The organism is Exiguobacterium sp. RM11 (assembly GCF_059821525.1).
Window position 1 is genome coordinate 317,448 of the sequence record NZ_CM187558.1, and the last position, 230,686, is coordinate 548,133.

Annotated in this window: 236 protein-coding genes (1 of these 236 running past the window's edge); 170 read left to right on the forward strand and 66 right to left on the reverse strand. The window is 47.5% G+C overall.

Annotation, left to right across the window (positions count from 1 at the left end; genetic code table 11):
* Positions 1–134 precede the first annotated feature (134 nt).
* From AC5LIL_RS01820 to AC5LIL_RS01840, 5 genes are all read left to right on the forward strand, one after another.
* Positions 135–1,328, forward strand: a complete 1,194-nt coding sequence (locus tag AC5LIL_RS01820) for an NAD(P)/FAD-dependent oxidoreductase (RefSeq protein WP_499824673.1) — start codon at positions 135–137, stop codon at positions 1,326–1,328.
* 16 nt (positions 1,329–1,344) lie between these two features.
* Positions 1,345–1,905 carry a hypothetical protein gene (locus AC5LIL_RS01825; RefSeq protein WP_214744723.1) on the forward strand — a complete coding sequence of 187 codons (561 nt, stop codon included), beginning with the start codon at positions 1,345–1,347 and terminating at the stop codon, positions 1,903–1,905.
* A 154-nt stretch (positions 1,906–2,059) separates the two neighbouring features.
* On the forward strand, positions 2,060–3,085 hold the full coding sequence (locus AC5LIL_RS01830; RefSeq protein WP_499824675.1) for a PAS domain-containing sensor histidine kinase: 1,026 nt from the start codon (positions 2,060–2,062) through the stop codon (positions 3,083–3,085).
* Positions 3,069–3,716, forward strand: a complete 648-nt coding sequence (locus tag AC5LIL_RS01835; protein WP_427372158.1) for a response regulator — start codon at positions 3,069–3,071, stop codon at positions 3,714–3,716. The genes AC5LIL_RS01830 and AC5LIL_RS01835 overlap by 17 nt, the downstream gene beginning before the upstream one ends.
* A gap of 8 nt (positions 3,717–3,724) precedes the next feature.
* Complete coding sequence (locus AC5LIL_RS01840) at positions 3,725–4,096, forward strand: YidH family protein (protein ID WP_214744721.1); 372 nt, start codon at positions 3,725–3,727, stop codon at positions 4,094–4,096.
* 45 nt (positions 4,097–4,141) lie between these two features.
* On the opposite strand, the gene AC5LIL_RS01845 is transcribed toward AC5LIL_RS01840, so the two are convergent.
* The 5 genes from AC5LIL_RS01845 to AC5LIL_RS01865 all read right to left on the reverse strand — a co-directional run bounded on the left by AC5LIL_RS01845 (position 4,142) and on the right by AC5LIL_RS01865 (position 9,186).
* Positions 4,142–4,642 (reverse strand): SRPBCC family protein, encoded by a 501-nt coding sequence (locus AC5LIL_RS01845; RefSeq protein WP_499824677.1) that lies wholly within the window; start codon positions 4,640–4,642, stop codon positions 4,142–4,144.
* Positions 4,643–4,779: 137 nt separating this feature from the next.
* On the reverse strand, positions 4,780–7,071 hold the full coding sequence (gene gshAB, locus AC5LIL_RS01850) for a bifunctional glutamate--cysteine ligase GshA/glutathione synthetase GshB (protein ID WP_499824678.1): 2,292 nt from the start codon (positions 7,069–7,071) through the stop codon (positions 4,780–4,782).
* The gene (locus tag AC5LIL_RS01855; protein WP_499824679.1) at positions 7,055–8,383 is read right to left on the reverse strand and encodes an MATE family efflux transporter; all 1,329 of its coding nucleotides are present in this window, start codon (positions 8,381–8,383) and stop codon (positions 7,055–7,057) included. The genes gshAB and AC5LIL_RS01855 overlap by 17 nt, the downstream gene beginning before the upstream one ends.
* 129 nt (positions 8,384–8,512) lie before the next feature.
* Complete coding sequence (locus AC5LIL_RS01860) at positions 8,513–8,980, reverse strand: hypothetical protein (RefSeq protein ID WP_074035695.1); 468 nt, start codon at positions 8,978–8,980, stop codon at positions 8,513–8,515.
* Positions 8,977–9,186: a helix-turn-helix transcriptional regulator gene (locus AC5LIL_RS01865; protein ID WP_074035697.1), complete on the reverse strand. Its 210-nt coding sequence runs from the start codon at positions 9,184–9,186 to the stop codon at positions 8,977–8,979. Before AC5LIL_RS01865 ends, AC5LIL_RS01860 begins: the two co-directional genes overlap by 4 nt.
* A 119-nt stretch (positions 9,187–9,305) precedes the next feature.
* On the opposite strand from AC5LIL_RS01865, the gene AC5LIL_RS01870 reads away from it, so the two are divergent.
* Positions 9,306–10,238, forward strand: a complete 933-nt coding sequence (locus AC5LIL_RS01870; RefSeq protein ID WP_499824680.1) for a ring-cleaving dioxygenase — start codon at positions 9,306–9,308, stop codon at positions 10,236–10,238.
* A 37-nt stretch (positions 10,239–10,275) separates the two neighbouring features.
* On the forward strand, positions 10,276–10,764 hold the full coding sequence (locus AC5LIL_RS01875; protein WP_339962912.1) for a hypothetical protein: 489 nt from the start codon (positions 10,276–10,278) through the stop codon (positions 10,762–10,764).
* A gap of 39 nt (positions 10,765–10,803) precedes the next feature.
* Here AC5LIL_RS01875 and AC5LIL_RS01880 read toward each other — a convergent pair whose 3' ends face one another.
* On the reverse strand, positions 10,804–11,244 hold the full coding sequence (locus tag AC5LIL_RS01880; RefSeq protein ID WP_499824681.1) for an Rrf2 family transcriptional regulator: 441 nt from the start codon (positions 11,242–11,244) through the stop codon (positions 10,804–10,806).
* A 186-nt stretch (positions 11,245–11,430) separates the two neighbouring features.
* Between AC5LIL_RS01880 and AC5LIL_RS01885 the strand changes: the two genes are divergently transcribed.
* The gene (locus AC5LIL_RS01885) at positions 11,431–12,531 is read left to right on the forward strand and encodes a globin domain-containing protein (RefSeq protein WP_499824682.1); all 1,101 of its coding nucleotides are present in this window, start codon (positions 11,431–11,433) and stop codon (positions 12,529–12,531) included.
* A gap of 41 nt (positions 12,532–12,572) precedes the next feature.
* Here the strand turns inward: AC5LIL_RS01885 and AC5LIL_RS01890 are convergent, their stop codons facing one another.
* The 5 genes from AC5LIL_RS01890 to AC5LIL_RS01910 form a co-directional block, all read right to left on the reverse strand.
* Positions 12,573–13,130: a hypothetical protein gene (locus AC5LIL_RS01890; protein WP_499824683.1), complete on the reverse strand. Its 558-nt coding sequence runs from the start codon at positions 13,128–13,130 to the stop codon at positions 12,573–12,575.
* 70 nt (positions 13,131–13,200) lie between these two features.
* Complete coding sequence (locus AC5LIL_RS01895; RefSeq protein ID WP_074035708.1) at positions 13,201–13,614, reverse strand: DUF350 domain-containing protein; 414 nt, start codon at positions 13,612–13,614, stop codon at positions 13,201–13,203.
* On the reverse strand, positions 13,611–14,840 hold the full coding sequence (locus AC5LIL_RS01900; protein ID WP_499824684.1) for a glutathionylspermidine synthase family protein: 1,230 nt from the start codon (positions 14,838–14,840) through the stop codon (positions 13,611–13,613). The genes AC5LIL_RS01895 and AC5LIL_RS01900 overlap by 4 nt, the downstream gene beginning before the upstream one ends.
* Positions 14,837–15,205, reverse strand: coding sequence for a hypothetical protein (locus AC5LIL_RS01905; protein WP_499824685.1), 369 nt, complete (start codon positions 15,203–15,205; stop codon positions 14,837–14,839). Before AC5LIL_RS01905 ends, AC5LIL_RS01900 begins: the two co-directional genes overlap by 4 nt.
* Complete coding sequence (locus tag AC5LIL_RS01910) at positions 15,202–15,660, reverse strand: hypothetical protein (RefSeq protein WP_214694705.1); 459 nt, start codon at positions 15,658–15,660, stop codon at positions 15,202–15,204. Before AC5LIL_RS01910 ends, AC5LIL_RS01905 begins: the two co-directional genes overlap by 4 nt.
* 106 nt (positions 15,661–15,766) lie before the next feature.
* Here AC5LIL_RS01910 and AC5LIL_RS01915 point away from each other — a divergent pair, with 106 nt between their 5' ends.
* The 6 genes from AC5LIL_RS01915 (at position 15,767) to desA (ending at position 21,847) form a co-directional block, all read left to right on the forward strand.
* Positions 15,767–16,786, forward strand: a complete 1,020-nt coding sequence (locus AC5LIL_RS01915; RefSeq protein ID WP_499824686.1) for an ion channel — start codon at positions 15,767–15,769, stop codon at positions 16,784–16,786.
* An 11-nt stretch (positions 16,787–16,797) separates the two neighbouring features.
* A complete protein-coding gene (locus AC5LIL_RS01920; protein WP_214784896.1) occupies positions 16,798–17,925 on the forward strand; it encodes a YfbR-like 5'-deoxynucleotidase in 1,128 nt (375 codons plus the stop codon).
* Between the two features lie 129 nt (positions 17,926–18,054).
* Positions 18,055–18,387: a PadR family transcriptional regulator gene (locus AC5LIL_RS01925; RefSeq protein ID WP_214744699.1), complete on the forward strand. Its 333-nt coding sequence runs from the start codon at positions 18,055–18,057 to the stop codon at positions 18,385–18,387.
* A complete protein-coding gene (locus AC5LIL_RS01930) occupies positions 18,384–18,911 on the forward strand; it encodes a DUF2812 domain-containing protein (protein WP_339962906.1) in 528 nt (175 codons plus the stop codon). Before AC5LIL_RS01925 ends, AC5LIL_RS01930 begins: the two co-directional genes overlap by 4 nt.
* 175 nt (positions 18,912–19,086) lie before the next feature.
* The gene (amyS, locus tag AC5LIL_RS01935; protein ID WP_371743030.1) at positions 19,087–20,628 is read left to right on the forward strand and encodes an alpha-amylase; all 1,542 of its coding nucleotides are present in this window, start codon (positions 19,087–19,089) and stop codon (positions 20,626–20,628) included.
* Positions 20,629–20,833: 205 nt separating this feature from the next.
* On the forward strand, positions 20,834–21,847 hold the full coding sequence (desA, locus tag AC5LIL_RS01940) for a Delta(5) desaturase DesA (RefSeq protein WP_499824688.1): 1,014 nt from the start codon (positions 20,834–20,836) through the stop codon (positions 21,845–21,847).
* A 34-nt stretch (positions 21,848–21,881) separates the two neighbouring features.
* Here desA and AC5LIL_RS01945 read toward each other — a convergent pair whose 3' ends face one another.
* A complete protein-coding gene (locus AC5LIL_RS01945) occupies positions 21,882–22,712 on the reverse strand; it encodes a lipoate--protein ligase family protein (RefSeq protein ID WP_499824689.1) in 831 nt (276 codons plus the stop codon).
* 17 nt (positions 22,713–22,729) lie between these two features.
* Entirely contained in the window at positions 22,730–23,632 is a 903-nt protein-coding gene (gene lipA, locus AC5LIL_RS01950; RefSeq protein ID WP_339962969.1) for a lipoyl synthase, read from the reverse strand.
* A gap of 321 nt (positions 23,633–23,953) precedes the next feature.
* Between lipA and AC5LIL_RS01955 the strand changes: the two genes are divergently transcribed.
* The gene (locus AC5LIL_RS01955; protein WP_499824690.1) at positions 23,954–25,903 is read left to right on the forward strand and encodes a glycoside hydrolase family 3 protein; all 1,950 of its coding nucleotides are present in this window, start codon (positions 23,954–23,956) and stop codon (positions 25,901–25,903) included.
* Positions 25,904–25,941: 38 nt separating this feature from the next.
* On the opposite strand, the gene AC5LIL_RS01960 is transcribed toward AC5LIL_RS01955, so the two are convergent.
* Both AC5LIL_RS01960 and AC5LIL_RS01965 read right to left on the reverse strand, forming a co-directional pair.
* Positions 25,942–26,787, reverse strand: a complete 846-nt coding sequence (locus tag AC5LIL_RS01960; RefSeq protein ID WP_214784888.1) for a DegV family protein — start codon at positions 26,785–26,787, stop codon at positions 25,942–25,944.
* Positions 26,788–26,795: 8 nt separating this feature from the next.
* A complete protein-coding gene (locus AC5LIL_RS01965) occupies positions 26,796–27,638 on the reverse strand; it encodes a lipoate--protein ligase family protein (RefSeq protein WP_214784887.1) in 843 nt (280 codons plus the stop codon).
* Between the two features lie 106 nt (positions 27,639–27,744).
* Here AC5LIL_RS01965 and AC5LIL_RS01970 point away from each other — a divergent pair, with 106 nt between their 5' ends.
* The 3 genes from AC5LIL_RS01970 to AC5LIL_RS01980 are packed head-to-tail and all read left to right on the forward strand — an operon-like array spanning position 27,745 to position 31,322.
* Positions 27,745–29,040, forward strand: coding sequence for an HD domain-containing protein (locus AC5LIL_RS01970; protein WP_499824691.1), 1,296 nt, complete (start codon positions 27,745–27,747; stop codon positions 29,038–29,040).
* A 21-nt stretch (positions 29,041–29,061) separates the two neighbouring features.
* Positions 29,062–30,648 (forward strand): Na/Pi cotransporter family protein, encoded by a 1,587-nt coding sequence (locus tag AC5LIL_RS01975; RefSeq protein ID WP_214784883.1) that lies wholly within the window; start codon positions 29,062–29,064, stop codon positions 30,646–30,648.
* A gap of 20 nt (positions 30,649–30,668) precedes the next feature.
* Complete coding sequence (locus AC5LIL_RS01980) at positions 30,669–31,322, forward strand: hypothetical protein (protein WP_339962901.1); 654 nt, start codon at positions 30,669–30,671, stop codon at positions 31,320–31,322.
* Between the two features lie 52 nt (positions 31,323–31,374).
* Here the strand turns inward: AC5LIL_RS01980 and thmT are convergent, their stop codons facing one another.
* Positions 31,375–31,563, reverse strand: a complete 189-nt coding sequence (thmT, locus tag AC5LIL_RS01985) for a 2-hydroxymuconate tautomerase (protein WP_012727443.1) — start codon at positions 31,561–31,563, stop codon at positions 31,375–31,377.
* A 148-nt stretch (positions 31,564–31,711) separates the two neighbouring features.
* On the opposite strand from thmT, the gene ypfJ reads away from it, so the two are divergent.
* From ypfJ to AC5LIL_RS02030, 9 genes are all read left to right on the forward strand, one after another.
* On the forward strand, positions 31,712–32,566 hold the full coding sequence (ypfJ, locus tag AC5LIL_RS01990; protein ID WP_214694680.1) for a KPN_02809 family neutral zinc metallopeptidase: 855 nt from the start codon (positions 31,712–31,714) through the stop codon (positions 32,564–32,566).
* Between the two features lie 94 nt (positions 32,567–32,660).
* Complete coding sequence (locus tag AC5LIL_RS01995; RefSeq protein ID WP_074035742.1) at positions 32,661–33,509, forward strand: MurR/RpiR family transcriptional regulator; 849 nt, start codon at positions 32,661–32,663, stop codon at positions 33,507–33,509.
* On the forward strand, positions 33,506–33,973 hold the full coding sequence (locus tag AC5LIL_RS02000) for a GNAT family N-acetyltransferase (protein WP_214784879.1): 468 nt from the start codon (positions 33,506–33,508) through the stop codon (positions 33,971–33,973). Before AC5LIL_RS01995 ends, AC5LIL_RS02000 begins: the two co-directional genes overlap by 4 nt.
* Before the next feature lie 100 nt (positions 33,974–34,073).
* Positions 34,074–34,967, forward strand: a complete 894-nt coding sequence (gene murQ, locus AC5LIL_RS02005) for an N-acetylmuramic acid 6-phosphate etherase (RefSeq protein WP_499824693.1) — start codon at positions 34,074–34,076, stop codon at positions 34,965–34,967.
* Between the two features lie 14 nt (positions 34,968–34,981).
* Positions 34,982–36,355 (forward strand): PTS transporter subunit EIIC, encoded by a 1,374-nt coding sequence (locus AC5LIL_RS02010; protein WP_499824694.1) that lies wholly within the window; start codon positions 34,982–34,984, stop codon positions 36,353–36,355.
* 60 nt (positions 36,356–36,415) lie between these two features.
* Positions 36,416–37,465, forward strand: a complete 1,050-nt coding sequence (locus AC5LIL_RS02015) for a DUF871 domain-containing protein (RefSeq protein WP_499824695.1) — start codon at positions 36,416–36,418, stop codon at positions 37,463–37,465.
* Between the two features lie 55 nt (positions 37,466–37,520).
* Positions 37,521–38,024 (forward strand): YwhD family protein, encoded by a 504-nt coding sequence (locus AC5LIL_RS02020; RefSeq protein ID WP_337874904.1) that lies wholly within the window; start codon positions 37,521–37,523, stop codon positions 38,022–38,024.
* A gap of 157 nt (positions 38,025–38,181) precedes the next feature.
* The gene (locus AC5LIL_RS02025; protein ID WP_339962897.1) at positions 38,182–39,459 is read left to right on the forward strand and encodes a dicarboxylate/amino acid:cation symporter; all 1,278 of its coding nucleotides are present in this window, start codon (positions 38,182–38,184) and stop codon (positions 39,457–39,459) included.
* 63 nt (positions 39,460–39,522) lie between these two features.
* Positions 39,523–40,056, forward strand: a complete 534-nt coding sequence (locus tag AC5LIL_RS02030; RefSeq protein WP_499824698.1) for a TVP38/TMEM64 family protein — start codon at positions 39,523–39,525, stop codon at positions 40,054–40,056.
* On the opposite strand, the gene cls is transcribed toward AC5LIL_RS02030, so the two are convergent.
* The 4 genes from cls to AC5LIL_RS02050 all read right to left on the reverse strand — a co-directional run bounded on the left by cls (position 40,032) and on the right by AC5LIL_RS02050 (position 44,336).
* Positions 40,032–41,561: a cardiolipin synthase gene (cls, locus tag AC5LIL_RS02035; protein WP_499824701.1), complete on the reverse strand. Its 1,530-nt coding sequence runs from the start codon at positions 41,559–41,561 to the stop codon at positions 40,032–40,034. The two genes, AC5LIL_RS02030 and cls, sit on opposite strands and share 25 nt — an antisense overlap.
* 46 nt (positions 41,562–41,607) lie before the next feature.
* Positions 41,608–41,958: a hypothetical protein gene (locus AC5LIL_RS02040; RefSeq protein ID WP_074035622.1), complete on the reverse strand. Its 351-nt coding sequence runs from the start codon at positions 41,956–41,958 to the stop codon at positions 41,608–41,610.
* A gap of 65 nt (positions 41,959–42,023) precedes the next feature.
* Positions 42,024–43,208 (reverse strand): chloride channel protein, encoded by a 1,185-nt coding sequence (locus AC5LIL_RS02045; RefSeq protein ID WP_339962894.1) that lies wholly within the window; start codon positions 43,206–43,208, stop codon positions 42,024–42,026.
* Positions 43,209–43,397: 189 nt separating this feature from the next.
* Positions 43,398–44,336, reverse strand: coding sequence for an EAL domain-containing protein (locus AC5LIL_RS02050; RefSeq protein ID WP_499824707.1), 939 nt, complete (start codon positions 44,334–44,336; stop codon positions 43,398–43,400).
* Between the two features lie 201 nt (positions 44,337–44,537).
* Between AC5LIL_RS02050 and speE the strand changes: the two genes are divergently transcribed.
* From speE to AC5LIL_RS02070, 4 genes are all read left to right on the forward strand, one after another.
* Entirely contained in the window at positions 44,538–45,377 is an 840-nt protein-coding gene (gene speE, locus AC5LIL_RS02055; protein ID WP_012727429.1) for a polyamine aminopropyltransferase, read from the forward strand.
* Positions 45,374–46,255 carry an agmatinase gene (speB, locus tag AC5LIL_RS02060; RefSeq protein ID WP_214784858.1) on the forward strand — a complete coding sequence of 294 codons (882 nt, stop codon included), beginning with the start codon at positions 45,374–45,376 and terminating at the stop codon, positions 46,253–46,255. The genes speE and speB overlap by 4 nt, the downstream gene beginning before the upstream one ends.
* Positions 46,256–46,615: a Na-translocating system protein MpsC family protein gene (locus tag AC5LIL_RS02065; RefSeq protein WP_031422162.1), complete on the forward strand. Its 360-nt coding sequence runs from the start codon at positions 46,256–46,258 to the stop codon at positions 46,613–46,615.
* Between the two features lie 217 nt (positions 46,616–46,832).
* Positions 46,833–47,789: a sodium-dependent bicarbonate transport family permease gene (locus AC5LIL_RS02070; protein WP_339962892.1), complete on the forward strand. Its 957-nt coding sequence runs from the start codon at positions 46,833–46,835 to the stop codon at positions 47,787–47,789.
* Between the two features lie 49 nt (positions 47,790–47,838).
* Here AC5LIL_RS02070 and AC5LIL_RS02075 read toward each other — a convergent pair whose 3' ends face one another.
* On the reverse strand, positions 47,839–48,591 hold the full coding sequence (locus AC5LIL_RS02075; RefSeq protein ID WP_499824715.1) for a homing endonuclease associated repeat-containing protein: 753 nt from the start codon (positions 48,589–48,591) through the stop codon (positions 47,839–47,841).
* 397 nt (positions 48,592–48,988) lie between these two features.
* On the opposite strand from AC5LIL_RS02075, the gene AC5LIL_RS02080 reads away from it, so the two are divergent.
* From AC5LIL_RS02080 to AC5LIL_RS02105, 6 genes are read left to right on the forward strand one after another with little or no spacing between them, the layout of a single operon-like run.
* Positions 48,989–50,905, forward strand: coding sequence for a polysaccharide biosynthesis protein (locus AC5LIL_RS02080; protein WP_214784854.1), 1,917 nt, complete (start codon positions 48,989–48,991; stop codon positions 50,903–50,905).
* A 13-nt stretch (positions 50,906–50,918) separates the two neighbouring features.
* On the forward strand, positions 50,919–51,758 hold the full coding sequence (locus AC5LIL_RS02085; protein WP_499824718.1) for an NAD-dependent epimerase/dehydratase family protein: 840 nt from the start codon (positions 50,919–50,921) through the stop codon (positions 51,756–51,758).
* Complete coding sequence (locus AC5LIL_RS02090) at positions 51,755–52,897, forward strand: aminotransferase class I/II-fold pyridoxal phosphate-dependent enzyme (protein WP_499824720.1); 1,143 nt, start codon at positions 51,755–51,757, stop codon at positions 52,895–52,897. Before AC5LIL_RS02085 ends, AC5LIL_RS02090 begins: the two co-directional genes overlap by 4 nt.
* A gap of 12 nt (positions 52,898–52,909) precedes the next feature.
* Positions 52,910–53,494 carry a hypothetical protein gene (locus AC5LIL_RS02095; protein WP_499824722.1) on the forward strand — a complete coding sequence of 195 codons (585 nt, stop codon included), beginning with the start codon at positions 52,910–52,912 and terminating at the stop codon, positions 53,492–53,494.
* A gap of 5 nt (positions 53,495–53,499) precedes the next feature.
* Entirely contained in the window at positions 53,500–54,501 is a 1,002-nt protein-coding gene (locus tag AC5LIL_RS02100; protein WP_499825342.1) for a polysaccharide deacetylase family protein, read from the forward strand.
* Between the two features lie 24 nt (positions 54,502–54,525).
* Positions 54,526–55,185: a hypothetical protein gene (locus AC5LIL_RS02105; protein ID WP_499824723.1), complete on the forward strand. Its 660-nt coding sequence runs from the start codon at positions 54,526–54,528 to the stop codon at positions 55,183–55,185.
* A gap of 9 nt (positions 55,186–55,194) precedes the next feature.
* Here the strand turns inward: AC5LIL_RS02105 and AC5LIL_RS02110 are convergent, their stop codons facing one another.
* On the reverse strand, positions 55,195–55,959 hold the full coding sequence (locus AC5LIL_RS02110; RefSeq protein WP_499824724.1) for a MerR family transcriptional regulator: 765 nt from the start codon (positions 55,957–55,959) through the stop codon (positions 55,195–55,197).
* Positions 55,960–56,006: 47 nt separating this feature from the next.
* The gene (locus tag AC5LIL_RS02115; protein ID WP_499824725.1) at positions 56,007–56,471 is read right to left on the reverse strand and encodes a GNAT family N-acetyltransferase; all 465 of its coding nucleotides are present in this window, start codon (positions 56,469–56,471) and stop codon (positions 56,007–56,009) included.
* A gap of 213 nt (positions 56,472–56,684) precedes the next feature.
* Between AC5LIL_RS02115 and AC5LIL_RS02120 the strand changes: the two genes are divergently transcribed.
* From AC5LIL_RS02120 to AC5LIL_RS02155, 8 genes are all read left to right on the forward strand, one after another.
* The gene (locus tag AC5LIL_RS02120) at positions 56,685–58,391 is read left to right on the forward strand and encodes a glycoside hydrolase family 13 protein (RefSeq protein ID WP_499824726.1); all 1,707 of its coding nucleotides are present in this window, start codon (positions 56,685–56,687) and stop codon (positions 58,389–58,391) included.
* A 120-nt stretch (positions 58,392–58,511) separates the two neighbouring features.
* Positions 58,512–59,174, forward strand: a complete 663-nt coding sequence (locus AC5LIL_RS02125; RefSeq protein WP_499824727.1) for a Type 1 glutamine amidotransferase-like domain-containing protein — start codon at positions 58,512–58,514, stop codon at positions 59,172–59,174.
* Positions 59,175–59,208: 34 nt separating this feature from the next.
* The gene (locus tag AC5LIL_RS02130; protein WP_339962884.1) at positions 59,209–59,769 is read left to right on the forward strand and encodes a GNAT family N-acetyltransferase; all 561 of its coding nucleotides are present in this window, start codon (positions 59,209–59,211) and stop codon (positions 59,767–59,769) included.
* Between the two features lie 51 nt (positions 59,770–59,820).
* A complete protein-coding gene (locus AC5LIL_RS02135; protein WP_499824728.1) occupies positions 59,821–60,237 on the forward strand; it encodes a YwiB family protein in 417 nt (138 codons plus the stop codon).
* Complete coding sequence (locus tag AC5LIL_RS02140; RefSeq protein WP_074035800.1) at positions 60,237–60,665, forward strand: hypothetical protein; 429 nt, start codon at positions 60,237–60,239, stop codon at positions 60,663–60,665. The genes AC5LIL_RS02135 and AC5LIL_RS02140 overlap by 1 nt, the downstream gene beginning before the upstream one ends.
* A 167-nt stretch (positions 60,666–60,832) precedes the next feature.
* Positions 60,833–61,351 carry a GNAT family N-acetyltransferase gene (locus AC5LIL_RS02145; RefSeq protein WP_499824729.1) on the forward strand — a complete coding sequence of 173 codons (519 nt, stop codon included), beginning with the start codon at positions 60,833–60,835 and terminating at the stop codon, positions 61,349–61,351.
* A gap of 7 nt (positions 61,352–61,358) precedes the next feature.
* Complete coding sequence (locus AC5LIL_RS02150; RefSeq protein ID WP_214694601.1) at positions 61,359–62,075, forward strand: hypothetical protein; 717 nt, start codon at positions 61,359–61,361, stop codon at positions 62,073–62,075.
* Positions 62,076–62,167: 92 nt separating this feature from the next.
* Positions 62,168–64,294, forward strand: a complete 2,127-nt coding sequence (locus AC5LIL_RS02155; protein WP_499824730.1) for a (Fe-S)-binding protein — start codon at positions 62,168–62,170, stop codon at positions 64,292–64,294.
* Between the two features lie 38 nt (positions 64,295–64,332).
* Here the strand turns inward: AC5LIL_RS02155 and AC5LIL_RS02160 are convergent, their stop codons facing one another.
* Positions 64,333–65,631 carry a methyl-accepting chemotaxis protein gene (locus AC5LIL_RS02160; RefSeq protein ID WP_499824731.1) on the reverse strand — a complete coding sequence of 433 codons (1,299 nt, stop codon included), beginning with the start codon at positions 65,629–65,631 and terminating at the stop codon, positions 64,333–64,335.
* A 178-nt stretch (positions 65,632–65,809) separates the two neighbouring features.
* Between AC5LIL_RS02160 and AC5LIL_RS02165 the strand changes: the two genes are divergently transcribed.
* The 5 genes from AC5LIL_RS02165 to AC5LIL_RS02185 all read left to right on the forward strand — a co-directional run bounded on the left by AC5LIL_RS02165 (position 65,810) and on the right by AC5LIL_RS02185 (position 71,087).
* On the forward strand, positions 65,810–67,126 hold the full coding sequence (locus AC5LIL_RS02165; protein WP_499825343.1) for a hypothetical protein: 1,317 nt from the start codon (positions 65,810–65,812) through the stop codon (positions 67,124–67,126).
* A gap of 80 nt (positions 67,127–67,206) precedes the next feature.
* Complete coding sequence (gene rpoE / locus AC5LIL_RS02170; protein WP_499824732.1) at positions 67,207–67,686, forward strand: DNA-directed RNA polymerase subunit delta; 480 nt, start codon at positions 67,207–67,209, stop codon at positions 67,684–67,686.
* A 248-nt stretch (positions 67,687–67,934) separates the two neighbouring features.
* Positions 67,935–69,530, forward strand: coding sequence for a CTP synthase (gene pyrG, locus AC5LIL_RS02175; protein ID WP_031422194.1), 1,596 nt, complete (start codon positions 67,935–67,937; stop codon positions 69,528–69,530).
* A 138-nt stretch (positions 69,531–69,668) separates the two neighbouring features.
* The gene (locus AC5LIL_RS02180) at positions 69,669–70,511 is read left to right on the forward strand and encodes a TVP38/TMEM64 family protein (protein ID WP_499824733.1); all 843 of its coding nucleotides are present in this window, start codon (positions 69,669–69,671) and stop codon (positions 70,509–70,511) included.
* A gap of 30 nt (positions 70,512–70,541) precedes the next feature.
* Entirely contained in the window at positions 70,542–71,087 is a 546-nt protein-coding gene (locus tag AC5LIL_RS02185; protein WP_499824734.1) for a GNAT family N-acetyltransferase, read from the forward strand.
* A gap of 20 nt (positions 71,088–71,107) precedes the next feature.
* Here the strand turns inward: AC5LIL_RS02185 and AC5LIL_RS02190 are convergent, their stop codons facing one another.
* Positions 71,108–72,223 (reverse strand): NADH-dependent flavin oxidoreductase, encoded by a 1,116-nt coding sequence (locus tag AC5LIL_RS02190; RefSeq protein ID WP_499824735.1) that lies wholly within the window; start codon positions 72,221–72,223, stop codon positions 71,108–71,110.
* Between the two features lie 261 nt (positions 72,224–72,484).
* Between AC5LIL_RS02190 and AC5LIL_RS02195 the strand changes: the two genes are divergently transcribed.
* The 10 genes from AC5LIL_RS02195 to AC5LIL_RS02240 all read left to right on the forward strand — a co-directional run bounded on the left by AC5LIL_RS02195 (position 72,485) and on the right by AC5LIL_RS02240 (position 81,781).
* Positions 72,485–74,143, forward strand: a complete 1,659-nt coding sequence (locus AC5LIL_RS02195) for a glycerol-3-phosphate dehydrogenase/oxidase (RefSeq protein WP_499824736.1) — start codon at positions 72,485–72,487, stop codon at positions 74,141–74,143.
* A 127-nt stretch (positions 74,144–74,270) separates the two neighbouring features.
* Complete coding sequence (locus AC5LIL_RS02200; RefSeq protein WP_499824737.1) at positions 74,271–74,630, forward strand: DUF1093 domain-containing protein; 360 nt, start codon at positions 74,271–74,273, stop codon at positions 74,628–74,630.
* Between the two features lie 91 nt (positions 74,631–74,721).
* On the forward strand, positions 74,722–75,081 hold the full coding sequence (locus AC5LIL_RS02205) for a response regulator (RefSeq protein WP_499824738.1): 360 nt from the start codon (positions 74,722–74,724) through the stop codon (positions 75,079–75,081).
* 161 nt (positions 75,082–75,242) lie between these two features.
* On the forward strand, positions 75,243–76,097 hold the full coding sequence (gene fba / locus AC5LIL_RS02210; RefSeq protein WP_214694578.1) for a class II fructose-1,6-bisphosphate aldolase: 855 nt from the start codon (positions 75,243–75,245) through the stop codon (positions 76,095–76,097).
* 94 nt (positions 76,098–76,191) lie between these two features.
* Positions 76,192–77,022 carry a hypothetical protein gene (locus AC5LIL_RS02215; RefSeq protein WP_499824739.1) on the forward strand — a complete coding sequence of 277 codons (831 nt, stop codon included), beginning with the start codon at positions 76,192–76,194 and terminating at the stop codon, positions 77,020–77,022.
* Between the two features lie 74 nt (positions 77,023–77,096).
* Positions 77,097–77,747 (forward strand): fructose-6-phosphate aldolase, encoded by a 651-nt coding sequence (gene fsa, locus AC5LIL_RS02220; RefSeq protein WP_214784819.1) that lies wholly within the window; start codon positions 77,097–77,099, stop codon positions 77,745–77,747.
* Between the two features lie 27 nt (positions 77,748–77,774).
* Positions 77,775–79,031, forward strand: coding sequence for a UDP-N-acetylglucosamine 1-carboxyvinyltransferase (murA, locus tag AC5LIL_RS02225; protein ID WP_499824740.1), 1,257 nt, complete (start codon positions 77,775–77,777; stop codon positions 79,029–79,031).
* 14 nt (positions 79,032–79,045) lie between these two features.
* Complete coding sequence (gene glpX, locus AC5LIL_RS02230; RefSeq protein ID WP_074035838.1) at positions 79,046–80,017, forward strand: class II fructose-bisphosphatase; 972 nt, start codon at positions 79,046–79,048, stop codon at positions 80,015–80,017.
* A gap of 77 nt (positions 80,018–80,094) precedes the next feature.
* Complete coding sequence (locus AC5LIL_RS02235) at positions 80,095–81,021, forward strand: ATP-binding cassette domain-containing protein (protein ID WP_499824741.1); 927 nt, start codon at positions 80,095–80,097, stop codon at positions 81,019–81,021.
* Positions 81,011–81,781, forward strand: a complete 771-nt coding sequence (locus tag AC5LIL_RS02240) for an ABC transporter permease (protein WP_047794813.1) — start codon at positions 81,011–81,013, stop codon at positions 81,779–81,781. Before AC5LIL_RS02235 ends, AC5LIL_RS02240 begins: the two co-directional genes overlap by 11 nt.
* A gap of 40 nt (positions 81,782–81,821) precedes the next feature.
* Here the strand turns inward: AC5LIL_RS02240 and AC5LIL_RS02245 are convergent, their stop codons facing one another.
* Positions 81,822–82,757 (reverse strand): C40 family peptidase, encoded by a 936-nt coding sequence (locus AC5LIL_RS02245; RefSeq protein WP_499824742.1) that lies wholly within the window; start codon positions 82,755–82,757, stop codon positions 81,822–81,824.
* A 385-nt stretch (positions 82,758–83,142) separates the two neighbouring features.
* On the opposite strand from AC5LIL_RS02245, the gene rho reads away from it, so the two are divergent.
* The 10 genes from rho (at position 83,143) to AC5LIL_RS02295 (ending at position 91,353) form a co-directional block, all read left to right on the forward strand.
* Positions 83,143–84,480 (forward strand): transcription termination factor Rho, encoded by a 1,338-nt coding sequence (gene rho / locus AC5LIL_RS02250; protein WP_214784813.1) that lies wholly within the window; start codon positions 83,143–83,145, stop codon positions 84,478–84,480.
* 82 nt (positions 84,481–84,562) lie between these two features.
* Positions 84,563–84,805 carry a type B 50S ribosomal protein L31 gene (locus AC5LIL_RS02255; RefSeq protein WP_012727387.1) on the forward strand — a complete coding sequence of 81 codons (243 nt, stop codon included), beginning with the start codon at positions 84,563–84,565 and terminating at the stop codon, positions 84,803–84,805.
* Between the two features lie 99 nt (positions 84,806–84,904).
* On the forward strand, positions 84,905–86,128 hold the full coding sequence (locus AC5LIL_RS02260) for a cation:proton antiporter (RefSeq protein ID WP_214784811.1): 1,224 nt from the start codon (positions 84,905–84,907) through the stop codon (positions 86,126–86,128).
* A 106-nt stretch (positions 86,129–86,234) separates the two neighbouring features.
* Positions 86,235–86,846: a thymidine kinase gene (locus AC5LIL_RS02265; protein WP_214694566.1), complete on the forward strand. Its 612-nt coding sequence runs from the start codon at positions 86,235–86,237 to the stop codon at positions 86,844–86,846.
* 82 nt (positions 86,847–86,928) lie between these two features.
* On the forward strand, positions 86,929–87,999 hold the full coding sequence (prfA, locus tag AC5LIL_RS02270) for a peptide chain release factor 1 (RefSeq protein ID WP_074036532.1): 1,071 nt from the start codon (positions 86,929–86,931) through the stop codon (positions 87,997–87,999).
* Complete coding sequence (gene prmC / locus AC5LIL_RS02275) at positions 87,999–88,856, forward strand: peptide chain release factor N(5)-glutamine methyltransferase (protein ID WP_499825344.1); 858 nt, start codon at positions 87,999–88,001, stop codon at positions 88,854–88,856. The genes prfA and prmC overlap by 1 nt, the downstream gene beginning before the upstream one ends.
* Positions 88,837–89,847 carry an L-threonylcarbamoyladenylate synthase gene (locus tag AC5LIL_RS02280; protein WP_499824743.1) on the forward strand — a complete coding sequence of 337 codons (1,011 nt, stop codon included), beginning with the start codon at positions 88,837–88,839 and terminating at the stop codon, positions 89,845–89,847. Before prmC ends, AC5LIL_RS02280 begins: the two co-directional genes overlap by 20 nt.
* A 21-nt stretch (positions 89,848–89,868) precedes the next feature.
* On the forward strand, positions 89,869–90,369 hold the full coding sequence (locus AC5LIL_RS02285; protein WP_214694549.1) for a low molecular weight protein arginine phosphatase: 501 nt from the start codon (positions 89,869–89,871) through the stop codon (positions 90,367–90,369).
* A 4-nt stretch (positions 90,370–90,373) separates the two neighbouring features.
* The gene (gene rpiB / locus AC5LIL_RS02290) at positions 90,374–90,814 is read left to right on the forward strand and encodes a ribose 5-phosphate isomerase B (RefSeq protein WP_214694546.1); all 441 of its coding nucleotides are present in this window, start codon (positions 90,374–90,376) and stop codon (positions 90,812–90,814) included.
* The gene (locus AC5LIL_RS02295) at positions 90,811–91,353 is read left to right on the forward strand and encodes a TIGR01440 family protein (RefSeq protein WP_483297443.1); all 543 of its coding nucleotides are present in this window, start codon (positions 90,811–90,813) and stop codon (positions 91,351–91,353) included. The genes rpiB and AC5LIL_RS02295 overlap by 4 nt, the downstream gene beginning before the upstream one ends.
* 50 nt (positions 91,354–91,403) lie before the next feature.
* Here the strand turns inward: AC5LIL_RS02295 and AC5LIL_RS02300 are convergent, their stop codons facing one another.
* A complete protein-coding gene (locus AC5LIL_RS02300; protein WP_499824744.1) occupies positions 91,404–92,189 on the reverse strand; it encodes an alpha/beta hydrolase in 786 nt (261 codons plus the stop codon).
* A gap of 128 nt (positions 92,190–92,317) precedes the next feature.
* Here AC5LIL_RS02300 and glyA point away from each other — a divergent pair, with 128 nt between their 5' ends.
* The 22 genes from glyA (at position 92,318) to AC5LIL_RS02410 (ending at position 111,919) form a co-directional block, all read left to right on the forward strand.
* Positions 92,318–93,571 carry a serine hydroxymethyltransferase gene (gene glyA, locus AC5LIL_RS02305; protein WP_074035858.1) on the forward strand — a complete coding sequence of 418 codons (1,254 nt, stop codon included), beginning with the start codon at positions 92,318–92,320 and terminating at the stop codon, positions 93,569–93,571.
* Between the two features lie 4 nt (positions 93,572–93,575).
* Positions 93,576–94,520, forward strand: a complete 945-nt coding sequence (locus AC5LIL_RS02310; RefSeq protein ID WP_499824745.1) for a hypothetical protein — start codon at positions 93,576–93,578, stop codon at positions 94,518–94,520.
* 99 nt (positions 94,521–94,619) lie between these two features.
* Positions 94,620–94,868 (forward strand): hypothetical protein, encoded by a 249-nt coding sequence (locus tag AC5LIL_RS02315; RefSeq protein ID WP_499824746.1) that lies wholly within the window; start codon positions 94,620–94,622, stop codon positions 94,866–94,868.
* A 65-nt stretch (positions 94,869–94,933) separates the two neighbouring features.
* The gene (locus AC5LIL_RS02320; RefSeq protein WP_214744568.1) at positions 94,934–95,611 is read left to right on the forward strand and encodes a response regulator transcription factor; all 678 of its coding nucleotides are present in this window, start codon (positions 94,934–94,936) and stop codon (positions 95,609–95,611) included.
* Positions 95,612–95,613: 2 nt separating this feature from the next.
* Complete coding sequence (locus AC5LIL_RS02325; protein WP_499824747.1) at positions 95,614–96,849, forward strand: sensor histidine kinase; 1,236 nt, start codon at positions 95,614–95,616, stop codon at positions 96,847–96,849.
* A gap of 108 nt (positions 96,850–96,957) precedes the next feature.
* The gene (locus AC5LIL_RS02330; protein ID WP_499824748.1) at positions 96,958–97,653 is read left to right on the forward strand and encodes a hypothetical protein; all 696 of its coding nucleotides are present in this window, start codon (positions 96,958–96,960) and stop codon (positions 97,651–97,653) included.
* A 188-nt stretch (positions 97,654–97,841) separates the two neighbouring features.
* Positions 97,842–99,050 carry a hypothetical protein gene (locus AC5LIL_RS02335; RefSeq protein ID WP_214784795.1) on the forward strand — a complete coding sequence of 403 codons (1,209 nt, stop codon included), beginning with the start codon at positions 97,842–97,844 and terminating at the stop codon, positions 99,048–99,050.
* A 103-nt stretch (positions 99,051–99,153) separates the two neighbouring features.
* Positions 99,154–99,783 (forward strand): uracil phosphoribosyltransferase, encoded by a 630-nt coding sequence (upp, locus tag AC5LIL_RS02340; RefSeq protein WP_074035874.1) that lies wholly within the window; start codon positions 99,154–99,156, stop codon positions 99,781–99,783.
* 661 nt (positions 99,784–100,444) lie between these two features.
* On the forward strand, positions 100,445–100,672 hold the full coding sequence (locus AC5LIL_RS02345; RefSeq protein ID WP_026825087.1) for a hypothetical protein: 228 nt from the start codon (positions 100,445–100,447) through the stop codon (positions 100,670–100,672).
* A complete protein-coding gene (locus AC5LIL_RS02350) occupies positions 100,669–101,076 on the forward strand; it encodes an ATP synthase subunit I (RefSeq protein WP_214784793.1) in 408 nt (135 codons plus the stop codon). The genes AC5LIL_RS02345 and AC5LIL_RS02350 overlap by 4 nt, the downstream gene beginning before the upstream one ends.
* Entirely contained in the window at positions 101,076–101,813 is a 738-nt protein-coding gene (gene atpB / locus AC5LIL_RS02355; RefSeq protein ID WP_074035878.1) for a F0F1 ATP synthase subunit A, read from the forward strand. The genes AC5LIL_RS02350 and atpB overlap by 1 nt, the downstream gene beginning before the upstream one ends.
* A gap of 65 nt (positions 101,814–101,878) precedes the next feature.
* Positions 101,879–102,100 carry a F0F1 ATP synthase subunit C gene (atpE, locus tag AC5LIL_RS02360; RefSeq protein ID WP_012727360.1) on the forward strand — a complete coding sequence of 74 codons (222 nt, stop codon included), beginning with the start codon at positions 101,879–101,881 and terminating at the stop codon, positions 102,098–102,100.
* A gap of 71 nt (positions 102,101–102,171) precedes the next feature.
* On the forward strand, positions 102,172–102,699 hold the full coding sequence (gene atpF / locus AC5LIL_RS02365) for a F0F1 ATP synthase subunit B (protein WP_499824749.1): 528 nt from the start codon (positions 102,172–102,174) through the stop codon (positions 102,697–102,699).
* Complete coding sequence (locus AC5LIL_RS02370; protein ID WP_074035886.1) at positions 102,699–103,232, forward strand: F0F1 ATP synthase subunit delta; 534 nt, start codon at positions 102,699–102,701, stop codon at positions 103,230–103,232. Before atpF ends, AC5LIL_RS02370 begins: the two co-directional genes overlap by 1 nt.
* An 18-nt stretch (positions 103,233–103,250) precedes the next feature.
* Entirely contained in the window at positions 103,251–104,759 is a 1,509-nt protein-coding gene (gene atpA, locus AC5LIL_RS02375; RefSeq protein WP_078147660.1) for a F0F1 ATP synthase subunit alpha, read from the forward strand.
* Positions 104,760–104,795: 36 nt separating this feature from the next.
* Positions 104,796–105,653 (forward strand): ATP synthase F1 subunit gamma, encoded by an 858-nt coding sequence (gene atpG / locus AC5LIL_RS02380; protein WP_074035890.1) that lies wholly within the window; start codon positions 104,796–104,798, stop codon positions 105,651–105,653.
* Positions 105,654–105,687: 34 nt separating this feature from the next.
* Positions 105,688–107,106: a F0F1 ATP synthase subunit beta gene (atpD, locus tag AC5LIL_RS02385; protein WP_074035892.1), complete on the forward strand. Its 1,419-nt coding sequence runs from the start codon at positions 105,688–105,690 to the stop codon at positions 107,104–107,106.
* Positions 107,107–107,134: 28 nt separating this feature from the next.
* Positions 107,135–107,545 (forward strand): F0F1 ATP synthase subunit epsilon, encoded by a 411-nt coding sequence (locus AC5LIL_RS02390; RefSeq protein ID WP_012727354.1) that lies wholly within the window; start codon positions 107,135–107,137, stop codon positions 107,543–107,545.
* A 150-nt stretch (positions 107,546–107,695) separates the two neighbouring features.
* A complete protein-coding gene (locus AC5LIL_RS02395; RefSeq protein WP_499824750.1) occupies positions 107,696–108,886 on the forward strand; it encodes an EAL and HDOD domain-containing protein in 1,191 nt (396 codons plus the stop codon).
* Between the two features lie 201 nt (positions 108,887–109,087).
* Positions 109,088–109,306, forward strand: a complete 219-nt coding sequence (locus AC5LIL_RS02400; protein WP_074035896.1) for a DUF1146 family protein — start codon at positions 109,088–109,090, stop codon at positions 109,304–109,306.
* Between the two features lie 243 nt (positions 109,307–109,549).
* Entirely contained in the window at positions 109,550–110,851 is a 1,302-nt protein-coding gene (murA, locus tag AC5LIL_RS02405) for a UDP-N-acetylglucosamine 1-carboxyvinyltransferase (protein ID WP_499824751.1), read from the forward strand.
* Between the two features lie 81 nt (positions 110,852–110,932).
* The gene (locus AC5LIL_RS02410; RefSeq protein ID WP_074035900.1) at positions 110,933–111,919 is read left to right on the forward strand and encodes a rod shape-determining protein; all 987 of its coding nucleotides are present in this window, start codon (positions 110,933–110,935) and stop codon (positions 111,917–111,919) included.
* Between the two features lie 41 nt (positions 111,920–111,960).
* On the opposite strand, the gene AC5LIL_RS02415 is transcribed toward AC5LIL_RS02410, so the two are convergent.
* Together AC5LIL_RS02415 and AC5LIL_RS02420 are read right to left on the reverse strand one after the other, a co-directional pair.
* Positions 111,961–112,332 carry a VOC family protein gene (locus AC5LIL_RS02415; RefSeq protein ID WP_427372217.1) on the reverse strand — a complete coding sequence of 124 codons (372 nt, stop codon included), beginning with the start codon at positions 112,330–112,332 and terminating at the stop codon, positions 111,961–111,963.
* 13 nt (positions 112,333–112,345) lie between these two features.
* The gene (locus AC5LIL_RS02420) at positions 112,346–112,852 is read right to left on the reverse strand and encodes a hypothetical protein (protein WP_427372218.1); all 507 of its coding nucleotides are present in this window, start codon (positions 112,850–112,852) and stop codon (positions 112,346–112,348) included.
* Positions 112,853–113,039: 187 nt separating this feature from the next.
* Between AC5LIL_RS02420 and AC5LIL_RS02425 the strand changes: the two genes are divergently transcribed.
* A complete protein-coding gene (locus AC5LIL_RS02425) occupies positions 113,040–113,801 on the forward strand; it encodes an SDR family oxidoreductase (RefSeq protein WP_499824752.1) in 762 nt (253 codons plus the stop codon).
* Between the two features lie 40 nt (positions 113,802–113,841).
* Here AC5LIL_RS02425 and AC5LIL_RS02430 read toward each other — a convergent pair whose 3' ends face one another.
* Both AC5LIL_RS02430 and AC5LIL_RS02435 read right to left on the reverse strand, forming a co-directional pair.
* Entirely contained in the window at positions 113,842–114,621 is a 780-nt protein-coding gene (locus AC5LIL_RS02430) for a response regulator (protein ID WP_499824753.1), read from the reverse strand.
* On the reverse strand, positions 114,602–116,383 hold the full coding sequence (locus AC5LIL_RS02435) for a sensor histidine kinase (RefSeq protein WP_499824754.1): 1,782 nt from the start codon (positions 116,381–116,383) through the stop codon (positions 114,602–114,604). The genes AC5LIL_RS02430 and AC5LIL_RS02435 overlap by 20 nt, the downstream gene beginning before the upstream one ends.
* Positions 116,384–116,570: 187 nt before the next feature.
* On the opposite strand from AC5LIL_RS02435, the gene AC5LIL_RS02440 reads away from it, so the two are divergent.
* The 4 genes from AC5LIL_RS02440 (at position 116,571) to AC5LIL_RS02455 (ending at position 121,354) form a co-directional block, all read left to right on the forward strand.
* A complete protein-coding gene (locus AC5LIL_RS02440) occupies positions 116,571–118,526 on the forward strand; it encodes a HAMP domain-containing sensor histidine kinase (RefSeq protein ID WP_499824755.1) in 1,956 nt (651 codons plus the stop codon).
* A 98-nt stretch (positions 118,527–118,624) separates the two neighbouring features.
* Complete coding sequence (locus AC5LIL_RS02445; protein WP_499824756.1) at positions 118,625–119,398, forward strand: flagellar hook-basal body protein; 774 nt, start codon at positions 118,625–118,627, stop codon at positions 119,396–119,398.
* 11 nt (positions 119,399–119,409) lie between these two features.
* Positions 119,410–120,192 (forward strand): flagellar hook-basal body protein, encoded by a 783-nt coding sequence (locus AC5LIL_RS02450; RefSeq protein ID WP_214784776.1) that lies wholly within the window; start codon positions 119,410–119,412, stop codon positions 120,190–120,192.
* A gap of 64 nt (positions 120,193–120,256) precedes the next feature.
* On the forward strand, positions 120,257–121,354 hold the full coding sequence (locus AC5LIL_RS02455) for a glycerate kinase family protein (RefSeq protein ID WP_499824757.1): 1,098 nt from the start codon (positions 120,257–120,259) through the stop codon (positions 121,352–121,354).
* Between the two features lie 26 nt (positions 121,355–121,380).
* Here AC5LIL_RS02455 and mscL read toward each other — a convergent pair whose 3' ends face one another.
* Positions 121,381–121,758: a large conductance mechanosensitive channel protein MscL gene (gene mscL, locus AC5LIL_RS02460; RefSeq protein ID WP_214792967.1), complete on the reverse strand. Its 378-nt coding sequence runs from the start codon at positions 121,756–121,758 to the stop codon at positions 121,381–121,383.
* 194 nt (positions 121,759–121,952) lie between these two features.
* Here mscL and AC5LIL_RS02465 point away from each other — a divergent pair, with 194 nt between their 5' ends.
* From AC5LIL_RS02465 to AC5LIL_RS02510, 10 genes are all read left to right on the forward strand, one after another.
* Positions 121,953–122,213, forward strand: a complete 261-nt coding sequence (locus AC5LIL_RS02465) for a DNA-directed RNA polymerase subunit beta (protein ID WP_214694488.1) — start codon at positions 121,953–121,955, stop codon at positions 122,211–122,213.
* Between the two features lie 13 nt (positions 122,214–122,226).
* A complete protein-coding gene (gene fabZ / locus AC5LIL_RS02470) occupies positions 122,227–122,649 on the forward strand; it encodes a 3-hydroxyacyl-ACP dehydratase FabZ (protein WP_427372226.1) in 423 nt (140 codons plus the stop codon).
* 11 nt (positions 122,650–122,660) lie between these two features.
* Entirely contained in the window at positions 122,661–123,116 is a 456-nt protein-coding gene (locus tag AC5LIL_RS02475; protein WP_427372227.1) for a hypothetical protein, read from the forward strand.
* A gap of 94 nt (positions 123,117–123,210) precedes the next feature.
* Complete coding sequence (locus AC5LIL_RS02480) at positions 123,211–124,947, forward strand: methyl-accepting chemotaxis protein (RefSeq protein ID WP_499824758.1); 1,737 nt, start codon at positions 123,211–123,213, stop codon at positions 124,945–124,947.
* Positions 124,948–125,010: 63 nt separating this feature from the next.
* A complete protein-coding gene (locus AC5LIL_RS02485; RefSeq protein ID WP_214694477.1) occupies positions 125,011–126,060 on the forward strand; it encodes a C45 family autoproteolytic acyltransferase/hydrolase in 1,050 nt (349 codons plus the stop codon).
* Between the two features lie 57 nt (positions 126,061–126,117).
* Complete coding sequence (locus AC5LIL_RS02490; protein WP_012727334.1) at positions 126,118–126,396, forward strand: hypothetical protein; 279 nt, start codon at positions 126,118–126,120, stop codon at positions 126,394–126,396.
* Between the two features lie 117 nt (positions 126,397–126,513).
* Complete coding sequence (locus tag AC5LIL_RS02495; RefSeq protein ID WP_499824759.1) at positions 126,514–128,052, forward strand: maltose/glucose-specific PTS transporter subunit IIC; 1,539 nt, start codon at positions 126,514–126,516, stop codon at positions 128,050–128,052.
* A 23-nt stretch (positions 128,053–128,075) separates the two neighbouring features.
* Entirely contained in the window at positions 128,076–128,879 is an 804-nt protein-coding gene (locus tag AC5LIL_RS02500; RefSeq protein WP_499824760.1) for a MurR/RpiR family transcriptional regulator, read from the forward strand.
* Positions 128,880–128,884: 5 nt separating this feature from the next.
* Positions 128,885–129,580, forward strand: coding sequence for an N-acetylmannosamine-6-phosphate 2-epimerase (locus AC5LIL_RS02505; RefSeq protein ID WP_499824761.1), 696 nt, complete (start codon positions 128,885–128,887; stop codon positions 129,578–129,580).
* A 152-nt stretch (positions 129,581–129,732) separates the two neighbouring features.
* Positions 129,733–130,671 carry a sensor domain-containing diguanylate cyclase gene (locus AC5LIL_RS02510; protein WP_499824762.1) on the forward strand — a complete coding sequence of 313 codons (939 nt, stop codon included), beginning with the start codon at positions 129,733–129,735 and terminating at the stop codon, positions 130,669–130,671.
* 108 nt (positions 130,672–130,779) lie between these two features.
* Here the strand turns inward: AC5LIL_RS02510 and AC5LIL_RS02515 are convergent, their stop codons facing one another.
* Positions 130,780–131,409, reverse strand: coding sequence for a class I SAM-dependent methyltransferase (locus AC5LIL_RS02515; protein ID WP_499824763.1), 630 nt, complete (start codon positions 131,407–131,409; stop codon positions 130,780–130,782).
* Positions 131,410–131,473: 64 nt separating this feature from the next.
* On the opposite strand from AC5LIL_RS02515, the gene AC5LIL_RS02520 reads away from it, so the two are divergent.
* The 7 genes from AC5LIL_RS02520 to AC5LIL_RS02550 all read left to right on the forward strand — a co-directional run bounded on the left by AC5LIL_RS02520 (position 131,474) and on the right by AC5LIL_RS02550 (position 138,541).
* On the forward strand, positions 131,474–132,955 hold the full coding sequence (locus tag AC5LIL_RS02520) for a cryptochrome/photolyase family protein (protein WP_499824764.1): 1,482 nt from the start codon (positions 131,474–131,476) through the stop codon (positions 132,953–132,955).
* Between the two features lie 202 nt (positions 132,956–133,157).
* The gene (locus AC5LIL_RS02525) at positions 133,158–133,745 is read left to right on the forward strand and encodes a glycerol-3-phosphate responsive antiterminator (protein WP_499824765.1); all 588 of its coding nucleotides are present in this window, start codon (positions 133,158–133,160) and stop codon (positions 133,743–133,745) included.
* Entirely contained in the window at positions 133,742–134,833 is a 1,092-nt protein-coding gene (locus tag AC5LIL_RS02530; protein WP_499824766.1) for an ABC transporter ATP-binding protein, read from the forward strand. The genes AC5LIL_RS02525 and AC5LIL_RS02530 overlap by 4 nt, the downstream gene beginning before the upstream one ends.
* Positions 134,830–135,735, forward strand: a complete 906-nt coding sequence (locus tag AC5LIL_RS02535) for a carbohydrate ABC transporter permease (RefSeq protein WP_499824767.1) — start codon at positions 134,830–134,832, stop codon at positions 135,733–135,735. The genes AC5LIL_RS02530 and AC5LIL_RS02535 overlap by 4 nt, the downstream gene beginning before the upstream one ends.
* Positions 135,732–136,541: a carbohydrate ABC transporter permease gene (locus AC5LIL_RS02540; RefSeq protein ID WP_499824768.1), complete on the forward strand. Its 810-nt coding sequence runs from the start codon at positions 135,732–135,734 to the stop codon at positions 136,539–136,541. Before AC5LIL_RS02535 ends, AC5LIL_RS02540 begins: the two co-directional genes overlap by 4 nt.
* Before the next feature lie 16 nt (positions 136,542–136,557).
* Positions 136,558–137,865, forward strand: a complete 1,308-nt coding sequence (locus tag AC5LIL_RS02545) for an ABC transporter substrate-binding protein (protein ID WP_499824769.1) — start codon at positions 136,558–136,560, stop codon at positions 137,863–137,865.
* A 1-nt stretch (position 137,866) separates the two neighbouring features.
* A complete protein-coding gene (locus AC5LIL_RS02550; protein ID WP_499824770.1) occupies positions 137,867–138,541 on the forward strand; it encodes a glycerophosphodiester phosphodiesterase in 675 nt (224 codons plus the stop codon).
* A 40-nt stretch (positions 138,542–138,581) separates the two neighbouring features.
* Here AC5LIL_RS02550 and AC5LIL_RS02555 read toward each other — a convergent pair whose 3' ends face one another.
* From AC5LIL_RS02555 to AC5LIL_RS02570, 4 genes are all read right to left on the reverse strand, one after another.
* Positions 138,582–139,667, reverse strand: coding sequence for a GGDEF domain-containing protein (locus tag AC5LIL_RS02555; protein WP_224862232.1), 1,086 nt, complete (start codon positions 139,665–139,667; stop codon positions 138,582–138,584).
* 90 nt (positions 139,668–139,757) lie between these two features.
* Positions 139,758–139,901 carry a hypothetical protein gene (locus AC5LIL_RS02560; RefSeq protein ID WP_026825140.1) on the reverse strand — a complete coding sequence of 48 codons (144 nt, stop codon included), beginning with the start codon at positions 139,899–139,901 and terminating at the stop codon, positions 139,758–139,760.
* A 104-nt stretch (positions 139,902–140,005) separates the two neighbouring features.
* Positions 140,006–141,148: a sensor histidine kinase gene (locus AC5LIL_RS02565; RefSeq protein ID WP_499824771.1), complete on the reverse strand. Its 1,143-nt coding sequence runs from the start codon at positions 141,146–141,148 to the stop codon at positions 140,006–140,008.
* Positions 141,149–141,316: 168 nt separating this feature from the next.
* Positions 141,317–142,846 (reverse strand): multicopper oxidase family protein, encoded by a 1,530-nt coding sequence (locus tag AC5LIL_RS02570; protein WP_499824772.1) that lies wholly within the window; start codon positions 142,844–142,846, stop codon positions 141,317–141,319.
* Positions 142,847–142,976: 130 nt separating this feature from the next.
* Between AC5LIL_RS02570 and AC5LIL_RS02575 the strand changes: the two genes are divergently transcribed.
* Positions 142,977–144,989, forward strand: coding sequence for a heavy metal translocating P-type ATPase (locus tag AC5LIL_RS02575; RefSeq protein ID WP_499824773.1), 2,013 nt, complete (start codon positions 142,977–142,979; stop codon positions 144,987–144,989).
* Between the two features lie 58 nt (positions 144,990–145,047).
* Positions 145,048–145,992, forward strand: coding sequence for a F510_1955 family glycosylhydrolase (locus AC5LIL_RS02580; protein ID WP_499824774.1), 945 nt, complete (start codon positions 145,048–145,050; stop codon positions 145,990–145,992).
* Positions 145,993–146,010: 18 nt separating this feature from the next.
* On the opposite strand, the gene AC5LIL_RS02585 is transcribed toward AC5LIL_RS02580, so the two are convergent.
* The 3 genes from AC5LIL_RS02585 to AC5LIL_RS02595 are packed head-to-tail and all read right to left on the reverse strand — an operon-like array spanning position 146,011 to position 148,460.
* Positions 146,011–147,420, reverse strand: a complete 1,410-nt coding sequence (locus AC5LIL_RS02585; protein WP_499824775.1) for an ATP-binding protein — start codon at positions 147,418–147,420, stop codon at positions 146,011–146,013.
* Positions 147,417–148,091, reverse strand: a complete 675-nt coding sequence (locus tag AC5LIL_RS02590) for a response regulator transcription factor (protein ID WP_026825147.1) — start codon at positions 148,089–148,091, stop codon at positions 147,417–147,419. Before AC5LIL_RS02590 ends, AC5LIL_RS02585 begins: the two co-directional genes overlap by 4 nt.
* 30 nt (positions 148,092–148,121) lie before the next feature.
* A complete protein-coding gene (locus AC5LIL_RS02595) occupies positions 148,122–148,460 on the reverse strand; it encodes a hypothetical protein (protein ID WP_499824776.1) in 339 nt (112 codons plus the stop codon).
* A 168-nt stretch (positions 148,461–148,628) separates the two neighbouring features.
* On the opposite strand from AC5LIL_RS02595, the gene AC5LIL_RS02600 reads away from it, so the two are divergent.
* Both AC5LIL_RS02600 and AC5LIL_RS02605 read left to right on the forward strand, forming a co-directional pair.
* A complete protein-coding gene (locus AC5LIL_RS02600) occupies positions 148,629–149,105 on the forward strand; it encodes a DUF305 domain-containing protein (RefSeq protein WP_214694422.1) in 477 nt (158 codons plus the stop codon).
* Positions 149,106–149,299: 194 nt separating this feature from the next.
* On the forward strand, positions 149,300–150,016 hold the full coding sequence (locus AC5LIL_RS02605) for a peptidoglycan DD-metalloendopeptidase family protein (RefSeq protein ID WP_214784704.1): 717 nt from the start codon (positions 149,300–149,302) through the stop codon (positions 150,014–150,016).
* Between the two features lie 43 nt (positions 150,017–150,059).
* Here the strand turns inward: AC5LIL_RS02605 and AC5LIL_RS02610 are convergent, their stop codons facing one another.
* A complete protein-coding gene (locus tag AC5LIL_RS02610) occupies positions 150,060–150,221 on the reverse strand; it encodes a hypothetical protein (protein ID WP_214784701.1) in 162 nt (53 codons plus the stop codon).
* An 87-nt stretch (positions 150,222–150,308) separates the two neighbouring features.
* On the reverse strand, positions 150,309–151,226 hold the full coding sequence (locus tag AC5LIL_RS02615) for a TerC family protein (RefSeq protein ID WP_499824777.1): 918 nt from the start codon (positions 151,224–151,226) through the stop codon (positions 150,309–150,311).
* 160 nt (positions 151,227–151,386) lie between these two features.
* Here AC5LIL_RS02615 and AC5LIL_RS02620 point away from each other — a divergent pair, with 160 nt between their 5' ends.
* Positions 151,387–152,244 carry an SDR family oxidoreductase gene (locus AC5LIL_RS02620; RefSeq protein ID WP_498390708.1) on the forward strand — a complete coding sequence of 286 codons (858 nt, stop codon included), beginning with the start codon at positions 151,387–151,389 and terminating at the stop codon, positions 152,242–152,244.
* A gap of 38 nt (positions 152,245–152,282) precedes the next feature.
* Here AC5LIL_RS02620 and AC5LIL_RS02625 read toward each other — a convergent pair whose 3' ends face one another.
* From AC5LIL_RS02625 to AC5LIL_RS02640, 4 genes are all read right to left on the reverse strand, one after another.
* Positions 152,283–153,815: a methyl-accepting chemotaxis protein gene (locus AC5LIL_RS02625; RefSeq protein WP_499824778.1), complete on the reverse strand. Its 1,533-nt coding sequence runs from the start codon at positions 153,813–153,815 to the stop codon at positions 152,283–152,285.
* A 130-nt stretch (positions 153,816–153,945) separates the two neighbouring features.
* Complete coding sequence (locus tag AC5LIL_RS02630) at positions 153,946–154,587, reverse strand: TVP38/TMEM64 family protein (protein ID WP_499824779.1); 642 nt, start codon at positions 154,585–154,587, stop codon at positions 153,946–153,948.
* A gap of 78 nt (positions 154,588–154,665) precedes the next feature.
* Complete coding sequence (locus tag AC5LIL_RS02635; RefSeq protein WP_499824780.1) at positions 154,666–155,097, reverse strand: DUF1801 domain-containing protein; 432 nt, start codon at positions 155,095–155,097, stop codon at positions 154,666–154,668.
* Complete coding sequence (locus AC5LIL_RS02640; RefSeq protein ID WP_499824781.1) at positions 155,094–155,450, reverse strand: DUF2200 domain-containing protein; 357 nt, start codon at positions 155,448–155,450, stop codon at positions 155,094–155,096. The genes AC5LIL_RS02635 and AC5LIL_RS02640 overlap by 4 nt, the downstream gene beginning before the upstream one ends.
* Before the next feature lie 115 nt (positions 155,451–155,565).
* Between AC5LIL_RS02640 and AC5LIL_RS02645 the strand changes: the two genes are divergently transcribed.
* Positions 155,566–156,018, forward strand: a complete 453-nt coding sequence (locus AC5LIL_RS02645) for a MarR family transcriptional regulator (protein ID WP_499824782.1) — start codon at positions 155,566–155,568, stop codon at positions 156,016–156,018.
* Between the two features lie 15 nt (positions 156,019–156,033).
* On the forward strand, positions 156,034–156,546 hold the full coding sequence (locus AC5LIL_RS02650; RefSeq protein WP_499824783.1) for a GNAT family N-acetyltransferase: 513 nt from the start codon (positions 156,034–156,036) through the stop codon (positions 156,544–156,546).
* Here AC5LIL_RS02650 and AC5LIL_RS02655 read toward each other — a convergent pair.
* Positions 156,543–157,208 carry a haloacid dehalogenase type II gene (locus AC5LIL_RS02655; RefSeq protein ID WP_499824784.1) on the reverse strand — a complete coding sequence of 222 codons (666 nt, stop codon included), beginning with the start codon at positions 157,206–157,208 and terminating at the stop codon, positions 156,543–156,545. The two genes, AC5LIL_RS02650 and AC5LIL_RS02655, sit on opposite strands and share 4 nt — an antisense overlap.
* 70 nt (positions 157,209–157,278) lie before the next feature.
* On the opposite strand from AC5LIL_RS02655, the gene AC5LIL_RS02660 reads away from it, so the two are divergent.
* From AC5LIL_RS02660 to AC5LIL_RS02685, 6 genes are all read left to right on the forward strand, one after another.
* Positions 157,279–157,872, forward strand: a complete 594-nt coding sequence (locus AC5LIL_RS02660) for an FMN-binding negative transcriptional regulator (protein ID WP_499824785.1) — start codon at positions 157,279–157,281, stop codon at positions 157,870–157,872.
* Positions 157,873–158,015: 143 nt separating this feature from the next.
* The gene (locus tag AC5LIL_RS02665; RefSeq protein ID WP_083600197.1) at positions 158,016–159,059 is read left to right on the forward strand and encodes an iron-siderophore ABC transporter substrate-binding protein; all 1,044 of its coding nucleotides are present in this window, start codon (positions 158,016–158,018) and stop codon (positions 159,057–159,059) included.
* Positions 159,056–160,081: a FecCD family ABC transporter permease gene (locus AC5LIL_RS02670; protein ID WP_499824786.1), complete on the forward strand. Its 1,026-nt coding sequence runs from the start codon at positions 159,056–159,058 to the stop codon at positions 160,079–160,081. The genes AC5LIL_RS02665 and AC5LIL_RS02670 overlap by 4 nt, the downstream gene beginning before the upstream one ends.
* The gene (locus AC5LIL_RS02675) at positions 160,078–161,109 is read left to right on the forward strand and encodes a FecCD family ABC transporter permease (RefSeq protein WP_499824787.1); all 1,032 of its coding nucleotides are present in this window, start codon (positions 160,078–160,080) and stop codon (positions 161,107–161,109) included. The genes AC5LIL_RS02670 and AC5LIL_RS02675 overlap by 4 nt, the downstream gene beginning before the upstream one ends.
* The gene (locus AC5LIL_RS02680; protein WP_214784664.1) at positions 161,110–161,946 is read left to right on the forward strand and encodes an ABC transporter ATP-binding protein; all 837 of its coding nucleotides are present in this window, start codon (positions 161,110–161,112) and stop codon (positions 161,944–161,946) included.
* Between the two features lie 181 nt (positions 161,947–162,127).
* Positions 162,128–162,526 carry a cytidine deaminase gene (locus AC5LIL_RS02685; RefSeq protein WP_499824788.1) on the forward strand — a complete coding sequence of 133 codons (399 nt, stop codon included), beginning with the start codon at positions 162,128–162,130 and terminating at the stop codon, positions 162,524–162,526.
* Positions 162,527–162,558: 32 nt separating this feature from the next.
* On the opposite strand, the gene AC5LIL_RS02690 is transcribed toward AC5LIL_RS02685, so the two are convergent.
* Together AC5LIL_RS02690 and AC5LIL_RS02695 are read right to left on the reverse strand one after the other, a co-directional pair.
* Complete coding sequence (locus tag AC5LIL_RS02690) at positions 162,559–163,503, reverse strand: M23 family metallopeptidase (protein WP_499824789.1); 945 nt, start codon at positions 163,501–163,503, stop codon at positions 162,559–162,561.
* A 178-nt stretch (positions 163,504–163,681) separates the two neighbouring features.
* The gene (locus AC5LIL_RS02695; RefSeq protein WP_499824790.1) at positions 163,682–164,419 is read right to left on the reverse strand and encodes a GntR family transcriptional regulator; all 738 of its coding nucleotides are present in this window, start codon (positions 164,417–164,419) and stop codon (positions 163,682–163,684) included.
* Between the two features lie 143 nt (positions 164,420–164,562).
* Here AC5LIL_RS02695 and AC5LIL_RS02700 point away from each other — a divergent pair, with 143 nt between their 5' ends.
* Both AC5LIL_RS02700 and AC5LIL_RS02705 read left to right on the forward strand, forming a co-directional pair.
* Positions 164,563–165,915 (forward strand): 6-phospho-alpha-glucosidase, encoded by a 1,353-nt coding sequence (locus AC5LIL_RS02700; protein ID WP_499824791.1) that lies wholly within the window; start codon positions 164,563–164,565, stop codon positions 165,913–165,915.
* A gap of 71 nt (positions 165,916–165,986) precedes the next feature.
* Entirely contained in the window at positions 165,987–167,540 is a 1,554-nt protein-coding gene (locus AC5LIL_RS02705; protein WP_499824792.1) for a PTS transporter subunit EIIC, read from the forward strand.
* 38 nt (positions 167,541–167,578) lie between these two features.
* Here AC5LIL_RS02705 and AC5LIL_RS02710 read toward each other — a convergent pair whose 3' ends face one another.
* Positions 167,579–168,469 carry a helix-turn-helix transcriptional regulator gene (locus AC5LIL_RS02710; protein ID WP_499824793.1) on the reverse strand — a complete coding sequence of 297 codons (891 nt, stop codon included), beginning with the start codon at positions 168,467–168,469 and terminating at the stop codon, positions 167,579–167,581.
* A 75-nt stretch (positions 168,470–168,544) separates the two neighbouring features.
* On the opposite strand from AC5LIL_RS02710, the gene AC5LIL_RS02715 reads away from it, so the two are divergent.
* Both AC5LIL_RS02715 and AC5LIL_RS02720 read left to right on the forward strand, forming a co-directional pair.
* Positions 168,545–169,063 (forward strand): dihydrofolate reductase family protein, encoded by a 519-nt coding sequence (locus AC5LIL_RS02715; RefSeq protein WP_499824794.1) that lies wholly within the window; start codon positions 168,545–168,547, stop codon positions 169,061–169,063.
* Positions 169,064–169,219: 156 nt separating this feature from the next.
* On the forward strand, positions 169,220–170,296 hold the full coding sequence (locus AC5LIL_RS02720; RefSeq protein ID WP_499824795.1) for a GGDEF domain-containing protein: 1,077 nt from the start codon (positions 169,220–169,222) through the stop codon (positions 170,294–170,296).
* Positions 170,297–170,365: 69 nt separating this feature from the next.
* Here the strand turns inward: AC5LIL_RS02720 and AC5LIL_RS02725 are convergent, their stop codons facing one another.
* The 9 genes from AC5LIL_RS02725 to AC5LIL_RS02765 form a co-directional block, all read right to left on the reverse strand.
* Positions 170,366–171,100 (reverse strand): polysaccharide deacetylase family protein, encoded by a 735-nt coding sequence (locus AC5LIL_RS02725; protein WP_499824796.1) that lies wholly within the window; start codon positions 171,098–171,100, stop codon positions 170,366–170,368.
* Between the two features lie 54 nt (positions 171,101–171,154).
* The gene (locus tag AC5LIL_RS02730; protein ID WP_499824797.1) at positions 171,155–171,631 is read right to left on the reverse strand and encodes a GNAT family N-acetyltransferase; all 477 of its coding nucleotides are present in this window, start codon (positions 171,629–171,631) and stop codon (positions 171,155–171,157) included.
* Positions 171,632–171,838: 207 nt separating this feature from the next.
* The gene (locus AC5LIL_RS02735) at positions 171,839–176,110 is read right to left on the reverse strand and encodes an Ig-like domain-containing protein (RefSeq protein WP_499824798.1); all 4,272 of its coding nucleotides are present in this window, start codon (positions 176,108–176,110) and stop codon (positions 171,839–171,841) included.
* A 261-nt stretch (positions 176,111–176,371) separates the two neighbouring features.
* A complete protein-coding gene (gene gntK, locus AC5LIL_RS02740; protein ID WP_499824799.1) occupies positions 176,372–177,871 on the reverse strand; it encodes a gluconokinase in 1,500 nt (499 codons plus the stop codon).
* Between the two features lie 16 nt (positions 177,872–177,887).
* Positions 177,888–179,231: a GntT/GntP/DsdX family permease gene (locus AC5LIL_RS02745; RefSeq protein ID WP_214744448.1), complete on the reverse strand. Its 1,344-nt coding sequence runs from the start codon at positions 179,229–179,231 to the stop codon at positions 177,888–177,890.
* An 88-nt stretch (positions 179,232–179,319) separates the two neighbouring features.
* On the reverse strand, positions 179,320–180,201 hold the full coding sequence (gene gnd / locus AC5LIL_RS02750; protein ID WP_499824800.1) for a phosphogluconate dehydrogenase (NAD(+)-dependent, decarboxylating): 882 nt from the start codon (positions 180,199–180,201) through the stop codon (positions 179,320–179,322).
* A 309-nt stretch (positions 180,202–180,510) separates the two neighbouring features.
* Positions 180,511–181,602: an IS200/IS605 family element RNA-guided endonuclease TnpB gene (gene tnpB / locus AC5LIL_RS02755; protein ID WP_499824801.1), complete on the reverse strand. Its 1,092-nt coding sequence runs from the start codon at positions 181,600–181,602 to the stop codon at positions 180,511–180,513.
* A gap of 271 nt (positions 181,603–181,873) precedes the next feature.
* Positions 181,874–183,079, reverse strand: a complete 1,206-nt coding sequence (locus tag AC5LIL_RS02760) for an MFS transporter (RefSeq protein ID WP_499824802.1) — start codon at positions 183,077–183,079, stop codon at positions 181,874–181,876.
* Between the two features lie 371 nt (positions 183,080–183,450).
* Positions 183,451–185,922, reverse strand: a complete 2,472-nt coding sequence (locus AC5LIL_RS02765) for an EAL domain-containing protein (RefSeq protein WP_499824803.1) — start codon at positions 185,920–185,922, stop codon at positions 183,451–183,453.
* Positions 185,923–186,071: 149 nt separating this feature from the next.
* On the opposite strand from AC5LIL_RS02765, the gene AC5LIL_RS02770 reads away from it, so the two are divergent.
* The 5 genes from AC5LIL_RS02770 to AC5LIL_RS02790 all read left to right on the forward strand — a co-directional run bounded on the left by AC5LIL_RS02770 (position 186,072) and on the right by AC5LIL_RS02790 (position 191,231).
* Entirely contained in the window at positions 186,072–186,920 is an 849-nt protein-coding gene (locus AC5LIL_RS02770) for a MurR/RpiR family transcriptional regulator (RefSeq protein ID WP_499824804.1), read from the forward strand.
* Positions 186,921–187,001: 81 nt separating this feature from the next.
* A complete protein-coding gene (locus tag AC5LIL_RS02775; protein WP_499824805.1) occupies positions 187,002–187,388 on the forward strand; it encodes a hypothetical protein in 387 nt (128 codons plus the stop codon).
* Positions 187,389–187,466: 78 nt separating this feature from the next.
* Positions 187,467–189,011 (forward strand): FMN-binding glutamate synthase family protein, encoded by a 1,545-nt coding sequence (locus AC5LIL_RS02780; RefSeq protein ID WP_499825345.1) that lies wholly within the window; start codon positions 187,467–187,469, stop codon positions 189,009–189,011.
* Between the two features lie 218 nt (positions 189,012–189,229).
* A complete protein-coding gene (locus AC5LIL_RS02785) occupies positions 189,230–189,844 on the forward strand; it encodes a flavodoxin family protein (RefSeq protein ID WP_499824806.1) in 615 nt (204 codons plus the stop codon).
* Positions 189,845–190,085: 241 nt separating this feature from the next.
* Positions 190,086–191,231: an acyltransferase gene (locus AC5LIL_RS02790; protein WP_499824807.1), complete on the forward strand. Its 1,146-nt coding sequence runs from the start codon at positions 190,086–190,088 to the stop codon at positions 191,229–191,231.
* A gap of 178 nt (positions 191,232–191,409) precedes the next feature.
* On the opposite strand, the gene gnd (AC5LIL_RS02795) is transcribed toward AC5LIL_RS02790, so the two are convergent.
* The gene (gene gnd / locus AC5LIL_RS02795) at positions 191,410–192,309 is read right to left on the reverse strand and encodes a phosphogluconate dehydrogenase (NAD(+)-dependent, decarboxylating) (protein ID WP_499825346.1); all 900 of its coding nucleotides are present in this window, start codon (positions 192,307–192,309) and stop codon (positions 191,410–191,412) included.
* A 42-nt stretch (positions 192,310–192,351) separates the two neighbouring features.
* Positions 192,352–192,564, reverse strand: a complete 213-nt coding sequence (locus AC5LIL_RS02800) for a hypothetical protein (RefSeq protein ID WP_499824808.1) — start codon at positions 192,562–192,564, stop codon at positions 192,352–192,354.
* A gap of 431 nt (positions 192,565–192,995) precedes the next feature.
* On the opposite strand from AC5LIL_RS02800, the gene AC5LIL_RS02805 reads away from it, so the two are divergent.
* The 5 genes from AC5LIL_RS02805 to AC5LIL_RS02825 all read left to right on the forward strand — a co-directional run bounded on the left by AC5LIL_RS02805 (position 192,996) and on the right by AC5LIL_RS02825 (position 197,634).
* The gene (locus AC5LIL_RS02805; RefSeq protein ID WP_499824809.1) at positions 192,996–193,952 is read left to right on the forward strand and encodes an LCP family glycopolymer transferase; all 957 of its coding nucleotides are present in this window, start codon (positions 192,996–192,998) and stop codon (positions 193,950–193,952) included.
* Positions 193,953–194,024: 72 nt separating this feature from the next.
* A complete protein-coding gene (locus tag AC5LIL_RS02810) occupies positions 194,025–194,870 on the forward strand; it encodes a YihY/virulence factor BrkB family protein (RefSeq protein WP_499824810.1) in 846 nt (281 codons plus the stop codon).
* 104 nt (positions 194,871–194,974) lie between these two features.
* Entirely contained in the window at positions 194,975–195,898 is a 924-nt protein-coding gene (locus AC5LIL_RS02815; protein WP_499824811.1) for an LCP family glycopolymer transferase, read from the forward strand.
* A gap of 84 nt (positions 195,899–195,982) precedes the next feature.
* Positions 195,983–197,170, forward strand: coding sequence for an alpha-amylase family glycosyl hydrolase (locus AC5LIL_RS02820; protein WP_499824812.1), 1,188 nt, complete (start codon positions 195,983–195,985; stop codon positions 197,168–197,170).
* Between the two features lie 125 nt (positions 197,171–197,295).
* Positions 197,296–197,634, forward strand: a complete 339-nt coding sequence (locus tag AC5LIL_RS02825) for a hypothetical protein (protein ID WP_499824813.1) — start codon at positions 197,296–197,298, stop codon at positions 197,632–197,634.
* A gap of 14 nt (positions 197,635–197,648) precedes the next feature.
* Here the strand turns inward: AC5LIL_RS02825 and galE are convergent, their stop codons facing one another.
* Positions 197,649–198,665: a UDP-glucose 4-epimerase GalE gene (gene galE / locus AC5LIL_RS02830; RefSeq protein ID WP_499824814.1), complete on the reverse strand. Its 1,017-nt coding sequence runs from the start codon at positions 198,663–198,665 to the stop codon at positions 197,649–197,651.
* Between the two features lie 13 nt (positions 198,666–198,678).
* Positions 198,679–199,926, reverse strand: coding sequence for a hypothetical protein (locus AC5LIL_RS02835; RefSeq protein ID WP_499824815.1), 1,248 nt, complete (start codon positions 199,924–199,926; stop codon positions 198,679–198,681).
* Between the two features lie 195 nt (positions 199,927–200,121).
* Between AC5LIL_RS02835 and AC5LIL_RS02840 the strand changes: the two genes are divergently transcribed.
* Positions 200,122–200,844 (forward strand): YveK family protein, encoded by a 723-nt coding sequence (locus tag AC5LIL_RS02840; protein WP_499824816.1) that lies wholly within the window; start codon positions 200,122–200,124, stop codon positions 200,842–200,844.
* Positions 200,837–201,553, forward strand: coding sequence for a CpsD/CapB family tyrosine-protein kinase (locus AC5LIL_RS02845; RefSeq protein ID WP_499824817.1), 717 nt, complete (start codon positions 200,837–200,839; stop codon positions 201,551–201,553). The genes AC5LIL_RS02840 and AC5LIL_RS02845 overlap by 8 nt, the downstream gene beginning before the upstream one ends.
* Before the next feature lie 71 nt (positions 201,554–201,624).
* Here AC5LIL_RS02845 and tnpB (AC5LIL_RS02850) read toward each other — a convergent pair whose 3' ends face one another.
* Positions 201,625–202,797 carry an IS200/IS605 family element RNA-guided endonuclease TnpB gene (gene tnpB, locus AC5LIL_RS02850; protein WP_499824818.1) on the reverse strand — a complete coding sequence of 391 codons (1,173 nt, stop codon included), beginning with the start codon at positions 202,795–202,797 and terminating at the stop codon, positions 201,625–201,627.
* 121 nt (positions 202,798–202,918) lie between these two features.
* On the opposite strand from tnpB (AC5LIL_RS02850), the gene AC5LIL_RS02855 reads away from it, so the two are divergent.
* From AC5LIL_RS02855 to AC5LIL_RS02955, 21 genes are all read left to right on the forward strand, one after another.
* Positions 202,919–203,686 carry a tyrosine-protein phosphatase gene (locus AC5LIL_RS02855; protein WP_499824819.1) on the forward strand — a complete coding sequence of 256 codons (768 nt, stop codon included), beginning with the start codon at positions 202,919–202,921 and terminating at the stop codon, positions 203,684–203,686.
* Positions 203,687–203,899: 213 nt separating this feature from the next.
* Positions 203,900–204,799, forward strand: a complete 900-nt coding sequence (gene galU / locus AC5LIL_RS02860; RefSeq protein ID WP_499824820.1) for a UTP--glucose-1-phosphate uridylyltransferase GalU — start codon at positions 203,900–203,902, stop codon at positions 204,797–204,799.
* A 15-nt stretch (positions 204,800–204,814) separates the two neighbouring features.
* Entirely contained in the window at positions 204,815–206,707 is a 1,893-nt protein-coding gene (locus tag AC5LIL_RS02865; RefSeq protein WP_499824821.1) for a polysaccharide biosynthesis protein, read from the forward strand.
* Between the two features lie 17 nt (positions 206,708–206,724).
* Positions 206,725–207,366, forward strand: a complete 642-nt coding sequence (locus tag AC5LIL_RS02870) for a sugar transferase (protein WP_499824822.1) — start codon at positions 206,725–206,727, stop codon at positions 207,364–207,366.
* A 72-nt stretch (positions 207,367–207,438) separates the two neighbouring features.
* The gene (locus tag AC5LIL_RS02875) at positions 207,439–208,206 is read left to right on the forward strand and encodes a glycosyltransferase family 2 protein (protein ID WP_499824823.1); all 768 of its coding nucleotides are present in this window, start codon (positions 207,439–207,441) and stop codon (positions 208,204–208,206) included.
* Positions 208,207–208,259: 53 nt separating this feature from the next.
* Positions 208,260–208,868, forward strand: coding sequence for an acyltransferase (locus AC5LIL_RS02880; protein WP_499824824.1), 609 nt, complete (start codon positions 208,260–208,262; stop codon positions 208,866–208,868).
* Complete coding sequence (gene rfbF, locus AC5LIL_RS02885; RefSeq protein ID WP_483545883.1) at positions 208,865–209,641, forward strand: glucose-1-phosphate cytidylyltransferase; 777 nt, start codon at positions 208,865–208,867, stop codon at positions 209,639–209,641. Before AC5LIL_RS02880 ends, rfbF begins: the two co-directional genes overlap by 4 nt.
* Position 209,642: 1 nt before the next feature.
* On the forward strand, positions 209,643–210,701 hold the full coding sequence (gene rfbG, locus AC5LIL_RS02890) for a CDP-glucose 4,6-dehydratase (RefSeq protein ID WP_483545882.1): 1,059 nt from the start codon (positions 209,643–209,645) through the stop codon (positions 210,699–210,701).
* A gap of 4 nt (positions 210,702–210,705) precedes the next feature.
* Entirely contained in the window at positions 210,706–211,650 is a 945-nt protein-coding gene (locus AC5LIL_RS02895) for an NAD-dependent epimerase/dehydratase family protein (protein WP_499824825.1), read from the forward strand.
* Positions 211,640–212,230 (forward strand): dTDP-4-dehydrorhamnose 3,5-epimerase, encoded by a 591-nt coding sequence (gene rfbC, locus AC5LIL_RS02900; RefSeq protein WP_499824826.1) that lies wholly within the window; start codon positions 211,640–211,642, stop codon positions 212,228–212,230. Before AC5LIL_RS02895 ends, rfbC begins: the two co-directional genes overlap by 11 nt.
* Entirely contained in the window at positions 212,220–213,041 is an 822-nt protein-coding gene (locus AC5LIL_RS02905; RefSeq protein ID WP_499824827.1) for a hypothetical protein, read from the forward strand. Before rfbC ends, AC5LIL_RS02905 begins: the two co-directional genes overlap by 11 nt.
* 14 nt (positions 213,042–213,055) lie before the next feature.
* The gene (locus AC5LIL_RS02910) at positions 213,056–214,093 is read left to right on the forward strand and encodes a glycosyltransferase family 4 protein (protein ID WP_499824828.1); all 1,038 of its coding nucleotides are present in this window, start codon (positions 213,056–213,058) and stop codon (positions 214,091–214,093) included.
* Between the two features lie 15 nt (positions 214,094–214,108).
* A complete protein-coding gene (locus tag AC5LIL_RS02915) occupies positions 214,109–215,029 on the forward strand; it encodes a D-glucuronyl C5-epimerase family protein (protein WP_499824829.1) in 921 nt (306 codons plus the stop codon).
* A gap of 33 nt (positions 215,030–215,062) precedes the next feature.
* A complete protein-coding gene (locus tag AC5LIL_RS02920) occupies positions 215,063–216,172 on the forward strand; it encodes a glycosyltransferase family 1 protein (protein ID WP_499824830.1) in 1,110 nt (369 codons plus the stop codon).
* Between the two features lie 29 nt (positions 216,173–216,201).
* Positions 216,202–217,455, forward strand: coding sequence for an O-antigen ligase family protein (locus tag AC5LIL_RS02925; RefSeq protein ID WP_499824831.1), 1,254 nt, complete (start codon positions 216,202–216,204; stop codon positions 217,453–217,455).
* A 7-nt stretch (positions 217,456–217,462) separates the two neighbouring features.
* Positions 217,463–218,023, forward strand: coding sequence for an acyltransferase (locus AC5LIL_RS02930; RefSeq protein ID WP_499824832.1), 561 nt, complete (start codon positions 217,463–217,465; stop codon positions 218,021–218,023).
* Positions 218,013–219,029: a glycosyltransferase family 2 protein gene (locus AC5LIL_RS02935; RefSeq protein ID WP_499824833.1), complete on the forward strand. Its 1,017-nt coding sequence runs from the start codon at positions 218,013–218,015 to the stop codon at positions 219,027–219,029. Before AC5LIL_RS02930 ends, AC5LIL_RS02935 begins: the two co-directional genes overlap by 11 nt.
* Before the next feature lie 55 nt (positions 219,030–219,084).
* Positions 219,085–220,584: a lipopolysaccharide biosynthesis protein gene (locus AC5LIL_RS02940; RefSeq protein WP_499824834.1), complete on the forward strand. Its 1,500-nt coding sequence runs from the start codon at positions 219,085–219,087 to the stop codon at positions 220,582–220,584.
* Positions 220,585–220,614: 30 nt separating this feature from the next.
* A complete protein-coding gene (locus AC5LIL_RS02945; protein WP_499824835.1) occupies positions 220,615–221,985 on the forward strand; it encodes a UDP-glucose dehydrogenase family protein in 1,371 nt (456 codons plus the stop codon).
* Complete coding sequence (locus tag AC5LIL_RS02950) at positions 221,966–222,991, forward strand: NAD-dependent epimerase/dehydratase family protein (protein WP_499824836.1); 1,026 nt, start codon at positions 221,966–221,968, stop codon at positions 222,989–222,991. The genes AC5LIL_RS02945 and AC5LIL_RS02950 overlap by 20 nt, the downstream gene beginning before the upstream one ends.
* A 44-nt stretch (positions 222,992–223,035) precedes the next feature.
* Positions 223,036–223,899: an NAD-dependent epimerase/dehydratase family protein gene (locus AC5LIL_RS02955; RefSeq protein ID WP_499824837.1), complete on the forward strand. Its 864-nt coding sequence runs from the start codon at positions 223,036–223,038 to the stop codon at positions 223,897–223,899.
* Positions 223,900–223,955: 56 nt separating this feature from the next.
* Here AC5LIL_RS02955 and AC5LIL_RS02960 read toward each other — a convergent pair whose 3' ends face one another.
* Both AC5LIL_RS02960 and AC5LIL_RS02965 read right to left on the reverse strand, forming a co-directional pair.
* Positions 223,956–224,879, reverse strand: a complete 924-nt coding sequence (locus tag AC5LIL_RS02960; protein ID WP_499824838.1) for a tyrosine-type recombinase/integrase — start codon at positions 224,877–224,879, stop codon at positions 223,956–223,958.
* Between the two features lie 5 nt (positions 224,880–224,884).
* The gene (locus tag AC5LIL_RS02965) at positions 224,885–225,337 is read right to left on the reverse strand and encodes a sigma factor (protein ID WP_427372299.1); all 453 of its coding nucleotides are present in this window, start codon (positions 225,335–225,337) and stop codon (positions 224,885–224,887) included.
* Positions 225,338–225,685: 348 nt separating this feature from the next.
* Here AC5LIL_RS02965 and AC5LIL_RS02970 point away from each other — a divergent pair, with 348 nt between their 5' ends.
* From AC5LIL_RS02970 to AC5LIL_RS02995, 6 genes are all read left to right on the forward strand, one after another.
* Positions 225,686–226,837, forward strand: coding sequence for an ROK family transcriptional regulator (locus AC5LIL_RS02970; RefSeq protein WP_214784470.1), 1,152 nt, complete (start codon positions 225,686–225,688; stop codon positions 226,835–226,837).
* A gap of 166 nt (positions 226,838–227,003) precedes the next feature.
* A complete protein-coding gene (locus AC5LIL_RS02975) occupies positions 227,004–227,450 on the forward strand; it encodes a hypothetical protein (protein WP_214744383.1) in 447 nt (148 codons plus the stop codon).
* A gap of 24 nt (positions 227,451–227,474) precedes the next feature.
* Complete coding sequence (locus AC5LIL_RS02980; protein ID WP_224862085.1) at positions 227,475–228,776, forward strand: ABC transporter substrate-binding protein; 1,302 nt, start codon at positions 227,475–227,477, stop codon at positions 228,774–228,776.
* A gap of 67 nt (positions 228,777–228,843) precedes the next feature.
* Positions 228,844–229,797, forward strand: coding sequence for a carbohydrate ABC transporter permease (locus tag AC5LIL_RS02985; RefSeq protein ID WP_214694278.1), 954 nt, complete (start codon positions 228,844–228,846; stop codon positions 229,795–229,797).
* 12 nt (positions 229,798–229,809) lie between these two features.
* Entirely contained in the window at positions 229,810–230,595 is a 786-nt protein-coding gene (locus AC5LIL_RS02990; protein WP_214694276.1) for a carbohydrate ABC transporter permease, read from the forward strand.
* 18 nt (positions 230,596–230,613) lie between these two features.
* Positions 230,614–230,686 carry the 5' portion of a beta-galactosidase gene (locus AC5LIL_RS02995; protein WP_499824839.1) on the forward strand. The gene runs 1,916 nt beyond the window's last position, so 73 of the gene's 1,989 nt are visible here — the first part of the coding sequence; it begins with the start codon at positions 230,614–230,616; its stop codon lies beyond the right edge, outside the window.

Here is a 230,686-nt window from a genome sequence, read left to right on the forward strand (position 1 = left end):
TATCAACGATTTAGATGGAAATTGAGGGACTTCCCCTATATAAAGTGTATACGCTTTCAAATATGCTTAGTTTATAGATTGGTTCACTTGTTTGTCAAAAATAGCGTGTGATGAAACAGAAGGGGTTGCATAAGATGCGTACACATTATCGTGTTGTGATTGTAGGAGCAGGAACCGGGGGAATCAGTGTCGCGGCAAGATTGCTTCGAGAGAAACATCATTTGAAAGATGAGATTCTACTGATTGATCCTGCCACTACTCATTATTATCAACCGTTATGGACACTAGTCGGAGCAGGTATTGTGAAGAAAGAAGAGTCGGCCCGCCCGATGGATTCTCTCATTCCTGATGGGGCGAAGTGGTTACAAGATCATGTGACGACATTTGATCCTGAAAACAATCAAGTCGAAACGTCAAGTCACGGAAAGATTTACTATGATTTTCTCATTGTGTCACCAGGGATTGAAATTGACTGGGGACGCATAAAAGGATTAAAAGAAGCGCTTGGGACAAAAGAGGTCTGCAGTAATTATTCATACGAACACGTTGGCTACACATGGGATACTCTCGAAAAGTTTACGGGTGGAACGGCATTGTTCACACACCCGGCTTCTTCGGTAAAATGCGGGGGTGCTCCTCAAAAAATCATGTACTTGGCGGAAGAGTATTTCATGAAGACGGGCATTCGTGGTTCGAGTCGGGTGGTCTTCGGTTCAGCCAATCCTGCCATTTTCGATGTTGCGAAGTATCGGGACGCACTGGAGAAAGTACTCGAACGAAAACAGATTGAAACGCATTTTCGGGTGAATCTGACAGAAATAAAGGCAGATGAAAAAGTAGCGATTTTTGAAAACTTAGATACGGGAGAATCGTTCGAGATCAGCTATGACATGATTCATGTCACGCCACCGATGCAAGCTCCGGCATTCATTCGGAACAGTTCATTGGCAGACTCTGGTGGATGGGTCGATGTCGACAAACATACACTTCAACATAAGCGATTCAAAAATGTGTTCGGGTTAGGTGACTGTACGAATCTACCGACATCGAAGACAGGCGCAGCCATTCGGAAACAGGCACCTGTCGTTGTCCAAAATGTACTAGATGCAATGTATGGTCATTTACCGACAGCTTCATATGACGGCTACTCTTCTTGTCCGATTGTCACAGGTTACGGTTCGTTGATTCTAGCAGAGTTTGATTATGATAAAATCCCTCAAGAATCGATGCCGTTCAATCAAGCGAAGGAGAGACGAAGCATGTACATTTTGAAAAAAGACTTTTTACCGATTATGTACTGGAACGGCATGTTGAAAGGAACGATGTGAGAAAGGAGGGATCGTGATGGAACGTTCTGCACTTGAAGAACAAACGGTCGAGACCGTACTGACAAGACCTGACGTTGAACAAGCACTGATTGCACTGATCGATCGTTTGCCCAAAATTGAACAGTCTCTCCGCCGTTTAGAGGATGCTGTTGATTTTGGTATGGCGACGATGAAAGATGAAACGGTAAAAGAGAAAGTTGACGCAGCCATCGACAATTCCAATATCCAAATCGAAACGCTTGAAGCAGCAATAAAACTGACTGAAAAGTTACCGATGTTGTTACAGGTGACGAATCAACTTGAGTTCATGTTCACGTTTGTCCAAGATGTATATCATGATGAACAAACGAAAGAATTGATTGGGCAACGAATCGATGAGTATGCCGTGCCAGCGAAAGAAAAGGTTGAATGGACGCGAGAGATGTGGACGGAAGTGCAACAACGTGTCGAACAGGATGACCGCCACATCACCCTATTTTCACTCATGCGTTGGATTAAAGAACCATCAGTTCAATACGGCCTTAAATACGTTCAAGCAACTGTTGATGTACTAAACGAACGGACAATCAAGCGTTAAACATGAATAAATCATGATGAATAGAGTTTTCAATAAATTAGACGTGCCTCGAGGCGCGTCTTTTTTTATAGGGGAATGAAGTGCATCATTTGGGTTTGTTTACCCATAGGGGTATTATGAATATAAGAACTGAAAGAGTGCGGAGGGGATAACGTTGACACTACGTGACTTTGAACATCAAATATTAAACGTACTCAAAGACGGTGTGATTGTGATGGACCATGACCGAACGATCATCTCGATGAATCAATCGGCCGAACAATTGACGGGATGGCAAATCGGAGAACCGGTTCCTTATTGTTCTTTTTGTCAGAAGCGAAACGTGAACATTAGCGAAGAACGTTGCTATTTGATTGAACATGAACGTTCCCCATATTTCACTTCGGAGATGCCGACATACTCTGGGAAAATGGTTGACGTTGAGATGAACACGGCTCGCATCTTAAATGATCCGACGACCGGTGCGACATACTATCTGCTTGTCTTACGAGATTTTACAGAACGAAAGCGCAGGGAAGCGCATATATTAAGAGAACAAATGGTTCGGGAATTGATTCGGGCGAGAGAAGAGGAACATGAACGATTGGCTCAAGAGTTACATGATGGGGTCGGACAATCGCTGTTTAGTATCACGCTTGCCTTGAATTCATTGCAATCAGACGTAGTTGACCCCGATAAAAAAGAATATTTGAGTTCTGTCATTTCTGAAGTGAGTCTCCTGATGGATCACGTCAGAAATTATTCAAAACAGTTGAGACCAGTCGAACTTGATCAATTTGGACTGGAATCGGCACTACAGGTGCTACTTGATAGTTTTGCCACTCGTTATCCGAACGTGGCATTTCATACGGATTTTCGACTAAAGACACGATGTGATTCCCTTGTTGAAATTAATTTATATCGAATTGTCCAAGAGGCACTTGTGAACGCAATGAAGTATGCGAATCCAACAAATGTTGATTGTCGAGTATTTGAACAGGAGGAACAAATTGAATTGTTGTTTCGAGATGATGGAGTTGGCTTTGATTCTCTCGTGGTCTCTAAAGGCTTAGGGCTACGTCACATGGAAGAAAGGGCAAAAACAATAGAAGGTTTGTTTCAGATCGTTTCGGTGATAGGGCACGGGACTGAAATTTCAGTGTCAGTTCCGAGAGAGCGAGGTCATGATGAAACCGATTAATGTATTGATTGTTGATGATCATGAGTTAGTGCGACGTGGATTAAAACTGATGTTTCGTACAAATGAGCGCATTCGTGTAGTTGGGGAAGCGGCAGAGGGAGCAGCGGCAATACAAGAAGCGATTCGGATGCGTCCCGATGTCATTTTACTTGATATCACGATGCCGAATGGATTGGATGGGTTTGTGACGGTTCAAGCACTCGCTGAGGAAGTACCTTCCGCAAAAATCATCTTACTGACGATGCATGATGAAGAGATTTATATCAAACGTGCTCTTGAACTGGATGTACCTGGTTTTATGTCTAAAAATAGCGATCCATCTCAACTAGCAGAAGGGATTGAGTATGTATTTGACGGGAAACGATATTATTCGACGTCATTGACCGAGGATTATATTGACAAGCTCGTGCTTCAAAAGAATGGTCACCCGTTATTGACACGTCGTGAACTAGAGATTGTGCGGTTGTCGACTTTAGGGTATAGCCATAATGAGATCGGGGAAAAATTAGGAATCAGTCCCAAGACAGTAGAGAATCATAAAGCACGGATTATGAACAAACTACAGATGAAGCACCGACACGAATTGGTGCAATACGCCTTGAAAAATCATTTGATTGAAATGGAAGGATGATTGAAAGAATGAAAGTAGAAGTAGAAAAAACGATCGATTCGCAATACATCCAGCAACATCTGGCAAATGAACGTACATTTTTGGCATGGATCCGTACTGCGATTACCGTGATTGGGATTGGTTTCTTAGTGACGAATTTTCATTATTATCGAAGCGAGAATCTAAATGGTGCAGAGCATCAATTGATTTCAGCGATTGGAATGTTATCCATCTTGTTCGGCATCAGTACAATTCTTGTAGGAACCCGTTCCTATTTGAAAAAAGTGCATACGATTAATACGCAACAATTCAAATCTGCGAAGATGAGTCTCATTGCTTTGGCAATTGGGATGGTCTTCATCTTTTCACTCATCCTCTTCGTGAGCTATTTTTTATTGTGAACACAATCAGGCACCGTCTCTCTTACGAGGACGGTGCCTTTTACGTTACTGCGTCACAATCGCTTCAAGACGATCGAGCTGGGAAGTGAATCCTTCGACAGCCCCCATCTCAACGACTTGTTGGAGAGCTTCTTCATTCGGGAATTCGGAGCGGCTAATGAACAACGTGCCTTCCGTTGTATCGAGAAACTCATTCGTGATGGTCATAACAGGTAAGTCCGGATTGACGTGTCCGTCCGCATCTGAGAACGCATCCGTATAGACGATTCGGGAAGAAGGATCAATCTCGATAAAGGTCGATTTGCCCCATGATTCCATGCCATAAAAGTCACCCTGTTCTTTGTCGACACACGTCATGCAGTAGTGCCAAATCCCACCTGGTTTGAAGTCGAAGCTGTATACTTTCGTCTCCCATCCAGCCGGTCCCCACCATTTCTCGAGATGTGCGGGTGTCGAGAATGCCTCAAATACAAGTTGCCGTGGTGCCTTGAACAGACGTTCCATGATCAATGTCGTGCCCTCTACATGTGATTTGACCGTACTCATGATCCATTCTCCTCTCAGGATGAATCCGTTATCCATCTAGCCGTCTAGATTGGCTAATGCTTGGAAAAAGAAGCGAGTTTCATTACTGTCCTCATAGTTGGATATGCCCCGACCACAATCGTCCAAAACACAACTGTTCAGTCCTGAAACAATAAATCAAGTAGCATTTCACCAATCGATCGTTCTTTTCCTTCATAAGGAAAAGCGTGGATATGGATGGCGGGATTAAAATTCAATTCGATGATACCGTATTCGATTTGCGCATCATCGAGAGAGGGAATCATCATATCGACACCACAGATGGTGGCCCCGACTGACTTAGCGGCATCAACAGCAATACGCTTGTAGATGTCAGGAACTTGATCAGTGTAATCGATACTATCTCCGCCGGTACTGATATTAGAGTTTTCGCGTAAGAAGACACGCTCATCGAGAGCGGGAATACTATCGGGGGTCTTGCCTTGAGCACGTAAAAATGAGATGACGACCTCGTCGATTTCGATTTTCTCGAGCGGTGTCTTGTATCCTTTTCCGCGTAACGGGTCTTCATTTTTTGTCGCAACGAGTTGACGGATCGAAGAGGTGCCATCTCCAGTGACGTTCGCCGGGACACGATGGAGGATGCCCGCGACATCATCCCCGATGACGAGGAAGCGATATTCTTTTCCGGGTAAGAATGTCTCAAGTAAAACGACATCATCAAACGTTTTCGCATACTGAAATGCAGACAGCGCTTCCTCATACGTCGCTCCGTCTTTAAAAATGTGAATACCGACTCCGAAGTTTGTGGACTTTGGTTTTAAGACGATGGGTTGTTTTGAAAATGAATCCCATGCCTGACATAAATCTGATTCCTCTTGAAGTTCTACCCCTTCAGGGACACGAATGCCGTGCTCTGCGAGGACAAACTTTGTCACCGTTTTATTCTCCATCATTAAGACGGAAGCATAATTGTCTTTTGATGTTTTCGTTGCCTGTTTGACGTATTCTTCGTGTTTGCCGTTTCGAATCCGAATGAACTGGTCGGAACGATCGATGACATCGACACGATAACCACGTTTAATTGCGGATTTCATTAAGATTTGAGTAGACAGTTCCAGGTCGGCATAACCGTGGATGCGAAAACGATTTGCATAGGCGTCCTCATAAAAGTGTTCTGCTTGGGCGAGGGACCATGCGTGATAACCCGTCTCGGTCATAATCGTCTTTAATCGGGAAGCGTACGTCCGGTCCACGTGATCAATTTTTTCGCGTACAGCGGGAAAGACATCTTCGAAGCCGAGGTCATAGTGTGTGTTGAACGAATCGATGGCGTCGAGAAGTTCTGTCGCGTACGTGTGTAAAGGTATGGCGTAACCATCTCGAGTCAATATGCTTGCGGGAGACATGCCTTCTTTGGCGACACGTTGTTGATTATTGTACGCTTCAGCTTGCCAATCGACATGAGATGTCTCCTCAGTAAAGGTCAAGTACAACAAAAACAGATGAAGGAACCGTAAATCTGAACGAGCAATTCCGGTCTTTTCAAACGGATTCAAATCTATATTGCGAATTTCAATGTAATCGATACCGTGTGCCTCGAGTTGATTTAAGTCGTTACCACCTTTCGATGTTTTCAATCGGATGGGGGAGTAGAGTTCGTTCGGATTGGCGATCTCGCCTTTGGCAATGAACCGTTTTACATCGTCTATATAACTTGAGAGTGTCGCATAATTTGGATAAAGTGGTTCAACATTCGTATACCCACAGTCGCTATTCCGATAGGACAATGCTTGTTTATTTGAAAAAGTGTCTACATGGAGCGCTTGCATCTGACTGACACATCGTTCTTCATAACTCGCATGTACGGCTGGTGTAGCACCGAGCAAATAGACGATGAGCCAACGCATTCGTAAATATTGACGAACTAACTTCAAATATAAATAATCTTTGAAGTGTCGATATTGTTCAGGGGATCCTTCGTATAATGCGAATAACATCTCATCGGAAAATGAAAAGTTGAAATGGATTCCAGAAATAAGTTGTTTTTTCGCACCATATTTTTGGAGCAAATGCTCACGATAACGGCTAGCCTCTAGTCCATACACACCAAAATCAGCGAGTGGAATCGTACCGCCTTCCGGCAATGCGCATGGCATCGATTGTGGCCATAGGCGTTCGTCACCTATGTTTAGCGCCGTGATGTCGTATAGCGTTTCTAAAAAGTGATGTGCTGCCTCAATTGTCGAAAATGTCGGGGTGACGAGTTCAACCTGACTTTCAGAGAAGTCGGTCGTGATATATGGATGCGTCGCTTTATGACCAAGCGCTTTTGGATGCTTCGTAACAGCTAGCGTGCCGTCTGACGTGACCCGTAACATTTCTCGCTCGATGGCAAATTTTCCACTCGTGATGAGATGATGGGGTAGTTGATTAAACTGCTTCTGCAAGCGAAATCACTTCCTTTTTCGTTAGTCGGACAAAGAGGGCGGAGACAAGCCCCTTGACAATACTTGAGATAGCAATACTCCACCAGATCGCGTCGATTCCGAGATAAGGTTCAAGAAACAATGCGAGCGGGATACGTCCCACTGTGAAAATAATCGAGATGGTCGCAGGGATTTTCGGGAGTCCAAGTCCTGAGAAGTAGCCGTTTCCAATCATTTCAATCGAAGAGAAAACGAGAGAGACCCCGATGATTCGCAAATAGCTCGCCCCAATTTCGATGGTTTGAACATCATCGACGAATAGACCGATAAGGAGATCCGGGACGGTTAAAAATAACAACATGATGAACCCCGTATAGATCATCCCGAGTCGGGTCGTTACGCGGTAACCTTCATAAACTCGATTTACTTTTCGTGCCCCGAGATTTTGACCGGTATAGCTAGCCATTGCTCCGTTCAAACCACCAATCATCATATAGGCAATCGATTCGATTTGAAGTCCGATGCGCTGTGCCGCAATCGCTTCCGTTCCGTATGAACCGATCATGCGAGCAAGGAGAATGCTAATGACGGTGAATAAAATCCGTTGGGCTGCCATCGGAAATCCAAGACGTAAGATTTCTTTATAGTCAGCTCGATTCGGTTGAATGGTTTCTTCCCAATCGAACAAGACGCGGGCGCGATGCCAAAAGAGTCCGAACATGACGACGTTCGCGACAAGTGTCGCTAGAGCAGCCCCGATCACACCGAGTTGGAATGGATAAATGAAAATCGGGGAGAGAATCATATTGAGGATGACGCCTGTCGCATTGATTCGCATCGCTGTTGTCGTATTGCCATATGCACTGAATAGACGAGCAAACAGCAAATTAAAGAAAGAAAAGATGAGCATCGGCGCGCTCACGAATAAATATTCATACGCAAGCTGCTCCACAGCGGGGGCACCCATATTCAAAAAGCCGATGAGGGTATGACCGAACACAATTAGTAGTGAGGCGTACGAAAGACCGAGTGTTAGATTCAGACGCCTGCTGGCCCGGACATGACGCTGAACCGAATTGAGGTCACGTCTCCCGACAGCTTGTGATACTTTGATGCCGGCGCCAACGACAATCAACGATTGAATCGCCTGTCCGAGCATGATATAAAAACTAGCCGCACCGATACTTGCCACAGCATCACTCCCGAGCGCACCGACCCAAAACATGTCGACGAGACTATACGTAAACTGTAATAACGAGCTACCGACGAGCGGAAGGGCAAGAGCCAGAATGACGCGTTGCACGTTTCCAATCGTCAAATCGACGGTTTTCACAAAGCAGGACTCCTTACATTCTTTATATAACCATTTAGTTATATATAAGCACGGTGTAATAGAATTGGCAATCATGATAGCCGAATCGATGAAAAATGGACACAAAAAAAGGAATTCGTGATGAATTCCTTAATGTCGATAACCGCGAATCCAAGTCGTCATATAGACGAGTGTCGCGATGATGAGCGTTGAAGCGAGTGCATAGATCGGATAGGCGGGAAGTGTATCTTCAAACAACGGATAGAACATAAACGACCCCATAAAAATAGGAACGGAGATGCCGAACGAGATGTATGCCGCTTTTGTCGCTTTCACTGTGATGATTTGTTCACGCTCATCGACTTCACTAAATTCAGTCATGCGGACAGACCATTGAGTGAAGCTCAACTGCTTGTTCGGCCGGGAGTTAAACGAATAGACTGTCCAAACAATGCCAAAAACAACAAGTAAAAGTAGGGGAAGCAGATTGAATTCAACTAAGAATCGGTCAGACTCGCTGACGGTCTTCGACACATCGGATAAAAATGAGCTGAATAGAAATGCCATCAGGACATACAGGATGATGCTGGAAATAGACTGAACGACAACGTGTTTCATTTTCTTTCCTCCTCGATTGTGAATATAGATTCGACCGGTTCCTCGAACACCCGTGCGATGTGCATCGCCAGCATGAGTGACGGTGTGTAGCTGCCTTTCTCGAGCGAGATGATCGTCTGTCTCGTCACACCGACCTTTTCGGCCAGGTCGCCTTGGGTTAACTGGTGCCGGGCACGCAGTTCTTTCACGCGGTTGACTAATGGCATCGTGCCACCTCATTTCTAGTTTCTACCACTAGTGTAAAATAAACTTTACATAATGTAAAGAGGACTTTACTCATTTAGGGATGATACAATAACGATATAGTCGAAAGGGGAGATGAGGGATGAAGGTGATTAGTGGACAACATCACGTGTCAGCGATGACCGGGGATGCTAAGAAGAACTTGCGATTCTACACGGAAATACTAGGCATGCGGCTCGTCAAAAAGACGGTTAACCAGGATGACCCATCGATGTATCACTTGTTCTATGCAGACGAGACGGGTACGCCTGGAACCGATCTGACGTTCTTTGAGTTACCGTTTCTCGGACAGACGTATCGAGGGTCAAGCAGTATTTCCCGGACAGCACTCAGGGTGCCGGATGGAGCGCTCGCGTACTGGCAGGAGCGTTTTGACACGTTCGATGTATCTTACGGAGAAATCGAGTCGGTTTTAGGAAGGGCAACCCTTTCGTTCGAAGATCATGAGGGTCAACGTCTCTGTCTTGTAGAAGGAGGGAGCGGGACACCTTGGAGCAAAGGTCCAGTGCCAACGGACCTCGGCATTTTCGGTCTCGGATTCAGTGAGTGGACGGTACGACGGATTGACAAGACGGCACGGGTGCTGACAGAAGTGCTTGGCTATCGATATGTAACGACATTTGAACGGGATGGACATGACGTGCGTGTCTTTGAGACGGGCGAGGGTGGTGTGGCAACAGAGATTCATCTCGTCGATCGACCGGATTTGCCGTCGGAACGACCAGGGCGAGGGAGTGTGCATCATGTGGCGATTCGAGTGGAAGAAACAGACGATATGACGAAGTGGATCGAGAAGCTTGACGCACATGGAATCAGCCACTCTGGTCTTATTGACCGTTACTATTTTCAGTCGATTTACTTCCGCGAACCGAGCGGAATCTTAGTGGAACTGGCAACAGATGAACCGGGATTTGCGATGGATGAATCGCTTGAGAGACTCGGAGAGCGATTAGCCTTGCCTCCGTTTCTTGAGTCGAGACGAGTGGAAATCGAATCGAGACTAAAAAAACTATAGTCGAGTGAACATTCATAACTGTCATGAGGTGAATGAATTGGAGACGCAAGCAATCAATCTTGTAATTGCCAGATTACTAGGTAAAATTATCGAGCAATACCCCCCTCATCAATGGATAAAAACAGAAGAGGCATTTCCGCATCCTTATCAGTTCAATAAAGTGAGTTATGACTATTCTGGTGAGGTTGAACCGATGACGCTGGAAACATTTCAAGACTTGGTTAACAAGCTCGGAAATAACCATTGGTACTCATCCAAATTCGAAGAGTTGCTACACAATATTTATATCAATCAATGGGTGCCAACATTCACATCAAATTTCGGTAAGCATTGGCAATGCTACCATGACTTATTGTTTGATGCGTATAACGATTGGAAATATACACATTTTGAATTGTATGATGAAGATGGAAACGAACTCGATGAAGAGTTAGAAAATAACCTGAATGAATGTTTTGAAGATTTCATTCATCAGACGTCCCCAGAACTATATGTGAAAAAAATGATAAAACTTTGGTGGCGATGATTCCTAAAAGCAGAGACATACAAAAACCCGACGATTTTTTCAGTCCGTCGGGTTTTGTGCGCCTAGGAGTAGGGCAAGTTCGTTCGTTCGGTTGACGACGAGATCCGCAATCGTGTAACAATCGAGTACATGAAGAAACGCCAACATGGCTTCATTCAAAACACCTCGTAAATCACAGGCAGGTGCGATGACGCATCGGCCTTCCCCGAAGCATTCCACGAGTTCGAACGGTTCCATCGTCCGAACGACTTCCCCTACATTGATGTCATCCATCGGTCGTGCGAGTCGAAAGCCACCGCCTCGACCACGCACCGATTCCAAATAACCATATTTCCCAAGCTCATATACGACCTTCATGACATGGTTTTTGGAGATGTTATATTGGTCTGCCACTTCTTGAATCGTGACGAGCCGATGTGAAAACGTAGCGCTATACATCAATGTTCGCAGTGCGTAGTCACATGTTTGCGTGAGTCTCATCCATCATCACCTCTCGTTTCATTGTACAAGACAATCCCAAAAAGTGCGATTCGAACAAATGTGAAAGGGTGATGGCGAAAATAAGTCAGAAACGTGAAATCTACTTTAAACAAGTATTTAATATATTGCTTTAAAGTGACTTGACTCACATAATGAACGTGTACAAAACAAAAGGGGGAAATTCACATGTTAGATCAACAAACGATTGAGATTATAAAGGCGACGGCACCAGTTTTGAAAGAACATGGTGTGACAATCACGAAGCATTTTTATCAACGAATGTTTGAACAAAATCCAGAAGTTCGTCACTTCTTCAACCATACGAATCAAAAGCGAGGACGTCAGCCAGAAGCACTCGCGAACGCGGTTTATGCGGCTGCCCTTCATATCGACCGACTCGAAGCGATTCTTCCTGCCATCCAACCAGCACTTCATAAACATAAAAGTTTGAACATCCGACCGGAGCATTATCCGATTGTCGGTGAGAACTTGCTTGCGGCGATTCAAGACGTACTCGGTGAAGCTGCAACACCTGACATCATCGATGCATGGGCAAAAGCTTACGGTGTGATTGCCGATGTCTTCATCTCACTCGAGAAAAAAATGTATGATGACGCGCCATGGGTCGGATTCAAACCGTTCGTCATCGAAGAAATCATAGTAGATACACCTGAAGTGAAACGATTCCGTCTCGTCGCGAAAGATGGAGTTATTGGCACAGCCATCCCAGGACAATACGTCTCGGTTCAAGCGCGCATTGCGGGAGAGGACATCCTACATCACCGTCAATATAGTGTCATCGAGACGACAGAAGACGGCTACTGGATTGCGCCGAAAGCGGAGGGACTCGTCTCAAACTGGCTCCATGAACAGACGGTTGGTACCGAAATTCCTGTGAGCGCACCGGCAGGAGAATTCATCCTTGAAACATCAAGTCGTCCGCTCACGCTGATTGCGGGAGGAATCGGGATTACGCCTCTCTTCAACATGGCGAAGACGGCACTCGAACAAGGACGTTCTGTCACGTTATTGCACGCAGTTCGGAGTATGGACCTTCGTCCGCTCGGAGACGAACTCGATGAATTCGTGGATCAAGGGCTTAAACTCATCACACACGTGGATGACGTATCGGGTTGCATGAATAAGTCACACCTCGAAGCACTTGATGTGGAAGGGCATGATGTTTATACGTGCGGACCGAGTGCGATGATGGAGACGGTTGTACGTGTGATTCCACAGGCACGATATGAATTTTTCGGGCCGTCTGCTGTACTCGCGACCAACTAAAAAAGACGACTAGAGAAAATCGTCTTGACGCATAACATAGGTTATTCCGTGAGTTCACTTGAATGCATGACTTGTTTGTTGGCATCCAACGTCTCAAGCGACCACACACCATCTGGACGTTTTGTTGTTTCGATGACATAGGTCATGGTGTAGCTTTCGATTTCGGGATCGTTGACGAGAAAATCTTTTGAGCCATCGTCGCCGTTCAACCGTAAATAAACGACATCTTCTGGGCGCTCTTTTAGATGGACGCCGATGTACTCCTTGTTTTCGACTTGAAGGGTGACGAAATCAAAAGGTTGATTCGGCTCTGTTTGTTTCGTGACAGACCCTAAGTTCCCTGTTTCGACATCAATCTCGGCTAGACCGATGACGGATCGATCTTCATTTGTGTAAAAAGAGAGAACGGACTGTTCCATGTTATGAATTTGAAACGTATACCAATCGTTCATCGTCATATAACGATTCATTTCCTTTTCGGCATTCTCGTATGAGTTACCGTTCTGAATGTTCGTGTACGTATACAGTCCGACACCGACAGCGATGGCGACGATGATAAGACCGGAGACGATCGTGAGTAGGATGATTCGTTTGGACATGATTCTTCCTCCAATCTGTTATAAATAGAGACACCCCATGCCTCGCGAATGCGTGCATGGGGTGTTTGTATTAATACGTCAAGCTCGCGGCGACGATGATACCGACGACGAGTGATGCGGCGAATAAACTGAAACCGATGGCCATGTTGCCGTTCTCGACTTCTTTTTCTAAGTTCACGCCAGGCGTGAGGACATATTCAAACGTCCAGAACGCTAATACTTGAGCGACAATCCCGACGAGTCCCCAGATGAATGCGTCGAGTAAGTTGACGCTGTTCGCCCAAACCGTATAGATGACGATGGCGAGTCCGAGCGCTTTCCCCCAAAGTTTCAAGGCGACGGCCATGTTGCCTTCCTTGATTAACTTACGTTCCGAATATTTGGTCGTCAGGGCGAAGATGATGAGTCCCGCGAGAATGAGACCGAATCCTGTCCCGAGGTGGGCGAGGAAGCTTAAGATTGAATCGAGTGTGATGAAAGTCATGAGTTCGTCTCCTTTTGTATAGGTGTGCCAACGGCTAAGTAGTAAGATTGGTTGTTTGTGATCATGCTGCCGGCGCGAACGCCGAGTGCGGACGGGTGTCCATTCAAACAGAAACATCCGATCATGTAATGTGTCTCGACGCGACCTTTGACGGTCGTCGTCATCCGTGTCGGAAGTTCGATGAACTGTTGGTACACGGCTGTTTCTTCCGCATACGTTTGTAGTGCTTCGCGGTGAAACGGTTGGCCGTCTTTCGTGTACAAGATGACGGAGTCCCCTTCACGTCCGAACGCTGGCTTTTTGACGTAATCCGATTCGCCGAGAAACGGTATGTCTTCTAAGTAAGTCGGTAAAAAATAGGTTCCGATGATGTCGCGCTCGGCTTCATCGAACAATGTCTCGGTCTCATACAATTCCCAAATCAAGGCTTGTACGCCTTTCGACTGCATGAGAAAAGCAGAGAGTGGGTTGAGCAGCGACACATGCTTTTGCAGGTTCAGTTCGAGTAACCGAATGCCGATCAAGTCTCCGTCTGCTGCTCGGTCGTCCACGAGATGCTCGATTGGATACGTTTGACGATACAAGATATCGATTCGTTCCCCCGATGGTGTGTAGATACCGTCTTCGTCGACGAGTAAGGCGTGCAACGGTACGAATACAGATGGTAAGTCGAGCGTTTCTTGCAGAAAGCGCGCCGTCCATTTGTCTTCGATGTTGTCGTCATGTGCCGTAAACACGATTTTCGGTGTGCCTTCGCGTCCGAGTCGTTTCCAAGCGGCGACGATGGCCTTGCGCAGTTCGTTTTTTAGTTGAGCGGTGGCTCCCCTGTTCGGGTCGAGGAGACCAAATTCGGAAGCGACCACGCCGTTCACGTCAAACAGTTCCTTAATAAACGTTGGTGTGTCTGCATTGAACTCCATCAATTTGAGTTGACCGTCTTTCATGATCCAGTCGTAACGACCGATGATTGTCTCTTGCGGGATTGTCTTTTCCCGTAAGAATGGCAGGCTCGCCTCGGGATAACCGAGTAGTCGGAGTGTCTCGTCCGGTAGCGTCCGCAACAATTGATTCGTTTTACGGAAAATCGAGTCAACCGCCTCGGTCGCCTCTCGGACAGCGTCAACCTGTGAGGCGGTCATCTCAAAACAATCGTATAAGGCATATTCTTCATTGTTTAAATCGGGCCAAAAATAAGGGATTTGACTGTAAAGTTCGTCACGCGTCATCCGCCGAATCCACCTTTAGAGCCGCTGCCGAGTCCAGATTTTGACGATCCTGAATTGGAACCGTTCGATACAGAGCCGGTCGTACCACCGTTTGCTTTATACGTCTTATATGACGAAGAGCTCTTCAATGCATTTTTTGAGTTGAACAGGCTACCGAGTAAGAAATAGCTGCCATAGTGAGGAGAACGGTCGTCATCGCAATAATACGATTCTGTCTCGTCATCCCAGTCCCAATCGTCACATTCGTAGCCGGTCGGTTCTTCCGGGAGTGCTGCTTCCTCATATTCGTCCCCACCACAAGCGGCAAGGGAAGTGGTCAAGACTGCAACCGATAGTCCGCTTAAAATTTTCTTGCTTGTCTTCATGTTGATTCCTCCAATTCATAACCAGTCGGTGTGACATAGATGACATACACACCACGATCTTCATCTGTTTCTGCTGAATCGCGTTCATATTCTTTGCCTGCGACGTACAAGTATTGGCTCCCGAGCATGGCGAGCGCATCGAGGTGACGGTCGACGTAATAGGCTTCGAGCAACGGGTTGTCAAAGCGGTCATCAAGCGTACGAATCTCGACTTTGATCTCGCTCGTTTCGTGTTTGTCCATCGGTCCTTCTGTATAGCGATCGACGTAAATTAAAAAGTATTGATCGCCTTCTAGGGCGGACGAGCGTTGTTTATAGGTCATGCCGTCTTTGACGAAAAACTCACACTCGCGGCGAGCCAGCACTTCGTCTAAACCGAGAGACGTATAATGATAAAGCGGTTCGAACGATAATTCATTTTTATAGAGACGATACTCTAAGACGATTGAGTTCATATGTCAGTCCTTCCTTTTTTCTTCTTATACGGAATCACGATCAAAATGGTTTCGTGAATCTTTTTGTAGATACGTTTAGTATATAAGAGAGAAGGAGGGGGAAACAGTGCATATCTTATTTCGTGTGTGGAAAGGGTTAGCGAAATTATCATTTTTAAATGTCGTGTTAGCTTCGATTGGCATCGTCGTCCTGGGGACCGTGCTCGGTTATTGGTTAGAGCCTGAGACGTTCGGGTCATTATTTGATTCGTTCTGGTGGACGATGACGACATTGACGACCGTCGGATATGGGGATTTTTATCCGTCCTCCGTGGCAGGGCGATGGCTCGGGATTTTCTTGTTCCTATTCGGGATTGGGATTATCGGGGCGTTGATTGGAAAATTAGTTGAAATCGGCGCGACGTTTCAACGGTTAAAACGGGAGGGAAGACTAGTGTATCGTGGAGAAGGACATTATGTGTATATCGGGTGGTCCCCGAAGACGAAAAAGGCAATTGATGAAGTGCTTAACTATGAACCGAAAGCGGAAATCGTCTTGATCGATCAATTGATCGAGGAGCCGTACGTGCACGATCAAGTGCACTTCGTTTCAGGGGATGCCTCAGATGAAGCGGTCTTATTGCAGGCGAACGTCCTGAAAGCACGACGCGTGGCCATTTTTGCGGATGCGCGAATCACGGAGACATTACTCGCCGATGGGAAATCGCTTTTGATTGCCTCAGCGGTCGAGGCGCTGTCTTCTGAATATCAAGTGGATTTGCACACGGTCGTTGAAGTGTGTGAAGAGCGGAATATCTCGAAATTCAAACACGTCCGCGTCGACGACTTTATTTTAGCGAATGACTCAGTCTCGCTCTTGATGGCGAAAGCGACATTACAACCGGGGACGACGGCGATTTTCCGTCAATTGTTAAGCAAACAGTCGGGTGGGAACATCCAAGCGTTGAAACCAAAAGTCGAGTGGCAAAATGTTCGACAAGCAAATACAGCATTACTTGAATCAGGGGTGACACTCATCGCGGTCAATGACCGCTTGGATGTGGCGACGATGCTCGATTTGCCACTACAAGACACAGACATGCTCTATGTCGTCTGTCATGACGATGTATTTGAACGATTATCGTAAGGAGTGAAACCATGCATAACGGAACGTTTATCCGAAAGATGACACGCATGCAAAACGTGCAACGATGGGACGAATATGCCCCACATTATCATGATAATGCAGCGAGTCATAGCTTTCGTGTCGCGGTCTTCAGCTTGATCGCGGCTTATGTGGAAAAAGAGAACGGGCGTGACGTCGACTTGCTCGATTTGCTCGGGAAAGCTATTTTCCACGACATGAATGAAGTACAGACCGGTCCGATCATGCACCGGACGAAAAAAGAGCCGACCTTGATTGGTCACATCGAGCGCATGGAACGGACAGCGAGCCTCGGTCTTGTCGAATTGTTGTCACAGTCGTTACGTCCTCACTTCCACCGTTTTGTTGTTGAGGCGGAAGATGACTCGTTCGAAGGACGGATTGTCGACGGAATCGATTCTTTTGATGCGATGCTATTCGTACGACGGGAAGTCGCCCATGGCTCTCCTCATTTCGATGACAAGTTAGAAGAGATGAAAGCTGCCCTCCGTCATCATCCGATTGATTCGGTCCGTTGGCTGTTCGATCAGGTCGAGGCGGAGACTGATGTGTTACGCTTCATCGAGAACGTCATGCGGATGGACAGTGTCCGTCGTTGGAAAGGGCGCTTCAATACGATTGACGACAACGATGCGATTCATGGTTTCCGGGCTGCCGCGCTCGGTATGTTCAGTGGACTCCTAGAACGTGAAAAGTATGATGTTGACGTCGATGTCGCCGAGCTCGTCGCTCGACTACTATGTCACGACTTAGTCGAAGGGGTGACCGGAGATGTGCTTGGACCGGTCAAGCATTCGACGAAAGAGACGGGAGCGGCATTTGAGGCGTACGAACGGGCAGAGAGTGAACGTCTTCTCGGGCTGTTGCCGGCATATATGCAGCCGGCGTTCCGTCGATACATGGCTGATTCGAAAGATGACACGTATGAAGGGATGCTCGTCGACATGATGGATAAACTCGATGCCCTCATCAAGATGAACATGGAGCGGAAGATGAACGGGGCCGAGTATGAGGTCACGTATCGTGAGCAGCTCCGTAAAGTCCAAATGCGTTATGAGAACCCGAGTATGATTTTCTTCCTCGCCTATATTTTGCACGATCTGGATTACGTCACAAGCTAAATCGATTCATACAGAAGTCGCGGACTTAATTGTTCGCGACTTTTTTATATCATTTATTGACATATATCATTTAACGATATATATTGAATATAAGAAATGTATCATTCAATGATATAGGAGGTGCAGAAGATGCCGCGAACGGACTCGTTGGAGTTAGGGGAACTGACGGATAGTATGTTTTACATCTTATTGGCGCTCACGACGCCACGTCATGGTTATTTGGTCATGCAATTTGTCGAAGAAATCACACGAGGACGAATGCAAATCGGTCCTGCGTCGATGTATACGATTATTAAAAAATTATTGAACGCCGAACTGATTGAACCGATGGACGGGGACGGAAAGAAAAAGAACTACCAGATTACGCGTAAAGGGCGTTCGATTCTGACGGATGATGTGAAGAGACGACAGGCGATGGTCGAAGATGCCTGTGCCATTTTAGATATGGAGGGATCACGATGAGACAGAAGTATATGTCGAGCTGGGGACTAGCGTTTGCCGAAGAGCGTGAGATGCGAAAACTAGAGCGAATGGCAGCCAAGGGTTGGCATTTGAAGCAATTCGCACCGCTAGGATATACGCTCGTTGAAGGGGAACCGGAAGACGTTCAATATAGTTTAGACTACCGCACCCGTCCGGATGAAGATTACTTTGACCTGTTTGCATCGAGCGGGTGGCAACATGTCACATCGACCGGAGATGAGATTCATATTTTCAAAGGGAATCGAGATGCCAAGCCGATTTACTCGGATGTCGAAACGGCAGAGGAGAAATATCATGACATGGAACGTCAGATGGGACGGGCTGCGCTCATCCTAGGTATTTTATGGATTGCCCTGTTTTCCTTGTTCCAGTTTGATTGGCCAATCATCGTCGAGACGATATTGATCGGTGTTCAACTACTCGTGACAATCGGTCTCGTATTTACAGGACTACCGTACATTGGCTACCGTTTCAAGCGAAAACGAATAAGCCGTCAAGGATGATTAGGCGGATGGCACAAGCCATCCGTCTTTGTTTCGTTCAACTGAACTATTCAAATGAAAAATAGTTAGGGAGAGAGAACTGTTTTTGGACATTAGTCTATTCAACAAAATCAAAATCCTTCACAATAATTTATGCAAGCGCTTTCATTATTTAGTTGAGGAGGAATGAATGATGTTGAAGAAACGACAAGGGATTGCCGTGCTGGCTGGAGTGACATCGATTGCACTGCTTTCGGGGCAACCGGTCGCACAAGCGGCAACTCCACAGAACGGTACGATGATGCAATACTTTGAATGGTATGTCCCGAACGATGGGCTCCATTGGAACCGTCTCTCGAACGATTCGCAGCACTTGAAAGACATTGGCATCTCCACGGTTTGGATTCCGCCGGCGTATAAAGGGACATCTCAAAATGATGTCGGATACGGGGCCTATGATTTGTATGATTTAGGAGAGTTCAATCAAAAAGGGACGACACGGACGAAGTATGGAACAAAAGCGCAGCTACAGTCGGCCATCTCCAACTTACGCGGAAAAGGGATTGGCGTATACGGGGATGTGGTCATGAACCATAAGGGCGGAGCGGATTATACCGAGTCCGTTCAGGCTGTCGAGGTCAATCCTTCTAACCGGAATCAGGAGACGTCTGGGGAATATTCGATTTCTGCCTGGACAGGATTCAATTTTGCGGGCCGCAACAATACATACTCGCCGTTCAAGTGGCGTTGGTATCACTTTGACGGGACTGATTGGGATCAGTCACGGAACTTAAGCCGGATTTATAAATTCCGAAGTACGGGTAAAGCGTGGGACAGTGAAGTGTCCGGGGAGAATGGGAACTATGACTACTTGATGTACGCCGATGTTGATTTTGAGCATCCGGAAGTGCGACAAGAGATGAAAAACTGGGGGAAATGGTACGCGGATTCGCTCGGTCTCGATGGATTCCGTCTCGATGCGGTCAAACATATTAATCATTCGTACTTGAAAGAGTGGGTGACAAGCGTCCGTCAGACGACGGGGAAAGAGATGTTCACCGTCGCGGAGTATTGGAAAAACGACCTTGGGGCTATCAATGACTACTTGGCGAAGACGGGCTATACTCACTCGGTATTCGATGTACCGCTCCACTACAACTTCCAAGCGGCAGGGAACGGTGGCGGTTACTATGACATGCGCAACATTCTAAAAGGAACGGTCGTCGAGCAGCATCCTACACTCGCCGTCACCATTGTCGACAACCATGACTCACAACCTGGGCAATCACTCGAGTCGACGGTTGCCAATTGGTTCAAACCGCTCGCCTATGCGACGATCATGACACGCGGTCAAGGATACCCGACACTCTTCTACGGGGATTATTACGGGACGAAAGGGACAACGAACCGTGAGATCCCGAACATGTCAGGGTCTCTTCAACCGATTTTGAAAGCGCGTAAAGACTTTGCCTATGGCACACAACATGACTACATCAACCACCAAGACGTCATCGGTTGGACACGTGAAGGTGTGACAGACCGTGCGAAGTCAGGTCTTGCGACAATTTTGTCGGACGGACCTGGTGGTTCGAAGTGGATGTATGTCGGGAAGCAGAACGCGGGAGAAGTATGGAAAGACATGACCGGCAACAATGGTCGTCTCGTGACGATCAATGCAGATGGTTGGGGCGAGTTCTTCGTCAACGGCGGCTCGGTTTCCATCTATACACAACAATAAATCCATCAGACTTGTCTCATCTAAAAATGAGATAAGTCTTTTTTTCTGAATTTTCACCACATAATTTTTATACGTGATATAATGACCTAGTGTTAATTCTTGATAGGGACGACTTTCCGATCCATGAATTCACATTGAACAACGTTGGTTGTTGGTTTCATTTATATTTTTGCGTTGTGACGCTGTTGAATTCAAGGAGGTTGTTATGAATAAAGAAAAAATTGCCCAATTAAGAAAGCACGTCTCGCCGTTTGAAAAGTCCGATATCCGGATCAGTGTGCGGCAGATGATCAATACGATTTTACCGTTTCTCGTATCATGGTTCTTAGCGTATCAACTACTGAGTGTCTCGATTTTCCTGACATTACCGTTCACGTTGATCGCGGCAGGATTTGTCGTGCGGATGTTCATCATCTTCCATGACTGCACGCACGGTTCATTCTTCAAAAATAAGAAGGCGAACGCGATTGTCGGAACCATTACAGGAATCTTGACGTTATTCCCGTACGAGAAGTGGAAGCGAGAGCATGCGATTCATCATGCGTCGAGCGGAAACTTGGATAAACGGGGCGTCGGGGACATCTGGGTGATGACGATTGAGGAGTACATCGAAGCTTCGAAATGGACGCGACTGAAATATCGCCTATATCGTCATCCCCTCGTTATGTTTGGTCTTGGACCGCTTTGGCTCATTCTCGTGACGAGCCGCTTCAATCGAAAAGATGCCCGTAAGAAAGAACGCCAAAACACGTATATCATTAATCTCTCACTCGTCGTGTTATACAGCGCGTTGATTTATGTCATTGGATGGCAAGCTTTCCTCATTGTTCAAGGTACGACGATGTTCATCGCCGGCGTGCTTGGGATTTGGTTGTTCTATGTCCAGCACACGTTCGAAGATTCATACTTCGAGGATGAGCAGGAGTGGGACTACGTGAAGGCTGCAATCGAAGGAAGCTCGTATTATGAATTGCCGAAAGTGCTTCAATGGGTGACAGGAAATATCGGTTTCCATCACGTCCACCATTTGAGCCCGCGTGTCCCGAACTATCATTTGGAGAAGGCACATACGTCGACACCACCGTTACAACGGGCGACGACGATCGGACTGTTTTCAAGTTTGAAGTCGTTACGCTACAAATTGTATGATGCGAACAACAAAACATTCGTCACGTTCCGAGAAGTGCGCCATCTGTTGCGCCGAACGAACGCGGCATAAAAAAAGATTGTCCCCGTCAAAAGGGACAATCTTTTTAGCGTTTCCAGACCCATTCATCACTTTCATACTTTTTGACGAGCAAGTCGATTTCGGATTGCTGTTCTTCTGTGAAGACGAGCGGTTCGAACGTCAACGAGAAGGCGTCTTTGAAGCCGGTCTCGAACGCGGCCGCCACTTCGTCAAAGGAGACGAAGCGCTGTAACGTATCGTTCAAAGCGACGGCTTTTTCGCTGAACCGACTTTTGGCTTCACGTTTTTCGTGCTCCTCCATCGCGAAACAGTCGAACAATACCTCATCGTCGACAGAAAGAGGGATGGATCCATGTTGAAGCACGGCCCCTTGGTGGCGCACTTGTGCGCTACCCGCAATCTTTTTCCCGTCGACGGCCAGCTCATAATAGGAGGCGGCATCGAAGCAGACGGCTGATTTCGGTTTGCGCAGTGCCTCACGGTCCTCTTCTGTCAACGGAACCGAAAACTCGGCCGGTACACCAAGCTCGTGGTAACCACGACGGACTCCTTCCGTGAGCAAGCGATAGCTCTCGATGACATTCGTCGGAAGGGTCGGTGTCGATTCGGGCAAGATGACGCTATACGTCAGCTCATCGGCGTGCAACACGGCGCGTCCTCCGGTCAGGCGACGGACGACCGGAATGTTGTTCTTCGTGAGGGCGTCACGGTCCAAGTCACGTGTCGCCCGTTGGAAACGCCCAACGCTGATCGCATGAGGTGCCCATGAATAAAAACGAAGCGTCGGTTTGAGTTCTCCCTTCGCGACCCAGTTGGCGAGGGCTTCATCAATCGCCATATTCTCAGCCGGTGAAGTGGATTCAGTTCTAAGTAAGTGCCACGTCGTACCAGTCATAATCTCTCTTCTTTCTATTAGTCGATTGGCAACATCGTGTGGCGACGCGCCTTGTGTACTTGTTCATCCGCATGGTAAGACGAGCGGACGAGCGGACCTGCCTCACAATGTGAGAATCCTTTTGATAGTGCGATCTCTTTCAACTCGGCGAACTCATCCGGGTGGTAGTAACGTTCCACCTCGAGGTGTTTCTTCGTCGGTTGCAAGTATTGACCGAGTGTCAAGATGTCGACGTTGTGTGCGCGGAGGTCATCCATCGCTTCAATCAATTCCTCTTTCGTTTCTCCGAGTCCGACCATGATTGACGATTTTGTCGGGATATCCGGGTTCAATTCTTTTGAGCGTTTCAAGAATTCGAGTGTGCGGTCGTATGTCGCTTTGGCACGGACTCTCGGTGTGAGGCGACGAACCGTCTCTAAGTTATGGTTCATGATGTCAGGACCCGCATCAATCAACGTCTGCAAGGCAGAGAAGTCACCCATCATGTCAGACGGGAGCACTTCGATCGATGTCTCTGGATTCATAGCACGGACGGCACGAACCGTTTCTGCGAAGACAGTAGCCCCGTAATCGTTCAAGTCATCACGGGCGACAGCAGTGATGACGACGTGCTTCAAGTTCATGAGGCGTACGGATTCGGCGACGCGCTTTGGCTCTTCCCAATCGAGCTCGTTCGGTTTACCGGTCGTGACGGCACAAAAGCGGCAGGCACGTGTACAAATACTTCCTAAAATCATGAACGTCGCGGTCCGACGTACCGCCCAACATTCATGGATGTTCGGACACTTGGCTTCCTCACATACCGTATGTAGATTTTTTTCGCGCATCATCTTCTTCAAACCGGTATACGTGTCGTTCGTATTTAATTTAATCTTCAACCATTCCGGCTTTCGTTTCAGTTCCCCTCTTGCCACAATAATTTCCCCCTTTTTGAAAGTTAACCTGTATCGAATTGAGTTTACCAAAAAAAGAATCAAAAACGAACCACGGAAATTATTGGTTTTGCCAATACAGTTTTCTGTGTATCAAAACAGAAACATTGTTTCAAAATGGTTACGCTTTCACGTGAGTCATTGTTTCTGAAAAATGGAGTTGCTATACTGTTGTTGACCACCTGAATAAGAACCAAATGTAACTGATACGATCAGGCATGGGGTGAACGAGCGTTGATGAGGCAACGCTTCTTCCTCCATGCCTTTTCGTTTGGGGGTCAGTCAAATTGGACCAAGGGGAGTGGGAACATGAACAAGGCATTGAACTGGACAGCAACACTCGGATTGACGACGGCACTACTCGTTTCATCGATTCCGGCAGCGGATGCGGTCTTGGCAGAAGGGACGCCGATGATGTCGATTGACCAGCGCGTCAACACGCAGCTAGAATCGATGACGCTCGAACAAAAAATCGGGCAGATGATCATGCCGGACTTCCGACTCTGGAACGGGGCAAATCATACATCTCTTGCACCGGAAGTGGCGCGTGTGATTGATCGTTTTGATCTCGGTGGCGTGATTCTGTTTGCGGAGAACGTGAAGGAGACGGAACAGACGACGAAACTCGTTCACGATTTACAGGAAGTCGTGAAGCAAGACGACAGTAACGACATTCCGCTTTTTGTCACGATTGACCAAGAAGGGGGTATCGTGACGCGTCTTGGGACAGGGACGAACTTACCAGGAAATATGGCAATCGGGGCGACTCGGAACAGTCAATATGCGTATGACGCTGGAAACATCATCGGTTCTGAATTGAACGCACTCGGGGTAAACGTGAACTTCGGACCGGTACTCGACGTCAACAACAATCCAGGAAACCCTGTCATTGGGGTCCGTTCATTCTCGAGCGACCCTGAACTAGTCGGCGAACTCGGGTCAGCGATGACACAAGGCATTCAAGACCAAGGTGTCGCGGCGACGGCGAAACATTTCCCGGGTCATGGGGATACGGCAGTCGACTCACACTATGGACTACCGATTGTCGATAAGTCGCTCGACGAATTGCGTGGACTCGAGTTGTTGCCGTTTAAACGTGCGATTACAGAAGGGATCGACATGATCATGACGGCACATATCGGCATGCCGCAAATCGAAGATGAGGTCGTCGAGTCGGATCGTGGGACGTTCCCACTCCCAGCGACGCTCTCGGACGATGTCATCACGGGAGTGCTACGTGAGGAACTCGGATATGACGGGATTGTTGTGACCGACGCGCTCAACATGCAGGCCATCTCCGACAACTTTACGGAAGCAGAAGCAGTCATCAAGACGTTTGAAGCGGGCGTCGATATCGCCCTCATGCCGACGATTTTGCGTTCGGAAGCAGACGTAATCAAACTTGAAGCCATCTTTGATGAAGTCATCCAAGCGGTGAAGGATGGACGTTTATCAGAGGCGACTATCGATGAGTCGGTCGAGCGTATTTTAAAACTGAAGGCAGAGCGCGGCATTTGGGGAGAGACGATTGACTCGACGACGCTCGAGGCGAAGCTTACAGAAGCGAACGCAGTCGTAGGTAGTGCGGAGCATAAAGCGAAAGAGCGTGAAATCGCGGAAGCAGCCGTCACACTTGTGAAGAATGAGGACAAGACACTCCCGTTCAAACCGAAAAAAGGGGACACGGTGCTCGTCTTGTCACCAGCGAAAGATCAAACGGACAGTATGGTGAAGACAATCAAGTCGCTTGAGAAGAACGCCGGGAATATGAAAGGCGTGAACGTCATCACGGCCAACTATTCGGCATCAACGCCACACTTAACGCAAAATCCGGCACTTCAGCAAAAAGTCGAGGCAGCCGATTACATTATTGTCGGTTCGAACGTGAACAATAGCGCGAAATTGAAGCCGACATCGGCTGACCATTACGTGCCGGCGGAAGTGTTCCGTTACGCCAACGAGACAGGGAAGAAATCAGTCTTACTCAGCTTGCGTAACCCATACGATATTGCCGTTCAGACGGATGCTCCGGCGCAGCTCTTGATCTATGGGTTCAAAGGCGATCCGAACGGACCGGACTCGGAAGCGGGTAACTTGAAATCGGCCGGACCGAACTTGCCGGCGGGCATTCGTGCCATTTTTGGCGAAGTGAAGCCGCAAGGAACGTTGCCGGTAGACGTGCCGGAATTTGTGGACGGTGTATTCCAAGACGAGAACTATGCACAGTTTGGAGATGGATTTAAAAACTGGAACCGCTAAACGAAAATGAGCTCACCCGATGGCGGGGAGCTCATTTTTTATGCCTCGAAATAGGCGATGACGAGTAGACCCGGACCGGTATGGGCACCGATGGCAGAGCCGACAAGTGTTTTCGTGATGTGTTTCGGTTGGACATGTCCAAGGACCATCTTCTCAAACTGTTCCGCTTTTTTAGAGTCGTCGCCATGACCGATGAAAAGGTCCCCGTTCTCGACGAGTGACTTCGATTCCATCGTCCATTCGACCATACGGCGCATGACCTTTTTATGACCGCGTACCTTTTCAATCGGGACGAGCTTCCCGTCCTCGACCGTCAGTAACGGCAGAATCGTCAACAAGTCACCGATGAAAGCGCTCGCTTTCGAGACGCGTCCGCCCCGCATCAAATATTCGAGTGACTCGACCGTGAACAAGTGGCGAATCTTTCCGACGAGTGAAGCCGCATATTCACTTGTTTCTTCATACGTATGGTCTTGTCCGTACTCTGCGACCGTCTTGACGAACAATGCCTGTCCGACAGAAGCCGTTCGCGTATCGATAATCTTGAACGTGCTGTCTGGATACTCCTCTTTGAGCATCTCACCGACCATGACAGCCGTTTGATATGTACCGGAGAGTTCTCCGGAGAAAGTGAGGTATAAAAACGGGATTTCGGCTTCGAGATGTTGACGGAAGCAATGCTCGATTCGCGACGCCTCGATTTGGAACGTCTTCGGTGTCTTACCTTGACGCATCGCATCGTATACGTCTTTCGGTTGAATCGTCTCCCCGTCTAAAAACTCTTCGTTGTCGATGATGACACCGAGCGGTAAAATCTCAAGACCGTACTCAATGATTTGATCGTGCGTCAAATCGGCCCCGGTGTCTGTGATCAGTTTAAACATTGGATGAATCACTCCTCTGTTAATTGTTGTTCGATCTCGCGTAATGGTTCATTCCGTTTCCACATCCGTTCGAGCTGGCTCACGAGTGTCGTTTGTTCTTCAGCCGTCAGCGACGCGTTTTGGAGCGTACTGACAGTGGAAAGGACGCGGTAGGCCCGTGTCAGAACATCTTGAACCGTGAGAGGAATGCCGAGCAAGTCTTCTAACGACGCCATCGTTTCCGGTACAATGGTCGGGTATGTGAACTTGGTCGCCTCCCCTTGGATGGCCAATTCATAAAAGTCTCGGATGATTTCGGCACGTTCGCTCCCGCTCTGTCTTACGCTCAAGTAAATTTGAACGGCGACGCCGCCACGGACGCGTCGTTGTGAAATACCGGCGAACTTTTTGCCGTCAATCGACAAGTCGAAACTTCCCGGACAGTACGAGCCGACGATTTCACCTGGGACGATGTCGTTCGTGACGTCTTGAAACATGTGTTGGATGAGGGAAGTCATGGCCTCATAGCCGCTGTCGATTTGAATGCCGTCATTCTCGGGTAAGATTAAAGATAAGTTCAGGACATCCTCGTCTAACACGACGGCGAGCCCACCTGAGTTACGGACGACCGGCCGGAAGCCGCGCTCGTGCAAATACCGGACCCCATCTTTTAAATGAGGTAACCTTGCATCTTGAATTCCGAGTACAATTGTATTCGTGTGCACCCATGCGCGCAAGACAGCGCCTGATTGTTGGGTCGAAGCACATAACGTGTCATCAGTCGCGAAGGATTGTTCCGCTTGAAACATCGTGCCAAGGCTCGATTGGTCGATCACACGATAACTCGGTTGTTTTAATAATGGATGGATCATATACTTATTTCCTTTTCACAAATAATTTTCCTTCTCATTATAGCATGGAGGGAACGATTCGTTTGAAGTCGAATCTAGAACATAACGAAACGTAGGAGGGCATGTCATGTACTCGTCACGAGGACAATTATCTGGGTCAAAAGTGTTTAAAGACCCGGTACACCGTTATATTTACGTCTACGATCATCTTATTTGGGAACTGATCAATACGAAAGAGTTCCAACGCTTACGTCGCATCAAGCAACTCGGGACATCCTTTTTGACGTTCCACGGCGCAGAGCACACGCGATTCCACCATTCTCTCGGCGTCTATGAGATTGCGCGCCAATTGATTGACCAGTTCCAACAATATCCGGAATGGGATGACCGCGACCGTGAACTGTTGTTGGCGGCGGCGCTCTTGCACGATGTCGGTCACGGCCCATTCTCACACGCGTTCGAACATGTCTTCTCTGTTCGCCATGAAGTGTGGACCGAGCGCATCATTTTAGGCGATACCGAGGTCAACCAAGTGTTGTCGGAGATGGGTGTCGGGTTCGCAGAAGAGGTGGCCTCCATCATCAACAAGACGCATCCGAACCGCTTGATCGTCAATATGCTCAGTTCGCAGCTCGATGTCGATCGGATGGATTATTTATTACGTGATGCGCACTTTGCGGGTGTCAGTTATGGAAAGTTTGATTTAGAGCGCATGTTGCGTGTTCTTAGACCAGATGAGGACCAAGTCGTCGTCAAACAGTCGGGGATGCATACGATTGAAGACTATATCATGCGCCGCTATCAAATGTATTGGCAAGTGTATCTTCACCCAGCGACACGTTCAAGTGACCTCCTCTTGAAAGCGATTCTCGAGCGAGCGCAGGAACTATATGAGAGCGGCTATGCATTCAAGATGATGCCGAAACATTTCTTACCAATTTTTGAGCAGAACAACATGTCGCTTGAACAATATTTAAAGTTGGACGAGACGGTCGTCTACTTCTATTTCCAGGAATGGATGGAGGAAGACGACGCGATTCTAGCCGATTTATCGAGCCGTTTCGTGAATCGTCGTTTATTGAAATATAAAAACTTCCCGGAAGCGAACCGCGTACGCTATATGGAACGGTTGCGGCAGACGATGGAAGGCATCGGACTTCCGCCGAAATATTACTTGCTCGAAGATCAATTGAGTCAGTTGCCGTATGACTTGTACAAAGGGCAGGGGAAGTATGAAGGCATTTATCTTCAGATGAACGATGGGGAACGGAAAGAGATTTCGGAAGTGTCGATGCTCGTCCAGTCGATTTTGAACTCGAGACAATCGGATGAAAAAATTTATTATCCAGAAGATGTGTTGCTAAACTTAAGGGATCATGCGAATGAAAAATCGTGGCTCTTGTCGACATTGAAATCCGAATAACCCGAAAAGGGGCGTGACACGATGGAGATTGCGACACTGATTGGTGGCATCGGGATTTTTTTACTCGGGATGACGTTACTCACAGACACGCTGAAAAAATGGGCCGGTACTCGACTTCGTCATCGGTTGAACCAATTCACCGATGGCTCGTTGTCGGGGGCGACACTTGGCGCGATGTTGACGGCTTTATTTCAATCCTCTACCGTCACGACGTTGATGACGATTGGTTTTGTGAGCGCAGGATTGATCACGTTCACGCAAGCATTGCCGCTCATCATCGGGGCGAACGTAGGTAGCGCGACGACAGGATGGATCATCGCCGTCCTTGGCTATAACGTAGACGTACGTCAAGTGTTCTTGCCACTCATCGGTCTCGGGATGGCACTTCGTCTCTCAGGACCACGTCTACGACGAATCGGGCTATTATTCGTCAGTATCGGTTTGATTTTTGTCGGGGTTGGGACGCTACAAGAGGCGATGCGGGATGTCGTCACGTTCTCGTTCGGACCAATCGAGTCGATGCGTTTTTCTCAACAGGCGTTCCTGATTGGCATCGGGTTTGCGATGACGGTTGTCCTTCAGTCGTCGACGATTGGGCTCGTCTTAACGATGACGGCTCTTGCGACCGCCGCGATTTCACTTCCGCAAGCCACTTTTTTGGTACTCGGTCAAAGTGCTGGGACGAGTCTTGTCGTGGCACTCGGTTCAATCGGAGGCTGGAAGTCGGCCCGACGCATCGTATTGGGGCATGCCATCTATCACGTGTCCATCGTCCTCATCGGATGGCTGACGTTTCCCGTTCTCTTCTATGTCGTCAATCGAGTAGCCGATTGGTTCAACTGGAACGACTTGTTACGTCTCGCCCTATTCCATACGACGTTCCATGTGTTAGGCGTCCTCTTGTTCTTGCCATTTTATCAGCCGTTCGCAAGAAGGTTACTAAAATGGATTCCGAGCCGATCAGAAAAATTGACACGTCTGCTCGACAAGAACATGTCGCAACTCCCAACGGTCGCCCTTGAGGCGGCTCGCCGGTCTTTACTCGAGATTGAACGCTATTTAGGGAACGAGACCGAGTTGCTCGTCCGGGAGGGACGTCTCCGGGAAGATGAATTGACGCTCGTCGACAAGACGCTGAGCGATGTCCGCGTCTTTTTGAGTACGATTCAACTAGACGATGTCGGAAAGCAAAATGACTACGGGCAACACTTGTCCCTCCTGCATTCAATCGACCATCTCGAACGGTGGTTGTACGTATTGCGTGAAATCGAACCGGTCCAGTCACTGCGGGACACGGACTTTTTAGCGGCGCGCGAACTCGTCTTGCACGAACTCGATCTCGTTCATCAATTGAACCATCATACGCCACCGGAAGATTCGAAGATGTGGAAACAGGCGTCAAAACAATTGGCGGAATATCGGAAGGCACATCGCTCTGAGCTGCTTGAAGAAACGGCGGCGAATCAGTTGGAGATGGACCAGACGATCCAAAAAGTACAAGTATTGCTGTGGCTTGACCGGATCGGTTACCACATTTGGCGGGCAACACGGCACTTGATTAAGCCGACCATGCCGAGTGAACGGTTCGAAGTGAACCGAGAAGATTGAAGTAAAATGGAGGAATGAAAATGGCGACATGGGTGACTCACTTTCGTATCGCGGAGCGGATTCTCGAGACAGATTCCGCGTTTGAACGCATACCTTTTTTAGTAGGAAATATCGGTCCAGACTGTGGGTTGGTCGGAGCGGATGGACGTCCTGAACCACCGAAAACCATCACCCATTTCAAAACAGAGAACGGGATCTCCTCTGATTTGTTCAAACAGACGTATTTAGATGGAGGGACCACAAAATCGAATACAGAATGGTCTTATTTAGTCGGTTATTATTTTCATCTGGTCACAGACGAATATTGGGTGCGGTTGACCCGTGCGAAAAAAGAAGAACCGATTGTACGGGCAATCGTCGGAACACCAGACTATACCCGTTTAGTCAAAACGGACTGGTATGGGATTGACTTTGAGTACTTGGCAAAACATCCGAATCATATCTTTTGGACGGACTTCTGTCACATTGACTCGTTCGAAGACGTCTTACCGTTTTTCCCACAAGGACAAACGGGACAACAAATTCAAAACATCACGTCCTTCTATAAAACACATCCGTTTGACCCACAGCATGAATATGTATATATGTCACCTGAAGAGGTCGATGATTTCATTGAAGAGGTTCTTTGTGGGCTACAAGCGAAAATTCAAGAAGTTCAACGAATACATATTTGACGTGGTGCTTAGACGAAAAAACGGACCCCGATTCAAGGAGTCCGTTCGTTACTTATTTCTTGTCCGCGTGCATGACGCCGGCTTGACCGTAGTGCGTCGCATCCATCTCTTCGATGAAGACAGTGATGTTCTCTTTCGGAGCATTCGTTGTCTCTGAGACTGCATCCGTCACTTTTTCAATTAACGCGCGTTTTTGTTCCACGGTACGGCCCGGGAGCATTTTTACCGTTACGTAAGGCATGGGTCATTCCTCCTTTGCTGAAGTCTCTTTCATTGTAGTGAATCCACTTCCTCGAGAAAAGAAAATTTTCGTCCACCTCAAAGCTTGCGCTCACTTTTTCAACATTTCGGGTAAGGAACAAGACAGAGCGAATGTAGGAGGAATGAAGATGAAGTGGAAAGGTAGACAACAGAGCCGTAACGTCGAGGACCGAAGAGGGCGTAGCATCGGAGGAAAAGGGATTGCCGGGGTCGGGGGTGGTCTCGGATTGATTCTCGTCATCGTCTTTACATTATTGAATGGGGGAAGCCCGACCGACCTCGTCAACAATATCGGACTAGGTGAGCCGCAAACTGAAGGAACATACACCGGTACGGAGCGAGAAGAGGAGATGGCGGACTTTGTGGCGGTCGTCTTGAAAGATACGGAAGAAGTATGGACAGATATTTTTGCGGAGAACGGCATGACGTACCAAGAACCGACGCTCGTCCTGTTCTCGGGACAAGTTGAATCCGCTTGCGGCATCGCCGGGTCGGCGGTCGGCCCCTTCTACTGTCCGGGTGATCAAAAGCTGTACATTGATTTAAGTTTCTATGATGAGCTGAGTCAGCGTTTCAATGCGCCGGGTGATTTTGCGATGGCGTACGTCGTCGCCCATGAGGTCGGGCACCATGTCCAGACGCTTCTCGGAACGACAGAAGAGATTATGCCGCTTCGGAATGAGATGAGCGAGACTGAATTCAATCGCTATCTCGTCCGTTTCGAGTTACAGGCGGACTACTACGCAGGCGTATGGGCGCATCACGCGCAAGGACTCGGTTACCTCGAAGCAGGGGACGTCGAAGAAGCGATGAATGCAGCTCACCAGATCGGTGACGACACGTTACAACGTCAGGCGCGTGGATACGTGACGCCGGACTCGTTCACGCATGGAACGTCGGAACAGCGGATGCGCTGGTTCGAGAGAGGCTTTGAGAACGGGTCGATTCAAGGTGGAGATACGTTCAATACGAACAACTTATAGGTCGGGCGCACGCTCGACCTTTTTAGCCGGTTGGAATATGAGGAAAGAATCCGCTATCATAAAAGAACAACAGTTGCAGGAAGGGGATGACCCGATGGAATCCTTACTTACGAAAATTGATTTAGCAAAAGACGATATGACGGCGGTTGAAAAGAAAATCGCGGACTATATCTTGTCCCATTCAACGCTCATTCCAAATATGACGACGAAAGAACTTGCCCAAAAGACGGATGTATCCGAGGCGAGTATCGTCCGTTTCGCCCGCGTAGTCGGGATTGATAGCTTTAAAGCATTTAAGCTTGCGCTCGTGAAAGACTTGGCCGTCACAGAAACGACATTGACGGACTTCAACGTTCTCCAGCAAAAAGATACGCCGTACGATTCGTTTCAAAAAGTCATCCATGTGAATAAAGCGGCGATCGAGGCGTGTGCCGAAGCGATGGACAAACGCGAGCTCGAACATGCGGTGGACTTATTCGCGCGCGCGAATCGTGTCATCTTTTATGGGGTCGGTGGATCGTCGACTGCAGCGATGGATGCGCAATATAAATTCACGAAGCTCGGGTATGCGGCTACGACATCGTCGGACTTTCATTATATGTTGTCGTTGATTCCGCATTTAGGAAAATCAGACGTATTCGTCGCCATCAGCACGTCGGGACGGACGAAAGATGTGCTCGAACTCGTTCGTTTCGCCAAGAAGAAACGTGTGCCCGTCATCGCCATTACGAACTTGGACAAGTCGCCACTTTACCGAGAAGCGGACGTACGCCTTTGCACGCCGAACGTCGAGAGCGATTTCCGGATTGCGAGCATCGCCTCGCGGATGACGCAATTAACAATTGTCGATACGTTATATATGGGTCTCTTGCATCGAAAAGGAGAAGGCTTGATTGATCGCTATGCCGAAGCGCGAGATGAGATGGTGAAGTTGCGCCGATGATCAGACCGTATTCGAAAGAAGATCGCGCGGAATTGGAAGACTTCTTGGTGAGACAACGTACCTTTGCCCGTTTGAATGGACAGTCCATTCAAGCGTTCCGTGATGAGAACGTGGCGGATTTTGCAGAGGACGGCACCGTCAGTCTGATTATTCGTGCAGATGGACGGATTGTCGCCATCGCGGACCTGTTGAAACGACATCCCGTGGACGGTTCGCTTTGGCTCGGATTGTTCGTCGTCGATGAGACCCTTCACGGGACGGGCTTGGCGCAAACGTTATATGAACAAGTGGAAGAAGAGTATATGCGCCCCTATCAGACGGTGTTTCGATTAGGTGTCCTTCCGAACAATCTGCGCGCTCGTCGGTTTTGGGAGCGAAACGGCTATGTATACGAAAAGGATTCTACCACGAATAAAGGCGTGCGCGTTCACGTCCTGAAGAAACAACTCATTCGACCGGAGTGAGTTTTTCTTTCGTAAATACTGAAATTAAATTTCAAAAATAATTAATAATAAATTGACTTTAAGTTTCAGTATAGTACGATGAAATCATAGAGAAGAAAGGATGGTGGCGATGCTAGAAAAATTGGCTACAGAAAGACGGAATGAACGAACGATGCAACTAGATGAGATGTCGATCGAGGAGCGATTGACGTTCATGAACAGTGAGGACCGACAAGTCCCGCAAGTGATTCAACATCAGATTCCCGTCATCGCGCAAGTCGTGGAGCGGGTCATCGCATCCTTTCGTAAAGGCGGTCGCTTGATTTATATCGGGGCGGGTACAAGTGGACGTTTAGGCATTTTAGACGCCGCAGAGTGCGTACCGACGTTCGGGGTGTCCCCAGATCAGGTCATCGGGTTGATTGCCGGTGGCGAGCGTGCGCTCATTCAAGCGGTCGAGGGAGCAGAAGACAGCAAGGAATTGGCAGTCGATGATTTGAAAGCGCTTCAACTGACGGCGGACGACACGGTCATTGGGATTGCGGCGAGCGGACGGACGCCATATGTGATTGGAGGTCTCGATTATGCGCGGGAAGTTGGGGCAACCACTGCGGCCATCTCCTGTAATCAGGACGCAATCATCAGTCGACATGCAGACTATGCCATTGAAGTGGAGACAGGACCGGAAGTGTTGACCGGTTCGACACGATTGAAGGCAGGGACGGCACAGAAATTGGTCCTCAACATGATTTCGACAACGTCGATGATTGGAGTAGGCAAAGTGTATCAAAACTTGATGGTCGACGTGAAACCGACGAACGAAAAATTAGAAGTACGTGCCAAGCGGATGATCGCAGAAGCGACAGGGGTCGACATGGAAACGGCCGCGCGTTATTTTGCGTCATCTAAAGGCCATGTCAAAACAGCGATCGTCATGATTTTGGCGGACGTCTCTTACGAAGAAGCCATCAAACGATTAGAGCGTGCGAACGGGTTTGTCCGCGAGGCGCTATAAGGGGGAAAATCGAGATGAAGAAAGAAGAGGTTTTAGCACGGGACATCCTCGCACATGTCGGGGGGAAAGAGAACATTCGTCAACTCGCTCACTGTATGACGCGTGTCCGGTTGTCGTTGAAGGATCCGACCAAAGCCGATCTTGACGCCTTGAAGAAGATTGATGGCGTCATGGGTGTTATCGATGATGAGACGTTACAAATCGTCGTCGGTCCGGGAACGGTGAATCGGGTCGCGGATTATATGAGTCATGAGACAGGCCTTGCGATTGGAGAAGAGTCAGTGGATGCGAACTTGACGCCAGAGGAACGCGCAGCGGTGGAGCGTCAAAAAGTAAAAGAGAAGCAAAAGTCACCGTTCAAACGATTCCTTCGTCGACTCGGGAATATCTTCATTCCGCTCATTCCGGGTCTCGTTGCTTCAGGAATCATCAACGGGGCGGCGAACTTTGCCGTCAACGCCGGTGTCGACCGGACGGAGACGTGGATGCAGATTTTACTCGTCCTCGGTAGCACAGTCTTCGCATACTTAGCCATCCTCGTCGGGTGGAACACGGCGAAAGAGTTCGGGGGGACACCGGTGCTCGGGGCGATTGCCGGGGGGATTCTATTCAACCCACTCCTCGCAGACATCGTCATTTATGGGGAACCGCTCGTCGTCGGACGCGGTGGCTTGTTCGGTGTCATTTTTGCCGGTTGGCTCATGACGTATATCGAGAAGCATATTCGTCGCTTCATGCCGGTATCGATCGATATTATCTTCACACCACTCTTCACGGTCCTCATCGTCGGATTTACAGCACTCTATGCGATCATGCCGGTCGCGGGTGTATTGTCAGATGGGATCATGCGAGGCATTAATGCGACGCTTGAGTTCGGGGGACCTGTCGCGGGGGCACTTTTGGCCGGTTTCTTCTTGCCGCTCGTCATGGTCGGGTTACACCATGGTTTGACGCCGATCCATTTAGAACTGTTGAATACGGTCGGGACGACGCCGCTTCTTCCAATCTTGGCGATGGCGGGTGCCGGTCAAGTCGGTGCGGCGCTTGCAATCTTTGTGAAGACAAGCAACCCGCGACTCCGTAATATTATCAAAGGGGCCATCCCGGTCGGTTTCCTTGGAATCGGCGAACCGCTCCTTTACGGGGTCACACTTCCGCTCGGACGTCCGTTCTTAACGGCATGTCTCGGGGCAGCGGTCGGTGGTGCCTTCCAAGCAACGATGAAGACGGCTGCACTTGGAATTGGTGTATCGGGTCTATCCCTTACACCGCTGATTGACGACGGGATGTATTTGACGTATGTCGCCGGACTATTGATTTCGTATACGGCAGGCTTCCTGTTCACTTATTTCTTCGGCTTCAAAGAAGAGATGGCGGATGGGATTTGACAAACAAAGATGGCTCGGTCGAGTCATCTTTTTCTATACGTTTTGTGAGGAGGGAAATAGATGAGAGGGATTTCTGTTTACTTAAGTGAGGAATTGACGTCTGCGTCCATTGATTGGATCGAACGCATGCGAGAGAGCGGGTTCACGAGCATCTTCACGTCGCTTCATATTCCGGAAGACGATTCGACGTTATATACAGGACGGCTCCAGCAGTTAGGGGAATTGGCAAGACGCCTAAACATGGAACTCGTGGCAGACATCGCCCCGTCATCTCTACAGGCGCTCGGTAAGGACTGGAATGATGCCCATACACTGTTGGACTGGGGCGTCACGGGGTTACGTGTCGACTATGGCGTCACACCGAAACAAGTGGCCGACTTGTCACGACATATGATGGTCGCACTTAATGCCAGTACACTCACGGAAACAGAGCTTGAAGAGATGTTGCGACAAGGGCTACGACGGGACCACGTCGAAGCGTGGCATAATTTTTATCCCCGTCCCGAGACGGGGCTTGACCGCTCCTGGTTTGACGAGAGAAACGCCTGGTTACATGCACAAGGAATCAAAGTACAGGCGTTCATTCCTGGAGATGAACAGTTACGTGGACCTCTTCATGAGACGTTACCGACACTCGAGGAGCATCGCCATCAGTCTCCGCTTTCGTGTTATATCGATTTACAAGCGACGGTCGACCGAATTTTGATTGGTGACCCGCGCGTGTCCAATCAGGCGATGCGACAATTTCAGGTGTACGATGAAGGAATCATCGTCCTTCGTGCAACTTCAGAGTACAGTGTCGATTCATTACCGACACTGCATACGAACCGGATGGACCCAGCCCGAGATGTCATTCGCTCGGTCGAATCGAGAGCTTACGGACGACCCGGGGACCATTTGATTCAACCGCAACATACAGAAGAACGACTGCTCGGCAGCATCACGATGGACAACGAACGATATGGGCGTTATGCGGGAGAACTGCAAGTAACGAAGCGAGATTTGCCGGCAGATGAACGGGTCAACGTCATCGGTCGGGTCATTGAAATGGACCGCACGCTCATCCGTCACATTGGACCGGGAAGACGTTTTCAAATTGACTGGAAGTGACTCAGGATTGCCACCATCCTATATCATTGTGTACAGTAGAGAGGGAGGGTGGAACATGAAAGACATTAATTTTAATATCATTTCAGACGACGCGACGGACGGGCACGGCGGTTTTGGTGTCGGTTCGCTTAGTTTAAATAACATGTCCCCGGTTATCATCGATGTCGAGGCGGGTACGGCGACAATCGATATGGGTGCGATGCACGCCAAGTCTGCCATCGAGAAGCGAATCAAGTTTTTGACGGACCAAGAAGCGGTACCGAACGGGAAACCGTATTGGATCGTTTGGGTGACGGTCGGTCGAAAACGAGAAGGCTTTTACTATGGCGGCGTCGCGGCATGTGACATGTCGGTAGATGTCGAAGCGAGACGAGGCTATAAATTATTGCCTTATCACGTCAATCAGATGGACAAATCGTTGAAGGGTCGGATTTTAATCGACATGATGGACGCTCCGTCCCGCGACGTATTGGCGAATTTCCTACAAGAACATCGCCCAGAAATTTGGACGAACTCGACTGAACTTCATGCAGAGCTCGAGCGCTTAGGTGCCGAGTAAAAAGATTGGACGATTTTTTCGTCTCCAATCTTTTTTGTTTCGCATTTTTGGGAGTAAAAGGAAATTATGTAACTGAAGAGATATTCATTTGTAATTGTATGAAAATTCAGTATTATGATATACTGACTACATTGTGAAAAAAAGAAAGGGTGATACGATGAGCGAAACGAAAAAAATCTTAATCGGTCTCGCGCTAGGTGTTGTAGTTGGTCTCGGATTGGCGGGATTGCCGGATTCAATTTATGAGATTGTGAATCCGTATATTTTATCTCCGGTCGGAACGGTCTTTTTGAATCTGATTAAAATGTTAGTCGTGCCGATCGTCTTCTTCTCGATTATTTTAGGCGTCATGGGTCTCGGGGACCCGAAAGAGCTAGGTCGGGTCGGGACGAAGTCGATTTTGTTCTTCTTAGCGACGACAGCACTCGCGATTATGTTGGCGATGGGCGTCGCATCTGTTTTACAACCAGGGGAGCGTGGGGACTTCCAAACAACAGGTCTTGAATTTGAATCTACAGCGACCGAGGAATCGTCAAATATCGTACAGACATTCGTCAATATGATTCCAACGAATCCGATTACGGCACTCGCTGAAGGGAACATGCTTCAAATCATCGTCTTTGCAGCATTGATTGGATTCGCGCTGATTGCCCTTGGTGACAAGGCGAAGACATGGCGTCAATTCGTCAAACAAGGTGATCGCATCATGATGTACTTGATTCATCTCGTCATGAAGCTCGCGCCATACGGTGCATTCGCATTGATTGCTTCGGCAATCGGAGGCATCGGTCTCGATGCGGTCGTCGCCATGGCATGGTATATGATTGCCGTTGTCTTGACGCTCTTCTTACACGCAACGATTGTATACGGGGCAGCCGTTTACTTCATCGGAAAGATGAGCCCAGTGTTCTTCTTCAAAAACTTCTATGAGGCGATGACATTCGCATTCTCGACATCTTCGTCGAATGCGACGCTTCCGGTATCGATGGAAGTCGCCCAGAAGAAACTCGGTGTACCACGTTCGATTTCGTCGTTCGTGCAACCACTCGGGGCAACGGTCAACATGGACGGAACGGCCATCATGCAAGGTGTTGCTACCATCTTCATCGCGCAAGTATTCGCGTCTGACTTAACAATGACTCAATTGTTGACGGTCGTCATTACGGCGGTCCTTGCTTCAATCGGGACAGCAGGTGTACCAGGGGTCGGGCTTGTCATGCTTGCCCTCGTCCTTCAGTCGGTCAACTTGCCGGTAGAGGGAATCGCCCTCATTATCGGGGTCGACCGTATTCTCGATATGCTTCGCACATCTGTCAACATCACGGGGGATGCGGCATGTGCGGTCGTCGTTTCGAAATTGGAAGAAAAACATCTACCACCAGTCGACGAAGACTCGTGGGATGAAGCAGGTGCGACCTCTTCATCAACGCTATGATATAGTAGAGGACCATGACAACGCGTCATGGTCCTTATTTTGTGAATAGAAAGAGTGATGATTATGGAATGGGAACTGCTCCCGCTCCCTTTATTTTTAGCCATAAGCATCATACTAAATAGTGTGATTGCGGTGGCTGGGGTGTTACCGAGTGCTTTTTTGACGGCGATCAACGTGAGTGTCCTCGGTCTCGTACCCGGTATTCTCGTCTCGATTGTCGGTGAGGCGGTAGGAGCCATCGTCAGTTTCATTCTTTACCGAAAAGCGCTGCATCGTTATACGTCCCCGGACGGTGGCCGGTTTCAGCGACTCCGTGAGGCCACAGGGGCGGAGGCATGGTTTCTCGTCCTTGGCATGCGTCTCATGCCGTTCGTACCGTCGGGACTCGTCACGTTATCGGCAGCGTTCAGTCGTATGACACTCGCCTCATTCGCGGTCGCAAGTACGATTGGGAAAGTGCCTGCCCTCATCATGGAAGGGCTGGCGGTGACGGCAGCGATGCAATTGACGGTCGGATGGCAACTGTTCTTGGTCGGTCTCGTCGGGGTTTCTTACCTCGTCTGGCGAATGCGTCAGAGAAGAGGCGAGAAGATATGACAAAACGCCTCGACGAAACGCTTACCGATCGTTTTCTTCCGTAACACGGCCCAGTCGATTAAAATCGATTCCTCAAAATCTTTTAAGAAGGTTTCGTGAAGTTGTTGGATTGACGTCGTATCGAACTGGGCGATCATCATCTCGTGATTCAGAAACATACTTCGGAAATCGAAGTTGGCTGACCCGACGAGGGCAACTTTGCCATCGATCAGGAGCGTTTTCGCATGGATGAAATGGCGATTGTATTTATAAATTTTAATGTTCCGCTTCAACAGCTGTTCGAAATAATATTCGGTCGCATGGAAGCTGAACCATTCGTCTCCCTTGCCCGGTACGACGATGCGCACATCAATGCCGCTACGACCTGCGACTTCGAGAATCGCCAACAGTTCAGGTGGAGGAACGAGGTATGGGGTGGTGAGCCAGATCGACTCTTTTGCCTCCATCAACAGACGCATCAACCCATCGCGAATCGTCACGTCTTTACCAGGTGACGTGACGAGCAGTTGTGTCGCCCCGTTTTGTCCTTTCGGTTCATTCACAAAGTACTGAGAGAGGTGCTCTTCATCTGCGAATAGGTCCCACGTCTCATCAATTGTCCCTTGTCCCGCATACAGCCAGTTCTCGACAAAAAGCTGTTGGAGTTCTCGGACGAGCGGACCTTCGAGACGTAGATGCGTGTCACGCCAGAAACCGAGCTTCTCATTTTTTCCGAGATATTCATCACCGACGTTCAACCCGCCTGTTAGCGCGATTCGCCCATCCACGACAATCAGTTTTTGATGGTTGCGGAAGTTGGCATTGAAAACGAGGTATGGATGCAAGACCGGGTCAAACGCTTGGACGTGGACACGGGATTCCCGTAACGGCTGGATAAAGTCTTCCCCGATTTCTTGGCTACCGAGTCCGTCATATAAAAAGCGAACGATGACGTTCTCATTCGATTTTTGGATAAGTGCATCTCGGACCTTTAATGAAATCTCATCGGTTCTAAATAGATAGTATTGAATGTGGATATGGTCGGTCGCACTGTTGATGGCATCTAATAACGCCTCGAACTTTTCTTCGCCGTTGACGAGGAGAGTTGTCGACGTGTGAGCGTCCGCACCGCTTGCTCCTAGTTTTTCAAGTGTCCGCGTCAATGGATAGGCAGACACGATATCGGGAGAAGTCTCGATTGTTTCACTCTCAATGGCTTGTCTTAGCAGCCGGATTTCTGATGACGTTCGTTTAAAGCGTCGATGGCGACGCGGCGTACGGCCGAACATGACCCATGCCAAGACGCCGATGAACGGGATGAAGAAGACGGTCAATAACCAGGCGAGCTTCCCTTGGGGCTGTACTTGGTCAAATAAAATCTGCCAACCAACGACGAGCGGTGCGACGATTGCGATTCCGATTAATACGGGAATGAGGACATCGAGCCAAAATAAGAGACCGACGAGCAAAATGACGCTGATGATCATGATGATCAGTTGAATGACGCGACGTTTCAAAGGAAACACCACCTTTCCATGAACGATGAAAACGAGGGGAGATTCCCCTCGTTTTTTAGTAAACGCTGTTCAGGACAGCGTTAATTTCGTCCGCATAACGAACGAAGAAGTACACATTTACTGCGAGAGAGAATAGGACGAGGAAGAGACCGAACTGTGCTTTGACCCGATTTCGATTCCAGTAATAGAAGACGGACAAGAGCACTGCCAGTCCTACGAATAGAGCGATGACTTCAACGATTCCCCAGACGATGTCCTTGGATAAAAACATGTCGACGATTGTCATGACGACGTAGATGAAAACGACAATCCCCATAATCACGACTAAAATAGCTAAAATGATGCTAATCCAATCCGAGCTAACTGCGTCAATTAGGTTTTCAATGGCCATTTCATATTCGCTCATAACCGTTCCTCCTTTCGACCGATTGCATAACTATACATCCATTACCCTTTTTTCAACATCTAAAATCAAGCTTTCACTGGCGGATGAATGAATGAGGGAAGTGGAATTTTAGAAACGATTGCCACGACCGCGAATACATAGAGCCAACTATTCGGTGGGAAAAAGAGCACGAGTAACACGATGATGGCCAACGGTTGTCGCATCGCCGTGGCGAGTAAAGCGCTCGTCGTCAGAACGACTGAAAATGTCATATCGAGTTCGAACAAGAGACTGAAAAAATAACCGAGTGTGAACGAAGAGAAGAGGAGCGGATAAATATGACCACCGCGCCAGCCGGTCGCTAGACAGAATGCCGTAAAGAGCAGTTTTAACACGCTGTAGAGAAGAAGAGTGTATAGCGGGATGAGTTGCCAGTCTTCTGCATATTCGAGAATCGTTTCTTCTCCAGAGAAGAGGAGGTTCGGATAAAGAAGAGCCATGATTCCAATCCCGACGCCGCCGAGCGTTGTGAGGATTAGAATAGGCACGTTTGAGAAGAGATGCATCAATGCATGTTCACTGACCAAGTAAAGCCATCCGAGAACCATGCCGCCAAGAATAATGAATAACATCGTCCAATCAATCTGGACACTTTCAATCGCAGGGAACTTAATGATGAACGGTGGACGCTCGTCAAGTTGATTGAGTAAATAAAATGTCCCGATTCCGGCGAGTGTCGCAAGCAGGTTCAGCATCGGTTGCTTTTTCTGCTCGCTTTCTTCCGCCGCAATGGCACCAAAGAGTGGCGCGTTGAAGACAATTCCGAGTACGACGGCATGACCGACTTCTTGCAATTCCGCTAATTCTTGACGGACGTGACGGATGCGCTCCGAGAACCATGTCGTGAGTCCGCCGACGATGCCGACGAGCGCGGCCTCGGGACCGAGACTTGCTCCTCCAATGAGAACGAGGAGGGCGGTCAACGTCGTATATCCGATCAAACGATAGTCAATGCGCCCCGTTCCTTTTCGTTCTTCTAACACTTCAGGCATGAGACGGGGCATTCGCCCATACCGACGTTGCAACAGACCGATGCATACCCCGGCGATGACCGGTACGAGAAACAAATAAAACGGAAAATTAAATTGCTCAGGTACCGTATGCCACACAACGTGAATCCCTTTATAAACAACGGATAGAAAGAGCCAACTCACTAAGCCGATGATGATTCCGAGTACGATGGCATAACCACTGACAATCCATGATTTCATCTACATCTCCACCTCTTTCGCTCGCGTCGACCTTCTATAATATGCTATCTCCTGAACATCTCAGACCGAAACCTAAAAAACGATGAAACCGTATCGAAGTGATGAAAACGACAACCGCTTCATACGAAAAACAAAAAAGTGCGGACACTCGATCAAGTCGATGCCCACACTTGGAATAACGAAACCTGCTTATGCTGTTTTGATGACGTGCTCTTTCGCAGGAGCCGGTTTTCCGAAGAAATACCCTTGGGCCAAGTCGAATCCGAGTTCACGACACACATCCGCCTCTTCGATGCGCTCGACACCTTCAGCGAGAAGTGTGATGCCCATCGAGTGGGTCAACGCACGCACTTTTTTGAGGAAATCCCGCTTTTCGGCATCCTCGTCACAAAATGAAACATACGAACGGTCGATTTTGACATAGTCCGGTTCGAGTCGCTTCAACATGTCGATGGTCGAGAAACCTGCACCGACGTCGTCTAGCGCAACTTGCATCCCCCGCTTTTTATATGTCGAAAAGACGTGCTGCAAATGATCGACGTCATGTACCTTCTCTGTCTCCACGACTTCGAAGATAAAACGGTCCGGACTGAGATCATATCGATCGATGATATCGAACGTATGCTGCAAACAATAGTCTGGATTGTAAATCGTTGAGGGTAAGAAGTTGATGAATGTCTTTTGGTGAGGGGCGACGGCTTCGTATGTCGCTTTAATCGCCTCAGCACGAGCCCGCTGATCGAGCTTCGAATGAAGACCGAAACGGTTTGCCGTCCGGAATAAATCATAAGGCGAGATGTTGGCACCGCTACGGAGAAGTGCCTCGTACCCGAACGTTTCCGTAGAATCGAGGAAGATGATTGGCTGGAGATGACTCTCGAACGTGCCGTGCTGAATCTGTTCAATGATGTGCCGGTTAGCAAGCTGATCTTTTAATACTTCGACCTCAAGCGGCGGGGTCTGACGGTTCGATGCAGGATCGACACAGTATACCGTTCCGTTTGCTTGTGTGAGGAGTACATCTAGTTCTTCAAACGATGTATACGGGTATTCCTTGAATGTTGTGACGAGTGTCCCTTGAGCAATCAAAGGAATTGTTGTATTACAAGAAGCGCAGGGTGACCACATACTATTCCACCTTTCCATTCAAAATTGGTTCATTCAGTATATCGGTCACGTCTCACAAAAAACTCACATTCAGGAACCATTCTTCAAAAAAATCGTGCAAAATGGGTACAGGTTTTGTATACTTCCTATCGTATGATTAAGAAGCGCCTCAAAACGCCACTCGCATACGAACAACTTTTTGAACAGAAAGGGGTTCTATCGATGGACCAAAAATTAAAATTATGGTTTACGGAGCACCAAACAGAAGATTACGGGATCACGTTCCGTGTAAACCACGTTTATGAGAGCGAACAAACGGAGTTTCAACGACTAGAAATGGTCGAAACGGACGAGTTCGGAACGATGTTGTTACTTGACGGGATGGTCATGACGACGGATAAGGACGAATTCGTCTATCACGAGATGGTCGCACACGTCCCACTCTTTACACACCCGAATCCAAAGCATGTGCTTGTAGTCGGTGGGGGAGACGGCGGTGTCATCCGTGAAATCATGAAACACCCATCAGTTGAAAAGGCAGTTCTCGTTGATATTGACGGGAAAGTCATTGAATATTCGAAGAAATACTTGCCGAACATTGCCGGTGAACTTGATAACCCACGTGTTGAAGTCATCGTCGGTGACGGTTTCATGCATATTGCGAAATCAGAGAACGAGTACGACGTCATTATGGTCGACTCGACAGAACCAGTTGGGCCAGCAGCGAACCTCTTCACAAAAGGATTCTATGCAGGCATCTCGAAAGCGCTCAAAGAGGATGGCATCTTTGTCGCACAAACGGATAACCCGTGGTTCACACCAGAACTCATTCAAACGGTTCAACGTGACGTGAAGGAAATCTTCCCGATCACGAAATTGTACACGGCGAACGTTCCGACGTACCCGAGCGGGATGTGGACGTTCACAATCGGTTCGAAGAAATACGATCCGGAACAAGTATCGGCTGAGCGTTTCCATGACATCGAAACAAAATATTACACGCCGAAGCTTCACAACGCGGCGTTCGTCCTTCCAAAATTCGTGGAGGATTTGACAAAATGATCAAACGTTTTGATGAAGCATACTCAGGTAAAGTGTTTATCGCCAGTCTCCCAGAGGTGACAGAGGCGAAGACGGTTCTTTACGGGATGCCGATGGACTGGACGGTCAGTTTCCGTCCGGGTTCACGTTTCGGTCCGAACCGGATTCGTGAAGTGTCGATCGGCCTTGAAGAATACAGCCCGTATTTAGACGGTGATTTGGCAGATGCAGCGGTATACGATGCAGGAGATATCCCACTTCCATTCGGAAACGCACCGAAGTCGCTCGATATGATCGAGGCGTTCGTCAAAGATGTCGTCAAAGCAGGCAAGTTCCCACTCGGAATGGGTGGCGAACATCTCGTCACATGGCCGATCATCAAAGCGATGCACGACGTGTACGGCGACGACTTTGTCATCATCCACTTGGATGCGCATACGGACCTTCGGGATGAGTATGAAGGCGAGCCACTCTCACACTCGACTCCGCTTAAAAAAGCGGCAAACTTGATTGGACCATCGAACTGTTACTCGTTCGGAATCCGTTCAGGGATGAAAGAAGAGTTTGAGTGGGCACGTGAAGTCGGCTACAACATGCATCAATTTGAAGTCATCGAGCCTCTCAAGCGCGTCTTACCGACACTCGCTGGGAAAAAAGTATATGTCACGATCGACATCGACGTTCTTGACCCGTCAGCAGCACCAGGGACAGGTACACAAGAAATCGGCGGCATCTCGACGAAAGAATTGCTAGAAGCGGTACACGCTATCGCGAACGCAGACCTCGACATCATCGGCGCAGACCTTGTCGAAGTGTCACCGGCATACGATCAGTCGGATATGACGGCCATCGCGGCAGCAAAAATTCTTCGTGAGATGATGATTGGATTCGTGAAATAAATGCGGAAAAAAGGTCAGCTGGAAATGGAACTGAGCGCCCGGATCACCCAATGGGAGAAAGAATATTTGGGTCGCGGGTCATTGACGTGTAAGGCAGACCTGCTTCGGGACCTCGCCATCGTCACACTCCAAGGTGTGTTGACGCCGGCCGAGTATGACTTGGCCACCAAGTCGTCAGGTCGCGAGCAATTGAAGAAATACCGCAACAATCTCGTCGAATCGGGACGGAGCCAACTTGAAACGATTGTCGGGCAAGTGCTCGGCCGTTCGATTGTTTCGCTCCACACGGACATCAGTACGAAAACAGGGGAGCGTCTCATCGTCTTTCGTTTGGACGCGCCTTGGGATCAAACCGATTGACAACGGAACGTCGACTTTTTAAAATGAAATTCAGAGACGTGAGAGGAGCGAATGGACGAGTCGTCACGAAGCGTGCTTTCGAGATCTTCTTACGGAGCTACTGAACAATTTAATCAACCGACAGTTGTCGGCCTGACGGAGCGAATAGTCGAGCCGTCGGCATACAGCGCACGCCTTCTTTAGGTGTGCGCTTTTTTGTCGCCAAGGAGGAACATGTATGGATTTGTTTTTATTTTTACTAACGAGCGCTCCCGTGCTTCTATTTGTGACGGGCGTGATTGCCGCAGTCGGGAAATCGAACTTGAAGATTCCTGATTCACTGAGCACGACGCTAAACATTTACTTACTACTGGCCATTGGATTGAAAGGTGGGATGGGACTCGCCTCGGTATCATTTGAAGAAATTGCACTGCCATTGACGGTGACGCTGTTGATTGGGATTTTATTACCGCTCCTCGCTTTTCTCGCAGGAGGTCTCCTGAAGTTTACCTTCCACGAACGGATTGCTATGGCTGCGACGTTTGGTTCCGTCTCGCTCGTGACCTATGTGGCTGCATCGACGCAGCTGGAGCGCCTAGGGATTGGATATGAACCGTTCATGACGACATTGGTCGTCGTTCTTGAAATCCCTGGACTGATTGTGGCGTTACTGTTGTATAACCAAACGCAGGTGATGGGGATCACCGCGACGTCGGGCAAAACGAATTCGCTGTCTGTCCTCCGGGATAGCTTATTTTCGAAGAGCATCTTGCTTATGCTGGCAGGTCTTGTGGTCGGACTCGTGACGCCAGATGCGACTCCGCTCAAACCGTTCTTTGTGGACTTGTTCCCAGGGGTGTTGCTCCTCTTCTTATTAGGATTGGGGGTAAAAGTCGGACAACAGTTGAAGACGGTGCCGACGTATGGGCTGAAGTTCGTTGCCATGGGAATGTTATTCCCGTTGATTGGGGCACTTGTTGGCTTTTTGGCGGCGGGTGTCGCTGGTCTTTCAGAAGGAGGAACGATACTTCTTATGACATTAGCGGCGAGCGGTTCATACATCGCCGCGCCTGCGATGTTACAAGCCTCGGTCCCAGAAGCGAAACCGTCCTTTTATTTGACCCTCTCCCTTGCGGTCACGTTCCCGTTCAACTTGTTGATTGGCATTCCGTTGTATATTGCAATCGTCACATGAAAAAGCGTCGACTCCTCTGAGTCGGCGCTTTTTGTGTGTTCGTTGAGCATCATTGTGTCACTTTTTGCGCTTCCATACATTTGAGAGCGGCCGTCCAGCTTCCAAAGAGGACGTTAATCGTCGATGTACTCGGCACGTTCCGTCCTTCCGCCCATTTTCGATAGTGGAGGATGCTGAAATGAGGCAATTCTTTCTTCGCGAGCCGGATCGCTTCAATCACATCTTCTTCATCCCATTTCCGTTTCGGTGGAGCGATGTCCAATACGAAAAGAGCGTAGCTCCAAGAACCATACTTTCTAGCGATGGTCGCAACGGTCGGATAGCCTCGTTCTTGCGCCCACACCGCGTAATGTTGAGACGTGAGGCGTTCGAGTTCTTCCGATGCTTCGATCAAGGCTTGGATGATGCGTTCTTCACTATTTTTAGCGGCCGTTGTTTGAAGTTTCGCTTCTCGGAGTGCATTCGACCATGAACCAAAGCGACTACTGATGAGGGTGAGAGAAGGCGATCGTGTCACTTTTGACCATTCTCGGTACGTTTGACTCGTGAATAGCGTGAGCTCTTCTGCAGCTTTGTTTAACGCGCGTAGAATATCTTCGTCTGAATAATAATGAAACGAAAGCTTAATCTGTGCTGCAACGAGGGCTTCGCGCCACGAACCAAATTGATGAATGACGGTAGAAAGGGAAGGGACATTTTTGTCATGAGACCAAACGCTGTATTGTTTGGAATCAAGTTCTGCGTATTCTTGGGCAGCCAACTGCAAAGCTTGTACGATTTGAGGTCTTGTCCATTTTTTCATCTTGGTGTCTCTCCTTTTGTGTGAACGCTCACGGGCGTCTCAGAAGGTCTCTTGGTGTGAATGAACATGTATGTTGTTAGGTTGGTCGTACAGAAGTCAAACAGCGATGCGGTACAGGTTCCTCCTTTTCATTCAAAACACAGTTGTCAACAACATCCAATTTTATTTGGTATGTTCTTTCCATTCCCGTTCGGAAGAAAATTATTCATTATGTGAAAGAAAAGATGAGAATAACTTTGTGAACTTATTTGTTACAGCGATTTCATTAATAACAAAAAGCTCGCATTATCCTTAAATTTGTTACAACGACTCGGGTAGTTTACTAGCATCAACGCATTCTTCGCACACCATACCCAACACGATTACACAACTTAGACATTTGGAGGTGCAATACACGATGGCTACACTCGTTAACGTCTATCGAAGAAATCGCAGAAACTTACTGTTTTTCTGCGTCGATATCGCAATCGTCTCAATCGTCTTATATATGACGTTTGACATTTTATTTTCGAAAGTGATGCCGTTCACAGCGACAACATACGATTTGTTGCTGATGGTGTCGATTAAAATGTTTAGCTTCATGCTTGTCGGGGCGCTATTGAAAATTCATCGAATCGATTGGCGATACGCCTCAATCCATGAAATGAAACAAGTAACCATTGCGTTGATTAGCAGCGACTTGATTCTATTCGCCTACAATCAATTTCAATTCGGACGCGGGCTCGGCGTCATGATTGCGGTTCAAGGACTGCTAGCATTCAACATGATTTTATTCACACGTTTCTTGGCCCGTCATCACGTCTTGCATACGTTCAAACCGCATCCTGCCCCACAAGGTCGGAAAACACTGATCATCGGGGCCGGGAACTCTGGACAGCTCATCGTACGTGAGTTGAAAGAGTATCGGACGAACGTCCTCCATGTGGTTGGAATTATCGATGACGATCCGATGCTCGCCTCCTTATATGTACACGGTGTCCCGATTCTCGGTACGACAGACGATTTAGAACGCATCATCGAGGAACAAGGAATTGAAGTCGTCATTTTCTCTATCCCGAGTCTAGCACACGCAAGACGCATCGAATTGTTGAAACGTATTGAAAAGACTGGCGTTGAATCACATGCACTCCCAATGTTGTCCGAACTTGCTACCGGAAATGTGTCGATTAACGAAATTCGCGAAGTGAAAATCGAGGATTTGTTAGGACGAGAGCCGGTACAACTCGATATTTCAGGTATCTCGAAGCACGTGGAAGGAGCAACGGTCCTCGTGACAGGGGCAGGAGGGTCGATTGGTTCGGAACTCTGTCGTCAATTGATTAAGTTCAAACCGGCCGAGATGATCCTTTTCGGACATGGAGAAAACAGCATTTATTTAATCGAGAAAGAGTTAAACGGACTTGGACTTGAGACGAAACTTCATCCAGTGATCGGGGATGTGCAAGATGTAGAGAGACTCGAACACGTCTTTCAAACGTATCGTCCAGAAATCGTCTATCATGCAGCGGCACACAAACACGTTCCGCTCATGCAAGATAACCCGCTTGAAGCAGTCAAAAATAATATCTATGGCACAAAGAATATGGTCGATGTGGCTTCGAAATATCGGGTCGATCGATTCGTCATGGTATCGACCGATAAAGCAGTCAACCCAACGAACGTCATGGGGTCGACAAAACGAATCGCAGAGATGATCGTTCAGGAAAAAGCGCGTTCAAGCGATACGATTTTCGCTGTTGTTCGATTCGGTAACGTTCTCGGTAGCCGTGGTTCGGTCGTCCCTCTCTTCAAAGAACAAATTGCTCAAGGAGGACCGGTCACGGTAACGGATTCGGAGATGACACGTTACTTCATGACCATTCCAGAGGCGAGTCGACTCGTCATTCAAGCGAGTGTGTTATCTCGAGGCGGAGAAATCTTCGTGCTCGATATGGGGGAACCGGTCAAAATTATCGATTTAGCGAAAAAGATGATTGAGCTCAGCGGGTTTACCATCGATCAAATTCCGATTGAAGTGACGGGGATTCGCCCGGGTGAAAAGTTATATGAAGAATTACTGGCTACAAATGAGTTAGACCCAGAGGCGAACATCTTCCCGAAAATCTTTGTCGGTTGCACCCGCCCCTTCACATCGGTCGCTCCCATCTTACGGTTGATCGAACACTTCCGACAAAACGGTCCGGCATTGACAGACGCGTTATTGTTTGTGGCGAACAGTAATGATATTGACCGAGATTTACAACGGATTTTTGCAAGTGGATTCGAGTTTATCCCAGCCCAGCAAGTGCGCATCCGGGTCGTCGATGGAAATTAAAGGGGGGAGTGCAATGGATCGTGTCATGGTGATCGGTGTATCCACGTTCAAAGGGTTTCATCTTGCCAGGCGACTACTAAAAGACGGATACGAAGTGATTGGGATTGATGACGAAGGAGAATCAAAAACGCAACTTGCGAGACAACGGCTATACGTCTTGTCTCATCCCTTGTTCCATCTCATTCGAACAGATGTCTCCCATAAGCCACACATGCGCCAGATTATGACGATGTATGAACCGAATCACGTCATCTTATGCAGTGGGGTCTATCAAAATCGTGAAATAGAGCGATACGAACAAGTGAAGCAGCTCGTCATGAATCAAAAAAGTCGGGTGTCGATTCAGTCGTTCATCACGTTCGACCTTCCAATTGAACAGACTCGTCATTCTTCATCAGCGCTTCATCTAATAACAGAGGATGTATACGGACCTTGGGATGATTCGACAACCCTGTTTTCGAAAGCGGTACTCGCGATCGACCAAGGCCATCGTATGGTCGGATTCTATGCAACGGACATTGTAAAAGCCTCTTATATCGATGATGTGGTCGAAACCGTCGTTCGCGTCATCAAATTGATTCAGTCAGGCTTACCAATCGTTGGGCAGTTCCGAATCGATGCCTCGGATTATGTACACGTCCAAACGCTGCTCACGGAAATCGGACACCAGATGCATCGACCGGTCCATGTATCTCTACCGATGCGTGACCAAGTCTTTCAAGAAACAGATTTGCCTACGCTAGAAGCGATGATTGGATTTCAACCACGTACCCCGCTTCACGAGGGGTTACGGAAGACGATCGAATGGTACAACGCCTATCAAACGATGATGAAGGAGGACATGAGCACATGACTATTTTATTATCAAAACCGCACATGTCCGGACGAGAGATGGCTTACGTAGAAGAAGCATTCGCTAGTAACTGGATTGCGCCACTCGGTCCGAACGTTAACGCCTTTGAAGAAGAGCTTGGGAAGTACGTTGATCACACACATACACTCGCGACGAGTTCTGGCACAGCGGCGCTCCATCTCGCGTTGTTGACGTTAGGAATTGAAAGAGGAGATGTGATCTTTTGTCAGTCCCTCACATTCGTCGCTTCAGTCAATCCCATTCTGTATGTCGGGGCGACACCGGTATTCATCGATTCAGAGAAGGAAACGTGGAACATGTCACCGGAAGCATTACGAAAAGCATTGGTTCAAGCCGCTACAAAAGGAAAGTTACCAAAAGCGGTCATTGTCGTTCATTTATACGGGGTAGTCGCGAAGATTGGCGAGATTCGTCACATTTGCCAAGAGTTTGGGGTGACACTGATTGAGGATGCGGCGGAATCGCTCGGAGCGACTTGGAAAGGGCAGATGACCGGTACGATTGGTGACATCGGATTTTATTCGTTCAATGGGAACAAAATCATCACCACATCCGGTGGAGGGATGCTATTGCTAGGCTCTGACAGTCAGCGCCAATATGCGTTGAAACTCGCAACGCAAGCAAGAGAGAACGTTTTACATTACGAACATGAAGAAGTCGGGTACAACTATCGCTTGAGTAATGTGTCGGCAGGAATCGGTCGAGGACAGCTAGAGGTCATCGAACAACGAGTCCGGGCGAGACGTAACGTCTTTCGTCGGTATGAACAAATGTTTTCGACGATTGATGTCACGTATCAACAAGAAATTCCTTTCTCTCGTGCGAATCGTTGGTTGACCGCCATGCAAGTCGGACGCGATATCGCCAGCCGTGATCAGTTGATTCAACAGTTGAGCGACGCCGAAATTGAATCACGCCCAGTCTGGAAACCGATGCACCTACAACCGCTCTATCGAGATGCCGAATACGTCACGGTTGACGGGGAAGACGTGAGTCGTCACTTATTTGAAAACGGTATTTGCTTACCATCGAGCTCGAGTTTGACGATTGGTGAACAACAGAAAGTCATTCAGACCGTGCTAGATACACGCCATTTCGTAAAAGAAAAAAGCGTGTAAGGAGGAAATGAAATGAAAACGGAAGCAGAGATCATTCAAGCGCTTCAAACCGCAGCATCTCTGACTCCATCTCTCACGGTGACACAATATCAACGATGGAGCCAAAATCGAGACGTTCCCACCTTTCTCGAGATTTTATCTGTTTATGGAACGTGGATGAATGCCCTGAAAGCATCCGGACTGTTAGAAGTTAGACGATACGAGTCCCAGGATATGATTCAGGCACTTCGGCTCGCATCGGCAGAAGAAGGAAGGCTGACGAGTGCTCAATATCGGCACTGGGCATCGGGACGAAGTGTTCCTTCATTAGGTGATATTATTACCCACTTCGGGTCGTGGAGTCTCGCCGTCAAAGCGGTCGAGCGTTTAGAAGAACAACACTTTACTGTTCAGCCAGAGCGCGAAAAAGTAGAGATGGTTCAAGCGTTGTTTGAGGCATATCGTATTTTGAAGCCATTTAATGCAATCACATATCAAAAATGGGCAAAGCGATTTCAGAAACCGAGCGTTGCAAAAGTGTCAAGACGTTTTGGTTCATGGAAAAGCGCACTTGATGAACTTGGAATTTATGAATCAGAAGGGAGCGGGAGGGAGTGAATCGAATGAATGGGGCGTTTGTCATCTCACTAGACTTCGAACTGAACTGGGGTACGTTTGATGCGGTCACGCTAGAGGAGTACGGTGAGAATATCTTGGGTGTTCGTCAAGTCGTGCCTCGTTTACTGGAACTCTTTACGACATACGGCATGCACGTGACATGGTCTACGGTAGGATTTCTATTTTTTGAATCGAAAGCTGAACTACTTCTTCATTTACCAACACGTTTACCGAATTATGTTAAACCTAAGTACTCCTCTTATGAATGGTTGAAACAGATTGGAGAAAATGAGCGAACGGATCCGTACCATTTTGGAAAGTCGTTAGTTGATCAAATTATGAAAACGCCTCATCAAACCATTGGAACTCATACTTTCTCACACCTATCATGTTTAGAGCAAGGTGTTACCGTTGAAGCGTTTAAAGCTGATATTGAAGCGGCAAAACGAGTGGGAGCTCTTCATAACTTACCGATTCGAAGCATAGTATACCCAAGGAATCAATCGGATGGAGCATTTCATGAAGCTGCGGGCATGCTAGGGATAGAAGTATATCGTGGTAACGAACAACATCGTATCTATCATCCTGATGCCCGCGGGGATGAAGGTCTATTACGACGTGCGATTCGGTTGCTTGATGCGTACGTCAATTTGACAGGGCATCATACGTCTACATGGAATTCAATCCAACAGACTCACCCGTACAACGTTCCATCAAGTCGTTTTCTGCGTCCATACGTTCCATCTTTACGTATAGTGGAAATTTTAAAGCTTCGTCGAATTAAGCAAAGCATGACACAAGCCGCCAAACGAGGTGAACTTTATCATCTGTGGTGGCATCCCCACAACTTTGGAAAAAACATTGAACAGAACGTTAACATGCTTGAGGCTATTCTCAAACATTATAAAGTGCTTGAGAAAGAGTACGGATGGATGAGTTTGTCGATGGAAGAGGTTGCGGATTATTGTAATCAACAAGTCCATGTTTCGCGACAAGGACACGGATAATCCTAGGATGGAGGTGTCGTCTATATGGTTCGACCGATTGTTCTGCTGATTAGTGAGCATGAAACGTCTAAGCATATTTATCACGCGATCCGCGATTTAGGCGTGACACATGTCATTCAAGAAGACGGTCCCACTGAACATCGACCGCAGTCGCTCAAACAATGGATGACTCATCTATATATTCGATGGGCGACGCCATTTATGAAATGGACGAGTCAAGCGCGTATTCGAGAAGTGAGAGAGCGCTATCCGTTACAGGATTCTCCGATTCCTCCTCATCACCTCATCCATGTCTCATCCTTGAACGATGACAAAACGCTCATGTGGCTCGAACGACTAGCACCGAAACTGCTCGTGATTCATGAAACCGGTCCAATCGAGTCGAGTCGTTTGAACCAGTTGTCATGCCCCATCATCACCGTTCGTCCATCGATGGCGGAAGGGCAGCTACAAGCCTATTGGGCGATTCAATCTGAGCCTTCGTTTTGTGAGGCGACGCTCGAACAATGGACGACACAAGGATGGCGCGTTCTCGATCGGGCGGTCATCTATAAAGGCGGAAGCGACAATTTTGCCACATATCCTTATTTACAATTGACCACGGTCTTGCCGATGTTGCGCCGACACATCGAAACACTGGATCTCGTACAACTAGATCGACGACAAATTAAAGTCCAAGCCTGAGGCTTGGACTTAACTGTTGGCGATACAATAATATTGGATGGCTTCGTTATAGTACGACGCAAGCCCCGGTTCGAAGCGGTCATAATAGGCGGTGAATCGCTCATCCGCTACATACATCTGTCCGAGTCCGCTGAACATGTCGAGCGAGCAATCGTAAAAGTGAGTGTGGATGAACAGATGATTGTCTCTGACGACCGATTGAACGCGGTCATCCTCGATTGCGGTCTGTGAGCGGAACAGCTCGACGAGTGGTGCAATCAAATCGAGTTGCATCTGGTTGATTTGCTCCCAGTCCGCTTTCGAGCGCTTCGATGCCCGTTCTTGTGCGGTTTTATAAGCGGAACTGTCTCCCCAACGCTCAATTACCTCATCTTGATGTTTTGCCTCATGTGCTTGAATCTCTTCATAAGACAATCCTTTGAACAATGACTTGTCTTCCATCGGAATCCCTCCTTTGAGTGAGGTGAGGGTCGCTTCCGCCGTCTCAGCGAGTTGCGCGAAATAGGCGGCTTTTTGTCGTAACGCCTCGACATGTTCGTTCAATACTTCGACTCGATCAAACGTCGATGCATCGAGTAGTTGTCTGATTTGGTCGAGCGGAACGTCGAGTGTTCGATACAGTAAGATGAGCTGTAGACGTTCGGCGTCGCTTGACGTATAACGTCGGTAGCCGTTGTCGTCTCGTGTAGGGACGAGGAGACCGATCGCGTCATAATGTCGAAGCGTCCGCGCCGTCGTGCCGGCGAGTGACGCAAGTTGTTGAATCGTATACATCCCTTCACCTCCTTAGCACAAGCGTAAGGGTTGACGTCACGTCAAGGTCAAGCCTGTTTTTCAAATAACGAAAATCCATTCCGCTCCCCGATGTAACGGAAGCCGAACTGTGGATAGTATCCGTTCAAGAACGTGTTGTCTGCCACGCAATCCAATCGGACGGTCGAAGCAGTGTGAGAGAGGGCATACTGCATCAGACGCTCGCCGATGCGTTCTCCTTTTACGTTCGAGTCCGTGACGAGTCGGTGCAAGTAGACGGCACCGTCCGGGTTGTCCCAGAGAGCAAGATCCCAATCGGTCGGTGGGATGAGACTGACCGCACCGACGACTTGGTGGTCACGTTCATATACAAACACAGTCCCTTTCGTTAAATCGTGTCGCACATAATCCGAGCGACTCGGCTCTAAATATTTGACCCATTGCGATTTCCCGGCTGTCTGAAACTCTTTCGCTTTCTTTACAATCAATTGGTCAATGGCCGAAAAATCATCAAGTGTCGCAAATCGAAACATGATGGAGCACCTCGCTTTCATTTCTTTTCAAAATCGTGTAGGGTACACGTTGAGTATGCTGATGAAACATCTTTGTATCATCGAATGTTTTTTGGTAAGATAAATTTATTGCATCGTGCAAACGATTGCGCTAATGATATAAAGTTCACAGCACGAATAAGATAATTATAAATGATGAGCAGTGAGTTTTGGGATAAGGAGTATCTAGATCACATGCAACTTTTACAACGAGGACAACAACAAACACAAACGCTTAAACGCAACTGGTGGAAAGAAGCCGTCGCCTATCAGATTTATCCGCGCAGTTTTTATGACGCGAACGGAGACGGAATCGGAGACATTCAAGGAATCATCGATAAGCTCGACTATTTGAAAGACCTCGGTATTGACGTCATCTGGATTTGCCCAATGTATAAATCGCCAAACGATGACAACGGGTATGACATTAGTGACTACCAAGACATCATGGACGAATTCGGTACGATGGAAGATTTCGACCGCTTATTGGACGAAGTGCATCAGCGCGGTATGAAACTGTTGCTCGACCTCGTCGTCAACCATACGTCGGATGAGCACCCTTGGTTCATTGAATCGAAGAGCTCAAAAGACAATCCGAAGCGTGACTGGTACATCTGGCGCGACGGGAAACCAGACGGATCGAAGCCGAACAACTGGGAATCAATCTTTGGTGGCTCGGCTTGGGAATTCGATGAAGCGACGGAGCAATACTACTTGCACGTCTTCTCGAAAAAACAGCCGGACCTCAACTGGGAAAACGCTGAGATGCGTACAGCCGTATACGACATGATCAACTGGTGGCTCGAAAAAGGAATCGACGGGTTCCGTGTCGATGCAATCAGCCACATCCGCAAGAATCCGACGTTCGCCGACTTGCCGAACCCGAACGACCTCGACTTTGTACCGTCATTCGAGATGCACATGAACGTGGACGGGATTCACGATTATTTAGAAGAGCTTCGTGACGAGACGTTCAATAAACATGACATCATGACAGTCGGTGAGGCGAACGGGGTATCACCTGACGATGCACACCTTTGGGTCGGTGAAAAAGAAGGGAAGATGAACATGGTCTTCCAATTCGAACACATGGACCTATGGAGTGAGGACGCCGATTCGAAACTCGATGTCGTCCACTTGAAGAACGTGTTGACGAAATGGCAAAAAGGACTTGAAGCTGACGGATGGAACGCCCTTTACGTCGAAAACCATGACCAGACACGTACGGTCTCGAAATGGGGAGACGATGAGCGTTACTGGAAAGAAAGCGCGAAGTCGATTGCGATGATGTACTTCCTTATGCAAGGAACGCCATTCATCTATCAAGGTCAAGAAATCGGGATGACGAACGTCAAATTCGATTCAATCGACCAATATGACGATATCGCGACACGCAATCGCTACTATATCGGCGTCGAGCAAGGGAAGAGTCATGACGAGATGATGCGCATCACGTGGAACTCGTCACGCGACAACACACGCACTCCGATGCAGTGGAGTGACGCTCCGAACGCCGGCTTCACGTTCGCAGAGAAGCCGTGGGTCGGCATCAACCCGAACTATACAGACATCAACGTCGAAGCACAGCTTGAAGATGAGGACTCCATCTTTAACTTCTATAAAGAGATGATTCAACTTCGTAAAGACGATGAGACGTTTGTATACGGGGCGTATGATGTTGTCTTACCAGATCACCCAGAAGTCTATGCGTATACGCGTACACTCGGTGACACGCAGTACCTTGTCGTCACGAACTTGACGGCGAAAGAGACGATGTTTGATATGGACCAGACACTTCGTGCGAAAGATGTCGTCTTGAGCAACATGCCGGTCGAGGGCGATGTAGAATCGACGCTTCTTCACTTGAAGCCGTTCGAAGGTCGCGTGTATAAAATCAGCTAATTTTTCAGGACCCCAAGGTCGTGGACGAGAATTCGTCTACGGCCTTTTTTGTCAGAACAAAGGGGATAACGGCGACTCATGCGAACTCCTTATACGGAGATGAAGAAGGAGGAGACGTAGATGAAACTGTTATTGACGTCAGCAGGCATAAAGAACGAAAGCATCAAACAAGCACTTCTCGAGTTATTGGACAAGCCGATTGAAGAGTGTGAGGCACTCTGTATCCCGACAGCCATCTATGCGTTGAACGGTGGAACGCAGCATGCATGGAACTTTTTCAATGGGGATTTCTCAACACCGATGTGTGAACTGGGCTGGAAGTCGATCGGGGTGCTCGAACTGAGCACGCTCCCGAGTATCGATGAATCGGTATGGAGACCGGCATTTGAACGGGCGGACGTGTTATTGGTGAACGGTGGCGATCCGCTGTTTTTACATCATTGGATGAAACAGTCTGGGGTGGCGGCGTTACTCCCATCTTGGGAAGGCGTGTATGTCGGATTGAGCGCCGGCAGCATGGTGATGACCCCACGAATCGGGGAAGCATTTGTCGGATGGCGTTCATCTGATGAGCAGAGCGATGAGACGTTAGGGTTTGTCGACTTCTCAATCTTTCCACACCTCGATCACGAGATGCTACCGGAGAATACGTCACGAGATGCGGCAGAGTGGGCGGAAGCGTTACAGGCACCTGCTTATGCGATTGACGACGAGACCGCAATTCGTGTGAATGAAGGAAAGGTCGATGTGATTTCGGAAGGAAAGTGGAAGAAGTTTTTCTGACTGTATAAAACCAATAGGAAGGGGACCTGAGAGATTGAACCGATTTACACATCAACGAAAAACGAACCGAATCGTCGTACGACCGTTAGAGAAGCAAGATTATGACGCGTGGTTAAGTGGCTTCACCAATCGTCTTGTTTCGCAGCATGAGTATGACCCTGGGAAATTAGACATGAGCGACTGTACGTCCGTTTGGTTTGACCAGCTAGTCGACAATCATCAGTCACTTGCGCTTGAAGACGAGGCACATGTCTTCGCCATTTTCCGACTCGACGATGGGACACACCTTGGTATGGTGGATTTTTCTACGCTTGCGCGAGATGCGTTTCAATGGGGGAGGGTCGGGTATACGATTCATAATCAGCATTGGGGCCAGGGGTATGGGACGGAAGCAGTCGACCTGGCAATGCGCATCGCTTTTGACGAGTTGAACTTTCAACGAATCGAGGCACATATCAATCTCGGCAATGAGGCGTCCATTCGTCTCGCGGAGCGTGTCGGCATGTTGTATGAGTGTACGAGAGAAGGGTTTATCTTTGAGAACGAAGATTGGGTAGACCATCTCGTCTACGTGAAAACGAAGCGCCGTCGATAGAACGACTCCTACCACATATGGTACGATGAATTGACGGAAAGGGGGATGAGCATGGCGATTGAACCACTTCGCGTGCGTGTCCAGCAAACAACACGGATGAGTGACATGCCAGAGGCGATTGAGCTCTCGGCTGACGGTTTATACTATCCATTGAAGACTGGCTTTATTTTAATGTTTGACCAACAACAAGAGGACGGACCGGTCCCGACGACAATTAAGTACACGCCGGAACGATTGGCGCTGATCTGTAAAGGACCGATTGAGATGAATCACTCCTTCATCGAAGGTCGCTTCACGCAAAGCTTATACAAGAATCCATATATGTCGATGACGATGGCGACGACGACATCGCGCCTCGATGTGTCAGAAGAATCATGTACGTTCGTATATGAGTTGTCCATGAATGAAGAAGATGTTGGCATATATGAAGTACATGTCACGTGGACATTTGAAGGAGGAGAAGAGTGATGAACTTTACAGAACGCGTAAACAAGATTGAAGAGATGTTGAACGAAGACTGGTTCGAGATGCTCGAAACAAACGAAGAAGAGTATGAAGAGTGGCGCGGTCGTCTCGAGGATCATGCCGAACAAGTCATCACGCACTATGACCAAGAGAACGGTGTCGATGTCAATTCAATCGATAAACTGCTTCAATTGAACGATGAGTTCCCGCTCCTTTACGGAGAGGACACCGTTCGCCTGTATATCGCACTCATCGAGGCACGCCCAGAAGACAAAGCGGTCTACGATCGGTACGTCGATTATTTGGCAGCCATCAGCGATGCATCGCACGAACAGTTCTTACATTTCCATACGCTCGTCGAAGCAGGACGGTTAGAAGAAGCGAGACAACTCGCTCCACATATGCCGCAACGTCTCGGACTCGAAGAATAAGCATACCGACAGTGTCATCCGAACAGGATGGCACTTTTTTTATGGTTGAAAGGGGACACACTTCGACGAGAACGTCCATTTTATTTCGATTGTGCGCTCTTTAAGATGAAGGAACAAGGAAATCAATTTAGAGAACACGAATGGAAATGAATAAAGGGGGAAATGTGATGTTAAGACTAATCAAAACATCTGTCGAACAAAAAGAACAGATTCTGGCATTTTTAGAGGAATGGTACGAACGGGATGAGCGGATTGTCCCGACCTCGGTGGACCGTGAAACGACAGACTTCGAGGCGTACGTCAACACGTTACGTCAGAAAGAGTTACGTGAGAACATAGAGGAAGGCTGGGTCCCGAGCACGACGTATTGGCTCACGGACGGAGAGGAGCTTCTCGGGGCGGCGAACATTCGTCATGAGTTGAACGAATCGCTCTTGAAGATTGGCGGGCATGTCGGATATGGAGTAAAGCCGAGTGCGCGCGGACGGGGACTCGCTACGATTCAATTACAACTTGCGCTTAAGAAAGTGAAAGAGCTAGGTATTGAGCGTGCACTCATTACGTGTAACCGGACAAACGTCGCTTCCCGTCAGGTCATTTTAAACAACGGTGGCGTCGCGGACACACCGTATACAGAAGAAGACGGGACGATCGTTGAGCGGTTTTGGATTGACTTGAGAGGATGAAGACGAGATGGCGAACTGGATCATCATTTATTTGGCGCTGATTAACTTCTTCGGCATCTATTTGTTCCGAGAAGAGACCGTTCCTTCAAAGAAGTGGTTCTCTTTCTCGAGCGGGGTCGCCATCACGTACTTCTTCATGTATCTCTTGCCGTCGCTGAATAAACGCCAGGACACACTTCGTATCGATTGGTTGAATCTGGCCCTACCTTCAGAGATTTACATCGTCAGTCTCATCGGGTTTACATTGTTCTATGGCACGATGCGGTTCGTTCGGACGCCTCACTTCCAAGATGAAGCGGTCGATCGGGCCGTTTCGTATTGGCTACAAGTGACCCTGCTCACGGCATACATGACATTTTCAGCGTATGTGGTGACGGCCGATTCCGTGACGTTCGTTGCGAGAAGCTTCTATGCGACGGCGCTCGGTGTCCACTTTTTGGCACTCGGTCATGACTTGAACCGGCACTATGGTGAACGTTACATGCGACAAGGACGCTACTTGTTGAGCGGTGGGATTTTGCTCGGTGGGTTCTTTTCACGCTGGATTGACTTGGCCGCACACGTCGAAGCGCTCTGTTTTGCGTTCGTGGCCGGGGCGATGATTCTCAATATCGTGAAGTTTGAACTCCCATCCGACCGAAATCTACACTTCCGCACATTCGTTTTGGCCGTATGTAGTTATGGGGGATTATTGCTCATCTTGAAACATCTTCTAAACTTCTGACGAGAACTTCACAAAAATGAATGACTGTTCATTCATCATTTGATATACTGAATTCAAGATTGAATCCGTTTTCAAAAGGGGGAGTTTTGGGGATGTCTACATTTTTAATCGTCAACTGGATTCTATTCTTGCTCGTCCTCGGCTATGGGGTGTATTTATTTGCTTCGCTGGTTCACCAGCGTTATACATTCATCAAGCTCGGGAAGAAGGCAGAATGGAGCCAAACGAACAAAGAACGACTCGAACAGGTCATGATCAACGTGTTCGGTCAAAAGAAATTGTTAAAGGATAAAAAGAGTGGCGCCATTCACGTCATGATGTTTTATGGCTTTATCCTCGTCCAATTCGGGGCGATTGATTTTATTTGGAAAGGACTAGCGGTCGGAACACGTTTCCCACACATCCCGCTCGGTCCACTCTATCCGATCTTCACGTTCATGCAAGAAATCGTCATGCTCATGATTCTCGTCGCGGTCGTTTGGGGATTCTACCGTCGTTACGTCGAGAAGCTTGTGCGCTTGAAACGAAACTTCTTAGCCGGTCTCGCCCTCATCTTCATCGGCGGGTTGATGGTTTCTGTTTTGTTCGGGAACGGGTTTTACCTCGTCTATAAAGAAGAGCTTCCGATGTGGGGTGAACCGGTTGCGACACTCATCGGTTCAGCGTTTGCTTGGGTACCGGGTTCGGTCGCTTTCGCCTTGTTCGTCGTCTTTTGGTGGATGCACCTCTTATTCTTACTCAGCTTCATGGTTTACATCCCGCAAGGCAAACACGCGCACTTGATCGCCGGGACGCTCAACGTCTGGCTCGGGCGCACACACAAAGTCGGTCGCTTGGCACCTGTTGATTTTTCAGCAATGGAAGAAGCAGAAGAATCAGATGAAGAAATCGTCTTCGGGGTCAACAAGATTGAAGACTTTAACCAGAAGCAACTCGTCGACTTGTACGCTTGTGTCGAGTGCGGACGTTGTACGAATGTGTGCCCGGCAACGGGAACAGGGAAGATGTTGTCGCCGATGGACTTGATTGTCAAACTTCGTGACCACATGAATATGAAAGGTGCAGCGGTCACAAGAAAATCACCGTGGGCACCGGCACTCATGTTCCAAAACACGCAAGGTGCTGAAATCGCAGCAGCGGCGCAAGATGGCCATATGCTCGTCGCAGACGAGTTGATCGGCAACGTCATCACGGAAGAAGAAATCTGGGCGTGTACGACGTGCCGGAACTGTGAAGATCAATGTCCGGTCATGAACGAACACGTCGATAAAATCATCGACCTTCGTCGCTACCTCGTCATGATGGAAGGGAAGATGGATCCAGAAGCGCAGCGCACGGTCGCAAACATCGAGCGTCAAGGAAACCCATGGGGAATGAACCGGAAAGAACGCGAGAACTGGCGCAAGGATACAGAACTCGTCATTCCGACGGCAAAAGAGAAGAAAAAAGCAGGCGAAGAATTCGAATACCTCTTCTGGGTCGGCGCGATGGGCTCTTACGATAGCCGTAGCCAAAAAGTCGCGCAGAGCTTTGCGAGCGTCTTGAACAAGGCGGGCGTCTCATTCGCCATTCTCGGAAACGAAGAGAAGAACTCAGGGGACACACCTCGTCGAATCGGAAACGAGTTACTCTTCCAAGAACTCGCCGAAGCGAACATTAAATTGTTTGAGAAGTATGGGGTGACGAAGATCGTCACGGTCGACCCACACGCCTACAACACATTCAAAAATGAGTATCCAGACTTCGGACTTGATGGTGTGAAAGTGTATCACCATACGGAGTTACTCGCCGAATTGCTCGATACGGGTCGGATTCAGCCGGATCTTCAAGTGAACGAACGTGTCGTCTATCACGACTCATGTTACCTCGGTCGTTACAACGGCATTTATGATGCACCACGATTCGTCCTCGAACGGATCCCGGGTGTCGAACTCGTCGAAGCGACACGTAACCGTGAAAACGGCATGTGTTGTGGAGCCGGTGGTGGTCTCATGTGGCAAGAAGAGAAAGTCGGGACACGTGTAAACGTGGCCCGGACGGAACAATTGCTTGAGACGAAACCGACGGTCATCGGTTCGGCATGTCCGTACTGCTTGACGATGTTGTCTGATGGAACGAAAGCGAAGGAAGTCGATGAGACGGTCGGCACGTTCGACGTCGTCGAATTACTCGATCGTTCGCTGAAAGCCGTCGAGATACCAGAACCGGTTGTACAATAATGCAGGAAGGCACGGTCCGCGGACCGTGCCTTATTTGTTTATTGCATTTCAGCTGTGGAAAGAAGCGAAGAGGTCAAATGAGACAAACCTTGTGTCGTCTCGTTGATGGATGAAATGGTTTCAACCATCTGTCCGAGATCTTGTTTGTTCCGTTCAAACGAAAGGACGTATTGCCCCATTTCTTCTTGAACGGTCGAGAAACTAGCCTTGACGTCATTCAATTGACGCATGGCTTCATCGTTCGTCCGATGCATATGTCCCATTTGATCAAAGAGTGCTGCGATATTGGCTTCATTTTCATGAATGAGCGCATTGATTTGACTGCTCAGTTGTTTCGCGTTCTCCGCGAGTGTGCGCACTTCGGTGGCGACGACAGCGAATCCTTTCCCGTGTTCACCCGCTCGAGCCGCTTCGATTGAGGCGTTTAGGGCGAGCAAGTTCGTTTGATTGGCGATTTGTTCGATGCTTCGCGTCATGTTGACGATTTCTTGAGAACCATTTTTTAGAGCTGTGATGCGATCGAGCGAAGTGTCTACATAAGTGGCAGATTGTTTGAATTCGACTTCCATCTGTTCGATTTGTTCGCCGTTCGTATGTGTCAACGTCATCAAGTGACGACTCATCTTTTCCGTTTGCTCCGTTTCCGCAAGAACTTGGTGCGCGCGATTGCTTGTTTCAGACATCGCTTGCCCTGTTCGGTCCATCGTCGTAGCGACTTCTGCACTGACGCGTGAAACGTCGCTTAACAATGTGGCACGGGCTTCGTTCGCGGACTCGAGTTCATCGAGACGGGCATTGACGTATTGTTCGGTAACGATTTGTGCGTCTAAATTCATCGCGTGTGATAACGCCAAAAGCGATTCTGTCAAAGTCGCCGGGTCATGTTGATACGTCTCGACGACTTTTGGGATGAGCAATGTATTGAACGCCGAATACGTCGCGAGGAACCAGACGACAGGGACCGCAAAGTGGTGATGTGTCTGTCCCATTCGTTTTCGCAAGGCTAAGAATTTGTCATCGATGTTCCCCGTCAACAAACTGCGAAAGTAATCGGCGAATACGTTTTTTAAACGTTCTCTCGTCGATGAGGCGTTCGCGATTCTGACCATTTCGGGTTGAAGCATTAAGTGATCGAGTACGTTTTCAAGTACTTCATCTAGCACGGACTCCACGAGTGGAGCCATGTCTTGTAGGCGCTTCACTTGAGAGGCCGTATACCCCATATAGTGAGCACGTCCGCTCAAACTCGAGTCAGATGGCTTGGCGATTGTCTGAATGTCGGGAAAACCTTCGGAAGCGACGAAATCTGTTGAGGTTGTCTTAAGAAAAAGTGCCATATGTTTATTCTCCTTCTATTTACATCAAAATTGGCGTTCTCTTCTATATCGGCAGAAGTGTGAAGAAACTGAGAAGTTGATGTGTTTTGAAAAAGGTTCACCGATAAATGAATATGGGAAAAGGTGATGGAAGAGCAGAATATTCAATCTTGAGTTAGGGGTGCGAACCGTGAAAAATATGGTTGTTTTGTTGACGATTGTCAGCGCGCTTAGTAGCCAAATCCTTCCCCAAATTTTGTTTTTATCCATCATGGCAGTCGAAGAAGGGGTCGGACGATTGATTCCGTTCCTTATTTTTTACGTATCGAGCATGTCAGGACTCTTGTTGTGGGTTTATGTTATCGGACGACGTGGCTCAAAGGATACGTTTTTAATGGCTTTGTCTGTCCTTGTCGTCGGTCTCGTGTGTTTTGTGCTTCCATTTGGTCGTGCCATTGAATGGAGCGCATTTTTTGTAGGCGTCGGCTCGATTGGAGTCGGTACCATCATGACGACGATTTTATCGCAATTGAATGAACTGAAGTCTGCTGCGAAAGCTGACTCGAATGAAGAAAGTGGCAGTTCATTACCATTAGTCCTCGCATTAGTCGGCTGGATCGCTGTGTTCTCTTACGCATTGTCACAGTCGTACAATCTTGCCATCGCCTTATTCTTAGTGAGTCTGATTTTGCCTTGGCTATTCGTACGCAAGTTGCCCCTTCAAAAATCTACGACATGGCAGTTTGAAACCCGTTCTTTTCTCCGCGCCTTTATCGCGGTCACCGTCTTTACGTTGATTAGTCGTCTCCTTAGTCTCTTGGAAGGAGCGCGAGGCTACATTGAAGTGTTTAGTCTGATGATTATTTTGTTAGCATATGTGGGTTGGTTGTTATTCCAAAAACGAGTTCGGGCCTTCATTGGGGCGAGTCGGACGCGCCAAGTTCAATTATTGTCATTTGTCATCGGGTTGTTCGGCGGTTGGACGTTGATTGGTGCTGTATTTGTCAGCATTGCTCTCTATTCGTTCCAAGTGCTAATGATATATGTGTTCGTTCCGTTTTTAGCCGGCGTGATTGGTTGGATCTTGTTTGGTCATATATTTGATTTTGCGCGCCATCCTTATCTTGTGTTACTCATTTCCTCTTTGGTTTTTTTTCTAGGGTTTATCGAACCTCTCGCATTCATACCAGTATTATTTGTCAGTGGTTATACACAAACCATGTATTCAAGTGTCAGTCATGCTTACTTATTCGAAGAGTACGGGGAAAACAAAGAGTTTGCCTCGCTGCTCATTCAATTGTGGAAGCGATTCGGAATGGTCGTATCGTATTCGTTCTTGATGGTCGGATTGTTAGGATACGGTTTGTACGTCGGACAGACCGTCAATGCGGAATTGTCATTCCAAATCCCACGAGGTTGGATGTTCGGCGTTCTCGGACTGACGTGGTTGTTCAATATCGGATTGATTACCGTCTATTGGTTCCGTATTCGAACCGAGGCATCCAATGAATCATAATTTTCTCTAGCTTTTTCATATCGCTTTTGTTTATAATGAGGAGTGATGTTTAACTAGTGACGGAAAAGGAGTGTCCTTTAATGAATAAATCGTTGATTGATTTCGTTTATGAACTTCTCCAAGAAACTGGCGAGCAGCCTGTTTCTTTTGATGAGATTCGCGAAAAGATCAAGCAAAACTATACGTTTGCGAGTGAAGAAGAAGAGCTCGAGAAAATCGCACAACTTTACACCGATTTGAACATCGACGGGTTGTTCGTCAACTTGGGAGCAAACCGTTGGGCGCTTCGCGTTTGGTACCCATTCGACAAGTCGGATGAGGATCTCGTCATCGAAGCACGTCAACGTGGTGAACTTGACGAATTCGAAGAAGAGTTCGAAGAAGCAGACGAAGGCATCGTCGACATCGAAGATGACTTGGATGTATTCGCAAAAGTAGAAGATTATGATTCATCTGAATTTGACGATGATGACGAAGAAGAAAAAGTAGAAGGCCTTGATGACTTCAAGGACGACGACTTGGACGACGACCTCGATCTCGAAGACGAGGATGATTTATAAGAGACCGCAAAAAAGCCGGGCATCGCGCCCGGCTAGGCGTGTCTCTTTTTCTTTTTTAGTCGTTTTCACCGACTTGAAAAAAAGAAAAAATAATATCTTGACGACTGTATCGTCTCTGGCGTAAATTAGTCATGGGCTAGTTTAGCACGTAACGATGCAGCAAAAGTGTCCTCCATTTTCGGGGGCACTTTTGCTTTTTTTGTTTTTTCGTTTCCCGATGGTTGGTATTCAAGAGAGGAGAAAGAAACATGACAAAGTACATTTTCGTAACAGGCGGGGTAGTATCTTCGCTCGGTAAAGGGATCACGGCAGCTTCACTCGCGCGTCTACTCAAAAATCGAGGACTCAACGTGACGATTCAAAAGTTTGACCCATACATCAACATCGACCCAGGTACGATGAGCCCGTATCAACACGGAGAAGTATTCGTCACAGATGATGGCGCTGAAACTGACCTTGACCTCGGACACTATGAGCGTTTCATCGACATCAACTTATCGCAAAACGCGAACGTCACATCAGGACGCATTTATTCGACTGTCTTGAAAAAAGAGCGTCGTGGAGACTATAACGGTGGAACGGTTCAGGTCATTCCGCATATCACGAACGAAATCAAAGACCGTGTTTTCCGTGCAGGTCGTGAGACGAACGCTGATGTCGTCATTACAGAGATTGGTGGAACAGTCGGAGATATCGAATCTCTTCCGTTCATCGAAGCCATTCGCCAAGTAAAAAATGACATCGGGAAAGAGAACGTCATGTACGTTCACTGTACGCTCGTTCCTTACCTTCGTGCGGCAGGTGAGATGAAGACGAAACCGACGCAACACAGCGTTAAAGAGCTTCGCAGTTACGGAATTCAGCCGGACATCATCGTTCTCCGTACAGAGCACGATATCCCGGAAGACATGCGTGAGAAAATCGCACTCTTCTGTGATACGCGCAAAGAGGCGGTCATCGAAGCGCAAGATGCGTCGACACTTTACGAAGTACCACTCAACCTTCAAAAACAAGGAATGGACCAACTCGTCAACGACTACTTCGGTTTCAACACACCGGCTGCCGACATGACGGCGTGGAAAGAGCTCGTTCACACGGTCACACACCTTGAGAAGAAAGTGAAAATCGCACTCGTCGGGAAATACGTCGAGTTGCGTGATGCTTATATCTCAGTCGCAGAGGCGCTCAAGCATGCAGGTTATGCCTTCAATGCGGACATCGACATCGACTGGATCAACGCAGAAGACGTGACAGCTGAAAATGTTTCAGACATCCTCGGCGATGCTGATGGTATCCTCGTTCCTGGTGGGTTCGGTGAGCGTGGGATCGAAGGGAAAATCGAAGCGACACGTTTCGCTCGTGAAAACAACGTACCATTCTTCGGAATCTGTCTCGGGATGCAACTCGCGACGGTCGAGTTTGCCCGTAACGTCTTGAAATTGGACGGTGCCCATACGGCTGAAATCGATCCATCGACACCGTATCCAATCATCGACCTTCTTCCAGAGCAAAAGGACATCGAAGACCTCGGCGGCACACTCCGTCTCGGACTTTATCCATGTAAACTCGAAAAAGGGACGAACGCGCACGCCGCATACGATCAAGAGCTCGTATACGAGCGTCACCGTCACCGTTACGAGTTCAACAACGAGTACCGTGAAGCGTTTGAAGCAGAAGGCTTTAAGTTCTCAGGTACGAGCCCGGACGGTCGTCTCGTAGAAATCATTGAGATCCCAGAACACAAGTGGTTCGTAGCATCACAGTTCCACCCAGAATTGATTTCGCGTCCAGAACGTCCACAACGTCTATTCCATGACTTCATCCAAGCATCACTTGGAGAATAAGTGATTGAAAGCCACGGTCCATTGCGGATCGTGGCTTTTTCTACATCAAAAGCATGAGAGGGAAGGTGCCCTTGGCAGGATACATCCCCTTCACTTTCTGGGTACACTAGAAGTAGAACGGGGAGAGGGTGATGGCTCATGAAAGAACGACATTCGATTTATCTTGGATACGGATTGGGGCTTGTGGCGCTCAGTCTGTTGCCGTTCATCGTCTTGCCTTCCCTCCTATTACCCTACCAGCTCGGGTGGACGGGCATTGTCTTACTAGCCCTCTCGGTCGGGCTATTGCGGGCGATTCGGGACGGCTCGAACGTCATCCTGAAGCAGATGTGGAAAATTACGTTTTCTCTCTTCTTGATTTTCGTTCTCGTCTATTACGTCTCGTTCGGACTTGTTCTCTATGACACATATGGATTAGATCGTCTATTAGAACAATATGAACGACAGGCGGTCTGGGTATTCGCGGCATTCAGTTTTTTACAGCCGATTGCCTTACCGGTCCCGGAAGCGGTCAGTGTGCCGATTGGAAGTGTAGCGCTCGGACCGTTTCGAGCCGCTTTGGTCGGAAGTATTTCGACCACGCTTGGTATCTTTGTCATGTATGGGTTGGCCCGGTTCGGTCGTGAGCGAATCATCCGCTGGGTCGATGAGGAGAAGTTGAAGACGTACGACCGATATGTCGAGAAGTATGGTCTTGGCATTTTGCTCGTCTTATTCATCATTCCGATTTTGCCGGACGAGGTGATCTGTCTTGCGGCCGGATTCAGTCGCGTGCCGTTCCCACGTTTCGCGGGCATCGCGTTCGGTGCAAAACTCGTCACGTCGTTCGGGCTTGCCTATTCTGTCTCCATCGGACAATTGTTTATGACCGATTCGAGTCCAATTGCGATCGCTTCCGTCATGGCGAGTTTGGTTGTCTTAATCCTTGCGTTCATTTGGCGCAAGCGAAAAAAAGGAGATTCGAATGGGACGCAAGAATAAGGTAAGGACGATCATAGAGAGGAAGACAAGATGCGACAAGACAATGAAGTGGTCATTCGACCGATTGAAGAACAAGATTTAGCCCGACTATGGGAATTGATTTATCGGGATGCGACACCGGAGTGGAAACAATGGGACGCCCCTTACTTTGAACACAAGGCGATGTCCTACGAAGAGTTTCAGCAAATCGAGCAGTCGCTCATCCAAAAAGATGACATGTGGGTCATTGAAGTGGATGGAACCGTATATGGGACTGTTTCTTATTATTTTGAGGATGCCGGACGAGAGTGGCTCGAGATGGGCATCATCTTGCATCAGTCCGACCGCTGGAATCGTGGTGTCGGGACGCGTGCCCTTCGTCTATGGACAGAACATTTATTTGAGACGTTACCAGTCGTCCGTGTCGGCTTGACGACATGGTCAGGAAATGAACGGATGATGCGGGTCGCTGAAAAAGTAGGCATGCAACTGGAAGGTCGAATTCGTCAAGTGCGTGTCGTGAACGAGAAGCGCTACGATTCGATTCGGATGGGTATGTTACGGGAAGAATGGATTACGCAAAAGCACCGCGGATAAAAAGTCCGCGGTGCTTTGTGTTATTTCACTTCTTGATCTTTAATCGGGAACCAACCGGCACGAGTCGTGATGGCGTTCCAGAGTGGAGCGGGAACAGCGAGTTCGGCTTGTTTGTTCAAGTCGAGTTCTGTCTCAATCTCGTCTTCGCGGTCCGATTTCACTTTTTCAAGCCATTCCGGGTCGATGATGAGTTCGCGACCGAGTGCGGCAAGGTCGACGACCTCGAGTGCGTCTTCGACTTGCGCCGGACGCTGAAGTTGCCCGACTCCGATGAGCGGGATGACACCGTTGATGCGTTTGGCGATGCGGTCAATCGAACGTTCCGTGACGTTCTCGTCACGCATGGAAGCCGTATTGAAGTTCCAGAGAGACGCGTGAATATAATCGACGCCTTCTTCTAAAATCATATCGAGCAACACATCCGTGTCGTCGAGCGTGATGCCTGGCTCTTCGATTTCTTCTGGTGAGAAGCGATAGCCGACGAGGAAGTCTTCTGCATCTGCGGCTGCTTCTTTGACACGGCGAATGACTTTGCGTGGGAACGTCAAACGTCCATGGACATCACCGCCGAAGCGATCTTCACGGCGATTCGAGTGCGGTGAGAAGAATTGTTGAATCAAGTAGGTATTCGCCCCGTGAATCTCGACTCCGTCAAATCCGGCTTCGATAGCGCGACGCGTCGCTTCGCCGAACGCCTCGATGATGGCTTCGACTTCTGACGTCTCGAGGGCACGTGGTGTAGCGGCTCCTTCGCGGACAGGTGCGACGGCACTTGCGCTGACAGGTTGTTCGTTCGGGACGAGTTCAGGTGGTGACATCCGTCCTGCGTGGAAAATTTGAAGGATGGCTTTTGCGCCTTCCGCTTTTAAACTTTCCGCCAATTGACGGAGACCCGGGATGAATTTGTCGTCATTGACCCCGAATGCGTTCGGGAACCCTTTCCCGTCTTCTGTCACGTAGGCGCAAGCCGTGATGGCGAGCCCGACGTTTTGCGCCCGCTTCCGATAGTAGGCGAGCTCATGCTCGGATACTTCGCCCGTTGGCTCTGATGAGTAATGTGTCATCGGTGCCAATACGAGGCGGTTCGGTACTTCGACGCCATTTTTGAACTGAAAAGGTTGTAACATACGTTTCATCTGAAATCCTCCTTCGACATGATACCTTGAAGTCTAAGCTTCTCGACTCAAAAATGCGAGTCGGATGCTTGTGAATGAACACATTACAGGTTACTCAAGCGTAAGAGATGATTGAACTCAAAAGAATAGGGTATAATACAGGAGAAAAGTTGATATTCGGTTCGAGACAATAGAGAGACCACAACAGAAGGGGGAAGCCTTGTTTTTGTTGTGGTCTCTTTTTCTATTCATTGAACCGTACTTACTATAGGAGGGAATAAGATGGAAATCAGAAATTTCTCAGCGAAAGAACGAGCGAAACGATATGAGCAACTGACAAGTGAACGTCATGACGTTCTTGTTGTCGGTGGAGGGATTACCGGAGCGGGGATTGCGCTCGATGCGTCGTCGCGTGGGATGAAGACAGCTGTCCTCGAGATGCAAGACTTTGCGGCGGGGACATCAAGTCGTTCGACGAAACTTGTTCACGGGGGACTCCGCTATTTGAAACAATTCGAAGTGGCGCTCGTCGCAGAAGTCGGGAAAGAGCGTGCGATCGTATATGAGAATGGTCCACACGTCACGACACCGGAACAAATGCTCTTACCGATGCACAAGGGAGGTACGTTCGGTCCCTTCTCAACATCGATCGGACTGATGGTATACGACTTCCTCGCAGGTGTAAAACGTGCAGAACGTCGCATGATGCTCAAACCAAATGAGGTCATCAAAAAGGCACCGCTCGTGAAAAAAGATGATCTGGTCGGAGGCGGTTACTACGTCGAGTACCGCACAGATGATGCACGATTGACGATTGAAGTGGCGAAAGAAGCAGCGAATCATGGTGCACTTCTCATGAACTACGCCAAAGTGACAGGATTGATTTATGAAAACGGCAAAGTGGCCGGTGTACACGTCGAAGACCAGATTGACGGGTCGACGTATGACGTCTATGCGAAGAAAATCATCAACGCGACCGGTCCATGGGTCGATGAGTTACGAGAAGAAGATAACTCGAAAAAAGGGAAGCAGCTTCGCCTGACAAAAGGAATTCACTTGGTTATCGACCAGTCGAAATTCCCGCTCAAACAAGCGATTTATTTCGATACACCGGACGGTCGCATGGTCTTTGCGATTCCACGCGGAAACAAAGCATACGTCGGAACGACGGATACGTTCTTCGATAAAAACAAAGCGCATCCACGCATGACGACGGAAGACCGCGATTATATTTTAGAAGCCATTCACTATATGTTCCCAGACGTCCATGTCACAGCGGATGATGTGGAGTCGAGCTGGGCAGGTATTCGTCCGTTGATTTATGAAGAAGGAAAAGACCCTTCTGAAATTTCACGTAAGGACGAAATTTGGCAGTCAGACAGCGGCTTGATCACGATTGCCGGCGGTAAATTGACAGGGTATCGCAAGATGTCGGAAACGGTCGTCGACCTCGTCGCAAAACTGTTGAAAGAAGAAGACGGTGTCGTCTATTTGGCTAGCCGGACGAAGCATATGCCGATGTCAGGTGGTCACGTCGGCGGTTCGAAAGGCTTCAAAGACTTCCTTGAGAAGAAAACAAAAGAACTTCAAAATCATGGCTTAGACGCAAACCATGCGGAAGAACTCGTTCGTCTATACGGATCGAATATCGATCGTGTCATCGAACGGATGGATGCGAACGCATATGACCTTCCTGAAATCGTCTATGCGCAATTGGTTTACGGAATCGAAGAAGAATCAGTCGTTCGTGCCATCGACTTCTTAATTCGCCGCACGGGCGCAATGTTCTTTGATATCGACTTCGTCCGTCAATACAAAGACGGTGTCCTTCGCTGTATGGCCGATGTCTTCAAGTGGTCAGATGAGCGTTTGAAAGAGGAACGTGAAGAGGTCGAGAAAGAGATTGAAATCGCAGTCGTTCCAGTGACTGTCGAATCATAACACCCAACGCGTCACACGAGAGGTTCATTCTGAACAGGATGAACCTCTTTTTGTGGAATGGTTTCATGACTTCAGAATAACGGTATATCTCATAAGTAGTCACTCTCACGTTGAAGGAGAACTGTTTATGATACGAAAGCTCATCGCCGTCTTATTAATCGGCGTTCTATTCATAGTAGGCTGGCGTTATGTCAATCTGGATCGTCTGTTAGCCGATGTGTATTACGTCAAAGTCCCAAGCCCAGAAGTGGCGACACAGACATCGCACGGATATCGGTACGATCTCATCGGCTACGATGAAGATGGGAAGAAGCGACCGCTCGCCATTGCGACTCCCTCATTATTAGCAGAAGGAGACTTTTTGAAAGTGTATGTCAAAGAGGAAGCTCCTGAAGTGACCGATTATGAACGCGTGAACGCGCTAGAAGTACCTGCACAGTTGAAAGAAGAACAGCAAGAAGATGAATCCGAGCCAATGTTCCCTTGATTTCAAAAGATAAGCATCGCGAAAAAGAGACGAGTTTGGTATGGTTGAATTGCTTGATTATGGAAAATGATGAATGAAAGAAGGGACATACATGTCACGGATGTTGATTGCAGATGACCAGGACGGAATTCGTACGATGCTCGCACAAGTGTTCACGAACATGGGGGTTGACGTGGACACTGCGCAAGACGGCATCAAAGCCTGGGAGTTTTTAGAGCGAGAGCAATACGATTTAGTACTTCTCGATATGAACATGCCCCGTATGTTCGGTCACGAAGTGTTGCGTCGAATGAGAGAACAAGAACTAGAGACACCTGTCATGATCATGACGGCATTCGGAGAAGAAACGGTGATTGACGAGGTGCGTCGTCTCGGAATCACTGCACAATTTGAAAAGCCGTTTGATATATACGGAATGATTGAAAAAGTGAAAGAAGTCTTGGAAATTTGACGTTTCGTCACCAAGATGACATATGTAAACGCTTGCGCTAAGCCATTTCTATGCCCGAATAGCATAGGCACATGTTTTACGGTGTGTTATAATGGGAACGAATTGCACGGGGGAACTTTTCCCAAACGTGTATAATAGCGAACAGACAGGAGGATGTCATTATGCCATTAGTATCAATGACAGAAATGCTTAACAAAGCATTCGAAGGCAAGTATGCAGTAGGCCAATTCAACATCAACAACCTCGAGTGGACGCAAGCGATTCTTCGCGCTGCGGAAGACGAGAAATCACCAGTAATCCTCGGTGTATCAGAAGGTGCAGCGAAGTACATGGGTGGCTTCACAACAGTTGTCAAAATGGTTGAAGGTCTCATGCACGACTACAACATCACTGTTCCAGTTGCAATCCACCTTGACCACGGTTCTTCATTCGACAAGTGTAAAGCAGCGATCGACGCTGGATTCACATCAGTCATGATCGACGGTTCACACCACCCGATCGACGAAAACGTCGAAATGACGAAACAAGTTGTCGAGTACGCGCACGCTAAAGGTGCTTCTGTTGAGGCAGAAGTCGGTACAGTTGGCGGCGAAGAAGACGGCGTCATCGGTGGCGTACAATACGCTGACCTCGAAGAGTGTGTACGTGTAGTTAAAGAAGCGAAAGTAGATGCACTTGCTGCAGCACTCGGTTCTGTACACGGACCATACCAAGGTGAGCCGAAGCTTGGCTTCAAAGAGATGGAAGAAATCGCGAAAGCGACACAAACTCCACTCGTTCTTCACGGCGGATCAGGTATTCCTGAGCACCAAGTTAAAAAAGCAATCGAGCTCGGACACAGCAAAATCAACGTCAACACTGAGTGCCAACAAGAGTGGACTCGTGCGGTACGTGAGAAGCTTGACGCTGACTCGAAAGTATATGACCCACGTAAAGTTATCGGACCTGGGATCGAAGCGATCTACAACGTCGTAACTGGCAAAATGCGTGAGTTTGGTTCTAGCAACCAAGCATAATCCTGTCTTACCAAGCCGACTCTTTTCGAAGAGTCGGCTTTTTTGAAACTTTCTTTCGGTGAAGCCCGTAATCATGAGTCATAGGAGGGATTCAATGAGTTATACAGAGCGAAAGACAGAACTGTTTTGGTGGATTTTTTATATCGTGGCGATTCTCATGTTGATCAGCCTATCGTTTGCAATCATGGTCGCACCGCTCGCGTTGATTTGGTACAATCCACAACCTTACCTCATCCCGCTCTTAGTGATTGTGGCATTAGGAGGGTTTGGGGTGTATTGGTTCATTCTGACGTTTCGTCAGTTATTGTGGAAAGAGCGACACCGTTCTCATTATGAGGTCACATCGACCAACTTATTTGGAAGAACATGGCGAGTTGAAGCAGAGGAGTCGATTGAGCAATCGATCCCACTAGAGAAGATTGAACGGGTCGTGTTCTTCCCGGCAATCGTTCGCAAAACCCAACCGTCCCCGACCATTCCAATCGGGAGACCGACGATTGAGCTCTGTCCGATGCTTGCCATTTTGACAGCGAATGAATCGATGGAAATCTTGTTTGATATGCGTGATGTGAATCAGTTCGAGCGATGGATTTCTTATTTTCACGAGCGAGGAACACCGCTATTTTATACACCTAAATGGTTACATTGGATTGGAGCGAACATTGCGACACGTCAAGAGCGATTTGAACTGTTCAATCGACCGAACGAATTAATTCCGTTCCGCTATACGGGAAACATTGCTGAGGATGAAACGGCTGCTGCCGAAGCATGGATTGAGACATACGGTGCGGACCGCCAACTGGAAGGTCCTCATGAAGCGTACTACATGAAGCAGGCGAAAATTCGGAAATGGACCGCGATTGGAACAGTGATAGGGATTGTGCTCATCGCAGCATCGATGCTCTTGATCGCGGCGTTGACGTAAAGGGTATAGCAATTCGACATGACTTTCCTCATAATAGAGGTTGTAAGCGATCACAAATTGAGGAGGAGACACATATGCGTTTTTTCATTGACACAGCAAATGTGCAAGACATCAAACAAGCTCACCAAATGGGCGTCATCGGGGGCGTGACGACGAATCCATCGCTCGTCGCTAAAGAAGGTGTCGACTTCCATACAAGACTTCGTGAAATCTGTGAGATCGTCGGGGATCTCTCGGTCAGCGCGGAAGTTATTGCACTGGATGCAGAGGGTATGGTGGAAGAAGGAAAGGAACTTGCTGCCATCGCGCCGAATATTACAGTAAAGGTACCGATGACACCAGCGGGGATGGAAGCGGTGAAACAGTTTAAGGAGCTCGGGATCAAAACGAACGTGACACTCATCTTTAACGCGAACCAAGCGTTGCTCGCGGCACGTGCCGGCGCTTCATATGTTTCTCCATTCATCGGCCGTTTGGATGACATTGGTCAAGATGGACTCGATCTCATCGAGACGATTGCCAACATCTTTGCGATTCATGGCATCGAGACAGAAATCATCGCGGCATCTGTACGTCATCCGGTTCACGCGACGAAAGCCGCACTTCTCGGGGCTGACATTGCGACAGTCCCTTACAAAGTCATCGAACAGATGATGAAACATCCGCTCACAGACAAAGGCATTGAGCAGTTTTTAGCGGATTGGAACAACGCTCAATCCAAATAAGTCCGTCGTAGAAAGGTTTTGATCAACGTGGAAATTCTCCATATCGTTGGGCAGCAAAAATTAGAAGGAACCGTCGAAATTAGCGGAGCGAAACAAAGCGCCCTCCCTTGTCTAGTGGCTGCACTTCTTACCGAAGAATCGGTGACGATTGAAAACGTCCCGATGATTGAGGATGTAGAAGTGATGGTCAACTTGTTGAGAGAACTAGGGGTTCGGGTCGAGCGTGAAGGTGAACGGATGACCATTCATTCGAATGAAGCGGTCGCCATGCCTCTTCTCGGTTCGGAGACGCGGAAAGTTCGTGCCGCTGTCTATTTACTCGGTGTCTTCGCCGCTCGATTCGGAAAAGGAGCGGTCGGGCTACCTGGGGGATATGCGATTGGTCCACGGCCGATTGATTTACACTTGAAAGCGTTGGAACGTCTCGGCATTCATGTCGAGAATGAATCTGGTCTCTATCACGTCCGGGTCGAAGAACTCGTCGGGAATCGGATTTACTTAGACTTACGGTCGTTCGGGGCAACCGTGAGTGCGATGCTTGCGGCAGTTTTAGCGAAAGGGACGACGGTCATCGAGAATGCGGCCTGTGACCCTGAGGTCGTCGATGTGGCAACGATGCTCACGTCGATGGGCGCACACGTGAGTGGAGCGGGTACCGATGAAATTCGTATCAAAGGAGTCGAACGTTTGCATGGGTGTACCCATACGTTAATCCCGGATCGCCTCGAGGCAGGTACATTTATGATGTTCGGCGCGGTGTCGGGTAGTGTGACCGTGCAACCGGTCATTTCGACTCACCTTGAAGGGGTTATCCAAAAACTAATGGATTATGGTGCCCAGGTGGAAGTTGGCGAGGAATCGATTACAGTAACCGCCAATCAATCCTTGCCGACAGACATTCGCGTGTTCCATTATTCAGGATATCCGAGTGACTTACAGCCAATCATGTCGGCGGCTTTATTGAAGGCAGACGGGACGAGCGTTGTCACGGACAAATTGTATTCCCAACGATTCCGACATATTGCCGAGATGCGCCGAATGAATGCGCAAATCACGCTAGAAGATGCGTCAGCTGTGATTCGCGGAGGAAATCAGCTTGCGAATGCAGAAATGGAATGTACAGATGCTCGAAGTGCCGCGGCGCTTGTCTTATCAGCACTTCAAGCGTCCGGAGAATCGACGTTACTTCATGCAGAACGGTTGAATGATTCATATGTCGACTTTGTCGGCAAATTAAAACAACTCGGTGCGCTCGTTTGGGTGGAAGATCACACTGAGGCATAAAGGGGAGATTTCGGGTGGAACGAAGTTTATCGATGGAACTGGTTCGGGTAACAGAAGCAGCGGCGCTTGCTTCAGCCCGTTGGATGGGTCGCGGTTTAAAAGTCGAGGCAGATGATGCAGCGACGACGGCGATGCGAGATGTCTTTGATACGATTCCGATGAAGGGGATTGTCGTGATTGGAGAAGGCGAAATGGACGAGGCACCGATGCTCTACATCGGGGAAAAGGTCGGGAACGGCTATGGATCACGTCTCGATGTTGCGGTCGACCCGTTAGAAGGGACGAACATCGTGGCGACCGGTACATGGGGAGCGCTTGCCGTTCTCGCGGTCGCCGATGCAGGAGACCTTCTTCACGCACCGGACATGTATATGGAAAAAATCGCAGTCGGACCGGAAGCGGCTGGTCTCGTCAGTCTCGATAACTCAATTGAAGAGAACATCGAGATTGTGGCGAAGGCGAAGAAGAAAAACGTGGAAGATGTCGTTGTGACGATCTTACATCGGGACCGACATGAAGAAATCATTCAGCGGGTCCGGGCGACTGGAGCGCGAATCAAGTTGATTCCAGACGGGGATGTGGCCGCAGCAATCAACACGGCCTTCCCGAAAACAGGTGTCGACTTGCTACTTGGTTCAGGTGGGGCACCGGAAGGCGTCATCGCCGCTGTCGCGATGAAGTGTCTAGGTGGAGACTTCCAAGGACGTCTGCTCCCGGAAGACGAGGCACAAAAACAACGTTGCCATGACATGGGCATCGAAGACACGGATCGGATCCTTCTACTCAATGACTTAGTAAAGGGTGAGGATTGTATCTTTGCGGCGACAGGTGTTACGGACGGCGAATTGTTACGTGGTGTCCAATTTACGTCGCAAGGTGGGCAGACGCATTCCGTTGTCATGCGTGCCAAGTCTGGTACCGTACGCTTCGTAGAAGGGAACCACTCCCTCACGAAAAAACCGAAAATGGTCATGAAACCTGAATAATATGGAGTCGCGGATGTGTAAACGTCCGCGACTTTTTTGTGCTGAAAACGGGAATGGGTAGTCAGGAGGTGGGTGTGATGATCGAAGTGGAAGGACTCGTGAAGACATTTAGAGATGTTCCGGCGGTGAACGATGTTTCCTTCTCCGTGAAAGAAGGGGAAATCTTTGCGTTTTTAGGACCGAACGGTGCCGGTAAATCAACGACGGTGCAAATGTTGACGACGCTCGTGCGTCCAACGTCCGGAGTGGCACGAGTCAACGGATTCGATGTCGTTAAACAAGAAAAAGACGTCCGCCTATCGATCGGGGTCGCTTTACAGGAAACTGGGATCGACAAAGTGCTGACGGGGCGTGAGTTGCTCGTTTTACAAGGGCGATTGTTTAAGATGTCAAACGAAGAGGCGCGCCGTCGTGCAGATGAGTTATTAGAAGTCGTTTCTTTGACAGATGCCGCAGATCGACGGAGTGGCACGTATTCAGGTGGGATGCGGCGACGTCTCGACTTGGCCCTTACGCTCGTCCATCGCCCGACCGTGTTGTTTTTAGATGAGCCGACGACGGGTCTCGACCCGGCGAGTCGGATTGAGATATGGAATGAAGTGCGAAGACTGAACCAAGAGTTTGGGACTACGATTTTTTTGACGACTCAATACTTAGAAGAAGCGGATGAATTGGCTGACCGAATTGCCATCATCAATCACGGGAAGATTGTCAGTGAAGGAACGGCGGAAGAGCTGAAACAACTTGTCGGCGGGGAGACGATTGCGATGGACTTTTCAAACGAATCAGACGCGACGACTGCCGCCACACACTTTCAGACGACGGCGAACGAGAACCATGTATCGTTCGAACTGCGTGATGTGACGCTGACCGAAATCGTTCGGGCGTTAGACGAACAAGGACTACAACCTGAGCGTTTGACGGTGAAACAACCGTCGCTTGATGACGTGTTCTTACAAGTGACGGGCGAATCTTATGAAGGGGGCGAGATTCGTGTGGACTGAGACGTGGTTATTCACGAAACGGAGTTTAGTCACGACGATCCGAAATCCGTTTTCCTTTATTCCGAACTTGATCATCTCTGTTTTCTTTTTACTCGTGTATACGAGCGGACTATCGAGCGTGGCGTCCCTTCCTCAATTCGAAGGAAGCGACTACTTGAACTTCATCTTACCGGTATCAATCGTTTCGGGAGCGGTCGGCGGGGCAGGGGGGACTGGACAGGCGCTTGTTCGTGATATCGAGAGTGGGTATTTTGCGAGGTTATTATTAACTCCTGCGACCCGGACCGCAATCGTGCTCGGACCAATGATTGCCGGGATGTTACAGTTGCTTGTCCAAACACTGCTCATTTTTGCGGTCGCTTTTCTACTCGGTCTCACGATTCCTGTCGGGGCAATTGGTTTCTTCTTCACGGTATTACTCGCGATTGGATTCGGTCTTGGCTTTGCGGGTTATTCGGTAGGTGTGGCGTTAAAAACGCGGAATGCGCAAGCGGCACAGGCGGGTACGCTTTTGTTCTTCCCGCTGATTTTCTTATCGACGACGTTCGTCCCGAAAGAATTGATTGAGGCAGAGTGGTTGAAAGTAGCAGCGACGTTCAATCCGACGACGTATATTTTTGAAGGGATGCGGGCCGTTCTGACGCAACCTGAGATAGACTGGGGTGCTCTATCGGCAGGACTCGCGGTTGCTGGTACGATGAGTGTACTTATGATTGTCTTCGCGGCGACGAATGCGAGAGGGGCATTGAAGCAAAAATAAAAAACGACTCGGTTCCCATGAACCGAGTCGTGATGTTGTATTAGAGGTATGATCCAGCGCCAACGTAACGTGGTGCCCAGTATCCAGAAGTGAAGCTCGCGTATTTCACGCCACCTGTTTCTGAGTTGATCATTTGTGTTTTGCTAAGTGCCATCCCAACGTGGTGGATCGTCCCACCTGAGTGTGAGAAGAAGACGAGGTCGCCAGCTTGAATCGATGACTTCGAAATTTTCTTCGCGCTTGCATATTGCTGGCGTGAAGAACGTGGGAGTGTTTTGCCGATTGCTTTTTTGTAAACATGTCCAGTGTAGCCTGAGCAGTCAAATCCGGCAGTCGTTGTTCCACCGTAACGGTAAGGTGTACCGAGGTACTTTTTCGATTCAGCAACGAGTTTTGAGCGAGCATCTGTTGGTGCCTGAGAAGTAGTGGCTTTCGTAGTTGAAGTCGAACTGCTTAGTGTCGTGTATTTAGAAGAAGCTGAAACATATCGTGTTTTACCTTTATAATCGATTTTATAGAAAGATCCAGTCTTTCCAAGATACTTGTAAGATTGACCGCTGTTCATCTTTCCAACCACAGACGATTTTAATGACGCACTCGAACGAATATTTAATGAATTTACTTTTGATTTTACTGTGTTGTATTTTGTAGAAGTAGTAGAAGTTTTGCTTACCGTTGTACTTGTGCTCTTCGTGTATGTATATTTTGAAGAAGCTGAAACGTAACGTGTGCTACCTTTATAGTTGATCTTATAGAATGAACCAGATTTGCCAAGATATTGATAAGATTGTCCTCTGTTCATTTTTCCAACAACTTTAGAAGATGTTAATGATGCAGTAGTACGGATATTTAGAGAATTTACCTTTGAATAAACCGATGTATTCGAAGCGGCTTCTGCTTGTTCACCAGTTGAAAACATGAGACCCGAGAAAGCAACAGTAGCAGCGACGACGATAGATGCGATACGCTTTAACATTGTGTAATTCCCTCCGTTTTTAAAATCAAATCGTTATTATATGACAAAGTCGAGTAATATTTTAATAGTCGAGCACAAGTTGCGAGTATTACCCGGTTTCCTGTGCAAATAAACTATATCATGCGCAAGACCGATGGCATTTTTCAATCACAAGTCAAAAAAGCGTTTTCTTGTAACAGAAATGAAACAATATGTGAATATAGTACTTATTTTGTTACAAAACCATCTATTATTGTGTAAGGATTTGTACAAGAGGGAAACCGTTAGACAAAAGGTGTTTTTTGCACGGTGACGACACGAAGAAAATGTGATTAGATGATGACAGAACAAAAAGAATCAAGTTGAATACTTCTTGTAATGAAATGTAGAAAGATAGGTGACTTGAATGAGTCAACAGACAGAACCGACAAAAAATTACACGCTTCGTGAACTCGAGACGAAGACGTTAAAAGAATTATATGAGATCGCCAAAGAAGTCAAAGTTCCAAACTTCCGAGAAGCACGGAAACGTGAGCTCATGTTTCGAATTTTGAAATCTCAGGCCGAATCAAAAGATTTATACTTCCTCGAAGGTATTCTAGAAATCATTCCACCGAATCCTCAGTCGCAAAATGACGGCGGATTTGGCTTCCTCCGACCAATCAATTACTCTCAATCTTCAGAAGACATTTACATCGCTGCTTCACAAATTCGTCGTTTCAACCTCCGAAACGGGGACCTCGTGACGGGGAAAGTCCGCAAACCGAAAGAGAACGAACGATTCCAAGGATTGTTGAGTGTAGAGGCGGTCAACGGGGAGTCGACGGACTCGACGCGGTCACGCGATTACTTCCCAGCGCTCACGCCGATTTACCCGGAACAACAGATGGTGCTCGAGACAGAGCCGAAACATCTCTCAGTACGTGTCATGGATATGATTGCGCCAGTCGGATTCGGACAACGTGGATTGATTGTCGCACCACCGAAAGCGGGGAAAACCTCGCTCTTAAAAGAAATTGCGAACTCGATCACGACGAATCATCCGAACGTCGAACTCATCATTCTGTTAATCGATGAGCGACCGGAGGAAGTGACCGACATCCAACGTTCTGTACCGGATGCGGACGTGGCCTTCTCGACGTTTGATGAGACACCGGAAAACCATGCGCGCATTTCAGAGCTCGTCCTCGAACGGGCGATGCGTCTCGTGGAACATAAAAAAGACGTGGTCATCTTACTTGATTCCATCACACGATTGACGCGTGCGTATAACCTATCCGTTCCGCCGAGCGGACGGACGCTCTCTGGGGGGATTGACCCGGCAGCGTTCCACAAACCGAAAAAATTCTTCGGGGCAGCCCGAAATATCGAAGACGGAGGTAGCTTGACGATTCTTGCGACCGCACTCGTCGATACCGGTTCACGAATGGACGACGTCATCTATGAGGAATTCAAAGGAACGGGGAACATGGAACTCCATCTCGATCGGAAATTGGCGGAACGCCGCATCTTCCCGGCAATCGATATTCGTCGTTCGGGGACGCGGAAAGAAGAATTGTTACTCGGCAAGGACGAACTCGACTCGCTATGGACGATTCGCCGCACGATGAACGAGTCTTCGGACTTTGTCGAACACTTCTTACGCCGTGTCCGCGAGACGAAAACGAACCTCGACTTTTTCGCTGCGCTAGAGGCAGATAAGAAAAAAAGACGACCGGTGAAAAAAACGAAAACAGACTTGTAAATCCTATAGTAGGGTGATATTATATTCTAGTGAACTTTCTCTAGGTTGAAAGAATACTTAGGGCCGAAGGAGTTGAAAAGCAATGAAACAAGGAATCCACCCAGAATACCGTAAAGTCGTATTCATGGACTCGACGACAGAATTCAAATTCATCACTGGTTCAACTCGTTACTCTAACGAGACAATCACGATGGAAGATGGAAACGAGTACCCACTCATCCGTGTCGATGTATCTTCTGATTCGCACCCGTTCTACACAGGTCGCCAGAAATTCGCATCTGCAGATGGTCGTATCGAGCGCTTCAACAAGAAATACCAACGTTAATCGTAAAGTTGTATGCTCACCGCCTAGGGATTGCCCTTGGCGGTTTTTTGTTGCATAGACGCGGGTAAAGAGACAAAAGACTGTCGTTAGGGGGCCGTTATGGAACTTATACTCATCAGTATCAGCTTGTTAATCGGGGTCGGCATCATGTCACAGTGGTTGGCATGGCGCTATCAAATTCCGGCAATCATCATTATGACGCTCGCCGGGGTGTTGGCAGGTCCGATTCTCGGGCTGTTTGATCCGCGTGAACTACTAGGGGATTTATATAGTCCCATCATCTCGTTTGCGGTCGCCATCATCTTATTCGAAGGAAGTCTCGGTCTTCACTTCAGCGAAATCAATCAATTCCGACGGTCGATCGTCCGCATCGTCACGGTGGGAGTCGCCCTGGCGTTCGTCGGAATGTCGCTACTCATTCAATATGTCGGCGGGCTACACTGGGTCGTCGCGTGGACGATGGGCGCGCTCTTCGTTGTGACGGGTCCGACTGTCGTCATCCCGTTATTGCGACAGGCGCACTTGAAAGATCGTGTCGGAGCGATTTTGAAGTGGGAGGGAATTATCGTCGATCCGGTCGGGGCGCTGCTCGGGCTCTTCGTCGTCCGGCTCGGATACATCGTATATGAAGGAATGGACTTATGGATGCAGCTCTTGTTTGCCGGTGCTTGTATTGTCGGGATCGGACTCGGGTATTTGTTCGGGCATCTCCTCATGGGATGGTTTGTCGCGGAGAAAGTACCACGTTACCTGCGTGCCTCGGTCACATTGACTGCCGTCCTCATTTTGTTCTCGCTTAGCGAACTCATGATGCACGAAGTCGGGCTTCTCGCCGTGACGGCGATGGGGATGACGATGGCCAATACGAAACATCGGGACGAAGAGATTATCGAAGAATTGCAATCGTTTAAAGAAGACATTTCAATCTTGCTCATTTCGTCCGTCTTCATCTTATTGACGGCGTCGCTTTCACGCGCCGAGCTCTTAAATATCTTCCAATGGCCACTTCTCTTGACGATTGCCGGGATTCTCTTCTTGGTTCGTCCGGTTGCGATTTACTTGTCAACGATTGGGGGAGGACTGCCGCTAGCGGAACGAGGGTTCATCGGCTGGATTGCACCGCGTGGAATCGTCGCGATGACGGTCGCTGGATTCTTTGCTGAAGAAGTCGCTCATCTCGGGATTGACGATGCGAAGCAAATGTTGCCGCTCACGCTCGGACTCGTCTTCCTTTCCGTAACGTTACACGGTCTCACGATCCGACCGCTCGCACGTAAATTAAAATTAATTGATGTGCAAAAAGAAGCGAAAGCCGACGAGTAAAGGGCGGATTCACTTCTAAGAAAATTTGGAAGAAGTCAACCCTTTTCCTCAACTCGAAAGATAGGTATAATCGGAAAGCGATTATCGATGGAGAGGGCGAAGAACAATGATGCATGTGACGAACCGATACGGTTGGATTGAAGTGATTTGTGGGAGTATGTTTTCAGGGAAGTCGGAGGAATTGATTCGCCGTGTCCGCCGCGCTCACTATGGAAAGATTCCGGTCCAAGTATTCAAACCAGCAATCGACGACCGGTATCATGAAGAGAACGTCGTCTCACATACGGGCAACTCGGTCGTGGCGGTACCCGTCGCGTCGAGCCAAGACTTATACGATGCCGTGCGCGAAGAAACACAAGTCATCGCGATTGATGAGGTACAGTTCTTTGATGAAGGGATTGTCGATGTCATCGAACAGCTCGCGAACGAGGACAAACGCGTCATCTGTGCCGGACTCGATATGGACTTCCGGGGTGAGCCGTTCACGATGATGCCTGAGCTGTTGTCGCGTGCGGAGTTTGTGACGAAACTGCAGGCGATCTGCTTGTCATGTGGCGCACCGGCTTCACGGACGCAACGCTTGATTGACGGACAGCCGGCTCGTTATGAAGATCCGGTCATCTTGGTTGGGGCTTCGGAGTCGTACGAACCGCGATGCCGTCATTGCCATGACGTACCGAATAAACCACATCCGGTCCGCCATACGGTGGTAGACTGATGAATCGACGGACCGCCCTCGGCGGTCCGTTTTTTTGCTATAATAGATAGAGTTTGATTTGACGGAGAAAGGACGGATCATCATGTTTGACCGTTTAAGTGTATTAGAAGATCGCTATATGCAATTGAATGAAATGCTCGCCGACCCAGAAGTGCTCAGCGACTCGACGAAGTTGAGACAATATTCGAAAGAACAGGCGCAGTTAGAAGAGACGGTACAGATGTATCGTCAATATAAAGAAAAGAGCGAGGCGTTCAAAGAAGCGAAGGCGATGCTCGAAGACCGGACGCTCGACGCCGACATGCGCGAGCTTGCGAAAGAAGAGATGAACCTCTTGGAGCCGGAAGTGAAAGAGTTAGAAGCGAAGTTGCGGATTTTGTTGCTTCCGAAAGACCCGAATGATGATAAGAACGTCATCGTCGAAGTCCGGGGTGCGGCAGGAGGAGACGAAGCAGCCCTTTTTGCAGGTGATTTATACAAGATGTACACGCGCTTCGCCGAGCGGCAAAACTGGAAAGTTGAACTCATTGACGCGAACTATACGGAGCTCGGTGGGTTCAAAGAAGTCACGTTCATGATCAACGGGGCAGGTGCTTACTCGAAGCTCAAGTTTGAAAACGGCGCGCATCGTGTACAACGCGTCCCGTCGACGGAATCAGGTGGACGGATTCATACGTCTACGGCGACGGTTGCCGTCTTACCTGAAGCGGAAGATGTCGAGGTGCACATCGATATGAAAGATGTACGTGTCGATACGTTCACTTCTTCAGGCCCAGGAGGACAGTCCGTCAACACCACGCAGTCCGCTGTCCGTTTGACACACATCCCATCTGGTCTCGTCGTCTCATGTCAGGACGAGAAATCGCAACATAAAAATAAAGACAAGGCGATGAAGGTCCTTCGGGCACGCCTATATGACAAGATGCAAAGCGAGCATATGGAAGAACTGTCGGCACAGCGGAAATCTGCTGTCGGGACAGGGGACCGTTCTGAACGGATTCGCACGTATAATTTTCCACAAAGTCGTGTCACCGATCATCGTATCGGATTGACGCTCCAGAAGTTAGATCGTGTATTAGCAGGTGAACTCGAGGACATCATTGACGCCCTCATCATGGATGAACAGGCACGACTCATGGAGGATGCGGAATGATGCGTGTCGCTGCGCTACTTAAGCAGACAGAAGAGCGACTTCAAGAAGCCGGGCGTGACCGTGCGGCTGCCGAATGGTGGCTCATGCACGTGCTTGATGTCGACCGAACAGGTCTCCTCATTCGATTGTCGGATGAACTATCCATGGATGAAGCGGAACGGTTCGAAGCTGGAATCGAGCGTCTATTGACTGGCGAACCCGTACAACACGTGATCGGGCAGGCGCCGTTTTATGGTCGCTCGTTCGAAGTGAATCGGGACGTCTTAATCCCCAGACCGGAAACGGAAGAGTTGATTGACTGGCTTCTCGGGCAAATTCGTCACGTAGCGGACGATGAAATCGTGGATGTCGGAACAGGGAGCGGAGCGATTGCGATCACGCTCAGTTTAGAACTCGGTGTCCGGGTACAGACGGTCGACATTTCCCCGGAAGCGATTGTAGTCGCGAAACGGAATGCGGAAGCGCTCGGTGCGAATGTTCGCTTCTATGAAGGGGACGGACTCGCCCCGATTGCCGATCAATCGATTCGGATTCTCGTCTCGAACCCACCATATATCGAGGCCAACGTGTTATTAGATGAAACGGTTATCGGCTATGAACCGCATCTCGCACTCTTTGGCGGAGCGGATGGACTCGACATGTATCGCCAACTGATTTCAGAGTCAGTGCGCGTCTTACGTGCCGATTGGCAATTGATTGCGTTTGAAATCGGGTATAACCAAGGACAAGATGTGAAATCATTACTGTCTGAACGTTATCCTGAAGCAGAAACGGGTATTTTAAAAGATATAAACGGCAAGGACCGTATCGTCTATGCCGTAAGGGAAGGGATTGCGTATGGAAACGAAATGGATTAAATCGAATGAGATTGAAGAGGGGGTACGTCTTCTTCAAGCGGGTGAAATCATCGCCATGCCGACAGAAACGGTCTATGGTCTCGCAGGGGACGCCATGAATGATGTGGCGATTCGCAAGATTTTTGAGGCGAAGGGCCGACCGTCGGATAACCCACTCATCGTCCATATCGCTTCAATCGAACAAACGAAGTTGTTTGTCGATACGATTCCTCCCGTTGCCAAGCGCTTGATGGATGCGTTTTGGCCAGGCGCTTTGACGATCATCTTGCCTTCAAACGGCCGAGCCTCATCGCTCGTGACCGCAGGACTGGATTCCATCGGGCTTCGGATGCCGAATCATTCGGCGGCACTTGAGTTGATTCGCAAGTCAGGCTTAGGGCTTGCGGCACCAAGTGCGAACCGTTCCGGACGTCCTTCTCCGACGACCGCTCAACATGTGGCTGACGATTTAGCCGGGCGGATTGCGGGGATTGTCGATGGAGGACCAACTGGAATCGGCGTCGAGTCAACCGTCATCGATTGTACGGGTGACGCGGTGACGATTTTACGACCGGGTGGCGTGACGCGAGAAGAAATCGAAGCTGTCATCGGACCGGTCGCCTTAGATGCCAATTTGAGTGATGACAAAGCCGCACCACGATCACCGGGAATGAAATACACGCATTATGCCCCAACGGCGCCCGTCTTCTTAGTCGATGGCACACGTCAGGATTTGCAACGTGTCATTGAGGAGCGGAAGCAAACAGGGTTGCGGATCGGTGCACTCGTATTCGATGAAGAGCCGACAATGGCTGATGTCACCTATTCCCTCGGTACTTCGATGGAAGCGGCGGCGCAACGTTTATACGATGCCCTTCGTCGATTTGATGAAACGGACGTCGATGAGATTTATGTGAACAAGATTGAACCGGTCGGGGTCGCCTTAGCCGTCTACAACCGCTTGTACAAAGCGGCGGGAGGGAAAGTCGTTCACCCGACGAAAGATGCCTAAAGACATAGAGGAGGACACGCGATGTCAATGAAACGCGTATTATTCATATGTAGTGGCAACACGTGCCGAAGCCCGATGGCGATGGCCTTGCTCCGTTCGAAAATGACTGGGGACGAGTTTGATATTCGCTCAGCCGGTCTACGGACGATGCAAGGATTCGATGCTTCTGAAAATGCACTGCAAGTTCTCAGAGAACGTGGGATTGAGCTCGACCATGTCACCCAGACGTTCGATGAGGTGTTAGGAAATTGGGCGGACATCATCTTGACGATGACACGTGCGCACCGTGAACAAATTCGGGATACATACCCGGATTTGGCGGAGCGAACGTACACGCTCTACGAATTCGTGACAGGGCTTGAACGAGACATCAACGACCCGTTCGGCGGTTCGATGAATGTATATCGTCAAGTGCGAAACGAACTCGAGCCACTCGTGAATCGACTTGTGCTAAAATTAACGAATGATGGGTCAAAGGTGACGAAACCACCGAGACGCCTACCAAAGAAGACGGGGGAATGAACGAATGAAAATTGCAATTGGCGCCGATCACGGCGGATTCAACTTAAAGAGAGACATCGTAGCATTGCTTGAGGAACTCGGACATGAGTATAAAGACTTTGGCACGCACTCGGCCGACTCGATTGACTACCCAGACGTAGCCATTCCGGTCGCAGAAGCTGTCGCGGCAGGCGAGTTCGATCGTGGGATTTTGATTTGCGGTACAGGAATCGGAATCGGGATCGCAGCGAACAAAGTCAAAGGGATTCGTGCGGCACTCGTTCACGACTCATTCAGTGCGAAAGCGACACGTCAGCATAACGACTCGAACATCATGACGATGGGCGAGCGTGTCATTGGACCTGGCCTTGCGGTCGATTTGGTGGCGACGTGGCTTGATACGGACTTTGAAGGCGGTCGCCATTCAAACCGTGTCGACAAGATGAGCGCATACGAATCGAAGTGAGCCCGATGAAGACGGAACTTCTCGGATTATTAACGGAGCTTCACGAACGGTTCCCGTTGAATGACGAGCGTATTCTCGTCATCGGATGCTCCACGAGTGAAGTGCTTGGGAAGACGATTGGAAAGGCAGGGTCCATCGACGTCGCAGAAGAGTTGATGGAGGCCTTCCTTGAATTGAAAGAGAAGACGGGTGTCCATTTGGCGTTTCAAGGGTGTGAGCATATCAACCGTGCCCTTACCGTGGAACGACGGACGCTCAAGCAGTTCGGTCTCACAGAGGTGACGGTCGTCCCTGTCCGTTCGGCGGGTGGGGCGATGTCGGAGAAGGCATATGCGAACTTCGAGGAACCATGTGTCGTCGAATCGATTCAAGCGGATGCGGGAATCGATATCGGCTCGACGTTGATTGGGATGCATTTGAAGCCAGTGGCCATCCCGGTCCGACTATCGTCGAAACATCTCGGCGAAGCGTACGTCACGTTTGCGGTCACGAGACCAAAACTGATTGGTGGGCCAAGGGCTCACTATCCAAACAAATGAAACAAGCATCGCATTCAGGTTTTTCGACCGAATGCGATGCTTTTTTGTGGTTACAACTCTTCACCGAATAAATACGACACGACCATCGGGAAACGTTCACGCCAGGCAAGTTCGTTATGAACGCCTTCTTCGATCACTTCGAAACGGATGTGCTCGACCTTGTCTTTTAACAGGTTGTACACCCGTTCGCTCGACTCCAGATACATCTCATTCGTCGGTCCGTTCTCCATCGGTTCTTCGACTTCTTTGGCACCGACGTCTAAATAGAGACGTTCGACACCTTTTAAATCACTTGCCTCAATCAATTGCTCCAGCTCGGTTTGATTGAACCAGAAGGCAGACGATAAGGAAGCAACGCGCTTAAAGATTTCAGGATACACACACGCTGCGTAGACCGAGATGAGTCCACCCATCGAGCTTCCCATCATCGCCGTTTCTTCCGGAATGGTCCGGTAGTCGGCATCGATTTTAGGTTTTAATTCTTGGGCGATATATTCAATGTATGCCGATCCTTCCCCACCAAGGACGATGTCTCGTCCGAGCAGGCTGTCCCCAATGTATGGATTTTCCCACGGTCCGTACTCATCGAGTCGCTTTTCCCCAGGTGCGCTATCGAGTGCGACGACGATCAAGTCACGTTTCGAGGCGTCTAAATATTCACCAACGCGCCAGCTCATGTTGTAGCTTGCCTCTTCGTCGGCGAAGCAGTTTTGCCCGTCATGCATATAGAGAACGGGATACCGTTTTTCCGATGTCTCATAGTCGGCAGGTGTATACACCCGAACCGTCCGGGTGCGTTCGAACGGTGTGATCGTGATTTCTTTTGTCTCAATCATGAAGTGACCTCCTTTGCATTCTCTCTAAATGATACCCAACTTTTCGTCAGATTATAGCGATACCCAAAAAAACAAGCGTGTGGTACGATGGGGGTGTTGATTTTTAGACATTTAGAGGGGGTCTTCACATGGTAAACACGACGAAGTTAAAAGTGCAGGATGCAGAATTGTTTGAGGCAATGCAACACGAGCTCGGTCGTCAACGCGACAACATCGAACTCATCGCTTCAGAAAACTTTGTTTCAGAAGCGGTCATGGAAGCGCAAGGAGGCGTATTGACAAACAAATATGCCGAAGGATACCCAGGACGCCGTTATTATGGTGGCTGTGAATTTGTCGACGTCGCTGAAAACTTGGCGCGTGACCGTGCGAAAGCATTGTTCGGTGCAGAACATGCGAACGTACAACCGCACTCAGGTGCACAAGCAAACATGGCAGTCTATTTCACAGTGCTTGAAGCGGGAGACACGGTTCTCGGGATGAACCTATCACACGGTGGTCACTTGACACACGGTAGCCCGGTCAACTTCTCGGGAGTGCAGTATAACTTCGTCGAATACGGTGTAGACAAAGAGACAGAACACATCGATTATGACGTCGTCGCAGCGCTTGCGAAAGAACATAAACCGAAATTGATTGTCGCGGGAGCATCGGCTTACCCACGCACAATCGACTTCGCGAAGTTCCGTGAGATTGCGGACAGTGTCGATGCGTACCTCATGGTCGATATGGCACATATCGCTGGCCTCGTGGCGGCGGGTCTTCACCCGAACCCGGTCGAGCATGCGGATTTCGTCACGACGACGACGCACAAGACGCTTCGTGGACCACGTGGCGGTATGATTCTTTGTAAAGAAGAGTTTGCGAAAGCAATCGACAAATCCATCTTCCCAGGAATTCAAGGTGGTCCCCTCATGCACGTCATCGCAGCGAAAGCAGTCGCGTTCGGAGAGGCGCTCCAACCAGAATTCAAAGAGTATCAACGTCAAGTCATCGCCAATGCACAGGCACTTGCGGCTGGTCTTGAAGAAGAGGGGCTCCGAATCGTATCGGGCGGAACGGACAACCACCTCTTACTCGTCGACCTTCAAGGAATCGACATCACAGGGAAAGCGGCGGAGCATGCGCTCGACGCTGCAGGGATTACGGTCAACAAAAACACGATCCCATTCGATCCAGCGTCACCGTTCGTCACAAGCGGAATCCGTCTCGGTACGGCAGCGATGACGACGCGTGGCTTCAAAGAGGACGATATGCAAGAAGTGGCACGCCTAATCGGTCGTGTACTCAAACAACATGAAGATGAGTCGGTACTCGCAGAAGCACTTCAAGACGTGCGTACGTTAACTGCGAAGTTCCCACTTTACCCAGAACGAGGCTGAGTCAATGGACATCCGGACACTCGCAGAACGAGAGCTATCCGAACTCCCATTGTTCGATATGACGGAATGGTTGGCTCGTAAGGGGGAACACGACCCATCTTTCCGTCTTGTCGCCAGTGAGTTCGGGGTCATCACGACGCTCCTCGACCATGGCTATTACGAAGAAGCGAGCGAACGAATCGTACCGCTCCTCGGGATGAAAGTGCCCGCTGCGTTCCATCGACTAGGTCTTGCGCTAGAAGTGAAAGCGAACGGGAAAAAAGCGGCCAAGCGCCGCTTTCGTTCGTTTTCTCCGGCCGTCATCCAGCATTCAGATTTAGCCGAGTGGCGACAGGCCTTCAAGTTTGATAAGAAATGGCTCGGTCTTCCGCTCGTCGTGGGACTTGCTGTCGTTGCGCTCGTGTTTTGGCCAGATGCCGAACCTCCGATTGTCCCGCCAAGCGAGACCGATCAAGTCGTCGTCGAGACGGTGACCGAGGAAGAGGCGATGGCAGAGCGCTTGAAGGAACTAGAAGCGGAAGTCGCTCGACTTGAGAAGGAAAATGAACAGCTACAAGGTCAAGAAGAAGCACCAAGTGATTCAGTGGAAGAGAAGCCGGGTCAAGCGATTGACGTCGTGCCGTTAGCGGAGGTCGAAGCGCTCGTACAAGACAAACAGTACGAGCAAGCTGAACAGTTGCTCGACGGAGAAGCGAAAGCAGGTCAAGAGCAGGCGGTTGGATTTTATCGACTCCTTGTCGACAACAAGTTAGGCAAAGCGAAAATCGCGGATTACGCGGCTTATCTCGATTCCTATCCTGAGTCTGGGTACAAGGCAGACGTCCTATGGATGAAAGGGATCGCCGAGAAAAAAGCGGACGATCCTGCTTATCGGGATACGCTGACGACTGTGTCAGAAATGAAAGGAACGTATTGGGCGCCGATTGCGAAATCCGTGCTCGACGAGTGAGGTGTTGCGCAAGCAACGCCTTTTCTCATGAAATTTTAATGAACTCCACCTCGATTTCTCGTTTTCGCATCGTATGATGCGAGTAGGAGGGATGCACGAATGAAACGTTTAATGAAAATGATTGGGAGTAGTCTGTTGGCAATCGGCCTGATGGGAATCGGACTTGCCGGTTTCTTGTTCTTTACGACACCGGGGCAATCAAGCCTCACGCAATTGTCGCTCGCGGCAACGGGCATCGAGCAGCGAATCGAGCAAGTCGATGAGACGTGGGACCAATGGGAAGACCGTCTCGAACGACAAGTGGAATCAGCAATCCCGGAAGGCGTCCGTCTGTTTTTTGAGGATTGATTTTGGGAAATGAATACCAATACGTCGAGCGGTCCGCTCGGCGTTTTTTCAAAGGAGTGAGCAGGATGCAGACGATTCTGGTAGTAGAAGATGATTCGAAGATTGCACGGTTACTGGAACTAGAGTTGAAGCATGCAGGGTATGAAGTCGTCGTGGCGACAGATGGGCGTAGTGGTTTAGAGCGGGCCGTCGCCGACGAAATCGATCTCGTCTTACTCGATATCATGTTGCCTCAAATGAGCGGACTCGAGGTGGTCCGTCGATTAAAAGAAGAACGACCACTGTTGCCCGTTCTCATGGTGACGGCTCGGGGAGACCGCTATGACAAAGTGAGTGGACTCGACCTAGGTGCCGATGACTACATCACGAAACCATTCGAAATTGAAGAAGTGCTCGCTCGAATCCGGGCGTTTTTGCGCATGCGCCAGCTCGTTCGGCAGGACCATTCTGAGCATGTCCTGACCTATGAGACACTCAAAGTCGATGTGAATCGACATGAAGTGTATTGCGAGGGAAATAAAATCGATTTGACGCGACGGGAGTTTGATTTATTGGTCTTCTTTTTAGAGAACCCTGAGCGCGTCTTGACCCGTGATCAACTCGTCGAACATGTGTGGGGATTCGATTACTTTGGTGACACGAACGTTGTGGACGTATATGTCCGTTATGTCCGAAAGAAACTGACCGGTTCTTGGATTCAAACCGTCCGTGGTGTCGGGTATATGTTGAAGCGTGGTGAGTGAGCATGTTACGTACAAAAATCGCCTGGGCGATGACCGGGTTCATGTTGCTGCTCCTTCTCGTCTCGTTTGGCGTGACATGGTTCGTCGCGAGGCAAGAGATCGTCGATTCACGTTTTGATGTGTTACTACAAGCGTTAAACTTATTAGAAGAAGACGTCCGAAATAGCGATGCCGTGCTGTCCCTTCATGAAGACAGTGTCGTTCTAGAGCGTCAAGAAAACGGGGAGTGGGGAATCATCGGTGGAGAAGTGCCGGACGGGACGACATTTCCCATCAATTACGGAGAACCCGCACTCATCGATGACTGGTTCGTCGTCGCCACGACGGATGGGCTGGCATTCGGGTTTCAAGACCGAGCGGTGAGTGACACGATTCAAGCGTTGGCGACAATTTTTCTCGTCATGTTTTTCCTAGCCGTGCTCTTGACGTTCCTCGGTACATGGTGGATCTTACGCCAAGGGCTGTCGCCGTTACGGCGATTGACGGAGACGATGGAACGGATTACCGAATCGGGCAAATTAGAAACGATTGAGGTCGATGACCGGAAGGACGAAGTGACGCTCCTTTCGAACGGATTCAACCATATGATTGAACGGGTCGAAGGGACAATGGACCAACAGCGTCGTTTCGTCGCCGATGTTTCACATGAACTAAAAACACCACTGACCGTCATCGAAGGTTACGCGAAATTATTGCAGCGCTGGGGACAAGAGGACGAGAATGTCCGTGCCGAGGCCATCGATCATATTTTGACGGAGTCGCGACAGATGCGAAACGATTTGATTGAACCGATGCTAGAGTTAAATCGCTTCGCTGCGCTTGAAGAGGTCGATCGAGAAGACATTGATTTGGCTGAGCTTGGAGACATGTTAACAGAACGATTTTTACGGTCGCACGGCGTACACCTTCCCATCGATGCGAACGGTAGCTGGTATGGTCATCGTGAATCGTTACAACGCATTCTCGTCATCTTGATCGATAATAGTTTGAAATATGCAAAAGAGACGAGTCTTCACCTGACAGATAATCGAATCGAAGTGCGAGACAGAGGACCTGTCTTATCAGATGAAGTTAGAGCTCGTTTGTTCGACCGCTTTTATCGATTGGATGAGGCGAGGGACCGGAGCGGCAGTGGACTTGGTCTTGCGATTGCGAAGGAAGTCGCAGATGTGAACGGCTGGACAATCGGAAGCGAACCGAATGATCCTGACGGCAGTGTATTTTTCCTCACTCGATGATGAACATTTCGCATTTTCTCATCAACTTCTAATGAAGCCTTAAATGCGCTCTCACACACGAGGCTTATGATGAAAATAAGAAGAACACATTATGAGGAGGAAATGAACATGAAACGCATCGGCTGGATCATCGGAGCTTTACTTGGTGTCATGGCAATTGTAGGGATTGGATTTTATGTGAGTGGGAATCAGACGGACACGGTCATCGTCCCGCAAGCGATCAATCAAGCGAGTGACGACTCAGCACAAGAGCAATCGGACGATTCTTCGTCAGCAGAAGATTCGAGCGTCAACGCATCAGATGACTCATCATCTTCACGAATAGAGGATGACTATGAACTATACGGGACACTTGTCAGTCTGACAAAAGAAGATGTCACGATTAGTTTCAATGGAAAAGAATCGACGTACCGCTTAGCACAAACACATGAGATTGACGACGATACACCGCAAGTCGGTGACCGAGTGAAACTCGAATTGAATCGAAATGATGAAGTGAAAGAAGTGGACCGTGAGAGCGGAGATGATGATGCATATATTACTGGAACGCTCGTCAAACTCACAGATCAAGAAGTCACAATCAACATCGATGGAAAAGATAAGACGTATCCGCTCGCTGCACGATCTGAAATCGATGAGGACACACCTCGGGTCGGAGATCTTGTCAAACTTGAATTGAATCGAGATCAAGCAGTCATCGAAGTGGACAATGAATCCGACGATGACCAATATGAGCAAGAGGATTCTTCACAGGACGATTCCTCACAAGATGACTCTTCTGAAGATGAACGTGAGAATGATTAATTGAAGGCTCGAAAGAACCAATCTCTCAAGAGGTTGGTTTTTTTGTAGAAATCTATCCAATCAAAAGCTTCTACACAGCCATCAGAAACGTAATAATTCTGAAATCATCACAAAAATAGGTTATATGTTATGATGTACAAGAAAAATTTAGGTGGTTTTCACCTAATTGGGAATGAGGGGGAACATCAATGCGGACGTACTGGGGAATCTTACTCAGTTGTATCTTGTTGAGTGGATGTGGTGCCGAGACGTTGAACGCGATTGAATTACGTCCTTTGTCATCTTATCGAGTCGAACAAGAGCCTGAGGTGGCATTAACCGAACAAACGAAAGAAAATATACTTACATATTGCGAGAAGCGTCCGACCGATGTCTTACCGAAACGAAGAGCAAAAGTGGCGGAAGTGACATTCCGTCATCCCCTTTATGAAGCACTCGGCTATAAAAATGTGAAGTATTTTGCTGCGGGAGAAGAGCGATATCTCACTTGTGCCAACAGTAACCAATTGATGGAGCGGACGTTTGCGATCGAACCGATTCCAGAGTTTGAAGCACTCGACAAGGAACGATTTGTCGAGTCAGAGGTCGTCTCGACGATTGAGTTTGATCGCGTCGAGGACATGAAAGAAATTACGAGTGCGTTTAAGGTGAACGATGCACATGAAACGGTCATCCCAGATTCTGCATTTCGTTACACGACGCCGGACACGGGCGCAATTTACGTGACGTTTGAGACGATTCGGAACGGACGGACGCTCGACCCGATTGTCGAACCGAGACTCTTTCCGTTTCAAAGTGGAGAAAATGAAGGCTATGTCTTTTTGACGAAGAGGGCCGATGATCGAATCGCCCTGCAAATTGGAAAGGGACCGTCGCTCAGACAACTCGTTCTTCCGAGTATGTACGAAGCGCCGTACATGAAAGTCGATGCTAAAGAAGAGGACCTCTCGCTCGTTGGAAACCATCGAGAACTGATGAAACGAATCATCCTCTCGGAACAACCAATCGAAGGGGACGTGTCTGAACAGACCTCACTCGCACTCTCGAAAACATATGGAACCGTCCTTGAAATCTGGGGGCACGTCCGCCGACCTGTCCAGAGTAAGATGTCTTCACGACCAGCGGATGAGGACATGCAACTCGCTGTCTTTGAATCAAGTCGAGATACGGTCTGGTTAGATGGACCAAAAACTCAAGAACTGTTTGATGAATTGTCTCACGTCCAGATGCGCGAGAAGCCGACGAATGCCGTCAATATAGGGCAATTACATTTATATAGAGAATTGACGAAACAGTCGTTTGACGTATGGAAGACGGAAACCGAACTTTACTTGATTGACCAACATACGTCTCGGTCATATGAACTCCCTGCGAACGACTATTTCCAAATCAATTAACGTTCAGGGCGTCTGACCTCTATTAAAATAGAAGTTGGCTCTACCCATCTCAACAGAGTTAGGGTACAATGCTCGAGAGAGAATGAGAGAGGAGTGAAGCAAGATGGGAAAAGTACATGTTTATGACCATCCTTTGATTCAGCACAAAATGACGATTATGCGAAAAGTAGAGACGGGGACGAAGCAGTTCCGTGAACTCGTCGACGAAGTTTCTTCACTTATGGCATACGAAATCACGCGCAGCCTACCCCTAACAGATGTAGAAATCGAGACACCGGTCTCTGTTTCCACTCAAAAGATGATTGCCGGCAAGAAATTGGGAATCGTCCCTATTTTACGTGCAGGACTTGGTATGGTGGATGGGTTCCTCAAAATGATGCCGAACGTAAAAGTCGGCCATATCGGTCTCTATCGCGATCCGGAAACACTTGAGCCACACGAATACTACTTGAAGCTCCCGACAGACGTGACGGAACGCGACTTCATCGTCGTCGACCCGATGCTCGCAACGGGCGGTTCGGCTGCTGATGCCATCGCGGCTCTTAAAAAACATGGAGCGAAGTCAATCAAGTTGGCTTGTCTGTGTGCAGCACCAGAAGGCGTCGAGCGTGTACAAGCAGAACATCCGGATGTAGAGATTTATCTCGCAGCACTCGATGAAAAATTAAATGATCACGGTTATATCGTTCCTGGACTTGGGGATGCGGGTGACCGTTTGTTTGGTACGAAGTAAGAATGAAGCGGGAATCGTCGATGCGATTTCTGCTTTTTTTCATAATGTATCTTGAATAATTTTTGTCATTTTTGAATGTCACAAAATAGACACAAAAGTGAACGGAAAGAAATCAAAACACGAGACACTTGAATGCTGTTTCTTCTTATTTAAAGGAATCCGGCAATCTTTCATTTAGACGCCACGTAAAAATGCATCCAAAAAGAGCGATGAGATTCCTCACAAAAAAATGGGCAAAATCGCTCGACATGGCAAAAACATCCTCGGTATACTGAAACAGGACGTTGAAAACGATTTCAAAATGAAGTCAACGACCGTTTCGTAACTCTTTGTGAACGTAAACGTTTACCGATTGAAATTTCCAAAACGTGGGGGTATAACTGAACTATTCTTCATCTGATTCCGTTTGTGAAATGTTATAAAGTTAACATTTTTATTTCAACGTTTCTTCACACTTTCTTTAAAAAGTGCATCAATCGTTTACTTTATGAAGTGCGTAAAACTATTGATACGACTTGATTTAAAGCGCTTTTATAATTGTGAAATTCATTGACTTCTTATGCCATTTCTATTACTCTGAACTTGTGTGACTTTTGATGGTCACGCGAGTGTGAATCCGTGAAGAAGAGAGAAGCGCACCGTGCGTGAAAGGGGGACCGGGATGGCGAAAAAAGACAATCGTTACCTATCCTATGCCTCGCTCGCTTCACAAATTTCAACAGCACTTGCTGGACCGATCGTCATCGGTTATCTCGTCGGACAGTACGGCGAAAGACGTGAATTTTGGGGCACGTTTGGTTGGAATGTGTCGATCATCCTCGGACTCGTGTTCGGGATTACGGCGCTAGTTCTCACCCTTCGGAGTTTATTGACAGGAGAGGACGAATGAATACGATTCAAGCAGACAGAAAAGCACAGAAAGAACTGATGAAGCGTTATACGAAATGGTTTACCGTCTGGTTTGCGATTTTGCTCATCGGCGCATTCATCATCCCGATGTATAAAGCCGTATTTCTCGGGTTGTTCATCGGTGGGGTCGGAAGTCTCATCATTCTACATATGCAGAATCGAAGCGTCATTCGCATGTATGACGTCATCGAGCATGGACGTCGACCAAAGTCGCACGGGACCGTTTCAAGAATGGCGGTCGGTGCGTTAGCAGTGATAGTCGGTCTTTTCTATGAAGATCGGGTGTCCGTCATCGCGGTGGTAACTGGTCTAATCGCCGGCCACATCATACAATTTGGCGAGTTCACACTTGCCCAGCTCAGTAGGAAAAGAGGTGAATATTAATGGGTCATGAGTTTCCCACATATTCTCTGCACTTTGGGGACTATACGTTATACGGGAGCTGGACGAACGTCATTACAGTGCTAATAGCAGCGTTACTCGTCTTCGTATTCGCCATCTGGGGAACAAGACGTTTGGCTATGAAGCCGACTGGCAAACAAAACTTCATGGAATTCTTCGCGGAGTTCGTGCGTGGAATCATCGCTAGTGCGATGGACTGGAAGACAGGAGGACGCTTTATCGGATTTGGGATGACATTGATTTTGTTCATTCTCTTCTCAAACTTGATGGGTCTACCGTTTAACGTCATTTCCGGACACTATCTGTGGTTCAACTCACCGACGGCCGATCCTTACGTAACCCTGGCGTTGTCGACACTCGTCGTTGCAATGTCGCATTACTACGGGGTGAAGCTACATGGGTTCAAGCACTATTCGGCGGAATTCGTAAAACCAGTCTGGTTCTTGCTTCCGATCAAATTGATCGAGGAGTTTGCGAACACGTTGACGCTCGGTTTGCGTCTATACGGTAACATTTTTGCCGGTGAAATCATGATTACCATCATCTTGGGACTCGCGATTACAGCCGAAGGAGCACTCAACCCGCTCGGCGCAATCTTTGCGGTCTTCCCAATGATTCTATGGCAAGGTTTCTCAATCTTTATCGGGGTTATCCAATCCTACATTTTCCTGACGCTTGCAATGGTGTACATCGGGCACAAAGCTTCGGCCGAACATTGATTCGGACATCTCGCCAAAGCGTTACAAACAAATTATTTACTTAACTTTTAGGAGGAATATACACAATGGAACAACTTAATCTTCTCGCAACAGCACTTGTTATCGGTCTTGGAGCACTCGCAGCTGGTATCGGTAACGGTTTGATCGTATACGGAACAGTACAAGGACAAGCACGTCAACCAGAACTCAAAAACGAACTTCGTCAAACAATGTTCATCGGTATCGGTTTGGTTGAGGCCCTCCCGATCATCGGTGTGGCTGTCGGTTTCCTTCTCCTCAACTCTTGATTCCGAGTTAACGAGAATAGCATGAGAGGGAGCACGTCTCCCTCACTTATTTAGTCAAGAGGAGGGTATGCATGGATACGATGATGATTGCAGCTGGTGCTGGTGGCGATGGCCTCCGCATTCTAGATATGATCTTTACAATTTTCACATTCCTCGTACTCTTGGCCCTGTTGAAGAAATTTGCTTGGGGACCACTCCTTGGAATGATGAGACAGCGTGAAGAGTATGTAGCGAACGAGATTGAGCTCGCTGAAAAGAGCCGCAAAGATGCGGAAAACTATGTCGTCGAACAACGTGATGCACTCAGTGCAGCACGTACAGAGTCGAAAGAAATGCTCGACGCAAGCCGTCGACAAGCAGAAGCAGAACAAGCACGCTTGGTGGAGCAGGCGCGTTTGGAAGCTGAACAAATTAAAATCGAGGCAGAGAAAGCGATTGAGCGTGAGCGCGAGCTTGCGAAACAATCCCTTCAAACGGAAGTCGTCACACAGGCGCTTTCGGCAGCACGCCACGTCCTTCAATCAGACCTTAAAGGCGATGAAGCGAAACAACGTGCCCTCGTCACAGACTTCCTGTCTAAAGCGAAAGGTGCGAACTGATGAACGCATCACTAGCAAAACGCTATGCCAAAGCGCTCTTCGACTTAGCACGGGAACAAGGCACGCTCGACCAAGTCGAAGCGGAAGTGCGTCTGCTCGATGAAGTGCTCCACGCGACTCCTGAACTCATGGATCTCTTAACGAATCCTGCAGTCAGTGACAGCGAGCTTGCACAGCTTTTAAAAGACAGCTTTGGTGATATGACGGCGATTGTCGTGAACACACTTCTCGTCATGGTCGAAAACGACCGTGCGGCAGAGGTTCGCGCTTTGCCACGATACGTCCGCGACTATATCAACGACTACCGTGGAATTGCAGAGGGTATTGTCACAAGCGCCTACCCGTTGTCGGCAACAGACTTGAAAGACGTCGAACTCGTCTTCGGACAGAAGCTCGGGAAGACGCTCCAATTGAAGAACGTCGTCGATGAAGAAGTCATCGGTGGACTCCGTGTCCAAGTCGGATACACGACGTACGATGATACGATCGAAACGAAATTGACACGCCTCGAGCGTGAATTGTTGAATGCGTAAGAAATAGGGGTGAATTCAATGACAATCAAAGCTGAAGAAATTAGCGCCCTGCTAAAAGAACGAATCGCTTCGTACGGTTCTGAAATCGAAGTCAGCGAGACAGGTACAGTCATTCAAGTAGGTGACGGTATCGCTCGTGCACACGGACTCGATAACGTTATGGCGGGGGAACTCGTAGAGTTCTCTAACGGCGTAATGGGCTTGGCGCAAAACTTAGAAGAAGGTAACGTCGGGATTATCATCCTTGGCGATTACAAAGGCATTAAAGAAGGCGACTCTGTCAAACGTACAGGTCGCATCATGGAAGTACCAGTCGGTGAGGCACTCCTCGGACGTGTCGTGAACCCGCTTGGACAACCAATCGATGGTCTTGGACCAATCGTGACTGACAACTATAACCCGATCGAGCGTAAAGCTTACGGCGTTATGGCTCGTAAATCGGTTCACGAACCACTTCAAACAGGAATTAAGGCGATTGACGCCCTCGTTCCAATCGGTCGTGGTCAGCGTGAGCTCATCATCGGTGACCGTCAAACAGGTAAAACATCTGTTGCCATCGATGCGATCATCAACCAAAAAGAAGAGAACATGATTTGTATCTACGTCGCAATCGGTCAGAAAGAATCGACTGTACGTGGCGTAGTAGAGACGCTTCGTCAAAACGGCGCACTCGACTATACAATCGTCGTTTCGGCATCGGCATCACAGCCGGCACCACTTCTTTACCTCGCGCCATTCGCTGGGGTATCGATGGGTGAGTACTTCATGGACCGTGGACAACACGTCCTCGTCGTCTATGATGACCTCTCGAAACAAGCGGCAGCTTACCGTGAGCTCTCGCTCCTTCTCCGTCGTCCTCCAGGCCGCGAAGCCTACCCAGGGGATGTCTTCTACCTCCACTCACGCCTTCTTGAGCGTGCAGCGAAGTTGAACGACGAACTCGGCGGCGGTTCATTGACAGCACTTCCGTTCATCGAGACACAAGCATCGGATATCTCAGCATATATCCCGACAAACGTTATCTCGATCACAGACGGTCAGATCTTCCTTCAGTCGGACCTCTTCTTCTCTGGGGTACGCCCAGCGATCAACGCCGGTCTCTCGGTATCGCGTGTTGGTGGTTCGGCACAGGTGAAAGCGATGAAGAAAGTTGCTGGTACACTTCGTCTTGACCTCGCGTCTTACCGTGAGCTCGAAGCGTTCGCTCAGTTCGGGTCAGATCTCGACAAAGCGACACAATCGAAGTTGAACCGTGGTCAGCGTACGGTTGAAGTCTTGAAACAAGACTTGAACGCACCGCTTTCTGTAGACAAGCAAGTTATCATCATCTACGCACTCACGAAAGGTCATCTCGATGACATCCCAGTCACAGACATCCGTCGTTTCGAAACAGAAATGAACGCATGGCTCGACCAAAACCGTAAAGACCTCTGCCGTGAAATCCGTCAGACAGGAAACCTTCCTTCAGACGAGGCAATGGTCGACGCAATTACGGAATTCAAAAAGACGTTCTCGCCATCGGTTTAATCCGGTGACGAGCGTCTATTAAGGTGGTGAATCGAAATGGCATCATTACGTGAGATCCAGATGCGGATCACCTCGACCCAAAGCACGAAGCAAATCACGAAAGCGATGAACATGGTGTCGGCATCGAAGTTGAACCGGGCCCAAGGGAACAACGCCAACTTCAAGCCGTACATGGACAAGTTGCAAGAAGTCATCTCGTCGATCGCCGGTGGTACATCAGGCGCGACACACCCGATGCTTCAAGTACGTCCCGTCAAACGGACTGGTTATATCGTTATCACGTCAGACCGCGGACTCGCAGGTGGATACAACGCCAGCGTCTTGCGTGACGTGTACCGTGAACTCAAAGACAAGCACACATCAACAGATGAGTATCGTCTTTACGTAATCGGAAAAGTCGGTGTCCAGTTCTTCAAGTCACGCAACATTCCGGTGTATAGCGCGATGACAGGGCTAAACGACCAACCAACTTTTGTTGAAGTCGCAGAAATCGTCAAGCAGACGGTTGGTGCCTTCAGCGAGAGCGAGATTGATGAATTGAAGCTTTGCTACAACTCGTTCATCTCGGTCATCAGCCAAGAAGTGAAGATTCAACAATTGCTCCCGCTCGGGGATATCGAACAGTCCGCATCCAATGTGATGTATGAATACGAACCAGAAGAAGAAACGATCTTAGCGGCGCTCCTCCCACGTTATGCGGAAGGACTCATCTACGGTGCATTGCTCGATGCGAAAGTATCAGAGCACGCAGCACGGATGACGGCGATGTCGAGTGCGACAGACAACGCGGATGAACTCATTCGCGGACTCAAGCTCAAATTCAACCGCGCGCGTCAAGCAGCGATCACACAAGAAATCACAGAGATTGTCGGAGGTGCGTCGGCGCTTGAATAAGCGCACGCTCTCTAGATTGTAGGAGGCTAACACGATGAACGAATACGGCATGAAAGGCCGCGTAGTCGCAGTCATGGGCCCAGTTATCGACGTTAAGTTCGACAACCACTTACCGAACATCTACAACGCTCTCAAAGTCACACACGTGGCAGCGACAGCAGACGATGTTAGTGTCGACTTGACGCTTGAAGTAGCTGTTCACCTTGGTGACGACACGGTCCGTACGATTGCGATGGACTCAACTGACGGCGTTCGCCGCGGTATGGAAGTACTTGACTTAGGATCACCGATTTCGGTACCAGTTGGAGAAATGACACTTGGACGTGTCTTCAACGTTCTCGGTAACCCAATCGATGATAAAGAAGTGGCAGCTGACGTGCTTCGTGCACCGATTCACCGTCAAGCGCCAACATTTGACGAATTGTCAACGAAAGTTGAAATCCTTGAAACAGGGATTAAAGTCGTCGACCTTCTCGCACCATACATCAAAGGTGGTAAAATCGGCCTCTTCGGTGGTGCCGGTGTAGGGAAGACCGTCCTCATCCAGGAACTGATCAACAACATCGCGCAAGAGCACAGCGGGATTTCTGTATTCGCAGGAGTCGGTGAGCGTACGCGTGAAGGAAATGACTTGTTCCACGAGATGACGGACTCAGGCGTTATCAAGCAAACAGCGATGGTCTTCGGTCAGATGAACGAACCACCTGGTGCACGTCTCCGTGTTGCCTTGACTGGTTTGACAATGGCAGAATACTTCCGTGACGAGCAAGGACAAGACGTTCTTCTCTTCGTTGATAACATCTTCCGTTTCACACAAGCAGGTTCTGAGGTATCGGCCCTTCTCGGACGTATGCCATCGGCGGTAGGTTACCAGCCGACACTTGCTACTGAAATGGGTATGCTTCAAGAGCGGATCACATCGACTGCAAAAGGATCGGTTACATCGATTCAAGCGGTTTATGTACCAGCCGATGACTATACGGACCCGGCTCCAGCAACAACGTTCGCTCACCTTGATGCAACAACCAACCTCGAGCGTCGTCTTTCGGAGATGGGGATTTACCCAGCCGTTGACCCACTCGCATCGACTTCACGTGCCCTCTCTCCTGAAATCGTAGGGAAAGAGCACTATGAAGTCGCGCGTAACGTTCAACAGACGCTTCAGCGTTATAAAGAACTTCAAGACATCATCGCAATCCTCGGGATGGATGAGTTGTCTGAAGACGACAAACTCACGGTTCACCGTGCACGTCGTATTCAGTTCTTCTTATCACAAAACTTCCACGTGGCTGAGCAGTTCACGGGCCAAAAAGGTTCGTACGTACCAGTCAAAGAGACAGTACGCGGCTTCAAAGAGATCCTCGAAGGTAAACACGACGATCTTCCTGAAGATGCATTCCGTCTCGTTGGTCCAATCGAAGACGTCATCGAAAAAGCGAAGACGTTGGTCTAAGACCTACGCGGAAGGGGGAAACTAGACGATGAATACTGTTCACGTCAACGTCGTCACCCCGGATGGTGCAGCCTTTGAAGGGGACGCACGAATGGTCATCGCCAAATCGGTCACTGGTGAGCTCGGTATCTTACCGAAGCACATCCCGATGGTGACACCACTCGACGTCTCAGTCCTCAAACTGCGCCACGAAGATGGTGGACGCACGCTGATCGCAATCAGCGGCGGTTTCATGGAAGTTCGTCCCGATACGGTGACGATCTTAGCTGAAACAGCCGAAATGGCGGATAAGATCGACTATGACCGCGCTTCTGCGGCGAAAGTTCGGGCCGAGCGCCGTCTCCAAGACACGAAGCTCTCAGAACTCGAATTCCGTCGTGCGGAACTTGCGCTCAAAAAAGCGATCAACCGCTTGAGCATTCGCGATATGAAAGAATAACAATGACTCTCACACGAAAGTGTGGGAGTTTTTTTGTGTTTATATGAAAAGATAGGACTTTTGTCGTGCTCCTAAATCATGGGACTAGTAAAAAATAGATGGGGGATGACCGATAATATAAGTGGGAATGAACGTAAAGGGGAGTAGGGAATGAAAGTTTACGTTGCGCGACAACCGATTTTTGACCAAAAATTACGCGTTTGCGGCTACGAACTGTTGTATCGCCGCAGCGAAAACAATATGTTTGAGAACGTCGATGATTCGTTAGCAACGGCTGACGTGATTCATAACGCCTATCTCGTCTTTAATTTTCGGGAATTGACAGAAGGGACGAGAGCGTTTATCAACTTTCCACAGACGTTGATTGAAGGGGAGGTGCCATCATTGTTGCCTCGTCAATCCCTCGTCGTGGAAGTACTCGAGCACGTCGAGCCGACTGAGAAAGTGTTGCAGTCTCTTCGATCGCTCAGACGCCAAGGGTATACGATTGCGCTTGATGATTTCGTGTTTGAGGAGAAGTATCGGGCATTGATCGGCTTGGCCGACATCATTAAAATCGACTATCAAGCCACACCGGTGGAACAGCAACAAAAGTTAATCGATGCCCTCGGACATCGGATCGAATTTTTAGCGGAAAAAATCGAGACACCGGCAGAGTACGAGATTGCGAAGCGATTAGGGTATAAGATGTTCCAAGGCTATTTCTTTAGCCGTCCGATCGTCATACACGGGGCAGAGGTCCATCCGCTTCGCCACACGCTCATTGAGGTGTTAAAAGAATTGGATCGTCCAGAGCCGAGTTTCCGTCGCATTTCGGCGCAAATTGAACGAAGTGTCGATTTATCGTATAAAATGCTTCGTTCCGTCAATACGGTGTATCAAAAAGGACGTCATACGATTCAGTCCATCGAACAAGCTGTTGCGCGAATCGGGCTCGATGAAATGAAGCGATGGTCCTATTTGATGTTGCTACGCGAGATGCAGACGTCCGAATCGAAGGAACTGATCAAACAGAGTGTCATTCGTGGGAAGATGATGGAATTGATTGCGGAGGATACAAATAGTGGCGTCAATTCCTTTGATGCCTTTATCACGGGTATCTTCTCATCGCTCGACGTCATTCTGGACAAGGCGATGCAGACGTTGATTGCAGAGCTGCCTGTAGCGCCTCCTGTGAAAGCGGCGCTTCTCGGAGAACCGAACGAATTACGGATGTTACTCGAGGATGTCATCGCTTATGAACGATTGACAATCCCTATTCATAACACAGATTCAGATTGGGCTCAATATTACGTAGAAGCCATCCGCTGGTCACGTAGCCTTGACGAATCGAGTGAATAATGTTTGAAATATGTGAGGGGCGTCAATTACTGTAGTAAGGCCTTACTGCGGATGACGTCCCTTTTGGTGTGCTTGTGGAGAAAGTGAGTTGATCGAATGGTCTAAAACCGCTCGAAGCTTGAGACACTGTGTCTTTTTTTCTCTAACATGACATGATATGATTAAAAATGGTACGAATTTTAGAAAAGAGGGGAATCGTCGATGATCAATACCGTATTTTCGCTAGCGATTTACGTCATAGCGATTTACGTCGCTTGGTGGGCACTCTTACCCGTCAAATGGGACAAGTTGCTTAATCAAGTGAGGAGCCCGCAAGCAGCTGTCTTGCGCGTTCTCGTAGCCGTCGTCTTCGGTTCGTTGATTGCTCAGTTCTTTTTGGAGTATATCCGATTGGCACAAGAGCTCGCACCTATACAGTAGCCACAGAATGTTTAACAAACTGTAATCCTGCTGTAACGACTCCTATATGTTTATCATGTAGGATAAATTCGTCTGACATGATGTTTTTTTCATTCTGTTTGAACTTATTTATTACGATTTTATTTACGAATGAAGAAACGGTCACGTTTTACAAACCATTCTAATAATCGACATCATCACATCCGAAATCGGATATCGACGCACTATATAAAAAAACAATGAAGTTGGAGGACAAAGAGAGATATGAAGGATTTGATTGTAGTCCGTGGAGGACGTAAACTGTCAGGTACTGTGCGCGTTGAGGGAGCAAAGAACGCTGTACTCAAAACATTGGTTGCCACTCTGTTAGCTAGCGAAGGAAAGTCAATCTTACAAAACGTACCACGTCTTGCGGACGTGTACACGATTAATAAAGTACTTCGTCACCTCGGTGCAGAGGTGTCGTTCAATGAAGAGAAGAATGAAGTCATTGTCGATGCGTCGGGCGACATCAAAGATGAAGCACCGCTCGAGTACGTTCGGAAGATGCGGGCTTCAATCCTCGTCATGGGACCTCTTTTAGCTCGTCTCGGTCATGCGCGTGTCGCAATGCCGGGCGGTTGCTCAATTGGCTCACGTCCAATTGACCTCCACTTAAAAGGATTCGAAGCGATGGGTGCGAAGACAGTCATCGGCAACGGATTCGTGGAAGCTTCTGTAGAAGGTCGTCTCCAAGGCGCGAAAATCTACTTGGACTTCCCATCTGTTGGTGCGACGGAGAACATCATGATGGCAGCTGTGCTTGCAGAAGGCACAACGATCATCGAGAACGTCGCGAAAGAGCCTGAAATCGTAGACCTTGCGAACTTCTTGAACGGAATGGGCGCACACGTACGTGGCGCAGGTACAGAAACGATTCGCATCGAAGGTGTGGAAACACTCCGCGGTGCAGAACACTCAATCATTCCTGACCGCATCGAAGCAGGGACATTCCTTGTCGCTGGTGCGATCACAGGAAGTGACATCGAAGTCATCGGTGCAGAACGTGAACACCTTCGTCCACTGATTTCAAAAATGGAAGAGATGGGTGTACACTTCGAAGATACAGCGGAAGGCATGCGCGTCTCAGCGCCGGATGAGTTGAAGCCGGTCGATGTGAAGACGATGCCACACCCTGGATTCCCGACAGACATGCAATCACAAATGATGGCTCTCGTCTTGAAAGCAGGCGGCACATCCGTGATTACAGAAACCGTGTTTGAGAATCGCTTCATGCACGTGGAAGAATTCCGTCGCATGAATGCGGACATCAAGATTGAAGGACGTTCAGCAATCGTCAAAGGTGGCGTTCATCTTCAAGGAGCGGAGGTCGTCGCAACTGACCTTCGTGCCGGAGCAGCACTTATTCTAGCGGGTCTCATCGCAGAAGAAGAGACACGCGTTGGTGATTTATATCATATCGACCGTGGATACGTAGACTTCCACAAAAAACTTCAAGCACTCGGTGCCGACATCGAGCGCATCCAAGGAACTGTCGAAGTTACGAGTGAAATGGTTCAGAACTAAGAAACGAGCACGAATTCGAGAGCGAGGAGAGACTCTTCTCGCTCTTTTCAATGAAGAAATGAACGGAGGAACCTATACATCATGTTTTCAAAAGATATCGGGATTGATTTAGGGACAGCAAACGTTGTCATTCACGTAAAAGGGAAAGGAATCGTCTTAGACGAGCCTTCAGTCGTTGCGATGAAACGCTCTACAGGGAAAGTGCTAGCAGTCGGTTCAGAAGCGTATGAGATGGTTGGTCGTACACCTGGTGATATCGTGGCGATCCGTCCTCTTCGTGATGGAGTCATCGCCGATTTCGCCACCACAGAAGAAATGCTCCGTCACTTCATCGAGAAAATTCAAGTCCGTGGCTTCTTCGGAGGTATTCGCATGTTGATTTGTACACCTGCGAACGTGACGCCAGTCGAAGCGAAAGCAATTCGTGAGGCTGCTGAAAAAGCAGGGGCGAAAGAAGTCTTCCTCGCCGTAGAACCTAAGGCGGCAGCTGTTGGTTCGGGCATGGACATCTGGAAGCCGGTCGGTCACATGATCATCGACATCGGTGGGGGGACGACAGATGTCGCCATCCTCTCGATGGGTGATATCGTCTGCGGTGAAACAATCAAGATTGCAGGGGACCGTTTCGACACGGACATTCTCCGTGCGATCAAAGAGAAGCATAAACTCATCATCGGGGAACGGACAGCCGAGCAAATCAAGAAAGAAATTGCGACGGTGTTCCCAGGTGGACGTAACGAGTCGATGGACATTCGCGGACGTGACATGGTACGTGGATTGCCACGTACAGTGACGATCACGTCGGAAGAACTCCGTGAAGCGATGGCCGAGTCAGCGAACGAAATCGTCGAAGCGACGAAGCGTGTCCTTGAACAGACACCACCGGAGCTTGCCGCTGACATCATCGACCGTGGCATCATCATGACAGGTGGGGGATCACTCCTTCACGGTCTCGACCAACTCGTGGCCGAGCGTGTCATGCTCCCAGTCATGATGGCTGAAGAGCCGACGCTCAGTGTCGCGCACGGTACGGGGATCATGCTCGAAAACTTAGATCGATTGAAATAAACAAACAGGCGACCGTGCGCGGTCGCCTGTTTTTATGTAGGTTAGATTGGTTTTTCGGCTAGAAGGGCCAACACGTTGTCTTCAGAGTCTCTAAAGAAACTCATCCATGTTTCTGTCTTATCCATTTTTGCCACGAGATGAGGTTCATCGATGAAAGTCACCCCTCGAGTTTGGAACTGCGAATAAGCATGATCAATGGACGCGACACTTAGGTAGAGAATCGGACTAGCTTTTGCAAAGTCCCCATTTTCAGGAGGGGACAGCATAAGTCTCACACCCCCGCAGTTGAAGAACGCTAGCTCTCCTGCTTGAAAGAGAAAAGGGATTTCAAGCGTATCTCGATAGAATTGAACGGCACGGTTTAACTCTTTGACAGGTATGTAGATTTGTTTGATTTGTTGAATGAGGCTCATGGGATTCATCCTTTCAGTATGTAGTAGATACGGGGAGCGGTAACTTATGTTCAAGTTGTTGATGCAGGCGGTTGACAAGCTCTGTTGGATAATACATGATGCCGATAGAAATACGTAACGGGAATAAGGTGTGTAAATCGCTAGGATAATAGGAACCGTCGCGTGGTAACGTATGATCGACTATTCGTGAGACCCCTGTGGATTGGTCGATGCGTAAGACGATTGGGACAGACATCCCTGTCCCCCGTTCGAGTTGTTGATGATTTGGGTAATACTCTTGAAGAAGCGCCCATACATACACTTCCTGTCGAGTCGTACTCGTCCCGAGAATATGATAACTCGCGTAAACGTCCCCACCGAAATTAGGGGACATGACTTCAGCCGTCAAGTAACGCTCCAATTCGTTTTGATCTACGTCGACGGATTGGGTAAGGGTGACAAACGATTCATCTGTCCAAGCGGCATAGAAGACAGCAATGATGGTCAGTGTACAGAATGTCGTCATGATTAACTTTTTCATATAAGCGCCTCCAAATACCGATGTGATGAATCCTATACATTCATCATATCTGAAGAGACTACAAATATATAGGTTATTTATGGGTGAAATTGTATATAATGAAATCATTAAGTAATGAGAGGGGAATCATGATGGCACCGATTCACCAAATGACTGAACTACATAAAAAATCGAATCGGAGGACATGATGAACAAACCACTTACACTCATTACCGGAGTCAGTCGCAATCAAGGCATTGGGGCTGCCATCGCACGAAAACTCGCACATGAGGGGCATGACTTGTATTTGACGCACTGGAGTCCGTTTGACGCGACCGAAGGAGTCGGGGAAGAGAGAGGCTTCATCGATCGATTCGTTCAAGAGTTGACCGAACAAGGAGCCCGTGTGGAGCATGAGGCGTATGATTTAGCATCGGGTGACGAAGTTGGACTACTTGATCGGATTGAGGCCAAACTAGGGGTACCGAGCAGGCTGATTCATAACGCGACCTATGAGCGACATGTCAACGCCGAGAACTTTACGACCAATGTACTGAGACAGCATTATATGGTGAACAACGAAGGGGCACTTGGACTCACCTTTGCGTTTGTCGAACGTTATCAGCAAGCAGGATATCAAGACGGACGCATTTTGTTTTTAGTATCGGGTGGGGCCGATGCGAATAACCTAGCGTACATCGCGACAAAAGGGGCATTGATTGCGATCACGCCTGCACTCGCAAACGGAGTAGGGAAGTATGGAATTTCCGTGAATGCACTCGATCCAGGCCCGACAGACACGGGATGGATTGATGATGAGCTTCGTCAGAACCTGCTCCCATTGTTCCCATACAATCGGGTGGGAACACCAGAAGATACGGCGCGTTTCGTGGCTTTCTTGATGGGAAACGACGGGGCATGGGTGAATGGGCAACATCTTCATGTAGATGGTGGATTCACGGGGCGTTAATACATAAAGGCATCTCGCTTTTTGCGCGAGATGCCTTTTCTTAGAGCCATTTATAGTCTTTATCGACGAACAATCGATTTTTCAGTTCCGTCTTAGAAATCGAAGAATTTGTTCCATCCAACCATTCATAATAATCGCAGACACAAGATTCACCGAGTTCAATCGAGTAACCGTTATTGATTGTCTTCACTTTAATATCTAGTTGATGTTCCGCTAGCGTCTTCTTCAAACGATAAATTGCATTGTATACGTTATGCAAGGCACGTTGCGGCTCATCGATATCCGGGTACAACGTTTCCGCAAGCACCCATTTATTGACGACTTGTTTTCGGTGATACACCAAGAACGCAAATATTTCTTCTGTCTTTTGTGTCGGCCATTTCACAAGATTCCCATCCTGTGTCCGAACTGAAAAGCGATCAAAGCACTGGATGCGACAAGATTGATGTGGATTCTTTTGTTGAATCGATTCATAACGCTGCACGATGCGCGGGATGACGTTATGAATCATCTGTTCCGTAATCGGCTTCAGCAAGTAATGGGTCGCATGCAGATTAAACGCTTCGACGGCATATTGTTGATGAGCGGTCGTGAAGACGACTTGCGTCCGTTCGGGTAAATAGGTCGCGAGCTCGAGGCCAGTCATTTCAGGCATCTCGATATCTAAGAAGACGAGGTCGACCGGATGTTCTTGAATAAAATTGAGAGCTTGAAGCGGACTTTGGAACGAACCGACCCATTCAAGAGATGGCTCTTCTTTTACAATTCGCTCCATCATGCCTAAAAGATGATGTTCATCTTCAATTAAAATCGTACGCATTGATGTGATTCGTCCTTTCTTGTTTGGGTAGCCGTAACTGAACAGAGGTCCCTCGCGTTAAAGTAGAGGTTAAATCAAATGTCGCACCTTGAAGGTGTTCAATTCGGCGTTTTATATTACAGATTCCGATACCGGATGATTCGTTAGACTGATTCAGATCAAACCCGCTTCCTGTATCACGAACGCGGATATCAATCATTCCATTCTGTTCTTGAATGGAAAGAGTGATTCGTTTTTGCCCTGGATGACGGTAGAGACCGTGCCGAACCGCATTTTCAACGAGCGGCTGAATCAACAGCGACGGAATGGTGTAGTCTAACAGTGTGTCGTCAATCTCCTTCACGACCTCGAATGAATCTTGGAACCGAGTCTGTTCGATGGCGAGGTAAGAGTCAATCATATCGACTTCTTGTCGAATGGAGATATCGTGGTCGGTACGGCCATTTTCAAAAATGAATCGGACGTACGTGCTCAAATGACTGAGGAGACGAGCGGCATCGGGTGGTGACGTATAGCACAGTGCAATCACGTTCCCAAACGTATTGTAGAGGAAGTGTGGTTTGATTTGAGCGTTGAAGAATGACATCTCATGTTGTGAGGCCAACGCTTCGACTTGTTGCTTTTTCTTTTTGTCCGTAGACAAGTGAATCGGCAACAATAAAAACATTAACAAGAAGTAAATGATGGTAAACGTGTTCGCATAGAGTTGTTGGTTGGACGACACGATGAATGTCGACGTCATAATGCCGATATATCCGACAAGCTGGGCGAGTGTGAATGTCAATAATTCGAGCGTATTTGTGGTCTTGTACTTCTCAAGAAGCCAACCGATGTTCAAGCCGACCCAAAAGAACGTGATGAACAAAACGATTATCCATACGAAGTATTCGAACACACCATAAATGGAGTGTGGCAGGATGATGGCTAGAGCAGTCAATACATAAAGCGGATATCTCGCAAGCGCTAAAAAGCGATCGAACGAAACAAGTTCCAAACATCTCGCGAATTCGATCAACATGATAATGCTCAACAGTGCGGAACTTAACGTCAACTTGCCACTTCCCGTGATCCACATGCCGTCCCGAGACATGAGAGCAAGACTCGTCAACAAGAAGAACGCTGTCCCATAGCCATACAATCGTTCATTTCGATGGAACAAGTAGACGATGGCATAGAACATGGAAATCAGCAGGGAAATGAGCAACATGAAAAATTCGTAGCCTGTGTAAGCGTTTTGGGCCGTCATGATTTCATGCAACGGTCCGACTAATATACTTTCTTCGATTGGCAAGGAATTCCCTGCCTGTTGTTTATGCTGAATCGTCAATCGAAATTGCCTTGTCTCCTCATTTAGTAAGAGGAGCGAAGGTTGTTCGGATAAGCGGTTATTGCCGATTTGTGTCGTATCAACAGGCATTCCGTCAATCAAAATCGTAGAGGATGACATCGATGCAGGGATGAGTAAGGCAAACGTTCCTGTTGGCAATGTGAGATCAATTTCATATGTGGATTCCCGATAAGGGGTCGTAAATGGGATGGTTCGATAGGAGCGTCGGTCAACTTCCGAGACGATTCCCGACTCATAGCGCCACGAGCCGTCGAGGCGTAAAATCTCGTCTTGAACAGAGGAAGAGCGGAGTGAAACTTCTCCTTGTTTTACGGTGACAGCGGGATTGATCGATTGGTGTCGTATCAATAAAGTGAGGCTGACTCCGATCAACATCACTAGGATGAAGATAAATGTCATTCGATTACGAGTCATGCGCACATTCCCTTCATTCTTTGTGAGTTTCTTGTGAGGTCACTACGTTATTCTTCCTAATAGGTGAATGGATTTTTTGCAGTGACTCTCCGTCTCATCATCGTACCCGAACTTTTTTTGTTTGAACAGGAAAAGTCATTCACCGTACGAAACGGGACATTCAAGGAGTATAGGAAGAAGGCATTCCATGAAACGTTGGATTGAACAACGCATTAGTCGACAAGTGATGACCATTTTTTATATATTGATTGCCTTAGTGACGCTTACATCGGTTGGGACCTATTTTTATACGCAACAATCGATTCAACAAACGACCGTTCAATTAGAGCGGATCAGTGAGCAACGTGCACGGGCGACAGATTTATTTGAAACGTGGCAATCGATGCAGTATGAGTTACGCGGTCACGTCCTCCTTGGGGAAAACGCCCTGTTAGAGGAAGTGCGTAAGGCTCAAACGAATATCGATGAGCAAACGACCTGGTTCGAAACACAGGCAAGTAATGAGGAAGAAACGCAGTTCGCAGAAGATGCGCGACTCCTCTTTTCCATTTATACGACACGCGTCATGCCCGCGCTTGAACAATATGTGATTGCGAAGCAGGCAGGAGAAGTGGATGAAGAGTTCCTGCAGATGCGTACGGTCGGGCAATTCATGCCTAAAAATGAGACGTCCACTCAGACACGATTTAAGCTCAACTCAAGCAACGCTGCGGATATGAGTGCAAGCATCGTCGATATGGAGTCGGTCTTTACCGACTATCGGGCAAATCTCGACTTTCAAGAAAGTGAATTACGCGATGCGCTCTCGAAACAGTTAGTGCAAGCCCAATGGATGTGGCTCTTAATCTTACTAGGGGCACTCTTCTTGTTGTTCGTTGGCCTACAACCATATATTTTACGGCTGACGAATCAGTTGCAGACGCTCATGACGAACAGTGAACGACTCGCGACGAATCCGAGTGCGACCCTTATTCCTATCAAACCGCTACAAAATGAGGTCGGTCAATTATCCAAGGCGTTTAATGAGATGGCGACATCGCTGCGGAGTCAACAAGACCAAGTCGACCTAGAGCGTGAGAAGACCGCGCGGATCTTGCATACGATGCGCGACTCAATCGTCTACACGGAACTCAAGACGAATGAACGATTCGGGAACAGTGCGCTCTTTGATTTATATGAACATCCGATCCCGACAACTGAACGAGGGAGTTTATATCCGATTGCGATGTATTACCCGATGTTCATGAATCAGATTGATGACAAAGAAGAACTGAACCGTTTCACGAAGCGTGCGAAAGAAGAAGGGATGTTCGATGAGACGTTCACGTACACGATGCAAGACGGTCAGAAGACGATTCGGATGTATGCCGAACCGATTGATTTGCAGAACGAGCGTGTCGGTGTCATCTTCGTCTCGCGGGATATTACCCAGGAAACAGAGATCAATCAAATGAAGACAGAGCTCGTCGCAACCGTATCGCATGAGTTGCGGACACCGCTCACATCGATTCTCGGCTTTTCCGAACTCTTGAAAAGTCGTCAATTAGATGAGACGAAACGAGAGCGTTACTTGGAGATGATTGCGAGTGAGACGAAACGTCTCGAACGCCTCGTGAGCGATTTGTTAGATGTTCAAAAAATGGAAGCGGGTATGGGTGCGCCTGAGTTTAAAGTCGAAAGTTTATATGACTTACTATCCGACTTACTCGAGATTCATGCGGGATCAACGGAGCATCATCTCTTCCACTTTGACTGTGATGAAACGCTCTTTGTGGCAGGAGACCCAGCCCAGTTGCGACAGGTGTTCTCAAACATTTTGAACAATGCCATCAAGTATTCTCCGGACGGTGGAAATGTGAGTGTCGATGTGACATGTGAAGAAGATACGATTCAAATCGCCATCACAGATGAAGGTCTCGGGCTTTCCGAGGAAGACGCAAGTCGAATCTTCGATAAGTTTTATCGGTCCCAATCCGAAGCGAGTCGTCGCATTGGCGGCACCGGATTAGGATTATCGATTTGTAAAGAAATCGTCCAATTGCACGGTGGCACGATTGACGTCCGCTCTCAACTCGGAGAAGGGACGACGATGATTGTCGAGTTACCGATGGTCGATCATGTAAACGAAGAAAGTTCATCCTAAATCATAGGATGAACTTTTTTTGAAAAAACGGTGAATGCATCGCTCGTTTGGTACGATATAAAGAGTGAATCATGTTACAGGATGAAAGGAAGACGACTATGCTACGCGGATTATATACAGCGGCAGGCGCGATGAATGCCCTTCAGCGCCAACAAGAGATTTTAAGCAACAACCTTGGCAATGTGAGAACTCCGGGCTTCAAGGCGTCTGACGGCGTGGTCCGATCGTTTCCGGAGATGTTGCTCGCGCAGGTTAGCAATCCCGATAATGGGAAGTCGCGTGTGAACGGGGAAGTCGGCACCCTTTCAATGGGCGTCTATCTTCAAGAGACGATGCCACGTTTCTCAGCAGGGAGTATCACGGAATCAGGTAGTCCGACCGATCTTTATTTGAAGGCTCCTGCTGATTTTACGGGTGCACCGATGTTTGCGGTCGAACAGGCAGGCGAGACGTTATACTCGACGAATGGTCGCTTCTCGATTGATGAAGCGTTATTCCTTCGTTCAGCAGACGGTGGATATGTACTTTCTGATGAAGGGGAACGCATCCAGCTCCCTTCGAGCGAGTTTCAAGTAGGGAAAGATGGGGTCATCACGTCGCTCGGTCAAAACGTGGCGACACTTGGTGCCTATCAAATCGATGATTTGACGACACTCGAACAAGTCGGGAACGATTGGCGCGTGACAGGTGATGTGCCGGCACCGGCACAAGTTGAGGTGTTGCAGGGCTTCATCGAGGAAGCGAACGTCAACCTCGACCAGACGATGGCCGATCTCATGATGACGTATCGTCAATTTGAAGCGAACCAAAAAGTCGTCCAAGCGTATGATAAAAGTGCCGAGCGAGCTATCGAAATCGCTCGCGTTCGTTAAGGAGGAACACCATGCAGTCCATTTATAATTCGGTCAACTCTTTGTCTCAACTTCAGCGTCAACTGGATGTGACAGGTCATAACATCGCGAACGTCGATACGGTCGGCTTCAAACGCCAACAAGGGCACTTTGCGTCACTCTTATCGCAAGCGTATGATAACCAACCACGTCCAGAATTCGAAGTCGGGCGGGACACGCCGAACGGCATTCGCATCGGGGTCGGCGGCCACGTCGCCGATATCACCCAACAATTCAATATCGGACAAGTTCGCATGACAGACCGAGGACTTGATGTGTTCTTGAAGGCGAGCCGTCAATTTTTCGTCGTGGACACGCCGAACGGTGTCGGGGTGACACGTAGCGGGAACATGCAGCTGTCTGTCGGCGACGAGACAACACTCGTCGATGTGAACGGAAACCCACTCCTCGGAGATGACGGCAATGCGATCACGATGCCGAATGAGGCGACGAATCATCGTATTCGTCAAGACGGTGTAGTCGTGGCGAGCGTGAACGGTGTCGAACAGGAATTTGGACGACTCGATATTGTAGAAGTCCGAAATACGTCTGAACTGCGGCCGCTCGGTGATAATGTGTTCGCAGCCGACCTCGAGACCGAAGTCGATCGTCCGTTAGGGAATTTGTTGATGGAAGGGACACTCGAGTCGTCAAACGTTGATTTGACGAAAGAGATGACCGACATGACCATCACACAACGTGCCTATCAAATGAACTCGCGCGCCCTTTCGATGAGTGATCAGATGATGGGACTTGTCACCGCATTACGACCATAAAGCATGACCGCTTCTTCGTGAGAGAGGCGGTTTTTGTATAAGTTATGAAGAGGAGGTCAACGAGATGCGAATCGTAGTTGCCATGGATTCATTCAAAGGCTCGCTATCTAGCATGGAAGCGAATCAAGCTGTCCGTCGTGCTTTGCCGGGACATGACGTCATCACTATCCCGATTTCAGACGGAGGAGAAGGGTTTCTTGATGCGTGGTTTGCAACGCACGAGGATGCGGTCATCGTGGAAGAGGTCGTTACGTGCTTAGATGGGACGAAGCGTCCCACACGATTTGGTTTTGAGCCATTAACGAAACACGCCGTGATGGAAGTGGCGGAAACGACAGGGTTAACGCTCCTCACTCACGTCGACCCATGGCGCTATAGTTCGATCGGAGTCGGACAGCAAATTGTTCATGCGCTAGACTGGGGAGCGACGGTCATCACGATCGGACTGGGAGGAAGCGGGACGATCGATGGTGGGAAAGGGATGCTTGAGGCGCTAGGTGTTCGTTTTTTAGATGCGAGCGGTGCAGCTGTATCCTCGATGCCGCATCAACTTGCAGACGTCGCTTCCATCAATTGGTCAGGACTCGACCCGAGAGTAAGGGACGTTGAGTGGCGAATGGCTTCTGACGTACGTAATCCGTTGACGGGAAAACGAGGTGCTGCGCACGTGTTCGGTCCCCAGAAAGGTTTGGCAGCGGACGATGTGGTTCGCTACGATCAGTTACTCGACGACTATGCGAGTCACTTCAATCAGGATATGAAGTCACTCGACGGAGCCGGTGCGGCAGGTGGCATCGGATTCGCGCTCCTGCAACTTGGGGCGACCTATATGAGTGGCATCGAAGAAGTCGTCCGTTGGTCAAGGTTCGAAGACTATGTGAAAGGGTCGGATTGGCTCATCACGGGAGAAGGAAAGTTTGATGCGCAAAGTTTAGAGGGGAAAGCGCCTTACGGGTTGGCGCGTCTTGCCCACACATATGGGATCCCGACACTCGTGTTCGCCGGGCAATCTGATTTGACCGCTCATGAGGAATCGGGGATTGTCGCCATCTTTCCTATCGTGTCACGCATCATGACACTAGAAGAAGCGATATGGGAAGCCGCCCCGTTATTGACGAGTGCGGTTCAACGGGTTCGCCATGTCCTCGAAAAAACGCTTTGACGATTCGTCAAAGCGTTTTTGGCTTGTTATGGGCGCTCTTTTAATAAGTCACGAATCTCAGTCAACAACTGCTCTTCTTTCGTAGGGGTCGGGGCAACTGCCTCCTCGACTTCCTTCTCACGTTGTAGGCGATTGATGAGCTTGACGATTAGGAAGAGGGCAAAGGCAATCAAAATAAATGATACAATCTGTTGAATGAAGTTCCCGTATAAGACGTCCACTCCGAGCACGCTCGCTTTTAAGTTCGAAAAATCAATTCCTCCGATAATGATTCCGAGAAGCGGCATAAAGATATCATTGACGAGCGAGTTGACGATGGCCGTGAACGCCGCACCGAGTACGACGGCGATGGCGAGATCGATGACATTCCCGCGCATCGCGAATTTTTTAAACTCTTTTAACATAAACAAACCTCCTGACATGGAATAGCTTAAGCGTAGCATATTTATGGGAAAAGGAAAAAATCGATCAGCTTCTGTCAGGGAAGGATGCTTGTTCGACATTTGTGCATAGGGTACACTAAAAAGGTAGCAATTTACGCATTTTAATACCAGGTACTAATATGATATAATCATTTTAGCTGAAAGGATGGTTGGACGTGGCGAACGATGAACAAACGAGTTCGGAAGAACAAAAAGGTTCACCAGAACAAGAGACGAAGCAGAAGCAGCGATCACGATTGTCGAATCATCGTCGATTCCCGATCTTACTGCGTGTACTCGTCGTTTTAGTGTTGGCAATCGCGATGCTCGCCCTTGGAGCAATCATTGGATATAGCGTCATTGGCGGAGGCGACTGGAGAGATGTGTTTGACATCGAGACGTGGCGCCATATCACCGATTTTTGGCTAACCTCTTAAAGGCGGTGGATGGATGTATACAATTGAGCAAATTAAAGAAGTAATCCCACACAGATACCCGTTTCTGTTAATTGATCGAATTATCGAAGTCGAAGATAAGAAGCGTGCTGTCGGATTAAAAAATGTCACGGCGAACGAAGAGTTCTTTAACGGGCATTTCCCAGACTATAACGTCATGCCAGGCGTCTTGATTGTCGAGGCACTCGCACAAGTCGGTGCTTTCGCAATGTTGAAAGACGAATCGAATCGAGGCAAGCTTGCCTTTTTCGCAGGGATTGACAACTGTCGTTTCAAACGTCAAGTGGTCCCGGGTGATCAGCTTCGCCTTGAAGTAGAAATCATGAAAATTCGTGGACCGATCGGTAAAGGACGTGCCGTGGCCACAGTCGATGGAGAAGTTGCTTGTGAAGCAGAACTCACTTTCGCCTTGAAGTAAGGAGAAATGGGATGCGTGCTTTAGTAATTGTGTTACTAGTTGGCTTAATGACGATTGTGGGCTGTCAGCAACTACAGACGGAAGAGTCGAACGAAGAGAACATTGTCTACGAACAGAACGTGGATGAGGCAATGATTGAGAAGCGGGCAGGACAATCTGATGCGATTGCCGTTTCACTTGAACGGACGAACAATACAACGATGCTCTTCACGATTCGCATGCTTGAAAATCGCCGCCTCGACCCGACGACGGTTATGAGTTATGAGGTCGATGGAGAACGGATTGCGATTCCGTTCGGCGAACTGATTGCAGAGCGGGAAGAAGACATTCGAACGTATGAATATCAGACTGACGTAGACCCTGATCTTTTCGTATCAGATACACTTCCACTCTTCCATCTCGTAGAGGAAGGCGAGACGGAAGTTACGATTCCACTCGAAGTCATCGATTCGACAAACATTGAATAAAACAGACGATTTTGTCGAAAATCGTCTGTTTTTTTGTGGAGATTGATGCATTCTGTCCGATACAAAGGGTAAGGACAGAATGGAGGAAATCGAGATGAAACAGAAAACACAGTCGTTACAAAAACGCATTGTATTAGCGATGTTAGCCTTCGTCACATTGCTCATCGTCGTGTTCGGGGTCGTGCAATATTTTAGTACGAAGCATTCCGTACTCAGCACGTTGCATGCGACGATGATTGAAGATGGAGAACGGATTAGCGAGACATTAGATGCGGATGCATATGCGTCTTTTTTGGCAAATCCGAAAAAAAATGAGCAATATGAACAGTTACGAGAATATCTTGATACATATCGCCAACAAATCGGGGCCATGTATGTGTATACGATTGCCACCGAGGACGAAGAAGTTCAAATCATCGTTGATGGTTTGAGTCAAGCGGATGCAGCAGACATCGGAACACCTACTACCGCGATGACATACGAAGGAGCGATGGATGCGTTCAATGGCGATACGGTCACAACGAACGTCATTGACGATCCGGAATACGGGAAGTATGTGACAGTGCTCGTTCCAATCAAACGTGGTAGCGAGGTCATCGGGGTCCTTGGAATCGATAAGGCAGCCACAGAAGTCGCAGCGATCACAGGAGATGTGTTAACCGAGAGTTTGCCACCAATCCTCATTGGTCTTCTCGTCTTACTTGTCGTCGCAGCCATGATCATCTGGCGGTACCTCGGCTGGAAGCTACGCCCTCTCCAAGCGCTAGAACGCGTCGCGACGTCGATTGCCGAAGGTGACTTGGCGACGGCAACGAAAGAGGTCGAAACCATTCAGTTGAAATCGAATGATGAGATCAAGCGTCTGACAGTCTCGATGGACAAGATGACCCATATGTTGAAAGACTTAATCTCTGGGATCCAATCGTCGGCACAGACGGTCCGGGACGAGAGTGGGAACGTCTCGAGCATCTCGGAAGAAGTGAATGACGCATCTCGTCAAATCGCTTATACGATGGAAGAGATTGCGAGCGGTGTCGAAAATCAAAGTGTGTTGACGATGCGCTTGTATGGACATATGAACGAATTCTCGACGCTCGTCGAACAGACGACGTCAGACGGAGACCAAGTGAGCGAGCAGGCAGAAGTCGTCAGTCGGGTGACGATGGATGGGCTTCGCTACATGGAGAGTGCCGTCAGTCAGATGACGCATATTCATGAACAGGTGAAGTCGTCACAAGGACAAGTCCGTGATTTCGAGCAACAGGCGGACGAGGTGACAGAGCTCGTCACGATGATTCGCCAAATCTCGCAACAGACGAACCTGCTCGCATTGAATGCGGCAATCGAGGCGGCACGTGCGGGTGAACACGGGAAGGGGTTTGCGGTCGTCGCTTCGGAGATACGGAAACTGTCTGACAGTGTCGCCGAGTCTGTCAGTGAAATCTCGGAAATTGTCGGAAGCGTCAAACAAAATTCGATTGCCCTCGGCCAGACGTTCACAGAAAGTATGACGGCGGCAGAGGAAGGGAAGGAAACGCTCGAGTCGACGAAGCGCGCCTTTACGGAAATCGAACGAAGTGTCCGCCATATGCAACAACTGACGGGCTCGATGCGTAGTCAGCTCGATCGAGTGAAGACGAACCAAGACCATATCCAGCACGGCTTGTCAGAGATTGCTTCCATCTCAGAAGAGAGCACGGCCGGGAACGAGGAAGTGGCCGCTTCAACGGAGCAGATGTCAGCGACGAGTGAGACGATGAACCGTCTCGTCAAAGATTTGTCGACGACGGCGGAATCGATGCAACAGATGAGCCGCCAGTTCAAGTTGTAAGCAGTCTCACTTCAGACAGACCTCTCCTGTGTCCGCTATAATGGGCGCAAGGGAGGTTTTTTCATGCAACAATTCTCTAGTGAACTGACACAATTTCGCGGAAGTCATTACGACTTTGGGCGATTTCAAGGACAATATATAAAACGCAGTCAACTGCTCGAGAATCGGACGGACCAATGGAAGCTACGTGTGCCCCGATTCGAGATTGACGCGACGGAGGCGAAAGCTGCTTTTGATGCCGTTGCTCCGAAGATTTGGGAAGAGTTGATCGGGCTTCAAGACGAGCTCAAACTGTCTCTCAATGACACGTTGCTTCACTTCGGACATTTCCGAGTCAATAATCCGATCAGCGGATGCTCGATTCTGACAGGGGACAATTTCCTCGTCCGAAACTACGACTATCATCCGATGACGTACGATGGGCGCTACAATGTGTTTCAACCGGACGACGGATATGCCGTCATCGGACCAGTCTCTCGTGTCACGGGACGCATGGACGGGATGAATGAGAAAGGTCTCGCGATGGGGTATAACTTTATTAACCGACGTCGACCGGGTGACGGATTTGTCTGCCAGATGATCGGCCGCATCATTCTTGAGACGTGCGCGACCGTGGAAGAAGCAGTCGACTTATTACAAGAGATTCCGCATCGCGGTTCCTTCACGTACGTCGTCCATGACAAGTCGTCGAAGACACGCGTGATTGAGGCGACACCGCGGGATATCCAAGTGCGGGAATCCAATATATGTACGAACCATTTCGAGTTACTGCAACACGAGAATCGCTACCATCTGGACGATTCCACGCGTCGCATGATGGAAATCAAAGTGGTACAGCATTTGATTCAAGACGCAGAGAGTGCGTTCCGCCTCATGAACGACACCGATAAGGGCGTCTTCTCAGAACTGTATAAGAGCTGGGCAGGGACGATTCATACAGCGGCCTATTTCCCGGAAACGCTCGAGACGTGGTTCGCGCTCGGCGGGGACCGCGACCCGGTCATCTTCGATTTCCAAAAATGGCTCGACGGGGAAGACTTCGACCTTCATGCGCTTGACGGGGAACTCGCGACCGATATCGAGTTTGCGAATACGGTCCAACTTTGGCGCTGACGTTTGTCAGTGCTTTTTTTGTAGAAACGGGAATACACATAACAGGAGGGATGAAAGATGAAACGATTTGGCATCATACTCATTATGCTGACGCTCGTCACACTACTCGGTGGATGTGTGCCCGGTGACGGGACGTATACGACGGACCCGGCAGGCTTTTTCTGGGGCATCTGGCACGGCTGGATTGCACCGATCTCACTCATTTTAGGGTTATTCAATGACACGTATCGGGTGTATGAGGTGAACAATACCGGCTGGTTCTACGATTTAGGGTTTTATATTGCCGTCATCAGTGGATTTGGTGGATTGACGTTAACGCGGAAGAGTCGGGGATGATCTTGAGTGGCCCAAAGTGGCCACTCTTTTTTAAAATCTTTTTTACCGTAAACGCTTGCATTAAAATATTTTTCATATTATGATTCAGGTGAAAATGATTTTAAGGAGGATTTATTCATGTCACGTCTCTTTGAACGAGCGCAACAATTCGGGAAATCGTTCATGTTGCCAATCGCGGTCTTACCGGCAGCCGGACTATTGTTAGGGATCGGGGGCGCCTTGTCTAACCCAAATACGGTACAAGCATATCCGTTTCTCGACATCGACTGGTTGCAACACTTATTCACGATTATGGCGGCTGCAGGTTCGATTGTATTTGCGAACTTGGCTGTGTTGTTTGCCATTGGCGTCGCTGTAGGACTTGCGAAGTCTGATAAAGGAACGGCCGGTTTGGCGGCAATGCTTGGTTACTTGATTATGAATGCGACCATCAACGCGATGTTACAAATTACAGGAGAGTTGATGGAAATGAACTTAGCGAGTGCGGGGCAAGGGATGGCACTTGGGATTCAAACACTTGAAACGGGTGTGTTCGGTGGGATATTGATCGGGATTGTCACAGCACTCTTGCATAACCGCTATAACAAGCAAGTGCTTCCACAGTTTCTTGGGTTCTTCAGTGGATCACGTTTTGTGCCGATTATCACGTCGTTCGTGGCGATTGGTGTCGGGATTGGACTCTACTTTATCTGGCCGACGGTACAGAATGGAATTTTCTCACTAGGTGGTCTCGTTGAGAAGACAGGTTATATCGGAACGTTCATCTATGGATTTGTCCTACGGATGCTTGGTCCATTCGGGTTGCACCATATCTTCTACATTCCGTTTTGGACAACCGGGCTCGGGGGCTCGATGGTCATCGACGGTACATTGATTGAAGGAACGCAAAAGATTTTCTTCGCGCAATTGGCTGATCCAAATACGACTCAATTCTATGAAGGAACGGCGCGCTTCATGTCTGGCCGATTTATCACGATGATGTTTGGTCTTCTCGGCGCAGCGCTTGCGATGTATCACTGTGCTAAACCAGAGCAAAAGAAAGTCGTATTCGGACTCTTGTTCTCTGCTGCACTCACATCGTTCTTGACGGGAATCACGGAACCGCTAGAGTTCGCGTTCTTATTTGTGGCGCCAGCCCTCTATTTAGTCCATGCCATCTTTGATGGACTTGCCTTCATGATGGCTCACATCTTTGAGATCACGATTGGTCAAACGTTCTCTGGTGGGTTCATCGACTTTATTTTATTCGGGGTTTTACAAGGGAATGACAAGACGAACTGGATGCTCGTACCGGTCATCGGTGCCTTTTGGTTCTTGCTCTACTACGTAACGTTCCGTTTCCTCATCACGAAGTTCAACTTCATGACACCAGGACGCTCAGATGAAACAGCTAAAACATCAGACATTGCGTCGTCTGATCGTTCAACAGCCATCATTGCGGCACTAGGTGGCGATGCAAATATTGAAACGGTCGACTGTTGTGCGACACGCCTTCGCGTTACCGTCAACGACAATCAACATGTCCGTGAAGATTTGTTAAAAGAGACGGGCGCTCACGGGGTAGTTCAAAAAGGGAATGGAATTCAAGTAATCTACGGTCCTTCTGTTACAATTATTAAGAATGAAGTCCAAGAGGCGTTAGGCCGGGGCGAATAACGAATGTGTTGGAGGGAAGAACCGTGTGGGAGCAAATGAAACACGTGTATTCAGAAATGACAGACAGTGAGAAAAAGATTGCGGACTATCTCATGTCAAACATGAAAGAGGCCATCGAGATGAACATTACCGATCTGGCAAACGCAATCGAGACTTCTCCAGGAACAATAACGCGATTTTGTAAGAAGATCGGCGTAGGAAGCTATAGCTCACTGAAGCTCATGATGCAAAAGACGTTAACGGAAACGAATTTGCCCCAAACGACTTCACTGGAACCGATGCAGAGGTCGTATATTGAATTGATTCAAACGACCGCTCATTTGATTGATCAGGACGAATTGATTGCTATTTGTAAGGAAATTGTTTCGAGCCGTTCCGTCCATTTGTATGGGTTGGGCAACGCCGGGCTCGTTGCACAAGAGATGGAATATCGATTGAGACGAATGGGTCTACTGGCGACTACAGCATTTGATAGTCACAGCATGGTCATGGACGCTTCGATTGTCACATCAGAAGATTTGGTCATTGCGTTCTCGAACAGTGGAGAAAGTCGAGAAGTCGTCCAAGCCGTTCAACTTGCAAAGGAATCGGGCTGTACGACAGTGGCGTTCGTCGGATATCAGCATTCACCACTCGCTGAGGTTGTCGACTACCGTTTGTTAACCGCCGGTGCGTCAGGAGAGGCATTCTTAATTAATACCCAACTCCCGCTGCTTTTTACGGCAGATGCGGTGACGAAGACATTGATGGAAACAAATGAAACATTAAAAGCGCACTATATGCGAACGCTTAATGCGCTTGATCGTTTAAAAGAAAGAAGTGACTAATCAGTATGACAACATTACCGACTGGATTGATTGTTTCGTGCCAGGCTTTAGAAGGTGAACCACTCCATAGTGAGTTCATTATGGGACGGATGGCCATTGCGGCCGTTCAAGGGGGCGCTAAAGGAATCCGGGCCAATTCAGCGAAAGATATTCAAGAGATTAAACAACAGGTCTCGGTTCCCATTATCGGAATCGTCAAACGGGATTATGAAGACAGTGACGTCTTCATCACGGCAACGATGAAGGAAATCGAGGAGTTGATTGAAGTCGGCGTGGACGTAATCGCCCTCGATGCGACACAACGCCTCCGACCGAACGGGATGACACTTCAAGAGTTAGTGAATGCTATTCGTTCGATTTATCCAAAGCAGGCAATCATGGCGGATTGTGCAACACTCAACGATTGTATTGAAGCGGATCGCCTTGGTTTTGACTACATTTCGACAACGCTACATGGATATACGAAAGAGACGAACGGATCTCTTCTCTATCATGACGATTTCAAATTTTTAAAAGATGTGTTAGATCACGTGTCTCGACCGGTTGTCGCAGAAGGGAATATTTTGACACCTGAGATGGCGAAGCGCTGCATGGACTTAGGAACGCATGCTGTCGTTGTAGGTGGTGCGATTACGCGTCCGCATCAAATTACCGCACGGTTTGATGCCGCACTCGCTGCCAGTGTGAAGAGTTCGATGTAAGCATGAATAATCGAGCATGCTAAACAATACCTTACGACGATGAAATTCAGCGTTGTGAGGTATTTTTGTTTTAAAATAGACGAAGCTGGTGCACGAAACAACAGAAAGTTCGATATACTAAATATGGATGATTTTTAGTGTGGAGGTGCCTGATGCACTCATATGAGTTTCAAATGTATCGAAATTTTGATGAGCTTGCGATTGACATGATTGAGTTAGCGAAAGAGATTATGCCAGATAAATTGGTCTATCTTACATCAATTGAAGATGACACCCAGCATATCCTCAAACTGTCGTCACAAGATTCTCCCATCATGCTTGAAGAAGGAATGTCTTTTGATTTGAAGGATACGGTGTGCAATCGAATTGATTTCAATCAGCGAGAAGTCTTGATGTATGAAGACATCGAAGAACAAATCGAGTCGACACGCCTTCAATCATTACTGAGGGAAGTGAACATCAAGTCGTATTTAGGCATCCCGATTTTGACGAAGAGCGGGGATATCTTCGGGACGCTTTGTGTCGCGAATCATAAAAGTGCCCAGTATGATTCGAAAAGTGTCCAATTGCTGAAACGCGTAGTGCGTATGTTCAGTTATTACTTAGAGCTCGAACGTCGGGCTTCACGGGATGAACTGACGGATCTGTATAACCGACACTACTTATATAACTATTTCGAGACAAATCCGAATCAAGGAGGCGCACTTTTTCTCATCGATTTAGATGGGTTTAAATTTGTGAATGACACGTTTGGTCATGACGAAGGGGACCTCGTCTTAAAAGAAGTCGCACGACGTCTGAAACGCTTGATGGAGCCGATTCATGACTCGAAGGTGTATCGCTTAGGTGGCGATGAGTTTTTAGTGAAAGTCGCACATGCGTTACCTGAAGCAGTGGTCATCGAGTATGCCGAACGGATGTTAACTGTCTTGAAAGAGTGGGACGCCCATCTTCCGTTATCAGCAAGTATCGGTATCGCTCCATACGATCCTGATGAGGAGAAAGACCTCCGTCAATTGTTGAAAGAAGCGGATGTCGCACTGTATCAATCAAAGGCGAGCGGGAAGAACACGTATCAAATTTGTAGATGAACGCTAATAGGCTAAGCCAGTGGATGACCATCGGCTTAGCCTATTATTTTATGTTCAGTCATGCCGAACAGATTGTCGTGAAAGAATCGAATGAAAAACGGGTACTGATTAAGAATGCGGTTTGCGTCCCATCACTGCGACCGTACGATAGTCGCGCGAGTCGGGACCTCGTCGTACCGACACGTCCTGAAATCCGAATTTCGTCGCCTCGGGGATGAACTCTTTCTGAATCCTGTCAGCAATCCCGTCCCACTGCACATCGCCTTTCCCATCGCAGTACGTGATGACAAATGTGCCATTCGGTTTCAAGACGCGTTCGATTTCAGACAGGACGGTCGTGACATCTTCCCAAAAATATAGCGTGTGAATGCTGAACACGTGATCGATAGATGCTTCGATCATCGCCAATTGATGAAAATCGCCTTCCATCAAGCGAGCTCGTCCCGTTTGAATGGAGACATCGTTACGTTTCTTGGCCGAAGCGATGAGCGTCTTCGAGCGATCGAGACCGATCACGTTCACATCCTTTCGCTCTTGAAGAATTGTCGCCATCGCATCTCCGGCCCCACACCCGAGTTCGAGTACAGTGGCGTTTGAGTGCATCTGTAACTGTGCAATCGTCCACTCGACTTCGATACGGTGTTGGCGCACCATCTTTTCCCCGATATATTTTCCGACGGGACCACGTGGGTTTTCGTACTGACTGTCCACCCAGTTTTTGAACACTTGTGGGAGCATACTGTCACCTCATTTCAAGAGTAGCTCGATTGTAGCATATTGATGAGACAAAGGAGTCAATAACATGCGTTCATTTTGGATACTCGGCAACCAACTCTCGCACGAACTTGCGATGTTGAAGGAAATGAAAGAAGATGACGTCATCGTCATGATCGAGGCGACGTCTCGCGCGACGTGGCGTCCGTACCATAAGCAAAAACTCGTCCTCATCTTCTCGGCGATGCGCCACTTTGCGGAAGAACTGCGCGACAAAGGGTACACCGTCGATTACCATGAAGCGGCTTCGTTTCAGGAGGCATGGGACAAACACCTAAACCAGTACGAGCCGGACGAGATTCATGTCACCGCCGTCACGGACGAACCGATGGCTAAAAAGCTCAAGCAATTCGGCAAGAAACATAAATTAGTCGAGCATACGGATGTCCCGCTCTTCTACTTATCGAAAGAAGAAGCGACCGATACGCTAGGGAACGAACCGTGGCGGATGGATCGGTTTTATCGTCAGATGCGCAAACGGTTCGATGTTTTAATTGAAGAAGGGAAGCCGCGTGGCGGGAAGTGGTCGTTTGACGCGGAAAATCGAAAGCCACCGAAAGAAGGACTGTCGTTTCCGTCCGCCATCCATTTTCGACCGGACGCCATCACAAAAGACGTCATCGAAAAGGTCGAGTCGACATTCTCCGATCATCCAGGGAAAGTGACCCCGTTTCATTGGCCGGTCACACACACCGAGGCGAGACGGGCGTTGAATCGATTCGTGAACGAGCGGCTCGAGACGTTCGGTCCGTATCAAGATGCGATGATGACGAATGAACCGGAAATGTCACACAGCCTATTGTCGGCTGCCATCAACATCGGTCTTTTGACGCCACATGAAGTCGTCGAGGCGGCTTGTGAGGCAGATGCACCATTGTCATCGATCGAAGGATTCGTCCGCCAAATCCTCGGGTGGCGGGAATATATGCGCGCCGTCTACCTCGCCGTCATGCCGGGCTATGAAGAGGTGAACACGTTTAAGCATGAACGCGACTTACCGTCCTTCTTTTGGGACGCGAAGACGGACTTGAACTGTCTGCATCAAAGTCTGAAGCCGGTCGTGGCACATGCCCACAACCATCACATCCAGCGGCTGATGGTGCTCGGAAACTACGCGACGTTGTTTGAAATCTCACCAAAACAGACGAGCGACTGGTTCAATGAGATGTATATCGATGCCTATGACTGGGTCGTCTTACCAAACGTGCTCGGGATGGCCCTGCATGCGGACGGCGGGAAACTTGCCACGAAGCCATATGTCGCCTCTGGAAAATATATCGACCGGATGAGTGATTACTGTGGAGATTGCCCATATAACCCGAAACATACGATCGAAGAGGATGCTTGTCCGTTCAACGCCCTTTACTGGCGCTTCATCGATCGGCACGAGGAGCGTTTCTCAAAAAACCAGCGAATGAAGATGATGGTCCGCAATTGGCAAGGGCGAGACGATGATGTCAAAGCAGATATATTAGCGAAAGCCGAACAGACATTGACCGATTCCCCGTGAATCGGTTTTTTTACGTTTCCTTCATGAAACTTAGCGATTCCTTTATGGTAGCTTTACAATTGTCCGCTACGATAAGAGCTGTGAGACCCCCTCACTTCCAAGTGAATACTTACCGGTAGAACCTTTGAGAGACCAACAGAAGCCCGTACGTCCATGACGTGTCGTTTCTGTTGGTCCTTTTTTTCAAGAAAGGATGATTCAAGTGAATGAAGCGATTGCACGAATGGGGCAGGAGCGGATGATTGCCTCAATCAAGAGTCCGAAACAAATCGAAGCGTTTTTAAAGACGGATGTGACGACGACGTTCCTCATGATGGGGACGCTCAGTACGCTCGACCGCTATGTGGCGCATTTGAAACGAGAGAAACGAACGGTCTTCCTCCACGCCGAGCGGATCAATGGGATCAGCCTCGACCGAGATGGCATCGACTATCTCGCCAAACGTGTCGGTGCCGACGGGATTGTCACGACGAAAGCATCGGTGCTTCAGCACGCAAAACGGGCAGGACTGTTGACGGTTCAAAGATTGTTTCTCGTCGATTCGGACGCGGTCACGAGCGGACTCAAACTCGCCGAAACGCAGCAACCGGACGCGATCGAACTCATGCCTGGTCTGATTCCGAGTGTCGTCGAGAAGATTTCCCAGGAAGTCTCTTTCCCGATTGTGACGGGTGGCATGATTCGTCAACCAATCGATGTACATCGCGCCCTTGATCATGGGGCATTCGCGGTTTCGACCGGGGACGAACGACTTTGGCAGGTCCAAAGTCAGAAGGAGGAATTGGTATGAAAACGATCCAACTACAACAACTGACAAAATCATTCGGGGAGACGGAAGTCATTCGGGGTATCGACGTGACAATCGAAGCAGGAGAATTCTTCGCGCTTGTCGGACCATCGGGATGCGGCAAGAGTACGATGCTTCGCATGATTGCTGGGCTCGAATCCATCACGGGCGGAACGCTCCGCATCGACGGAGTGGCAGCAAACGGGATGAAGCCGAGCGAGCGTCACTTGTCGATGGTCTTCCAAAACTACGCCCTCTATCCACATATGACGGTCGAGAAAAATATCACGTTCGGTCTACATACGAAAGGACTGACGAAACTAGAACAGCGTGAGCGTTGCCTCCAGGCGGCCGAGACGCTCGGGCTCACCGATTATTTGAAACGGAAGCCACGTGAACTGTCAGGTGGTCAGAGACAAAGGGTCGCGTTGGCACGAGCCATCGTGACGGAGGCACCGATTTGCCTGATGGATGAGCCGCTCTCGAACTTGGACGCGAAACTGCGGGCAAAAATGCGCTCGGAGATTCGCCAGTTGCAGCGAAAGCTCGGACTGACGATGATTTATGTCACACATGACCAAGTCGAAGCGATGACGATGGCGGACCGGATCATGCTTCTTAATGAAGGAGAAGTGCAACAAGTCGGGAAGCCGCTCGACCTATACAACAAGCCCGCGAACACGTTCGTCGCCTCGTTCATTGGGTCGCCACCGATGAACCTGGTCGAGGTCACCCGACAAGAGAGAGGGTGGATGGCAGCAGACGGACGCCTATTCCATCCGAACGCATTGACAGAAGCGTCAGAGGCGACGCTCGGTGTACGTCCAGAACAGATTAAACCTGCCGACGAAGACGTGACGTTATATGCGGAGCTGAAAAACATCGAAGTACTCGGGACCGAGACGATTCTCGCGTTCGATGTCGGTGGCAATGAATGGCTGGCGAAATGGCCAGGACAATGGCCGCTCACTGTTGGAGAAAAAGTGGCGTGTTACGTGGATCCGAAACAGATGTCGCTCTTTGACGCGAACGGGCAACGCATCGAGCCACGACAGCCGAAGTTGTTTGAGGCGTTGGAGGTGTTCCAATGACGGTCGCCTTACCGAGGGAGAAGGTCCGCACGAGACTGTCGGACGCGGCGAGCGGGCTGTTGTACTTGTCTCCGTCCATCATCTTGTTTGGTGTCTTTCTCGTCTATCCGCTTCTCCGGACGATGTACTTGAGCTTCTTTCGGACGGACACGCAAGGGACGCCACTCGAATTTGTCGGCGTCGGTCATTACAGCAACCTGTTCACGAGCGCGGCGTTTTGGCAAAGCATTCAGGCGACGGTCGGATTCGTCCTCTTGACGGTCCCACTGACGATTCTCATCGCACTCGGGCTCGCGCTACTTGCCAATGAGAAATTGAAGGGCATCGGCATCTTTCGAACAGCATTCTCGGCGACGATGGGAATGAGTGTCGCCGCCTCGTCGGTCATTTGGATGTTCATGTACAACCCGTCAATCGGCATCTTCAACCGGTTCCTCGAAGCAATCGGTGGCAGCGGCGTACAGTGGCTTCTTGACCCGCAATATGCGCTCCTATCCGTTTCAATCGCGACCGTCTGGATGAATATCGGCTTCACGTTTTTGATTCTTCTCGGCGGTCTGCAAAACATCGACCGGACACTATACGAGAGTGCGGATATTGCCGGAACGAGCTATTGGACACAGTTACGCGCGATCACGATCCCGATGTTGTCCCCGACGCTCTTCTTCGTCGGAATCATCTCGCTCATAAACGCCTTCCAGACGTTCGGGCAGATTGATTTGTTGACGAAAGGCGGACCGACGAATGCGACGAACGTCATCGTCTATGCCATCTATAAAGATGCGTTCATCAACTACAACGTCGGAAGCGCCAGTGCACAAGCCGTGCTCTTATTTATCGCCGTCCTTCTGTTGACATGGCTCCAATTTAAACTTGTCGAAAGGAAGGTGCATTACCAATGAGACTACGGAATCTAGGCGTATATGTCCTTCTCGTCTTAAGCGCAATCGTCATGCTGTTCCCGATCGCCTATGCGTTCTCAATCAGTCTGATGGACGGGAAGGAAGTACTTCAGGGACATCTGCTCCCACGCGACCCATCATTTGAAAACTATATCGCCGCGTTCGAACGAATCCCGATGATGACCTACTTAGTGAACAGTCTGGTTGTCGCGCTCCTCGTGATGATTGGGCAGGTCGTCTTGTCGAGTCTCGCGGCATTCGCATTCGTCTTCATCGACTTCAAAGGAAAAGGGCTCATCTTCATGCTCTTCCTCGCGACGATGATGGTTCCATGGGAAGCGACGATGGTGCCGAACTTTTTGACAATCCAGTCGCTCGGCTGGCTCAACACCGTCTGGGGACTATCGGTGCCGTTCTTCGCACTTGCGTTCGGGACGTTTCTACTCCGGCAACAGTTCAAGACGATTCCATATGAGATGTATGAGGCGTCTCAAATCGCTGGGATCAGTCGGTTCCGCTTCTTCTGGAACGTTGTCTTGCCAGTATCGAAGACACCGCTCGTCACATTGTCGGTATATAGCTTTTTGACAACTTGGAACATGTACTTATGGCCGCTCCTCGTTACGAACACGGAACAGGCGCGGACGGTCCAAATCGGAATCAAACAGATGCAGTCGAACGAGGTTGCTTCGGATTGGGGCGTCGTCATGGCGGCGGTCGTCTTGATCATCATTCCGACACTTTTATTGTTATTCGCAGGACAAAAACATCTACAAGAAGGATTGACGCAAGGCGCGATCAAATAATAGGGGGACATAACAGATGAAAAAGTTTGGATTATTCGCAGGGTTGGCAAGTTCAGTGCTATTACTCGGGGCATGTGGCAGTGAAGAAGCGGCGCCGGTCGCGGCGACAACGGAAGACGGAAAGACAGAAGTCGTCTTTTGGCACGCCATGAGCGGGGATTTGGAAACAGCGCTCAATACGCAGGTCGACGCATTCAACGCCTCGCAAGACGACTATGAAGTGAAACCGATCTTCCAAGGAACGTACGAAGAGGCGCTGACGAAGTTCAATGCCGTCGCCGGTTCGGAAGACGCGCCAGCCATCATGCAGACGTTTGAGGTCGGGACGAAATACATGATTGACTCGAATAAGATCACACCGGTACAAGAGTTCATCGACAAAGAGAACTTTGACACAAGCGTGTGGGAAGAGAACATCTTGAGCTATTACCAAGTGGACGGCAAGCAATACTCGATGCCGTTCAACTCGTCGACACCTGTCCTCATCTATAACAAGGATGCATTTAAAGAAGCAGGGCTCGACCCGGAGAAGGCACCGCGTACGTATGACGAGTTGAAAGCAGCAGCGAAGAAGTTGACGACGGATGACCAGACCGGCTTCACGATACTTAACTATGGCTGGTTCTTTGAACAGCTTGTCGCCGCACAAGGTGGACTTTACGTCGATAACGATAACGGGCGCAGTGGAGATCCGACGAAGGCCGTGTTCGATGGCGAAGAAGGACAGAATGCGTTCAACTTAATCAAAGAGATGTACGATGAGAAGACGTTCCTAAACGTCGGTCAAAACTGGGATGATATGCGTGCAGCGTTCCAATCTGGTAAAGTCGCCATGTATCTCGACTCGTCAGCCGGGATCCGTACCGTAGCGGACAGCGCAGACTTTGAGATCGGTGCCTCGTACTTGCCAGTGCCGAACGAAGCAGACCGTCAAGGCGTCGTCATCGGTGGCGCATCACTCTGGATGGGTGACGGCATCGCCGAAGAAACGAAAGAAGGCGCATGGGAGTTCATGAAGTATGTATCCTCAACGGAAGCACAAGCACAGTGGCATGTCGACACAGGTTACTTCGCTATCAATCCTGACGCATACAACGAACCGGTCGTCGAAGAGATGTGGGCGAAATATCCACAGCTCAAAGTAACGGTCGACCAGCTCAGCGAGACAAAACCATCACCAGCGACACAAGGTGCGCTCATCTCGACGTTCCCTCAATCGCGTCAGAGCGTCGTCAATGCGATAGAGAGTTTGTATCAAGGCGTATCGGTCGAAGACGCATTGAAGCGTGCGGCCGAAGAGACGACTTCCACCTTGGGGCAGTGAGATGCTGATTTACGCACATCGTGGGTATAGCGCTAATTATCCGGAAAATACGTTGTCGGCGTTCGAGGCGGCCCTCCCATATGTGGACGGGATCGAGCTCGACGTGCAACTGTCAAAGGACGGTCGGCTTGTCGTCATCCATGACGAGACCGTCGATCGGACGACGGATGGAACCGGGTGGGTAAAAGACATGACACTCCAGGAGCTACGTCAATTGAAAATTGACGGGTATGAACGCATCCCGACACTAGAAGAAGTGCTCGGCTTGATCGAACGGAGTGACATCACGCTGAACGTCGAATTGAAGACAGATCAATATGCGTATCCGGGCATCGAACGACTCGCCTGGCTCGCCGTCGATGAGTTTCACATGACGGGGCGCGTCGTCTTCTCCTCGTTCAATCGGGAGACACTCGTTCGAATGCGGGATGTGGCACCGCACGCACGCCTTGCCGTCTTGACGCTCACGGGAGAGTCGGACACCGTCTCGTTCGCTGAAACGATTCGAGCCGAGGCGATTCACGCACAGTCCGAATTTATCGGTTCGAAAGTATGGCAAGAGATGCGACGGACGGCACTCGAGACACGTGTCTACACAATCAACGACGTGAAAGACCTGCCGCTGATGCCGGTAGCAGCCATCATGACGGATGAAGTTGAACGGTTCGCGAAATAAGCAGACAAAACCCCGCTTCCTACGAAGGAGCGGGGTTCGTTCATGTCATGATCGGTTCTGGTGATGCAACCGTCGAGACGACGACTTGGTTGCGCCCTTCATTTTTCGCTTGATAGAGCGCCGAGTCTGCGAGGTCGACCATCCGTTTGATTGGAAGCGAGGTACCGTGGGCGACTCCGACGGACGTCGTGATTTGAATCGGTGGAAAGTCGTTCAAGTAGAACGTTTCAGCAGCAATCCGTTCCCGAATCCGGTTGGCCACTTTATCCACCTTTTCTGGCGTCAAATCGTACATCAAGATGACAAACTCTTCGCCGCCGATCCGAGCGACGGTATCGTGTGCGCGAGTCTCCACCTTTAAAATGTCAGCGAACTGTTGCAAAACGAGGTCGCCATTTCCGTGACCGTATGTATCGTTCACGTGCTTAAAGTGATCGATATCAAGCGCGAGGATGTTGTACGTGCGGTCGTCCTCACCGAGCGAGGCGGTGTAACGGTCCCAGACGCGACGATTGAACAGACCTGTCAGATGATCTCGTTCAGCAGAGCGTTTATATTCAAGCGCACGTCGAGTCGTCTTTTCTAAGTCGATTGTGAGTATACTCGACAGCAGACCGACGAGCATGCCGACCATCCAAATGGTCAAGACGAGGGACACGTATGCTGTATTCCATCCCATATTGATGTAGACGGCAATCGAGATGACGAATAGCGCCCACACGTTTAAGAAAATACTTTGCATGAAAAGTCGTTCGCGAAGGAGACGATGAATCCACAGCATTCCGATACTGACAACGAACGTCGCGATAAAGGCGATGAACGCTTGTTCCGTCATCCCGAACAAGAAACGTGTGCTCGCAATGACGAGTGTCGCAATAAACAATGGCATCCGAGCGCCGTAAAACGCGAGTAAGACGAGCGGTAGATGACGTAAATCCACACGTACCGTATCGTTGGCCTCGACGGCATTGTACATTAAGAAGAGACCAAGCGCCCCTGCTAATAATCCAATCACAAAACTACGAAGACGTTGCGAATTGAATAGTGAAGAGTGATAAATCTTTGAGATGATGTAAAATCCGGTGAACGCAACACAGGCGTTCAGTAACAAGACGGTGAGCGTCATTCCTTCACGACCTTTTCGGTAGACTATACATTAACCGTAGCAGTCTTCAAAATAATGTCAATCAGAGATGTGCAAAAATTCACTTCGTCTTCACGCTTTTTTCTTCGTTCCCCGAAACGCAAAGAACATAGCGATGCCGATACCAATCCCGAGCCACCAGTTATCGAGGGTGAGACCAAAAACGACGGCGAACACAACAGCGACCGGGATGGATAAGTATCCACGTTGTTTCATCTTGAGTTCCTCCTCTCTTCATCAATTCTCTATTCCCGAAATGAGATGGCTTCATACTTGAATCGCCTTACATCACGAAACGAAAAAACGTCCGACTGAATGAATCAGTCGGACGTGATTGGTAAGGATGTTCGTGGCAAGGGGCATGTGTGTCGTGTATGAAGTTCAATGGTGAAGGTCGTGCCTTCTCCGTAAACGGAATCCGCATGGATGACCCAACCGTGGGCTTCTGCGATTCGTTTGCAAATCCGTAGACCGAGTCCTGTGCCTTTGATTGATTGATGGGCGAGGGAGTCGACACGATAATATTCGTCAAATACATAAGGGAGCGCATCTTCTGGAATCCCGATGCCCGTATCGGATACAGACAAGATGACCGTACCGTCACATTCCTCGACTTGTGTATGGACCGTACCACCGTCGGGAGAATATTTGATGGCATTGCCGATCAGGTTATGGAGCAATTGCCGTAACTTTTCTGAATCTGCTTGCATCCAGATGTCATTTGCCTCAAACGTCACCGTATGAAGCGGCGAAGTCGATTGATAACTCGCCATAACTTCCTCTAACAGGGGACGAAGCGCAAACGTTGAGACATTCAATTGTTCGGCCGAATAGCTTTCTTTTTGGTAGTCTAAAAAATTATCGACTAGTCGCTCCAGCCGCTCCGATTCTTGTTTCACTTGTTCCAACATGTGATACGACTTCTCGGAACCTTCATGACGCGCCATCAACAATTCGGTAAAGCCATGGATTGCGGTCAACGGGGTACGGAAGTCATGAGACAACTCGGCGAGAAATGCATCTTTTCGTTCTTCAAAGCGGACGGCTTCCGTCTGATCACGCCACATGATGAAGACGCCCCGAGGTGTCCGGGTAAAATTGAAGATCAAGTGTAGCGTCCGGTCATCGAATTGAATTCGGCGTGACGTCATGCTTGGCCATTTCTCTATCTCGCACTCAAGCAATTCTTGAATCAAATGGGTAACTTGGGACATGTCGGCACCGTGTTCTTCGAACGTCGTATACAGAAATCGAGTCAATGCTTCCATCGAGGTGAACGATTGGGTCGTCATCGAAGGGCACCAGTGATGAAGGAGGTCATTTGTATAGAGACGATGTTTCGAAAAGTCGATATAACACATCGCATCCTGCACTTCTTCTACAATCGAAGCGATGGAGAACGTATGGCGTTCCTGTTTTTGACGAGCGGATTGTTTCTGCCTTACCCTTCGAAATCGATGCATCCACTTACCTCCTCGCGCACATTTGTACATTCATTCACAACAAGTATACGACATTCGGGCAGGAATCCCTATACAGGCAATAGTCCTAACAGAAATGTGCTGAAATCGGGACGAATTATACGAATCGCAACAAAAAAACTCCCCGCGTCGTAAGCGGAGAGATTCGATTCATTTCGTGACTTTCAGTTGTCCCATCATCCCGTTCTCTTCATGCTCGAGGATGTGGCAATGATACATGAACGTGCCGGTTTCGGTGAAGGTAAGTTCAATTTTTACCCGTTCATCAGGAGCAACAGCGACCGTGTCTTTCCAACCTTTCTCATAATCGGCTGGTGGATTGCCATCTCGACTGATGATTCGGAACTGGACGCCGTGAATGTGGAAAGGATGCGTCATCCCACCCATCATGTCAGGTTTATTTTCAATCTCCCACACTTCGGTGTCTCCGCGTTTCGCTTCGATATCGATACGATCCGGGTCATACGTTTTTCCGTTGATCGACACCATATTCCCCATTCCAAAAAGCGTGAGTCGGCGATCTGCTTTTTCATCTGTCGAGCGCTCCATCGTTTCGGTCGTCGGAATATCGATGGATGCCTTGTCGAGTTCACCGACACGGAACGTAGTGAACGTTACCCCGTCCGCTTCTAAGGCCACGTCATCTTCTACTTGTGAAAAATCAATCAGCACCTCGGCCCGTTCGCCTGGTGTCAACGAGATGGTCTTCATCGTGACCGGACGCTCGAGTGGGCCACCATCTCCTGCGATTTGTGTCATATCCTGTCCGTTTGATAGCGTGAAGTCGAAATCACGTGCGTTCGAACCGTTGACGAGCCGAACACGGAGCGTCTCAGTCTGAACATCGAACGTGGTGTTGATGGCGCCGTTCGCAAGAATCGTATCGCCCGTCGTTCCGTCGACGTTCATGTGGGCATCATAATCAAGCTCACCGTTATCGGTGAAGAGGCGATCTTGTACGATGAGCGGGATATCATCGACCCCGTATTCATTCGGCAGGCCTCTCCCTGTATCATCGGTCACATAAAGAAGACCGGCGAGCCCTTTGTAAACTTGTTCAGCTGTCGATCCCATCGGATGGGGGTGAAACCAAAGCGTACTCGGCTCTTGGTTGATATCGAGTCGAACTTGTGCACGGTCACCCGCTGCTACAGCTTGATGCGGCCCTCCGTCCATGTCGGCAGGGATAACAAGACCGTGCCAGTGGAACGTCGTCGGTTCATCCAATCGGTTGATTGTATCGATCACGACCGTCTTTCCTTTTGGGAGCTCTAGCATCGGTCCGAGCAAGTCTCCATTATATCCGAACGTCTCTGTTTTCTTCCCATCTTGGAAAAATTGAGACATGCCTTCAGTCGCTTCCACCGTGTAATAAACAATGTCTTCCGTGACGCGGTCTGGCTGTAAAGCAGTCGGAATCGGAAGCGGCTGTTCCGGTTCATCCGATGCTTGGAGATTTTGGGTCGCACCGTGTCCCATCGGTCCGCTATTGCCATCCATTCCGTTATTCCCCATCATGTGGTCACCCATCTGCCCGGTTGACGAATCATTACCCATCATATGATCTTGATCCATATTGTTATTATGGCTCCATGTCCCGTTGAAGAGGACGACTAGTAAGACGAGGATGACCCCAATCAAAATCCCCGTCAACAGGAACCACATTCCTTTTGATTTCATCTAATAACACTCCTTCATTGTTCAGTCCTCACTTTGTTGTACCACCTAATTGTGAAAGAAACATGAAAGTCCAAATCCGTTTAGTTGTATACCGCATAGGGGTATACAATTCGTGTAAAGGAGTGGATAAATGATGGAACATGAACACGATCAACATCATGAACATCATGAGGAGAGTCACGATTCTCAACATGGTGGACACGGACACGAGCATATGATTGACGATTTCAAACGACGCTTTTTCGTATCGCTCGGTCTGATGATTCCGATTTTGTTGTTGTCGGACATGATTCAAGAATGGCTACGGTTCGAACTTGATTTTCCGCTTGAAAAGACCATCTTATTTGTGTTGGCGACGATTGTGTATGTATACGGAGGATGGCCATTCTTAAAAGGAAGTGTGGAGGAGCTGCGGGATCGTAGTCCAGGCATGATGATGCTCATTGGCTTGGCGATCAGCGTCGCTTACTTTTATAGCGCAGCTGTCGTCTTTGGATACGGAAGTGGGCATGACTTCTTTTGGGAACTCGCTTCACTGATTGTGATCATGCTACTTGGTCACTGGATTGAAATGCGTTCAGTCATGGGGGCATCAAACGCGTTAGAACAACTCGTGCAACTGCTCCCGAACGAGGCGCATCGCATCAATGGGGAAGAGACGGAAGACGTCCCGATCTCTGAGCTGAAGGAAGGGGACCGAATTCTCGTCAAACCGGGGGAACAGGTACCCGTGGATGGGAAAATCATCAAAGGACGAACGACGATCGACGAGTCGATGTTGACCGGCGAATCGGTCCCGGTCGAAAAGACAGAAGGCGAAGATGTCATTGCGGGCTCAATCAACCAAGAAGGGAGTTTGACGATTGAAACGATTGGTACGGGAGAAAGCACGTACTTGTCAAAAGTCATCGAATTGGTGAGCGAGGCACAAAAATCGAAATCACGGGCTCAAAACCTAGCGAACCGTGCGGCGAAATATTTGTTCTATATCGCGATTGCAGCAGGCGTCATCACATTTATCATCTGGTTCATGCTCGGTTACTCGGTCGGGACGGCGGTCGAACGGATGGTAACGGTCATGGTCATTTCATGTCCCCATGCACTCGGACTGGCGACACCGCTCGTCGTTGCCGTCTCGACAGCGCTATCGGCGAAACAAGGTCTTCTCATCCGGAATCGGACCCAATTTGAAGAAGCACGTCGCCTCGATGCCGTCATCTTTGATAAGACCGGTACGTTGACGGAAGGGAACTTCGGCGTCACGGACGTACAGGCGAGCTCATCTTTCACAGAAGAAGATGTATTGCGATTAGCGGGTGCCGTCGAACGGGAGTCGCAACATCCGCTCGCTCAAGGAATTTTGAGAGAAGCCGAGAAACGGGAGTTGAAATTGTCGGCTGTCGACAACTTTGGGTCGATGACAGGTGTCGGGTTAGAAGGGACGGTCGACGATGCGCATATACAAGTCGTCAGCCCACGTCATATCCGTGATCAACATATTCAAATCGATGAAGAGACGTTCGCACGACTTTCGGAAGAAGGGAAGACCGTCGTCTTTGTTTTGAAGGACGGAGAATGGGTCGGAATGGTTGCGATGGCCGATCTAGTACGGGAAGAGGCGAAGGAGACCGTCGAGGCCCTTCGTGAAAAAGGCATCCGCTCCATCATGTTGACGGGTGACAACGAGAAGGTCGCGCATTGGGTCGCGGGTCAGCTCGGTATCGATGACGTGTATGCCGAAGTATTACCAGACGACAAGGCGAACCAAGTGAAAGACGTCCAAAAAGATGGAAGCAAAGTAGCGATGGTCGGAGATGGAATCAATGATGCTCCAGCACTGGCGCAAGCGGATGTCGGCATCGCGATCGGGAGCGGGACAGACGTCGCTGTCGAGACAGCCGACATCGTCCTCGTCCGCAGCAATCCGAAAGATGTCCTATCGATTTTGGATCTTTCACAAAACACGTATCGGAAGATGATTCAAAACTTGTGGTGGGCCGCTGGGTACAACATCGTCGCCATCCCACTCGCTGCGGGCGTGTTGGCGCCAATTGGCATTATCCTGTCACCAGCCATCGGTGCGGTCTTGATGAGCTTGAGCACAGTCATTGTCGCTATCAACGCTCGACTTTTGAAGATTTAACATTTCTTTCACCTTTAGTCAGTATGCTAGATGGGATGCTAATGATGGAGGGATCGAGATGAAACGAACGTTAATGCTATCACTATTACTGACTCCACTGCTCTTGTCGGCGTGTGGAGCAGAAGAGTCGATATCGGATACAAGCCAATCAGAAAACGAAACGACAGCGACACAGGACGCATGGCAACGGGTGGGAGCGGATGAAATGGTCTCTCACATCCACGGGGCAGGATTTTGGCAAGATGACGAACGTCCTGTCATCGCAACACATGCTGGGTTGATGGAATATCGAGAAGACGGTTGGTACACGCTTCCGACAAATCGCCATGACTATATGGGGTTTGAAGTCGTCGAGGATGGATTTTACGCAAGCGGTCACCCCGATCGTCGGACAGATTTCAAAAATCCACTTGGGGTCATGCATGGAAAAAATCATGGGGCGGTACTCGAGAGTCGGTCGCTTGAAGGCGAGGCAGATTTTCACTATATGAGCGCCGGTTATGCCACGGGTACACTCTACGTTTATTTGGAAGAAGCGACCTCGGAGCTAGAGCCGGGATTTTATCGTTCCATCGATGGTGGGAGCTCATTTGAACCGATGCAGGTACAAGGAATAGAGGAGGCGCAAGTGGCAGGAATCGTCGCCGATGCGACGGATGCGGAGCGCGTCTTCTTCTATGGACCGTCCGGCATCCTCGTTTCGAATGACTCTGGAGATTCGTTCGAGCCACTTGTTGAAGCAGAACAGGTTGTCACGGTCGGAGCAGATGAGGGGCAGTTGGCCTACGTAAGACAGACAGATGGTTCTTTCGAAGGGGTTCGTTTCAACTTAGACGATGAGTCGACAGAGACGTTCAATCTTCCAGAGCTTCAAGCGGACGCTGTGCCAATCGAATTGGCAGTCAAAGAGGAGCGCATGTTGCTTGTCACATCGGATAACAGCGTATATGAGTTTACAGACGGGGAATGGGAGATGCGCCTCAACAAAGGTGAGCTCAACTGATCAAAAGACGCCTTTCCATTAAAGGATAGGCGTCTTTTTGTCGAGTGGAAGCATGACGGTGAAAGAAGTGCCCGATGCGTCAGAGGTGACTGTCAATTCTCCGCCGTGACGGTTGACGATTTGGTCAGCGATGGCGAGTCCGAGTCCACTGCCACCGGTCTGTCGGGACCGTGATTTTTCCACACGATACAGGCGGTCAAAAATGTGCGGTAAATCTTCTTCAGGAATGCCTTTCCCGTCGTCTGTAATGGTCAGGATCAGGTGAGTGTCCGTGACGTTTGAGAGCAGGGAGACATGTGTGGCCTCACTATGTTCAATCGCATTATGGGCAATGGAGCGGAAGACTTGGAGCATCCGGTGCCGATCCAATGTAAGAGCGATGTCTTGTTGTCCCGCGTTCGGTGCAGCATCGAAGCGAATCGTCGTCATCCGGAACATCGTATCGAGCATTCGACGTAAGTCCGCACAAAACGTCGTGACGGTCACTTCTTCTCGATGCAACAAGAACGTGTTTTCATCGAGCTGTGCCAATTGAAACGCATTTTCGACGAGCTCTGTGAGCGACCGGCTCTCATCTAAAATCGTTTGAATCGACTGTTTGCGTAATGATTCGGGCGTGCTCTCTTTCGAAGCGATTTCGGCGTAACCCCTCAAGTACGTGAGAGGGGTCTTGATTTCATGCGATAGGTCGGATAAAAACTGACGACGTTCCCGCCGTAGTCTTGATAGTTCCACTGACATCGATTCGATGGCACGCGCTAATTCACCGATTTCGTCGACACGATTCGTCGGTAACTGTAAATCGTCTGGGTTTGTCAATACGTTCTCCGTTGCTTGTTTCAATGATTGAATTGGTTTTGAAATCAATCGACTCAAGAGAATGAACGTCAAGACGGTCGTCACGAGCGCGATCGCCGTGATATATAGGAATCGCCACTGGAGCCGATGGCTAATTCCATGAATGATTTCGGTCGGTAAAAACATATAGACGTATCCATACCGTCTGTCGGTATCATCTGTGATTGGCGTACGAACGCTCAAATACGGTTCGTTTTCCCAGTCGTCCTCGAGGACAGTCGTGTCGTCGAAGGGACCAGCGCGTTTTTTCGCATCGACGGTGTCGACTAAAACTTGAGGAAAAGAGCGCGAAGTTTGTAGCGCCTCATGAGTCGAATCGGTGATGGCGACTTTCGTATCGGTCTCACTTTCCATGGTTGCTACATGATCAATCGTCTCTTCGGAAAAATTCATTGCTAATACGCTCGCATGGCTCTCGGCCCGAGATTCGAGGCGATTGATTTCTTCTACAACACGTTCGCCGAGAAGCGTGTGATAGAGGAGAAGAAACAACACACCTTCAATTAATAGGGTTGATAGGAGAAAGACGAGGCTGATGCGAAACGGTAGACTGTTACGACTTCGCTTCATCCGGAACGCTCCTCTGTCCATCGATATCCACGTCCCCATACCGTCTTTAAATAATCATCAATCGGAAATCCTGCATCTCCTAACTTTTCTCGAATCATACGAATATGCGCATCAACTGTGCGAGGGTCGGATTCTGCAGAGTAGGGCCAGACGAGGTCAAATAAATCTAGGCGGTTGAAGAGTCGATTCGGGTGCTGAAGGAACAGTTTTAAGATGGCCGTCGCTTTCGGTGTGAGGACAATCTCTTGTTCTTCATACAAAACGCGTCCGCTCTCTTCATCGTAACGAAGTGGTCCATATTGGATGTTGACGACACGGGTCCGGCGTAAGACGGCGCGAATACGGGCGAGGAGCACGTTCCCATCGAACGGTTTGGTGACGTAATCATCCGCTCCAGCATCTAATCCTTGGATGGTCGTTTCATTGTCTGAACGTGCCGTCAATAAGACGACAGGTAATGCCGGGTCCATCGTCTTTAACTGACGACAAAGTGAAATCCCATCTACTTCTGGCATCATAATATCTAAAAGGACGAGATCCGGTCGCTCTTCGATTTTGTCGAGTGCGGAACGTGCATCGCTCGCCTCGATGCAAGAGTACCCATCACCCTCAAGAAACAGACGAATCAAATGTCTCATTTTTTCTTCATCGTCTACAATGAGAATCTTCATTTTGTACTCTTCCTTTCTTTATTCTTATTATTATCGTTCCGCCTGCTTCGCGTGATTTCCTTCCGTGGCGAAAAGAGTCTGTAGTTGTTCACATGCGCGTGCGACGTCTCGACAGTAAATGACGGGCACTCTCGCGTCAATCGGGCGATCCGTGACAATGGCGACTGCCCCATTCCGGATGGCCGCCTTCACTAAATCGACACCCCGTTCATTAATCGGACGTTTGCATACATATAAAAACATTTTTTTTATTTTTTCTGGTGTCATTCCGATGCCGCGAATCGCCATCTCTTCAGGACGGTCGAGATACGACCAAGATAAGACAGAATCCAGTGTTGCCAATACGTCACGTAACGTCAGCTCTTGCATTGTCTTTCCCCTTCCTTGCATAATCTCAATTTCACTAGTGTACCCGACGTTTGTGAAAAAGAAGTGAAAAGTATCAAGAACATGCCATAGCTAAAAAACATGCAGGTTTGAGTATAGAACAAGTAGGTAAAAGTATTTCTACATGCATAACAAGAAAGGGTGAGCGAGATGAAATCATACGGTAAATTTGGAATCATGATTGCGGTCTCTACATTTATTATGTATTGGCTCATGTATTTGAACGTCTTTCAAATCAACCATATCTTCTTTAGTCAAACGAGGTTGTATATGGCACTCATCATGGGATCGGTCATGGCATTCGTCATGCTTCTCTTCATGTGGGGGATGTATAAGAATAAAACTCTCAACTTTATCATCCTAGGGGTCAGCGCCCTTGTCTTCAGTGCCTCGCTCTGGCTCGTGCGTAGTCAGACGACGGTCGATGACGTCAGTTGGATGAAGGCGATGATCCCGCACCACTCGATCGCGATCTTGACGAGTGAGCGCGCCGAAATTGAGGACCCGCGCGTCAAAGAACTGTCGGAAGAGATCATCAAGGCACAGCGCCGTGAAATCGAAGAGATGAAGCAATTGATTAAAGATTTAGAGGATGAAGAAGAGAACGCAGAAGAGAATCAAGAATAATAGACAAACACAGTCATCATCGACTGTGTTTATTTGTTTTTGAGGGAAAATAAGGGAAGTAAGTTATATTTTGTTTTCCTTTATTTGAAATATAAATGACATATTTGTCGGTTCATTTTGGTGGTAAAATTTTTTCATCAAGATAATATAAAAATTAAAAATTTAAATACATAATTGAAAGGATTTACCATAACATGAAACGAAAGATGCTCTCCCTCCTCTGTGCTGCGTTGCTCACCATCGGAATCTTCACTCCAGCTGGTACGCCTGCTGAAGCGGCGACCACGTATTATGTCAAAGTCACGACCAACAGTTTAAACGTCCGTTCGGGCCCAGGCACGACGTATGCGATCGTCGGCAGTGCCAAGTTGGGGCAGTCGTTCAAATATCTCGGCGTGAGCGGGGGATGGACGAAAATTAACTTCAACGGCACAGCCCGTTACGTATCGAGTACATATGTGAAGAAGTACAGTGTGACGACACTCTCGACGACGTCGACAGCGAAGATGGTCATTCCGACAAAAGGGACGTTGACGCAAAAATATGGTCCGGCGAGCGGGCAATACGGTTATACGTTCCATAACGGTATCGACTTGGCGGCACCGAGAGGGACACCGGTCGTTGCTGCCGCGTCTGGACAAGTCATCGTCTCCCGCAATTACGGGGCGTATGGGAACCATATCATGATGACCCATCAGTTGAACGGACAAACATATATCACGGTGTACGCACACCTCGACCGCCTCAATGTCGTGAAAGGACAGACGGTCGCAAAAGGGACGACGATCGGAGCCGTCGGGAATACGGGCAACTCGTTCGGAAACCACCTTCATTTCGAAGTACATCGGAACAGCTACGTGTATAGCAGTTCATCTCCTGCCAACAGTATCAATCCATATACGATGTTTTAACGCAACAGCACGCGCCCCATATTTGGGAGCGCGTGCTTTTTGGTTAGTGGATCGTTGTTCGCTTGTTTCGTCCGATTTGGTTGGCGATGATCAGGCATGCGCCAAGGACAATCCCGAACACCAATCCGAATAAATTATTAAAGAGTAGCATGAGGATGATCCCGAAGACGAGACCGATACTCATGAGGCCAATCCGATCAAACATAGTGAATCCCCTTTTCTATAGTTGTGCACCTCATTGATTACCCGATTTTCAAAGAAAGAACACCGACGAAATGGACCGATTGATTCATTATACGTGTTTGGACGAACTAGGTTTCGTTTTGTAGAAACTATAGAGGACGCTAATCAAGATGACGAGAACAATTGTCCCGAGTGACATCCAAATCGGCATCTTGTACACATCACCTAAAATCATCTTCGCCCCGATGAAGACGAGCATGAAGCTGAGACCGTGTTTCAAATAGTAGAAACGGTCAATCAAGTTGGCGAGGACGAAGTAGAGACTACGGAGTCCGAGAATCGCCATGATGTTCGCATAGAAGATGATATACGGGTCACGCGAATACGCGAAGCTCGCGGCGACCGAATCGACGGCGAAGACGATATCCGACAATTCGATGAAGATGAGCGCGATGAAGAGCGGTGTGAAGAACAACTTGCCATTGATCCGTTTCGTGAACTTCCCAGATGAAATGTCCTGTGTGATCGGAAGACGTCGCTCGAGCCAACGAATCGTCTTGTTCTCTTCAAGTGACTCGTCTTTTCCGATATTCTTGTACATCATCCAACCTGTATAGACGAGGAACGCTCCGAACACGTAATACACCCAACCGAAGTTTTCTAACAGCGATACCCCAGCGACAATGAAGACGGCGCGGAAGAAAATGGCGCCGAGAATCCCCCAGAACAACACTTTGTGCTGATACTTGAGCGGGATGGCGAAATAAGCGAAGACAAGGGAGAAGACGAAGACGTTATCAATGGCGAGTGCCTTCTCGATGAAGTACACGCTCGCATATTCCGTCGCCGCCGTACTACCTTGCGTATAGAACAACCAGCCCCCGAATACGATGGCAATCCCGATCCAGACGAACGTCCATGTCCATGCCTCGCGGAGCGAGACTTCGTGTGCCTTGCGGTGGAACACCCCGAGGTCAAGTGCGAGCATGAAGATGACGATGAGTAAAAACCCGATGAGTAGGGTCAACAACAATTCCTCCTTTTTAAGTTCATGTGAACTTCTATATCATTAATATAAGTTCACATGAACTTAAAGTCAAATGTTATTTTTGTTGGCAGGTGCCGTTACGTTAATTGCATGAACAGAACGGGAATATGGTCTGAAGCATGAGAAAGGGGATGACCGTATGAAGTATTTAGTCACCGGTGCTACCGGTAAATTAGGATCAAAAATTGTAGAGGAATTACTCAAATCAATCGATGCGAGTGACCTTGCTGTCAGCGTACGAAATCCGGAGAAAGCAGCATCGCTGAAAGAGCGCGGGGTTGATGTACGACACGGAGATTTTGATCAGCCGGACACACTCGATGAAGCGTTCAAAGGTGTTGAGCGTCTGTTAGTCATCTCGGCAGATGGCGATAACGACACGCGGATTCGTCAACATACGAACGCGGTCGAGGCGGCAAAACGGGCTGGCGTCTCCTTCATCGCCTATACGAGTCTCGCCGATGCGACAGACAGTGAGAACTTGATGGCGCCTCCACACGTCGTCACGGAAGAAGCGATTGTGGAATCGGGGATTCCGTATGCGTTCTTGCGGAACAATTGGTACTTAGAGAACGAATTGCCGAGCATGCAGGCAGTCGTTGACGGGGCACCGTGGATCACGGCGGCCCGGGACGGGAAGGTCGGCTGGGCGCTTCAACAAGACTATGCGGAAGCAGCGGCGAACGTCCTGTTGAAAGAACAGCAAGAGAGTGCGGTGTATGAATTGTCAGGACCGCTCCATACGCAAAAAGATTTAGTCGATGCACTCAGTGAAGTATTAGGACGTGACGTCATGATGCAGGAGCTGAACCTTGAGGCATATGAAGAGACGATGCGCGGGGCAGGGATGCCTGATGACGTGGTCGCACTTCTCGCCGGCATCCAGCGAAGCATCCGTCAAGGAACGCTTGAGATTCACGAGAGCGACTTTGAACCGGTTCTCGGACGTCCGGTCACACCATTACAAGAAGGAATTCGTCAATTGCTTGACCGATAAACAATGTGCCCCCGACCAACCGGTCGGGGGCATTTGTGTTAGGCGCGGGATGCGTGATCTTCGAGTTGGGTCGTCACATCTTCGAGTGCGTTCGCCGTGACAGCGAGACGGTCCGACATGGAACTGAGTTCTTTTTGGACGGCGACCTGTTCTTCCGTTGCGGCAGCCACGTGGTAAATCTGTTGTTGCAGTTCACTTGAGGCATGTTTCGTCGATTCGAGGCGTGTCTCGAGCGTCTCCATCTGTGTCGTCACGAGTTGTCTCGTTTCTTGGATTGAGGCGATTTGTGCGTCTATTTCCGATACGTCTTCCGTGAGACGACCGAAGACAGCCGTCACGTCGTTAGTGACCGTTTGACAGTTTTCAGTCGCTTGTTTGAAGAGGTGAGCCGACTTCGAGACGACCGTCGTATCTTCCATCAATCCACCGAGGACGCGCGTCATTTCTGATGCGTATTCTCGAGACTGGACGGCAAGCTTCCCGACTTCAGAGGCGACGACCGCGAATCCACGACCAGCTTCTCCAGCGCGGGCCGCTTCAATCGATGCGTTCAAGGCGAGCATGTTCGTCTGTTCACTGATTGAGCCGACTTGCTGCAAGATGCCTTGAATTTCAGAGGAGCGATTCGTCATCGTCGTGACGATTTGCTCAAGTTGCTCGGACTCCGTGATGATTTCATGCACTTTTTCTTCCATGAGGCGCATATCCGTATTTCCGGAGAGGGCGTCTTTGGCGATACGGGACGAAGCCGCTGCCGTCTGCGCCATTCGTTCTTGGATGAGTGCGGTCAGCGAACGGATCGATTGAATCTCATCTGCACCTTGTACCATCGAAGCTTGTTGAGACGAAGCGTGCGCGACGATTGGGTCGACCGTGATGGCGATTTGTTCCCCAGATTCGAGCGACTGGTTCGCAGCCGATTCAAGTTCTTCCGCGTGACTATTCAAGGACTGAACGAGGGAGCTGACATCATGAATCGCTTGTTGCAATAACTGTCGCGTCTCTTGTTCGTGCGCCTCGGCACGTTCCGTTTCCTTGTTTCGGAAATGAATCTGAACGACGAGTACGGCGCTGAGCAGAATCAAGTACACGGCGTGGACGAGCAACAAGCTGAACGGATAATCACTCGTTCCACAAATGAGCGCAGGAAATAAAAAATACCCTGCTAAATGCTGTACCGCAAAAATGGCGGCACTATACAAAATCAAGTCGATGCGACGCATGAACGACAGGATGGCTAAAACGACAAAGATGGAGAAATGGTACTCGACGAGTCCTTGTCCACCGGCGACCGTCGAGATGCTCGCAAAGGTGAGCGTCAGCATCATCCAATATGAGAACATCTTGCTTTCTCGCTTCAGGCTGACGAGCATCATCCCGAGGAAGACGAGTGGGAGTGCGAAGAGAACCCATGTCACACTCGAGTACACATAGCCGTCCGCGCCGTTTCGTAAAATCGTATACGTGTAGGCAAATTCCGTAAAACGGTGAAGCAAATGGACGACAACCGACGTCATCACAATCAATAACGTCGTCAACAACATCAACTGGTTTCTTTTGATCAAACTCATGTTTCTTTCCTCACATTCTCGTGTTCATTTATTGTGGCTCTATACATATCGGACGGATGTCCCAGAAGTTTATTCGAATTGCATATTCGACGCACAAAAAAAGGAGCGCGAGGCTCCAATTCATACGTATTCAATTTAACCCAAGCCATTTCTTAACGGGCTCACGGAAGATATATGTGATGACAATCAATCCGACGAAGACGAGTGCGGCGATGAAGATTGTCGTGACGCTACCTGACGCGAGACTCGCCCCGAGGAAGCTGTAGGCGAACGTCCCTGGAATCATACCGAGCACGGTCGCCGGGACGAATTCACGGAAACGGACGCGCGAGATCCCTCCGGCGTAACTGAGCAAGTCGAAACTGACGAGCGGGATGAGTCGTAAGACAAACACATATAAGAAACCACGGCGCTCCATCTGGCTGAACAGCTTTTCAGACCATGGATAGCGATCGACGTTAACGACCGAACGTCCGAAGAAGCGTCCCATGACGTAACCGGTCGTCGCAGCAGCGGTCGCTCCGATGATGATATAGAGGACCCCTGGCCAGACGCCGAACGCGAGACCGGCTCCAAGTGACAGTACGGACGTCGGTAAAAATGCGACCGGACCGATGGCGTAAAGGAATATAAAGAATAATGGCCCCCAAAATCCAAATGACAAGACGATGTCCCGAATGTCAGACGGACGCAACTCATAGTGGAAATGGGTGATATAGAACAACGTGCCGAACACGAGTAAGAACAAAGTGATTTTTAGCCAGCGTGGCATGAGGCGTCCCTCCTTTTTTCTAAGCATACCGTATACGCGGTTCACACAAGAAAACGAATGTGCAAAAAAACCGAAGCGTTAGCCTCGGTTTCCTTCATAGCGCTGAATCCATTCATCGATCGTCATCTTCTCGACGAGTTCCCCGACCAAATCAAACGGGATCCGTTTCACATTGTTGAAGCGAATACAGCTTTTCCCCATATCGAGCTTCGTCGGGACGCGATTCGCATACTCCTGTTCAAACCAAGCGAGCAATTCAGGGTCGGCGTAAATCCCCATATGATAGAGTCCGACATGGCGCTTTTGCGCGATCACGCTGATAAAGGGAAGCGGTGTACCCGGTGTGACGTGATAACCAGACGGATATCGCTCGAGCGGGACGACGTAATGGACGCCGTGTCCGTCCGTCGTCTTTTCGAACCCTTCTGGTAGATGCTCATCGATGACCTCGATCAGATGGATGAAGGAATCGAGGCGTGCCTCGTCCACGAGTGTCGTCACGTCCATCATAATTCGCCTCCCCGTAGAATCTTCTCCATTTTCTTGCCCTTCGCCAACTCATCGATGAGTTTGTCTAAGTAGCGAATCTCGCGCATGAGCGGCTCTTCGACGTTCTCGACACGTACGCCACAGACGACGCCTTTGATGAGGGCGCGATCTTCATTCAGGCGAGGTGCTAAAGCGAAGAATGTGTCAAAATCAACTTGATCCTCAATTTGACGTTCGAGTCCGGTCTCATCATATCCCGTCAACCACTCAATGATCGTATCGACTTCTTCTTTCGTCCGTCCTTTTCGTTCGGCTTTGGCGACGTAGTGTGGATAGACGCTCGCAAAGCTCGTCGTGTAAATGCGGTGACCCATTGTGCACTCATCTCCTTCTTCATATAGAATTCTCTACTTTCATTCTCTCACAAAATCAAGTATGCTTATATCAATTGTTTTTGTTGCATTTACAACAAAAGGGAGGTGTTTCAGGATGCATGACCATTTACGAGAGATTGGGATGATTGCACGTGCCCTCGATTCAATCAGCAACATTGAATTCAAGGCACTCGGTTTAGAAAAAGGGAAGTACTTGTACGTCGTCAGGATTTTTGAACACCCAGGTATCATTCAAGAGCGGCTCGCAGAGTTGATTAAGGTAGATCGGACGACCGCCGCACGTGCCATCAAGAAACTGCAGCAAGAGGGATGGATTGAGAGACGGTCAGATTTAGAGAACCAGAAAATCAAACGGTTATACGTGACGCAGAAGGGCGAGGCATTGTACCCGCTCATCATTCGGGAACATGAATATTCGACATCGGTCGCATTATCGGGACTCGACGAGCAAGAAAAATTGCAACTGTTGCAGCTACTGAAAAAAGTACGAAGCAATGTGGAGACAGATTGGACCGAGGTGAAGAAAGGAAAGCATCGAGAATACTGAGAGGAGCAAGGGTACATGATTGAAATTTCAAAAGTGACAGACGTAGAAGCATTGCGTCACATTAGCATCCAGACGTTTACGGAGACGTTCGCACATCACAATACACCGGAGCACTTGAACGCTTATTTAGAAAAAGCATATGCGACTGAGCAATTGAACCAGGAGTTGGCACACCCAGACTCCCATTTCTACTTTGCATATGTAGATGACGAGTTGGCAGGCTATTTGAAAGTGAACGTACGCGACGCTCAATCCGAACCGATGGGCACCGATGCGATTGAAATCGAACGAATCTACGTACTAGAAGTGTTTCAAGGTCACGGGGTGGGGAAAGCGTTATTCACTCAGGCAATCGAATTAGCGAAGAAGTTGCATAAACAGAAGATGTGGCTGGGCGTATGGGAACACAATGAAAAAGCGATTCAATTCTATCGGCGCAATGGGTTCGAACAGACGGGCGTGCACACCTTTTTCATGGGAAAGGATGCACAAAACGACCTCATTTTCACGAGGTCGTTCACAGATTAAAGCCATTCTGGCAAGTTGTTCAAATTCGGATAGACGGTATCCGGTTCCACATCGAACGCTTCAAACGGCAAGTCGTTCCGATTGATCCAGGCCGCATGGAAGCCGAAGTTTTTCGCCCCAGCGATGTCCCATCCGTTCGACGATAAGAAGAGCACCTCGTCACGACGAAGACCGGACTTTTTGAACCAGTGCATGTAGGCGGCTGGTGTTGGTTTCGGTTGTTTGATTCCGTCGACGCTGACGACCTCATCGAAATAATCGGCAAGACCGGCGTTGTGAAGCAGTGCCTCAAGCATCTCGTCCGTCCCGTTCGAGAGGATGACGGTCTTCACGTCATGCAGCTCTTTCAGGACTGATTCGACCTCCTTATATGGGGTCAGGTGCGCATATGATGCGATCAGGCGTTGTTCGATGTCCTCCGTTGATGTTGCGTCGTGGACGGCTAAAGCGTAACGGAGTGCGTCCCGAGTCACCGTATCGAAATCTTCGTAGCGTCCCATCATGTGGCGCCAAAAGAAATACTCGAGTTGTTTCGTCCGCCATACTTGGCTGATGGCTGCTCCTTTTTCAGGGAACTCTTCTTCACAGGCATCCTTCACCGAATGGACGTCGAATAAAGTGCCGTATACGTCAAAGACGATCGCTTTGATAGTTGGTTTCATACAAACATTCCTCCTTCTGTGTCGTTATACCCGTCTTGTTCAGAATATAATAAGAGAAAGGGGGTGCGACATGTATATTCCAAATCAATATTCCGTCAAAGAACGAGCTGAAATTTATGCATTTCTGAATAGCCATCCGTTTGGGACTGTCGTGACGCATGACGGAGACAAACCGATTGCGACACACGTCCCGTTACGATTCGATGAGGCGAATGGACAACTGACGACACATATTGCGAAAGCGAATCCGCAGTGGCGAACGATTGAAGATCAGACCGTTCTCGTCATCTTTCAAGGACCAGACGCCTACGTATCGGCGTCATGGTACGGTCACGAGGATGTCTCGACATGGAACTATCAAGCTGTACATGTGTATGGACGTGCGACGATTCTCAATGAGAACGAATTGATTGAAGAACTCGCAGGATTGCTTCATGAGCACGAAGGGGAGCGTGAGCATGCGGTGCGTTGGGAGACGTTATCGGAACCGGTGAAGCGACAGATGCAGGGCGTCGTCGGGTTTCGGATTGACATCACCGACATCCAGGCGACGTTCAAGTTGAGCCAGAACCGAAGCGACACGGACCATGAACGGATCGTATCCGAGCTTGAAAAACAAGATGAACCGATTGCAGACGTCATGCGACGGCATCGAAAGTCCTAAACAACCTGTTCTAAAAAGGCAGGTTTTTTCATATTTCTTTCCTGAATAGCGGTTGACATGACTTAGGAGCAGGTCTATACTCATAACTGATAATGATTATCAGTATCGAGAAAATAGAGAAGTTCGAAAAGGAGAAAAATCACGTGAACAACACATTGAAGAAATGGTTACATATGTTCATTTTTGTATCGGCATTTGCACTCATATTAGCCGGTTGTGGTTCGGAAGAATCTGAGAACGCTTCCACGAATGAAGGGACAGAAGAATCGGCAGAAGGTTACCCAATCACAATCGAGCACGCATTTGGTGAAACGGTCATCGAAGAGAAACCAGAACGTGTCGCAACGATTTCATGGGGAAACCATGACGTCGCACTTGCCCTCGACGTCGTACCGGTCGGATTCTCGGCTGCGAACTACGGTGTCCAAGACGACAGCGGGATGCTTCCATGGACAGCAGAGAAGTTGAAAGCACTCGGGGAAGAGAACCCGAACATCTACCAAGACACAGACGGATTAGACTTTGAAGCAATCGCGGATTCAAACCCGGACGTCATCTTGGCTGCCTACTCAGGGATCACGCAAGAAGATTACGACACGCTCAGCCAAATCGCGCCGGTCGTGGCGTACCAAGAAACACCTTGGGTCACGTCATGGCAAGACATGGTTCGCTACGACTCACTCGCAATGGGACTCGGTGAAGAAGGCGAACAATTGATCAAAGACACGCAACAGTTGATCACCGACAAAGCGACAGCCGTTCCTGAGATTGCTGGAAAGAAAGCCGCATTCGTCTCGATGAGCGCGGAAGATCTTTCAAAATTCTATATCTATACGACGGGTGACCCACGTGGTGCCTTCATCGAAGAACTCGGGATGGAGTATCCACAAAACATTGTCGACGAAGCAGAGAAGACGGACAGCTTCTATCTCGAGCTCAGCAAAGAGAACGCTGATATCTTGAACGACGTCGACATCTTCGTCACATACGGGAATGAAGATACGTTGAAGGCGCTCCAAGCAGACCCGCTCTACAGTAAAGTGCCAGCCATCGAACGCGGATCGGTCGTCTTGATCGAAGATAACACGCCACTCGCAGCGGCAGGTACACCGACGCCACTTTCGATTGAATATACGATCGATGAGTACGTCTCACGCGTATCGGATGCGCTTGCGAAAGTAAAATGATGCAACAACAGGTGAAACAGATGCATACCCCGAAGTACTTTCCGCTTCTCTTAATTGGGACGCTCGTACTGACGGTGCTATGTATTCTGGCATCTCTTGCCTTCGGCTCACGGACAGTCGGGTGGAATGAACTGCTGGACGGTTTATTCCGCCCGGCTGTTCAGTCGTATGAAGCGGACATCGTCCGGGAACGGGTCGTCCGGACGATTTTCAGTTTCATGTGCGGGGCAGCGCTCGGTGTGGCGGGGGCACTCATGCAGTCGGTGACGCGTAACCCGATCGCCGACCCGAGTATTCTCGGGGTCAACACGGGAGCGGCGCTCGCTGTCGTCATCGGGATCGCATTTTTCAACATCTCGACAGCGAGTGCGTTCATCTGGTTCGCGCTCGTCGGGGCATTGTTGACGGCCACCTTTGTCTTTGGTATCGGCTCGCTCGGTCGAGGTGGGGCGACCCCACTCAAACTCGTCTTAGCGGGAGCAGCGACGAGTGCGGCGTTGTCATCCCTCGTCATGGCGCTCATGATTCCACGCTCGAACGTCATGGACCAGTTCCGTTTCTGGCAAGTCGGAAGTGTCGGGGCAGGCAACATCGATTCCATCTATACGTTTTTACCGTTCTTATTGATTGGTCTCGTGATCGCAGTCGTGACCGCACCTTCCTTGAACGCACTCGCGCTCGGGGAAGAGATGGCAAAGAGTCTTGGCGTGCGGACGGGAACGTTGAAGCTGACCGCCTCGTTCGCAGGCGTCATTCTATGCGGGGCAGCGACGGCGCTTGCCGGACCGATCGGCTTCATCGGGTTACTCGCCCCGCACTTGATTCGGCTCGTGCTCGGTCAGGACCAGCGTTATCTTATGCCGATGTCCGCCCTCGCCGGTGCTATCATTCTGACCTTCTCGGACGTCATCGGACGTTTGCTCGGGAGTCCGGGAGAGCTTGAGGTCGGGATCGTGACGGCGTTCATCGGGGCCCCAATCTTGATTCTATTGACGATGAAAGTGAAAGTACGAGGATTATGATGCAACCAGCGATTGAACAAATCAGACAAGGACGCATGAAGCGCCGTCGTCGCTATGTCGGGATGACGCTTCTTTTGACCATCATAGCGGTAGTATTGAGCGGGTTAATGCTCATGTTGGGCAATACGATTTATCCGATTCAGGATGTCATCCGTGTCTTGCTCGGGGAAAACGTGCAAGGGGCGACATTCGCCGTTGAGGTATTGCGTCTTCCTCGCATGCTCGCCGGCGTCTTCGCCGGGGCGGCATTCGGTGCCGCGGGAACGATTTTCCAGACGATGCTTCGTAACCCGCTCGCCAACCCGAACGTCATCGGCATTACGACCGGTTCGAGTGCGGCTGCCGTCTTCTGTATCGTCGTTCTCCAGTCGAGTGAAGCGATCATCTCGATTGCCTCGATTATCGGGGGACTCGTGACCGTGCTCGTCATCTATTTCTTATCCAAAGGGGCAGCCTTTTCCATCGGACGCCTCGTCTTGGTTGGGATTGGAATCCAGGCGATGCTCACGGCGGTCATCAATTACTTACTGCTCATCAGCCGACAAAATGATGTTGCGATGGCCATGAGGTGGTTGACAGGAAGCCTAAATGGGGCGAAGCTAGAAGAGTTGCCGCCTTTAATCATCACGGTACTCATCTGTTTACCGATTGTCTTGTTACTCACCCGTCAGCTCGAGATGCTCGAGCTCGGTGAAATGGCGGCGACAGGGCTAGGAATCAATACGAACCAAACCCGATTCCTTCTCATCGTTGCGGCGGTGTTCATGCTCGCTCTCGCGACAGCGACGACGGGACCAATTGCCTTCATCGCCTTTTTGGCGGGACCGATTGCCAAACGCCTCGTTGGGACGAGTCATGCCGGGATTTTGCCGGCAGCGCTTGTCGGTATCATTTTAGTGCTCGCGGCCGACCTTGTCGGGCAATTCGCCTTCACGGCACGCTATCCGGTCGGTGTCATCACCGGCATCATCGGCGCGCCTTATCTCTTATACTTGTTGATTCGGATGAACCAGAAAGGGGACTTCTAAATGGCATCCATTATGAAAGTGGAACATCTCACCTCAGGATACGAGGACAAGATGATTTTGAACGATATCAGTCTTGAAATTCCGAGCAATCAAATCAGCATCATCATCGGTGCGAACGGTTGCGGGAAGTCGACGCTATTGAAGACGATGGCACGCCTCATCAAGCCGAGTGCCGGTCAAGTGACGCTTTATGACAAGCCGATCTCGAAGATGGCACCGAAAAAGCTAGCGCGTGTCCTCGGGATGTTGCCACAGTCCCCGGTCGTACCGGAAGGGATCACGGTCGCCGATCTCGTCGGTCGCGGTCGTTATCCGCATCAATCGTTCTTGAAGGGATGGACGAAAGCCGACTATGAGGCCGTCGCTGAGGCGATGGAGATGATGAACATCACCGAGTTCGCGGACCGTCCCATCGATGAGTTGTCAGGCGGGCAGCGCCAACGTGTCTGGATTGCGATGGCACTTGCCCAACAGACGGACGTCCTCTTTTTAGATGAACCGACGACGTATCTCGATATCACGTATCAGGTCGAGATTCTCGACTTGTTGACTGACTTGAACCGAAAATACGGGACGACGATTGTCATGGTGCTTCACGATATCAACTTGTCGGCACGTTATGCGGACTATATTTTCGCACTCGATAAAGGGAAGTTGATTGCGGAAGGGAAGCCGTCTGACGTCATCACGTGTGATTTGATCCATCGGGTCTTCAACCTTCGCTGTTCGGTCATGTGTGACCCGGTATCCGGTTCACCGTCCGTCATTCCGATTGGTCGCCATCACGTGCAACCAGAAACGGAAGAGGCGCCTGTCGCGCAGCTTGAATTGGTATAAAGGTGAATCAGAAGGGAGAAGGAGCGGAAGTTCCTTCTTTTTTGTTTTGTGTTTCTATGAAAGCGTTCTAAAAAGTCGTTGACTTCTCCAAAGGGCGGGTGTATGCTATAAATCCTGCCCAAAAACAAGAGGCATGGGGACTGGCATCAGTTCATTCGATATTCGAGAGGAATGACTTAAGATGAACCAACAACAATTAGTCGAGCGCGCACGCCAATTGAAGGACAATGCGTATTCACCATATTCGAAGTTCCGCGTCGGTGCGGCACTTCTCATGAAGGACGGCACGGTCATCGACGGCGTCAACGTCGAGAACGTCTCGTTCGGAGCAACAAACTGTGCAGAGCGCACAGCGATTTTCACAGCGGTAGCACAAGGATATAAAAAAGGTGACTTCGAAGCGGTTGCCGTGTCTGGGGACACGGAAGACTTCTTGCCACCTTGCAGCATCTGTCGCCAAGTCATGGTCGAGTTCGGCGATCCTGACTTCAAAGTACTCCTCATGAACGGCAACGCCGATGTGAAAGAAGTGACGCTTGGGGAACTGGTCCCGCTCGCGTTCACAGATTTGGATATGTGATGTTGGGCCCCTCAGATTTCTGAGGGGTTTTCTTATCTGAAAAAGTGAAAGAATAATCGCGGGATGGCCTGAATAATATAAAAGAGCAGTTCTGAAAAATCGAGGCCTGCGAGCCCATTTGACCAACTGTCCTCTTCGCGGGAAGTGACCACTTTTCCACGCACTGGTCGCTGTCGACCTTTCCATCGAATCGGGAGAGCGGTCGCGGTGTTCACAGTCGGGTGATTCATGACACGCATATGCAAGCGTGGCTCTACTGTGTTGCCGGAGCGTCCGCAGCGGGCAATCACCTTTTTAGTCTTCACTTGGTCTCCAACTTTGACGACGATTGAACCGCTCTCTAAGTGGGCGAGAAGCGTGTATTCATCATGTTTATGTTGAATGATGACATGATTTCCGAGTGGATGATCAGGATTTGGTTCATCTGCTAATCCATCGACGACCTGATAAACTGTACCATCGAGTGGTGACAGAACTTGTTCTCCGAACGCATACGAGCCATCGATTCCGACTTTTCTATGTTTGTAAGATTGCTGATTCTTTGTTTTTAGAAAGTCATAGCCATCACGTTTCTTTCGAATCGGTTCATGAAGATACATCCCGACGTTCGTCCCTTCGGAGACAACAAACCACTGCTCTTTGAATGGAAGGCGGTATTTGTTTTTCGTGAAAGGATTGGTCTCTTTTGAAGAGGATGTGACCGTCATCTGAATGGATTCAATCTGATTCACGTGATTGAATTGAACGGACAATAACTTTTCTTTTCGCAAATCCGACCATAATACATACCGATTCCCGTTCAACATCATCTCATTGAGCAGACGATAGCGCCGAATTCCATGATGAAATGAAGACGCCTGACGATGAAAGGCATCCATGGAATGCTGAGATTTGAATGAATCGCTCGTTAGATGATAAATGTCATCGAACTGTCCGTCTTTGAATAAGTGGATGAACTGTTTGTTCTCGTGACGCATGGGCATACCGCCTTTGTTGAGTGTTGGTTTTTTATACGAATCTAGAAACATGGATGTTTCGTCATTATGTATAAATGAGAATACAATTGCTTGTTAGAAACCATTTACCTGACCAGAAGTGCTGATCATGCTGGAGAATCCGAGCTTCAATTTCAAAACACCCAGTGAATTGTTGAATTCACTGGGTGTTTGTTGTTTCATGTCTCCGACCTGCACGAATGATAAAGCGATACTCCTCACTCTTGAAATAGGTTTCGGTGAACTCAAAGCGACTGCCATCCATGAGAAACGAATAGAGTTCGACTTTGAGTATCGGTGTTCGATCGTTCACCTCGAGCATTTCAGCAATTTCTTTCGTCGGTAAGACGGGGATAAATTCCTGAACACTATCGGCAATCTTCAGGTTTTTAACATTTTCAATGTAATCGTACTTCGACCGTGTCATTACCTCGTACGTTAAATCCGGAAATAGTTGGAGTGGAAGATACGTATCTTCGACAATGAGTGGTTCTCCGTTTGCAAAGCGTAAACGACGAATGTAGTAGACAAGAGCATCTTCATCGAGCTCGAGTATTTCCCTTATTTTTTCAGTCGGAGGTTGAACGGTGAAAGTAAGTACTTTACTCGTGACGTCCTTTCCTTCTCGCTTCATGTCTTCAGTAAAGCTTTTTAATTCGTACATATTATGTTCAATCTTTTCGGATTGTACATACGTGCCGCTCCCTTGTCGCTTCCAAAGCAAACCTTCTTCTTGAAGTAGTTTGACGGCTTGTCGAACCGTGACTCGACTCGCTTTGAATTCCTCGACGAGTTGTGCTTCTGTCGGAATCGCTTCACCGGGCGCCCAATCGCCGCTCTCGATAAACGAGCGCATCTCCTGAGCAATCCGCTGGTATAGCGGAGATTTGGCTTTCATGTAGATAACCTCCTGATTGTATACGTTCATTACTCATAGTATACAAAAATAAAAAGTTTTCAAAAAGGTGTTGACGGTTTAAATAATATGTATTAAATTTGTATTGTAATCAATTAGATATGTATTGAAAGGGGAACGCACACATGAAAACACCACAGCGTCTCGTAGTCGTCGGTGGAGGTAGTACGTACACAATCGGCATGATCATGAGTTTGATTAAGGAAAAAGAACACTTCCCACTTCGTTCTATCACGTTTTACGATACAGATGAATTACGTCAAGAACGTGTCGCGAAAGCGAGTGAAATCATCTTGCGTGAGCATTATCCAGAACTCGAGTCGTTCGAATATACGACGGACAAAGAATATGCTTTTAAAGATAAAGATTTCTTCTTCGTCCAAATTCGGACAGGTGGTTTGGAAATGCGCGAAAAAGATGAGCAGATTCCGCTTCGACATGGCGTGGTGGGACAAGAGACGTGTGGACCGGGCGGAATGTCATACGGGATGCGCTCAATCGGAGATATGATTGAACTCGTCTCTGACATTCGCACCGGCTCACCGAATGGCTGGATCTTAAACTATACGAACCCTGCTGCAATTGTCGCCGAGGCGCTCAAACGTGCATACCCGGACGATCAAAAAATATTAAACATTTGCGACATGCCGGCAGCAATCATGGTGAGCTATGCGAAGATTCTTGGTAAAGAGATTTGGGATCTCGTTCCGGAATATTTCGGACTCAACCACTTTGGTTGGTTCACAGGCATCTTTGATAAAGAAGGCAATGAATTGACTGCAGATATCAAACGCGCCATTTTAGAAGACGGCTTCATTCCAGAAGATTCGGAGATTGCGAATGACCCATCGTGGATCAAGACGTTCAAACAAGTAGAGAAGATGCTGACGGATTTCCCAGAGTACTTACCGAACACGTATCTTCAATATTATTTATATCCATCTGACATGGCAGAAAAAGAAGATGTCACGAACACACGGGCGCGGCAGGTAATCAACGGACGTCAAGAGCGTGTCTTCTCGATGTGCGATCAGATTATTCAAGATGACTCGCTCGAAAACGTCCATCTAGAGGTCGATATCCACGGCTGCTATATGATTCGAGTAGCGGCATCGTTAGCTTACAATAACGGAGATATTTTCATCGTCATGGTGAAAAATGATGGAATTATTTCGAATTTGCCAGACGATGCGATGGTTGAAGTGCCGGCGATGCTTACCAATCGTGGACCGAAACCATTCGCAGTTGGAAAGATTCCTCGTTTTTACAAAGGAATGATTGAAGGGCAGCTTGCTTATGAACAACTCGTTGTCGACGCATACTTCGAAAACAGTTATGAAAAGGCACTTCAGGCGCTGACACTTAATCGTACAGTCGTCGATGCACCGGTGGCTCGTCGAATCTTAGATGATTTGATTGAGGAAAACAGAACGTACTGGCCGGAATTAAAATCGGGCGAGACAGTAGAAATAAGGTAACTAGAGAGGGGAGGCAATCCCCTTTCTCATTGTCCAGATTGATAACGCTTACAACATGAGAAGTGAATCGAATGAGTCAATGGTTTGGAGTTTTTCAAAAGTTTGGGAAGGCGCTCATGGTACCGGTCGCTTTATTACCGGCTGCCGGAATTTTGCTAGGACTAGGTGCGGCACTCACAGGTCCTTTAGCAGATAGTTGGACTTTTTTACAGAACGGAACGGTAGAAGCGATCAGTGCCGGGATGTTACAAATTGGTCTTAGTATTTTTGCGAACTTACCAATCATTTTTGCAATCGGGTTCGCAGTTGGTTTGTCAGGGGGATCAGGGATTGCCGCACTCGCAGCACTCGTCGGATATGTCATTATGAATACGACAATCTCAATTTCTCTCGGTATCACGGTAGAAATGGCTGCCGAGAGTGGGGAATATGGCATGTTACTTGGTATTCCTTCCCTTGAAATCGGTGTACTCGGAGGGATTGCTGTCGGATTGCTCGCAGTATGGGTTCATAAAAAGTTCCATACATTCAATCCGCCAGAAGTGTTGGGATTCTTTGCAGGTGATCATTCTGTCGGGATTGTGATGGTCTTCTTCTCAATCTTACTCGGATTTGTCATGATGCTCATCTGGCCGCCAATTCAATCGGCACTAACTTCAATGGCAAACGTCATCGCGAGTGATGCGACTAATCCTACATACGTAGGGTTATATGGAATGTTGGAGCGGTTATTGATTCCGACAGGATTACACCATATTTGGTATGCCCCGTTCCTGTGGACATCTCTCGGTGGAACAGCAACGGTCGGTGATGCGGTCGTGAACGGTGATCAGTATATTTTCCTTGCTCAAATCGCAGAAGGTGTCGAAGTGACGGCGGGACGCTTCATGTCAGGTAAGTTCCCAATCATTATGTTCGGTTTACTCGGGGCGGCGCTCGCGATGTATCGTCAAGCTGATCCGGACAAACGTCCTGTCGTTCGAGGCTTATTGATTGCAGCAGCCGGTACAGCTTTTCTAACAGGAATTACAGAACCGATTGAATTCACTTTCTTATTCGTGGCACCTGTCCTGTATGTCATCCATAGTGTGTTAACGGGAATTTCTTTCGCGCTCATGTATGCGCTCGATACCCATATCGGTTGGGCTGGAGGATCAGGGTTGATTGACTATATTTTAGTGAACGTTTTACCAGGTACACCACGCTGGTGGATGAATATCGTCGTCGGCATTGGTTTCTTCATCGTTTACTATAGTATCTTTACTTTCGCCATCAAGAAGTGGAATTTGGCAACACCAGGGCGTGGCGGACAAGAAGCGAAACTGTTTACGCGTAAAGACTACAATGATAAAAAGTCAGGTCAATCAGCGATTCAAACGACAGCACTTGCGATTGAGGAGGCACTTGGGGGACGAGAGAACATCCGTGATATCGATGTATGCTTCACACGCCTTCGTATTGAAGTAATTGACATTTCTCAAATCAATGAGGATGAATTAAAAGCACTCGGAGCAGCTGGAGTCGTCAAAGTGAAAAACAATATTCAAGCGATTTTTGGAGGTCGCTCTGATCTATACAAAAATGAATTGCTACGTATTCATAAGGAAATGGATGAAGCGAATTGAAATTGGGCTCAACCGCATGGGTTGAGCCTTTTCAGTCTTCATACGTATAGTGCTACAAGACGTTCCGCATGCTCTTTCATCATTTCTCGTAATGAATTCGGCGCCTTGACCTCCACTTCAGCCCCAGCCTTCAACAACTGTCTCGACAAAAACGGAAGCTCTTCTTTGGGGACGTCCCATTCATTCTTTTGTTCGATATCGGGTAATACATCTTCAAGTAAACGACGTCCTAGTGGGGTGAGTTCGAGTTGAATGGTCACACCGATTCGTTCGTCACTTGTCTGGAGCAAGGTCACCAAATCCTCGGACTCAAACGGTTCATCTAGCAATTTGACCGCTTCCACTCGGTCGATTCGATATTGACGAAGCCCCAGTTCAGACAGCCCGAAGACGTACCACTTCAAGTCAAGGAGTGCCATGCCGACCGGAGCGACGATGAACGTACGTGGCCCTTTCGTCGTCCTATACGTCATTTCAATCTTGTTCTTGCGCTCGACCGCCTGATAGATGTCTTTTGTGAACGGAGCCTTTGGAATCTGTTTATTCCCAAGCCATAGGATGTTTCGTTCTAAGTGATGAATCTTCGTCTCTAGGTCTTTCGGTAATTCGTTCGCGTACCAGTCGGACAACGTATGTCGTATATCACCGAATGGCACGTTTGGGATTTGCTCCATCCATTTCAGTGTGAGATAGAGAGCGACCGCTTCCTGTTCGCGGAGGTGCAATGGCGGCAACAAGCGATTCGGCAACATCTCATAGCCGCCACCGATCCCAGGCACACTCCAAATCGGATAACCCAGTTCTTCGAGCGACAGCATATCTCGTTGAATCGTCCGAATGGAGGCGCCTGTCTCTTGAGCCAGTTCTTCAGCGGTAACACGTCGCCCTCGATTGAGCAGCCGAATCAGTTGCAAGTGCCGTTTTTTCATAGTTATCATTCCCGTCATCTTTTGTCGTGTTTATTCGTTAAGCTGAATATATCACGAATCAAGGAGGAAAATACGATGCCGAAAGTAGTGTTGTATATTGCGATGAGTTTAGATGGGAAAATCGCCCGGTCGAACGACCAACTCGATTGGTTATTCGCCGTAGAAGGGGACGGGGACAACGGCTATGCCGAATTTTTCAAGACCGTTGAGGCCGTCATCATGGGACGAAAGACGTATGAGGAAGTACTGAAGTTAGAAGAAGGGGCTTATCCGTACAAAGACATCCCGAACTATATTTTGACGCGTCAGCCCGACCGTGAAGCCGAGCACTTCACCTTCACCAATGAACCAATCGAAGAACTGATTCATCGATTGAAAGGAGAAGTCAATCAAGACATCTGGCTCATCGGCGGGGGAGAAGTCATCAAAGCGGCGATGGAACATGACTTGATTGACCGGTATGAGATCGCGATTGCCCCAGTCGTGTTAGGTGAGGGGATCCCGCTCTTCCCAGAAGGCACGAAAGAGACGAAACTTCGACTGACAAGTCAACGCGCATCCGGTCAATTCGTGATGGTGACATATGAACGATAAGTGAGGATCGAGTCCATAAAGGGCTCGATTTTTTGTGGAAAAAGGAAAAATATTCATTTTGTAGAAAGTTTTACACTTCGATACGTTAGCTGATGATGGAAATTGGATATATGTAGAGAGTGGAAGTAACATGACAAATGTGAAGGAGTACAACTAATGTTCATGAGTCTAATCGCCAATTCGTGCATTTCGTTTACTGGCATCTATTTCATCTCGAAGATCATGAACTATCATACGAGACATATACACATTCAGAAACTCCTCATCGGTGTGTTATCAGGCTGTTTCGGGATTTTTCTAATCACGCAAAGCGTTCAATTTGAGAATACCGTAAAAATTGATTTTCGGTTTCTCGTTCTCCTTTTACTCGGATTTTACCGTCTGGTCTCACCGTTATTCATCGCAGCCACCATCATGTCGATTCACCGATTCAGCTATGGCATCGACTTTTACTCGATTCTGGCGTGCGTTGCCCTCTTTACGATGGTGATCGTTATGATTCTGACATACCGGATTGTTTGGCTACAGAAACGGCTGTTCCAATTTGGTCTTACGTTGAACGTATGGATATGTTTGGTCGCAGCCATGGGGATTCTTGTCGGGGGAGGCTTTACAGAAAATGCTGTAGATGTCGCGTTGTTGGTTACGATGATCAGCTTCCCGATTGGATTGTTGATCACCATGTTGAACATTGACCTGTACCTCATCCATCACCGTGTGAGAGAGTATAAAATCTCGGCGGAGACTGACCATTTGACGGGTCTCGTCAATCGTCGGGCATGGGAGATGCAGATGAAAAAGTTCAAAGGACAGTATGCGACATGTAATGTCTTGCTTTTGGATATCGATCACTTCAAACAAATCAACGATCAATATGGCCACGCGAACGGGGATGAGGTGTTGAAGCAGTTTGCGGAACTGTTGCATCGTGAAACGAGGGAGCACGATATCAAAGCCCGTATCGGTGGGGAGGAGTTTGGGATTTTGATCCCAATGCTTTCGCAAACTGAGGTGGTCAAGGTAGCGGAGCGGATTCGGAGTAGCATCTCCAAGCATGAGTTTAAGCTACTCGATCAGCAAACGATTCATATCTCTGTTTCGATTGGGGTCGCGAATGGGAAGAGCGAACATCTTCGTGAGATGGTTCATTCAGCAGACGAATGTCTATATCAAGCAAAGAATAGTGGGAGAAATCGCACACACTTCAATGAAAGTGTAGAATACGTTCAATGAGAAAGCGCATCGGGCATCCCGATGCGCTTTTTTCATGTGAAAAACTGTAGACCACGAGATGGCCTACAGTCATGGGGTCGTGCTCTCGCTAGCATGTGGTTCCCAATCATCCGAAAAGTTATGAGGAGGATGAACGCCTTCTAACGTCCGGAACTCATAGTCCCGCTCTTTCGCATAGCGGATGATCGTATCGAGTGCTTCCGGTGTCATCGAATGATCGTGCGCCAAGATGATGGAAGCGATATTCGCGGCACGATTCGCTTCGAGGCGGTCGAACACGCGCTGTTCGACGCGAGCATTGTCTTTCTTGTACACATGGTCGAGACTGCCGACATTCCAGTCCCAAATCTCAAAACCGGCGTCGTTCATCGCTTGCCAGTGCGCAGGTGTCATGTCCGGTTCACTGCCATAGATGGTCCGGGCCATGTTCGTATGGATACCCGTCACTTCATAAACGAGCGCTTGCACTTCCTGCATCTGCTGCACCGCCGTCATCGGTGTCTCATAAAATTCTTCCCGGTCGTGTCGCATCCCGTGCAAGGCAATCAGATGACCTTCAGCGACGATTCGATGAAGAAGATGCTCATTCCCCTCGATATTCTTCCCAAGGATGAAGAAAGTGGCCTTTACCTGATGCTTCTTCAAAACGTCGAGCAGTTTTCCGGTTTTCCAGTTCGGTCCATCATCAAGCGTCAGATAGATGAGGCTCGGGTCGTTATACGCTTTCGGTTCCGGGATCGCCGCCTGTGACAAAGTACCAATCAACAAAAAAATAGACATGAGTAATAGAACGCGTTTCTTCATTCCAACAATAGCTCCCTCGAGTCAAAAAACAAGTGACATATGTCACATACCTTATCACATATCCGAGACATGAAGACGATAAATTTGTTCATCGAGTTCTGTCGTGAGATAGGTAAAGTTCAATTTCTTTAATAGTGTGATCGATGCCTCGTTCGTCTCAAGGACACCGGCTTTGAACACTTCTGCTCCTTGAGCGGCCAAGTGACGAATCAATCCCGACATCACCTCGAACGCATAGCCTTGGCGAGCGCGAGTGGGCGCGATGGTATAGCCAATCCAATACGTTTGGTCTTCTTGCTGGATATACACATCCCCAATCAGTTCATCCGTCGCTTGGTCGATAATGGCGAGTTGCATGCCGTGTTGGAGCGATTGTACGCCGAGTAGGGCGTTCTCGTACTCGGTATAGCTAAGACCTTTGAACGATTGATGCTTCATCCACTCCAAGTCGTTCCGATAAGTCATGAACGATTCGATGTCTTGTCGTTCGAACGGGCGGATGAGGCAACGGGTCGTCGTGAGTGTCATCATGAACTCCTCCTCTATCTTTTTAATGTATCGTGAATCATCAGCAAGGAAAACCCTTCAATCATCGGATTGAAGGGTTTATTATCAGTTCGTGAACGATGGTACTTTGTAGTGTCGGAAGAGCTTGATGAGTATAAATGTGACGAAACCAATGACAAGCGGCGACGTGATGACATTAATCCTTTGTATTAGAATATGTTACTTTTAAAATTACCTCACTTTAATTGTTTTACTCATCGACTGATAGCCAGATTTTTGCAAGACGATTTTGACTACGGTGCCTGTCTTTTGTTTCGGGATCGTTAATCGGTATTGTCCTTTACTATTAACAGTTACTTTTTTACTGATTGCCTTACTACCTACATAGGCCTGGACAGTCGCGGTTTTATCGGCTGTTCCTGACACGTACGTGTGAGAGCGGGTCACAGGACTCACTGTCAATTTTGAAAAGACATTCAACACAGTCGTTGTTTTTGCACTAGTGACATAACCTGATTTGGTTTGTTTCACTGTAATTTTAGTACCTGCTTTTTGAAGTGGAATTCGAATTTGATACGTTCCTTTCGAGCTAACTTTTACAGAAGTACCAATTTTTCTACTTCCCACATAGGCTGTCATCACCGATCCTGATGTTCCTTTACCTGTTAATGTTGTCATTTTTCCCGTTACTGAATTGACTGTATGGCCTGTGAAATTGAAAAGTACTTTAGACTTTTTCTCACTCGAAGCATAGCCCGAACGCTCCAATTTAACAGTAATGTATGTCCCACCTTTTTGTTTCGGAATAGTGAGTTTGAACGTTCCAGAAGAACCAATCTTCACTTTCGAACTGATTGCTCGACCATTAGCATACGCCTGAGCATACGATCCAACCAAGCCTTTACCTGAGATATAGGAGTCTGATGAGTCTATAGCACCTAAAGACCAAGTCGGGAACAAGTTGAGTGTGAGGACGTTTGTGGTCTCTGATTGATAACCTAATCGAGATCCGTGTAATGTGACAACCGTCCCAGCGACCTGTTTCGGAACTTGGATTGAAAATGTACCATCACTTGATGCAGTGCTTGTGCCGATTAGTTTTCCAGACACTGTCGCCTCTATTCTAGTTCCAACTGTCATTTTACCTTTGATGAAGCTGTGGGTAGATAAAAATGGCTCTGTCGTGAATTTAGCGAGCTTGCCGAGTACATTTTCCTCTGGGAATTCGTAAATCTGATCACCGATAGCGACTGCCCACTTGATTTTAGTGTGGGGCACACCGATAGGAACAGCGATTTCAAAATTGCCATCATAGGACGTTGTGGCTGAATAGTCGATACCGTTAATTCTTGCTGTTACAACAGCATGTCGCATCGTTTGACCACGGAGGGCTTTGCTTCCAGCAATGACGGGTTCTGTTGCCAATTTTCGAGGTACTTGTATCTGAGTCTCAATCTTACTGTCATCTCGTAACATCATGTACAAATATTCTTGATTGAAATCGTAGTCTTTTGCTGGAATGACGAAATGACCTTTAGCATCGGGTTTGTATAATTTATCGCCATTTGAGGTTGAGATATAGACATTAGTACCAGGTTCAACTACTCCCCTATAATCCCCTTGAGCCGTACGGGGGATGTCTAGCGACAATAGCTTTGGAGGGGTTGCATCTTTTACAACTACCTCGTGAGAATAAGCAATGCCTAAAGCGGTTCTAATGACAAATGTCCATACATCACCTGCTTTGAGTGAAGTTGGCAACGTGTGACGTACTTTTCCATCGATATTTGCCTCGGTCGTAAATTGTTTCTCTCCTTTGTACCATGCCTCTACCGTAGACATGCCCCCAATATTGAGTTCCAAGTGAGTTGTCTGGTCTGTCCAAGAGATGTTCATTGGATTCGCAGGCATATCGGGAGAATCGAATTGTTTCGTCAAATCATAAGAAATTTGACCATTTTTCGATTTAATGATGAGACGAACAGAATGATCTTTTGGCAATGATGTAGGGAAGTACAATGCCGTGTTTGTATCACTTTTTGTTTGTTCTTCTGTCATAGGAAAGACATTTTGGTTTTCATCAATTAGAATCCATTGATAATATATTTCTTCATATCTACCAGGACGATATACAAATGAAACTCGCTTGCGATCAGAGGAAATTGACTGGCTAACTTTACTTGGTCCTACTTGAGTCGTAACTTTATCGAGGTTACCTTTAATAAAAGTGGTAAGTTGATCACCGGTTTCTAAATTCGGAATTATGATACGAGACGTTTCAGTCCATTCGGTATTAAGATGTTCATAGACTTTCCCTTTGTGTTCGACAACAATTGTATCGCCAATTCTTCCGTTTGAGATTAAAACGTAAGGTGCTCCTTCGGTAACGTTATCAATAGATAAGCTATTCTCGGTTTTTGGAATATTAAGCACGGTTGGTTTGGATGTATGCCCTTTAGAATCTGTTAACACTAATTCAATTTTGTTGATTTCGTTTGGGTGATTCAGCATGTGGAAAATATGTTCCGTTGAATCAGTGTGTGCTTTTTCAGTTTGAATAACTTTTCCAAGAGCGTCATAAGTTTTCAGTTGAATGGAGACGTTTTTTTCATTAAGAGTTAGAAAGAGTGTGTCTGTCATATAGTCATGTGAGCGGACAGAGGGTGCTGTCACGTCTTCGAATAACAAAGGTGTCGTATAAGTTTGAGTTTTTTTCTCATTCATTGTAATGAGTTGATTCGGTAATTCATTTGATGAATTGAGTGGGAATTCAAACTTACCTGTAGCATCACTAAATACACTTGTGCTAGGTAGATCGGTTGTCACAAATGTATAAGGTGATGTCATACCTGTGATTTTTGTATCCGCATCGGCAAGTGGATCAAGTATAACGTCTCGTCCTGTTATTGAATCTTCTACAAAAGTCGATGCGGCAATGCCATCAGAGATGGTCACTCGAAATGTATCATCGTTGTTTAACGTTAAATCAGAGAACGAAAAATGATAAATCTGGTCTGACACTCCCGTACTCGTTGGAGTATAGGATTGGAAAGTTCCGTTTGATTTTACAATCACTAATTTTGCATCAGGGTTTGTGGTCTTATCGTGTTTTAGAGATATCTTCAAATCATTGTTAGTGATTGAATACGTAGGTATTTCTAATTTTCGAGTATCCGGAATATTTAAATCTATTGGTTTGTAGTACGACATGCTTTCTGAGTTCACTTTGTACCAATCATCATATTGAGCTTTAGGGATTCGAATCTTAAAATTACCATTTGCATCAGCTCGTTGAGAAAGGTCAAGTAAATGGTTCGTGTAGATGCGAATGATATCGTAAGGTATTGACTTTCCTTCAATGTATAGGTCAGAAAAGGAAACCGATGAAACTTGTAGAGAACTTCTTTTCACTTCAATTGGAATAGTGACAGACTGTCCTTTAGGTGGAGTGATTGTAACATGAATCGATGTAGTCTCTTTCTCTAGACGATATGGACAGTTCAACACACCACTGTCCGGAATAGAGCAGGAACCAGCATTTCCACTCGGTTTAGACACATAGGTCACTTTACTATTTGGAGGCGCCCAGCCATTGATAGAGAGAACAGATGGACTGATATAGTTATCATATTGCTGTAAAGGAGCAACGTAAAAATCAGGAGCGCCCACTTTTTCTCTAGGAGAGACGAACTCTACCTGTTTTTGATTAGGAAAACGATTCGCTTGAAATGCAAATTCGTATGCTCCGGACTCACCGTTAAAAAAATCAAGTACTCGGTTTTCTCCTACATTTATAAAAAAGAACCCATTTTCGTCAGCTTGAAAAGTTGCTAATCGGTTCTCTCTATCAGCTTTATAAATTTCGATTTGTAAACCAGGCAGCGTATATCCTTTGAAAACGTATTCGTTTAAAAGCGTTTCATCTAATTCAAATTTAAAAGAAGCAGGTGTCTTTAAATCATAAGTAAGAATTTGAGAATAGTGATTTTCAGATGAACTATATACGCTGACCGTCAAATCTTCCAAAGTGTCAGTGGGAATCGCTAAACTTTCATATTGGCTAAATACTTGATTACCAGATTTGACATGAATATTAGCACCGTAAGCATAGAAAACGGCTTCGTTTTTGGAGTTGATTCCTAAAAAGTGAGGTTCAGAAATGTTAGCCATAAGAGTAGGCGCAAAATAACGATTTTTAATGATTTCACCAGTTGGTTGTATTTCATATAAAAATAATCCACCTCTAGGACCGTTAGGAAAAGGAATCTCTATCTTTCCCGAAGAATCAGTGCGATATTCTTCATATGTTGCGTTGGCAAATACACCGTAAAGTGTATCGACTTTTCCGTTTACTTTTACTTTTGTAGAGACAGGGGAGAATGGTTCAACAGTAAGTGAATTTTCGTCAGCATAAGTAGTCAATGGAGTCGCGACTTGAGTTGAAAATAAAGTGAAAACAATCAAGAGAATTAATATGTATGAATATGCGGAGTTTAGTTTCATATGTGGATTTCCTTTCTTAAAAGGGAATTAAATACTATTAATTATCATTAAACGAATATCATCATAAAAACAATTATTTTTTCTTTAAAAGAGTATATGTTTATGATGAATATAGATAAGTAACTTAGAATGAAATTCTGCCTAATAGCTTTAAGGTAATTCTTATAAAATCTCACATGATCTATAAAAACGAATTTCATATATAATATAGTCTGAGTTAACAATGGAAAGGGCCGAGTTCGCGATGAACTCGGCCCTTTCTTATACATGCTTCCGCTGAAACGCTGAAATGGCTTCATATTCTTCCGACAGGTGACGCGACAGGCGAATGTAGATTGGCAAGAGCTCGCGATAGACGTTCGTCGCTTCCATGTTCGGTGTATGCTCGTGGGTCACTTGAGGAACTTCTTGGAATTCCTCGATGTCCCCGAATGCATACTCTCCGAGCATGACGGCTCCGAGGCATGAACTCTCGTGACTTTCCGGTACAACGACCGGTGTGTCGAAGATGTCCGCCATCATCTGACGCCAGAGGCTCGACTGGGCAAAGCCACCCGTCGCATGGATGCGGTTCGGTGCGCCCGTCAACTCGTCGAGTGCGAGCATGACCGTATAGAGGTTGAAGATGACACCTTCTAATACGGCGCGGATGAAGTGCTCGCGCTTATGGTGAATGCTGAGCCCGAAGAAGGAACCGCGGGCATTCGAATCCCAAAGTGGGGCGCGTTCGCCCATCAAATATGGATGGAACAGGAGACCGTCCGCACCCGGTTTGACCGTCTCGGCGATTCGGGTCAACACGTCGTACGCATCGATGCCGAGCCGTTTCGCCGTCTCGACTTCACTTGCTGCGAACTCGTCACGGAGCCAACGGAGGATGATGCCACCGTTATTGACCGGTCCACCAATCACCCAATGCTTGTCCGTCAGCGCGTAACAGAAGATGCGACCTTTTGGATCTTCGACGGGTTCCGAGACGACCGTCCGGATGGCGCCACTTGTCCCGATTGTCACGGCGACGACGCCTTGTTCGAAGGCACCGACCCCGAGGTTCGAGAGCACGCCGTCGCTCGCCCCGATGACGAGCGGGAAGTCCCAGCCGAGCGTCTCGGTCACGTCAGGCGTCACATGTAAAATCTCGGTCGTCGGCACGAGTTCAGATAAACGATCTGGTGTCACACCGGCAACCGCAAGTGCCTCTGTATCCCAATCCTGTTGTTTCAAATTGAATAGTCCCGTCGCCGAAGCGATGGAATGGTCGACGACGAAGCGCCCCGTCAATCGATAGAAGACATACTCTTTGATGGAGACGAACTTAGCTGTTTGTTCAAAGACGTCAGGATGCTCGGTTTTCAACCAACGCAATTTCGACAGTGGTGCCATCGGGTGAACCGGAGTCCCCGTGCGCATATGGAGGGCACTCGCGTCAAAGTCGCGTTTGATTTCTTGCGTATATGGATTTGCCCGACTGTCGGCCCACGTAATGCTGTTCGTGAGCGGACGTCCTGAGGCATCGAGTGCAATTAAGCTATGCATCGCCGAACTGAATGATGCGAAGCGAATCGGACCGTCCGCTTTGGCGCGGACCGCCGAGACGGCTTCGAGCACGGCCCCATAGATGACGACCGGGTCTTGCTCGGCCGTCTCCGTATCGGGCGTGAGAAGCGGATACAACACGTTATGTACCGTCAATTGTTGATGACCGTTGAACAGGACGGCTTTCGTACTCGTCGTCCCGATATCGACCCCAATCGTAAACACACAATCACTTCCTAACTTAGATGATAAATAGGCTAATCAAGAACACGACGGCAAAGCCGGTGAGTCCGATAATCGTTTCCATGATCGTCCATGACTTGAGCGTATCTTTCACATCGAGACCGAAGTAACGGTTGACGAGCCAGAAACCTGAATCGTTGACGTGCGAGAGGACAGTCGCCCCTGAGGCGATGGCGATAACAATCAAACCGAGTGCTGCGCCCGTGATGTTTTGGATTTCAAGTAGCGGTGTGATGAGTCCGGCTGCTGTGACCATCGAGACCGTTGCCGACCCTTGGGCGACACGGACGACCGTCGCGATCAAGAAGGCGAGGACGATTGCCGGCAGTGGTGAACCAGCCATCATTTCACCGAGCACGTCACCGACACCAGAGTCGATGAGTACTTGTTTGAACACACCACCGGCCCCTGTGACGAGGATGATGATCCCGGCTGGTTCGAGTGCTTTCGTTGCGATCTCCTGTACTTCGTCACGTGAATACCCACGGCGTGTCCCGAGGAAGACGAACGTGAGAAGCGTCGCAATCGTCAAGGCGACGAACGGGTGTCCGAGGAACGTCAAGAAGTCACGGACGGCGTTACCTTCATCCAAGAGTACCGCAGAGAGCGTGTTTGCCAAAATCAACACGAGCGGGATCAAGATGAGCGACAAGATCATTTTGAAGCTTGGCAATTCTTTCGATGTATCGATTTCTTTGAATTCCATGTAATCCGGAATCGTCACATGAATCTTCTTAGCAATATACTTCCCAAAAACAGGACCGGCTAAAATCATCGCTGGAATCCCGGCGAGAACACCGAACAAGATGACCCAACCGAGGTCGGCACCGATCAAGTTCGCAACCGCGATCGGACCAGGTGTCGGCGGGATGAAGCTATGTGTGACCGCGAGACCCGCGAGGAGCGGAATTCCATAGTAGAGAAGCGAACGTCCCGTCTTTTTGGCGAGACCGTATACGATTGGGACAAGAATGATGAAACCGACATCGAAGAAGACCGGAACGGCGACGATGAACCCGGTGATCCCGAGTGCCCATTGTGCCTTGTCTTCCCCGAACTTACTGACGAGCGTCTGGGCGAGGCGTTCCGCGCCACCTGATACTTCAAGCATTTTCCCGAACATCGCGCCGAGACCGACGACGACGGCGACGAAGCCGAGCGTTCCGCCCATCCCGCTTTGGATGGAGGCGATGACGTCCCCGAGTGGCATGCCGGCTGCGACCCCGACGATTAAACTGACAAGTAACAACGAAACGAATGCGTGAAGCTTTGTGCGAATGACTAAAAATAAGAGCAAGAAGATCCCGGCTAAGGCGATCAAAATAAGTGTTGAGCCAGACATTGAGTTTTCCCCCTAAAGTTTAATATGTAACCGTTTACAGTTTCTGACAAAGGAAAAGGTCAACTCCCCGTGACCTTTTCCGCATTTCTTACTTCTTGACGACCGCATGACCACCGAACTCGTTGCGGAGCGCGGCGACGACTTTACCTGAGAACGTGTCGTCTTCAAGGGAGCGGTAGCGCATCATGAGCGACAAGGCGATGACCGGTGCGGCTGCCTGAAGGTCGAGCGCCGTTTCGATCGTCCACTTGCCTTCACCCGACGAATGCATGACCCCACGGATTTCATCGAGCTTCGCATCTTTCTTGAAGGCGTTCTCTGTGAGCTCCATGAGCCAAGAGCGGACGACCGACCCGTGATTCCACACACGTGCGACTTGTTCGTAGTCGTAATCGAACGGGCTCTTCTCCAAGATATCGAACCCTTCCGCGATCGCCTGCATCATCCCGTACTCGATTCCGTTATGGATCATCTTCAAGAAGTGACCACTTCCGGCAGGTCCTGTATACAGGTAGCCGTTCTCGACAGACAAGTCTTTGAAGATTGGCTCGATTGTCGGCCACGCGTCGGCGTCACCCCCGACCATCGTACAAGCACCGTTCCGGGCACCGTCCGTCCCACCGCTCGTTCCGCAATCAAAGAACTTGATGTCCTTCTCGGCGAACTGCTCGGCGCGTGCGACCGAGAGCTTGTAGTTCGAGTTCCCACCGTCGATGACGATGTCGCCCGGTTCGAGTCGCTCATATAGTTCCGCGAGCACGGCTTCCGTGACCTCTCCGGCAGGGACCATCGCCCAGATGACGCGTGGCGTCGAGAGCTTGCTCACGACATCCTCGAGCGTCGGCACGATCGTAAACGCGTCCGATGTGACGTCCCCGACGTCCGTCCCGACGACCGTATGTCCGTGGTCACTCAAGTTGAGGGCCAAATTGTATCCCATCTTACCTAAACCAATCAAACCAATTTCCATATTGTCACCTCTGAAAAAGAATTTTTTTCCGTCTCTAGATTTATCATATCAAAATAAATTCGATTTACAAGTCGAATCACGGAATTTTTTTCGAGTAATGCAAAAAGAGCGTCCCGGCTTAATTCGTAGGCGGGACGACGGACAGGCACTCTTATATAGATACAAGAACGAACGATCAATCTTTGAGAGTGAACTACTCGCCACTTATTTGCTTCACAAATTGAAGTGGGAGCTTCTTGGGAAGACCGTGCTCTTACCAGCCACGGTTATTTACCAAGCTCGTCGGGCAGTCCCTGCCCTGAATGGTTGTCAGTCGGCCAACATCAATAGGTTGAGGCTCGCGTTGATGTCACGGTCATGGTACGCACCACAATGAATACACGTCCATTCACGGACATCCATCGTCTTCTTCTCGCCTTTTACTCCGCAAGAAGAACAGATCTGCGTCGATGCGTACCAGGGGTCTGCCATGATGAGCGTCCGTCCGTAGAACTTGCATTTGTATTCTAGCTGTCGGACGAACTCATACCAACTGACATCTGCAATCGATTTGGCGACCTTGTGGTTCTTCATCATGTCCTTCGATGACAATGTCTCCACGACGATGACTTGGTTCTCGTCAACGATCCGTCTCGACAGTTTGTGAAGGAAGTTCTTGCGTTGGTTGGCGATCTTTTCGTGTTTCTTTGCCAAAAGTAATTTGGCTTTTTCACGATTCTTGCTACCAATTTTCTTACGTGACAGCGCGCGCTGTGCCTTCTTGACCTTCGCTTCGGATTGTCGGAGAAAGCGAGGGTTTTCAATCTTCTCCGAGACCATCGCATCGTTCGTCATGACGGCGAAATGTTTTAGGCCGAGATCGATCCCGACCTTGTTCTCGGCTGGGATCCATGGTTCATCGTCCTGTTCGACGAGGAGGGAGACAAAGAACGTGCCCGTCTTGGTCATCGAGACCGTCGCCGACCGGATGACGCCCTCGAACGGGCGATGTTGTGTGAACCGCACGAACCCGACCTTCGGCAGACGGACCTTGCCCGCCTCGATGCGGATCGTGCCATGCTGGTTGTTCGTCGTGTAGGAGGCGCGCGACCGTCGTCTCGATTTGAAGTTCGGGAAGCCGCCCGTCCCGGCGAAGAACTTCGCGAACGCGGTGTCGAGGTTCAGCTTCGCGTTCGCGAGCGCGAGGCTGTCCGCCTCGGCGAGGAACGGGAACAGGGGCTTGTAGGAGGCGGGTGTCGCCGGTTTCCGTCTCGTTCCGCTCCCCGCTTTCGCCTCCTCGCGGATGGCGATGCGGTCCTCGAGCAGCTTGTTGTAGATGAACCGGGCGCAGCCGATCGTCTTGATGAGGAACTCGGCCTGTGCCGGCGTCGGATGGAGCCTGTATTTGTAGCCTTTCAGCATGTCCGTCCCTCCTCCCTTCAGAAGATCGTGATGTGTCCTCCTCATCCGATACCCGCGGAGGGGGAGGGAGAATCTGACGGAATCACGAACTTTTGTTCGCTACATCTGTCACAGGGAGAGAAGAGTTTTGGACCGGGCGATTCATCTCCCGCCTACGCCGGGCTACGCCCCGAGACGCTTAGAGGAGGGAGAATTCTCGCCTACTTTTGTTAAATAAAATTCCCGAAATGCGATACATGCGTTGATTAGTAACAAAGTGATTGCGGTAACCTTAAGACGAAACTTTCATTTGGTTCAGCCTGTCAAATAGCTTCGCATACAGCCCCATCCCGATGAGCGCCGACAGCAAGATGAGCGTGAACACGGCGAGCGGGGGGACGAAGCCTGAGACGAGCACCGTCACCGGCGCAAGGAACTTGCCAATCGTGTTTTGGAGCGTATCGGCCGCGAGATATTGTCCGCGTGACTCGGCTGGTGCGTAGCGGCTGACGAAACTCTGACTGACGGGAGAACGAATCAGCTCCCCGAACGTGAACATGGTCGTGACGATGAGCAAGTACCAGATATTTGATGAGAAGGCGACGAGAAACGTCCCGAAACCTCCTAGGAAAGTCGACAATAGTAAAACACGCCGTTCGTCCCACGCCCAAAACACACGTGTGACAGGAATGATGAAGACGACGAACAAGAGGCCGTTATATGCAACGAGCCAGCCGAATAAGACTGTATTCGAGACGTTGAACGTGGCCGGAGTTTGTTCAATCAAATAGACAGGTAAATACACGTCTAGCTGCATGATTGGGATTAAGGCGAATACGCCAGCAATCAGATAGAGGCGGAAAAGCGGGTCAATCAAAATCGTTGCATACGACCGCCCTTGGGTGAAAAATGTCGTTGCGACCGTCTTCCCGGTCGCGGCCGGTCGTGTCTCACGGGTGAGTGCCGCGAGCAACAACCCGTATCCGAACAGGACGACGGCGCAGCCGAGGAGGAGCGCCTGGCGATGTTCGAAGAACAGGACCGCCCCGAGGATGGGACCGAGCACGGCACCGATATTGTTCGACGCCATGAACGTCGCGAACACGTCCCGCAAGTGTTCGGCCGGCACGAGGTCGGCGACCATGGCCGAGCTGGCCGGCTTATAGATGGCACCCATAAAACCGATGCTGATGTAGGTGATGTAATCGACATAGGCGTTCGTTGATAAAGCGAAAACGAGGAATAGGAAACCTTGTGAGAACGTCCCGGCGAGCATGACGGGGCGGCGACCAATCTCATCTGCAAGCGAACCGCCAATCAAGCTGCCGACTAGCAGGAACAACGGTGGCACGGCCATGAGTAGTCCGGCTAGCTCGACACCGAGCGTCCGGGCGAAATAGACGGTGATGAATGGAAAGTACATCCAAAACAAGAGGTTGAATAAGCCTTCGCCGAATAAGCGGACTTTCAGATTGAGGTCCCAACGGTATAATTCCATAGATATGCTCCTTTCAAGAGTCTCTCTTTAATGTAAGAGGTCGTGGAGAGAAAGAATAGACTTATGTTGCGGGATTTGCTAGACTAAAAATAGAAAAAGCGAATATATAGGCGCTTGTTTGCGTTGTACTATAAAACGAACGTATGTTTGTAAAATGACCTCCGATATAATCATCGGAGGTCATTTTTATTGTGTCGTCTTCATCGATTTAAAGCTATAGGCGAAAGATCCCTCAAATAGCTCGTCATTTTCAGGCAACAATTTTCCAATCATCGAGAGGTGTCGGGTAACCTGTGCGCATTGCTCGGTGTGACTCAGCGATCGCCAAAATCCTAGTAAAAAATCGACCCCCGTCATGGAGGTCGAATGAATCAACTCGATGATGCTTTTTTATATTGCTGGAAGAAGACTTCGATCTCTTCTGCCGGCAAAGGACGGTTGTAGTAATATCCTTGCGCCTGGTTGCACGATTCGGCTTTTAAGAAAGCGACTTGATTCTCCGTCTCGACGCCTTCCGCGATAACGTTCAAATCGAGCTCATGTGCCATGCGGATGATTGTTTTGACGAGGGCGGCGTCCTTCTCATCACTTTCGATGTTCTTCGTGAAGTGCTGGTCAATCTTCAGCGTATCAATCGGGAACAGCTTCAAGTAGCTGAGAGACGAGTAGCCCGTACCGAAGTCGTCGATCGAGAGATGGACACCGAGGGCGACGAGCTCGTGCATCGTCTCGATGGCACGGTCCGCACTCTGGATGACGCTCTCGGTCAACTCGAGTTCTAAATACTGCGCGTCGAGACCTGATGCGTCGAGTGCGCGGCTGACGACTTCCGGCAAGTCTTTTTGCGCGAACTGAATGGCCGAGATGTTGACGGCGACCCGGAATGGGGGAATGCCGGCATCTTGCCACGCCTTGTTTTGGCGACACGCCTCATTCAAGACGAACTCACCGAGACGGTGGATGCTTCCCGTCTCTTCGGCGATTGGAATGAACTCACCCGGCGAAATCATCCCGAGTTCCGGATGGTGCCAACGGACGAGCGCCTCCATGCCAATGACCATTTCAGTCTCCAGTTGGATTTGCGGTTGATAGTGGACGGTGAACTCGCCACGCCCGATTCCTTTACGGAGTGCCATCGACAAATTCGAGCGACGGGATACGGACTCGTTCAGTTCGTTGGTGAAGAACTGATAGCCGTTCTTGCCGTCAGCCTTCGCCCGATACATGGCGATATCGGCGTTCTTGATTAAATCCTCTGCCGTATCCCCATCGGACGGGTGAAGACTGATCCCGATTGAAGCACCGGTGAACACTTCCTCGTGCTCGAGTTCGAACGGGGGATGGAGGACGTTGATCAACTCTTGAGCACGATGGGCCGCAAGGTTACTTTTCGTATGCGGCGACAAGATGATGAACTCATCTCCACCGAGACGGGCGAGCGTGTCCGACTTATGAATCGTCGACTGGATCCGGGTCGTCACTTGCTTCAAGAATTGGTCGCCGATTGAGTGGCCGAAGCGGTCATTGATGACTTTGAAGTTATCGAGGTCGATATAGTATAGGGCGAACGGTTTTTGCTGGGACTGATCGAGTAGCGCATCCAGCCGGTCGCTGAATAGACGACGGTTCGGGAGACCGGTGAGTGGGTCCAAATAGACGAGGTCGTTGATTTGCGCCTCGATTCGTTTCCGTTCACTGATGTCACGGATGATGCTACTGAAGAAGATGCCTTTGTCCGTCTTCCACGTTCCGAGTGACATCTCAATCGGGACTTCGACACCGTCTTTTCGTAATCCGATGAGCTCGACCGTTTGGCCGATGACACGTTTTTCACCGGTCGTCTCGTAACGCTTCATCCCACGCTCATGGGCATCTCGGAAGCGTTCCGGGATGATGGCGACAATCGATTGCCCGACCATCTCCTCCTGCGTATATCCGAACAGGTCAGTTGCTCCTTGATTCCATTGAAGGATGACACGGGTATGATCGGCAACGATGATGGCATCAGATGCCGATTCGATGATGGATTCAAATTTCAATTCGAGTTCTTCAGACTGTGCCTCGAGCTGTGAGGCCGTCTTGAGTGAGATGTACATGATGATGAATAAGGTCATGACACTTGCGGCGATGACGTAGGCGAGAAGGGTACTATCGACCGCATAACCGCTCAGTGGTTGCATGGCACTATCTGTCGGAGTGAACTGAGCAGCGCCCATCCCGACGTAGTGCATGCCTGATACGGCGACACCGATCAAGACCGAGCTGGCGAGACGGCGCCAATGGAACCGCGAGACGTTCGGGATATAGAAGAGGATATACAGTCCGACGAGCGATGCGACGAATGCGACAATCGCAGACGCAATCCACATGACCGGGTCATAGGTGAGGATGGCGTTCATCTGCATCGCTTCCATGCCGATGTAGTGCATCGAAACGACCCCAACACTGATTAGGAAGGCGCAAAAGACGAGTTGCATCGGTCGTGTCTCCGGATGGCTGATCATCCAGAAGGCGAGACCGGACGCAACAACGGCTGGAACGATTGATAATAAGACAATGCCGAGGTGATATGTCACATCACCATTTAGATGAAATGCCAGCATGCCGATAAAGTGCATCGCCCAAATCCCGAGCCCGAGACTAAAGGCACCGGCTGCGACCCAGCTGAAACGTGAAGCGTATTTCGCATATTTCAAACGACTGCTAATATCGAGGGCGACACCTGCAGCGAAGATCGCGATGGCAATGGAGAGAATGACGAGCGGTAAGTTGTAGGAGCTACTGAGGTGATGTTCGATACGAAACAGTCCTTTCGATTTCAAATGGTACAAAGAGTGAAACAATTAAAAAGTGCTTCATTAGAGTAGCATATTCAAGAATCCGGCTGCTTGCCTGCTTTTGTAAGGTGGGTCAATCTTTTAGACGAATCACACATTGCGGAATTTTTTTCGAAACGGTATCGTTAGATGAAGAAGAGAAAGGGTGATTCTTGATGGAAACGATGAACGGGACGGCCCGCATCCGTGGTGCCTATTCGACACTGAGCAAAAAAGAGCAACGCATTGCCGACTATATTTTAAAGCAACCAGAACAAATCATTCATCATACAATCAATCAAGTAGCAGATGACCTTGATGTCGCTGAATCGACGGTGTTCCGCTTTTGTCAGCACGTCGGCTTTAAAGGCTATCAGGCGTTAAAAATTGCGCTCGCCTCGGATGTCGTCGCACCGCTCCAAGACATCCATGAAGACATCGCAGAGACAGACAGTGTGCTCGAGATTGCAGAGAAAATTTTTTCGACGAACGGGAAGACAATCGAGTCGACTCGTCAGATTTTAGAAGGGGACTCGCTGGAGAAAACCGTCGAGCTGTTCCTTGGGGCACGCCGCATCGAATTTTTCGGGAGCGGTGGGTCAGCCGTCGTCGCGTTAGACGCGTACCACAAGTTTGTGCGGAGCGGGCTTCAAGTGAGTGCGATGCTCGAGTCGCATATGCAACTCATGTCGGCCTCACAATTGACGACAGCGGACGTTGCCGTCGTCATCTCTCATTCCGGGGCTTCTAAGGAAACGCTCGATATCGCGAAGCTGTTAAAAGAGAAGGGTGTCCCGACGGTCGCCATCACGAACTACGCGAAGTCGCCTCTTTCGAAGATTGCGGACGTATCGCTCTATACCGTATCTCAAGAGACGGCATTTCGTTCTGAGGCGCTCGCTTCCCGCATTGCGGAGCTCAGTTTGATCGATGCTTTGTTCACAGCCGTCATGATGCGACGTGGGGAAGCGGCACGTACGTCTCTCCAACAGATGCGTGAGGCGATTTCAATGCGCCGAATCTAAAGAAAACAGGGTTAACTTCTACAAAAAGGTGGAAATTATAAACTCTGAGGGCAAAGCGAGGCTTAGAGAGAAGGTGGACCGATGAACCATATTGATTTTTTATCTTCTGACCATTACAACGAGTTCAAACGGTTAGCACAACGGCTCACGGATCCTGGCAGTACCAGTCGCGAATACTTCGCCGCACTATATGTGATTGCGGGTCATTCGCATATCCGAGAATGTTTGCTTCCTTATATAGACCTCGAAGCGGGGAAGATTCGAACTTCAACCATCATCGATGACAATACGTTCGATAAACGAGAGTTTGTGCTCGCCAAACTCGTGATTCACTTGTATAACTCAAAAGAATGGGTCCTTCCGACCGAATTGATCGCCTTGCCGGAAGAAGACTACAAATTAGCGATGCAGGCGATCACGCTTTGCCGAAATGAACAATTTGACGGGGTCACGATCCCGAGCGACTGAAGACACTCTGTTCCGTTTGCGACAGGGTGTCTTTCGTCTAACGAAAAAGGAGGAGAGACCGTGTCACTCAATACATCGATGTTGACCATTCTACTCATACTGTTCGTCGTGATGATGGCCGGTCCACCGCTATTACTTTTCTATTTCTGGTGGCGTGACCGGAACCAGCGTGAACACTCCGTCCTCCGCAATTTCCCGATTCTTGGGAAACTTCGTTATATGTTCGAAAAGATGGGTCCAGAGCTTCGTCAATATTTGTTCTTGAACGACAATGAGGCGAAGCCGTTCTCGCGGAATGAATACGAAGCTGCCGTCATTGCCGGGAAATATAAGTCGCGCATCATCGGCTTCGGTTCGGAGCGAGACTTTGAAGCGGGTGGGTTCTACCTTCAGAACGCCCTTTACCCGACGAATCGGAACGAGTTACGGATCGACAATTCAACGAAGGTGTCGACCTGGGTGTATAAATTAGATGAGGATAACCTCTTCACCCGAAAAGAGCACCTCGTTGAACGAGACATCTCCCCGTACTTATTAACAGAAGAAGATACCATCATCATCGGCGAACAGACGTGTCGAGAACCGTTTTATGTCCGCGGGCTCGTCGGGCAGTCGGCGATGAGCTTCGGTTCGCTCGGGGACAGAGCCATCACGGCCCTCTCTATCGGACTCGGTCGTGCGGGCGGGACGTGGATGAACACGGGGGAAGGCGGTCTTTCAGATTATCATTTGAAAGGGAATGTCGACATCATCTGTCAAATCGGTCCAGCACTGTTTGGTGTCCGAGATGAAGACGGGGCGTTTTCGGTGGAGGCGTTCAAACAGAAGAGCGCACTCCCACAAGTGAAGGCGTTCGAACTCAAGCTTGCACAAGGTGCGAAGACGCGTGGGGGGCATATCGACGGCTCGAAAGTGACCGAAGAGATTGCCCGCATCCGCCATGTGCGTGTCGGCGAGACGATTGACAGTCCGAACCGATTCTCTGAATTTCACACACATGGGGAACTGTTGGCCTTTATCGAAAAGTTGCGTGAGATCGGTGGGAAGCCGGTCGGCATCAAGCTCGTCGTCGGCAATATACAGGATATTGAATCGCTCGTCGAAGAGATGGCGACGTCTCAAACCGTGCCGGACTTCATCACGATTGATGGGAGTGAAGGTGGGACAGGGGCGACGTATCAAGAACTCGCCGATACGGTCGGTTTGCCACTGAAGGCGGCACTTCCTTACGTGCATCACCTTTTGATCGAGCACGGTCTTCGTGACCGCATCAAACTGTTCGCCTCGGGGAAACTGATCACGGCGGACAAGGTGGCGATTGCCCTCGCACTCGGTGCCGACCTCGTCAACATCGCCCGTGGGCTCATGTTCAACGTCGGTTGTATCCAGGCGCAGGTGTGTCATACGAATCGATGCCCAGTCGGTGTCGCGACGACCGACCCGAAACTGCAGCGTGCTCTCGTCGTCGACGAGAAGAGCTTTCGGGTCACGAACTATATCATCTCGCTCCGGGAAGGACTGTACAATATGACGGCCGCCGCAGGGGTCCGTTCCCCGACGGAACTGTCACGAGAACATGTGATTTATCAGGAGCCGGACGGGCGTGTGAGAACAATCGAATAAAACATTCACTGCGTTTTAGCAGTCGCTTTATAACTTCTTTGAACGAATGATTCAAATAGAATAGGATCATCTAACAACCGTTGAGCACGCATACACATCCGTCGAGGGCGCAACTTGGCGTGACAAAAGCTTCACATGAACAAAATCCTTCGAAAGGTACTAAGAAGTGTAGGGAACGGGAACACGTAACTGTTGGAGATTATTCGAGGAGGGATTCCATGAAAGCTCTATTTTTAAACTGTACGTTAAAAGGTGGCGACACGACGTCGCATACAGAAGGATTGATTCGTGACATCTTGCCGCATTTTGATGCGCTTGGGGTCGAGTCGGAAATCGTTCGGATTGTCGACTATAACGTCGCGTTCGGGGTGACAGAAGATGAAGGGGACGGGGATGAATGGCCACAGATTTTCGAGAAAGTGAAAGGGGCGGACATCGTCGTCATCGGGACGCCACTCTGGCTCGGCGAGAAGAGTAGTGTCGCGACACAAGTGATTGAACGGTTATACGGGGGCAGTGGTTTGACGAACAAGTCAGGGCAGGCCATCTACTACAACAAAGTCGGCGGGGTCGTCGTCACGGGGAATGAGGACGGGGCGAAACATGCGTGTGCCGGCATTCTTTATGCCTTATCCCATATCGGGTTCACCGTGCCGCCGAACGTCGATACGTACTGGGTCGGGGAAGCGGGACCAGGTGACTCGTACATCGATGCCGGGCGCGACAACGCGTTCACGAAGTCACACGGGAAGACGATGGCGTATAACCTCGTCCATTTCGCGCGGATGTTGAAAGCACACCCGATTCCGGCAGAAGGAAATACGATGGAATGAATGAAGACGTATAGACGGTTTGTTTCGTCTATACGTCTTTTTGATGTTTATCTGGTTTCGAATTTCAATTGTGCTCTCGAACTTGAGAGAAATTCTTGAATGTCGATCGCCATCAACGGTAACGATCACATGTAAAGTCGTGGGGAGAATAAGTCTAAACCATAAAACCATGTAAAATCATTTTAGAACGTTCAATTATTGGTTTATAATTTCTTGTGGAGTTTTAGATTGGGGAGGTTCTATGGAGAGAAATTATGCAATTGACTATTTTAAGTTTTGGGCCATTTTTTTTGTTGTTTGTATTCATACAGCACCATTTAAGGGAACAATATTTTTGGGGATAGATGGAGAAAATATAAATTTTATAATCAATACATTCGCGCGGTTTGGTGTGCCTTTTTTCTTTATCGTTTCTGGTTTTTTATTCGGTCAAAAAATTCGATCTACAAAATACCGAAAAAAATATTTTAGGAATTACATAAAAAAAATCATTGGATTATTTGTGTATTGGTCCCTTTTCTATGTGATGTATGGGCTTATCTTGAATGTTCTAGAATCGATTATCTTTGATTTGAATATGAGGCAGGAAATAGTGAATTATTTACATTCATTTGTAGGTGTTAGCGATATATTCTTGTTTTTAATCTATGGAAGTGGAGGCGGACCTGCTTCATATCATTTATGGTATTTATCTGCATTAATTTGGTCTATTCTCGTGTTATATATGTTTATTAAAGCGGATAGATTAAGTGTATTGCTTATCATAAGTCTCTTACTTAACGTAGTTGGACTATTTGGACAAACATATTCAGGTGTTTTTAATTTGGAATTATTTGATCATGATATTAAAACACGGGACGCTATCTTTTTTGGATTATTCTATACTACACTCGGCTGCTACATTGCATTCAACTATAATTCTATAAACGAGAAGATTAGTCAGTTAAAGTCATTTACGATTGTCAAATTGTTTTTAATCTTCTCTTTTACTCAGATTGCTGAAAGATTCATTGCATATAAATTCTGGCAAGAAGAAATCAGACAGACGGACTTCTACATATCAACGATTTTCATAGCGATATGCTTGATTTTATTTGTTATGAAAAATGGTGATATTGGTGAAAAATCAATAATTTCAAAAATAGGTAAAAATGCAGTCGGGATTTATGTATCTCATACACTATTCATTGATCTGACATATCAAGTTTTTAACTTTCTAGAAATGGATATAAGAAAATCATTTATATTTCATTTGATTTTTACGCCACTTATATTCATTACGTCATATCTTTTCTATAATTTTATACAAATAGTTAAATCAAAGGTTAAATCAATGTTTTATGATGGAGAAATTCATAATGAAGAACAACTGAAAAAAGTTAATTGACGATGAGTTCACGACCATTTGACTATGAAAGAATAAAACCTGCCACATCACAGTACTGCGATGTGGCAGGTTTTATTCAACATAAAGAAACAAGTTTTTGAAAAATATAGCGCCGGAAACGATAGTTCGCGTTACAGGATGGTATCATATTGAGTCATCTTTTCTAAGGTGTCGTCCATCACTTTTTCTCCACCGCATGTCCCCCGAACTCATTTCGGAGCGCAGCGACGACTTTACCGGAGAACGTGTCGTCTTGAAGCGAGCGTTGCCGCATCATAAGCGAGAGGGCGATGACCGGTGTCGGCACGTCGTATTCGAGCGCCGTCTCGACCGTCCATTTTCCTTCACCCGACGCATGCATGACGCCGCGGATGTCATCGAGCTTCGCATCTTTTGAGAAGGCACTCTCCGTCAGTTCCATGAGCCATGAACGGATGACGGATCCGTGATTCCAGACACGGGCGACGTCCTCATACTCATAATCGAACGGACTCTTCTCGAGCACTTCGAATCCTTCAGCAATCGCCTGCATCATCCCGTACTCGATTCCGTTATGGACCATCTTCAGGAAGTGACCACTCCCACTCGGTCCAGCATACAGATAACCGTGATCGGTTGAGACGTCTTGGAATAGTTGCTCGATTTTGCCGAACGCCTCTAAGTCCCCTCCGATCATTGTGCATGCTCCGTTTCGTGCCCCGTCCATACCGCCACTCGTCCCGACGTCAAAGAAATAGATGAGCTTTTCTTTAAAGTGCTTGGCGCGACACATCGACTCCTTATAGTTCGAGTTGCCCCCGTCGATGACGATGTCACCAGGTGAGAGGGCTTCATATAAATCGTCCAATACATGCTCGGTCACCTCACCAGCCGGTACCATCACCCAGACGACACGTGGCGCTTTCAGTGCAGCAACGACCTCTTCAAGAGAATTCATGGTTTCAAACTGGCTCGTCGAGACGTTCCCCGGATCATAGCCATAGACGCGATGTCCATTGTCCGTCAAATTCAGCGCCAAATTCATTCCCATCTTCCCGAGCCCGATCATTCCGATTTCCATTCGTTCCACCCCATTTATCAGATTGGTTGTCTTAATAGGGTTACCCGAAACGATATTGTTTCAAAAGAGAGGTTTGATCGGATCGATGCGGTAAGCGAGGATCCGTGAGATCGGAATTGCTTCACCGTCTGATAATGTGATTTGTCCAGTCAATGAATTCAATGATTGCAGTGTCCGTTCAAAGGTTTTGTAAGCATCATAATCAGAACTCCCATACACGATAAACTCACAAGTTTGTTCTTGGTCTAAAAAACACGTCACGATGAATCGCATCAGGTAATCTCCCTATGTATAAAATGGGTTGCTATTACATTTTTGTTAATAATCAATACATATTTTACAAAAAATGAATCAGATGTACCATTATATTTTCTTGAAATAGGGAAATGGTCTTATTAAAAACGGTGAAAGATCAAGATTCGTTCAAGAATGCGCTTAGAAACATCGGTGTTTCTTGAAAACGTGACCAATGGCTTAGTTCTGTTGTATGACACGAGACGATTCTTTTGAAAGGTGTATGCTATGATGAATGTTGACTGATTAAAATTTGAGAATGCTTTGTCGATACTAGCAGTATGAGCAATCGACAAGGTCCGACAAGTATTTACCTCTTTTATAAAAAAGCGGAAAAGTCTGTCGATTTAGCGTGATAAAATATAACCTGTGTCAATTACGGTCAATCGGGGATAGAAAGGTGCTATGTCATGGAAGAGCAAAAGCCTAAAAAGAGAGTCAAGAAACGTCGTCGTAAAGTGTCACCAGCGAAGCGCATCGCCATCATCGCAGGTGCTGTCATCGGAGTGTTCCTGCTCATCGGAGCTGGGATGGCCTACTATTTATATAATCAAGTCGATACAACGGTCGACCGATTGAATGAATCGGCCGGGCTCAGCCCAGAGCGGATGAATTCACAAACGATTTCAGATAAGAAGCCGGTCTCTGTGTTATTACTCGGAGTTGACCGTCGTGCGGACGAACAAGGGCGCAGCGACTCGATCATCGTCATGACGCTCAATCCAAATTCGGATGAGAGCGCGATGCTCAGCATCCCGCGTGATACGAAGACGGAAATCGTCGGTAAAGGGACGATGGACAAGATCAACCATGCCTACGCATTCGGTGGCGCCGAGATGGCGATGGATACAGTCGAAAACTTCCTCGGCATCCCAATCGATTATGTCGCGGAAGTCGACATGAAAGGTTTCCAGGACGCGGTCAACTTATTCGGGGGCGTCGAAGTGACAAACAAGTTCGCCTTCACTTCTGGCGAGTACACGTTCGAACCGGGAACGGTCAACCTTGATGGGGCAGAAGCGCTCGCCTATACACGGATGCGCTATGATGACCCGAACGGTGACTTCGGTCGTCAGGAGCGTCAACGTGACGTCATCACGGCGCTCGTCGACAAAGGAACGGACAGTTTCTCAATCGCACGATTCAACAACATGCTCGACGTCCTTGGCAATAACGCCAAGACAAACGTGACGTTCAAAGACATTCGGACGCTCACGAGCGACTACATGACGGCTTTCAAAAATCAAAGCGTCCTTCGTCTAGAAGGAAGTGGCGGCAAAGAGAGCGACGGCATCTACTACTGGAACCCAGACGAGGCATCACTCGACGAAGTGAAGTCGTACCTCGGACAATTGATGGAACAATGACAGCGGCACTCGATTCGGATGAATCGGGTGCTTTCGTTTGTGGCATAATGAAAAGAAAAAGGAGTGACGGCCGTGCTCGATCGACTGACCCGACTTGCCATCGATGTGAGACATCGCTTCAAAGATCACCATATTAACGACTATAGCGCGACGCTCGCCTTCTTCTGGTTCCTCGCCATCTTCCCAATGTTCTTCGTCCTGTTCGCGGTCATGGCGTGGTTCAAAATCGACCAGGCGCTGTTGATTGAACAAATTGAAACCCTCGTCCCTGGTTCGAGCGTGCGAGAGCTATTGTCGATTGTCTATGACGTCAGTGGAAACTTGAATAGTGGACTCGTCTCGATCAGTGCCATCATCGCCTTTTGGTCCGCCTCGAACGGGACGGCCCGTCTCGTCAAGCTGACCGTTTTCGCTTACGGGGAGACGGAGGCGCGCGGCTATGTATGGCGTCGTCTGATTGGACTCTTAACAATCCTTGCCGGCAGTATCGGTGCCGTCATCCTCATCGTCTTCCACGTCTTCGGGCAGGAGTTCCTCGATTTATTGTATGCGCTTTATCCTCAGGTCGAGGAGTTCGATCGTCTCTCGACGCTCACGCGTTATACCGTCTCGACGATCATCTTGATTTTTGCGTTCTCGTTCTTCTATAAAATCGCCCCACAACAACGTGTCCGATTGATTGAGACATTGCCGGGTGCCGTTTTTGCCGTTATCTCGTGGCAACTCATCTCGACAGGTTATAGCGTCTACGTCGAGCGGTTCTCGATCCTCGGGGATACGTACGGTACGATCGGTGCCGTCATCCTGCTTCAGATCTGGCTCTATTTGACGGCGGCGACGATGCTCATTGGGGCGGAAATCAATGCCGCCTGGCCGCATCATATGTATCGGACACCGACAAAGACACATTTCCCGTGATAACTGGAAAGAAATGATTAGCATTTTTTGGAGACATGCTATAATCCAATGTAGAGTCTGGGAAAAGATATACAAACTGAATTTACGGAAGAAGGTGGCCCGATATGGCGAAACATCAGAAGAAATCAAGGTGGAAATGGATACTTGGTATCACAGCGGGCGTACTGACACTCATGCTTGTCGCAGGTGGACTATTCGTCTGGTCGATGGTCGACGAGGTCAATGACACAGTGACGAAAGTGAACGATAACTTACAGATCAGTCCAGAACGAAAACAAGTCGAGACGATCGAAGAGAAGCGCTCGGTGTCGGTACTCTTACTCGGAATCGACCGACGGGGGACAGAACAGGGACGAAGCGACTCAATCATCGTCTTGACGATGAATCCGGATACGAATGAAGGGGCGATGCTCAGCATCCCACGTGACACGAAGACGGAGATTGTCGGACGCGGATATCACGATAAAATTAACCACGCCTATGCGTTCGGTGGTGCCGAGATGGCGATGGACACGGTTGAGAACTTTTTAGATATCCCGATTGATTATGTCGTCGAAGCGGACATGGAGGCGTTCACGGAAGTCGTCGATGCGCTCGGTGGCATCACCGTCATGAACAAGTTTGCGTTCAGCTCAGACAACTATACGTTCCCCGTCGGCGAAGTGACGCTCGACGGAGAGAAGGCGCTCGCCTACACACGGATGCGCTACGATGACCCGAACGGGGATTTCGGTCGCCAAGAGCGGCAGCGTGACGTCGTTGCGGCCATCATCGAGAAGGGGCGTTCGGACTTCTCGCTCGACAAAGTGACGAACCTGTTAGACGTCGTCGGCAACCGGGCGAAGACGAACATCGAGTTCAAGGAACTTGTGACGCTCTCGACGGACTATATGGGTGCGTTCCGCAACGCGAGCACGCTCCGCATCGAAGGCGGTGGAGGACTCGAGTCGGACGGCATCTATTATTGGAACCCGGACCCGGCGTCACTCGATGGGATCCAGACCGAACTGAAGCGCTTGATGGAGTGAGTCGTCCGATTAGGGCGGCTTTTTTTGTTTTGAAATCGGTGAGAAGTGAAAAAAGGTAGAGAGACAGGAAAAGGAGGGAAACGTATGGATTGGCAACAGATTGAACCGATTCTGAATAAATGGGGTGGCGATGTACAGGCGTGGCATCGCCTATTTGACAAGTGGGAGAGTCATGCCTGGCATGACCACGAGACACCGAGCGAGAAGACGAACGTTCTACTTGTCGATGCGAGTCTCGTCACGACGGACGGGAAACCCGATATGGGGGCACTTCATGACGTCCTGGCTAAGCATGTCGCGGGCACAATCAGCGACTTGCATCTCGTGTCACTCTTTCCGTACATCGGGCGCCAGACGGACACGGCGGTCGACCCACGCATCCGGTTGTATGAAGACTTAGGAGAGTTGAGCGACGACTTTCAACTCATGTACGAGCTCGACCCGGTCGCATACAACGTCGAACAGTTCGATGTACTCTCAGAGACGGACGCACTCATCGAGCGCCTCGCCTATGGGGCGACAAAAATCAGAGTCCATGCCCAGTCATTCCGAGGGATGACACGTGAAGAAGTACAGGATGTACTCAACCTGTGGCACATCGTCTTGCATCACTATAAGCCGAACGGGCAGCTCATTCTCGCCGAGGACGCGCTCGATGAAGCAGAGCCGTATCTTGATGTCGTGGACGCCGTCTGTCACTTCGATCTAGCGAGTCACGTGACGCTCGCACTCGCGCAAGGGAAGGCGACGCGACTGACCGAATGGGCACGGAAGATGACGGCACCGCCTGAAGGCAAGACGTACTTCCATTTCTTGTCGAGCGCCGAGCGCGACCCATTCGAGAAAAATTTGCTAGATGACTACGAGCCGATGCTCCTTGCAGCCCATAGTATCTTGTTCTCGCTCCAAGGGATTCCGTCTGTCGACTATCGGACGCTATTCGGGGTGAGCGGACCGACGGACGGAGAAGAGCTCGTCCAATCGCTGAAGAAAGACGAGGCACGACTGAATCGCTTCTCGGGGATCATGGGGCAGCTCAACGTGAAACGGACAGAGCCGGCATTGTCACCTTATGCGACCCAACGGATCATCGACGTCGACCCGCACGTGTTCGCCGTCGAGCGGGAAGGAAAAGGGCGTACGATACGTCTCTATACGAACGTGAGTGAGAGCGAGGTTCAATTGGATGTTCAAGGCACAAACCTGTTCACGGGGGAACGAATCGAGAAACTCACATTGTCTCCGTATGATTATGTATGGGTACGCAAATAGGTCTTTTGAATCAAAAATGAATTTTCGTTCATAGGTGTATTGACTCATATGATGAATAGGTGGAAAATGGAAGAGTAGGAAGTTTGTACACATCAATAGTCAGTCATCAAAGGAGCGGATTTCCAATGGATTCATCTTTCTTTCTCATGATGTTTCGGTTGACGATGCAATCATTTCTGTACTGGATGATCGCGATTTTATTCTTAACTTTTGGCGCATACTTCATCCTCTACTTGTTGGACCGGGAGCGTGCGAACGTGTATCGGACGTGGTGGCGGATTAGTTTCTATGCGGCTTTCCTCGGCTTCACGGTACTTGGGTATGTGTGGGAGAAATTCATGATGGTCGATGTATGGAAATTTATTGCCGTCGCTCTGCTCGTCGTGGTCATCGACTTAGGGCTGATGTCACGGAAAGGAAAGACGAATCAAAAAAATCAGCTGACGGAAGAACAATCGTTCTGACGCCAGCTGATTTTTTAGTTATATCCGTTCGGATTGTTCGACTGCCAGTTCCAGGCGTCGCGGCACATGTCGCGGATGTCATGCTTCGCTTCAAAGCCGAGCATCTGTTTCGACTTCGTCGGGTCCGCGAAACACGTGGCGATGTCACCAGGGCGGCGGGCCGTCACTCGGTAAGGGACCGATTTACCACTCTCTTGTTCGAACGCACGGACGAGGTCGAGAACGCTATAGCCTGTCCCAGTACCGAGGTTGAACGCCTCGACACCTGTTTGTTCCATGACGTAGTCAAGCGCCTGCAAATGACCTGATGCGAGATCGACGACGTGGATGTAGTCACGTACGCCCGTCCCGTCCGGTGTGTCATAGTCGTCACCGAAGACGCTTAGTTCATTCAACTTGCCGACAGCGACTTGGGTGATATACGGCATCAAATTGTTCGGCACGTCGAACGGGTCTTCGCCAATCTGACCGGACGGATGCGCCCCGATCGGGTTGAAGTAGCGAAGGAGAGCGATGCTCCATTCTGAGTCGGCGACGGCGACGTCACGTAAGATGTCTTCAATCATCAACTTCGAACGACCATACGGGTTCGTCGCGCTGAGCGGGAACGACTCGTCAATCGGTGTGCGTTCCGGCATCCCATAAACGGTCGCCGACGAACTGAAGACGATCCGTTTCACGTCGAACGCCTGCATAACTTCTAACAGGACAGTCGTACCGACGACGTTGTTCTCATAATAGCGGAGCGGTTCTCTCACCGACTCACCGACAGCTTTCAGGCCAGCGAAGTGGATGACGGCATCGATTGTATGCGTCAAGAAGATCTGTTCGAGCAGCGCACGGTCGAGGATGTCGCCGAGATAGAACGTCACGTCTTTTCCGGTCATCGCCTCGACACGATTCAGTGCCTCGCGGCTACTGTTCGACAAGTTGTCGAGCACGATCACTTCGTGCCCAGTTTCAAGTAATTGGAGGACGGTATGCGTACCGATATAACCGGCACCACCCGTCACAAGAATCGTTTGGGTCATATAAAAACCTCCATTATTGATTTAATTTCGTCACACGGACACGCGTCGAGCCGTTCTCTCCGATGAAGAGACGGAGTGAATAGGTGTCACTCTCATAGACGACGCCGTCTTCGGTCTCGTATGTCGGTTCGCCGAGCTCGAGGAACGTCTCTTTCGTCTGATCCGTGTTCGACCAGTCAATTGCCTCGACTTGTCCATTCTTCATTGTGAAGAAGAGACCAGGGTAGACGAGATACTCGTGTAAGGCGTCCGAGTCGAAACCACTTGCGGCGCCGACATTTCCGACCAACTCATTCTCGTCCATCCCGAAGTAAGCTTCCGGCGATTCATCAAATAACGTTTGATTGACGGAGGTTGACAACCAGTCCAATACGTCAGCATCATTGATGGAAGCAGTTGTCCATTCCGTCACGACTTCATCGCGTGACACCCATCCTGTTAACTCATTCAGACCAAGATCGAGTAAGAGCGCATCGTCACGTTCTTCGATGACGTCATAACGATCCCCGATGTCGGATACATACACGACGTCCTCGCTATCCGGTTCGCTTACGAGCGGAGCATTTTTGACACCAATCCATACTTCTTCCAGTGCCTTCGTTTCGACAACTGGTTCAGGTTCTGGTGTGACTGTTTCCTCAGACATAGTCGGTGTTGATGATGGTTGGATGAGGTCTTTGATCATCGGATAAGCGGCATTACCACCGACGGATAAAAGAATGATGGCAACTAGACCGATCAACCAACCACGACTTTTCTTTCGACGTGGGCGAGCCGGTTTGATCTCACGATGTGACTTCATACGTTCTGTTCGTGAAGGAATCGTCGACTCCGGGACGTAATGTGGTTTTGTCGGTATCGGATCAACGGATGTCTTGGTTTCTGGTTCCTTCGTTTCCTGAGGATGTGGTTCTACTACCTCATTAGGAACAACAATCGGTTCAACAGTGGGTTGTTGTGTTGGCTCCACAGTTTGTGGCATGACTTTCTTAGATTGAAGCATCTCACTTTTCTCGAGTAAAGCGACGTAATAGGTCAAAAGGTCTACATCCGTCTTTCCTTCTTTCAGCCAGTTCGAAAAATCTATAGCTGACTTTTCCTCAACGGAGAGTGAATCGTTCGTCTCTCCGGTCAGTTCATGATAAGAGTCGGCAAGCGATTTGCCGTCTGCTAAATTTGTCTCAATACGTTGCTGTACGACGTCTCGAGTTTGTTGGTCGAGTGTGGCGTACAGCTGGAGTAGGCGCTCACTTACATGCACTAGGGGTCTCCTCCTTTGTTAAGTTCTTCCTTTCAAAGTTTAGCAGATTTACATGTCAAAAAACCCATTTTTTTAAAAATGGGTCATCAACCGATGAAAATTTTGCTATACTGTTTTGGTATTGTCATTTTAAATATTATCTGCGGGAATTTTCCAGCAGTGAATTTACAGGTACAAAGGAGAGAAGGACGGAATATGAACGAAGAAACGATTTCCCTCGGAGAGCTATTCTCCATCTTGAAGCGGAGCAAGTGGCTCATCGCTAGTTTAACAATCATGGCGGCACTCATTGCCTTTTTAGTGAGCTCATTTGTGATCAGTCCGACATATGAGGCGTCGACGCAAGTGCTCGTCGCACCAAAAGAATCTCAGAACAACATGATTGACAGCAGTCAAATCCAGTCGTCGGTCACACTCGTCAACACGTATCGTGTCATCATTCAAAGTCCAGCAATCCTTGAACAAGTCCAAGAAAATGTCGTCGGGTCACCTGACAACATCAGTAACTTGATTACCGTAAATAGCGAACAAAACTCACAAGTCATCAATATCGCGGTCCAACATACGAACCCGGTCATCGCGACAGATATCGCTAACGAAATTAGCCGTGTCTTCTCGAAAGAAGTTCCTGAACTCATGAGCGTCGACAACGTGAAAGTGTTGTCAGATGCGAACGTGCCGATGTTCCCAGTCAAACCAAATATCTTACTCAATACAGCAATCGCAGCCGTACTTGGGATGATGATTGGAGTCGCGATCGCCTTCCTCAAAGTCGTGCTCGATCGTCGTATCAAAACAGAACAAGATGTAGAGACGATTCTCGAGCTTCCGGTACTCGGGTCGATCCCGGTCATCGACCGTGTCGAGATGCAACAACAACGTCAAGCGAAGGTGAAAGGGGAAGAGGTCCGTGTTTAATTTTAGAAAGAAGAAATCAAAACATATTCAGTACGATAAGACAGGTCGTGACTTGATCACGGTCCATAAACCAAAGTCACCAATCTCAGAGCAATATCGGACAATCCGGACGAACCTCGAGTTCACAGCGGTCGACGATGAATTGCAGACGGTCGCCATCACATCAGCTTCGTCAGGAGAAGGCAAATCGACGACAGCGTCGAACTTAGCTGTCGTCTATGCTCAACAAGGAAAGCGCGTCCTTCTTTTAGATTGTGACATGCGCCGCCCGACGGCACACTTCACGTTCCGTCTCTCGAACGGGATTGGGCTCTCGACAGTGCTAGCCAAGAAGACGACGCTTGATAAAGCGATTCACTCGACACAAGTCGAGAACTTGGAACTGATGGCGGCAGGACCAATCCCACCGAACCCGTCCGAGTTACTCTCGTCGAAGATGATGGACCGCACGCTTGAAGAGTTGAAAGAGCATTATGACGTCATCATCTTGGACGCACCACCGATGATGCAAGTGGCAGACACACGCCTCTTGGCACGTAAAGTAGACGGCGTCGTCCTCGTTGTCGGTTGTGACAAGTCAGACCGTCAGATGGTCGTCAAAGCGAAAGAACAGTTAATTCTTGCAGATGCGCACATCCTTGGCGTCGTCCTCAACAAGCGCGAGCCGCAAGGCAGCGATGATTACTACTATTACTACGCGTACGATTGAACTACCCCCACCTACGCGTTGCTTAGAGGTGGGAGATTCCTGAGTTATCCGACCTAACGGTCGAAACATTATCAGGCTAACCCCGTCGTCCCGACGGTTGAAGAAGCTAAGATGCGTTCGGCTTCTAATTTCAAATTCATACCTGCGTTAATATCGCGATCATGATGGACTCCGCAATTCGGACACGTCCATTCACGTAAGCGCTTCGTTTTAACGTCTTTGTGTTTGTAGCCGCAGCAAGAACATAGCTGGCTGGAAGCGAAAGTTTTACCGACCTTCATGACGGTCTTGCCGTACCAATCGGCTTTATATTTCAGCATTCGATGAAACTCAGACCAGCTTACATCTGAGATATCTTTGCTTAGTTCTTTGTTTTTCTGCATGCTCTTCACCTGCAAGGTTTCAATTCCGATAATGTCGTGGTTTTTGACAATTTCAGTTGATACCTTGTGTAAGAAATCATTACGCTTGTTGGCGATCTTTTCATGCAAACGAGCAACTTTACGTTTTTGTTTTTGATAATTTTTAGCTTCAGATAATTTTACTTTCTTATTTAGAGCGATCAACTGACGACGAGAAAGTTTGCGTTGCTCACGAGCCAACTTCTTTTCTAGGGATACGAAATAACGGTCATTTTTGTATATCGTTCCGTTTGACAAGATAGCGAAATCTTTTAAACCCACATCCACACCAACTGACGAGCCCGTCTTCGGCAAATCGTTAATTTCTTGCTCAACGAGCAAAGATACAAAGTATTTACCCGAAGCCGTGCGACGAATCGTGGCATTAATAATCCGACCCTCGACCTTCCTTGAGTTGGCGAATCGCACCCATTTCAGCTTCGGGAGTTTGAGTCGATTCCCGACGATCGAGACCTCGGGGAGCTGGGACTTGCCTTGGATGTTCGTCGTATAGGATTGGACGGGGGTTCGCTTCGACTTGAAACGGGGATGATTCCCCTTTTTCTTAAAGAACTTCTTATACGCGTCGGCCAGGTGTTTGACACTGTTCTGGACGGCCGTGCTATCTACTTCCGTCAACCAACCGAATTCCTGCTTGAGCATGGGAAGTTCTTTCGAGCAGGCATCATACGACAGTCCCTTGCCGGTCGCTTTATAGGCTTCATCCCACTTCGCTAAGAAGTGGTTGAAGACGAAACGCGAACAACCGATCGTTTTGGCGATCAGGATCTCCTGCTCTTTTGTCGGGTAGATTCTGAATTTGTAAGCCTTATGTTTCACCATGATTTTTCACCTCCTTGAAGGTAATATACCCGAAAGGAGGGCTGGCGATTCATCTCCCACTTTCACTTCGTTTAGAAGTGGGAGTATTCTCGCCTAATTTTGATAAAAGGAGAACCACGCCATGATTGATATCCATTGTCATCTTCTCCCGGCCGTCGATGACGGTCCGGGAACGGTCGAACAAACAATCGAGATGGCGAGACGCGCCGTAGAGGAAGGGGTGACCGCAATCGTGGTCACCCCCCACGCGTTTCACCCTCAATTTGAGACGGAAAACTTGAACGTCCAGGAAGCCGCAGCGACACTTCAAAACGTCTTACATCAAGAAGGAATCAAGCTTGACATTTATCCGGGACAAGAGATTCGTGTGTTCGGAGATCTTGTACAGGCGTTAGAAGACGGAGAAGCGCTTTCTCTTGCTGGGTCACGCTACGTCCTTGTCGAGTTCCCAAGTGACACGGTGCCGGCATATGCCGAGCAACTATTCTTCCGACTTCAGACAGAAGGCTACACGCCGGTTATCGCCCATCCAGAACGGAACAAAGAACTCGCAACGAATCCGAAACGATTGATGGACTTCGTGTCATCAGGTGCCTTGTCACAAGTGACAACGAGCAGCTTGACAGGCGAGTTCGGTCAAAACGTGAAAGAGATTGCGTTCGTCTTCTTACGGAATGGCTTGAGTCAACTCGTCGCCTCAGATGCCCATAGTACGGGACGTCGTACGTTCTACTGGGAAGCAGCTGAGCAAGCGGTGACGGAAGAGTTAGGAGCAGATCGTTGGGAAACGTTAAAAGAAAACGCAGCGGCGATTGTGAAAGACGAGTTTGTCTTCGTTGATCCACCGATTCTTCCGACAAAGAACTGGAGAGGGAAATGGAAGAAGTAAATCCTTTATTTTTTACATATTCCATTGACAATTAATAACTATTATGATTTTTGTCGACACTTGTCGAACGAAAATAGGTTTTAATTCCCTTACCTTGGTTTTTTCATTAGGTCAAAAGTGTTAACCTTAGAATATATTTTAGTAAGGATGTTAAATGCATCCTTTTTTCTATAATTATCTAAATCATACAGATCCATTCATGGGAGGGGCATCATGGTACATAAACAAGTGAAAAAGGCAGTCATCCCGGCAGCGGGTCTTGGCACACGTTTCTTACCGGCGACAAAGGCGATGCCAAAGGAGATGTTACCCATCGTTGATAAGCCGACCATCCAATACATCATTGAAGAGGCAGTCGCTTCAGGAATTGAAGATATTTTAATCGTCACGGGAAAAGGGAAGCGGGCGATTGAAGATCATTTTGACTCGGTACCAGAACTCGAACAAACGCTTATTGAAAAAGGGAAATCAGAATTTTTGGCGCTAGTCGAAGAGACGACAAATATTAATATTCATTTCATCCGTCAATCAAAGCCGATGGGACTCGGTCATGCCGTACTACAGGCGAAAGCGTTTGTTGGTGATGAACCGTTCGTCGTCATGTTGGGAGATGATATCGTTCAGGCGGAAGTACCATGTACGCGTCAATTGATTGAGCAGTATGAAAAGACGGAAAGTTCAATCATCGGTGTTCAGCATGTATCAAGTGATGTGACGCATCGTTATGGAATCGTAGACCCCCAAGAATCATTAGAAAGTGGTTTACATAAAGTGGCTTCTTTCGTAGAAAAACCGGCTCTAGGCACTGAACCGTCAAATTTAGCGATTCTCGGACGCTACTTGTTCACTCCTCAAATCTTTAAGTATTTAGAGACGCAAGAAGCAGGAACGGGTGGTGAAATCCAATTGACGGATGCGATTACTCGTTTGAACGAGATGCAACGTGTATTCGCTTATGAATTTGAGGGCAAACGTTATGACGTCGGGGAAAAACTAGGATTTATTCAAACGACGCTTGAGTTTGCATTGAATCGCTCGGACTTACGTGAAGACGTACTAAAAATGATGACGCAATTACTAGAAGAACAAACAGTAGTAGAAAGTACTTTATAAAAGGAGGGATAAGCATTGTCGATACCCGATCTAGGTCGAAAATCGTTACGTACAGGGGTGCTCGTTAGTTTAGATATCATTGCTATTCTATCAGCGATGTTCGTTTCCTACTTTTTCTTATATCCTTTAGAATTCATTCAAAATATCGATCGTAATCATTTTATTGAGACGGCTATTTCGTATAGTGCCATCTTCATCATCATGGCAGGCATCAGTCGTTTGTATCGAGTGGCTTGGCGATTTGCCAGCATGACAGAAGCCGTTCGTTTGGCAATGACACTCGCCTCGAGCACACTTCTATTATACATCCTTCAATTCGCTGTATATGGAGAAGCGATGGAGCGGATGCTGTTCTTAAGCTTTTGTCTCTCGTTACTCATGTTAGGTGGGATTCGTCTTGGTTCACGTATTTATGTGACTTGGAAACAAGATCAGATGTCCATTTTGCGAGGACGGAAGCTCAAACGGAGAAAAGATGAAAAACGTACACTCATTATTGGAGCTGGACAGGCAGGACGGATGTTGGTACGGCAGATGAAACAATCTGATAATCATCGCATGAATCCCGTTGGTTTTATAGATGACAATCGGCATCTCCAGACATTGACAGTGAATGACGTCAAAGTTCTTGGCACGCTCGAACAATTGGAAGAAGTTGTTGAGAATGAAGCGATTGATAAAATCGTGTTTGCCATTCCTTCGATGAGTTATCAAGAACGTGTGGCACTGATTCAACGTGCGAAAAAAGTATGCACAAATGTTCATACGCTTCCGATGATTGAAGAAGTGGCAGCTGGGAAAATCGCTGTCAATCAAATGCGTGAAGTATCCATCGAAGACCTCCTCGGCCGCGAACCGGTCGAGTTAGATATTACAGGGATTCAGGCAGAGGTCGAAGGGAAGACGGTTTTGGTGACAGGTGCTGGTGGATCGATTGGATCCGAAATCTGTCGCCAAATCTTAAAGTTCAACCCGGACCGATTGTTATTGCTTGGTCACGGGGAGAATAGTATTTATCTCATTGAACGTGAACTACGTGAAGCGAAGATTGAAGCTGAACTCATACCAGTCATTGCTGATATTCAGGACGCGGAACGTCTACGAGAAGTGTTTATGACCTATTCGCCACATCTCGTCTTCCACGCTGCAGCGCATAAACATGTTCCGTTAATGGAAGCAAACCCGCATGAAGCGGTGAAAAACAATATTTATGGGACGAAGAATGTGGCGGAGATGGCCGATGAATATGGTGCCGCACGCTTCGTCATGATCTCTACGGATAAAGCCGTCAATCCGACGAACGTCATGGGGTCAACGAAGCGGATTGCCGAAATGGTCGTCCAACACTTAGCAAAATCAAGTGAAACAAAGTATGCGATTGTTCGTTTTGGAAATGTATTGGGGAGTCGTGGATCAGTCATTCCATTATTTAAATCACAGATTGCGAAAGGTGGTCCGGTGACGGTGACGCATCCAGATATGACACGTTACTTCATGACCATTCCAGAAGCAAGTCGACTCGTCATTCAAGCGGGTACGCTCGCGAACGGTGGAGAAGTGTTCGTCCTTGATATGGGAGAACCAGTTAAGATTGTCGACTTAGCACGCAATATGATTCAACTGAGTGGCTTTACGGAAGAACAGATTGCAATCGAATTCAGTGGTATTCGTCCTGGAGAGAAGATGTATGAGGAATTATTGAAAGAAGGCGAAGTTCATCCGGAAGCAGTTTATCCGAAAATTTTCACAGGGATTGTTACAGAAGAGCCAGATTTAAATGGAAAACTAGAAAATATGAATCAATTAAGAACGGACGAGGCGCTTAGCTTGTACCTTGTAAACTGGGCGAATGATTGTCTCGATAGATATGAACAAGAGCAAACAGCAAACTATAAAGAAACGGTTTAGCCTATGGAGAGTGAACAATGACATACATTGAGCAGAAACGAAAAATTGATTTCATTTTGGCATTGATTGGTTTAATCGTCTTGTCGCCTTTATTTATTGGAATTATGGTTATGATTAAACTTGAATCAAAAGGACCAGTCTTCTTTAAACAAAAACGTGTTGGAATTCATCAATCCCACTTCAACATTTTAAAGTTCCGTACGATGCGGATCGATACACCGAAAGATACACCAACGCATCTTCTTGTTGATCCAGATCAATACATCACGAAAATTGGTAAGTTCTTACGCAAAACAAGTCTGGATGAGTTACCACAAATTATTAATATTTTAAAAGGTGAAATGGCGATTATCGGACCACGTCCAGCATTATGGAATCAATATGATTTAATCGAAGAACGAGAAAAGTATCAAGCGAATAATGTACTACCAGGACTGACAGGTTGGGCACAAATCAATGGGCGGGATGAACTACCAATTGAATATAAAGCTCAACTCGACGGAGAGTACATTAAAAAAATGACATTTTGGATGGATGTTCGATGCTTTATCGGAACAATCTTTAGTGTGCTGAAAAGTCACGGAGTGGTTGAAGGTGGAACAGGGATGATGAGTAGAGAGATTGCTATTACTAAACAGCCAGAAGATAAAGAAATATAGTATTAGTAATAATACACTCAAATAATTTAAGGCGGAAAATCATATGGGATTTTCTAAAGGTAGGTCATGAGGATGATACAAAATAATATAATGTCAGAAAATAAGGTTTCAATAATAATGCCTGCTTTTAATTCACAGGAATTTATAGTAGAGGCGATTGAGTCGGTTATAAATCAAACATATACTAACTGGGAATTAATAATAATTGACGATTGCTCACAAGATAGTACATTTGAAATAATTGAAAAATTTTCTTGTTTAGATTCTAGAATATCTATAATTAAAAATGTTAATAATTTAGGTGCAGCTATATCGAGAAACAAAGGAATTAATTATGCATCAGGCGATTATATTGCTTTTTTAGATAGTGATGATATTTGGTTTCCTGAGAAATTAGCTGTCCAAATTAGGTTTATGGAACGCTATGGACATAATTTCACATGCACAAGTTATAATAAGATTAATGAAAGAGGAGAATCACTAAATAAAACCATCCTAGCAAAAAAATATAGTGACCATTGGGGATTATTAAAAACTTGTCCAGGAAATTCTACGGTTATCTACAATGCTAAAGTATTAGGGAAATTTGAAATTCCAGATTTTAAAAAAAGAAATGATTATTTAATGTGGTTACAAATAATTAAAATAGAGAAAAAAATAATAGGGATTGAAAGAACGCTTACAAGTCATCGAATACGCATAAACTCAATTTCGAGTAATAAAGTCTCTTTATTAAACTATCATTGGAAAATTTATAGAGATATTGAAAAACTTTCATTCACAAAGTCTATGTATCTTTTAATTTATTGGGTTTTCATGACTTTTTTTAAATTGAGATAGAGTTTGATCTGATATAAATCATTGATGCAAGTAAAATGAGGAAGGTATTTTTAATGAGAAAAGAGCATAAGATGTTTTTAAAAAAGCTATTTATGATTGTAGTACAGACTAAATTATTACTAACTGCAAATGAAATTGGGAAAAATTGTTTTGTGGGAAAAAGACTCTCAATAAATAATGCAAGATACCTCACTCTAAAAGAGGGTGTTAGGATTGGAAATGATGCAAGAATAAGTTTTTATGAAAATTTTAATGGTCAAAAATTATATCCGGAACTAATGATTGGGGAAAACTCATATATTGGCAATCACTTCACAGTATTAAGTGCGGACAAAGTTAAAATCGGAAAAAATGTTCTTATCGCAAGTTACGTAATGATTAGTTCTGAGAATCATGGAATTGATCCAGAATCAGATTTAGGATATGGAAAACAGTCACTAATTACGAAGCCAGTAATTATAGACGACGGAGTGTGGATTGGTGAAAAAGTATCGATTTTGCCTGGTGTTACTATAGGTAAAAAATCTATCATTGGTACAGGAAGTGTGGTGACAAATAGCGTACCTCCTTACACAATAGTAGTGGGGATTCCTGCAAAAGTAATAAAAAAATATAATTTCCAAACGAAAGAATGGGAAAAAATAGGAGATGTCGAGAGATGAAAGTTGTTATTTTAGCTGGTGGTTTTGGTACAAGAATCAGTGAAGAAAGTCATTTAAAGCCAAAGCCAATGATTGAGTTAGATGGGAAGCCAATTCTATGGCACATTATGAAATATTATTCTTCCCATGGATATAATGAATTTATTATTTGTTGTGGATATAAGCAATATGTCATCAAAGAATTTTTTGCGAATTATTATTTACATATGGCGGATGTAACTTTTGATTTCTCATCGAAAAATGAAATGAGTGTCCACACTAATGGAACAGAACCTTGGAAAGTTACTTTAGTGGATACAGGTTTGCACACAATGACTGGGGGGCGCATAAAACGAGTTAAAGATTATATTGGTGATGAACCGTTTATGTTGACATATGGTGATGGAGTATCAAACGTTGATATTAATAAACTTGTAGAATTTCATGATTCCCATGGGAAAATGGTAACGTTAACTGCAATTCAACCTGGAAGTAGATTCGGAACTTTGGATATAGCTGAAAATGGTCAAATAAATAAATTCAAAGAAAAATCTAAAGAGGATGGCGGATGGATTAATGCTGGATTCATGGTCTTAAATCCTGACGTATTTAACTATATAGAAGGTGATGATACGGTATTTGAGCAACATCCTCTAGAGAGAATTGCTGAAGAAGGAAATTTAAAATCTTTTAAACATTCAGGTTTTTGGCAATGTATGGATACACTAAGAGATAAACAATTACTAGAAGAATTGTTAGAAAATAATGTCGCTCCATGGAAGGTATGGGAATAAAATGACTCAAGATATAAGGGAGTTTTTTAATAATAAGAAAGTACTCGTAACAGGGCATACAGGTTTTAAAGGAATCTGGTTGACTAAAGTTCTAGTGAGTTTTGGTGCGGATGTAGTAGGTTATTCTTTAGAAAATCATCCTACAATAAATTTGTATAACTCAAGTGGCATTTCAGAAAAAATTCAGTCTGTAATTGGGGATATTAGAGATTTCGATAAATTATATAAGGTTTTCCGTGAGACATCGCCTGAAATTGTTTTTCATTTAGCCGCTCAACCACTAGTCATCGAGTCATACAATAACCCTGTTAATACTTACGAAGTAAATGTAATGGGTACAGTGAATATCTTAGAATGCATCAGAAAGACTGAGAGTGTCAAATCATTTCTTAATGTAACAACAGACAAAGTATATGAGAACAATGAATGGGACTGGGGATATAGAGAGAATGATAGATTAAATGGGTTCGATCCGTATTCAAATAGCAAATCTTGTTCCGAGTTGATAACCGATAGCTATATAAAATCTTTTTTTAATGAAAGAGAAATAGCTATTTCTACAGCCAGAGCAGGAAATGTGATTGGGGGTGGGGATTTTTCTCCAAATCGAATAATACCTGATTGTATTAGAGCTGTTAGTAATAACGAAACAATTGTAGTTAGAAATCCTAGATCAATACGCCCTTACCAGCATGTACTTGATCCAATCTATGCATACATGTTGATTGCAATGAAGCAACATGATGATAGAAGTAATATGGGCTTTTATAACGTAGGACCAGATGATAAAGACTGTGTGACCACGGAAACTTTGGTTAACCTATTTTGTGATCGGTGGGGTCCGGAGGCCATCTGGATGTCTAAAAATATAGAAGGACCGCATGAAGCAAAATTTTTAAAATTAGATTGTTCAAAAATAAAAAACAAATTAGAATGGGAACCAAAGTTAAGTATTGATAATGCAGTTGCAATGTCGATAGAGTGGTCAAAAGCCTATGAAGCAAATGAAGATATAACTGAAATTATGGATAAGCAAATTAAAAATGTGTTTTCAAGGTGAGTCAATGATAAAAGCCGAAAAAATAAAAAGCGTAGTTATTACAGGAGCAAATGGATTTGTGGGCTCGTGGTTGTGTAAAAAATTTAGTGACAATAAAATTGATGTATTTGCAATTGTCAGAAATGAGAACTCTGATATTTCAAATATAGATAAGCTTCCTCAAGTTAAAGTAATATATTGCGACCTAGAAAATATTAAATTATTACCTCAACTGATTCCCGAAGAAAAGGTAGATTTATTCTACCATTTAGCTTGGGAAGGAGCAGGCGGGGATTTAAGGTCTAATTATTCTGTGCAACTAAATAATGTACGTTACACATGTGACTGTGTAGAGGTAGCAAGTAAATTAAAGTGTAAAAAAATATTAGTTTCAGGTACTGTTTCTGAACACATAGCAGCTAATTACAAAGAAATAAAGAATATATCACCAAATATAATTTATGGAGCATGCAAAAAATTTGCTTTGGAATTATTAGATATTCAATGTAAAAAGTATAATATCCCTTATGTATGGATGAGGATAGCTAACGTCTACGGGCCAAATAGTAATAATGGAAATATCGTAGAATATACATTAAAAGCCTTTATGAATGAAGAAATTCCTAGCTACTCACCAGGTGATCAATATTACGATTTAATTTATATCGAAGATCTTGCAAACGCAATGTATTTATTGAGTATAAATTCTTTAACTAAAAATATCTATTATATTGGAAGTGGGGAACCCCAAAAATTAAAAGACTATATATTAAATATGAAAGATATATATGGAGGTAATTCAACTGTAGATTTGGGATCAAGACCAGATGACGGTGTAAAATACTCTAAAACCTGGTATGAAATTAAAGATTTATCTAACGAAACCGGTTTTGAAACAAGAACTTCATTCAAATCAGGAATTACTAGTACATTAAATTGGATGAAAAGGAGTAAAGAATATGGGATTTAATTTTTCGGAAACATCAATCAAAGGATTGGTATTAATTGAACCTCATTTTTTTATGGATGATAGAGGTTACTTTATAAAAGATTTTGAAGAAGAAGAATTCAGAAGAGCAAATTTGCCAATAGTATTTTCTGAGACAAATGAATCTAAATCTAAAAAAGGTACGCTCAGAGGTTTACACTTTCAAGAAAATAATCCTCAAGGAAAAATAGTGAGAGTAATAAAAGGTGCTGTGTACGATATTGTTGTAGATTTAAGAAAAGAATCAGAAAGCTTTGGAAAATGGGAAGGTTTCTATCTTACTGAAAGTAATAGAAGAATGCTTTATATTCCAGAAAATTTTGCACATGGTTTCTTAACTTTAGAGGACGATACAATTTTCAATTATAAATGTACTAGCAAATATATTCCTACAGATGACAGTGGGATACTTTGGAATGACGAAACACTTCAAATTAAATGGCCACTAAACTTAATAGGTGAAAATTTAATCATTTCAGATAAAGATCGAAAACTTCAAAAATTTAATGAATTTGTATATAAACAAAATAAAAAGTATCAGGAGGATAATTTTGGAATCTGAAAAGAATTTTAACAATATGGCTATAGTCATCGTATCTTATGATGGCTATAGTGACCTATGGAACGATTTTTTTCAACTTCTTGAAGTAAATTGGCCAGATAATCCATTCAATGTTTATTTAATTAACAACGAAATGCAGCCTACCATTGACAATGTAAAGATTGTGAATACAGCTAAAAATGCTGAATGGAGTACTAGGGCTAGAATGGGTCTTGAAAAAATCGAAGAAAAATATATTTGTTTATTGCTTGAAGATTTTTATATTGGCTCTAAGATAAATACTCATCAAGTCATTGAAACTTTAAAATTCATAGAATCTAAAAAGGTAAATTATTATAAATTAAATAGCTTTTCCAATATTCGAAGTCGTAAATTTGAAAACAAGTCTCATATTCAAAAGATACCTTCAACTTTGCATTATGGAATTAGTTTACAGGCTGCAATTTGGAATAAGAAATTTCTCTTAGATAAAATTGGAGAAGGCAGTTATAATGCTTGGCAATTTGAAATTGATCGAATTGAAGAAGTGCCAAGTAATCAGGATAAATATTTAGAAAATTGTTTCTACGATAATAGAAACATTTTAAATATTTGTCATGTAGTTGTGCAGGGTAAGGTATTACCTTCGGCAATCAAATACTTTAAGAGAAAAGGAATGAGTTTACATAGCAATCGTGAAGTCATGAAAAAAATCGATTATTATTTTTATAAATCTAAATTCTTTGGTGTTAATTACTTCCCTTTAAAATTTAGAAAAACGCTTAAATATTTTATGGTGAAATTTGGAGCAGATTTCGTAACTAAAAAGTGAATAGTGGTGAAGAAATGAAAATTGGCATAGTAGGTGTCTATGGAGAAGGTCAAGACTTCTCAGGAGGACAGCCTGTAAAAACTAATTTGATAATAGAAGGAATGCAAGAAATTTACGGTGTTGATAATGTAAGCACCGTTAATACATTTGAATTAAAGAAAAATAAATTTAAATTTTTAAAGGGAATATTTTTATTGGTTAGAAATTGTGAGAATATCTTAATTTTGCCAGCTAGAAATGGCATTCAAATTCTTGCTGTCATGTTATTGATTTTGAATCTATTTTATAAGCGAAAACTACATTATATAGTAATTGGAGGATGGATTGGAGAGCTATTATCTAATAAAAAAATTTTGATAAAAATGCTTGATGAATTTGTTGGTATTTATGTTGAGACAACAAAAATGAAAAAAGATTTAAATGAATTAGGACTAAATAATGTTCATGTTATGTACAATTATAAAGTTTTAGAAAGAGTACCTATTGAAGAGATAAACTACAATCTTGCTACGCCGTATCAGTTGTGTACATTTTCAAGAGTAGTAAAAGAAAAAGGTCTTGAAGATGCTATTGCTTCAGTAATGGAAGTGAATAGAACATTAGGCTACGAAGCATTTTGTTTAGACATATTTGGTTATATAGATTCTTCTTATAGAGATAGATTTTTTGAAATAATAAAAGGGGCGCCAAAGTATATCAGGTATTGTGGCACTAAAAAACCAACAGAGTCAGTTGAGGTTATTAAAAACTATTTTATGCTAGTTTTTCCTACACGCTATAAAACGGAAGGCATTCCTGGGACGGTTATTGATAGTTATTTTGCTGGTGTGCCAGTCCTATCATCGAGGTGGGATAGTTTTTCAGATGTAATTGAAGAAGGCGTTACAGGATTAGGTTACAACTTCAAACAAAAAGAAGATCTTGTTTGTAAATTAATAGAAATCGAGAAAAACCCCCAAGAAGTAATGAAAATGAGATTAAATTGTAGGGAAATAGCCCAAAAATATACAAAAGAACATGTGTTAGAAAAATTTGTGGAAAACATACACTAATGAGGTCTACATCAAATGAAAAATATTAATATCTATAATTTAAAAAGATGGTACAAGATGTTTATTGGAAAGAGTATTTTTCATGTTCAACAGAACCGAGGATTAATATATTCAAAAAATGAAGTAAGAGGTTACTATAATGATTTGACTCAAAAAGTATTAGTGTTAGATAAGGAATTGGTTTCGAAAGTACCGACTATAAAACTAGAAGATAATAGCGAAATCATATTTCCGATTTCTGTGTTTCAACACGGTTTAGGTGCATACGATTTATATCTTTTAACACAAGAAAGAAAGTATTTACTTTCTTTTCAAACAATGGTGAAATGGGCAATTATGAATCAACAAGAAGATGGTTCATGGAATAATTTCTTCTATGTCTATCCAAAACACCCTTACTCATCTATGGCCCAAGGCGAAGGTGTATCTTTGTTAGTAAGAGCCTATGTTGAATTTGGAGAAGAAGAGTATTTGATAAAAGCAAAAAAAGCTATAGATTTTATGTTACTATCTATAGAAAATGGTGGAACAACACTATATAGTGATGATCTTAATGATGTTTTTTTTATGGAATATACCCATAAACAACCTGTTCTAAATGGATGGATATTTTCTATCTTTGGATTACATGATTATTGGTTAGTCACGAAAGAAGAATCTTATTTAAAAATTTTAAAAAAATCGATGTTAACTTTGGAAAGAAATATTCATAAATTTGATAATGGGTATTGGAGTATGTACGATTTAGATTCACATGTAGCCAGTTCCTTTTATCATAATTTGCACATTGCACAATTAAAGGTACTCAATGACTTTTACAATTCTAGTGAAATTTTAAAATACTTAAATAAATGGACAGAATATCAAGTTTCAAAGAAAAATAAATATAAAGCTTTTATTATTAAGGCTTCCCAAAAAATATTAGAGCGTGACTAGAGGGTCATGCTTTTGAGAGGACAGTTCATTTAAATGACTAATAACCCAAAAAGGATTTTATGTATTGTGGGAAGTATGGATGCTGGTGGGGCGGAAACTTTTTTAATGAAACTATATAGAAGTTTCGATCGTACTCAAATCCAGTTTGACTTTTACGTATCTTCTCCACATAAAGGACTTTATGAAGATGAAATAGTTGAGATGGGAGGGAAGATATTTAGATCTTTTCCTAAGTCAAAAGGTGTTTTTAAGTCCTTAAACCGTTTGAAGCGTGTAGTTAAACAAGAAGAATATCACTATGTCATGAGGGTTTCACAACACTCATTATCCGCTTTAGATTTAATAGTGGCAAAGATGGGTGGAGCAAAACATTTAATTTATCGTTCGAGTAACTCAAAAACTGGTGGCGGATTAATCAATCAAATTTTGCATAAGGTTTTTAAGTTCCTTCCAATGTTCGTTCCTACATTAAGAATAGCACCTTCTACTGAAGCTGCGGAATTTATGTTCGGAAAAAGAATGGCGAAGAAAAATAAGGTTCATATTGTAAAAAATGGAATTCCGTTAGATATTTTTGATTTTAATTTAAACACAAGAATTCTTATGCGTAAAGAGTTAAATATAAACGACAGTACCCTTTTAATTGGTCACGTTGGTAGATTCGTAACTCAAAAAAATCATTTATTCTTAATCAAAATATTTGATGAAATTTTGAAAAAAAATGAGGATAGCATATTGATTTTAGTAGGTATAGGAGAATTAGAAACTAAGATTAAAGATACAGTAATTAAACATGGCTTAGAAAAGAAAGTCAGGTTTCTTGGAGTGAGAAAAGATGTTCCTGATTTAATGATGGCTATGGATTTATTCATATTTCCTTCTTTTTATGAGGGAATGCCTAATACTGTAATTGAATCTCAAGCTACAGGTTTGCCTTGTGTCATTTCTGATCAAATTACTAAAGAGGTTCAAATTACTCCACACATTAAATCTCTTTCTCTAAGTTCGCATCCTAAAAAGTGGGCTGAAGTCTCTATCTCACTGTCAGTAGACGAGAGTAGAAGTAATAGTAAAATTTACGTTGAAGAAAAAGGATATAGTATAAAAAAATCTGCTGACAAATTTAAAGAATTAGTTTTTTAAAGTGACTTCTGTGGACAAGGTGGGGAGATATGAAAGATATTAGAGTTGAAGAAGTGGTGTCTAAAAAGCAAAGTAATTTACAACGAAATTTTTATTTTTTGTTTACTGTATATGTTTCTTCGATTTATGTATTCTCTTTTAGAGCTGAATACAATACTATATCTAACGCTCTTTTCTTAGTTATATTAGGTTATTCGGTTTTGAAAATCATTCAATCTTTAACTATACATTTAGATAAATATTTTATTGCGTTAATTTCATTCGTTTTATATTCTTATATATCTATACTATGGACGCCTATACAAGCTAATGGAATAATTGTAAGTAATACTCTCTCAACTCTTATGCTATTGAGTTTTTTAACTTTTCAAGGGTTCATTAACGTACAAAAAGGTCTTGAAAAGCTATTAATCTCTCTATATATTTCGGGTATGATAATGTGCGTATATACTATATTCCTATATAATCCTATAAACTTTTTAAACTCTATATTCAGTGGTCAACGTTTAGGTAGTGAAGTGAATCAGGCCAACATTTTAGGTATGTATGCGGCGTATACTACAGTTCTAAATGTGTATTTAGGAATTACGAAGAAGAACATTATAATTGCTGTACTGTCTATAGTGCCTTTTCTTGTAACAGTTTCAAGCGGGAGCAGGACAGGTATACTTATATGTTTACTAGGAATTGCTTTATTTTTGATATTAAAAGATGGAATGAAAAAGTTTTTCAAAGGTACAATATTTGGCGTATTTTCCCTTTTAATTATGTATGTGATAATTAATATGTCAATTTTCAGTAATATAACTTCTAGATTTCAGAATTTGTTTAATATTTTTGGAGATAGTTCTTATGTAGACTCCTCAACCAATATTAGGATTTTTATGATTCAATATGGATTGGATTTGTTTTTTGAAAAGCCGTTTATAGGATATGGTGCAAATAGTTCTCAACATTTGTTATCCTTAGTCTCAAGTTATAACTCATATTTACATAACAATTATGTAGAGTTGTTAGTCAACTACGGAGCAATTGGTTTTTTATTATTTTACTCTGTTTATATTTACGTATTTGTAAAAGCTATACCACTTTTGCAGATGAAAAATCCTCATTTGGCTGTAACAATTACTATACTATTAATGACTTTGATTGCTGATTTTGGAACAGTTTCTTATTATAGAAAACTTACATTTATTCTCTTAACATTAGGTGTTATAGCTGTGAATTATAAAACTAATGAATCTATAAGACGTGACTGTAATAAGAAATTACAAGGAGGATAACTATTGCATGAATATATTAAAAAGGATTTACTTGAGTTTAATATTAAAATTTGCTTCACCTGTAAAAAGAGGTAGTTTAATAAAAAATAAAATATTAAAGGATACGAAAATCGGATCGAATTTTCAAGTGCATCAAAATGTGAATTTTGGGAGTGAACCATATCTTATAGAGCTTGGGAACGACGTTCGAATTACTTCTGGAGTAACCTTTGTAACTCATGATGGAGGTATGTGGGTGCTTAGAAACAACGGAATGTTAACAGATGCAGATCTTTTTGGAAAAATTAAAATTGGAAATAATGTCCATGTAGGTATAAATTCAATCATTATGCCTAATGTAAACATTGGGCATAATGTTGTAATAGGTGCTGGATCTATAGTAACAAAAAATATTCCATCAAACTCTATAGCGGCTGGTGTTCCAGCTAGAGTACTTAGCTCAATTGACGAATATTATTCAAAATATAAAAGTAAAGTTGATGTGACTAAACAACTAAATTCACAAGATAAAAAAGAATATTTACTTAACAAATTTGATGGAGAGGAAAAAAAACATAGTGAAATTTAGTGTCTTAATACCAGTATATAATGCAGGGAAATATCTTGAGCATTGCATAGAATCGGTGTTGAATCAATCTTATAAAAACTTTGAAATAATATTAGTTGATGATGGATCAACAGACAATAGCTTGAATATCTGTAAAAGGTATACTGATGATTTGAAAATTAAAACTATCACTCAAAAAAATAAGGGGCAATTTTTTGCTCGCCAAAGAGCTTTAAGCGAAGCAAAAGGAGAGTACTGTATTTTTTTAGACTCGGATGACTACTGGCATAGTAATTTACTATTAAAAGTACATGAAACTATAAAGACATATGATAGTGATCTTGTGATTTTTCGATATACAAAAGTTTCAGATAATGGAGAGGTATTATTTACTTCTCCATCTACTTTTGAAAATCATACTTTATTTGATGTAAGTAATAAAGAAGAATTGTTCAAGGTGATGTCAAATAGCTTTGATTTAAATAACCTGGTTTGCAAAGCATTTAGAAGAAATATTGTTAATAAAGATTTCTTTAAATACTACAATAATATTAGGATTCGAAACGGTGAAGATTTACTACAATCGTTATCTTTGATTTCTAATGCAAATACCATTTGTTATGTAAATCAAACCCTGTATTTTTACAGATACAATACATCGAGTGTAAGTAATACTTTGAACATTAACATATTAAATGACATTACTACTGTAAGAAAGTCACTTTTAAAATATATGACAGTTCACCACTGTGATTCGGAAGAAAATAAAAGAGAATTATATACTTTTTATCTGAAAATATTGCTCAAAAATCTACACGTTGTGTATCTTTCGAATCATAAATTTTATGAAAAAAAACAAGCTTTAAGAGCGATTAAAAAAGAAGATTTTTATATTCAAGCTATCAAATATGTAAAACTAAGAAATCTAAACTCAAAAGAAATTCTACGTTTTTTATTATACAGAAGTAATTTGACTGCATTGTTTTTGCTAGAAAGTATTATGGAATCAGGTCGGAAATTCAAATGATATAAAAATAAACTTTCAGTTTAGGCATGTTAAATTTTGGAGGGGAAGAATAGGAATGCGCAGTAAAAAAGCAATAATTAATGTAGGAGTTACATTATCGCTTCGGCTTGTAGCTATTGTTGCAGGACTTATAGTTCCCCAACTAATAATAAATAATTATGGGTCTAGTACAAACGGATTAATAGTCTCGATTACTCAGTTTATGGGTTATATTGTGTTATTGGAGGCCGGAGTAGGTGGAGTTGTAAGAGCGGCTCTTTATAAACCACTGGCACAAAGAGAAATGAGAGAAGTCACTTCCATACTCAAAGAATCAGAAATCTTTTTCAGAAAAATTGCTTACATTTTTTTAGTTTACATATTAGCCTTGGGATTGATCTATCCAAGACTTGTTTCAGATGAATTCGAAGTAATTTACACAATAAGTTTACTTCTGATAATAGGAATAAGTGTTTTTTTTCAGTATTATTTTGGTATTACATATCAAATTTTACTTTATGCGGATCAGCGCCAATATGTTATCTCTTTTTTACAAATTGTAACTCTTATTATTAATACACTTATGACCATAATACTAATAAAATTAGATTTCACAATACATTTGGTACTTTTAATATCTTCGATTGGTCATGTGATACGTCCGCTTGTTTTATATTATTACGTAAAGAAAAGCTATGAATTGTCTAACTTTAAAGAGGTCTCTCCACAAAAAATCACTCAGAAATGGGATGGTATAGGCCATCATTTAGCTTTTTTGATTCATAATAATACAGATGTAGCGATACTAACGATTTTTACTGATATTAAAGAAGTCTCCGTGTACTCTATTTATTTTTTAATTATTTCTAGTGTACAGTCTATCACAATCACTTTTGCCTCTGGAGTAGAAGCTTCGTTTGGAAATATGATTGCTAAACGAGAAATTGAAGCATTAAGGAAAAATTTTAAAGTATATGAGTTTATAACTTTCACAATCACCACAATACTGTTCACTAGCTTATTTATACTTATCCTGCCGTTTGTTAATCTATATACGGAAGGAGTAGATGACGTAAATTACTATAGACCATTATTTGCGTATATTTTAATTTTTGCGGGTTTATTCTATTGTATCCGGTTACCCTATAACTCAGTTACTTTAGCTGCAGGACATTATAAAGAGACGAAGAGAGGCGCTCTTTTAGAAGCGATTATTAATGTTTCGATATCAGTAATTTTAGTAAACTATTATGGGATTGTTGGTGTAGCTGTTGGAACACTTATTGCTATGTTGTTTAGGACTTTGCAGTATGTTCATTATTCTTCAAAATTCATTTTAATTAGTAGTCCAGTCCAGTTCTATAAAAACTTATTTCTTTACTTTTTGACCGGATTAATAACAATTCTTACTATTAATATTTTTGACTATGAGGTTAACGATTATGGTGATTGGATTTTATACGCAATATTAACAGGATTAGTTTCATCTATATTTACCTCTTTTACAGGGTTGTTATTTTACTTTAGTGAATTAAAGTATGTTATTTACACGTTAAAACAAGTGTTTAAAAAATAAAATTAATAATTAGAGGAAGAGGTTTTTAAAATGATGAATATTGCTGTGGCTGGAACGGGCTACGTAGGTCTTGTAGCAGGTGTTTGTTTTTCGGAAATGGGTTACCATGTAACTTGTGTTGATATTGATGAAGAAAAAGTAGCATTGATGAAATCTGGATTTTCTCCGATTTATGAAGAAGGACTTGAAGAACTAATGCAAAAAAATCATGCTAACGGAATGCTTGATTACACAACAGACTATAAAACAGCTTATAAAAAAGCTGATGCAATTTTTATCGGTGTTGGTACGCCCGAACAACCAGATGGGTCTGCAGATCTTTCTCATATTGCGACTGTTGCACGCCAAATTGCTGAAACCGTTGAAAAAGATTGTCTCGTTGTTGTTAAATCAACAGTTCCAGTGGGTACAAATGACAAGGTTGAACAGTTTATCCAAGATTTCCTTGTTCATGATGTTAAAATCGAGGTTGCTTCGAACCCTGAGTTTTTAGCACAAGGTTCAGCAGTTCAAGACACATTATACGCTGATCGAATCGTTATCGGCACCGAGAGTGAATGGGCTAAAAATCTATTATTAAAAATTTATGAACCATTTAACCTGCCGATTGTTTCAGTAAATCGTCGTTCCGCTGAAATGATTAAATATGCATCAAACGATTTCTTAGCACTAAAAATCTCGTATATGAACGATATCGCGAACTTATGCGAATTAGTTGGAGCTGACGTTCAAGACGTAGCTAAAGGCATGAGCTTCGATGATCGGATTGGTAGTAAGTTCTTGAATGCAGGTATTGGGTATGGAGGATCTTGTTTCCCTAAAGATACGAAGGCGCTTGAATACATTGCCAAACAGAATAACTATGAACTTAAAACCGTGAAAGCTGCAATTGATGTGAATACAGACCAGAAAACCTTGCTTTACAAAAAAGCTAGCAAGCGTCTAATCACTTTTAATGGTCTTAAGGTTGCAGTGTTAGGATTAACATTCAAGCCCGGTACAGATGACTTGCGTGAAGCGGCTTCTTTAGAGAATGTACCGTTACTCTTAGAGCAAGGGGCTCAGGTTTTTGCCTTCGATCCTGTTGGAGCAGATAACTTTGCTCAAGTTCATCCTGAGGGTAAGCATGATAGAGGCAGCATCACGTATGTAAATAGCGTTGAAGAAGCTTTAGAAAATGCTAATGTCTGCTTCATCTTCACTGAATGGGGAGAAGTAAAAGCAATTGAACCTACTGTTTATAAAGCTTTGATGAGAACACCTTTAGTGTACGATGGTCGAAACATTTATGCTATTGAAGAGATGGAGTCGACAGATGTTGAGTACCATTCAGTAGGTAGACGTCCCGTCCTTCGCGATAATAATAAGGAGTTGAAAAACGTTGGACTCCACAACTCTTGATACAACAAAAACGTATTTAGTGACTGGGGCAGCTGGATTCGTTGGGTATTTTTTATCCAAGCACTTACTTGATAATGGCTGTACTGTCCTTGGATTAGACAACCTCAATGATTACTACGATGTCGATTTGAAGCATGAACGATTGAACCAACTGAAACCTTATTCGAAGTTCACATTCATTAAAGGTGATATCTCGGATAAAGACTTCATCCTTGAATTGTTTGAGGAGTATCGTCCCGCTTTTGTGGCGAACTTAGCGGCTCAAGCTGGAGTACGTTATTCGATTGAAAATCCGGACGCGTATATGCAGAGTAATGTCATTGGCTTTTATAACGTATTAGAAGCATGTCGTCAGTATCTGGTGGAGCACTTAGTCTATGCTTCTTCGAGTTCGGTTTATGGTTCAAATAAGAAAGTGCCGTTCGAAGAGACTGATTTCGTGGACCACCCAGTATCTCTATACGCTGCCACTAAAAAGTCTAACGAGCTAATGGCTCACACGTATAGCCACCTCTACAAAATTCCGGCAACCGGCTTACGTTTCTTCACCGTTTACGGTCCACTAGGACGTCCAGACATGGCCTACTTTGGCTTTGCGGATCGGTACTTTAACAATGAATCAATAAAGATTTTTAACAATGGCGATTTCGCTAATGATCTTTATCGAGATTTTACTTATATTGACGATATCGTTGAAGGTATTACGCGTTTGTTGAGTACCCCTCCATCTGGAGAAGTTCAACATGAAGTATTTAATATCGGAAATAATAACCCTGAAAAGTTGATGACGTTTATTACTTCTCTCGAGAGCGCCCTGGGAAATGCTCTTGGACGTCCTGTAGAGTTTAATAAAGAATATGAATCGATTAAGCCAGGGGATGTCCCAGCTACTTACGCGTCAACAGATGCACTTCAAAGAGCTGTAGGATTTAAACCTAAAACGACAATTCAAGATGGTTTACAAAAGTTTGCTGATTGGTATGTTGCGTATTACCAAAAACGCTGATAGAAAATAGAATTGAAAGCTTTGTCTTGTGAGGGATGTGTTTAATGAAAAAGGTATTAATTACAGGTGCGAATAGTTATGTTGGAAATTCGTTTAGACACTGGGCAATCGATAAGTATGCCTCAAAAATTCATGTAGATGCAGTTGGGACGCGAAATAGGGAGTGGGAACAACACTCTTTTGAAGGATATGACACTGTACTCCATGTTGCTGGAATTGCTCATGTTTCGACAGATCAAAGTATGGAAGAACTTTATTATCAAGTAAATACTGATCTGACAGAGACGATTGCAAAAAAAGCTAAAGAAGAAGGCGTTCACCAATTTGTGTTTATGAGTAGCATGATTGTGTATGGAGATGCCACTAATGCACAAATGATTACTCATGAGACAAATCCAAACCCGACAAACTTTTATGGAAACAGTAAACTTCAGGCGGAGAAGAAGCTTGCGCTTCTCGAGAATGATAAATTCGTAGTGGCTAATGTTCGACCACCTATGATTTATGGGAAGGGATCGAAAGGGAATTATGTGAAGCTTGCAGAGTTGGCGAGAAAAATTCCGTTCTTTCCAAGTTATCAAAATCAGCGAAGTATGATTCATATCGATAACTTATGTGAGTTTTTAGCACTTATTATCCTTCATGGAGACAATGGAACTTTCCATCCACAGAACACTGAGTATGTATGTACGTCTGATTTAGTGTCGACTATTGGTAATGTTCATAATCACCGAGTTCGGAAAATCAGCATTTTCAATCCGTTTATTAAACCACTTGTTCACCGTCAAATGACGATTAATAAGCTATTTGGTGATTTCGCATATGCTAAAGAGTTGTCAGTGTATCCGCATAAATATAATGTAAGGGATTTTAAAGAGAGTATTGCGTTGACGGAGCAAACAAAATAACACTGTGAGGGCAGCTGCTGAAACTGCCCTACACATTTATTCATTTTATTTAAAGGTTACTTCTGCTTCTTCTTCACATGTTTACTCACCTCCCGATTTTTCGCATTCAACACTTCAATCGTCTCTTGATTCTGTTCTTTTGAGATATGCAGATACAACTCGGTCGTCTCGGTCGAAGCATGACCGAGTAACCGACTGATCTTCGTGATTTTGACATCTGCGTTATAGAGTTCCGTTGCGAAGCTGTGGCGGAGGACATGGCTCGTGATTCCAAAGCCGAGCTGTTCTTTAGACACTGCCAAGAGATATTCATTCACATAATTCGCGCGAACTTTTGACCCGTTCGGCATGATGAACAAGTATGGCGACTCCGTGTCTGATTTTGGTCGTTCAATCTGGATATATCGCTCCAAGGATTTTCGGATCCGTTCGGTCATCGGCACTTCCCGCATTTTATTCCCCTTCCCATGTCGGATGATGATGTCGTTCGACTCAAATGATACATCCTCGAGTTTTAAATCTAACGTCTCACTGATTCGGAATCCCGCATCGCAGCCAATTAAAAAGATGTTATACAGTGTCGCATTGTGTGCATGATGCAGCACTCGATTCACTTGTTCTCGGCTTAAACTGATGGATTGTCGTTTTGTTTCGGCACCAGATACATTGACGAATACAAATGGATTACGTGTGATCCACCCTTGATTGACCGCATAGACCATGAATGTCTTCAGTACGCTCACATATTTTTTAATCGTGTTGTGTGCTCGTTCCTCGCGCATAAGTGTGTCTCGGTAGGGAAACGCGTGTGCAGTTTCATCTACATCTTTCAAGAAAATCACATTCGACTGCTGCATCATCTGTTCGAATCGACGTAACGTGTTCCGATACGTCTTCACCGTCTCAGGGGAGCGTTGTTGCCGCATCTCTACATCTTCCAAGTAACGCGTGATCGCTTCTTTGATTTGAATCGGTTCCATGTTGTTCACTCCTTCGAATACAACTCTTCTCGCAACTCACGTTGAACGTCCGCCTTATACGCCCGCAATCGGCTTGCGGAGTAGTCGAGCGTCTGTTCCGTGCCGTCAATCAGGTGACAGAGAAGTTCGAAGTGGCGTGGTGATAGGTTCTTTCGTTGTTCGTCGAGCCAATCAAACAGATGGCGCTCGGATGTCATACATTGCTCCGGGAGCCGTTCGGCGGCGACTTCATGTTTCAAGTGTCGTGCATTCTTTTGTTGATGGTTCAGGATTGCCCCACGGATGCGCTGGAAGCAGTACGTCTTCGATAGCGTACAGCCCCGGTTCAACGCTTCCCACAGCGCGATGCGTGCAATTTGGACACAGTCGTCCTGCTCGTTCGGATGGATGTTCAAGTGGCGGATGACATAGTGGATCATCGGCTCCCATTCTGCGATTTGTTCGTCAATCGTTTTCATGTTCCGTTCTTTTCCGAGCGCTCTTTCGTATTCCTAGGTTAGAGCGAGTATAAACGCTATTCCCCCCGCCTAGCGACTGCCCTTATCACACGTAAGCCCAGGGGATATCTCCGATAACATGAAGATTAAGGTGACAGAGGCGTTAGGCATTGGTGTAACAACGACAGAAAGGAGAAGAATAGCGTTTCTTTCCTGATGACGTTGTATTAACCAGATGAAGCATTCGAATTGACCGATATGAAAGAAACATTCCATCATTTCTTAATGAAAGAATGTTTCAGTCAACCGCTGACCGCTTTCCTGGACATGCTATACTAAAAGAAAATGACAGGAATAGGTGGAATGGTCATGGGGAACACAACACCACGCAACTCCAAATGGATGAGGTCCTATAATCGGGCGCTCATCCTTCGGCTCATCCGGCTCCATCAGCCGGTGTCCCGCGTCGAACTTGCCAAGAAGACGAGTTTGACGAAACCGACGATCTCGAACATCGTCAATGAATTGAAAGAAGAAGGACTGATCAATGAGCGGGAGCTCGGTGTCTCGAGTGGGGGAAGACGCCCGATCATGCTCGAGCTCGCGGCGAGCGACCGTTTCGTCATCGGCATCGATGCGACGCAGCGAAAGCTGCACGGGGTCGTCACGAACATCCATGGGGAACTGCTGGACGAGGCATGGCATGACGAACGGTTCGACACGAACGAGGAGTTCATCGACGCCATCGTCGCGCTGTACATAACGTTAAACGACCGCACGAAAGGGGACATCATCGGACTCGGCGTCTCCGTGCACGGGATGGTCGAGGCGGGTGACGGGGTCGTCTTGTTCGCGCCACGTTTTCACTTGCACGACATCCCGCTCAAGCATGAACTTGAAAAGCGACTCGGTCAGCACGTCTTCGTCGAGAACGACGTGCGGACGCTCGCACTCGGCGAACTGTATTTTGGGGAAGCCATCGGCATCGAGGAGTTCTTTTATGTGTATGCCGGGTACGGGATCGGGGGAGCGTATGTCCACGCAGGCGAGTTGATCGATGGGAAGCATCACATCGCCGGTGAGATCGGACATATGCGCATCATGCTTGACGGACCGATTTGTTCATGCGGGAACCGTGGCTGTTTAGAGGCAGTCGCAGGTGAGCGTGCCATCTTGAACGAGGCCCGTCAACTCGCGCATGACCTGACGCTAGACGACCTCCGTGATTCCGTAAGCTCGAATCAAGACGTTCAAAAGCTGTATGAACGGGCCGGTGAATATATCGGCATCGCCACGCTCAATATGATCCATCTGTTGAATCCGGGTCGCATCCTTCTCGGGGGACCACTCTTCAACTATGCGCCGGACGTCGTGACGAACATCCAGGAGCGTGTCGCCCAGACGGCACTCACCCTTGACGCCCGTCAGACCGACATTCGTGTCGTCCCGTGGAACGTCAGCCAAGGCGCGCTCGGGGCAGCGGCACTCATCACGAACGAGATGTTCGGTGAAATCCAATGAAACAACGAGTCGTCTTTCTCTTGTAGAAAGGCGATTTTTAATTTCTTCACAAGAAAGCGTTTACAACATAAACAAGGGCATGCTATAGTCTATATGTAGTTAGATAATAAATTTAATTTACTAAGTAAGGGGTGACACTCTCAACGACACGTTTGGAGGGGTAGCGATGCAAAAAGAGACACCATTGAAAGACCAGTTCCACGCAATCTTCGGTCGCTACGGGGCGACCCGATTGTTCGCACGACACGACTTCGCCTTCGACGAAATGGAAGCGTTCACAGGCGAGGAGACGAGCATGATCATCACGCGCTCTAGACGCGACGGCATCTTTCGTCTCTATGACGAGGAGACGCGTGACATCCGATTATTCCGGGCATCGACGCTCTCTCGTGACGTGTCGTTCGACGACATGGACGGCTTGTTCGAACTGTTGCTTTGGCGATTGAAAGAACAAGACGCATTGCCGTTCGGGGCGGACCTTTACGTCGTCGGCCCATACATAGACGGACCGAAGCTCGATTTGGAACTGATCACGTACACGTTGACACGGCTCGGGGATCGCCCGATGCCAGACCATCTTATTCGGGAGTTATGCCATCGTATCGTGGCGTGACAACACATTCAAAGGAGAATGAACATGAAAAAAACGACGATTGCACTCGCATCATCTGTCTTAATGCTCTCATCTTTACTCGCTGCGTGCGGCGACGACGAACAAGCGGCGGCGACAACGGAAGACGGCAAGCCGGTCATCACATGGTGGGGCTGGGCGCCACAACCTGAAGTCGGGGAAGAAATGGCGAAGGCGTTCAACGAATCGCAAGACGACTACGTTGTCAAATTCAAGCGTCTCGAAGACTACGAGCAACAGCTCCAAGTCGCGATGCTCGGCGGTGACGGTCCGGACGTCATCGGTCTCAAAGAGCCGATGATCCCACAATACAAGGATCGCCTCGTGCCAGCGAAAGACTATATGGACAAAGCGGCCGGCGAAGGCTGGAAAGACAAATTGATCGAGCTCGGCGTCGAACAGACGACGGTCGACGGCGAACAGTATGCGGTACCGGTCGGCTTCACAGGACAGGCATATCTCATGTATAACAAGACGCTTCTCGACAAATACGGCGTGACGCCACCGAAGACGTATGACGAGACGGTCGCAGCGATCGACAAGATCAACGCCTCAGGCGACAAGGTCATCCCGATGCAGCTCGGTGCGAAAGATGCATGGGTCGGCGTCGACGTCTTCAACGTCTTGAGCCACCAAGTCGCACCAGGTTACATCCAGGACGTACTCGCAGGCGACGCGAAGTGGACGGACAAAGAGATGGTCGAGACGGCTGAACTTTGGCAACAACTATACGAAGACAAAGTGTTCCAAGAAGGGGCATTGGGTCTCGCGACATACATGGACGGCATGAACAACTTCTTCGACAAGAAAGCCGCCATGTGGATCATCGGTTCATGGGAAGCCCACTCGATGACGACGGTCGAGAAGCGTGACAAGTGGAACAACTTCGAAGACGAGATCGGCTTCGTCCCGATGCCTAACCTCGCAGGTGGTACGGAACAACCGGTCATCGCATCGATCGACATGGCACTCGGTGTCAACAAAGAGTCGAAACAACAAGAAGGTGCGGCTGCCTTCATCGCTTATATGACACAAGGCGAAGGCCAGGCGCTCTACATGGAGAAGTTTGAGATGGCACCAGCTGTCAAAGACATCGAAGTCGCATACGAAGACAAGTTCACGAACGACGTCGAGCGTGAGTCTTACGAAATCTTGAACGAGACGGTGAAGAACGCTGTCGCGGGACGCGGAATCCGTGACCCGAAAGTGTACGACGCACTCGGGAAAGAACTTCAAAACATCGCTGCCGGACAAGATGCGAAAGAAGCACTCGCACGCATCCAGGCGATTGCGGACCAAGGTAAATAATCGAACGAGCGCCAGTAGCCAGACTCACTGGCGCTCGATTTTTTGAATCTGAAAGTGAGGGAACTTTATGCAACAAGCAACCGATTTGAACAAGTCCAAGCCGAAGCTCGCGTCGGTGCCGCCGAGCGCGCCGAACCCGATCCGGAAGAAGGAGCGGATGAAGCAAAACTTGATCGGCTGGGCGTTCGTCGCCCCGACTGTCCTGTTCGTCATCGCCTTCATCTATTACGGCATCTTCTATAACGCCTATCACTCGCTCTTCTCGTGGGATGGGATCTCGTTTGAGAAAGTGTATGTCGGCTTCGAGAACTTCGCACGCATGTTCCAAGACCCAGAATTTTATAACGCGCTCAAGAATACGGGCATCTTCACGATCTTGACGGTCACGATTCAGGCGGGTCTCGGGCTCGTGTTGGCCTATTTGCTTCACACGAAAGGCGCGGGCCGGACGTTCTTCAAATCGGTGTTCTTCTTCCCGGTCGTCTTGAGCCCGGTCGTCCTCGGGGCGGCTTTCACGCAGATCTTTGACTTCCAGTTCGGTTACATCAACGAATTCCTTCGCATGATTGGTCTCGGTGCTTTGGAGCAGAACTGGCTCGGTGACCAGGACGTCGCGCTCTACGCCATCATCTTGATCAACATCTTCCAGTGGACGGGCTCGTCGATGATTATGTACTACATGGCGATGCTTGCCATCGAACGGGAAGTGTTCGAGGCGGCCAATATTGACGGGGCCGGCTTCTGGCGCACGCTGTGGAGCGTCGTCTTCCCGAACTTGAAAGGGACGACGTTCACGCTGACGATTCTCGGGGTCATCGGTGGTCTGAAGACGTTCGATATCGTCTGGATCTCGACGCAAGGTGGACCGGGTAACTCGACCGAGGTCATCTCGACGTACCTGTTCCGGAAATCGATGCTTCATCAAGAGGTCGGTTACGCCAGTGCCGTCGCCATCATCTTGCTCGCGATCGCTCTCGGTATCACGTACTTCCAGATGCGTGTACAGAAGAAAATGGACTAAGGGGGAGTAGCTATGGAACTGCAAACGAAAAAAGGAAGATGGTTCACGAATATCGGTCTGTCACTCATGGCGGTCCTCTGGTTGTTCCCGATCTTCGTCATGTTCAAGGAAAGCTTACGTGTCAACGGCTTTGAAAACTATATCGCGACGCTTCAAAACCCGAACTTCCCACAGTTCGTCATCAACAGCTTCATCGTCGCGTTCTTCATGATTCTCATTTCGATCTCGCTTCTCGCCTTTGCGGCGTTCGGCTTCTCGAAGCTCCAGTTCGCCGGGAAGCGCCTGTTGTTCAATCTCGTCTTGGCAGGATTGATGTTACCGGTCGCCTCGCTCATCGTACCGCTCTTCTTCACATTGCGTACGCTTGACGGGCTCAACAGCTATTGGGGATTGATCGGTGCCGAGATCGCCTTCTTCCTTCCGTTCGGGCTCATGCTCATCAAGAGCTACTTTGACGAACTGCCGAACGAATTGATGGAAGCGGCGCATATCGACGGGGCGTCGACGTTCCAAATCTTCTATAAAGTCATGATGCCGCTCGCCAAGCCGGCGCTCGCGACAGCGACGATCTATGCGTTCCTCAACTCGTGGAACGAGTACTTGATGGTCCTCACGTTCATGACGGACCCGGCCAAGCAGACGGTGACGATGGCACCGACCTTCTTCACGGAAGCGCTCGGCGGGGACCCTGGTAAACTGTACGCCTCGCTCGTCTTGATCAGCTTGCCGACGATGGTGTTTTATATCTTCTTCCAACGCTTCTTACAAAAAGGGATGACTTCGGGAGCGGTCAAATAATCGATTGAGGTGAACAGCATGTATTTAGGAGTAGATTACTATCCAGAACAGACAGACCGTGCGCTTTGGGACGAGGACGTCCGCCTGATGA

Coding starts and splice junctions, on each gene's coding strand:
- AC5LIL_RS01820 (WP_499824673.1), top strand. CDS start 135: ATGCGTACACATTATCGTGTTGTGATTGTAGGAGCAGGAACCGGGGGA.
- AC5LIL_RS01825 (WP_214744723.1), top strand. CDS start 1,345: ATGGAACGTTCTGCACTTGAAGAACAAACGGTCGAGACCGTACTGACA.
- AC5LIL_RS01835 (WP_427372158.1), top strand. CDS start 3,069: ATGATGAAACCGATTAATGTATTGATTGTTGATGATCATGAGTTAGTG.
- AC5LIL_RS01840 (WP_214744721.1), top strand. CDS start 3,725: ATGAAAGTAGAAGTAGAAAAAACGATCGATTCGCAATACATCCAGCAA.
- AC5LIL_RS01845 (WP_499824677.1), bottom strand. CDS start 4,642: ATGAGTACGGTCAAATCACATGTAGAGGGCACGACATTGATCATGGAA.
- AC5LIL_RS01860 (WP_074035695.1), bottom strand. CDS start 8,980: ATGAAACACGTTGTCGTTCAGTCTATTTCCAGCATCATCCTGTATGTC.
- AC5LIL_RS01865 (WP_074035697.1), bottom strand. CDS start 9,186: ATGCCATTAGTCAACCGCGTGAAAGAACTGCGTGCCCGGCACCAGTTA.
- AC5LIL_RS01870 (WP_499824680.1), top strand. CDS start 9,306: ATGAAGGTGATTAGTGGACAACATCACGTGTCAGCGATGACCGGGGAT.
- AC5LIL_RS01880 (WP_499824681.1), bottom strand. CDS start 11,244: ATGAGACTCACGCAAACATGTGACTACGCACTGCGAACATTGATGTAT.
- AC5LIL_RS01885 (WP_499824682.1), top strand. CDS start 11,431: ATGTTAGATCAACAAACGATTGAGATTATAAAGGCGACGGCACCAGTT.
- AC5LIL_RS01890 (WP_499824683.1), bottom strand. CDS start 13,130: ATGTCCAAACGAATCATCCTACTCACGATCGTCTCCGGTCTTATCATC.
- AC5LIL_RS01895 (WP_074035708.1), bottom strand. CDS start 13,614: ATGACTTTCATCACACTCGATTCAATCTTAAGCTTCCTCGCCCACCTC.
- AC5LIL_RS01900 (WP_499824684.1), bottom strand. CDS start 14,840: ATGACGCGTGACGAACTTTACAGTCAAATCCCTTATTTTTGGCCCGAT.
- AC5LIL_RS01905 (WP_499824685.1), bottom strand. CDS start 15,205: ATGAAGACAAGCAAGAAAATTTTAAGCGGACTATCGGTTGCAGTCTTG.
- AC5LIL_RS01910 (WP_214694705.1), bottom strand. CDS start 15,660: ATGAACTCAATCGTCTTAGAGTATCGTCTCTATAAAAATGAATTATCG.
- AC5LIL_RS01920 (WP_214784896.1), top strand. CDS start 16,798: ATGCATAACGGAACGTTTATCCGAAAGATGACACGCATGCAAAACGTG.
- AC5LIL_RS01925 (WP_214744699.1), top strand. CDS start 18,055: ATGCCGCGAACGGACTCGTTGGAGTTAGGGGAACTGACGGATAGTATG.
- AC5LIL_RS01930 (WP_339962906.1), top strand. CDS start 18,384: ATGAGACAGAAGTATATGTCGAGCTGGGGACTAGCGTTTGCCGAAGAG.
- desA (WP_499824688.1), top strand. CDS start 20,834: ATGAATAAAGAAAAAATTGCCCAATTAAGAAAGCACGTCTCGCCGTTT.
- AC5LIL_RS01945 (WP_499824689.1), bottom strand. CDS start 22,712: ATGACTGGTACGACGTGGCACTTACTTAGAACTGAATCCACTTCACCG.
- AC5LIL_RS01955 (WP_499824690.1), top strand. CDS start 23,954: ATGAACAAGGCATTGAACTGGACAGCAACACTCGGATTGACGACGGCA.
- AC5LIL_RS01960 (WP_214784888.1), bottom strand. CDS start 26,787: ATGTTTAAACTGATCACAGACACCGGGGCCGATTTGACGCACGATCAA.
- AC5LIL_RS01965 (WP_214784887.1), bottom strand. CDS start 27,638: ATGATCCATCCATTATTAAAACAACCGAGTTATCGTGTGATCGACCAA.
- AC5LIL_RS01970 (WP_499824691.1), top strand. CDS start 27,745: ATGTACTCGTCACGAGGACAATTATCTGGGTCAAAAGTGTTTAAAGAC.
- AC5LIL_RS01975 (WP_214784883.1), top strand. CDS start 29,062: ATGGAGATTGCGACACTGATTGGTGGCATCGGGATTTTTTTACTCGGG.
- AC5LIL_RS01980 (WP_339962901.1), top strand. CDS start 30,669: ATGGCGACATGGGTGACTCACTTTCGTATCGCGGAGCGGATTCTCGAG.
- thmT (WP_012727443.1), bottom strand. CDS start 31,563: ATGCCTTACGTAACGGTAAAAATGCTCCCGGGCCGTACCGTGGAACAA.
- ypfJ (WP_214694680.1), top strand. CDS start 31,712: ATGAAGTGGAAAGGTAGACAACAGAGCCGTAACGTCGAGGACCGAAGA.
- AC5LIL_RS01995 (WP_074035742.1), top strand. CDS start 32,661: ATGGAATCCTTACTTACGAAAATTGATTTAGCAAAAGACGATATGACG.
- AC5LIL_RS02000 (WP_214784879.1), top strand. CDS start 33,506: ATGATCAGACCGTATTCGAAAGAAGATCGCGCGGAATTGGAAGACTTC.
- murQ (WP_499824693.1), top strand. CDS start 34,074: ATGGTGGCGATGCTAGAAAAATTGGCTACAGAAAGACGGAATGAACGA.
- AC5LIL_RS02010 (WP_499824694.1), top strand. CDS start 34,982: ATGAAGAAAGAAGAGGTTTTAGCACGGGACATCCTCGCACATGTCGGG.
- AC5LIL_RS02015 (WP_499824695.1), top strand. CDS start 36,416: ATGAGAGGGATTTCTGTTTACTTAAGTGAGGAATTGACGTCTGCGTCC.
- AC5LIL_RS02020 (WP_337874904.1), top strand. CDS start 37,521: ATGAAAGACATTAATTTTAATATCATTTCAGACGACGCGACGGACGGG.
- AC5LIL_RS02025 (WP_339962897.1), top strand. CDS start 38,182: ATGAGCGAAACGAAAAAAATCTTAATCGGTCTCGCGCTAGGTGTTGTA.
- AC5LIL_RS02030 (WP_499824698.1), top strand. CDS start 39,523: ATGGAATGGGAACTGCTCCCGCTCCCTTTATTTTTAGCCATAAGCATC.
- AC5LIL_RS02040 (WP_074035622.1), bottom strand. CDS start 41,958: ATGAGCGAATATGAAATGGCCATTGAAAACCTAATTGACGCAGTTAGC.
- AC5LIL_RS02045 (WP_339962894.1), bottom strand. CDS start 43,208: ATGAAATCATGGATTGTCAGTGGTTATGCCATCGTACTCGGAATCATC.
- AC5LIL_RS02050 (WP_499824707.1), bottom strand. CDS start 44,336: ATGTGGTCACCCTGCGCTTCTTGTAATACAACAATTCCTTTGATTGCT.
- speE (WP_012727429.1), top strand. CDS start 44,538: ATGGACCAAAAATTAAAATTATGGTTTACGGAGCACCAAACAGAAGAT.
- speB (WP_214784858.1), top strand. CDS start 45,374: ATGATCAAACGTTTTGATGAAGCATACTCAGGTAAAGTGTTTATCGCC.
- AC5LIL_RS02065 (WP_031422162.1), top strand. CDS start 46,256: ATGCGGAAAAAAGGTCAGCTGGAAATGGAACTGAGCGCCCGGATCACC.
- AC5LIL_RS02070 (WP_339962892.1), top strand. CDS start 46,833: ATGGATTTGTTTTTATTTTTACTAACGAGCGCTCCCGTGCTTCTATTT.
- AC5LIL_RS02075 (WP_499824715.1), bottom strand. CDS start 48,591: ATGAAAAAATGGACAAGACCTCAAATCGTACAAGCTTTGCAGTTGGCT.
- AC5LIL_RS02080 (WP_214784854.1), top strand. CDS start 48,989: ATGGCTACACTCGTTAACGTCTATCGAAGAAATCGCAGAAACTTACTG.
- AC5LIL_RS02085 (WP_499824718.1), top strand. CDS start 50,919: ATGGATCGTGTCATGGTGATCGGTGTATCCACGTTCAAAGGGTTTCAT.
- AC5LIL_RS02090 (WP_499824720.1), top strand. CDS start 51,755: ATGACTATTTTATTATCAAAACCGCACATGTCCGGACGAGAGATGGCT.
- AC5LIL_RS02095 (WP_499824722.1), top strand. CDS start 52,910: ATGAAAACGGAAGCAGAGATCATTCAAGCGCTTCAAACCGCAGCATCT.
- AC5LIL_RS02100 (WP_499825342.1), top strand. CDS start 53,500: ATGAATGGGGCGTTTGTCATCTCACTAGACTTCGAACTGAACTGGGGT.
- AC5LIL_RS02105 (WP_499824723.1), top strand. CDS start 54,526: ATGGTTCGACCGATTGTTCTGCTGATTAGTGAGCATGAAACGTCTAAG.
- AC5LIL_RS02110 (WP_499824724.1), bottom strand. CDS start 55,959: ATGTATACGATTCAACAACTTGCGTCACTCGCCGGCACGACGGCGCGG.
- AC5LIL_RS02115 (WP_499824725.1), bottom strand. CDS start 56,471: ATGTTTCGATTTGCGACACTTGATGATTTTTCGGCCATTGACCAATTG.
- AC5LIL_RS02120 (WP_499824726.1), top strand. CDS start 56,685: ATGCAACTTTTACAACGAGGACAACAACAAACACAAACGCTTAAACGC.
- AC5LIL_RS02125 (WP_499824727.1), top strand. CDS start 58,512: ATGAAACTGTTATTGACGTCAGCAGGCATAAAGAACGAAAGCATCAAA.
- AC5LIL_RS02135 (WP_499824728.1), top strand. CDS start 59,821: ATGGCGATTGAACCACTTCGCGTGCGTGTCCAGCAAACAACACGGATG.
- AC5LIL_RS02140 (WP_074035800.1), top strand. CDS start 60,237: ATGAACTTTACAGAACGCGTAAACAAGATTGAAGAGATGTTGAACGAA.
- AC5LIL_RS02145 (WP_499824729.1), top strand. CDS start 60,833: ATGTTAAGACTAATCAAAACATCTGTCGAACAAAAAGAACAGATTCTG.
- AC5LIL_RS02150 (WP_214694601.1), top strand. CDS start 61,359: ATGGCGAACTGGATCATCATTTATTTGGCGCTGATTAACTTCTTCGGC.
- AC5LIL_RS02155 (WP_499824730.1), top strand. CDS start 62,168: ATGTCTACATTTTTAATCGTCAACTGGATTCTATTCTTGCTCGTCCTC.
- AC5LIL_RS02160 (WP_499824731.1), bottom strand. CDS start 65,631: ATGGCACTTTTTCTTAAGACAACCTCAACAGATTTCGTCGCTTCCGAA.
- AC5LIL_RS02165 (WP_499825343.1), top strand. CDS start 65,810: ATGGTTGTTTTGTTGACGATTGTCAGCGCGCTTAGTAGCCAAATCCTT.
- rpoE (WP_499824732.1), top strand. CDS start 67,207: ATGAATAAATCGTTGATTGATTTCGTTTATGAACTTCTCCAAGAAACT.
- pyrG (WP_031422194.1), top strand. CDS start 67,935: ATGACAAAGTACATTTTCGTAACAGGCGGGGTAGTATCTTCGCTCGGT.
- AC5LIL_RS02180 (WP_499824733.1), top strand. CDS start 69,669: ATGAAAGAACGACATTCGATTTATCTTGGATACGGATTGGGGCTTGTG.
- AC5LIL_RS02185 (WP_499824734.1), top strand. CDS start 70,542: ATGCGACAAGACAATGAAGTGGTCATTCGACCGATTGAAGAACAAGAT.
- AC5LIL_RS02190 (WP_499824735.1), bottom strand. CDS start 72,223: ATGAAACGTATGTTACAACCTTTTCAGTTCAAAAATGGCGTCGAAGTA.
- AC5LIL_RS02195 (WP_499824736.1), top strand. CDS start 72,485: ATGGAAATCAGAAATTTCTCAGCGAAAGAACGAGCGAAACGATATGAG.
- AC5LIL_RS02200 (WP_499824737.1), top strand. CDS start 74,271: ATGATACGAAAGCTCATCGCCGTCTTATTAATCGGCGTTCTATTCATA.
- AC5LIL_RS02205 (WP_499824738.1), top strand. CDS start 74,722: ATGTCACGGATGTTGATTGCAGATGACCAGGACGGAATTCGTACGATG.
- fba (WP_214694578.1), top strand. CDS start 75,243: ATGCCATTAGTATCAATGACAGAAATGCTTAACAAAGCATTCGAAGGC.
- AC5LIL_RS02215 (WP_499824739.1), top strand. CDS start 76,192: ATGAGTTATACAGAGCGAAAGACAGAACTGTTTTGGTGGATTTTTTAT.
- fsa (WP_214784819.1), top strand. CDS start 77,097: ATGCGTTTTTTCATTGACACAGCAAATGTGCAAGACATCAAACAAGCT.
- AC5LIL_RS02235 (WP_499824741.1), top strand. CDS start 80,095: ATGATCGAAGTGGAAGGACTCGTGAAGACATTTAGAGATGTTCCGGCG.
- AC5LIL_RS02245 (WP_499824742.1), bottom strand. CDS start 82,757: ATGTTAAAGCGTATCGCATCTATCGTCGTCGCTGCTACTGTTGCTTTC.
- rho (WP_214784813.1), top strand. CDS start 83,143: ATGAGTCAACAGACAGAACCGACAAAAAATTACACGCTTCGTGAACTC.
- AC5LIL_RS02255 (WP_012727387.1), top strand. CDS start 84,563: ATGAAACAAGGAATCCACCCAGAATACCGTAAAGTCGTATTCATGGAC.
- AC5LIL_RS02260 (WP_214784811.1), top strand. CDS start 84,905: ATGGAACTTATACTCATCAGTATCAGCTTGTTAATCGGGGTCGGCATC.
- AC5LIL_RS02265 (WP_214694566.1), top strand. CDS start 86,235: ATGATGCATGTGACGAACCGATACGGTTGGATTGAAGTGATTTGTGGG.
- prfA (WP_074036532.1), top strand. CDS start 86,929: ATGTTTGACCGTTTAAGTGTATTAGAAGATCGCTATATGCAATTGAAT.
- prmC (WP_499825344.1), top strand. CDS start 87,999: ATGCGTGTCGCTGCGCTACTTAAGCAGACAGAAGAGCGACTTCAAGAA.
- AC5LIL_RS02280 (WP_499824743.1), top strand. CDS start 88,837: ATGGAAACGAAATGGATTAAATCGAATGAGATTGAAGAGGGGGTACGT.
- AC5LIL_RS02285 (WP_214694549.1), top strand. CDS start 89,869: ATGTCAATGAAACGCGTATTATTCATATGTAGTGGCAACACGTGCCGA.
- rpiB (WP_214694546.1), top strand. CDS start 90,374: ATGAAAATTGCAATTGGCGCCGATCACGGCGGATTCAACTTAAAGAGA.
- AC5LIL_RS02300 (WP_499824744.1), bottom strand. CDS start 92,189: ATGATTGAGACAAAAGAAATCACGATCACACCGTTCGAACGCACCCGG.
- glyA (WP_074035858.1), top strand. CDS start 92,318: ATGGTAAACACGACGAAGTTAAAAGTGCAGGATGCAGAATTGTTTGAG.
- AC5LIL_RS02310 (WP_499824745.1), top strand. CDS start 93,576: ATGGACATCCGGACACTCGCAGAACGAGAGCTATCCGAACTCCCATTG.
- AC5LIL_RS02315 (WP_499824746.1), top strand. CDS start 94,620: ATGAAACGTTTAATGAAAATGATTGGGAGTAGTCTGTTGGCAATCGGC.
- AC5LIL_RS02320 (WP_214744568.1), top strand. CDS start 94,934: ATGCAGACGATTCTGGTAGTAGAAGATGATTCGAAGATTGCACGGTTA.
- AC5LIL_RS02325 (WP_499824747.1), top strand. CDS start 95,614: ATGTTACGTACAAAAATCGCCTGGGCGATGACCGGGTTCATGTTGCTG.
- AC5LIL_RS02330 (WP_499824748.1), top strand. CDS start 96,958: ATGAAACGCATCGGCTGGATCATCGGAGCTTTACTTGGTGTCATGGCA.
- AC5LIL_RS02335 (WP_214784795.1), top strand. CDS start 97,842: ATGCGGACGTACTGGGGAATCTTACTCAGTTGTATCTTGTTGAGTGGA.
- upp (WP_074035874.1), top strand. CDS start 99,154: ATGGGAAAAGTACATGTTTATGACCATCCTTTGATTCAGCACAAAATG.
- AC5LIL_RS02345 (WP_026825087.1), top strand. CDS start 100,445: ATGGCGAAAAAAGACAATCGTTACCTATCCTATGCCTCGCTCGCTTCA.
- AC5LIL_RS02350 (WP_214784793.1), top strand. CDS start 100,669: ATGAATACGATTCAAGCAGACAGAAAAGCACAGAAAGAACTGATGAAG.
- atpB (WP_074035878.1), top strand. CDS start 101,076: ATGGGTCATGAGTTTCCCACATATTCTCTGCACTTTGGGGACTATACG.
- atpE (WP_012727360.1), top strand. CDS start 101,879: ATGGAACAACTTAATCTTCTCGCAACAGCACTTGTTATCGGTCTTGGA.
- atpF (WP_499824749.1), top strand. CDS start 102,172: ATGGATACGATGATGATTGCAGCTGGTGCTGGTGGCGATGGCCTCCGC.
- AC5LIL_RS02370 (WP_074035886.1), top strand. CDS start 102,699: ATGAACGCATCACTAGCAAAACGCTATGCCAAAGCGCTCTTCGACTTA.
- atpA (WP_078147660.1), top strand. CDS start 103,251: ATGACAATCAAAGCTGAAGAAATTAGCGCCCTGCTAAAAGAACGAATC.
- atpG (WP_074035890.1), top strand. CDS start 104,796: ATGGCATCATTACGTGAGATCCAGATGCGGATCACCTCGACCCAAAGC.
- atpD (WP_074035892.1), top strand. CDS start 105,688: ATGAACGAATACGGCATGAAAGGCCGCGTAGTCGCAGTCATGGGCCCA.
- AC5LIL_RS02390 (WP_012727354.1), top strand. CDS start 107,135: ATGAATACTGTTCACGTCAACGTCGTCACCCCGGATGGTGCAGCCTTT.
- AC5LIL_RS02395 (WP_499824750.1), top strand. CDS start 107,696: ATGAAAGTTTACGTTGCGCGACAACCGATTTTTGACCAAAAATTACGC.
- AC5LIL_RS02400 (WP_074035896.1), top strand. CDS start 109,088: ATGATCAATACCGTATTTTCGCTAGCGATTTACGTCATAGCGATTTAC.
- murA (WP_499824751.1), top strand. CDS start 109,550: ATGAAGGATTTGATTGTAGTCCGTGGAGGACGTAAACTGTCAGGTACT.
- AC5LIL_RS02410 (WP_074035900.1), top strand. CDS start 110,933: ATGTTTTCAAAAGATATCGGGATTGATTTAGGGACAGCAAACGTTGTC.
- AC5LIL_RS02415 (WP_427372217.1), bottom strand. CDS start 112,332: ATGAGCCTCATTCAACAAATCAAACAAATCTACATACCTGTCAAAGAG.
- AC5LIL_RS02420 (WP_427372218.1), bottom strand. CDS start 112,852: ATGAAAAAGTTAATCATGACGACATTCTGTACACTGACCATCATTGCT.
- AC5LIL_RS02425 (WP_499824752.1), top strand. CDS start 113,040: ATGAACAAACCACTTACACTCATTACCGGAGTCAGTCGCAATCAAGGC.
- AC5LIL_RS02430 (WP_499824753.1), bottom strand. CDS start 114,621: ATGCGTACGATTTTAATTGAAGATGAACATCATCTTTTAGGCATGATG.
- AC5LIL_RS02435 (WP_499824754.1), bottom strand. CDS start 116,383: ATGACTCGTAATCGAATGACATTTATCTTCATCCTAGTGATGTTGATC.
- AC5LIL_RS02440 (WP_499824755.1), top strand. CDS start 116,571: ATGAAACGTTGGATTGAACAACGCATTAGTCGACAAGTGATGACCATT.
- AC5LIL_RS02445 (WP_499824756.1), top strand. CDS start 118,625: ATGCTACGCGGATTATATACAGCGGCAGGCGCGATGAATGCCCTTCAG.
- AC5LIL_RS02450 (WP_214784776.1), top strand. CDS start 119,410: ATGCAGTCCATTTATAATTCGGTCAACTCTTTGTCTCAACTTCAGCGT.
- AC5LIL_RS02455 (WP_499824757.1), top strand. CDS start 120,257: ATGCGAATCGTAGTTGCCATGGATTCATTCAAAGGCTCGCTATCTAGC.
- mscL (WP_214792967.1), bottom strand. CDS start 121,758: ATGTTAAAAGAGTTTAAAAAATTCGCGATGCGCGGGAATGTCATCGAT.
- fabZ (WP_427372226.1), top strand. CDS start 122,227: ATGTATACAATTGAGCAAATTAAAGAAGTAATCCCACACAGATACCCG.
- AC5LIL_RS02475 (WP_427372227.1), top strand. CDS start 122,661: ATGCGTGCTTTAGTAATTGTGTTACTAGTTGGCTTAATGACGATTGTG.
- AC5LIL_RS02480 (WP_499824758.1), top strand. CDS start 123,211: ATGAAACAGAAAACACAGTCGTTACAAAAACGCATTGTATTAGCGATG.
- AC5LIL_RS02485 (WP_214694477.1), top strand. CDS start 125,011: ATGCAACAATTCTCTAGTGAACTGACACAATTTCGCGGAAGTCATTAC.
- AC5LIL_RS02490 (WP_012727334.1), top strand. CDS start 126,118: ATGAAACGATTTGGCATCATACTCATTATGCTGACGCTCGTCACACTA.
- AC5LIL_RS02495 (WP_499824759.1), top strand. CDS start 126,514: ATGTCACGTCTCTTTGAACGAGCGCAACAATTCGGGAAATCGTTCATG.
- AC5LIL_RS02505 (WP_499824761.1), top strand. CDS start 128,885: ATGACAACATTACCGACTGGATTGATTGTTTCGTGCCAGGCTTTAGAA.
- AC5LIL_RS02510 (WP_499824762.1), top strand. CDS start 129,733: ATGCACTCATATGAGTTTCAAATGTATCGAAATTTTGATGAGCTTGCG.
- AC5LIL_RS02515 (WP_499824763.1), bottom strand. CDS start 131,409: ATGCTCCCACAAGTGTTCAAAAACTGGGTGGACAGTCAGTACGAAAAC.
- AC5LIL_RS02520 (WP_499824764.1), top strand. CDS start 131,474: ATGCGTTCATTTTGGATACTCGGCAACCAACTCTCGCACGAACTTGCG.
- AC5LIL_RS02530 (WP_499824766.1), top strand. CDS start 133,742: ATGAAAACGATCCAACTACAACAACTGACAAAATCATTCGGGGAGACG.
- AC5LIL_RS02535 (WP_499824767.1), top strand. CDS start 134,830: ATGACGGTCGCCTTACCGAGGGAGAAGGTCCGCACGAGACTGTCGGAC.
- AC5LIL_RS02540 (WP_499824768.1), top strand. CDS start 135,732: ATGAGACTACGGAATCTAGGCGTATATGTCCTTCTCGTCTTAAGCGCA.
- AC5LIL_RS02545 (WP_499824769.1), top strand. CDS start 136,558: ATGAAAAAGTTTGGATTATTCGCAGGGTTGGCAAGTTCAGTGCTATTA.
- AC5LIL_RS02550 (WP_499824770.1), top strand. CDS start 137,867: ATGCTGATTTACGCACATCGTGGGTATAGCGCTAATTATCCGGAAAAT.
- AC5LIL_RS02555 (WP_224862232.1), bottom strand. CDS start 139,667: ATGACGCTCACCGTCTTGTTACTGAACGCCTGTGTTGCGTTCACCGGA.
- AC5LIL_RS02560 (WP_026825140.1), bottom strand. CDS start 139,901: ATGAAACAACGTGGATACTTATCCATCCCGGTCGCTGTTGTGTTCGCC.
- AC5LIL_RS02565 (WP_499824771.1), bottom strand. CDS start 141,148: ATGCATCGATTTCGAAGGGTAAGGCAGAAACAATCCGCTCGTCAAAAA.
- AC5LIL_RS02570 (WP_499824772.1), bottom strand. CDS start 142,846: ATGAAATCAAAAGGAATGTGGTTCCTGTTGACGGGGATTTTGATTGGG.
- AC5LIL_RS02575 (WP_499824773.1), top strand. CDS start 142,977: ATGATGGAACATGAACACGATCAACATCATGAACATCATGAGGAGAGT.
- AC5LIL_RS02580 (WP_499824774.1), top strand. CDS start 145,048: ATGAAACGAACGTTAATGCTATCACTATTACTGACTCCACTGCTCTTG.
- AC5LIL_RS02585 (WP_499824775.1), bottom strand. CDS start 147,420: ATGAAGCGAAGTCGTAACAGTCTACCGTTTCGCATCAGCCTCGTCTTT.
- AC5LIL_RS02590 (WP_026825147.1), bottom strand. CDS start 148,091: ATGAAGATTCTCATTGTAGACGATGAAGAAAAAATGAGACATTTGATT.
- AC5LIL_RS02595 (WP_499824776.1), bottom strand. CDS start 148,460: ATGCAAGAGCTGACGTTACGTGACGTATTGGCAACACTGGATTCTGTC.
- AC5LIL_RS02600 (WP_214694422.1), top strand. CDS start 148,629: ATGAAATCATACGGTAAATTTGGAATCATGATTGCGGTCTCTACATTT.
- AC5LIL_RS02605 (WP_214784704.1), top strand. CDS start 149,300: ATGAAACGAAAGATGCTCTCCCTCCTCTGTGCTGCGTTGCTCACCATC.
- AC5LIL_RS02610 (WP_214784701.1), bottom strand. CDS start 150,221: ATGTTTGATCGGATTGGCCTCATGAGTATCGGTCTCGTCTTCGGGATC.
- AC5LIL_RS02620 (WP_498390708.1), top strand. CDS start 151,387: ATGAAGTATTTAGTCACCGGTGCTACCGGTAAATTAGGATCAAAAATT.
- AC5LIL_RS02625 (WP_499824778.1), bottom strand. CDS start 153,815: ATGAGTTTGATCAAAAGAAACCAGTTGATGTTGTTGACGACGTTATTG.
- AC5LIL_RS02630 (WP_499824779.1), bottom strand. CDS start 154,587: ATGCCACGCTGGCTAAAAATCACTTTGTTCTTACTCGTGTTCGGCACG.
- AC5LIL_RS02635 (WP_499824780.1), bottom strand. CDS start 155,097: ATGATGGACGTGACGACACTCGTGGACGAGGCACGCCTCGATTCCTTC.
- AC5LIL_RS02640 (WP_499824781.1), bottom strand. CDS start 155,450: ATGGGTCACCGCATTTACACGACGAGCTTTGCGAGCGTCTATCCACAC.
- AC5LIL_RS02645 (WP_499824782.1), top strand. CDS start 155,566: ATGCATGACCATTTACGAGAGATTGGGATGATTGCACGTGCCCTCGAT.
- AC5LIL_RS02650 (WP_499824783.1), top strand. CDS start 156,034: ATGATTGAAATTTCAAAAGTGACAGACGTAGAAGCATTGCGTCACATT.
- AC5LIL_RS02655 (WP_499824784.1), bottom strand. CDS start 157,208: ATGAAACCAACTATCAAAGCGATCGTCTTTGACGTATACGGCACTTTA.
- AC5LIL_RS02660 (WP_499824785.1), top strand. CDS start 157,279: ATGTATATTCCAAATCAATATTCCGTCAAAGAACGAGCTGAAATTTAT.
- AC5LIL_RS02670 (WP_499824786.1), top strand. CDS start 159,056: ATGATGCAACAACAGGTGAAACAGATGCATACCCCGAAGTACTTTCCG.
- AC5LIL_RS02675 (WP_499824787.1), top strand. CDS start 160,078: ATGATGCAACCAGCGATTGAACAAATCAGACAAGGACGCATGAAGCGC.
- AC5LIL_RS02680 (WP_214784664.1), top strand. CDS start 161,110: ATGGCATCCATTATGAAAGTGGAACATCTCACCTCAGGATACGAGGAC.
- AC5LIL_RS02685 (WP_499824788.1), top strand. CDS start 162,128: ATGAACCAACAACAATTAGTCGAGCGCGCACGCCAATTGAAGGACAAT.
- AC5LIL_RS02690 (WP_499824789.1), bottom strand. CDS start 163,503: ATGCGTCACGAGAACAAACAGTTCATCCACTTATTCAAAGACGGACAG.
- AC5LIL_RS02695 (WP_499824790.1), bottom strand. CDS start 164,419: ATGAAAGCCAAATCTCCGCTATACCAGCGGATTGCTCAGGAGATGCGC.
- AC5LIL_RS02700 (WP_499824791.1), top strand. CDS start 164,563: ATGAAAACACCACAGCGTCTCGTAGTCGTCGGTGGAGGTAGTACGTAC.
- AC5LIL_RS02705 (WP_499824792.1), top strand. CDS start 165,987: ATGAGTCAATGGTTTGGAGTTTTTCAAAAGTTTGGGAAGGCGCTCATG.
- AC5LIL_RS02710 (WP_499824793.1), bottom strand. CDS start 168,469: ATGAAAAAACGGCACTTGCAACTGATTCGGCTGCTCAATCGAGGGCGA.
- AC5LIL_RS02715 (WP_499824794.1), top strand. CDS start 168,545: ATGCCGAAAGTAGTGTTGTATATTGCGATGAGTTTAGATGGGAAAATC.
- AC5LIL_RS02720 (WP_499824795.1), top strand. CDS start 169,220: ATGTTCATGAGTCTAATCGCCAATTCGTGCATTTCGTTTACTGGCATC.
- AC5LIL_RS02725 (WP_499824796.1), bottom strand. CDS start 171,100: ATGAAGAAACGCGTTCTATTACTCATGTCTATTTTTTTGTTGATTGGT.
- AC5LIL_RS02730 (WP_499824797.1), bottom strand. CDS start 171,631: ATGATGACACTCACGACGACCCGTTGCCTCATCCGCCCGTTCGAACGA.
- AC5LIL_RS02735 (WP_499824798.1), bottom strand. CDS start 176,110: ATGAAACTAAACTCCGCATATTCATACATATTAATTCTCTTGATTGTT.
- AC5LIL_RS02745 (WP_214744448.1), bottom strand. CDS start 179,231: ATGTCTGGCTCAACACTTATTTTGATCGCCTTAGCCGGGATCTTCTTG.
- gnd (WP_499824800.1), bottom strand. CDS start 180,201: ATGGAAATTGGTTTGATTGGTTTAGGTAAGATGGGATACAATTTGGCC.
- tnpB (WP_499824801.1), bottom strand. CDS start 181,602: ATGCTGAAAGGCTACAAATACAGGCTCCATCCGACGCCGGCACAGGCC.
- AC5LIL_RS02760 (WP_499824802.1), bottom strand. CDS start 183,079: ATGGAATTATACCGTTGGGACCTCAATCTGAAAGTCCGCTTATTCGGC.
- AC5LIL_RS02770 (WP_499824804.1), top strand. CDS start 186,072: ATGGAAACGATGAACGGGACGGCCCGCATCCGTGGTGCCTATTCGACA.
- AC5LIL_RS02775 (WP_499824805.1), top strand. CDS start 187,002: ATGAACCATATTGATTTTTTATCTTCTGACCATTACAACGAGTTCAAA.
- AC5LIL_RS02780 (WP_499825345.1), top strand. CDS start 187,467: ATGTTGACCATTCTACTCATACTGTTCGTCGTGATGATGGCCGGTCCA.
- AC5LIL_RS02785 (WP_499824806.1), top strand. CDS start 189,230: ATGAAAGCTCTATTTTTAAACTGTACGTTAAAAGGTGGCGACACGACG.
- AC5LIL_RS02790 (WP_499824807.1), top strand. CDS start 190,086: ATGGAGAGAAATTATGCAATTGACTATTTTAAGTTTTGGGCCATTTTT.
- AC5LIL_RS02800 (WP_499824808.1), bottom strand. CDS start 192,564: ATGCGATTCATCGTGACGTGTTTTTTAGACCAAGAACAAACTTGTGAG.
- AC5LIL_RS02805 (WP_499824809.1), top strand. CDS start 192,996: ATGGAAGAGCAAAAGCCTAAAAAGAGAGTCAAGAAACGTCGTCGTAAA.
- AC5LIL_RS02815 (WP_499824811.1), top strand. CDS start 194,975: ATGGCGAAACATCAGAAGAAATCAAGGTGGAAATGGATACTTGGTATC.
- AC5LIL_RS02820 (WP_499824812.1), top strand. CDS start 195,983: ATGGATTGGCAACAGATTGAACCGATTCTGAATAAATGGGGTGGCGAT.
- AC5LIL_RS02825 (WP_499824813.1), top strand. CDS start 197,296: ATGGATTCATCTTTCTTTCTCATGATGTTTCGGTTGACGATGCAATCA.
- galE (WP_499824814.1), bottom strand. CDS start 198,665: ATGACCCAAACGATTCTTGTGACGGGTGGTGCCGGTTATATCGGTACG.
- AC5LIL_RS02840 (WP_499824816.1), top strand. CDS start 200,122: ATGAACGAAGAAACGATTTCCCTCGGAGAGCTATTCTCCATCTTGAAG.
- tnpB (WP_499824818.1), bottom strand. CDS start 202,797: ATGGTGAAACATAAGGCTTACAAATTCAGAATCTACCCGACAAAAGAG.
- AC5LIL_RS02855 (WP_499824819.1), top strand. CDS start 202,919: ATGATTGATATCCATTGTCATCTTCTCCCGGCCGTCGATGACGGTCCG.
- galU (WP_499824820.1), top strand. CDS start 203,900: ATGGTACATAAACAAGTGAAAAAGGCAGTCATCCCGGCAGCGGGTCTT.
- AC5LIL_RS02870 (WP_499824822.1), top strand. CDS start 206,725: ATGACATACATTGAGCAGAAACGAAAAATTGATTTCATTTTGGCATTG.
- AC5LIL_RS02875 (WP_499824823.1), top strand. CDS start 207,439: ATGATACAAAATAATATAATGTCAGAAAATAAGGTTTCAATAATAATG.
- AC5LIL_RS02880 (WP_499824824.1), top strand. CDS start 208,260: ATGAGAAAAGAGCATAAGATGTTTTTAAAAAAGCTATTTATGATTGTA.
- rfbF (WP_483545883.1), top strand. CDS start 208,865: ATGAAAGTTGTTATTTTAGCTGGTGGTTTTGGTACAAGAATCAGTGAA.
- rfbG (WP_483545882.1), top strand. CDS start 209,643: ATGACTCAAGATATAAGGGAGTTTTTTAATAATAAGAAAGTACTCGTA.
- AC5LIL_RS02895 (WP_499824825.1), top strand. CDS start 210,706: ATGATAAAAGCCGAAAAAATAAAAAGCGTAGTTATTACAGGAGCAAAT.
- rfbC (WP_499824826.1), top strand. CDS start 211,640: ATGGGATTTAATTTTTCGGAAACATCAATCAAAGGATTGGTATTAATT.
- AC5LIL_RS02910 (WP_499824828.1), top strand. CDS start 213,056: ATGAAAATTGGCATAGTAGGTGTCTATGGAGAAGGTCAAGACTTCTCA.
- AC5LIL_RS02915 (WP_499824829.1), top strand. CDS start 214,109: ATGAAAAATATTAATATCTATAATTTAAAAAGATGGTACAAGATGTTT.
- AC5LIL_RS02920 (WP_499824830.1), top strand. CDS start 215,063: ATGACTAATAACCCAAAAAGGATTTTATGTATTGTGGGAAGTATGGAT.
- AC5LIL_RS02925 (WP_499824831.1), top strand. CDS start 216,202: ATGAAAGATATTAGAGTTGAAGAAGTGGTGTCTAAAAAGCAAAGTAAT.
- AC5LIL_RS02930 (WP_499824832.1), top strand. CDS start 217,463: ATGAATATATTAAAAAGGATTTACTTGAGTTTAATATTAAAATTTGCT.
- AC5LIL_RS02940 (WP_499824834.1), top strand. CDS start 219,085: ATGCGCAGTAAAAAAGCAATAATTAATGTAGGAGTTACATTATCGCTT.
- AC5LIL_RS02945 (WP_499824835.1), top strand. CDS start 220,615: ATGATGAATATTGCTGTGGCTGGAACGGGCTACGTAGGTCTTGTAGCA.
- AC5LIL_RS02955 (WP_499824837.1), top strand. CDS start 223,036: ATGAAAAAGGTATTAATTACAGGTGCGAATAGTTATGTTGGAAATTCG.
- AC5LIL_RS02960 (WP_499824838.1), bottom strand. CDS start 224,879: ATGGAACCGATTCAAATCAAAGAAGCGATCACGCGTTACTTGGAAGAT.
- AC5LIL_RS02965 (WP_427372299.1), bottom strand. CDS start 225,337: ATGAAAACGATTGACGAACAAATCGCAGAATGGGAGCCGATGATCCAC.
- AC5LIL_RS02970 (WP_214784470.1), top strand. CDS start 225,686: ATGGGGAACACAACACCACGCAACTCCAAATGGATGAGGTCCTATAAT.
- AC5LIL_RS02975 (WP_214744383.1), top strand. CDS start 227,004: ATGCAAAAAGAGACACCATTGAAAGACCAGTTCCACGCAATCTTCGGT.
- AC5LIL_RS02980 (WP_224862085.1), top strand. CDS start 227,475: ATGAAAAAAACGACGATTGCACTCGCATCATCTGTCTTAATGCTCTCA.
- AC5LIL_RS02985 (WP_214694278.1), top strand. CDS start 228,844: ATGCAACAAGCAACCGATTTGAACAAGTCCAAGCCGAAGCTCGCGTCG.
- AC5LIL_RS02990 (WP_214694276.1), top strand. CDS start 229,810: ATGGAACTGCAAACGAAAAAAGGAAGATGGTTCACGAATATCGGTCTG.